The organism is Chryseobacterium sp. JK1, assembly GCF_050632815.1.
Classification (GTDB): Bacteria; Bacteroidota; Bacteroidia; order Flavobacteriales; family Weeksellaceae; genus Chryseobacterium.
The window spans coordinates 173,014-403,699 of record NZ_JBODRU010000003.1 but is presented as its reverse complement, the minus strand read 5'-3'; the positions used below and the strand labels follow the sequence as shown (position 1 = coordinate 403,699).

Sequence of the window (230,686 nt, the reverse complement as noted above, 5' to 3'; positions counted from 1 at the left end):
GAGATGTACTTTTTTCAAAAATAAAATATAAAGGGGAAATAATTAATGTTTTTGTCGCTCACCTTCCCTCTAAGCGCGAGAAAGATATCAACAAGCCTAAAAGAACCTTTATTATGAATGAGATCCGTCAAAGGATTATGAAAATTGTAGATGTTGATAAAGAACATGTTATATTGTGTGGTGATTTTAACGAAAACCCGGATGATGAAAATTTAGTACAAATTCTCTACGACAACGATCGTGAGAAGGTTCTGATGAACCCTTTTCAGAAGTTGTTTTCTACAAGAAATTATTCTACTTTTCATTATAAGTCTGGACTGCTGTATGATCAGATTATTATGTCAAGATCTCTTCTTGATAATAAAACACTGGCCTTTCAGGATGCTCATATATTTAACTCTGAAAAGATAAGAAGCAGAACCAGAAATTTTGAAGGACGACCTTTCCGAACTTATGCCGGTACCCGGTATTTGGGAGGCTACAGTGATCACTTTCCGGTTTTTGTTACCTTTAAAAGTATACAGTAAAAAAACATAAATAATAAAAAAACAGAAAATGAAAAATTCGAGTAACACAAGCTATCATTTAGATTCGATTGATAAGGAAATTATTTATATGTTGATGGATAATGCTAAAACCTCTTTGGCCCACATCTCTAAGAATGTTGGAATTTCCACAACTGCAGTACATCAAAGAATTAAAAAACTAGAGCACGCGGGAGTTATTGAAAACTCTATTTCATTCCTTAATCCTAAAAAAATCGGGTATAAGGTAATTTCCTATATTGGTGTGTTTCTGGACCAGCCAAGTCATTATCCTGATGTGGTAAAATCTTTACATGATATCAATGAAGTAGTAGAAGCCCATTATACAACAGGGAATTATACCATATTCCTGAAAGTTCTTTGTAAAGATAATGATCATCTGATGCAAATTCTTAACAAACTTCAGAAGCTTAAAGGAGTAACAAGAACAGAAACTTTTATATCTTTGGAACAAGGTATTTACAGACAATTGAAAGTATAACGATATGAAAATAGCCCAATATTTGGATTCAACTTACCTGAAAACGCCAGAACAATCAGGTATTTCCCACGAAGAAACACTTCAAAAAGACAAAGAATTAGCGCAGGAAGCGATTGATAACGGTATTTTTGCCGTCATGATCAGACCTGATTATGTAGCAGAGATCAAGAAATATATTCAGGAAAGAGATTCAAATGTTGCAGTAGGTACTGTGATAGGCTTTCACGAAGGAACGTATTCGGTAGAAGAGAAGCTTACAGAAGCCTCTAAAGCTATTGAAGACGGAGCTGATGAATTGGATTTTGTTATTAATTATACAGCCTATCTTCAAGGAAATATAACATTGGTAAAAAATGAATTTGTACAATGTACAAAACTGGCCTTAGATCATCATAAGATTGCAAAGTGGATTATTGAAATTGCCGCTTTAACAGATGATCAGATTGCAGATCTTACCAAAAATATTTCTGGATGGGCAGAAGAAAACTTCTCAGAAAACGACTTCTCTAAAATTTTTGTAAAGTCTTCTACAGGATTTTTTGCAACTACAGACGGGAAACCTAATGGTGCAACATTTGACGGAATAAAAATTATGCTGGATAATGCAGGAAAACTTCCTGTAAAAGCAGCCGGAGGAGTAAGAACACCCGAAGATGCTGAAAAAATGATCAGTATGGGAGTGAAAAGAATAGGAACTTCTTCAGCATTAGCACTTATTAAGGATGAATCTTCATCAGAAGGATATTAAAATAAAAGGAATTCAATCTTCAACCATAAAAAAACCATCAATTCATTGAGTTGATGGTTTTTTGCTTTTATATTTGTTCCTGGTATTCTTCGTAGAATTGTTGGGTTTCTTTAATTAAGCTGTCCATCTCTTCCATGGTAAAAACTTCAAGGAATTTCTTTCTGAATTCTTTAAAGTGAGGAATTCCTCTGAAATAATTGCTGTAATGCTGTCTCATCTCTACTAATCCCAATCTTTCACCTTTCCACTCTGTACTCCATTCAGCATGTTGACGCACTGCAAGCAATCGGTCTGCAATAGTAGGAGCAGGTAAATGCTCACCGGTTTTAAAGAAATGCTTAATCTCATTGAAAATCCAAGGATATCCAATGGCAGCACGACCAATCATGATTCCGTCACATGCGTATTTTTCTTTATAAGCTAAAGCCTTTTCAGGAGAGTCAATATCACCGTTTCCAAAGATGGGAATTTCAATATTAGGATTTTGTTTGATTCTGGAAATATGTTCCCAATCTGCTTCTCCCTTGTACATTTGGGCACGGGTTCTCGCATGGATCGTCAATGCTTTGATTCCCGTTTCCTGCAGGCGCTCTGCTACTTCATCAATATTAATACTGGTGCTGTCCCATCCTAAACGGGTTTTTACGGTTACAGGAAGGTGAGTGGAACTTACAACAGCCTTTGTAAGACGAACCATAAGGTCGATATCTTTTAAAACTCCTGCTCCAGCTCCTTTACAGACAACTTTTTTTACAGGACATCCAAAATTGATATCCACCAGATCCGGATTTACCGTTTCTACAATTCTTGCAGACATGGCCATCGCCTCTTCGTCTCCACCAAAAATCTGTATACCTACCGGTCTTTCATAATCGAAAATATCCAGTTTTTTACGGCTTTTGATCGCATCACGAATTAACCCTTCGGAAGAAATAAATTCCGAATACATCAAGTCTGCACCGTGCATTTTACATAAACGTCTGAACGGAGGATCACTCACATCTTCCATCGGAGCCAGCAAAAGTGGAAATTCCGGCAGTTCTATGTTGCCTATTTTTATCATGGTGCAAATTTACAAAATTCTCAACATAAGAAAATATGATATTATCTATTAGTATAAATGATGATTAATGTATATTATTTATTAGTTGATAATAAATTGTAAAGTATTGTAAATGAGTGCTTAGTTCTGATGGGTTATGCGAGTTACATCTATTTTCACAAGAAACTTTATTTGTAATTCTCAACAATTAGAAGCTTGCTTTTACCTGCATACTTCCAATATGAATCGTTCTGTCTCCCGAATTTCTTCCTTCGTAATTTAAATTTAATTGAATGAAAGAGTTTACAGCCTGTTGAATAAATACACTCCAAACCTGATTTTTTCCTGGTTTCAGACCATCAAGCATCTGGTTTCCTACAATACTGAAATTATTCCCTGTAAAGTTATTGCTGATAAAAGAGAAGTTCCCGCGGATAGATGTTTTTCTGCGCTCCCACTGAATGGTTCCTGTAACATCAAACGCTTTCAAAGATTCTTCACCATCAACCCTCTGTTTCTGGCGGAAGGCAGAAGAAAGCTCGGCCTGGATAGCGTCCGTGAATTTATAAGTTGCTTTAGGCTTGGTTTCAAAATTATTTAAACGATAATCTCTTGTGGCAAAAAGTTGCGATGAGTTTTTAATATCATGAACAGAGTTCTCCCAGTCTACCCTGAATTCTTTATTGAACCAATATCCAACATTCAGGAAATGGGAAGTCTGTTGTCTTTCCTCATTACTGTAATTGGCATTAATAAGGTTATCATTAGTTATGAGACGGTAGTTTCCATTCCACCCTGATTTATCGGTAGGGTTAAACTGTACCGAGGCTAATATATTTTGATTTTTGAGGATTTGATCACTGTTTTTTTCAAAAGGATTTAAAACCAGAACTTTATCTTTTTTATAGAATGAATTTTGAGAGTTCAATGAGATGTTGAAATTCCAACGCTTTAAAAATGCATTTTCCGAATTGAAAATAATGGCTGGATTCACAAATAAAGCCAGCTGCAACTTATTCTTATTAGAAGGGATATATCTTACAGAATTGGTGTAAACTCTGATGTACTGTGCAAGATCTGAGTATTCTGCGATTTCAAACTCATCAAGCTGCTGAATTCCATCTCCGTTGTAATCTGTCCATTTATATACACCCTGTCCATCCGTTACTTTCAGATATTGAAATTCTCTCTGTGCTTCCTGTCCGTTTCCAAGTTCGTAGAAAGCCTGAAGACGCATTCCGTTTCTGAATAACTGTTGATTGTAAAGAATATTTCCTACAACGAAATCATTGTTCCTTGATGTTGTATTGAGATCTGTATTTTGATAGAAGAATTTTCTATAATGGATAAGGGCATTTAAGGTTGTTTTTTCTGTTTTTATAATCTGACTCTCCGCCATAAAACCAAGAATATTGTTCATATTCTGAAGCTTATTATTACGAACGGAGTCGTTATCTCTCATATATATTTTGGCCAACAACTTTGTGCGGGTACTGTCACCTATTTTCTTTTGTACAAAAAGTTCTTTCCAGCTGAAACTTGTGACATCCATAAGTTGAGTATCATTGTACTTTTTCTCATTGTGTTCCATGCTGCCTCCAATGGCCCAGCTTCCTTTTTTACCGGTAAATTCCGTTGAGGCTCCACCTCGTATGAATTTGGTGTCCTGAAGCAGTGCATTTGTCGTAAGGAAAGACAAATTACCTTTCGTAAAGAACTTTCCACTGATCCAACCGAAGTCCAGATCATTCTTGAGACCTTTGTAAGAATTCTGTTCATTGAGATAATTCACACGGTAATTTAACGTAGATCTATTGTTCCATTTATTCAAAAAGCTAAAAGTGAATCTATTTTGTGTTTTTTGACTGAATTCTTGTGCAAGGTTGAAATCTCTGGAGAATTCTACATCATTGATTCGGTCCAGGATATGGAATTGTTTGTCGATATATTGATATTCAAAACTTGGAGTCCCTTTCCAGCTGTTTTTGCTAAAGCTTTTATTCCCGAAAATTCTCCATGCGTAGCCCATATTCTGATCAGAATCTTTTGAAGAGAATAAATTGACATCATAGTTACTAAGAGAAATATCTGCCCCTATTTTTCCTTCATTCAGTAAATACTCCGAGTTGAGGGAAAATACCTGTGATTTTTGTGGAGAAGGAAGTTTTCTTACTGCTTTGTAGTCTCCGGCGTTTGGTCCTACATATTCAAAAACACGACCGTTATTAGTAGTTTGTGCTATTTTATAATCTCCAAGATTGGCGCCGAAATAAGTAAAGGAAACCTGGTAAAGTGTCAAACTTGAATCGGTAGAAAATTCATAGAAATTTCCGGAAGGATTGAGGCGGTACAGAATCTTATTAACATCATATTCCGTTACCACTCCAGATGGAGCGTACATAAGATTGGGATCGTTTCCGGCTTCTGCCAGAATTTTTTCATCCTCTTTAGAAAGGCTTAAAGAAAGTGGGGCGTTCTTGTTATCATTTTCCATGAACCAATTGAAGCCTACTTTAAGTTTCTCTCTCTGATGTTCCAGTTTTCCTGTAAATAAATACCTGGAATAGTTTCTGTTGGCATAGTTATAGGAAATAGTGATAAAATTCTGTTGAAAAATAGGACGGAAACTGGTAAAAGTTACCTCTCCCGTATTGTAATTAATGATATAATCCTGATTTTCTCCTCGTTTCATCAGGATCCCGTCAATAAAAACCTGCTCTGATCCGGAAATCAGTGTGATAAACTGTTCTCCGTTTTTACCTGTCAAACGGTAAGGTCCCTGGTTTCCTTCTACCCCTTGAAAACGGATTCTATGGAATTCGCTTCGAGCAACACCCGCAGAAATATCGATGAATGTTTTGTTTTCTTTTCCAAACTCAGTCTGGAACTGAAGCCCCATACTTCTTCTCTGATATTTGGCAAAATAATTTTTGGATTCCACAAGATCCAGATGCCCTGCTCTAAGGATCGATTTTTCCTTAATATTAAGCTGCATATAGATTTTGTCAAATTCTTCCAGCGTCTGTGTATATCCATCAGCCTGAATGGGTAGATTGTGATCTGAAATACTTGCCAGAATTGTAACATCCTTAGAAAGACGTCCGGAAATCTGAAGATCCATGGAACTTTGTACAGACTGTCCCTGGTTATTTCCAAAGGTAATTCCACGAATAATGGAACCTTTGGAGTTTAATTCACCTAAAAATCTTTTTTTGTCATTTTTTGCCAGTACCGCTTCATCAATGATCACTTTATTGTTGGTTCGGATGAAATCCAGAGTATCTTTTACGAAAAGATCCTGCTCAAGTCTTGCGGCTAAAATACTATCTCTTTTAACGCTATCTTGTGGAATATTAGGGTTTTTCCACGAGAATACCTGAGCATTTCCCGAAAACATGCCTAAAAAAAACAAAACGAATAGGATAATAAAGTTCCTCAACTCCTGAAAAATAATTGGTAAAAATACTTAAAAAATACTAACAGCAACAGATTAACTATTATTAACAGAAAATTAACCTAAATATTGTGAAGTCGTGAAAAATAAACGTAATTTAGCCACCGAAATTATTAATAATTTAAATTTATAATCATGAAAAAACTTTATTCGTTTATGGCGACGGCTTTATTGGCTGTTACAACTTTTGCTCAAACTACGATCTTTTCTGAAAACCTAGGTGCAGGTGGTAATGGTGTTGCAATAACTGCTTATACAGGATGGCAGAATAATGCACCGATCGTTTATTCAGGAACAAGTGATGTTAGAAATACCAATGCTTCTTCAGGGTATGCTGGCGCTTCAGGATCAGGTAACATTTTATTTAATGCTTCTTCTGATACATTTATCATTAACGGAATTGATACTTCTGCCTATTCAGATATTCAGTTATCATTTGGGCATTTTAAAAACTCTAACGCTACTAGTACTGAACTTGCAGTTGCTGTAAGTACTGATGGATCAAACTGGACACCTCTTACTTATACAAGAGCTTCAGGAACCGGTACAGCTAACTCATGGGTTTTGATTACTCCTACTGGAACTATTCCTGCTACATCTAACCTATATATAAAATTTGATAGTTCTGCTTTCCCAGGGACTAACCCTCCTCAAATGAGAATTGATGATATTAAAGTAACTGGAAATGCTGCAACATTAGGAACTGCTAATGTAAACAAAGCTAAGAACGTTTTTGTTAAAAATACGATCGTAAACAATGATATTACTTTCGGAACTAAATCTGACGTTAAAATTTTCAATATCGCAGGTCAGGTTGTAAAATCTGCAACTGTTTCTGAAAATCAGTCTTTAAATGTTTCTGAACTTAAAGAAGGAACTTATATTGTAACTGGAACTGTAAACGGTAAATCTGTTTCAGAGAAAGTTATTAAAAAATAAACTATTAATTAACTAATCGTTAAATATATAACGTCATTCGATTTGAATGACGTTTTTTTTGTAGTTTTATGAAGTATTAAAAAAAATTATTTATGAAAAAGATTTTTACTATTTTAACAGCTACCGCTGCATTTACATTTTTTAGTGCTCAAAACCTGATTACCAATGGTGGGCTTGAAACTTGGACGGATGCATCTACAAAACCAGACGGTTGGTTTAGTATGGCGGGAGGAACTAAAGAGACCTCAATAGTACACAGCGGAAATAATTCAATTAAACTATCTCCTGTTTCTGCAAGTACAAATGGTAATTTGGATTTTGTAGATGTTGCAGTATCTGAAAATACGGATTATACTGTTTCATATTGGGTTCTGGATAATGATGCAAACGCGAGAGCCAGACACTGGATTCAGTTTAGAACTGCTACGGCGAATATCTCTCCTGGTTCAGGTAATCCTTTTCAGCCAGCTTCCTATACTACAGATAATCCAGATTGGGTAAATGTTACAGCTACTACAACAACTCTTCCAACAACAACTATTTTAAGACTTAGTTTAAGAGTATATGCTCAGAACAATGTTACTACCGGAGCTATTTATTTTGACGATATTGTTTTGGCACAAGCAGGTACTTTAAGTACTAAAAATGCAGAAATCCTTAAAAATAGCGTTAAACTTTCCAACACGCTTGTAAAGAATTCTTTTGATCTATATTTAACAGGTAATGCAGAGGTTAAAATCGTTTCTGCTACAGGTCAGATATTTGAAGACAAAAAAGTAAGAGATTTTGCAACTTTTGACGCATCAAAACTTCCTGTTGGAGTAAATTTTGTACAAATTTATCAAGGAGGTAATGTAATCGTTAAGAAAATTTTGAAACAATAATTACTTATACCCTATAAAAAAACCGCTATTTCATTGAAATAGCGGTTTTTTTATATAAATTATTTCTTAATTTACTGGTATTGTTTTTGTTATTTTGATAGCAGATTCATTTCTAAAATAATAACGATGAAAAAAATATTTACTATTGCCGGTTTACTACTGTTAAGTACCGTTTCAAATGCCCAGATTGTGATCAGTGAGATTTATGGAAGCAATGAAAATTTAGGTGCTAAACCGAAGTACAACTATATTGTTCTCAAAAATACAGGAACCAATCTGGTTTCTTTAACCGGTGCCAGTATACAGTACGCCCCGGCTGTTGGAGCTTTTACACAATATCATACATTACCGGATCTTACTTTGGGACCGGATCAGACCTATCTCATTCAGGAAGCTGTTATAGAAGATGGGACTGAAAATCTGCCTACGCCGGATTTTATAGCTACGGTTATCAATAATTTTGATGGAAGTATCAATACATCCTCGGGAATAAAAATTTCAGGAGTATCCGGTAAGGTTGCTTTGGCAGGAAATATTCTGCAGGTGACAGGGCCAACATCACCCAACGTACTGGATTTTGTAGGGTATGGAGTAAATGCAGATCAATATAAAGGAGATGAGCCTGCACCGTCTCCTACTATTACCACGATTATAAGAAAAAATGATAATATGGATAATGTCAAAGATCTTCTTTTTGAAGGAACGGTAAAGTCTGGTTTTGTACAGAATCCTTTTATTAAAGATGGTACCGTTATATTTGGAACGGAAGTAAAGGATGTAAAAGTATATGATACTTACAGACAAATGGTAAAAAAATCACCGACAAAGTTGGCATCAAGCTTAGATATTATAGAACTTCCGAGAGGAACTTATATTGTAACAGGAACGATTAACAATGTTCCCATTTCGCAGAAAATTATAAAAGATTAGTTTTATTAGCAAGGAGCGGCTCGTTTACTGAGCCGCTCATTTATTTTTTAATACCATCCTCTTCTCGCGGCATTAATAATTGATCCTAAATTAAGCACCAATGTATATCGAATGCGCTTTGCATAATCTTTGAAAGCTGGTTCAAAACCAAGGGAAGATTGTATAGGGAAGTAGATTTCTAAAAAGTCGGGAATAATTCTCACTTTAATTCCGCTATCCCATATAAATTTAGCAGGAAGATCTTTGTTTTTATAAATCCCCGCATCAGCATACACGTGGAATATTTTCCAAATACTGGAATCTACATTCGCAGAGGTAATCCATTGATTTACCGTTCCCGGGAGAAAAGATTTAAAACCACCGTCGGCAAGAATGAACTGCTGTGAAAGAAGTCCACTATTGGCACTTTCCCCTAAAAGAGTATAGGAAAAAGAGTAGTTGGAAACCCTGGAAATTCCATAATTGAAAAGATCGTTTCTGGTATCATTTCTCAGAAAATATCCTGCAAATAAACGTAAACTGAGTTTTTGCTTGGGAGCAAATTCCCATCGGTAAAATCCTTCAGCGGTTATTTTGTTGAAATCTTCCATTCCCTGTGTACTCAGGCTGAAACTTTTTTCGTGAATCATCTGACTGTCGCTGTACCCATATCCGATGCTCCATAAATTGTATTTGCTGTAATCATTATTGGCAGCCATGAGAGGACTGAGATCTCTTTCGAAATAATTATAAGAAAGACCTATACCCCTGCTCACCGTACTTCTCGGATTTTTTCTGAAATTGATTGAAGAAGACAAGGTTCCTTTTCTGTAAGCCAATCCATAGTCATAATGGAAATAGGCTCCGGAAACTCCAAAAGTCAGACTCCGTATAATACTTTCAGCAGGGAGGAAAGAGTAGGCGATCGCTCCTGAACCTGTTAATTTTCCTGTTCCAGTACTATAAGTAGGAGTTACTGAATACAAGAATTTCTGATCAAAGAAAGATTGGTTTTTTAAATTGACTCCTAAAAGGAATTTATCATAAGTGTTATTAAAACGTACTCTTGGGCTGATGTAAATTTCATTGTATTCCGGATTGGGAATATCTTTTATAAGCTTTAACTTAATTTTTTTTGTGTTGGAAAAAAAGCCTTTTGCATACAGGAAATTGTCTCTGTAATTGGATTCAGGGAAAATATAACCGTTATTTAGAGTGATTTTATAAATATTATCAGAAGAAGGAAGAGAAACATTGGTAATGTGCTGGTTTTCTTCAGTATCTATCCAATATTCTTTTTTTTCACCTTCCTTGGTTTCTGTTTCAAGCTTTACGGGGATAGCTGCATCTGTATTTTTTGCAATTCTGATCTGTAAAGAATCATTGTCCTTTCTGATGTGTTTCAATTTGAAATCTACTCTGTTTTTCTGTTTAAAAAAGTTGGAAAGATAACTTGTTGATTTATTTTTTTCAGATAGAGCCGTTAAAAATTCTTCAGGATTAATTTTCTTCCCGGAATTTTCAGCAATATACTTTTTAACAATATCATTAAAATTTTCATATCCTATTTTATCTGCCGAATAGTTGAATAGACTTCCGGTTTCAAAACTGCTGATGGCCATATCGTTGAAATTACTCAACACTGGAAATTCCTCCTCAATTTTCTGATCAAGATTTTGGAGCATGATATACTGATAGGCCAGTCCATAGCGGTCCAAAAGTTTTACTTTCGATGCATGGAATATTTTCAAGGGCTTAATGCCAAATATTTTTGCTTCAGGAAGAGTTCCTAAAAGTTGAGTATCGGTATAGAATTTTTTCAGATACTGAATTTCAAGATATGATTTGAGCCCGTTTTTAAACCAATGGCTTTTTTGTTTATCTGCAATGATATTTTCATCCAGAACTTTTTTGGCAATAATTCCAAAATAATCAAGGTCTGTTTTTTCGGCATCTGTAAACAAGGGAAATCTGAACTTCCAGAAAGTGATATCATTGTTTCCGAAAAAATCTTCTTTAGCCCTGAATTTATCAGAAATAAAAATACTCTTCGGAAGAGAGCCTATTTTTTCTTTGATGAATTTTAAATGTAAAGGAAGATAAAACTCCAGATTCTGTTTTTCTTCCGGCTTAAGATTGTATCCAAACTTTATTTCGGTATCAAATCCTTCTATATTGGTTTTAATGGAAGGGTATACATTCGTAGAGATCAAAAATTCAGGATCTGTATCCAGGTCACCTTTGAAAGAATTCATCTGTATCTGCGAAAGATTTCCTTCCACAAAAGTATCTGCGGGGATATCAAAATTGACGCTCCAGGAAGTATTGAAACTCACTGGTTCTTCAATATCGTGATAGTTTCTTTTGGAAATATTGTCCGGATCAAAATGATCCGGAACAATAAAGAAATATTTTAGTACCGTATTCTGCGGAGATGTTCCGTATCCTGTAAATTTCTTATCAGGAAGCTGCATTCGGTATTGTAGCTGTAAAGTGACCCTTTCTCCAGGTTTTAATACCTGTTTCAGAGGAATAAACAGATTTTCATCTGAAATTGTACTGATAGGAATGATCTCATTGTCTGAATTTTTAATATTCAGTTCGAAAAGTCTTCCCAGCTGGTTGGGTTTTGCAAAATGCAAATCATTATTTCGGTCTTCCAGTTTTCTGTAGACTAAAGAGGTTCCGCGTTTATTATAGGCGGAAACCCAATTCAGGAGTTTTATGGTATGAAGGTCTTTTTCGGAATGATTGTAATACACAATTTCCTGATTCACTTCAAGGTTCTTTTTGTCAGAAGACAATTTAGCTTCAATATATATACTGTCTTTCTGCGCAGAAACCTGTACAACTCCCCAAAACAAAATAAGACAAATGCTGATCTTTTTCAAATATCCGTGATAAAAACCAAATATAGCTTATTTTGTATATACTTTATACGATTTTAACCCTGAATTGCTTTTTTTTCTAAAGAATTAATATAAGCATTCCATCCTTCGTTTTTGTAAGTAACAGCTGCTTCCTCCGGATTTTCAGACTTATAAATTCCTCTTCCTACAATGATAAAATCAGTATGAAGAGTTTTGAAAACGTGCTCAGGTGTATTATACTGCTGACCTTTGCCATCTCCTGAATCTGCAAGATTTACTCCTGGAGTGAATAATAAAAGTTCTTCGGGAAGTTTATTCTGAGATACCCCTCCAATAACGTTAGGGTGCGACTGAGCAACTTTTAAAGCTTCTTCGCGATAGCTGGCAGTAGTCAAAGTTCCTTTGGAAGACATTCCTACAATAGCTACAACGCCTACATTATGGAAGCAATCCAATGATTCAAATCCTCCGATTACCTGTGAGGTTACAAAATCTGCCCAATCGGTAATTTTGAAAACCCCACTTGTAAACTGAAGTTCCTGTGTATTTCCGATATCAGCAAACTTTCTGTCTTCCATCAGTAAAAACTGATGTTTGGCAGCAATTGCTTTTAAAGGGCTAATTGTTTTTTCGTATTCAAAATCTGAAATAATATCAATATGCGTTTTTAAAGCAATAATGTGAGGCCCTACTTTTTCTGCAAAATCCAATAAGTCCTGAGTTGTTGTAACATCTGCAGATGCGATAAGGTTGGATTTTTTTTCCAGAGCTGTTTCCAGTAATTTTTTAGAAACAGAATGTTGTGCATTTTGAAGTTTCTCTTCATAAGAAAATCTGGTTTCTTCTTCAAACTGAATATGATTTCCTTGCAGGAAATCCTGGATTCTTTTTACCTCTTCATCCGATAATTCTCCGTTTTCCTGAAGAATATCACATACTTCCGAAATATTGAAAAGGGTATGTACTCTGTAACCTTTGCTTTCCAGAAGCTGCTTTCCTCCCTGTTCTCTATCTAAAACCACTACGATATCAGAAACTTTAAGGTCTTCCTGTTCTATTTCCGGGATGGTTTCCAGTAGAGACTTTCCTGATGTGATCACATCTTCTACCAAAAGACAGTTTTGCCCTTTCTGGTAAATTCCCTCAATCAGTTTTTTTGTTCCGTAGCTTTTAGCTTCTTTTCTTTTAATAATTAACGGAATATAGCTTTCCAGAGACATAGCCGTTGCCATAGGAAGAGCGGCATAAGGAACTCCACATATTAAATCGAAATTATCCAAAGGAAGCATTTCCAATAAATAATTAGCAAGATTTTTTAAGATTTTAGGATCAGAAGCCAAAGGTCTTAAATCTACATAAAAAGGGCTTTCAATACCACTTTTAAGGGTAAACCTTCCGAATTTGATGATGCCTAGCTTGTAGCACTCTAAGAAGAATTCTTTTTTACTTTCCATTATTTTTTATTAGATGTTGCAAATTTAACGATTTGAAATAAGGCTTAAAAATTTATCGTCTATTTATATAAAAAACCACCCTTGGATGTCCCAGGATGGTTCTTATAATATAATAAACTGTTATTTTATGATTTCGGCATCAATGACTTGATTACCATTGTATTTTTGTTCAACTTCCCACAGTAGAAACTTGTCCACTTCTTTGATGAGCTTAGGAATGGTTAAAGACAATACCGCCAGATCATCCATTACTCCAAGTATGGGGATGGCGAATTCCGGAAGCAGGTCAATAGGTGAGATGACATACAGGATTCCCAGTAAAGGCAGAATAATGTCTATGGATTTCATAGGATAAATTCCTCTTCTCCACATTCTGACCATTCTGAAAATATCAGGGATTTTTTTGACAAAGCCCTTGTGACTGATAGCTTCTTTTGCAAGATTTAATTTTGAATATTTCATTTTGTGTTTGGATTTAAATAAATTTTTCAATGCTATAAATTTCACAAATCCTGTACCAATAAATTATAAAATTTAGTTAAAAAAATTATTTGATAATATTGTCAATGAACTGATGCACAGTCTCTGTATTCCAATCTTTGGAAGCATCTTCTTTAATGAGAATTCTTCCGTTTTTGTCTAAAAGAAACGTCGTAGGAAACACTTTTGGAAGAATTTTTTCAGAAATAGGACTTTGTGCAATATATACAGGAACTGTATAATTGTTTTCTTTCAAAAATTTTCTGATATCTTCTTCCTTATCATTCATCGCAATGAGTACAAAATCTACATTATCTTTTCTGGAATCATACAGTTTCTGAATAGAAGGCCATTCTTTTCTGCATGGCGGGCACCAGGTTCCCCAAAAGTTCAGGAAAAGACCTTTATCCTTAAAATTTTTAAGGTTGGTACTTGGCGTATTGATTCCCTTAAGTTCTATATCGTAGTCATTTTCACTGATGTGTACTGCATTTTCAATGGTTGCAACAGGGAAAAATAGCTCCTGCAGTTTATTCCTTATTCCCGGAACCAATGCTACCACTGCTATGATAACCACTAATGCAAGATAAATGATGCTCTTTTTCATACTCTGCTTTTTATAGAAGATCTAAAATTTCCTGAACAGAATCCTTTCCTCTGTTTTTGGCATAATATATCTGCAGATCGTTGTAAAACGTTTCTTTTGGATATGCTACAGGATCTGCTTTGTATTTCATTAAAAGCTCATAACCGTATTTCGGACGTGGGCCCCATGAATTTTTTACATTGAAATCTTTATCCAGAATTAAAACTTTAGGGATTGATTCGGTACCGTTTGTTAAAAACTGGTTGATTAAGCTTTTATCACTGTCTCTCAGAAATACTCGAACCTCATTGTGCCCTTCAAAAAATCTGAAAAGAGCAGGTACTGTCGCGCTGGCATCACCACACCAGGCTTCGGAGATGATTAAAATCTTTCCGTCAAAGTTTTTGGCTTCTAATTCTTTCAGCTGATCTTCATTGGGAACGTATTTTTTTACCGTTCTGTCCATTCTCTGAAGCCCAAGCTCATAGTATTGTTTATAATCAGCTTCCTGTGCATTGGCAGGATTCTGTAATCTTTCGTTTGCAATCTGAAGGTATTCTTCAAAAGAAATTCCTTTATCCCAGTAATTTTTCATTACCAAAAATATTTATATTAAAAATTATTGATGTTTCTAGTTTTATTGATCAAAAACAGATCGGCCAGAACAAATGCTGCAAGGCTTTCCACTACAGGAACAGCTCTTGGAACCACACAAGGATCATGGCGACCTTTTCCTTCTACTACTACAGGATTTCCGTCTTTATCAATACTGTCCTGAGGTCTTAAGATAGTCGCTACAGGTTTAAAAGCAACACGGAAGTAGATATCCATCCCATTGGAAATTCCTCCCTGAATTCCTCCGGAAAGATTAGATTTTGTGGTGAAATCTGTATTAAAAGCATCATTATGCTCTTTTCCTGTCATTTTAGCACCGCAAAAACCGCTGCCATATTCAAAACCTTTGCAGGCATTGATATTCAGCATTGCTTTTGCAAGTTCAGCCTGAAGCTTAGAGAATATAGGTTCACCAATTCCTACAGGAACGTTTTTGATCACGCAGGTAATCGTTCCTCCAATGGTATTTCCTTCTTTTTTAATTTCCTTGATTCTGGAGATCATTTTCTCTGCCGTTTCAGCATCCGGGCAACGCACGTCATTGCTTTCGGTTTTAGAAAAGTCTAAGGCTTGGTAAGGTTTTTCACAAAAGATATCACCTACGGAAGACACGTAAGCGTTGATCTCAATATTAGGTAAAAGCTGTTTAGCCAAAGCTCCAGCGACTACCCAGTTCATTGTTTCTCTTGCAGAAGATTTTCCACCGCCACGATGGTCTCTGAAACCAAATTTCTGATCGTAAGTAAAATCTGCATGACTAGGACGATATGCACCTGCAATATGGTCATAATCTTTTGATTTCTGATTTTCGTTTTCTATGATAAAACCAATAGGAGTACCCGTAGTTTTGCCATCAAAGATTCCTGAAAGAAACTTTACTGTGTCGCTTTCTTTTCTTTGTGTAACGATTGCTGACTGGCCTGGTTTTCTTCGGTTCAGCTCATATTGAACCTGATTGAGATCTACCGTTAAACCTGCCGGGAAATTATTAATGATACCGCCGTAAGCCACTCCGTGACTTTCTCCAAATGTTGTAAGACTAAGAAGATTACCTAATGTGTTGAACATAGTACAAAATTACCTTTTTTTCTCGATATAATAAAGTTTCTGGATTTGTTCTATTTATCAGCGTTTTTGATATTATAGATAACTTTTTCTACTTCTTTTTTTTCTTCAGAAGTCATTCTTTTCCAGATAAACCCTTTTCTGATGTTATTTCTGTCTATAAGTTGTGGGAAGCCCCCTGCTTGTATATCATCTGAAATATAGCTTTCAGAAATAGCGGGAAGGGGAGTGTCAAAGTTGTAAGGATAGTTTTTGGAAACGTTAAATTTTAAATTCCCGACTTCAAAGCTGTTAAATTTATGGTATTCGTAGGTAGAAGGTTTATACAATTGTTCTTTTTTGAAGCCTGTCATAAAATTTCCCAGCCTGAAACTTGGAATATATTTTTGGATAAGCCCCGGAAAAGATAAAACTGAAATAATCAGCATACTAAAAAGTGAAAAAACAATGATTGATTTTCGTTGGGTAAAATACTCATGAAACAACACCAGAAAGATGACAAAAAATACATCTATGAAAAATCGGTATTGAGCAGAAAAAAATAGAATAAGGATACTTTTTATAACAATCGAAATACAGATTAAAGTGATAATTTTCTTTCTTTTGAAACACGTAAATACAGTAAAAGCCAGTAAACTCAATATGAAAATACTATTGATCTTGGATTTAATTCCTTCGAGTGTAAACCATTTTTTTATATAATCTCCCATTGAAAACTGCTGAATTTCTTCATAAGAATATTGCATATCATAGGTTTTCTGTACGGCAAACTGAGAAGAGATCTTTACTGCTTCCGGACTGGGTTTCCATAAAACACCAACATCTCCTATTGCTACGGGAAAGATGGGATAGCCAAATGTCCATATATTTTTAATGAAGAATAAAATAAGAATGCCCGCCCCGAAAAGAAGTTTTTTGAAACCTGGTTTTAAAATAACAATAGAATTTAGGAAAACCAATATAGGAAGCCATATCATCGTTGGCTTTATAGCAAATACAAAAGCTGAGTAAGCAAACAGAAATAAGGTGTCTTTATTTCCCGTAAGTATTTCGTTTAAAATAATGAGCGAAAAAATAATAACCGGAAGATCCGGACTTGGCGATTGAGAGAATAATAGTAAAATAGGTAAAAAACAAAGATGCACCCACCTTTTTTTTTCAATACTATAAATGGAATAAATAATCAGCAATACCGTATTTATTCTTAAAAACGGATCTGAGAAATTTGAAAATCCTGCCTGAAAAATATGCCAGATCGACATTTGTCCCAACGTAAGATCCAGATTGGAAATTCCTTTGATCAGTCCATATTCTCTGATCCATTTAATTGTCGGAACATAATACCCAAAATGATCTAATATAAAAGGATGAAAAGATCCTGCCAATAAAATAACCATTAGTAAGACTGTTCCCAGGTAATATTCTTTTTTTGAGAAACGATAAAAATCTTCGTACAGTTTGTCTTTAAAGAAATAGAAAAGTCCCAACGCCACCGTTGGAATTTCTATTATTATATTGATGGGAGTAAAGAATGAAATAACCGTCCATAAAATTCCTATTCCTAATATTCCAAGAAGAGCTTTTCCGGAAATGCCAGGAAATAGTTCGAATCCTGAAATTTTTTCCATCAGTCTGCTCCAACCTATTAAGACCGGAATAATAAAAATGGAAGATAAAAGAATAAGTATCATAAAAAAAGATTGCCTAAAAATAAGCAATCTTTATATTCTATAGTGAAAAATTATTCCTAACGTGGTTGTACTCTTCCGTCTTTTCTGTCCTGAGATCTACCAATAGTATATCCCGTGGCACCTCCTACAACTCCGCCAATTACAGCTCCCAATCCTCTGTTTTTCTTAGCAATCAGCGCTCCTGCAGCAGCACCTCCTACAGTACCAATCACAGTTCCCTTGGCAGCTTTACTCCAACCTTTTTTCTTGTTGGTCGCTTGTGTGGTTCCGCTTCCATTATTGGCATAGGCTCCGTTGCTTCCTGAACTGGAACTTCTGTCTCTGTATACGGTTCTTGTTTCCCGGATTACTTTTGGTTTTGAATTACTTTCAGCAATTGCTTTTGCCTTTTTACTTTCCGATATACTGTCTGCTGTTTTTTGAGCTTCATATACCAGTTTTTCTTTTTCAATGGCAAGTTTCTGTCTTTCTATGTCAAGCTGTCTGGCCTGGAATTCAAGTTTCTGCTCTTCCAGAGACTTCTCAGCTGTTCTGTCATCTTTCTTGCAGGCCGTTACCAAGAAAACGGATAAAAATCCTGCTAATACTATCTTTTTCATAATTCAAATTTTAATAAGCTTTAAACCAAACGGCTTTGATTTTAATTTTATTTCCAATTATGAAGCCAAATTTTAGTTAATAAATGTTAAAAATATTATTTAAATGGTATTATAAAAATAAAATATGACAGATTTTGTTTTGTTGATCGGGATTGACAGAAGCTAGGACGATATAATCTGTGTGTTGATAATATAGAGTTCATTAATAATTTTCACTCAATTCATATAAGTTGGCTACATTTGACTTACCAAATTATAATAATATGAAAAAATCATTTTTTACAGTTTCTGCTGTTGCAGGATTGTTGGCTGTCGCTACGTCTTTTTCTTCGAGGGATGTTATTGAAACTCCTGTGAAAAATTCTTTGGAAGTTCCTCACAAAGAATCAAAGACTCAGACTTTTAAAATCCGTTACGGACTTCTTTCTAAAAGTGGGACCAAATTACTTTCCGGAACTTATGACCTGGGAGGTTTTGTTGCAGAAAACACAACTAGTGGCGAATTGTATTTTAGTGAAGGTTATCGGTCTCTTCCTCAGTATTCTGAAGAAATTCCTGAGGGAGTATATGCTTTCTCCGGGATACAGGGGCAAGGTGGATGGGTTGGTTATGGAACAGTAATTGCTACAGTTTCTGAAGCGAATGTAGATGCAGAAGGATATATTACGGTATACATTCCTATTATGTGGGAAGAGTAATTTCTCTTCGCTTTCTTTGTAGATTTTCTTACGGAGAATTTTAAATGAAAGTCAATCGTTTGCTTTATTTTAACAGGTATTTTTTATGGTAGAACCTGATGTTAAAATAGTATGACAAAGCAATCTAAATAATATTCTGTTTGGATTTTTTCCAAATAGATTTTTTTTCATCATTTGTGTTTTTTAGACCTCCCTGTGGAGGTCTTTTTTTGATGATGAAAAATGAATCAAAGATTTGTATTCTCACATTTTCAAAGAAACTTTTATCCTTTTGATCAGGCGGTGAAGTTTGTGGGTCTGATAATTGAGAAGTTCATAGATTTCCCGTGAGTTGGTAAAAATTTCGGGAACAATCTTGTTGTTGATCTTTTGGATGCCTCTTCTTTTCATGGTTTCATGAATCACTTTTGCGAATGATTCTTTGGCATTCTGCTTGGCATCTTGTTGTGAGATTCCATTAGAATGCAATCTGTATAAGTATAAAGGCTCTTTAATGTATCTGATATTGCCATGTTCTAATATTTTGAGATAAAGATCCTGGTCTACTGCGCTCCTTAAGCTAGCATTAATGCCAGAGGTTTTATGATAAATTTCCCTTTTGAAAGCAAAGAAATGAGCAAATTGGGTAGGGCAATTGAAGAAATATCGATCATTATAGATTTCTCTCGTTTTTTCGAAAACTTTTTCCGGGATAAGATTATCATTGCAAAGCATCATTTGAGAATAGGTAGCAACAATATCTTTTTTGTGAATAAATTCATGAATGGTTGCTTCCAATGCCTCTGGGTAAAGTGCATCATCGGGATCCAAAAAAGCACAGATATCTCCTTCTGCATATTTCATACATTCTCTTTTTGTATAGCCACAACCTTGATTGACGGAGTTATGATAGAATTTAAATTGCGAATGATCTTTAATCAACGAATTAATGATTTCTACCGAATTATCCGTAGATGCATCGTCTACAATTATAACTTCCCAATTTCCATACGTTTGATTCATTAATGAGTCATAGCACTCTTTAAAATACTTTCCGTTATTATAATTGGCTATAAGTATAGAAAATTTTATCACAATATCTTGAATTAATTTCAAACAAAATTATAAAATAAAATAACAGAAAAATATATCATGGATCATCGTGATTTTAATTTTTTTTTAATATTTTTTAAAGATTATGTTTATTTATTTTTAGTATAGTTTGTTATATGTTTATAAGAATGGTATCGTATTTATGAATTGATTGATTTTAATTTAGAATGTGTTGACGTGAATATATTATAAGTTTTTTGAGGAAAATATTACTCTTATTAATGAATACTATCACCAATGATTTATCAGAATCGGATAATTAAAATAAGCAAGGTTTGATAGTAATATAATAATGAAGGTTATATTATTATAAAATAACATGAGTAGAATCATAAAATAACGAGAAAGTATAATGTAAGTTTGACTATTATTTAAGAAATCGAATAATTTTTATTTCTAATAAAAAATTTTTTCATCATTTGTGTTTTTTGAGGCCTCCATTATGGGGGCTTTTTGTATTCTTTTAGGTTTATTCCAATTCTTTACTTGTTATGCTTGGGTGTGGAAGTGATATTTTGTCTTTTTTTTTCCATTTGAGTCTTTTATGAATTCATCATGAACTTTCAATTTCTTAATGTGAAGTTTTTTTTAATAAAAATTAAATTATTTTATTATTAACAATATCATTTGGCTTTTGAGGTTATTTGAATTAATTATAAATAATTGTAAATTTTTTTTCATAAATATAATTAAAGTGAAGTAAAATAGTGAAATGTTTAATTTTGAATTGAGAGCATAAATCGATTTTTTTTCTGAAAAATATAATTCTTGGCACGATTTTTCAATATACAAACACAACTCATGTTTAATTTGAGTTTTCATGGTTATTAGTTTTTATCCTCGGAATTTCCGAGGATTTTTTATATTTATACCATACTTCTCTTTTTATAAGAGTTGATAATTAGCTTTTCCTCGGATAGATCCGGGGATTTCTCTTTCAGTAACTTGGTATAAAAATCAAGACACGTAAATCATGTACGGCTTATAACTTCAGATAAGAAGCAGGAGATTAATATTTTATATACGGAAAGCTCTTTTTGAGAGGTGTTTTTGTTTTGTAAGCTCCTGAAATAATGGTTTTAGATGAAATATCACTATATTATGAAATAATTTATATATTTGTCTTAATAGCTTTTAAATGATTACCCCCCCCTTTAATGATACCTTTTTAAAAAATTGGTAGAATTTTGCTTTCGAGATAAATTATTTAATATATATATATTATGAAACCTCTTAAAATTTACTTTTCAGCAATTTTTTTATCAGCCAGTTATATTGTTTATGGTCAAGTAGGGGTCAATACTCCCACGCCACAAACAACTTTAGATGTTGTTGCCAAAAATGCCACTGGGAGTTCTACTTCTCCTGATGGACTGTTAGTTCCCAGAATAGACAGGCAAAGAGCTCAAATAATGACGGGAACAACGGTTTCCACTCTGGTGTATATTAATAGTGTAGCCACAGGCACACAAGCGGGAGCAGCTGTAAATATAGATACAGTAGGGTATTACTATTATAATGGCTCCGCTTGGGTTAAGCTTCATAATCCGGCTAATACAACTTTTGTATCCAATAATATATACACTGCTGATGGCGCTTTAACAGGTAACAGGGTTGTAACTCAAGGAGCCAGCACTTTGGCATTTAGAGGAACTTCGGTAAATGCGTTTTCGGTGGATGGAACTACATTCTCAGCAGATGCTGCAAATCATCGTGTAGGCATTGGTACTGGGACACCTGCAGTGACTTTGAATGTACTTCCAGTTGCAAACGAAGCCTCAATAGATGTTATTGCAGCAGGAGCCAGAAACTGTGGAATTCCTTGTGGAAATCCAGAAATCCGAAACATTACCATGTACAATGATCAGCAATTTGCAACACAGTTTGCGACATTAGATTTTATACCGGGCATTACGGCAACTTCCCCTTCAGGAGCTGCGATAAGAGGGATAGACAGGGATATCAATAATAATTATGCCGGATTACAGTTTTATACCCGAAACGCAATAGATTATGCTCCCCGATTAACTGTAAAATCATCAGGAAACGTGGGGATAGGAACCATTACTCCTGCGGTAAAGCTTGATATACAATCTGGAGGAACAGTAGCTACACCTATTTCGGCTGTTAAAATTGTAGATGGAAATCAGGCTAATGGTTATGTTCTTACCTCAGATGGTGTAGGGGTAGGAACATGGAAAGCATTACCTGCAGCTCCGGCATCTGTAAATCTTTATAATACAGATGGAACATTAGCAAGTAACAGAATAGTGAGTCAAGGAGCAAATACGTTAGCTTTTAACGGTACATCCACTAATTTGTTTTCTGTTGATGACAATAGTTTTTCTGTAGATGCTGTAAATCATAGAGTGGGAATTGGTACCACTACTCCAAATGCAAAACTGCATACGGTGGGTACTGCACCCTATACAGCATTTCAGCTTCAGGATGGAAACGAGGGAGTGAATAAGGTTTTAGCGAGTGATAATGCGGGTAGAGCTACATGGGTAGCTAGTTCAAGTACCATCGCCACAATATTAGGAACTATGAATACAACAGTGAAACCAGTGGCTGCAAATACGCTTATTGGATCAAGTTTAACCCTGCCTGCTGGTAGATGGTTGGTCTATATAGGACAATTATTGTACAGCTCAACTGCTGCAACTGCTGCTAACAACTCATGGGTTCGTATTACACTGAGTAGCAGTAATACCGTTTTAGCCAATACGACTTTTTCTTTTCTAGCCAGTAATCTTGTAGCAGGGTGGTTGTCTCCAAGTGTAGCAAGTGGATCTGGGTATTCTTTTTTAACGGGAGTTATTCCCATACAGGTTAATACACCCACTACAATCTATTCGTGGTTTAGAACTATTGATAATGTAGGAACTCCTCCAACAGCCAATGTTGGGAATAATGGAGAAAATTATTTATTTGCCAGTCCTATGAATTAGTAAATGAGAAATACATATTGAGTCGTCCTAAAATAGGTTGACATAAAAATTAAATACTATTCAATCCGGAGATGCATTTGTTTCTTCGGATTTTTTTTATGTACCATTTCTGGAGTTTGCATATTTAGACTTAGATATGCTCTTTTGGTATTGTAAAGATAAATAAATTCGTTGGAATTATGTTGGAATGAAATCAAAACAAAACCCCTAAACTTTTTATGAATTAAGTTGTAGGGGTTTTTTGAGGTACCTAGCGGATTCGAACCGCTGTAGATGGTGTTGCAGACCACTGCCTAGCCGCTCGGCCAAAGTACCGTGTTTTACCATTTTTGAGGTGTGCAAATATAGTAAAAATACTTTATGAACAAAAGTTTTTAGATAATTTCTTTTACTCCAATCGCTTCTATTTCTCTTTTTGCCTGAATTTCAGACTCATAATTTTTGATATTAACAACCCTTGTTTCGCTCCAGCTGTCGTGCCAACCGTTGGTTCCAAAGAAAGAAAGCCCATCAAAAGGAACAAGTCGGGAAAGACTTCTATAAAAAATTTGCTGCGTAGTGGGTTTTGTGCCATCTGTACTGATAACTTTAGTTCCGGTAATATACTTTGAAATACTTCTGCCATCTGTATAGTTTTCCATCAAAAAGTAATATAGGAAATAATTGAGGTTACCTGTAAAAAGTTCCCAAAGTACTCCACCGTTATTGTAGAAGTAGAAAAACTGAATAGAGGTCGTTTTGTAAAGAAGATTAAAAATACCATAAAGGATATAATTAATAACAATCAGAACAATAAGGTCCAGAAAGTTATTGGCAAACCTTACTCCGAGAGAGGCTTTATTATATTCAACGATGTTTAGAATTTTTTTCATGGTTGGTTATTAGTTTTTTGTATATATGGATTTTAAAATCCGTTGACAAGCAGTTTTAATGACGCATTGGTATCAATCACAGCGGTAATGCCAGTATTGTTGAGGAGAATTTTACTGGGTTTAAGATTGAAAACTTTCCCGTTCATTTTTAAGCCCTTGTAATATTCTTTGTTAAAAGTCTCTTCAATACTTTTTCTGGAGGCATCTTCCAGTTCCTGAGTCGGAATACCATATTCCTCTTCAATCATTTTTACAATTTTACCCTGAAACAGGAGAGACGCTGTTTTGTACAGAATATTGGTTGTTTTTAACTTAAACTTGGTTTCCGATAAAACAATTTTTCTCTTTACCTCATCATACACAGGGATTCCTGAGATAATAGAAGTTCCCTTTATATAACCGTCTGTTTGAGCCTCAATCACAACTCTGTTATCTACACCATATACTCTGATATCAGTTACTTTTACTTTAGAATCACGAATGTCAAACTCTTTATTTAAAAAAGTCTTTCGTGCCATGTTGCTCGCTTCTGTAAAAGGAATATTGGCGGTGGTCTGCAATACAAATTTGTCTGCAACAGTAGGAGAGGTGCTAAAATTAGAAACCGCAGTCACCGGTAAAGAGGCTGCAGGCTTACTTCCTGTAAACGTTTCCGAATAAATATCCACCCCTAAAGTCGCATTGATCTGATTACCATAAAACTTTAAAGGAGTAATATTTACGCCAATCGGGCTTACCTTCAGCCAGGTATTGTATTCCTCAGAAATATTGAATGGTTGGAGGAAAGTATTCCACGCCATAAGAGCATATTGCTGAAAATTGAGCTGTGTAGCCATTTGCTGATCGATAGTTTTGCAGAATTTTTCTTGCTGCTCCTTAAGGTTCTTTTCAACAATAGGAGTGATGGGAATCTGTATTCTTCCATAGTCAAGAACAGGTTTAGTTACCCAACGGAATCCGTTGGGTTGAGTATTGGTGGTGATAGTCCAGTTATTATTAAAAGTAACCGTTGTGTTAAAAGACATGACCGTTTCAAAGGTTGTATTCTGATAAGTGTATACTCCCAGAGTTCCGATCCCTTTTTCTGCCCATACTTTTAAAGGCACTTCTATCAGTAGATTCTGACTGGTACCGCCAACAAGACGGATGGGACGGGTTTTCCAGACTTTAACTTTAAACTGATCATTATTGTTATCCGTATAAGAATCATCCTGGTAGATCAAATCCTTTACCGAAGCATTGATCATATTGCTTAATTCCGAAAGAGGAATGGTTACGGGCATCGTAATGCTGGACTTGATCTTTGGAAAGTTGTAAGTGGCCAACTGATTATCAACACCGGTTTGTCCGAAAGCATTGATAAAAGCTACTAGAAATAATATTTTAACGAGTTTCAATTTTTTTATGTTTTTTATGAATGAAAATAAAAATGTTAATTTTCTGGTTTAAAGCTTTTTTCCAGTTCAATGCTGGCTCCTTTCATTTCTCCCTGCATCGGTGGAGCGGTTTTCGTTATCTTTAATTTGATATATCCAATTTGTGGAAAACTGCTGTGAATCTTTGAAATAATCCTTCCGGCAACATATTCAAGAAGTTTGGATTTTATTTTCATTTCCTGATGAAGGATATCGTTGATGTCGGCATAGCTTATCGTATCATTCAAATCATCAGATTCTGCGGCTTTCCACAAATCTGTATGAATTTCTACATTCAGAATATAGTAGGTTCCGATAATGTTTTCCTCAGGTAGTACGCCATGGTAGGCATATATTTTTACATCTTCAAGATATATTTTGCTCATCGTCTTCAATTTTACTAAGCAAAAATCGTCTTAATTCTTCAAAATCTGAATTTATTTCAACAGTTTTTTTCTCCTTTTTCATAAGGTCATTCAATGACTCCGGAATTTCAATGGAATTCTGAATGGCTTTTTCTACTGCATCAGGGAACTTTACAGGATGTGCTGTTCCTAAAATAAAGCCTTTCTTCTCAGTATTTTTTTGTAAATATTGGTTCATCGATGCAAATGCAACGGCACTGTGAGGTTCCAGTATATATCCATATTTCTGATAGACTTCTGTGATGGTATTCATCGTTTCCTGATCATTAATTGAATAGGCAGATATCTTACTTTTTAATGAATCAAACTGATGGCTGAACAGCTCCAGGATTCTGACAAAATTGCTGGGATCTCCCACATCCATGGCATTAGATAGAGTAGGAACGGCTTGTTGTGGCTGATAATTTTGGGTTTTCAGATAATCAGGAATTACATGATTTTCGTTGCATGCAGCAATAAAATGTTCAGAAGGAAGTCCTCTGAAATAAGTGAGAATTCCGGCACAGATATTTCCAAAATTTCCGCTGGGAACACAAATGACAGGCTTTTCACGGTTTTGCTCAAGCCATTGTTTATAAGCTAGCAGATAATAAATTTGCTGAGGGAGCCATCTGGCAACGTTGATGGAATTTGCAGAAGTTAATAGCAGGTGATCATTAATTTCCTGATCTGCAAAGGCTGCTTTAACCATATTCTGACAATCATCGAAACTACCGTCAACTTCCAATGCTGAAATATTCTCTCCCAACGCAGTGAGCTGCTTTTCCTGAACTGGGCTTACTCTGTTTTTAGGATAAAGAATCACCACATGTATTCCCGGAATTTTATAAAACCCGTTAGCAACGGCTCCTCCGGTATCTCCAGAGGTTGCAACAAGAACGGTTACTTTTTTCTGTTGATCTTTCAAAAAATAGGAGAGACAACGGCTCATAAATCTGGCCCCAATATCTTTGAAGGCGAGAGTAGGACCGTGAAACAGCTCAAGAATCGATATCTGATCGTTAATTTTGATAAGTGGAATTTCAAAATTGACCGTTTCGGAGGCTATTTCCCACAGAATTTCTGAGGGAATTTCATCTCCTACAAAATCCTTCATGCATTGATAAGCAATTTCTTCCTGAGTATATGAAGTAAGGTTCTGAATGAATTCTTCGTCAAACTGAGGAATATTTTCGGGGAAGAAAAGTCCCTTGCTTTGTCCCTGTCCTTTTATGGTGGCATTTCTGAAATCAACAGTTTCAGAATGGTCTTTTAGATTATAGTAGATCATTTTTTTCAATTAATAAGTTATAGAGATGAAGATTCTTCTTCAATTTGAATTCCTTCCGGATTTATTTTAGAAACATAAACGAAGCTTTCAATTTCAATAGTATCATATACCGATTTCATAAATTGTGCAATGCGTTCAGCTGTTTCTTGTTTTTCGGCCAGCATAAAAATAGAAGGACCGGATCCGGAGATGCCTCCTCCAAGTGCTCCCATCTGAAGACTTCCCGCCTTAATTTCGTCGAACTTTGGAATCAGAATACTTCGTACAGGTTCCACAATGACGTCATGAAGACTTCTTCCAATTAATGATAAATCATTTTTTTGAATACCGGCGATCAGTCCTGCAATATTTCCCCATTGCTCTACAGCACTTTTCAGCGAAATATTCTTTTTCAGAATCTGCCTTGAATCTGAAGTTTTTACTTCGACCTGCGGATGTACTGCTGCAACAAATAATTCGGGAGCATTCAGCGGGATGATATCTATAGGATCTGTAGATTTTACCAAAGTAATACCTCCATAAATGCAAGGGGCAATATTATCGGCATGACGTACCCCAGAAGCAAGCTCTTCTCCGAACATGGCAAAATGAACCATTTCCTCTTTTGATAAGATGTTTTTTAAAAGAATGTTGGCTCCAAAGGCGGCTCCGGCGGCACTTGCCGCACTGGAGCCGAGCCCGCTGCCTGGTTTAATATGTTTACGGATTATCACTTCAAAACCTGTGTTTAACTTAAGATGTTCCTGAATTTTTAACAAAACAATACCGGCAACATTTTCTGAAGGATTTTCAGGAAGCCCGAAGGAGTCTTCATGTTTAATAATAATATCCGGAGTTTCCAGAATTTTCAGTTCCATTTCATCGTAAGGTTCGTGTACGGCCATTCCAAGAATATCAAATCCACAAACGAGGTTGGCTACTGTAGCAGGAACTTTTATTTTTACTTTTTTCATAATGTATGTATTTTAAATGGAACGTATAATGTCTGCAAAAACTCCACTTGCAGTTACTTCGGCACCTGCACCTGCGCCTTTTATCACCAATGGCTGTTCAGAATATCTTAATGTTTTAAAAATGACAATATTATCTTTTCCGTAAAGATGAAAAAGATCACTATCGGAAGCTACCTGCTGTAAACCAACTTTAGCTTTTCCATTTTCAAATTCTGCGGTGTATTTTAGTATTTTCCCATTGTTTTGAGCGTCGTTTAGCAGACTTTTAAAATGGCTTTCATATTCAGTAAGCTTTTGATAGAAATCTTCTACACTTCCCTGCATACATTCTTCGGGAAGAAAACTTATGTTTTCAATTTGCCCAAACTGTAATGGATATCCGGCTTCTCTCGCTAATATTAAAATTTTTCTGGCAACATCAGTTCCCGATAGATCAAGTCTTGGATCAGGTTCTGTATAACCTTCTTTCTGTGCCTGAGCTACAACTTCAGAAAAAGTCCTACTACTGTCATAATGATTGAAAACAAAATTTAATGTTCCGCTCAGTACTGCTTGGATAGAGATTATTTTATCACCACTTTTGATCAGATCATTGATGGTTCCTATTACAGGAAGCCCTGCACCAACATTGGTCTCAAAATAAAAGCTGCAGTTATGGTTTCTGGCTGTATTTTTTAAAGTTTTATACTTTTCAAAATCTGAGGATGCTGCAATTTTGTTACAGGCAACAATATTGATGCTTCTATTCAGTAAACTTTCATACATTTCGGGTACATCCGGACTGGCAGTGACATCAACAAATACCGAGTTCCTCAAATTTCTTTGTATAATTTCTTCTGCAAATTCCCTGGAAGATGCTTTTTCACTTTGCTTTTCCCAGTTGAGATAGTTTTCATGAGAAATACCCTGATCTGAAAACATCATGTTACGACTGTTGGAAATTCCAGCAATTCTCAGATTGATTAAGAAGGTCTCTTTTAAATATTCATTTTGATCATAAATCTGTTGAATCAACTTTGAACCTACATTACCGGTACCACAAATGTAAAGATGGATCTGTTTAATTTCTGATTCAAAAAATTCTTCGTGAAGAATATTAACCGCTTTTTTACTGTCTTTTTCGGAGATAACAATACTTATATTTCTTTCTGAAGATCCTTGAGCGATAGCTCTGATATTAATACCGTTGTTCCCAAGACATCCAAACATTTTAGCACTTACTCCGCTTCTGCTTTTCATATTTTCACCTACTAAAGCGACAATGGCAAGACCTGTTTCAATTTTTACAGGGTAGACTCTTTCTAAATTAATGTCATCCGCAAATGCAGAATTGATCGCACTTTCTGCATGGAAAGCATCTTTTTCATTAATCGCTATCGTAATGGAATGCTCAGAAGACCCTTGAGTAATCAGAATGATATTTATTTTTTCCTGACTTAAGCACTGAAATAATTTGGCTGATATTCCCGGAATTCCTACCATACCGCTGCCTTCCAAAGTAACCAGAGCAATATGGCTCATATTGGAAACGCCTACTGCTATCTGCTGTTCTTTATTTTCTGCTTTTTTCAGATGATGAGAGATCAATGTTCCCTGTGCTTCTGGAGCGAAAGTATTTTTAATGAGCAGATCAATGTTTTTTACCATCACAGGTTGAATGGATGGTGGATATAACACTTTTGCTCCAAAGTGGGAAAGTTCCATTGCTTCATGATATGAAATTTCTGAAATAGGTTTAGCATTAGATGCCAAGCGCGGATCAGCGGTCATCATTCCGCTTACGTCTGTCCATATCTGAAGTTCTTCTGCATGAACAGCGGCTGCGATAATAGAAGCAGTATAATCGGAGCCACCTCTTCCCAATGTCGTTCTATTATTTTTAGAGTCACTGGCTATAAAGCCCGGGCCAATTATGATTCGGTTTGAGTGCTCACTGAGATAATTTTTAAGATTCAGATCGGTTAGACTGAAATCTACTTTTGCATGAGTGAAATTGCTGTCGGTTTTAATAAGATCAGCAGAGTTCATCCATAGGCAATCAAGCCCTTGTTCCTGAAGTCTGGCTGCAATAATCTGAGAAGAAAGAAATTCACCGTATGAAGCAATTTTATCTTTAATTCTATCGGTAAGTTCTCCTAAAACAGCTATTCCGTTATAGAGATCTTCCAAATCATTACAATGTTTTTTTACAAAACTCAGCCACGAACTTTGGTTAGCAACAGGGATGAGTTCCTTGACAAGGTTGATATGTTTTTCTTCAAGATATTGAAGGATGTTAAGGTAATTTTCATCTTTCAAAGATGCTGATTCTGCAGCTTTAATCAACTGGTCTGTAACGCCATGAAGTGCTGAAACAATAACTAGAATTCTGTCTTCTGAAGATTCTTTTCTGATGATGTTTTCTACCAGAAGTATATTTTGAGAATGGGCAACTGAAGTTCCCCCGAATTTTAAAATTTTCATCAATTATTGATTTAAAATGAGGTAAAAATGTAATGGTTACTCTTTGAAAAAAGAGTACAGGTGCAGGTAATAATATGTGAAAATTTCCCCCGTTAAGGGGTAGTTGTTGTAGTTGTGAATGTAGAAACAGCAGATACTCCTGAAATAGCGGACTTCAGGATAGAAATATCAGATATGTTTCTAGAAAAACTCATTGTAATGAGACAAATGTACAAATTAATTTGAAATATCCAAGTTTTATTTGAAAATTAAATATTTAGAAATCAATATTTTGTATTGATATGATATTAATACCGACAATCTCTACAATAGTTTTTAAAATAGGTTGCTGTTAGAATTCATAACAGTCAATGGATTGTTATGATAAAATTTCACTTATTAAAAATGATAGGTTAATAGTATTTTTCTATTAATTCTTATAATTGTGAGTAATTTTTTGCTGTAGAATGAAATGATTTGTTATATTTATAAAATGAACTAAGTCAAATTGTTATGAAAAAATCAAAAAAATTAAACAGAGTAAGTTTAAAAAAAATTAATGGAGGAATAGGGTCATGCAATGAAAACTGTCCTGATGGTCCTTATGGTCCCAATGAACAGAAATCATGTGGAGAGTATTTTGGGTTGCCGGAATGTTGTAAAAAGAGGGTTCTGGTAAGTTATGAATGTTTTGAACCGTTTTAATTTAAAGAAGAAATTTAACAATAATATTCTTTATTACCATTTTAAAAATAATTACTATGAAAACAATTAAAAAATTATCAAGAGAAGAAAAGAAAAGTATTAACGGAGGTTTTACTGATATTCAAATTGAAGCCTGCGGTGGCGAACAGTTCGTGTGTTTCCGTGGTGGTGGAGCGTGGGGATGCTGGAGAAAGCCCGGAGGAACCTGCTATGCTCCAATGCTGTAGTTTTCATTTAATGATAAAACAATATCATAAAAAATTATCAGTTACATAGCTGAAAAGTATCAACGAAGAGGCAATACGGGATATAAGGAAATTATGGCAATGGACCGGAATATACAAACAGCTGCAGGAGCTATTGAACATTATTACAACTGCAGAAATTGTTTAGATGTAAGCCCAGATTGCTATGGTTCGGATTATTCCGATTTTAATCATTAAGAACCGTTGATTCTTTACAAAATCCAATATGTTACAAAATTAAAACCACTATGAAAAATTTAAAAAAGTTAAACAGAAAAGAACTTGAAAAATTACACGGTGCGGCCGCTTCAAACTGTACGGGGTGTCCACAGCACACTACCTACGGAAACAGCCCTGGAGATGCTCCGTGTGATGCCTATCAAATGCTTCCTTTGCGTTGCAAAATGTGTGTTATCGTCAGCATGGAATGTATGGAAGGAGGAGTGTCTTAGAATCATGAATAAGACTATTTTCAATCTTTTTTTACTATAATAATCTTTCAAAAGCATAGTTAGTGCTCATAAGATTAATGTTAAAACTAAATAACTATGAAACATCTTAAAAAATTAAACAGAAAAGATTTAGAACAGATGAATGGTACAGGTATTTCAAGCTGCAATGGATGTCCTACCCATCTTGTTTTTGGCCCGGGTTCTCCAACAGATCCGTCATGTGAGGCGTATTGGACATTATCAGAACAATGCAGAATGTGTGTTGTTGTTAGTGCAGATTGTTTTGTCTTTATTACTTAATGGCCTGAATTGAGACATCTTATAAAGATAAATGCTCATTTTTAAACATAAAAAAAGCACTGTTTCTACAGTGCTTTTATATTTATTTTATACTTTTTGAGAGATCAAGCATTGCCTCAATCGGCTTTAGCGCTTTTACTCTTAATTCTTCATCAATAAGAATTTCAGGAAGTTCATATTTCATACATAAATATAACTTTTCCATCGTATTACGTTTCATATAGAAACATTCTGAACAGTTGCAGCTTTCATCAAAAACTAATGCAGGGATCAATTCTTTATGGGGAGCACGTTTTCTCATTTCGTGTAAAATTCCTTCTTCTGTTGCAATGATGAATTTCTGACACTCGTCTTTTTCAACATAATCCAATAGGGCAGAAGTAGAACCGATGAAGTGAGCCAGTTTAAGAACAGCTTCTTCACTTTCAGGGTGGGCAATCATTTTCGCATCTGGATTGTCTGCCAATTGTTTGGCAATTCTTTCCATAGAGAACGCTTCGTGTACAATACAGCTTCCGTCCCAAAGGATCATATCGCGTCCTGTCTTTTTGGAAAGGTATCTTCCCAGGTTTTTGTCTGGTGCAAAAATGATGGGTCTGTCTTTTGGTAATGCTTCAATAACAGTTTCCGCATTGGAGCTGGTAACGATGATATCACTTTCTGCTTTGGTTTCAGCATTACAGTTGATGTAAGTGGCAATTAAAGCATCGGGATGTTGTTCGCGCATTTTTCTTAGCCCTTCTCCTGAACAACCGTCTGCCAGAGAGCATCCAGCCATGGTATCCGGTAAAACTACTTTTTTAGTTGGGTTTAAGATTTTAGCGGCTTCTGCCATGAAATGTACTCCGCAGAACACAATCATATCAGCATTGGTGTCTTTTGCCTGTCTTGCCAGCTGCAGAGAATCTCCAAGGAAATCAGCGATATCCTGGATTTCTCCCGGTTGGTAATAATGTGCAAGAATAACAGCATTCTTTTCCTCTTTCAGTTTCAGAATGGCTTTTACCAATTCTTCTCCTTTGGGAATGGCTATATCTTTTATATCCAGAAATCCTTTTACAGGAATTGCAGATTTAGCTTTTTCTAATGTTTCGGTACTCATATCAACCTCAATTTTTTATTATCAGAAGGTAGAGGTTAGAAATTAGAAGTCAGATTCCGGGAGTATTGGGGATACTTCTCTCTTCTGGCTTCTCTCTTCCAGCCGTTAATTACTGATAAAACTTTTTATTAAACTTTCTATTTCTTTTTTAGCTATATCAAGATCGGCATTGATGACGATCTTATCAAACTCATTGGCGTAAGACAACTCTTCTTCTGCCTTGGCTACACGGGTTTGAATGGTTTCTGCATCATCTGTGTCTCTTGAAATCAATCTTCGTTCCAATTCCTCGATGGAAGGTGGTTCTATAAAGATAGACAAGGCTTTATCTCCGAAATATTTTTTCAGAGAAATACCTCCTTTTACATCTACATCAAAAATAACAACTTTTCCCTGATTCCAGATTTTTTCTACTTCAGATTTTAAAGTACCGTAATATTTGTCAGTGTATACTTCTTCATATTCTACAAAAGCATTTTCTGAGATTTTCTTTCTGAACTCATCAGGAGTTAAAAAATGATAATCTACCGCGTGAACTTCACTTCCTCTTGGCTGTCTGGTTGTGCAGGAAATGGAGAATTCCAGTTCAGGAAATGTTTCCAGAGAATGTTTTACCAATGTAGTCTTTCCGCTTCCGGATGGAGCTGAAAATATAATTACTTTATCCATAAAGTGGTAAGCTGTTGGTTGATTGTAAAAGCTTGCTTTCATCTTTTACAATCAGCCTTCAACCATTTATAATACGTTTAATGTTTGCTCTTTAATTTTTTCTAAATCGTCTTTCATCATGACTACCAGTTTCTGAATAGCAGCGTGATTGGCTTTGGAACCTAATGTATTGATCTCTCTTCCGATTTCCTGAGAAATAAAGCCCAGTTTTTTACCATTGAAAGATTCATTATCCATTACTTCTTTATAATATTTCAAATGTTGGGTAAGTCTTACCTTTTCTTCTGAAATGTCAAGTTTTTCCGTAAAGTAGGCCATTTCCTGATAGAAACGGGTTTCATCTACATTTTCGAATTCTTTCAAAGCTTTTTGGTAGCGTTCTTTTACACTTACAATTCTTTCTTCTTCAAAAGGAATAACCTCACCAAGATATTTATCAATGTTTTGGATATTTCTGTTGAGTTCTTCGTGCAGAATACTGCCTTCCGTTGTACGGAATTCTTCAAATCTGTCTACAGCAGCATTTACGATCTTTGCTAAAGCTTCCCATTCGCCTTCTGTAAGTTCGTCGGGTCTGGAAGTAATAGCATCAGGAAGTCTAACCGCCATTTTAAGGTATTCGAAATCGGGACCGTCTGAAGCGATTTTTTTCAATTCATTCATATAAGAATCAATCAGGTTCTTGTTGATTTTTACATCATTAGACTCTTCAAGATTCTCCAGATTCACGTAGCAATCTACTTTTCCACGGATAATTCTATCATTAAGAATTTTTCTGATCTCAAATTCTTTTTCTTTATAACGTAAAGGAATTTTAATATTTAGATCAAAGCTCTTGCTGTTCAGAGATTTAATATCTATTGTTATTTTTTTTCCTTCAAAAACACCTTCGGCTCTACCGAAGCCAGTCATTGATAAAATCATAGTTTTTTATTGTTCTACAAAGATAAACATTTAAATTAGCACAGTGAAATCTGTAATGGTTACATATTACCCATAAAATAATGAACGTGAAGTGATGAAAAATTTGATTTCTGTAGTAGGACCCACCGGAATTGGTAAAACAAAACTGGCCATCGATCTGGCTCAGCATTTCAATACGGAGATTGTTTCCTGCGATTCCAGACAGTTTTTTAAAGAAATGAAAATCGGTACGGCGGCACCTTCCGACGAAGAATTGGCTGCAGCACCTCATCATTTTATCGGAAATTTATCAGTAGAAGAATATTATTCTATTGGTCAGTATGAAGAAGATGCTTTAAAAAAACTGAATGAACTTTTCAAAAATCATGAAACCGTTATTCTGGTAGGGGGAAGTATGATGTATGAAAAGGCAGTCATTGAAGGGTTGAACGATCTACCGGAAGCCGACGAAGAAAACCAGAAAAAGCTGAATGACATTTTCGAATACGAAGGAATTGAAAAACTTCAGGAAATTTTAAAAGAACGAGACCCGGAATATTTTGCAGTAGTGGACTTTCATAATCACAGAAGACTTTTGCGTGCTATTGATGTTATTTGGCAGACGGGAAAAAAATATTCTGAATTAATCGCTGTATCTCAGGACTCCAGAGACTTCAACGTGATTAGAATAGGAATTGAAGCTCCAAGAGAAGAACTGTATAGCAGGATCAACCGAAGAGTGGATATTATGATGGAGAAAGGGCTGCTGGATGAGGTAAAAGGTCTTGAGAAATTCAAAGGACTGACCGCTTTAAATACAGTAGGATATGCTGAATTGTTCAAATATTTTGATGGGGAATGGGAGCTGGATTTCGCTGTTTCGGAAATTAAAAAGAACAGCCGAAGATACGCAAAACGTCAGCTGACCTGGTATAGAAAGGCGAATGATATTCATTATTTATCATTGGGATATTCTGAAAAAGAATATGAAGATTTACTGAAATGGATTGCTGATCAGTTTTAGAAGTAAAACTCAGTAATTTTAAAATATAGATTCCTACGGAATGACATAGTGCATGGATAAATTAAGCATCCAGTTTGTCATTTCGTAGGAATCTAAGGTTAAGTTCGTATCGTAATAAAAAGAACTGATACAAAAAATGCGGCTCTAAAAAGAACCGCACCTTAATTAACAAATATAATTTAATTTACTACTTCCAACCACCGCCAAGCGCTCTGTATAGATCTACAATGCTGCTTAATCTCTGTCTTTTAATGGAAGCCAGGTTCAGCTCTGCCTGTAGGGAATTCCCCTGTGCTGTAATCACTTCCAGGTAATTGGCTGAACCTCCTTTATAAAGAAGCTGTGCACTTTTAATACCATCTTTCAGTGTAGTAGCCTGCTCAGATGCTTTTTGCTCCTGAACTTTCAGACTTTCGTTAGAAACCAAAGCGTCAGAAACTTCTCCTACAGCATTCAGTACCGATTGACGGAATGATAGAACATTTCGTTCTCTCTGAATTTTAGCCACTTCAAGATCTGTTTTCAATTGTCTTTTCTGGAAAATAGGCTGAGTGATTCCTCCTAAAACCGATCCGAACAATGATGCAGGAATCTGAAACCAATTATCAAACTTGAAAGAATTCACTCCTCCGTTAGCGGTAATTTTTAATGAAGGATACATATTCGCTTGTGCAATTCCTACCATAGCATTAGATTGCAACAATGCCAGTTCCTGCTGACGTACATCCGGTCTTCTGCTTACCATCGCTGCAGGAAGGCCTGCTGTGATATTTTGTGGTAATGAAGTATCAGACATCTCAATGGTTCTGCTTACCTTATTGGGAAGTTCACCTACAAGAATACTTAAAGCATTTTCCTGAATAGCAATATTCTGTTCCAACTGAGAAATTAACAATTCCGTGGCCTGTTTCTGAGCGGTAGACTGCTGAACTCCTAAAGAAGTCGTATCTCCACTTTCCCACATTTTCTGTGTGATCAACAATGTATTATCACTCAATTCAAGGTTGGATTTTGCAATTCCCAATTGTTTGTCAAGCATTAGCAGGTTATAATATCCCTGAGCAATAGCTGCGACAACCTGAGTCTGAACGGCTTTTGAACCTTCATAAGTTTGCAGATACTGCATTCTTGAAACTTCCTGCTGGTTTTTGATTTTTCCCCAGATATCGGCTTCCCATGAAAGGTTGAAGGCTGCATTATAATCTTCAACATGGCTCTGACCTAAAAATAAATTTAAGCTCTCACCATTCATACTGTTTTTGGAAGGCTTAGAAATCTGTCCTGATACTCCGAAACCAACATCAGGATACTGCATATATTTTGCCTGTTTCAGCTTTTCCTGTGAAGCGGCAACTTGTTTTAAAGCGATCTGAAGATCATAGTTATGTTTGATTCCTTTTTCAATCAGATCCTGTAAGATAGGATCGTTGAAAAACTGTTTCCATTCCAGGTTGGCAACGCTGGCTGTATCGGCAGTTGCAGTATACTGGAATTTTTCAGGAAGCGGAAGCTCAGGTTCTGCGTATGCCAGTTTTGAAACACACGAAACAGAGCCTATAGCGATCGCAAAAGTTAAAATAATATTTTTTACTCTTTTCATAGTTTTTAAACTTTTGATAGAATACAAAACTTTGAGTGGTTCTTGATACAAGATTGTCTTTAGTAGGAGAAAATACTTTGTTTTTGAACCTGTAAGAACATTGAATGATGAGACGCTGACATATGATATTCGTATTGTTCTTACTATTTTAAAGAAAAACTTAACGGGTTACATTAATTTTTCGTTGTTTTAAAATTTCTCAAAGTTTTGTAGTTCATTTTAAACTTTTGATAGAATACAAAACTTTGAGTGGTTCTTGATACAAGATTGTCTTTAGTAGGAGAAAATACTTTGTTTTTGAACCTGTAAGAACATTGAATGATGAGACGCTGACATATGATATTCGTATTGTTCTTACTATTTTAAAGAAAAACTTAACGGGTTACATTAATTTTTCGTTGTTTTAAAATTTCTCAAAGTTTTGTAGTTCATTTTATTAATGAGGACTTGATAAAAGTTCAGCCTCCAGTTTTTGTTTTTGAAGTCTTTTCTTTTTTCTGCTCGGCATTTTCTCATGCAGATACTGGAAGACTACATACATTACCGGGATGATGAAGATCCCGAATATTACTCCTGTCAACATTCCACCTACAGTACTGTACCCGATGGAGTGATTTCCTTTGGAAGAAGCTCCCTGAGTCCATACCAACGGAAGCATTCCTACGATAAAGGCAAAAGAGGTCATTAGGATAGGTCTTAAACGTAATCTTGATGCCTGAAGAGCAGATTCTATTAATGATTTTCCTGCTTTTCTTCTCTGTACGGCAAATTCCACAATCAGGATGGCATTTTTGGCGAGCAATCCTACCAACATGATCAATCCTACCTGTACATAAATGTTATTGTCGATACCTGCTAATCCTGTGAAAGCAAATACTCCGAAAATCCCTGTAGGAATTGTAAGAATAATCGCGAACGGAAGAATATAACTTTCGTATTGAGCTGCCAGAAGGAAGTATACAAATAAGATACTCAGGAAGAAGATAAATGCCGTTTGGCCACTTGTTTTGATCTCTTCACGGGTAATCCCTGTCCATTCATATCCATATCCTCTTGGAAGTGACTGCTGAGCAACTTCTTCCACTGCTTTGATGGCATCTCCGGTACTGTATCCTGGTTTAGGAGTTCCGTTAATGGTAACAGCGTTGAAAAGGTTATTTCTTGTTACGGTTTCAGGACCGAAAGATCTTTTTAACGTTACCAGTGTTTTTGCAGGAACCATTTCTCCAGATTTGTTTTTAACATAAATTCCTTCTAACGAATTCACATCTGTACGGTAAGGGATATCCGCCTGTGCCATTACTCTGTAATACTTTCCGAATCTATTGAAATCCGAAACAAAGCTACTTCCGAAATAAATCTGCATCGTCTGCATCAGATCTGTAACAGAAACACCCAACTGATTGGCTTTGTCTGTATTTACATCAATAGTATACTGAGGGTTTCCTGCAGCATAGGTAGTAAAGGCAAAAGCAATTTCAGGTCTTTTCATCAGTTCACCAATGAATTGCTGAGTGGTTGTTCCTAGCTGTTCGAAAGAACCATTCGTTTTGTCCTGAAGCATAAATTCGAATCCGGAAACGTTACCAAAACCTTGTACAGTAGGGAAGTTGAAGAAGAATGCATTGGCATCTTTTACCTGGCTTACCTTTCCTGTTAATGTCGCTGCAATCTGATCAGGGTCTTTCATTTCGCCACGTTTGTCATAATCTTTAAGCTTAATGAAACCCGCAGAATATGGAGAAGCGTTCGCATTACTGATGAAGTTCATACCATCCGCTACCCAAAGGTGGTTGGTGGCTTTTTCACCATTGATGATTTTATCAATTTGTGCTGTCGCTCTGTGAGTTCTTTCCAATGAACTTCCCGGAGGAGTATTTACAGCATAGAGTACGAATCCCTGGTCTTCAGTAGGAATAAATCCTGACGGTGCTTTTTTGATTAGAAATACACTTGCAGCTGTAATAACAACCAGACCGCCAATGGCTACCCATTTATTTTTAATTAAAAACTTAAGGCTGTAAATATATTTTCTGGTCATGCTGTTGAAGCTGGCATTGAAAGCATTGAAGAATCTCGCTCCAAAACCTTTTTTATGACCATGTTCACCATGCTCTCCTTGAGGATCGTTTAGGAACATTGCACATAATGCGGGGCTCAGTGTTAATGCATTCACCGCTGAAATTAAGATTGCGATAGCTAATGTGAAGGCAAACTGTCTGTAGAATACTCCTGCAGGTCCCTGCATGAAACCAACCGGAATAAACACGGCACACATTACCAGGGTAATAGAGATAATCGCACCGGAAATTTCACTCATCGAGTGCATGGTAGCGTGCTCTACTGGCATTCCTGTCTGTTCCATTTTTGAGTGAACAGCTTCCACCACTACAATGGCATCATCCACTACGATACCAATAGCGAGAACCAGGGCAAACAAAGTAAGCATATTGATACTGAAACCAAAAAGCTGCAGGAAGAAGAAGGTTCCAATAATTGCAACCGGTACTGCAATTGCAGGAATTAGTGTAGATCTGAAATCCTGAAGGAAAATATATACTACAATAAATACCAGAATAAAGGCAATTACTAATGTTTCTACTACCTGATGAATTGAAGCATCCAAAAAGTCTTTGGAATTGTACATGATAATAGGCTTTACTCCTTTAGGAAGAGTAGTTTCCATTGTTTTTACCTGCTTTTCAATCTCAGTAAGGATTTCATTTGCATTGGAGCCTGCAGTCTGTAGTATGGCAAATCCTGCAACCGGTTTTCCATCTACTCTGTTGGTGGCAGTATACGTATAAGAACCGAATTCTACTCTTGCTACATCTTTTAATCTTAGGAAAGAGCCGTCACTATTTGCTTTGATGGCAATGTTTTCATAATCTTCCCCTTTGTTAAGCTTTCCTTTATATTTAAGGATATATTCATAAGTTTCCTTACTTCCCTGTCCAAGACGTCCGGGAGCAGCTTCAAGGTTATGATCTTTGATCGCCCCAAGAACTTCTTGTGGAGAAAGGTTGTTAGCCGCTAATCTGTCCGGTTTCAACCAGATTCTCATGGAATAATCTCTGGTTCCGAATACCTGTGCCTGTGCTACTCCGGGAATACGTTGTATCTGAGGAATTACATTGATCTTCAGGTAATTTTGAAGGAATAGTTCATCATATTGTTTTTCATCTTCACTGGTTAATCCCATGAACATGATCATACTGTTCTGTACCTTCTGGGTTGAAATTCCCGCCTGTACCACTTCTTGAGGAAGCTGGCTCATTGCTTTCGATACACGGTTCTGTACGTTTACCGCAGCGTTATCAGGATCTGCTCCCTGTTTGAAGAATACACTAAGAGTCATAGTACCGTCGTTACTCGAGTTGGATGTCATGTAAGTCATGTTTTCCACCCCGTTTACGGCTTCTTCAATTGGGGTTGCTACCGAACGTGCTACTACCTCAGCGTTGGCTCCAGGGTAGAATGCCGTTACCTGAACGCTTGGAGGAGCGATATCCGGGAAAAGGGCAATCGGTAAATTAAAGAGAGACAGGGCTCCCAATAATAAGAGTATTATGGAGATGACCGTTGAAAGGACCGGTCTTTCTATAAATTGTTTTAACATAAGAAGTTTATTTTTTTAAGTCTTCTGTATTCGGAAAGGACTAAAGTGGTTTTGCTTTTAATAAGCTGTCAGAAGAAATATTTTTCGGTCTGATGGATGCACCGTCTTTCAAGCTTCCGATCCCTGTGAATACAATTTTTTCTCCAGGAGTAAGTCCTTCGGAAATAAAGTAATAACTGTCTGTTTTTCCAGAGATTTTGATAGGTCTTCCGGTTACTTTTTTATCCTTATCCATTACATAGACGTATGTTTTATCCTGAATCTCAAATGTAGATTCCTGAGGAATAACCACTGCATTGGAAAGAAGTTGTGGCATACGCACTCTTCCTGTATTTCCGGTTCTTAAAGTTCCGTTGGCATTAGGGAATACGGCACGTACACTGATGGCTCCGGTTGTTTTATCAAACTGTCCGTCTACAATACTCAATTTCCCTTTTTCAGGATAGGTACTGTTGTCAGCTATGACCAAATCAACCATTGGCATATTCTTCAGTTTTTCTTTCAGGTTGGCTCCGGGATATTTATTTTGGAAAGCAATAAAGTCAAGCTCACTCAGTGAGAAATAAGCATAGATTTCACTGATATCAGACAGAAGAGTTAGCGGATTAGGATCTGCTTTTGAAATCAGACTTCCTTTTTTATAAGGAATTCTACCGATGTATCCACTTACAGGAGCTGTAATGGTTGTAAATCCTACGTTGATTCTTGCACTTCCTACTGATGCTCTGGCCTGTGATGCTGCAGCAACTGCGGCTTCATAATTAGCTTTTGCAGTCTTAAGCTGTACGTCAGAAACTACTTTTGCAGCAACAAGTGGCTGAAGTCTGTCAACTTCTACTTTTGCCTTTTGAATATTAGCATTAGCCACCTGAAGGTTAGCCTGAGCCATATTCATCTGTTCGCCGTAGCTTCTTGAATCTATTTTGAATAAAGGCTGTCCGGCTCTTACATAAGCTCCTTCCTCTACGTAGATCCTGTCCAGATATCCATCCACCTGAGATCGGATTTCTACGTTATTTTTACCTTCCAGAGCAGTTGGAAATTCCTGATATGTAGTAGCGGGAGATGTGATAACGGTATAAACCGGAAGTTCTGGTGCTGGCATTGCGGCATTAGATCCTTCTGCGGCTTTGGTACAGCTCTGTAAAAGAATTATACTTGCAATAAGTACAATAAACCTTGTTTTTCCAGGTATTTTCATTTTTTGGTTTAATTTTTTTAATGAAGTGTTAGATTTAAGTAATGTTACTTGTAAATAAATGCTGTTTTTTTTCCTAACAGTGTTAATAATTTGTTCAAAAAAAATTACAGAATTTTTAATGTGCAATAGAGTCGATAGTTTCCATAACTGAAAATTGTTTAATGTTGGTTTATATATAAAAGATGAGGTGTAGTGTGTTAATTTTGCTAACGGTGTTAATTTATGAGATAAAAAGATTACCTTTACTCTTTAATTCTGCAGAATTTTACATCAGTTAATTTTAGTTTTAATCAGGATATACACGAATGGTACTATTAATTCAGTGTTAAATTTCCTAACGGTGTTAATTTTTAATTCAAAAAAATTTTATAAAGACTTAATAAAAGCCAAAACAGTTTCGTCTAAAGTCGTTTTGTTCATGGTAGAAGGGATGTCTGCATTACGCATCATCATAATAGAGATCATACCATGTACAGCAGAAAAAAGTGCGTGTGACATGTGACAGGCATTATCCAGATTGGAACCGTTTTTCTCAATAATCTCATAGGTACATTCAAAAATAAGCTCCTGGAACGAGGAAAATTCTTTTTTCATCTGCCCTTTACCACAACATTGCATTCCCAGACCAAACATAAGCTGGTAATATTCTTTATTATTAAAAGCAAAATTCCAATATGCATCTACAATAGCCACCAGTTGATCTTCCGGAGTCTCGTGTTTCTGCTGGGCTTTTAATAATTCTATATGTAACTTGTGAAAACCATCCAGAGAGATCTCAAACAGAATGGCATCTTTGTTTTCAAAATAATCATACACTACCGGAGCGCTGTATTCAATAGCATCCGCTATTTTTCGCATAGATAGTGATCCCCAGCCTTCAGTTTTGGCCAAAGTGAAAGCAGCCTGCAAAATATTTGCACGGATGGATTCCTTTTCTCTTTGACGACGTTCGTGTAAGCCCATGATATTTTTTTACTAACAGCGTTAGCAAAACTACAAACTTTTTAATATAACTTCCAAAGGATATGATGAATTTAATGTTGCGGAGGGGATAATTAACACCCAAAATCTTGGCTTCAAAAAACAGGAAACTGTTTACTGGAAGATAGTTTGACGTTGAGATGAAAAGATTATAGAATTTGACTATAACTATTTTTGAGCACCCAATAGCTTCAGTATTTGCATTTTGGCTTTCTTTATCATGTTAAAAATATAAATGTCTTATCCTGAACCCAATCTATTAATGAAAGAAATATCTATCTTTGCCAGTAAAGAAAAAAGGATATGAATACTCCCTCAAATATGTTGGCATTAGGAACAAAAGCTCCGTTTTTTGAACTTCCTAACCCCTCAAAAACGAATGAACTTCAGTCTTTGGAAGAACTGAAAGGAGAAAAAGGAACGTTGGTGATCTTCATGTGCAACCATTGTCCGTTTGTACTTCATGTGATCGATAAGATCAATGAATTGTATGAAGACTATAATGAACGCGGAATTGAATTTATCGCCATCAATGCAAATAATATTGAAAAATATCCGGACGATTCTCCAGAAAAAATGATCGAGTTTCAGATTGAAAGAAGATTTGATTTCCCTTATTTATTTGATGAAAGTCAGGCGGTTGCTAAAGCATATGATGCTGCTTGTACCCCGGATTTTTATTTCTTTGATGATAAATTGGATCTTGTATACAGAGGTCAGATGGACGATTCAAGACCGGGAAATAATAAAGATGTAACCGGAGAAGACCTGATTATTGCTTTTGAAAATCTTTTGTTGGGAGAACCTCAGGAAGAAATTCAAAGACCAAGTATGGGATGCAATATTAAATGGAAATAATTGCTGGTTACTAGTTATTTAGTTACTAGTTTTAGTCATTATAATACAAGCTGCTCTTTTGGAGTGGCTTTTTTGTTTCTTGTTGGTTTATAGTTTGGGGCTTTGTTTCACAGATCTGGCAGATGACACTGCTTTTTAATTCACTGTAAATTTCTCCATCTACTTTGTCACTCCATACATAGGAGTCCTAACACAGCTTACATTCTTTTATCATCAACTAATCTAGATTCCTACGGAATGACCAAAAATAATGTTGAGTATAACCATGTGAACTCTCAGCAGGAAATCAATATTATCAAAAGCTTATTCTCGTCTTAGTCTCCTTTTTAGCTTTTACATCTACATTGACATTGCTGTGGGAATAATTTTTAATAAACTCAGAAGGAGTTTTCCCCGTATATTTTTTAAACATTCTGTTGAAGTAAGTCACATTATTGAAACCACAGTGATAGCTGCATTCGGAAATAGATTTATCCTGAGCCATTAGCAGACAGGCTTTATTAATTCTGTAGCGATTTACAAATTCTGTAAAAGTAATTTGGGTTGCTTTTTTAAAAAAATTGCAGAATGCCGGTAAGGTTAAATTGGCAAGTTTAGCAACTTCTTCAATATCAATATCTTTGTCATAATGATGTTCAACATACGTAAAAATGTTCTCAAGGCGGGTTTTATTCTTTGAAATGATGGTGTACGGCATGATCTCTTTGTTGAGAAGATCATAATCTTTACATTTTGAAAGCTCGAAAAGAATTTCCAGCAGCAACAGATATCTTTTATATCCCTCCGATTCCAGCATCAGCTTTAGCCTGGGAAGCATGGCCTTTTTTACTTTATGATGAAAATGAATGCCATATTTTGAAAGCTCAAGAAGGTTTTTAATAGATCTTGCTTCCACTTCCTGATGCGGGAACTGCAGAATTTCTTCTTTAAACTGCAGAACAATCTCCTCATGCGGGTCAATAGAATTCAATCCAAATCCTGAGTGAGGAATATTGGAGCCGATCAGAACCAGATCTCCATTGGTATAATTACTTTTATGATAGCCTACATGGCGGGTACCATTCCCGGAAATTACACACACGAGCTCAATTTCCGGATGATAATGATACTCCCATTTAAATTCTGAAATAGGAGAATTATTATGAATAGTCCGGAAGGAGCTCTTTTCATTAGGGATCACTCTTTCAAAAGTAACTTTCATTTAATTAATCATATTTAATCATTAAAAATACTAATTATATTAATATTGTTCAAATATTCATTTACTGTGTTAAATTATCGTTAACAGAAATGCTTCTATCTTAGCCGACAAGAAATAAGCTGAATGAAAAATCTTAACATCAAGGCCGTTTTATTTTTAAACTATTTTGTCTTTGCAATTCTCCTGAATTCTGTAGGAACAGTCATTCTACAGGTACAGCAGAATTTTGGAATTTCAAAATCTTCGGCCAGTGTTTTGGAGGGGTTTAAAGATCTTCCGATTGCCATATGTTCTTTTATTTTGGCATCGTTTCTTCCCAAAATCGGGATCAAAAATTCTATGTTAACAGCCTTGCTATTGGTAAGCTGTATGTGTTTTGTGATGCCGTTTGCCAATGACTTTTGGTTTTTTAAACTGTTGTTCGGTATTGTAGGCGTCTCTTTCGCATTAATTAAGATATCGGTTTTTACTTCTATTGGATTGGTGACGGAAACGGATAAGGAACATTCAAGCTTTATGGGATTTCTGGAAGGGTTTTTCATGATTGGAGTGCTGGCAGGAAATGTACTGTTCAGTTTATATATAGATGATCACAATCCGAAATCTACCCATTGGCTAAATGTGTATTGGGTATTGGGAGCCATTTCTGCATTGTCTTTTTTGTTTCTGTTCTTTTCAAAGCTTAATGAAAAAGAGGCAAAAAGTGAGAAAACAGATCTTTTAGGAGATTTAAAAAACAGTGCAAGTCTGTTTAGCTATAAAAAAGTATTGTGCTTTTTATTGTGTGCATTTCTTTTTGTATTGGTAGAACAAAGCTTTCAGACCTGGACACCCACTTTTTATAAAGAAATTTTAAAAGTTCCTACTTCAATGAGTATTCAGGCAGGAGCTGTTTTGGCAGGAGCCTTTGCATTGGGAAGATTTTTATCAGGATTCTTTTCCAAGAAATTTAGCTGGATTTATGTAGTATCATTCTGTGTGATTGGTTTTGCTATTAGTTTACTTCTGGTATTGCCGCTTACCCATCATATTCATATTGATGCTGCAACCAATTGGCTGAATGCTCCTTTAGTCGTGTATCTGTTTCCACTAATGGGCGGTTTGCTGGCTCCGATTTATCCGAGTATCAACTCTGTGATTCTGGCTTCCATTCCTAAATATTTACACAGCGCAATGTCCGGATTGATTGTCGTTTTCTCAGCAATCGGAGGAACAGTAGGTTCTATTATTACCGGCTTTGTGTTTCAGGAGTTTAGTGGACAGCAGGCATTTTACCTTTCCCTGATTCCTCTTTCATTACTGATCATATCAGCAATTTTTATGAATAAATTAAAAATAAATCCTAAAAAATAAAATGAGTAACCAGCTTTATATCAACGAAATTCAAGACCTTTTTGATGCAGTACAGAGATCCCAAATCTTTGAAGATCAAAAAATGATGACGGATGCAGTTCCTTTGTTTCCTGTTTCTAAGATTAATGAAGATTATCAGCAGTTAAAAGATACTGAAGGTTTCGACCTGAAGAGTTTTGTAATGAGCCATTTTGATTTTCTTGGAGCCAGAGTTTCTATTCATAGAGAAGAACATCTTCCCATTGAAAAACATATTGAAAAACTATGGGACGAACTTACCCGTACAGCATATGAAGAAAAAGGAACTCTTTTGAAATTGCCGAAACCTTATATTGTTCCTGGAGGACGTTTCAATGAGTTTTTCTACTGGGACAGCTATTTTATAATGCTTGGTCTTCAGGTTTCCGGAAGAGTGGAAATGATGGAGAATATTGTTGAAAACTGCTCTTACCTGATCCAAAATGTTGGCTTTATTCCCAATGCAAGCAGAACTCATTTTTTAAGCCGTTCACAGCCCCCTTATTTTTCTTTGATGCTGGATCTGCTTGTTGAAACGACTCATAATGAAAACCTGTATATTCAATATTATGATACTTTAGAAAAGGAATATGCATTTTGGATGAATGGAGAAGAGGATGTTGAAAAAGGTTCTGGCATAAAGAGAGTGGTGAGAACAACTCAAGGTGATATTCTGAATCGTTACTATGATGCAGAAAATGCCCCTCGTCCTGAAAGTTACTTAATTGATATTGAGGATAAAGAAAATGCTTCAGGAGAAGAATTTTACAGAAATATAAGAAGTGGCTGTGAATCTGGGTGGGATTTTTCCAGCCGATGGTTTGCAGACGGAGAAAATATACAGACGATAGAAACGCTGAATCTTGCCGAGGTTGATCTGAACTGTCTTTTATGGCATTTGGAGTCTGCTTTAGCAAAATCGTCAGCCCTTCAGAATCGTCCTGAAAAAGAAAATTATTTCATTGAAAGAGCAGCGAAGCGAAGACAGATGATCAACCAATACTTCTGGGATGAAAATACGGAAATGTACAAAGATTATCATATCATAAAAAACACAAAAACACCGTCTGAACATATTGCTGCTCTTTACCCTTTATTCCTTGGAATAGCAGATGACCGACAGGCAGAAGCTGTAGCAAAAGCTATTTCGGAGAAGTTTTTATACCAGGGAGGTTTGGTGACTACCACCAAAAAGTCGGGTCAGCAGTGGGATTTACCCAATGCATGGGCACCTTATCAGTGGCTTGGTTTTAAAGCAATGAAAAATTACGGATTCGATGATCTGGCAGAAAAAATTAAAAACAACTGGTGTTCCAATGTAGAAAGAGTCTACAAAAACACCGGAAAACTGATGGAAAAATACAATGCATTAGATACAGAAACAATAGCAGGCGGAGGGGAGTACCCCAATCAGGATGGATTTGGTTGGACAAATGGAGTGTATTTGCAATTACAACAAAACTGAAACTAACAATAAAAAATCAAGGCTATGAAAAAAAAATCAATCTTTTTAATCGCCGCAACAGCTACTTTATACTTTAATAATGCTTATGCACAGGAAACACCGCAGGATTCTGCAAAAGTTTCCTCTATCGATCAGATTGTCATCACAGGAAACTCAAATCCAAAGAAAAAAATAGAATCCAGTACTGCGATCTCCACATTCAGTTCTAAGGAAATTCAAAAACAAAACCCAATCAGTGCTGCTGCTTTGTTGCAGAGAGTGCCAGGGTTTGCCGTGGAAACTTCAGGAGGTGAAGTAGGAAATAACCTTTTTGCAAGAGGTATTCCTTCTGCTGGTGCGTATGAATTTGTACAGGTGCAGGAAGACGGCCTTCCGGTATTTGAAGACGGAGCACTTCAGTTTGCCAATGCAGATAATTTCTTTCGTGTCGATAATTCCGTGAGTCGTCTGGAGGCTTTAAGAGGAGGTTCGGGTTCAATCTATGCTAATAACTCTCCGGGAGGTCTTATCAACTTTATTACAAAAGAAGGAGGGAACGAGTTTAAAGGAACGGCAAAACTGGAAACCAGTACTTATGGTTTGATGCGTACCGATCTTAACCTGGGAGGTGCTTTAGTAAAAGATAAATTGTTTTTTAATGTAGGCGGTTTTTACAGAACTGATGACGGAATCCGAAAAACAGGATTTAAAGCCAATAACGGAGGACAGGTGAGAATGAATCTTAAATATGTCTTCGATAAAGGGTATGCTAAAGTATATTACAAAAAACTGGATGACAGAAATACCTTCTTTTTACCTATTCCTTTGACGCAGGATGGAGATAAATTAAAAGGATTTAACGGATTTGATCCCAATTATGGTACCTATAGCTACAGAGCGATCAGTCAGTTGAATATTCCTCAGGCCGGAGGTGGTTTTTTTAATAGAAACCTGGAAGATGGAATTCACCCAAGAGTAGATGTTCTTGGAGCAGAATTTAAATACGATCTTGGACATAATATCACTGTTTTGAATAAAACCAGATATACCAATATTGATATGAATTATACAGGAATCTTTCCTGCGGGAGGTCCAAAATCAGCTGCACAGTTTGCTCAGGATAAAGGGATTACCGGAAACAATTACCAGTATTCATTAGTAAGTACGGGAGGTGTTGTGAATCCTGCCAATGTTCAGGAATTGGGTTTTTGGGCTATCGACAAAAAGATGAATAATTTTGTGAATGACCTTCAGTTCAATTATAAATTTGATAAAGGAAATATTACTGCAGGCTTCTATAAATCTAACTGGAAATCTCAGCAATACTGGAACTGGAGTAATATTCTTACTACCGCAACAGACCGTCCAGAGCTGCTAAATCTTGTAGATACTTCCCTTACTCCTAATGATAATGGATATTCTAAAACTTATAATGGGGTTACCAATATGTCTTTCCTTGTCAGAAATTCTCAAATTCAGGGAAGTTTGAACGATATATATTTGAATTTTGATTATAATATTACAGACGCATGGAGCTTCAATGCAGGGATGCGTTACAGCCGTGACTATTATAAAGGATACGGAGTTAATACAACAACAGCTAACCTGAACAACTCCGGATTAACAACTGATGGCGTTCATAGTTTTGCGACTACTACAGCAGACGATAATATGGCCGTTCTCGGAAATAAATATACCTATTGGAACTATGATGTAAACAGAGTCTCTTATACAGTAGCAACTAATTATAAGATCAATAAAGAAAATGCTGTGTATGCCAGATTCTCCAATGGTTTCAGATCTCCAAATGAAGAAGCATATTACAATAATATGACAGATTTGAGCCAGATCAAACCTGTAGAGACCAACCAGTTGGAAGTAGGGTACAAATACTATTCGCGTACATTCGATATTGCTGTGATTCCATTTTATTCTGCATTGAAGAATCTTTCCTTTACAGATGTATACTCAAACGGAACTTCAGAAAATAAATTTGCGAATACAACCAATCTTGGGGTAGAAATTGAAGGATATACCAGATTATTCAATAATATCTTAGAAATAGCATTTAACGGAACAATCCAGAATCCAAAATATAAAGATTTTACTGGGCGAAATGCTGACGGAACAACTTTTAATTATGATGGAAATGTGGTAAGAAGAATTCCGAAATTCTATTTCAACATTTCTCCGGCTGTTAATATTACCAAGGAATGGAGAACTTATATAAGTATGAATTATTATGGAAAACGTTTCCAGAATGAAGGAAATACAGAGGATAATATTTTACCTGCATTTACAGAATTTGGAGCTGGAATGTCTTATCAGCTAGGAAAAATACGCTTTGCTGTAGACGGAACTAATATCTTTAATACAATCGGTATTACAGAAGGAGATCCAAGATCACAAACCGTATCAGGGAACATTAGAATGGCCAGGCCCATTATGGGAGCCGCTGCAAGAGCTTCTATTACTTTAGACTTCTAAATCTATTTCTTTATAACAGTGAGAGCCGTCAGAAATTTTTTTGGCGGTTTTTTGCTGTGATTTCCTATTTTTATTGAGTTTTCCATTTAATATTTATTTACCTATTTAAAATAAAAAACACCCTGTTTGTAAAGAAATATATTAGACATTTCCTTAAAACAGGGTTTAATTTTTATAATAAAGCTGTTTAAACTTTTTTATTAAACCGTAAAAGTCACAAAAGCTTTTTTAAACACTTAAGCTATTGAATTTATATACTTTGGGTATAAGAAGTACACCAAATTTTTATTGAAAATCAAGGATTTTCATCCTCTATGAAATTCATTGTGCGGTATTCCTCATCCTTTTTAAAGTGTTTGAAAACTATATAATGTTTAGATTCCTACGGAATGACAAAGTGTACGGATACACTCAACGTCATGTTTGTCATTCCGTAGGAATCCAGCCTTAGAAATTATCCTTCTTTTGTGTGTTTTTATTAAACCACAATTCGAAGATTCAATGAATTTAAACGCCACAAAAGATTGAAACACTTTAAGTGAACTTAAGAGAATATCCTGGCACAGAATACGTCCACATATAAGTTTAAACAGACTTAATATGGTAATACTACGAATAGTAAATTTTACTTAAAAAACGGATTGTACTGCTTTTCGAAACCAATGGATGTAGGATTTCCATGTCCGGAAAATACCTGTGTATCATTGTCTAATACAAAAAGTTTTGTCTTGATGCCGTTGATGAGCTGGTCGTAATTTCCTTTATACAAATCTGTTCTTCCAATGCTTCCTTCAAATAAAACGTCTCCGGAAATCATGAATTTCTGATTTTCATTATGATAAACCACACTTCCTGGAGAATGCCCCGGAACATGATAAATTTTGAATTTTTCCCCATCCAGTTCAAGCTCATCACCTTCCTGTACATACTTTACTTCTACATTTACAGGATCGATCTTCATCCCAAAACGTACACCGCTTGCCTGAAGCATATCCAATACCTCCTGATCTTCCTGATGTAGGGTTACCGGTACTTTAAAAGTATCAAAAGCCCATTGAAGCCCAAGAATATGATCAATATGAGCATGAGTCAGAAGAATCTTTTGAATGTTCAACCCATTTTCAGTAATGAAGTTACTGATTGCCTGAGTTTCCTGTGGACTCATATTTCCCGGATCAATTAACCAGGCGTTTTTATTTTCGTTGTAAATGATATATGTATTTTCGCTTGCAAAATTGAATACGAAGCCTTGAATCTGGAGCATACTTTGAATATTTTTTATTCAAAAATACGATATTATTAAGAAAATGGCTATTTTTCGTTATCTTCGTCATAATGAAAACTTTGCGAATACTCTTACTCTCTTTGGGTGGGCTGGTTTTTGGACAGAAGATCCAAAGTATTCAGCTGTTCAATCCCCAGACCAATGACGAAACTCCTGTAATTAAGATAGGAGAACAACTGGTTTTAAGCTTCGATGATCTCAACAATGGCAGTGAAATTTACAGGTACACCATCAAACATTACGACAGAAACTGGAATGATGATAACCTTTTCTTCACAGAATTTGCCACAGGAAGCATGAATGCACTTCTTGACCAGTTTCAGTATTCCTTCAATACCTTGCAGGCATATACTCATTATAAGCTGACCTTTCCCAATGATAAGATACAGCCGAAAATTTCAGGAAACTATGAATTGATTGTGTACAAAGATTCTGTTGATAAACCGCTTTTCAAAAGAAGATTTTATTTGGTGGAGAACGGAGTTTCTATGGCATTGAATATTTCAAGGATAGCCGATGCAAAAAATCCTAACATCAACCAAAGGGTAGAAGTAAAGGCAAGTCCTGCAGGAGGAGATATTTCGTCAAATGTAAACTCTATCAGTCTAAATGTGATGCAGAATAACAATCCGAATATGATGATTGCCAATCAGAAGGCAAGTACGGTTTTAGGTAACCAGATTCTTTTCCAACAGATGAATCTTGCTTTTCCAGGTGATAATGAATTTTATTATTTCGATAATAAAAACATGAATATGGCTGCAGATATGGTGAGAGCAACAGAAATCAAAGATGATACGAATCAGACTTACCTGCATCCGGTGTGGGCCTTCCCTTTAAATTATCAATATCAGCCCGATGTAAACGGAGCCTGGTATTACAGAAGAAATGATTTGGGAAGAGAAAGAGATGCCGAAAGGGAAGCAGATTACTCATGGGTATATTTCTATCTCGATTCAGATCCTGTAGATAAAGAAATTTATGTACTGGGAGGATTCAACAACTTTCTTCCGAGTAAAGAGAATCAGATGCAGTATGATGCAGCTACCAAGCAATATGTGGCCAGAATATATCTGAAGCAAGGTTTCTATAACTATGTTTTGGCGACTAAAGAAGGGAACGGAGCTCTAAATTTTGGCGAAGTAAACGGTAATTTCTGGCAAACCGAAAACCTATACCAGGCGTTTCTGTATTATGCTCCTTTTGGAAGAAATTATGACGGATTGATAGGATATGGAGAATTCAGAACCCCTATAGGTAATAAACGCTGATCCCGTATTTTTAAAAAAAGAAACTACTTTTAGTGATTATAAAACAGGCTGTCTCTTTGGAGGCAGCCTTTATTTTATACAGGTTTTTTTTTAATAGGCGGAATTTTATTCTTGAAATATTTTAATGCACAACATAGTGAAAAAAATAATTCACAAAATTTTGATTTTAATTAATTATATCAATTAAAAATATTCATTGCTATAAAATTATCTTTAAAATATTTTCTTCTTTTTAAAATCATTATTGTGGTTTATTTATTGATTTATTTTTTCAATTGAATTTTATTCAATAAAAATGCATTTATGTTGTGAAAGTTTATAAATTCGTATCCACAACCAACCAAATATTATTATGAAACTAAAATTTATCTTAGTAGCCAATGTTGCTGCTTGTTCTTTTGTTTTTGCCCAAAACACACCATCTAAATTAGTTCCGGGTACCAGTGGATTACATGCAGAATTTATGCGATTCGAGAAAGATGCCCCTATATTCCAGGGAAGTCCAGTCTTGTTTGATGAAGCTTCTCAAAGACTTTCACAAGGCCAGTCGCGCAAGTTGGGATTGGAAAAAGATGAACTGGGATTTGAAACTCATCGTTTTCAACAAACCATTAATGACATTCCTGTAGAATATGGGATGATGGCTGTACAGACCAGAGATGGTAAAATTGTAGGGGAAACAGGAAAATGGATTGTACAGACTTCAAAACCTGTAGAGAAAAAAGCCAATATTTCTGAGAATGTAGCCTTGCAGAATGCTTTATCATTTGTAGGTGCAGAAACCTATAAATGGCAGAACAAAGAGGAAGAAGCTTTTATTAAAAAAGAGTCCAATGATGATAAAGCAACCTTCGCTCCAAAAGGTGAATTGGTGTATTATTCAGATCCGACAGATGAAAAACTGAATGACTTGAAACTGGCTTACAAATTTGATATTTATTCAGAAAAACCGTTAGGCAGACAATATGTATATGTAGACGCCAAAAATGGAAAAATTTTAGGAGTAAATGCTTTGATCCATGATGTGAATAGCCCCGGAACAGCCGTTACAGCTTACAGTGGAACCCGAAATATTACTACTGATTCTTACAATGGCAGTTATCGCTTGAGAGAAACCGGAAGAAACGGAGGAACTGCCGTAGAAACCTATAATTTAAATAAAGGAACAAGTTATGCTTCTGCTGTAGATTTTACGGATGCAGATAACAATTGGAATAATGTGAATGCCAATAAAGACCAATATGCTACCGATGCTCATTGGGGAGCAGAAATGACAGTAGACTATTTTTATACAAAATTCGGAAGAAAAAGTATAGACAATAACAATTTTGCTATCAAATCTTATGTACACTATTCTACCAATTACTTTAATGCCTTCTGGGATGGTTCCAGAATGACGTATGGTGATGGAAGCTCCAGTACCAACGGAGGGAAGCCATTAACAGCAATTGATGTTTGCGGTCATGAAATTACCCACGGAATGACTTCTAAAACAGCCAATCTTGTTTACCAAAGAGAACCGGGAGCTTTGAATGAAGGCTTCTCAGACATCTTTGGAAATACCATCGAACGTTGGGCAAGACCTACCCAGGCAAGCTGGACACTGGGCGAAGATTTCAGCTATGTGATCAGAAATATGGCGAATCCTAATGCTTATGGACAGCCAGATACCTATTTGGGGACTTATTGGAAAACGGCGACAACTTCAGGATGTGCCACACCAAGCCAGGCTAATGATTATTGTGGCGTTCATACCAATTCGGGAGTACTCAATTTCTGGTATTACTTACTGGTAACAGGAGGATCAGGAACCAACGATAAAGGTTTTGCTTATAATGTTTCCGGTATTGGGTTGGATAAAGCAGCCGCTATTGCTTACAGAACCTTAACCAGCTATCTGACTTCTACCTCTACATATGCCAATACAAGAACATATTCTCTTCAGGCAGCTGCCGATTTATATGGAGCGGGGAGTAATGAAGTAACACAGGTTACCAATGCCTGGAATGCCGTAGGTGTTGGCGGTGGAACTTCTGCAGCAGGAAAAGTAGCTCTGCCGGAAACTCCGCTGTATGCAATAAGTCCAAACCCGGCTACAGACAGATTTACCGTTAGCTTTGAAGGGAAAGAAGGAAAAGGAACTGTAGAACTCATCAACTTATCCGGTAAAAGAGAAATTTCTGAAAAAGTGGATCTTGTAGATGGAATGAACAAAATTAATATACAGCTTCCATCTCATATTCTTTCAGGGGTATATATCATTATGGTAAATGGGCAGAAAGCAGGAAGCCTTATTAAAAAATAAAACAAATCTTTAATATATTTCAGTAAAAAGGCCGCGGGATTTTCCCCGCGGCCTTTTGTTTATTTTTAAAGAAAGTGAATGTATTTTAAACCAAATAGAAATCATTCAGTTTCTCTTCACAAAGAATCTTTACTACATCTATCCATCGGTCTTCATCATTCAGACATGGAATATAATGGAAGTTTTCACCTCCACCATGAATAAACTGTTCCTTTCCTTCTACAGAAATTTCTTCTAATGTTTCAAGACAGTCAGAAACAAAGGCTGGGCATACAACCGCTAGGTTTTTTACTCCCTTTTTAGGAATAGTTTCCAGGGTTTCATCGGTATAAGGTTCTATCCATTTATCTTTTCCTAGCCTTGACTGGAAAGACACAATTGTTTTCTCCTTAGGAAGTCCCATTTTAGCAATCACAGCTTCCGTAGTTTTATAACATTGGTGTCTGTAACAGTACGCATTATGAGTATCCACCTGGCTGTTGATACAGTTGGCATCATCAATTTTACAGGTTTTTGAAGGATCTGTCTTATAAATATGCCTTTCCGGAACACCGTGATAAGAAAACTGGAGTGCATCAAAATTCTCAGGAAGTTTCTCCTTAATACTTTCTGCAAGGCAGTTAATATAAATATCTCTGTTGTAGAAAGGTTGAATATAATTGATCTTTATCTTTGGAAACTTCTTTTTTCTTACTTCTTCAGCCTTTTCAATAACCGTTTCCGTTGTACTCATCGCATACTGGGGATACAAAGGGAAAAGAACGATTTCATTAATACCCTGATCCACCAACTTTTGAATCCCTGTTTCTATACTTGGTTCTGCATATCGCATACCGATTTCTACAGGAACATCTACTACTTTTTGAAGCTTTTTCTGAATTTTTTCTGTAATCACAATCAGTGGAGAACCTTCATCCATCCAAACGGTCTTGTAAGCTTCAGCAGATTTGGCAGGTCTTGTTTTCAGGATAATTCCCTGAACGAGAAGGGAACGAAAGATCCAACGGTAATCGATCACTCTTTCGTCCATCAAAAACTCATCAAGATATTCCTTTACATCATTTACAGCTGTAGATCTCGGTGATCCAAGATTGACCAGTAAAATTCCTTTATTATTCAATATTTTTTATTTTAATGATGAAACAGATTCTGAAAAATCCGTTACCAATTGTAATACTTTGACAAAGGTATTACTTTCCACTGAGCCATTAGACTCAAATTTCCCTTTTATTCCCTTTATTAAAAGCTGATGTTGATCATCTATTCTGGCTCCCAGAGTCTTTACAATTAATAATAATTCCTCATGTCCCTTTTCTCCATTGGCAGAAGCCGTAATCACCGCAACCGGTTTGTCAGAAAAAATAGTGGTAGAAACACACCATTCCAACATATTTTTTAATCTGCCGGGAATACTGAAAATATATTCCGGGGTAGAAAATAAGATGCCTGCAGCATTATCAATTTCCTCTCTTATTTTTACCACTTCTTCAGGAGTATCAGAATCGGTGAGCGAAGTATCAAAGTGGGGAAGAACAGAAAGATCGTCGTAGATGTGAAATTTGGCTCCAATATTTTTTTCCAATACCTGCTCAATGAGTTTCTGGTTGCTGGAGTTTTTGGTAGCACTTCCAATAATAACAAGGATCTTCTTTCCGTATTCCATTATTCTTTATCCGTTTACGGCTTCCACTCTTTCTACTAAGTCCGGAACGAATTGTTTTAAAATATTTTCAATACCGTTCTTTAAAGTAGCTGTAGAACTTGGGCATCCTGAGCAGGCACCCTGTAAAAGCATTTTTGCAGTTTTGTTGGCCTGATCATATTCCATTAAAGAAATTTTTCCTCCATCATTTTCTACGGCTGGAGCTACATATTCATTTAAAATATCAGAAATTTTCTGCTCATCTTCCGTATAATCTCTGTTGATGATTTTCTCAACAGGATTTTCGTGTTTCTGAGGTTCTACTTTCGAAATTTCTCCTCCATTTTGAAGATACTCAGCAATAAGAGCACGAACGGACATCATTACCTGGTGCCATTCTACAGAATTATCTCTGGTAACAGCTACAAAATTGTCAGAAATAAAAGCTTCCGTTGCAAAATCGAATTCATTAAAGATAGCCTGCGCCAAAGGAACATCCCCGGCAGCATCTCTTGATTTTACTTCCACAAAACCTTCCATAAGCAACTTGTTGGAAACAAACTTCATTACATTCGGGTTCGGAGTCATTTCAGCATAGATCTGATACATTTCTTTTTTCTTCTGAAGATAAATTCTTGGATTGGCTAATAATTCATCCTCAATCACATTTTTCAGACTTTCAGCTACATGTTCCCAATCAATAGTATCCTGTTTAGCCACTGCTACAAAATTAGCAGTGATGAAAATTCTTTCCACAAAAGGATAATTGAAAAGTTCCTGTGCCAAAGGAATTTCTGAAATATCTGAATCTCTGTCCAGTTCCAAAGACCCGGGGATCAGGTTGTAATCAGCTACAAACTTCATCACTTTCGGGTTTTCAGTAGGTTCTATAAGTACGGTACGCATTTTTTCGTTAAATTTGAGATACAAAAATACGCATTAGAAGTTAGAAGCTGAAAATTGAGAGTTAGATTTTTGCTATCGCTTTAATTTAGAAGTTAGATACTAAAAATTAGGAGGTAGACAATCATCATTTTCAAAACAAGCTTATTTTAAATTTTCAAATTAAAACTATGGCACTTGTAAAAAAACTTTTAGGAAAAATACCACAGATCGGAGAGAATACTTTTTTGGCTGAAACAGCTACTATTATCGGAGATGTTACTATGGGAAAAGACTGTAGTGTTTGGTATAATGCAGTAATCCGTGGAGATGTTCATTATATTAAAATGGGAGATAAGGTGAATGTTCAGGATAATGCAATGTTACACTGTACTTACCAGAAACACCCTTTGAACATTGGAAACAATGTATCCATCGGTCATAATGCAATTGTTCACGGGTGTACCATTAAAGATAATGTACTGATCGGAATGGGAGCCATTGTGATGGATGACTGTTTGGTAGAAGAAAACTCTATTGTTGGAGCAGGTTCTGTAGTTACCCAGGGAACGCACATCAAATCCGGAGAAGTTTGGGGGGGAGTTCCTGCCAGAAAAATAAAAGACATCAATGCTCAGTTATTAGAAGGTGAAGTCAATAGAATTGCAGATAATTATGTGAAATATTCTTCTTGGTATAAAGAAAACGTTGAAGATCACGAATTGTAGAAACTTGAGTTGGAGGTAGGACAGTTTTAGGATTTGAGTGATGAATTGTATGAGGAAACTTATTTTGTGATTTATCGCCGATTTTAAAAAATTAACAATAGGCTCTTTCCAGCCCAATATAATAATACACAAAATACAAAAGCTCCCTTGTAATAACGGAGCTTTTGTCGATTTGATATTGAACCTTTGCTTTATTTTGCATCATCATCCGGAGTAATCATCCTTATCTTTCCCTTGATGCATTTAAGAGAAGTTGGAGGCATAACTACAGCGCAATCTGAAGTGATATTATATTTTTCGTTGAAAACTCTTACTTTATCAGTATATTCATTTACTCTTGCCATAAAAGAAGCTTCTATTTTTTTTGGATAAGCAATATACTGTTGAGGACCGCCACAGGATTTAACACCCATTGGAGCAAAAGTCCAATCGCTTGCATCTGTACATTTTTCACCTGACACTTCCGATTCAATGGATGCCTTCATTTTATCCAACTGAGCCTGATCATATTTCTGACTGTCTTCATCAGCAGGTCTGTCTGCAATATCAACGGGAAGATTGGTGTTGAAGTTTCTGGAGCTTGTACAGGAAACCAAGCTGATTGTAGTACATAATACTATTGTAAAAATATGAGGTAAAAAATTTTTCACAGTATACTTTTTTCTTTTTAAGAATTTTCAAAACTTATGCCAAGGTAAGAAATTCAATTGATTTCCGTATTTTTGACGACGATGAACAATCATTTTTTTGACTTATTAGAGTACACCAACAGAAGCGTTTTTCTGACCGGGAAAGCCGGGACAGGGAAAACCACATTTCTTAATGATTTTGTAAGACGGACAAAAAAGAAACATATTGTGGTAGCTCCTACAGGGATCGCAGCCATCAATGCAGGAGGAGTTACCATTCACTCCATGTTCGGATTACCGCTGAGAACCTTTCTTCCTACTACAGAAAGGATAGATACCAGTTTGGCAAATAATATTGCCGATCTGATGCCCCATTTCAAATATAGAAAAGATAAACTGAAACTTTTACGAGAAGTTGAAATCATCATCATTGACGAGGTTTCTATGTTAAGAGCCGATGTCTTGGATATGATGGATTTTTCTTTACGGTTTATCCGAAGAAACAATCAGAGATTTGGAGGTGTACAGATGCTGTTTATAGGAGACTTATTTCAGCTGCCGCCTGTGGTGAGAGATGAACATATCTTGAAGATGTATTACAACTCTCCATTCTTTTTCGACAGCCATGCCATTAAGGATATTCCAATTGTTACCATTGAGCTTACCAAAGTATATCGCCAGTCCGATGAAGAATTTCTCGAAATTCTAAATGCAATTCGCGACGGAGATGTGGCCAATATCGATTTTGAGCACCTTAATAAAAGATATGATCCGGATTTTGACATGGGCAAAGAATCTTACGTATATCTGTGCTCTCACAATAAAATGGCCGATGAGATCAATCAGGAGAAACTGGCCGGGATCAAAGTGGATGCTCAAACTTATGAAGCGAAATTGGTGGGTGATTTTAAAGAAAACCAATTTCCCAACGAACAATTTTTAGAGCTGAAAATTGGCGCACAGATCATGTTCATCAGAAATGATATTTCCGGAGAAAAAAAATATTTCAACGGAAAGCTGGGAGAAATCATTGGGCTGGACGAACACGAAATTCGTGTAGTTCTTGATGAAAGCGAAAGAGAAATTGTCGTAAAAAGAGAAACCTGGGAACAGAAAAAATACTTCCTAGATACGGATAAAAACATCAAAGAGGAAGTGTTGGGAAGTTTTGAGCAGTTTCCAATCAAACTGGCATGGGCGGTTACCATCCATAAAAGTCAGGGACTTACTTTTGATAAAGTGATTATTGATGCCGGAAAAAGTTTTACAGCCGGACAGGTCTATGTAGCTTTGTCCCGTTGCAGAACGCTGGAAGGCATTGTTTTAAAATCGAAAATTACTCCGGAAGTTATTTTTAAAGACGAAAGAATTCTGCATTTTCATACCGATACAGTTGCCAACGATCATGTAGAAGCTATTCTGAATCAGGAAAAATATGATTACAGTATCCGGAAAGTACTTCGTACAGTAGACTGTATATGGTTTTTAAAAGAAGTTGAAGACTGGAATAATATTTCAATTGTTACCAAAAATATTGATCATGTTAAAACCAAGCAGCTATATCTTCAACTGAAACATGAAGCCGTAAATCTTGGAAAGATATTTGAAAAACTGGAACGTATCATTTTCCAGAAGGTTAATAATTTTATCGTTAAAAAAGAAGAGTGGTCCGAAATAGAAAATAAATCAAAGGGAGCCGTAAATTTCTTTTTTACAGAAACCAGAAACAAAATATTCGATCCTCTTAAAGAATTTTATGCTGAAATTAAAGGCGCGAAAGGCTTAAAACAATACAACGAAGAATTTAAAAGCTGGCTGGAAGATATTGAAGAATACCTGAATAGTCTAAAAGAAATATATCTTCTTGAAACTAAACTTTTAGATGAAAAGAATGATAAGGAAATCAATCTTAAAATTGCTAAAGTACCGTCGCAGGTATTAACCTTCCAACTCTTCGAACAAGGTAAAACCATCGGAGAAATTGCTTTGGAAAGAGGGTTGGTTAAAGAAACCGTCATCGGGCACCTTGCTAAATTTGCAGAACAGGGATTGCTGGATATTTCGAGAGTGATTACTTCAGATAAGATTAAAGCTTTTGAAGATGAGTTCTACAAAAATCCACACGAAACCTTAACCGAATGGAAGAATGCGCTGCCAAGTAATTTTGAATTTAATGAGATCAGAATCCTGATCAATCATTTCAATTATAAAAAAGAAAAGAATTCCTAGAGAATTCTTTTCTTTTTAGGATGAGGTAGGGTTTAAGGATACATCGCATTGATGGTATTAATATCGCCTGTTGTAAAACCTGTTCTGTTATAAGTGAAAGTGGTATTGTTGGCTCTTTTAATCGTTGGCAGTCCGTTTTTAGAATAAGAATTGGGCCAATACATCATTACTGAATTAATATTGAATGGCCCTATATCTGTACCCGAACTATAGATGTTGAAATTGTAAGCCTGCCCATCCTGAATATTGGCCCATTGAATACTAAGGTACTGATCTCTGTCCTTACGGCAATGTTCATGGTAAAGACCTACTGTATGTCCCATTTCATGAATAACCGATCCTACAGAAATATACTGATCGAGAGAAATAGTCTGCTTTCCTCCCTGATATCCTATATGAGCCCAGCCATCTGATCCGGTAGCGCTTCCGAAAATGAATTCTACATAATTAGATTGATTGGTGCGGAGAACCCATTGGGTATTGGTTTTACTATTATATTCATTAATGGCACTCGTGATTTTATTAGCATTAATGGAACCCATATTACCTGCAACCGTATAATAAATTCTGCCACTTGGCCATCTTGAAAAACTGGCGCCCCCTTTATTGGCTACTCCGTCTTCTGATACTTGCTGATCAGAAAGAACAATATCTCCCTGAAAAAAGTTGAGTCCGTCCTTTTTAACGTAGGTAATAGATTGACCATTTAACTGTCCTTTTTTAACTTCTTCTTTTTGAGAAAGAGGATCCGTATTTGTTACCGGATCATCATTGCTTTTGTCGCAGGATGAGAAAGCAAGAACTGCTATCATATTCATACAAACCATTTTGGTAATCCATCCTTTTGAATGAAATTCAGATTTTGTTTTCATATAGATATTTTTAAATTGTGGTAATGCGAATTTAGTATTTAATTCTCTTTTTAATGATTTATCTAATTTAAATATTTTCTTATTTTTCTATTTTATTCAGGAACGGCCTTATCTTTCTATTTATATTAAAAATTATTTTTCAATAGTTTTTCCCTGAACTGATCAATTGTTTTTATTAATTACAAAAAGTAACTAATGCAGATTTTATATTTTAAATTTGTATGGTTTTTTGAACCCCAATTTAGAATTATGAAATCGACAGAGAAGATTCTGTATCTTCTTTGGAAAAAAATGAATATTCCAATATGAAAAATTTTGAAATTTCTGTTTTAGATCTTGCGCCCGTAAAGCAGGAAAAAAGCATACACGATACTTTTCAGGACAGTCTGTCTTTAGCCAATCATGCTGAAAGTCTGGATTATAAAAGATTCTGGCTTGCCGAGCATCATAATATGGAAAGTATTGCCAGTTCTGCCACCTCAGTATTAATTGGTTTTATTGCCAATGGAACTAAAAAGATCAGAGTAGGTTCTGGAGGAATTATGCTTCCCAATCACAGTTCTCTGATTATTGCAGAACAGTTCGGTACCTTAGAATCTTTATTTCCGGGAAGAATTGATCTTGGTCTTGGAAGAGCACCTGGTACAGATGGCTTAACTGCTCAGGCGTTGGGTAGAAATCCTGCCATCATTAATGAACAGTTTCCGAGACAGATTCTTGAACTTCAGAGATATTTCTCAAAAGAAAATTCAGATGCTATGGTGAGAGCCATTCCTGGTGAGGGGCTGGATATTCCACTTTACATCTTAGGATCCAGTACAGATAGTGCCTGGTTGGCTGCCGAACTGGGCTTACCTTATGCTTTTGCGGGGCATTTTGCTCCTGAGCAGATGGAAATGGCTTTTAAAATATACAGAGAACATTTTGAGCCTTCAAAATATGCAGATAAGCCTTATATCATTGCCTGTGTAAACGGTGTAGCAGCTGAAACTTCGGAGGAAGCACATAAAATTTCCACTACTTTATTTCAGGCTTTTATCAATATTGTGAGAAACGACAGAAAACCTTTCGCTCCGCCGGTAGATGATATGGATGATATCTGGTCACCGATGGAAAAATCAATGGTTTTACAGAAGCTGAGATATACTTTTATTGGAGATCAGGCAGAGGTTCAGCAGAAACTTAAAGATTTCCAGGAAAAGTTTAATGTAGATGAGCTTATGATCAACTCGCATATTTATGATCATCAGAAAAGACTGAGATCTTACGAAATCTTCAGAGAGGCAGCAAACACATTATCCAAAGCGTAATAAACCCTTGATATTAATTGGCAGATGCTTATTTTTATGAGTATCTTTGCACAAAATAAAAGTAAAGATGTCTGATATTAAATTAAATACTATTCCGGAGGCAATTGAAGACCTTAGAAATGGTAAAATAATCATAGTAGTGGATGATGAAGATAGAGAAAATGAAGGTGATTTTCTTTGTGCGGCAGAACTTACTACACCCGAAATCATCAACTTCATGGCTCTTCACGGAAGAGGGCTTATCTGTATGCCGCTTCCAGAGAAAAGATGTGATGAGCTTGGACTGGAAGTGATGGTAAGCAGAAGCAGTGATCCTAAGGAAACGGCTTTTACCGTATCTGTTGACCTTCTGGGGAACGGAACTTCTACCGGTATTTCTGCAGGAGACAGAGCGAAAACAATTTTAGCTTTGATGGATGAAAAATCCAAGCCTACAGATTTCATGAGACCTGGTCACATTTTCCCGCTTCGTGCAAGAAAAGGAGGAGTATTGAAAAGAGCAGGGCATACAGAAGCTGCTATCGATCTTACTCACCTGGCAGGCTTAAAAGAAGGAGGAGTAATCTGTGAAATTATGAATGAAGACGGAACAATGTCCCGTTTACCTGAACTTCACGCTTTTGCTCAGAAACATGATATGAAAATCGTATCGATTGAAGATTTGATCCATTATCAGCTTAAAAAAGGAAACCTGGTTGAAAGATTGGAAGAAAAGAAAGTAAAAACGCATTACGGTGAGTTTGATTTCTACGCGTTCAGAGAAACTTCTAATGATCAAATCCACTTTGCTTTAACAAAAGGAGCATGGACTGTAGATGAGCCGGTTTTGGTAAGAGTACAGTCTTCAGATTCTTATTTTGATGTATTAACCAGACTTAACAATGGTGAAAAACCTCTATTGGAAAAAGTAACGAATATGGTAAATGAGGCTGGAAAAGGGGCGATTATTTTTATCAATAACGTTTCAAATTCTGAAAATACATTAAGAAAACTTCAGCAGTTCCTGAACTATCAGGACGGGCAGGAGCAACACCCTACTTTAGCGTACAACTATAGAGATTATGGTATCGGAACACAGATCTTAAAAAATCTGGGAATCAATAAGTTTAAAGTAATCACTCAAAACCCTACAATCAAGCCTCAGGTGGGAGGATATGATGTAGAAGTTACTGAGTTGGTGCAATTATAGTAAAAGAAATCATTATAAGTGAATTTTTCGCTGTAAATGATGATGCATAATATAAAATAAAAGGTTTAGGGTTTTTCTAAGCCTTTTATTGTTTTAAAATCATGACCGAATCTTTAAAAAAGCATATCAGAGATTATATTGAAATTTCAGACGAAAAACTGGAAAGATATTGTAATGCCTTTCACCTTCATAAACTAAAGAAAAAAGAATTTCTATTACAAGAAGGGAACATCTGTGAATTTGAAGGATTTGTGGTCAGCGGATGTTTTAAAGTTTCTCATACTCATCATAACGGGGTTGAGCAGATACTGTATTTCGGCGTTGAAAACTGGTGGATTTCGGATATTGACAGTTTTATCAATAATATGCCATCCAAACTCAACATTCAGGCTCTTGAAGACAGTGAAATTCTTTTGATTGCGAAAAAAGATAAAGAAATATTTTTCAGAGAAATGCCTGAAATTGACAGGCTGATGAGGCTTAAATTCCAGAAATCCATTATTGCCTTACAACGCAGGATTATTGATAATTTAAGCAAACCCTCCGATGAACGCTATCTTGATTTTCTAAAGGATTATCCTCAGACAGCACACCGTCTTACCAATATTCAGATCGCGGCTTATCTGGGAGTAACACCGGAATTTATAAGCCGAATCCGTAGAAAAATAGTCAATAAAAGCTGATTGTAAACGGGAAAAAATCATAAATAAAAAACCACACAAGCAGTAGAACTTATGTGGTTTTTGATTAATATATCAATCTGTATTTAGCTTTTTAATGAGATTCCTTCATAGCTGTGAAAACCATTAAGAAAATCTTTTACCATCATTCTTTTTTTACCTTCCAACTGAAGTTCCATAGGATAATAAATACCATCTTCAGTATAGATTTTAAATTCATTTTTAGAAATAGAGAGCGTTCCTGCATTGTGCCCATGATCGGCAAGTTCAAACTTTCCTGCAAATATTTTCAGTCCTTTTTCCTCATTTTCAACCATTAAAGTGGTGAAAGCTGCGGGGTAAGGAGACATTCCCAAGATAAACTGATGCACAGTTTTTGAAGGAGCATTCCAATTGATTTTGGTATCTTCCTTAAAAATTTTGTAGGCATTTTTAGGATGTTCTACTGAAGGTTGAGGTTTTTCTTCAATGGAGTTTTCAGCAAGGCCATCTAACGTTTTCACGACCAGCTTAGAACCCATTTCCATCAGTCTGTCATGAAGACTTCCTGCATTTTCGTCAGGTAAAACAGTCAGTTCTTCCTGCAGAAGAATATTTCCTTCATCAATTTTTTCATTGATAAAGAAAGTGGTGGCACCGGTTTTTTCCTCACCATTAATAACAGCATAGTTGATAGGTGCTGCTCCACGATAATCCGGAAGTAAAGAGGCGTGAAGGTTAAATGTTCCCATCTTAGGCATTTCAAAAAGAATTTTAGGCATCATTCTGAATGCTACTACCACAAAAACATCAGCATCAAGCTGTCTCAGCTCTTCTAAAAATTCAGGGTTTCGTAATTTTTCCGGTTGAAAAACAGGAATATTATTTTCAGAAGCATACACTTTTACCGGTGACTGATGGATCTTTTGCCCGCGTCCGCTTGCTTTGTCTGCTACTGTTACTACACCTACTACTTGATGATGAGATTGATGGATAGCCTCCAAAGAAGTTTTTGCAAACTCAGGAGTTCCTAAAAAAACGACTTTCAATGATTTCATACTGCAAAGATAAGTTTTTGATTCGAGGTAGGAGAGGGTTGTTGTGAAGGAGTTTTTAGTGTTTTGGAGTGGGAAATTTTGGTATTTTTCAATCTCAGAATCCGATTATTCATTATTCAGCATATACGTTCTGAAATTCAGCATTCTTACCTTTCCTGAATCGAGTAGAAATATCAGATTTTCTAAAATATTTTCTTTGGAATGATAGCTGAGCTGTATAGAAAGCTCCTCAATTGTGGAAGGCTTTTTTGCCAGTAAATTGATGATCTGCTGAGATACGTTTTTACCAAAAATAGATTGTTTATTCTTTTCACACACAGAACAGTGTCCACAGTTTTTTGAATTTTTTTCTCCAAAGTAGGCCAGAATAAGTTTCATTTTGCAGTAGGTATTATTTTCTACATAAAACTTCATTTCCTCCCATTTCTGAATTTTATTTTTTTGGATGTGTTCGAAAAGTTTCCAATATGCATTACTTATGGCTCTTTCGTCACGAGGTTTTAGAAACTTGATACTTGCCAGCGCACCATCAAGATATTCCAGATAATTTTTTTGCTGAAGCTCTTTCAAACGTTCTTTAATCAAAGGAAGTCCTACATTTATTTTATTACTTACCTGCTGTTCACTGAACATTACCTTGTGAGTGGTAATTCCTGATACGGTGCGGAAAAGCAGTTCTATAAAATGCGCATCTTTCTGAGGAAGCTGATCTATTTCATCCGGTTTAATGAAAAGTTCCAGAGAAGACAGACTCTTGTAGTCATTGTAATAGATTACTTCCTGGTTGTGCAGGAAATTGAGAATATTGTTGATTTTTGCCTTCGATAACTTTGTGAAGTTCTGTATTCCGGCTGTATTCAGTTGAAAGGTTTTTTCCGGAAGTTCAAATTCGGCAACCTGAAAAATAGAGTAGAGGTAGCTAATGATTTTTAAAAATTCGGCTTTATTGGGGATCTGGTTCTTTAAGATTTGATCAAAGTTTAAAAGCTCCTGTTGGTTCCAAAGCATAAACGCAAAACTTTCTTTACCATCTCTTCCGGATCTTCCGATTTCCTGATAGTAATTCTCCAGCGAGGCTGCAGGAGAATAGTGAATAACAAACCGTACATTATCTTTATCGATTCCCATTCCGAAGGCATTCGTTGAGATCAGAACATGATTATCACTGTTGTTCCAAAGGTTTTGTTTGGTATTTTTTTCTTTTGTGGTAAGACCTGCGTGGAAGTAATCTACATTTTTCAGTTGATTTTTTTTCAAAAACTCAGTAAGTAATTCAGCTTCTTTTCTGGTTCTTACATACACTATCCCAGAGTCATTATTGTATTTTAAAATATCGAAAACACGTTGAAACTTATCGGAAACTTCTTCTGTAAATATTCTGATATTATTTCTTTTGAAACTTTTTTGAAAAACAGCTGGTTTTTTAAGTTCCAGTTTTGTTTTGATCTCTTCCAGAACTTTTGGAGTTGCAGTAGCAGTTAATGCCAGACATGGAATTTCAGGATTGTTACTTCTGAATCCTTTGATATTCTGATAGCTAGGACGGAAATCCTGTCCCCATTCTGAGATACAGTGTGCTTCATCTACAGCAATGAACGACAGCTGGATTTCTTCTATATTTTGAAGAAACTGTGTGTTGGTTAGTCTTTCCGGAGAAATATAAAGGAGTTTAGTAAGTCCTTCTTTGCATCGGTCATAGATTGCTTCTGTATCATACTCATCCAGTTCAGAAGATAAATACTCAGCTTCTATACCCCGAAATTTAAGTTGGTTAACCTGATCTTTCATTAATGCCAACAGGGGAGAAACCACAAGGCAAGTTCCTTCTTTCAGTAAAGCAGGCAGCTGATAGCATAAGGATTTTCCCGCTCCTGTTGGTAACAGAACCAGGGTATCTTTTTCGTTGATAACAGCATTGATAATCTCTTCCTGAGCATCTCTAAAGTCAGTATAGCCCCAGAAATACTTAAGAGTATCATATTTTAGCTTTTGAAAATCCTGTGGAGAAATCATGATGTAAAAATAAGGAAAGTAAGGTAACAAAAAAAGCCACGCAATGCGTGACTTTTGTATAATAAATTAATATGTTTATTATTTAGCTTCGAAGTAAACTCTTCTGTTTGCTCTATTTTTCCATTCAGGGCATTTCGTTGCAGGTTCACATTCAGGGTATTTAAGGTCTTTCTCACCTTTACCAATCGCCTGTATTTTTCCAGATTGAACACCGTTTTTGATCAGATAATTCTTAACGTTGTTTGCTCTTCTTTCGGAAAGTTTCTGGTTGTAAGCATCTGTTCCTCTTGTATCAGTAGCTCCAATTACGTTGTATGATCCGTTTGAAGAGTTGATATAGTTAACAGCATTGTTCAGAATTGGAGTATTTGAAGGTAAAATTCTATCTGAATTTAAGTCAAACTCAATTCCGTCCAATTTTGTTTCTGTTTCTACTACTGGTCCAGTAGTGGCTATCGGGCATCCATTGTTTTCAACCGGTCCCGGAACTGTTACACACTTGTCGTAAAGGTCGATTACACCGTCTAAGTCAGTGTCAAGAGCAACTCCTGCACCATCCACTCTCGCTCCTGCCGGAGTATCAAGCTGTCTGTCCCAATCGTCGCAAACACCGTCATTATCAGCATCTCCTTTTTTACAAACTTCGATATCCTGGTTTTTGTTAGCCAAAACATCCAGTTTGTAATAGATTTCCTGAAGTGGGTCATGCCACATTAAGTGAGATTCGTGTTTTCCAAGCTTTAGAGAAACCCCTAAAGTTGCATTGAAGAAGTTGTCAGAAACCTGCTCAGAACGTCTGTTGATAGCGCTGTATGCATCACCGCCTCCGTCAAACTCATCATCACCGGTAACAACGTACATTAATCTACCTTCGATATCAATTCTTCTGCTTACTTTAAATTTCAAACCGGCACCAGCCTGCATGAACATAGAACCTAGCTGGAAAGGCTTGACTTCCGTCATAAGGGTTTGTCCTTTGTAGTCTTTCTGATACGCTCTGTAAGCTATTGTACCAATACCTGCATATCCGTGAAGTGCCCATCTGTATGGAGAATGGTTATCCACTCTTCTTAATAGGTTAGAGAAGTTTACATCTCCTAATAATGAGATTGCGTCATACTGAGTTCTACCCGCTACTGCAGAAGCATCCGGTGCAGAATCTTTGGTATTGAACCATCCTTGCCTTGTTTCACCTCTGTCATATTGTAGATTGATACCGAAAGCATGAGTAATTGCTTTATCAATACTTACATATGCAGAATATCCGAAAAGGTTTTTACCGTTACCGTTTTTAATGGAGGTTAAATCGGCAGACTGAAGAAGTGGAACTCCAACCCCTGCAGAAATAGACCAGTCATTAAATCTTTTCGATTGGTTGGTGAATGGGGAAACATTAGCAGACCCAGAAGAAAAAGTATTTGGGTACTTTCCATTTGAAACTGCCGTCGAGTCTTGTGCATAAATGGCAGTAGGAACAGCCAATGCTAATGCAACAATTGCTAAACTTAATTTCATAGTGTTATTTTTTTAAGTTAAGTTATTTGAAATGATTTTTTACGTTGAAAGTGATTTTTTTTTCATTTTTCCAAAACAAACTCGCTGATTTTTAAGAAATTCATAAGTCTTGTCCTGAAAATGATATAAAGGTATGTAAAAAAATTCGTAGTAGAAAAAAAATAAACCGAAAAGAAAATTCTTTCCGGTTTTTAGGTATAATAAGAGATTATTTTTTACTTTTCTTTGCCGATACTTTTTTTACCGGTTTCTTTACCGGAGCATCTTCATAATCTTTCTTTTTGATAGCATCCCATTCCGAAGTTTCTATATATCTTACTGTAACTTTTCTGTCTGCCATTCTTTCAGCATCTGAAGCTGAAGCAGGAATTGTTGCATCTGCAGAACCTACTCCTCTTGATTTAAGAATATTTTCACTAATACCTCTGCTTTCTAAAGCTCCTACTACAGCAGCAGCTCTTTCTTTAGATAGTCTTAGGTTATAGGCTGCGCTACCTTTGATGTCAGTATGCCCAGTTAACAAGTAATTACCTCCGTTTTCTTTAATAATTGAGGCTGCAAGATCTAGTTTTTCGTTAGATTCGGGTCTGATTGTAGCCTTGTTGAAGTTGAAATAAATATCTTTTAATGTTTTCTCTATTTCTTTAGCGGTTTGGTTATTGTCTTTTTTTGCGATGGGGCATCCATTGTTTTCAACCGGTCCCGGAACTGTTACACACTTGTCGTAAAGGTCGATTACACCATCTAAGTCAGTGTCAAGAGCAACTCCGGCACCATCCACTCTCGCTCCTGCCGGAGTGTTGAGCTGTCTGTCCCAATCGTCGCAAACACCGTCATTGTCTGCATCTCCTTTTTGACAAACTTCAATATCTGGGGTTTTGTTAGCCAAAATATCCAATTTGTAATAGATTTCCTGAAGTGGATCATGCCACATTAAGTGAGATTCGTTTTTTCCAAGTTTTAGAGAAACCCCTAAAGTTGCATTGAAGAAATTGTCAGAAACCTGCTCAGAACGTCTGTTGATAGCGCTGTATGCATCACCACCTCCGTCAAACTCATCATCACCGGTAACGACGTACATTAATCTACCTTCGATATCAATTCTTCTGCTGACTTTAAATTTCAAACCGGCACCAGCCTGCATAAACATAGAACCTAGCTGGAAAGGCTTGACTTCCGTCATAAGGTTTTGTCCTTTGTAGTCTTTCTGATACGCTCTGTAAGCTATTGTACCAATACCTGCATATCCGTGAAGTGCCCATCTGTATGTAGAATGGTTGTCGACTCTTCTTAATAGGTTAGAGAAGTTTACATCTCCTAATAATGAGATTGCGTCATACTGAGTTCTGCCCGCTACTGCAGAAGCATCCGGTGCAGATTTTTTGGTATTGAACCATCCTTGCCTTGTTTCACCTCTGTCATATTGTAGATTGATACCGAAAGCATGAGTAATTGCTTTATCAATACTTACATATGCAGAATATCCGAAAAGGTTTTTACCGTTACCGTTTTTAATGGAGGTTAAATCGGCAGACTGAAGAAGTGGAACTCCAGCCCCTACAGAAATAGACCAGTCATTAAATCTTTTCGATTGGTTGGTGAATGGGGAAACATTAGCAGATCCGGAAGAAAAAGTATTGGGATACTTTCCATTGGAAACTGCCGCAGAGTTTTGTGCATAGCTTACGGCAGGGACAGCCAAAGCTAATGCAACAATTGCTAAACTTAATTTCATCGTGTATTTATTATTTGATTTTTTTTTGAAAAAGCTGTTTATCTGGATTATTTGATTGGACATCCGTTGTTTTCAACCGGTCCAGGAACAGTTACGCATTTGTCATATAGGTCAATAACTCCGTCAAGATCCATATCTAAAGCTACTCCAGCACCATCTACTCTTGCACCTGCAGGAGTATCAAGCTGTCTGTCCCAATCATCACATACTCCATCATTGTCAGCATCTCCTTTTTCACAAACAACAAAGTCTGTAGTTGCATTTTCTAAAACGCTGGTTCTGTAATAAGCTTCTTGTAGCGGATCATGCCATGCCAGGTGAGACATTTGTTTTCCAAGTTTGAAAGATGCTCCTAAAGATACCGTCCATGCATTATAAGACCTTCTGTTGTTGAGTATGGTATATCTGTATTGAGATTCTGCTGCATTTGCAGGATCATAGCTGGAATTTTTCCATCCACTTCCGTCGAATGACTGTTCACCGCTTATGATATACATCGTTCTTGCTTCAAGATCAATAAGTTTTGAAACGTTGTATTTAACCCCTATACCAGCCTGATAGTACATGGAATTAATATCAAGATTCTGCTTTACAAACAGAGGGGTTCTCCTGGGAGCATCACTCCATCTGTTTCTATCATTATCATGCAAAGATGTTCTGTACCCTTGAAGTCCAATTCCCATATATCCATGGAAGGCCCATCTGTAGGGAGAATGGTTGTCTACTCTCCTTAATAAATTAGAGAAGTTAACGTCACCTAATATAGCAAGCTGATCAAACTGAGTAGTTGCAACTCCAACACCAGCCAATTGTCCTGGCGTACCGGGAAGCTGACCTGTCTGCTTTGTTTCTCCTCTTGTGTACAAAAGGCTTAGGCCGAAAGCATGTGATATTTGTTTGTCAATACTTACGTAAGCATTGTACCCCCAGTTTATCTTATCATTGTGGATAGATTTCAAAGCTGAATGTACCATAAATGCTGTACCTCCTCCAACAGAGATAGACCAGTCTCTGAAGAGTCTGGATTTGTTGTCGAAAGGTTTTACATTAGCTGAGCCTGAGGAAAATGTATTAGGATACTCAGTAGAAGAGTTTACTGTCGTTCCGCTATTCTGAGCGAAAGCTGCAATTGGCAATACAGAGGCCAATAATAATAAACCTAATTTCATACAATATGTTTTATGTTTTAAATAAAATCTTTTAATAATATTCTGGAAAACTCCCTTTCAAAAAGATGTTTTTTATGAGGGATTTCTAATCTTTCTGATGTAAAGTTTAATTCATTATACTTAATGATATCAATATCTATTAGCCTGTCGGTATAACCTCCGGTTACTTTTGAATCAGTAATTCTTCCCATTTCAATTTCTATATTTTTAATACAATCAAGCAATTGAATTGGTGAAAGATGCGTGAATATTATTGTTGCAATATTACAAAAAATATTGGAACTAGCAAATTCTACAGGATCTGACATTAAAAAATCGCTGGTTTGTGAAATGTGGTTTCCGGCCTCTTTTATTTTCTGCAAAGCAAGCTCTATATTTTTTTTTTGCTCTCCGAGGTTACTTCCGAGTAACAAAATGACCTTATGCTGCGACATATTAGAAAATTGATTGATTTATGAGAAGTTTCTTTAAAAATGTTTTGGCAAATATAGTAGCAATAATTCTACTTTGCGCTGTATTTTTCTTCTTTTTCATTATAATGCTTGTGTTCAGTTCCATGGGGAATGATAAGTCTGTGGCGGTAAAAAAGAACTCTGTCCTTACGATTAATTTAAAAACAAACATCATAGACAGCCCTACTGAAGAACAGATGGGATTGTTTGGAATAAGCAGCCAGAACAAAAGCGTTCTTCTTTATGATGCATTGGAAGCTATTAATAAGGCTAAAACTGATGACAATATTAAAGGGATAAGTATTGAAGCAGATGAGCTTAATGCAGGTCTTACGCAGATTGATGATCTGAGAAATGCTATTGAAGATTTCAAGAAAAGCGGAAAATTTGTATATGCTTATGGAAATGGAGTTTCACAGTCTGCTTATTATTTGGGATCTGTAGCAGATCAGTATTACCTTCATCCTGCGGGAGGAATAGAATTGAAGGGGCTTGCTACAGAGGTGACGTTCTTCAAGGATTTCGCAGATAAATACGGAATCGGAATTGAAGTGATCCGTCACGGAAAATTCAAATCCGCAGTAGAACCTTTCTTAAGAAATGATATTTCTCCGGAGAATAAAGAGCAGCTAAGCACTCTTTTGAATGATCTTTGGAAAAATACATCCAATAAAATGGCGGCATCCAGAAAAATTGATACTCTTCAGTTCAGAACAATTGTAGACAGTTTATATGGAATGATTCCTGAGCAGGGATTAAAATACAGACTTGCAGACAAACTTATTCAGAAATCAGAATATGAAGATTTGCTTAAGTCTAAACTGAGTCTGAAAGAAGATGATAAACTGAATAAGATCTCTTTAAGCAGCTATATCAATTCTTATGCTGGTGATGACGAATCTGGAGAGAAAGTAGCGATATTGTATGCTTCCGGATCTATTAATAATGGAGATGGATATAATGATATCTATTCTGAAAAGTATGTAAAGTATATTAAAAAACTTCAGGACGATGATAAAGTGAAAGCGGTTGTTTTCAGAATCAATTCTCCTGGTGGAAGTGCAAATGCTTCTGATGAGATTTTATTCGAATTGCAAAAGTTAAAGAAGAAAAAGCCTTTAGTGGTTTCTTTTGGAGACTATGCTGCTTCAGGAGGTTATTATGTAGCAATGGCAGCTGATAAGATTTATTCAGAGCCTAATACGCTTACCGGATCTATCGGAGTATTTGGTGTAATGCCTTACTATAAAGACATCGCTAACAAAAACGGAATTCGTGCAGATGTTGTGGCTACCAATGCAAATTCTATGTTTTATTCAGGACTTAACGGAGTTACCCCATACGGAGTGAATATGATGACGAGAAGTGTGGAAGGAACTTATAAAAGATTCGTACACTTTGTTACTCAAAACAGAAAGAAAACATTCGAACAGATTGATAATATTGGAGGAGGTAGAGTATGGAGCGGTGCTCGTGCTAAGAATATCGGTTTGGTAGATGATTTGGGTACTTTGAATGATGCTGTAAAATTCGCAGCACAGAAGGCAGGATTGAAATCTTACCATGTTGAAGGATTCCCTAAGAAAATGTCACCTTTCGAACAATTTTTCAAAGACCTGAATGAAGAAGATGTTTCGGCAAGAATTATCAAAAATAAAATAGGAAAATCCAACTACGAGATCTTACAGCAGATCACAGACAAAAAACTACAGTCTGAAGTGAAAATGGAAATGCCTTACCAGATAAGAATCAACGACTAACTAAATTATATTGTACACAAAAATCCCGGATCTGAATTTCAGATCCGGGATTTTATTTTTTATTGTATTTACATCAGCTTTTCTTGGTGGCCATTCCGTAAATCCAGAGTATGATTAAAGCTCCTCCGATAGAGAGAATCCAGCTTCTTGGATTCCAGAATGAATCAACATCTCCCCAGTGTAAAATGTAAACTCCTATAGCTCCTCCTACAAATGCTCCCAGAATTCCCAGGATAATAGTAATTAGCCATCCCCCTCCTTGGGTTCCCGGCATAATCATCTTAGCGATTGCACCTGCAATAAGACCGAATAAGATCCATGTTAAAATTCCCATAGTTGCAAATTTTTTAATTGTTAATATTTAAAAATGATTTGTTTACTAGTGTAAGGGAAAACATGATGTAAATCATCTTTTCTTGAAGAATGAGTCTACAAATTCCGTACCATTAAAAAGTTGAAGATCCTGCATTTTTTCGCCTACTCCAATATATTTTACCGGAATCTGGAACTGGTCGGAGATCCCTATAACAACACCTCCTTTGGCGGTTCCGTCTAGTTTGGTTACTGCTAAAGCATTCACTTCTGTTGCGGCTGTAAATTGTTTTGCCTGTTCAAAAGCATTCTGTCCTGTAGATCCGTCAAGAACCAAAAGAATTTCGTGTGGTGCGTCAGGAATAACCTTTTGCATCACTCTTTTGATTTTAGAAAGCTCGTTCATCAGATTGATCTTATTGTGAAGTCTTCCAGCTGTATCAATGATTACCACATCTGCATTCTGTGCTACGGCACTTTGTACAGTGTCAAATGCTACGGAAGCAGGATCGGATCCCATTTCTTGCTTTACAATAGGAACGCCCACTCTTTCACTCCAGATAACAAGCTGGTCTACCGCTGCTGCTCTGAAGGTATCTGCCGCTCCGAGAACTACTTTTTTTCCTTCCGATTTGAACTGGTGGGCAAGTTTTCCGATGGTGGTTGTTTTACCCACTCCGTTTACTCCTACCACCATGATGACATAGGGTTTTTTTGAAGTGTCGATATTCCCTGTACCTGCATGAGGATTGTCAAGTAATAAACCTGAAATTTCTTCACGAAGAATTTTATCAAGTTCGTTTACCCCAACATATTTGTCTTTGGCAACACGCTCTTCTATTCTTTCTATGATTTTGATAGTGGTAGAGGCACCTACGTCGGAGGCAATCAGTATTTCTTCAAGATCATCCAGTACTTCATCATCTACTTTGCTTTTACCGACTACGGCTTTCGTCATTTTTTCAAAGAATCCCTGGCTGGATTTTTCCAATCCTTTATCTAGGGTTTCTTTTTCTTCCTTTTTGAAAATATTTTTAAACCAACTCATAGTTTTAGTTTATACTTATTTATTTTTAACCACTGGTGTGGCTTCTACTTCTATCAATGCATCATCTCTGAAAAGGCTGCTTACTTCTGCAAGGCCGCTTCCAGGAAGATTCTGAAGATTAACATATACATCTGCTACTTTTCTGAAATCAGGAGTTTCTAAGATGTCTGTAATGAAAATAGAAAAGTTACTGTACAGGCCAGAACAAGCACTTTTTTCATACTTTACTGATTGATAATCTGGTGCACAAAGATAACAAAAAAACTACCCAAAATATGAGTAGTTTTTATATTGTAAACAAAGTACGGATTATTTTTTTAAATAACCATCAACTTCGTCAGCATTCATTACTTTTTCTTCGAAAACGTAAGCTCCTGATTTAGAAGACTTAACCATTTTCACCACTTTAGTCATTTTTTTAGACCCAGTTTGTAGGGTTGCTACTACTTTCTTTGCCATGGTAAGTTATTATTTATAAATTACTTAATTTCTTTGTGAAGGGTAGATCTCTTAAGAACAGGATTGTATTTTTTCAATTCCAATCTCTCTGTAGTGTTCTTTTTATTTTTTGTAGAAATGTATCTAGACATTCCTGGCATACCACTTTCTTTGTGCTCTGTACATTCAAGGATTACTTGAACTCTGTTTCCTTTTTTTGCCATGATTTATTAATTCTTTTTAATCAATCCGTTTCTAGTAGCTCTTTCAATAGCTTCCTCGATTCCAATCTTGTTAATCACTCTCAATCCATGAGCTGATACTTTCAGTGTAACGTGCTTATCTTGCTCTGGAAGGTAAAACTTCTTCTCTAATAAGTTAATTTCAAAACGACGCTTCGTTTTGTTATTAGCGTGAGAAACGTTGTTACCAACCATTGCACGCTTTCCTGTTATTTGGCAAATTCTTGACATATCTCGATGTTCTTATTTGTATAATATTTGAGAGTGCAAAATAACGAAGAATTTTTTAGATAGACAAATCTTTTAGAAAATATTTGTAAATAAGTGGCTGATTAATAATATTGAATTTTTAAAATACCCGAATTTCCGGGATATAGCAGAAAATCAGTGCTGATATATTTCATACACGCATTTTTTTACCCAAAGAATTTAATATTCTATCTTTGTTTTTAATTAATCTAAATAAAAACAACGTGAAGAAAATTTATATTTTATTATCGATGCTGCCTCTTGTACTCTCTGCACAGAATTTTTCGGAGATACCAACTGGGATGCAGAATTTCTATTACGCAGCTGCTGATATTGCCGATATAGATAATGACGGGAAACTGGATATTGTGATGAATGGAGCCATAGATTCTGATGGAGACGGAAATGTAGACAGTACTTTTAATGAAGTATATAAGAATAACGGAAGTACTTTGCTGCCTTTTGCAGGTTTGGGAGCGGATGTGACGCATTTAGGTGATATAAGATTCATTGACTATAATAATGATGGCCTTATGGATATTATTGCGACGGGACTAAGCTATATGGATGTTGTGAATTACAAACATTACCGATTCAAAAATACAGGGTCAGGTTTTTTGAAAGAAGAAGATCTTCCGGGTAAAATTTATGGATCGTTGGAGGTTTTTGATTTTAATCATGATGGAAAACAGGATTATGCAATCAATGGAACTCAATATATCGACGGAATTGGTTTTAGAAATACATTAGATTATTATAAAAATACAAGCTCCGGTTTCAATATGATGGGAAACTGGCTTGAGGGAACCCAAAACGGGAGTTTCAAAGTTGTGGATCTGAATAATGATAACCTTCTTGATGTTGTCGTAATAGGTTCAGACATCAATGGTAATGCGGTTTCCAAAGTGTATATGAACCAGGCCGGAGTATTAATTCCTACTCAGGATTTCGGTCCAGTGGGCGTAGGAAAAATAGATTTCGCCGATTTTAATGCGGATGGTTTTCAGGATATTGTTGTAATAGGAAGAGACGGAAATGATGACGGCTATTTTGCCGTTCTGATGAACGATGGAACGGGAACGCTTACATCACAACAGATTCCTGTAGCAGATATTTCTGATGCTTCTTTAAGTATCGGTGATTTGAATAATGACGGATATTATGACTTCATTGTTGCAGGAAATGAAAATTATAACGGGGTAGTAAAGACTTATATTTACAACCCTTCTACCCAGCAATTTTCGGAAGGGACATTAAACGGTGTTACACCTTTGGCGGGAATTGTTCATTTATTTGATTTTAATAACGATAACCACCCTGATATTTTATTGAACGGGTTTGATTGGAACGATCCGGATATGCTATCTCTGACAAAAGTCTTCACTAATACTTCAACAGAAGCCAATGCTAAACCGACACCTCCGACCAATCTAAATCTGACAAAAAACGGAAATCGTTTTAATTTTTCATGGAGTGGAGCCACAGATGATAAAACACCAGTTAATGCCTTACGATATGAGATTACTGTAGGAACTACGCAAGGCGGTCACGACATTGCCAAATATGTGGTTACAACACCTTCTTGGTTCCTGGATCTTGATCCGACTATTGAGAATGTATTTTGGAGCGTTAAATCTATTGATGCTTCCAAGGTGTATTCTGATGCTTCTGTACAGAATACATTAGGAATAAAAGAACATAAAGCAACATCCAGTCTTGCTATTTATCCAAATCCGACATCAGATAAAGTATATATTAAAGGAGAGAAAGTTTCGGAAGCTGAAATGTATTCTATTGATGGGAAAAAACTGAATATCACCCTCAACGGAGATCAGTCTGTGGATGTTTCCCATCTGCCAAAAGGAGTTTATCTATTAAAACTGAAGATAAAAAACGAAATAACCACGAGAAAGCTTACTGTTAAGTAACTGAATCATTCTATCTTGAGAAAAGCCAGACGTCCAGCTGGCTTTTCTTTTAAAAGTAAATAATAAGGATATAAAGGTGGCATGTATGCCGTAGGTTTACCCTCGTAATAATAATCGTGGTAAGTGGCAAAATCCTGCATTATAATTTTCCACTCAAAAACGAGCTCCGCTTTTTACAGAGATAAAATACCGCTATACAGTAAAGCAGAAAAATGATAGAATATTTATATCTGAAAATTTTTTCCTTCATTTTCGCTGAAGCCTGATACATTCATTAAATTGATAAAAACTATGCTTTTTTGGTCTTTCTTTTGAACCATTCAATGAAGAAATAACACAATAAAAATCCTAAAGCAAACATTGAGAATCTGGAAAGAAGATCGCCCGCTCTTGTATAGAACGTCATGGTGTCATATAGATTTACTTTTGCGAATAATGCTGTTGTATCACCATAGAATGTATCTTCCGTTATTTCTCCTTTAGCATTGATGTGAGCAGAAATACCACTGTTTGCGGCACGTGCAATTTCTCTTCTGGTCTCAATGGCTCTTAGTTTAGCATAGGATAAAAGCTGCTTGTGCCCTTCTGTAACGCCCCACCATGAGTCATTGGTCATAATCGCCAGGAAGTTTGCTCCTTTTTTTACATAATCAGTAACAAATTCACCATAGATACTTTCGTAGCAGATAACAGGTGCCATTTTACCTTTGTTGTAAGGATTAGAGAAAGATTTTCTTTCCTTGTCTATCCCTAAAGAAGCTACAGTTCCTCCCAGATTAAGCATAGCATCACCAAGGATAGGCTTTAAAACACTTATGTAAGGAAATATTTCAACACCAGGTACAAGCTTTCCTTTGTGGTAAACCTGTACGGGTTGGTTAGGAGCAAGCTGAACGGCTGTATTGTAGCTGGTAACCCAAACTCCATTATTGATCTGGTAAGCTTCCGAAGGAGCCTGTGCAGCATTAAAATAAAAACGGTGTGAAGAGATTCCTGTGGCAAAAACAGAACCTGGATGTTGAGATAAAAAGCCTTTGATGTTGTTTAAAAGTAAGCTCTTCTCAAAAGCAGTCTCCGAAATAGAACCTCTTCCTGGGAGTGCTGTTTCCGGAGCAATATAATAATCAATTTTACCGGTTGAATTTTTTTCAGCAAGAGATAAAAGATCCTGCTCAATAGCTAAACTGTCTTTCGAATACTTTTCATTATAAGGGTCAAGATCCGGCTGTAACATCAGTACATTTACCTGTCCGGATGGCTTTTCATCGAAATTATTATACTTGATCACCGAAATAATCATAGGTACAGCCATTAAAGCAACTACAATTGAAGAATTTCTGATCAAATCTTTTTTCTTTCTCCCGGCTTCCCATGTTCTTACTGTATAGAATATCAGAACATTGATCAGGAGGATCCAAAAACTTCCTCCTGTTGCTCCTAAAGTATCATACCACTGTATCAGTTTAGGATAATCGGAAAATACATTCCCCAAATTCAGCCAAGGCCATGTAAGCTCCCATCCCAAATGGAATTTTTCAAAACTCATCCACAGGGCGATAAGAAAGCCTAATCCCCAATAAGTACCCTGAGCATTTTTGTACCAATGATAACACTGGAATACCAAAGAGTATAAAAGAGAATTAACCAGTACAGGGAATACAACAGCCATCAGGGCATGGCTTCCATCAGGATTTTTTGCGCCATACAGCCAACCTGTAGTCACAATATTCCAGATGATAAAACACAGGTAAGAAAGTCCGAAAATGATCCGTCCTTTTCTTTTGTAATTTGAAAATTTTGAAATTCCATGTTCCATCATCAGAAGAGGAACCAGGGCAAAAAATATAAAAAACGGAACGCCATAAGTTGGCCATGAAACCGACAGCAGCATTGCCGAAATAAGTGTAAGTAAAACGTATTTCATTGAGATAAAATATAATGCAAAAATAAGGTTTGTAAAAAGAAACTCAAAGCCAAAAGAAATGATAAAAAGGTTAATTTTTTAAAGACATGTCTTTAATTCCCCAATCCTGGATGGTCATCAGTACAGGCATAAAGGTTTTGCCATATTCTGTAAGTTTATATTCTACCCTCGGTGGGATCTCCGGATAAATTGTTCTTTCAAGAATGCCATCCTCTTCCAATTCTCGGAGCTGGTTCACCAACATCTGTTTACTGATCATAGGAATTGCTTTCTGAAGCATACTGAAACGGTTTACATTCATACTGATCCCGTACATGATTACCGTTTTCCATTTGCCACCTACTTTATTATAGAAATGAGTTACGGGGCAGTTATTGGGATTGAAATCTTTATTTTTTCTTTTATTTTCCATTGGTCTAAAAAAATGTACTATAAATAATAATGAAGACTAGTGTTAATAAACATGGCAAAGGTAATAACTTCGCTGTTATAAAAAATAACAAAATATGAATAATAAAGAATTGATAGTAAAGGCTATTACTGCTGTTTTTGTTGACAGAGATATTACTGCATTTGATCAGTATTTTGGAGATCATTACATTCAACATAATCCTACGATTCCCAATGGGACGGAAGCTCTTAAACAATTTATCCCTTATTTACCGGATGATTTTGGGTACGAACCGGGAGTGGTTACAGAAAACGGAGATATCGTAATGATCCATGGTCGTTATAAAAACTGGAATGGGAAAAACATGATTGGCGTTGATATTTTTAGAGTACATAATGGTAAAATAACAGAACACTGGGATGTGCTACAGGAGGAAGTAACTGCAGAAAATTCAGTAAATGAAAATGAAATGTTTCCAATATTATTAACTTAACAGAATAAATACCACAAGATGATAGAACAAATAAAAAACAGCGCAATAGGAGAATGGGAAAGTATCTCAACAGAAATTCGACCAAGTGCATCGAAAAACGAAGACGGAAGTTTGAAGCCTTTTTATCTCAAAAGGTCTTTTTCGCTTCTTCCCAATGATCAATTTTCACTGGAAATTCTGAATTATGCTGATCCGTACGGAGCAATACCTTTAGCTAAAATCTCATTGAAAGGACATGTAGAATGGCAGGGAAATCATCCTATCGCTGATGGCGCACAAAAGGTAGATTTTACAGCTGATGAGGCTTATGAAGTTACTCCATTGATCCAAAATTTCACCGATATTTTAAATTCCTTGGCCCAAGAAAATTTTGAAATTTGGGAGACGGGAAAGCCACAAAGTATTCTGAAGAAGAAATTCTTGCCGTTTGGTTTAGCGGCAGGACAGGTTTTTAAGGAATATGACTTGATATATGTTTTTAATGATCTGATGTTCTGGGGAGCAAGAAATATCGATGGAAGGGGTTTTGATACAGAGGCAAACCGACCGACAAATCTGCAGATTCCGATGAAAAGGAAATAGTATACTAGAAAAAGAGAGTGGTATAAGCTCTCTTTTTTATACATTAGAAATTTGTTGTAAAGAATATTGAACTTATTTTTGAAATAAATTTAGTGGCACAAATGTTAAAAAGAATATACAAAATTCTGATTCTTCCTTTTACATTGTTTCTGCTTTACCTGATGTTCTTTGGGATGGGTAGATTTCAGTATGAAGACAATATGATTACTGTAGCACCGATCATTTCTACAATCAATTTTATACAGGGAATTGGAAACTGGAGAGATATTGCCATGATTGTTTTGGGCAATATCATCATGTTCATTCCCTTTGGCTTTTTAGGTTGGATCTTTCCCAAACTGAAAGAGGTAAAGCCATTGCTTTTTAATTTTATTCCCGCCATTACAATTGTGGAAGGACTTCAATATTTTACCAGAATGGGAATATTTGAGGTAGACGATATCATCCTGAATACATTGGGTGTCTATTTAGGTTGGCTGATTTGCAGATTTATCGAAAAAAGATTTATCTATTTAGTTCTTTAGCCCTTTGTTCGGCATTTAAGATTCCCTGTTTTAAAATTTCTTTGAAATGGTTCTCTTCAAATGTTTGTAAAGCAGCTTCAGTAGTTCCGCCTTTGGAAGCCACGTCTTTGATGAGTTCTTCAAGATTCTTGTCGGAATTATTAATCAGGTGATAAGCTCCCAACATGGTTTGCTTTACAAAAAGTTTGGAAAGGTTTTCTTCGATTCCCATCTCTATTCCCGCTTTAATCATAGCGTCAATGATGTAATAAAAATAGGCAGGACCACTTCCTGAAAGAGCAGTTACTCCATCCAGAAGTTCTTCATTTTCCAGATAAACAGAACGTCCGGTACTATTCAGTAATCTTTCAATATTGATGAGCTGGCTGAAGGAAATTCCCTCAGCAGCCGTATATCCTGTAATTCCCATTCCCAGAAGAGTAGGAGAGTTCGGCATTGCTCTTACGACAAGAGGATGATTTAGTAATTTTTGAATTTTCTCAATATTGATCCCTGCCATAATGGATAGGATCATTTGATTTTCTTTAAGGGTAAACTGTATATTTTGGGCCACGGACTGAAAATCCTGAGGCTTTACAGCAATGATGATAAGCTCTGCATCTAGTTCTCTGACTTCCTCAAAGGTGGATATTATAGATTTCGGGAATTCTTCTGCTATTTTGGAGATTTTTGATTGATTCCTGATAATCAGGTGAAGGTGCTCAGGTTTGATCAGTTCGTACTTTAAGAATGATTTTGAAAACGAAAGCCCCATATTTCCGGCTCCTAAAATAGCTATTTTCATATTGTGTAATATTGGTAAGTGATTTTTATTTCAGATATTTTCTAAAAACTTTAGTATAGTTGTCATTGAAATTAATTAGATCTATACTTTTAAAAGATACTTTTTGTGGTTTTTTATTGAATTTTCCTGCTGGATTGTAATTCTTAATAGTTACTGATTTTGAATTTACTTCTAAGATTTCACCAATGGTAAACAAAAACTCTTTATTCTTTTTACTCTCAATACTACAATGGAAATTCTGTTTTTTGATGGATTTAAAAAGAGATTCTCCGTCTTTTAAATCTGTTTTATCAATAATATCCCGATTAAGATGTAGAAGATTTTCTTGTACATAAATATACTTGGATACTTTGTCGTATTCGTTGTGGCGTATGCTTATTACCTTGTCATAAGGCACAATCTTTATACCTGCCATGCTAAAGTCGTATGTTTCTTCAATCATCATAAAATGATCAGAAAACTTTACGATAAAACCTAATATAGCAGAACCGCCTTCAAGATTTACTTTAACAAAATTAGTTTTCTTAATATGTTTTTGAACAAGCTTTTTAAAATCTTTTTCTGTTAAACTTTTTGCCATTTTGATGAGTTTTAAATAATGTTCACTTCCCGTTCAAGTTCTATTCCAAATTTTTCTTTAACAGAATTAATGATCGCGGTAGAAAAATCAAAAATTTCTTTTCCGGTTGCTGCTCCTGTTGCATTTACAATAACAAGGGATTGTAATTTGTGGGAAGCTACATTGCCGATCTGCTTTCCTTTCCATCCGCATTGCTCAATCAGCCATCCTGCAGGAACTTTTACAACGTTTCCATTGGGATATCCCTGAATGTTTTCAAACTGTTGCTGTAAAGCTTCAAACTGAGCTAAAGGAATTGTTGGGTTTTTGAAGAAACTTCCGGCATTTCCCATTTCTTTAGGATCAGGAAGTTTGCTTTGTCTGATTGTAATTACTGCTTTAGAAACATCCTGAATTGTGGGATGAGTGATGCCAAGATTTTCAAGCTCAGTTTTAATCGCTCCGTATTCTGTTTTGATGTGATGATCGTGTGCCGTCAACCTGAAGGTAACTTCCAGAATAACATATCTTCCTTTTCCTTCCTGCTTAAATATAGAGTCTCTATATCCGAATCTGCATTTTTCCAGATCGAAATTTTGAAGCTCGAGGTTTTCCAGATCAAGAACCAGACAGTTCACGAAAATATCTTTAATTTCAGTACCGTAAGCTCCAATGTTCTGCATGGGAGAAGTGCCTACATTTCCGGGAATTAAAGAAAGATTTTCCAAGCCACCATAGTTTTTCGCTAAGCAGTACATTACAAACTCATGCCAGTTTTCTCCTGCTTTTGCCGTTACAAGTACTTGGTCATCTGTAGTTTCTTCTGAAATTCCCTTTACATTAAGCATAATAGCCAGACCTTGAAAATCTTTGGTCAAAAGAATATTACTTCCTCCCCCAATAAATAAAATGGGCAGATTCCGGTTTTTAGAAAAGGTAAGGGCATCTTTTAATTTTTCGATGCTGTTGATTTCAGTGAAGTATTGAGCTTTAGCTTCAACGCCGAATGTGTTGTAAGGTTTTAAGGAAAAATTTTCTTGCATATTTTATTTGTATTCTTTTGGAAGAAGGAGGTCTAAATGTTCTTTAAGCTGTTGCAATTGCTTATAATGTGTGGTGTCTGCAAACGAGTTGACGTAGATGTGTGACTTTTGGGGAGTGCGGATCTGAAAAGTCTCGTCTATCCCGTCCACCGACTGCTGACTTGGAGAGCTTTTTATCTGATCAAGCTCTTTACTGTTGAGGTGTGAAACCAATTGCTTCCAGGTATTAGCATCAATAGCTGAGGCCCATTCTTTATGGCTGTGATTGGCTGTAGCGCCTACTTCTACAAAGATGGAATCTTGTTTTGCTTTAATGATTCTGTATTCACCGAGGGTGCCTCCAATATGAGAAACACTGATGAAAGTTATTTCGTTGGGATTCTGATGATGAACAGTCTGCTTCTGTTTCTTTGTATCACAGGAAAAAAATGCCGACAGCAAAAAGATCGAAAACAGGATTTTCAGATGTATATTTTTTGTTGTCGGCATGATGTATACTGTTTAAAGGCTAAATTCTTCTCTGTACTTTTTTAAAGCTTCTTTCAGAATTTCAGCACTTCTTTTTAAATCTTCTTCTTTTAATACGTAAGCTATTCTTACCTGCTTCTTACCCAGTTCCGGATTACTGTAAAATCCTCCTGCAGGGGCAACCATAATGGTTTCGTTGTTTAAGGAGTATTTTTCAAGCAACCACTGTGCAAACTTTTCAGTGTCGTCTACAGGAAGTTCAGCTACACAATAGAATGCTCCTCTTGGCTTAGGGCAGATTACTCCAGGAATAGCATTTAAAAGATCTACCAATAGATTTCTTCTGTGGGTATATTCTTCTCTTACGGCTCTGATGTAAGGTCCGTCATTCTGGTGAGCTGCTGTTGCAGCAATTTGTCCTAAAAGTACCGGGCTCAATCTAGCCTGTGCAAAAAGCATTGCTGCATTACGGATTTTGTTGGAGCGGGTAACCATACATCCAATTCTTACTCCACACATCGAGTAACGCTTAGATTCAGAATCAATGATGATACAGTTTTCGCTTAATTCAGGGAAGTCAAGCATTGAGATCTGTTGTTTCCCGTCATATACATACTCTCTGTATACTTCATCGGAAATGATAACGATATCGTATTTTAAAGCAATTTCAGCAAGTTGCTGAAGTTCTTCACGAGTGTAAAGATATCCTGTTGGATTTCCCGGGTTACAGATGATAATTGCTCTGGTTTTTTCGGTGATTTTTTTCTCAAATTCTTCAATTGGAGGTAATGCAAAACCAGTATCGATGGTAGAAGGAACTGCTACTACATTCACATCAAATGTGCTGGTGAACCCATTATAGTTCGCATAGTAAGGTTCGGGAATAATCACTTCGTCACCTTCGTCACATAATGTAGAAATAGCAAAATTCAGCGCCTCAGAACCTCCGTTGGTAACCATGAAATTATCTGGAGTAAGGTCTGAAAAACCTAATGAGTGATAATAGTCTGTAAGAGCTTTTCTATATTCTATATTTCCTTCAGAAAGTGCATATTCCAATACTTTTAAATCGATGTTTTTTAAAGCATTTAAAGCAGTTTCCGGAGTTTCAATATCAGGCTGTCCGATATTAAGGTGATATACTTTTATTCCTTTCTGTTTTGCTTGTAATGCAAAGGGAACCAGTTTTCTTACCGGCGATGGCGGCATATGCAGTGCTCTGTTTGAAATATTCGGCATTGTTCAAAAAATTTGTATGACAAAAATAGGATTTAATTTCTCAATAATAAAATTAAGGATCGATAAGAAGCATGTTATTTATTTCCTCAATTCAAAAAAAAACAATGATTTGAATGTTGATATTAAAGTTATTTTTAAGATATATTGGTTTTTTATTAAAAATAATATTTTTGCATTGGAATTTTTCTTAAATTTCGGGTCAAATGTGAATAAAATGGCAATAAATTTATTTTCTAGAGTAGTCCCTGCTATTGCTCTGTTTTCAGCCTCTGTTTTGACGGCTCAGAATTTTCAAAACCTCTATGTTGCTTCCGGGTACAATGCGGATGTGATCGCTAACGATGTAGGTTCTGCTATGGTAACCACCACTACTGATGTAGACGGTGTTTCTTATGCTTTTGTATCAAGAGATTTCAAGCTTACTGCTACAAGCAATCCTATTACGTATGGTCTTCCCGTGAATGGAATTATCAATTCAGTAGCAACTTCTACTCCGGGATTGAGTTTCCAATTAGCAGATTATTATGGAAATAATTCCTTAAGAATCAACAGTAATACTGCTGGAAGTAATTCCGGAACTATAGTATTTTCTACCCCTGTTCCTGCTTTTAAGCTATATATGCTTTCTACCAGCGGAAGTGGTGTTTCTACGGTAGATGTAACTGTTACTTTTACCGATAATACCACTCAGGTCTTTACTGGTCAGAATATTTCAGACTGGTATGGTGGAGCAGATTTTGCCATTCAGGGAATCGGAAGAATATTGAGAACGTCAAACGGACTGGAATCCAATACTACCAACCCAAGACTGTATCAGACCGCCTTTGCGATGGATGCTGCGAATCAGTCCAAGCCTATTCAGAGTGTAACAGTTACTAAAACCAACAGCTCTGGTGTAATGAATGTATTTGCATTTTCTGTGGATGCATTTTCAACCTGTGCTTCTCCTGTCTTGCAGGATCCAACAGGGGTAACAGCCAACTCAGCCCAGATTGCATGGACTGTTCCAACAGGAACACAGGCTGCCAGCCATGATATTTATTACAGTACCAGCGCAACACCCCCTGCAGCAAATGTAACACCTAATTATTCGGATGTACAGGGACTGTCTTATACTCTTAATAATTTAGCTTCAAGTACAACATATTATTGTTGGGTAAGAACAAACTGTTTCGGAGCGACAAGTAAAAGTGCTTGGTCGTTTTCAAAAACATTTACGACATTATGTGGAGCTGTAGTTCCTTCCTATACCAATGATTTTACTGTTTTTCCAGGGAATTGCTGGGCAGCTAATCTTTCAGGAGGAACGCCTGATACCAATCCTACCGGAAGTTCAACGTACTGGGCACAGCGTAATTTCTTAAATACTGCTGCTAATGGTCCTTCTGCTCACATGAATATTTATTCTTCAGGAAGAACAGGTTGGTTCAAAACAGTTCCTTTTAATCTTTCTGCAGGAGGATACAGAGTGAAGTTCAGATACGGAGTCACTACTTATTCCGGTACTGCAGCTTCTGTGATGGGCAGTGATGATGTGGTTCATTTTATGGTTTCCGATAATGGAGGAAGTACATGGACTATACTGCAAACATGGAATGCGAATAATGGACCATCCAATACTTCTAATGACTTCACTTACGATTTAGCTAATTTTACAGGTGGCAGTACAGTTTTTGCTTTTTATGGAAGCTCAGGAACTACCTATGATAACCAGGATTACAATTTCTATGTAGACGATTTTACAGTGGAAAATGCTTTGTTGGGTACTTCCGAAGTAAAACGTCAGGTAAAAACAGTAGCCGTTCATCCTAATCCATTTAAAGATATTCTGTATTTATCAGATGTAAAAGATTTGAAAAAAGTTACCGTAGGAGATGCTTCCGGCAGAATTGTGAAAACAGTGGAAGGCTCTGTTACAGAAATTAATCTGAGTGAACTTAATTCCGGATTGTACTTTGTAACCCTATACTTTAAAGACGGATCGCAGTCTACTGTAAAAGCGATTAAAAAATAATTTTTTGAGTTAATAATTTCCGAAGGTGGCTATACTTGTTATAGCCGCCTTTTTTATTGAAATATGCTGAAAGATGATTTGTTCGGAATGTTTCCAAAATTGTTATAAATTTGCGCCGAAACTACTAAGCTATGAATCGAATAAAACTCCTCTTCTTAATCCCCGTATTTTATTTTCAACATTCCAATGCTCAGCGAATTGATAAAGAAATAATCAGTTTTCAGCTTTTAAAGGAACCAGTTTTTGGTGCGGAACCTGGTCACAGAACCTATACCATCACCGTAAAATCACCTTATAATATTACAAAAGATGATGTAATAAGAATTTCAAGAGAAGATTTTCAAAGACAGGTAGATAATTATCAGGCCAATGTGGAAGCCGCAAAAATTGAACACGGCGAGCGGCTGAAAGATTACGATGCTGAAGTAAAAAAACTTCAGGAAAAATACAGGCTGGAATCTGCCGAATACAGCAAATTATCTGCTGTTGAAAAAATAGCTGCAACCAATGGAGCGCCGGTTTTAAGGCTGCCTGCAAGACCTGTTCTTCATATTCCGCCCACACCTGTTTACCAACAGCCGGATTTAAGAGATGCTCTGATTGTAGATAACAAAATTCTGGCTTCACAAATGGATGTGGCTGGCTTTTCAAAAGGAGGAAATGATCTCGATATTGTCATTGAAATGGAAAGAACCAACTTTCAGGATAATCAGGGAAAAACTTTTGCCAATCAGCCAACAAAAATTACAGCCAAACAAAATGGTGTGGTAAAACTGGATAAAACCTATTTTTCTGATTTTGTTGAAATTGCAAGAGTTCCTTCCAACGAAATCAATCTAAATGCTCAGGAAAAAAGATATTTACAGAGAATCATGGACCGAACAAGGAATGTGATTAATGAAAATTTTGGGTATGAAACCTTTAATTCCACTGTTACGCTGGCAAGTGTGAAAAACAAAGGAGAGTATGACGATCTGGAAAAAGCATACATCTACGTGACGACCAATCTGAAAAAACTTCAGGCAAAATCGGACTATCCACCCAATAAGGTGGCTATGGAGAATATGCAGAAAGGAATTGATATTTGGAAAAATACTCTGACTAAAATAAATTATAACGACAAAAAAGCCGCTTATAACCAGAAAATTGGAGAATACATTTATTTTAACCTGATCAGATTAAATCTTGCACTTGGAAATTATCAGGAAGCAGAAAAATATTTAAATGAATTACAGGAGCACCTTGTAGATATTAAACTGTCTTATGATGCCAATCTTGAACTGAAAAAATTAGAAGAAAAAATATATAACAACTAAAAAAACTATGATTAAACAAATTATTGCTTCGGTATTAATTACCACTTCGGTATATTCCTACGCACAGACAAAAGTAACGGAAGGTGCAAAATTTACCGTTGATGCCAATCTTGAAACAGATGATAAACTGGTACTGGCGGATGACTACAATTCTTACATGTTCAGTGTGATCAATATTGATGGGTTGATGAGAAATGTTTATCCTCACAAAAAATTGTTGATGAGAAAGCTGGATCAGAACGGAAGCCTTGTAGATACCTATACTAAAGATTACGCTAATAAAACCAATGGAGTTCTTCACAACTATTTGGGTTCGCAGCAGATTGATGATGATAAATTTGTAGCCTTTACCGAAGAATATTTCGGAAAAGAAAACAGAAAAGAAGTATTTCAGCATGTTTTCAGCAGAAAAGATGGGGTATTTACTACAAAAAGTATTGCAAAATACAGTATAGAATCTACCAATAAGTCAGGAACAACGTATGTCGTATTCTCTGAAAATGGTAAATATGCCGCTGTTTTCAATGATCGTTATTCAAACAAAAAAACGGATAACATCAATGATGCTTTGGTAATTGATCTGAGAACACTTTCTCCACTTTGGAACAAAGAAATTACATTGAGTAATGATTATGTTGAAAAATCTCTGACTTTAACCAACTCGGGAAAAATAGTTCTACTACGTAAAGCAGCAGGCTGGAAAGAATCTTACAGGCTGGAACTGGTTTCTAATAACGAAGATAAAGACCTTCCTTTTGATGATAAATATATTCCGGAAAAATTATATGCAATCAGCAAAAATGATAATGATTATCTGGTGGCGTTTGGAAGAAAGAACTCTACCGTTTCGATGGGGTCAAGTACATTTGGGACTGTAATGTTCTATGACATGAAGTCCGGAAAAGCGGTGATTAGTAATACCAATCTTGCGGGAAGTAAAGATATGAACGATGTGAAAGTTATCAAAACAATTGTAAAAGGAGATGAGGTTCTAATGGCAGTTCAGCAGGAAACTGTAACAAGACCAATGCCTACTGCAATGAACCGTTTCCCTGATCCTGTGTATTCATTAGATGCAGGAATGTTGATAAAGTTTAACAAAGAAGGGGAAGTAAAACAGTTTGTGGCAGCCGGAGCTTCAACAGGGAAAAGAATTCATATTGTAGAGGCAGGAGACAAACTTTATATTTCTGCATTTTATCCGAAAGGGGCTTTTGGAAATACAGGCTTCTCAATGAAGACTTTTGATTTCGCGAATTTGAAGGGACAGGAAGTAAGTCTGGATTATAAAGGAAGAAACTTTTTTCAAAACTATGGGTTTGCAGATGGAAATATGATTCAATATGTACCTAATGTCAACAAAATGATGTTCCTGCAAAAGAGCAGTAAAGATGTTCAGATGTACAGCGTTTATAATTTTATAAAATAATTGTATTTTAGGAAAAAATAAAATATGCAGATTCAGTCAGTTTCCATAGAAGATTACATCTCAAAGATCCCTGAAGAAAGGCAGGACGCTTTTAAAAAACTTTTTGATGCGGTGAATGATAATCTTCCAGAAGGTTTTGAAGAAGCAACTAACTACGGAATGATAGGCTGGGTGGTTCCTTTATCAACCTATCCTGCGGGCTATCATTGTGCACAGGGAACAGCATTACCGTTTATCAATCTGGCTTCACAGAAGAATTTTATCGCTTTGTATCATATGGGACTGTATTCGAAACCGGAAATTCTCGATTGGTTTGTAGCGGAATATCCGAAATATTCCAAGAAAAAACTGGATATGGGTAAATCCTGTGTCCGTTTCAAAAAAGTGGAAGATATTCCTTTCGAACTGATTGCGGAACTCAGCCGTAAAATGACGGTTGAAGATTGGATCGGGATTTATGAATCTCAATACAAGAAATAAAAAAAGCTCTGAAATCAATTAGATTTCAGAGCTTTTTTATGTTGAAAGTGACTGTGTTTTAGTTTAAAAATTGATATCCCAGATTCCTGCTCTACGTTCAAGTTCAATAAGAGCCGCAGCATTATCTGCAAGAGCCTGATAATAATCTTTTCTGATTCCGTTGTAGGTTCTTTGGGCATTCAGAACTTCCAGAATAGAGCTTTCTCCTCTTTTGTAACTGTAGGTAATTCCTTCCAGAATACTTTTCGCTTCCGTAAGCATTCCGTTATGGAATTGCTTTACCTGCTTTTGAGTAGCAACATATTGCTGATACGCCTGCATTACCTCAGCTCTTATCCCTTGTTCGATCTGTTGATAATCTACCTCAGCCTGAGAATGTGCCATTTCAGCTATTTTCAGTCCTGCATTTCTTCGGTTTGAAAACTTAAGCGGAATACTGATTCCCAGTTTTACGGCATTTACAGTAGGAGAAGGTGCAATTTCGTTCGTGGCTTCTGTATGACGCTCTGCACCTGCATTAATGCCTAAATCGATCATACGATTAGCTTTTTCCAAAGAGATCTGACTTTTGGCAACCTGTGTATTTTGTTTGGCTGCCAATAGATCAGCACGTTCATTCAATGCCTGAAGAATAAGTTCATCAATATTAAAATCTCTGTTGAAAGCATTAAAATCTCCTGTAACGTCTCTGCCTGTTATTTTCTTATCACTAAGAAATACTGAAAGGGTGGTAAGAGATTGCTGCTCCGCACTTTCAGCCTGATATACCTCGTTCAGAAGTGAGGCTGCCTCCAGTTTACTCTGCTTTGAAGTGACTAATGATATGGTGCCAAGCCGATATCTGATACTGTCAGACTTTGCCAGTTGCAGGATATTTTTATAAGAATCATGTTGAACTTCAAGGAGGGCTTTAGACTTTAAAGCATCAATATATCCTAAGCTGGCATCAGCGCGAAGGTTTCTGAAAAAATCCTGAAGCTGTATTTTGCTCAGCTCCGATTGGTTTTTAGCCAGATTGATTCTTGCTTTTCTTTTTCCCCCCAGTTCCAGGGTCCAGCCAATAGAGGTTCCGTACACATACCCCATACTTTGATTTACCCCATTATTGGTTGTTTCTACATCCAGCTGAGGGTCCGGAAACATGCTCGCAGTCTGAATAGCCGCCTGAGCCATGCTCACATTATATTTTTGGGAAGCATAGCCGAGATTCTTTTTCCCGACCATACTTAAATATTCTTCAAAACTTAAAACTTCCTTTTCCTGCGATTTTATCACGCCTGTCATGCTGAAGAATGTGGCAGTGATGATGATTAAATAAGCTCTAATTTTCATCTGGTTGTAAATTTTGTTTTTTGTTACCACGCTCAGCTGTATAATAGATGGCAGGGAGAACAAACAGGGTTAAAATAGTAGAGAACATCAGTCCGTAAACAATTACTGTAGCCAGTGGCCGTTGTACATCAGAACCAATTCCTGTCGCTAAGGAAGCTGGGAATAATCCGATTACGGCAACGGTTGCGGTCATCAGTACCGGTCTGAAACGGTCTTTAGCTCCTTTGGTGACTGCAGGTTTTAGCTCATATCCTTTTTTTCTGAGATCATTGATGTGAGAAATCATGATCACTCCATTCTGAATGGCAACTCCGAATAAAGCAATAAAACCTACTGCTGAAGAAACATTCAGAGACATTCCACGGATGTTGAGCGCAAGCATTCCTCCAAATAAGGCTAACGGAACAATAGACATAAGGACCAACGCCTGTTTAAAGTTACCAAATGCACCATACAGCAGAAGAAACATAATTGCTAAAGCTAACGGAACAATAAATGCAAGACGGGAATATGCTCTGTTTTGGTTTTCAAACTGGCCCCCCCATTTGATCTGGTACTTTTCGTGATCATATTTGATGTCTTTTTCAATCTTATTCTGCGCTATTTTAAGGAAAGAAGAAAGATCGGTTCCTCTTAAATTTAACTTTACCGTAAGATGTCTTTTATTCATTTCCCGGGTAATCGTACTTTCTCCGGTACTTAATTTTACCTGTGCTACCTGTGACAAAGGAATTTTGGCTCCTGTAGCTGAGGTCAGCATCAGGTTTCCGATCTTGTCAGGAGTGTCGCGGCTGTCTTCTGTATAACGGCATGAAATATCGTACACTTTATTACCTATAAATATTTGAGAAATGGCTTTTCCTCCCAAAGCCACCTCAATAAGATCTGCGACGTCGGCAACATTTAATCCATATTGGGCAATCTTATCCCTGTCGGCAATAATCTGGAGTTGAGGTAATGGTGGCTCCTGGTCAATGGCGAGATCTGCTGATCCCGGAATTTTATTTAAAGTAGATAAAACATTTTCAGCAATTCTTCTTGTTTCCTTAAAGTCTTCACCATATACTTTTACTACCAGTTCGCTGTGTGCTCCAGAAATTTTATCCATTACGCCATCAATCATCGGTTGTGAAAAACCTACGGTAAAGCCTGGCATTTCTTTATAATCTGCAGCAAGTTCTTTAATAAGATCAGCTTTTGTTTTTCCGGAAGGCCATTGATCGTAAGGTTTTATTCCTACAGAAACTTCAAAGTGAGAGGCGGTCCATGGATCGGTTCCGTCGTCGTTACGTCCTGCCTGAACCATCATATAAGTGATCTCGGAATGTTTCAACGTTCGGGCTCTTAAAGTATCGCTCATTTCTTTAGCTTTGGCGAGAGAAATTCCCGGAGGAAGCTGTACCTGAAGCCATATGGAACCTTCATCCAATTCAGGAAGGAAATCTTTTCCTACAGTATAAGACAGAATCCCGGCTGAAAGTAATACAATGCTGATAGGCAGGATCACTCTTTTCGGAACTTCCATGATTTTATCAATTCTTCGTCCGTAGGCATGACTTATTTTTTCCAGCCACTTGTTATGATATATTTTCTGGGGTTTACGATAGATAACATACGCAAGGCCAGGAATCAGGAGTAAGGCTACAGCAAGTGCACCAAATAAGGCGTATCCTACCGTAAAAGCCATTGGGGTAAACAGTTTTTTCTCCACTCTTTCAAAAGCGAATAAAGGAAGATAAGCCGTAATGATAATAATTGTGGAAAAGAAAATAGGCTTTGCCACTTCAATCACTCTTTGGGTAATATTTTTTTCTTCCAAAGCTTCTTCCGGTTTTTCTTCTCTTTTCTTCAGAATGGTTTCCAGCATAACGATGGCTCCATCTACAATGATTCCGAAGTCAATAGCACCTAAAGACAGAAGATTGGCCGGAATATTAGTGAAATGCATCAGGATAAATGCAAATAGCAAGGAAAGCGGAATCGTTATGGCAACCAGTAATGCACCTCTCCAGCTGCCCAGAAATACGATCAGAACAATGATGACCAGAACAATTCCTTCGGTAAGCGTATGAGAAACGGTATGCAGTGTGGTATTGACAAGATCTGTCCTGTCCATAAAAGGATGAATCTTTACACCGGGAGGAAGAGTTTCATTATTCAGTTCTTCGATGGCTTCGTGAACACCTTCCAGAACCTGGGACGGATTTTGACCTCTTAATAAAAGAACAATACCTTCCACACTTTCAGGGTAATTTCGCTTTCTGTCTGTATAACCAAGAATTCCTTTTCTTTCCAGGTTTCCATATTTCAATGTTCCTACATCATTCAGGAAAACAGGAACTCCATTTTCGGTTTTTACTACAATTTTTCCAAGATCATTTAAATCTTTTACCAGACCAATTCCACGGATAACATAGGCCAGATTTCCTCTGGGAAGCATACTTCCTCCTGCGCTGACATTATTTTTGGAAATCGTTTCAGTGACCTCGGAAAGGGAAAGTCCGTATTGTTCAAGTTTGTGTGGATCCAGCTCAATCTGAAACTGAGTGGTAATTCCTCCAAAATTGGTTACATCGGCAATGCCTGAAACCTGTTTGATCCGGGGAATAATTACAAATTTCTGCAAATCTGTAAGTTCACGTAAGCTGTGGTTGTTACTTTCAATAATATATCGGTATACTTCGCCAATAGGAGAGGTGAGGGGATCAAGTCCGGGTTGTGCTCCATAGGGAAGGGTGACATCTGACAGTCTTTCCTGAATGCGCTGTCTTGCCCAGTAATCATCAATTCCATCGTCAAAAACCATTGTGATAATGGAAAGCCCGAAGGTACTTTTGCTACGCATTACATGCATGCCGGGAAGTCCGTTCAGTGAGCGTTCCAAAGGGATTGTGATTTGCTGTTCTACTTCTTCGGCAGCCAGCCCGGGAACCTGAGTAACAACCTGTGAGGTAACATCAGCAATATCTGGGTAAGCTTCTACCGATAGTTTGGTCCAGGAATAGTAACCGAAAAATCCCAGTAAAATGAAGAGGGCCAGCATCAGCCATCTTTTCTGTATAGAGAGTGTAAGTAATTGCTTCATAGTTCTTAATTTTTGCACAAAATGAAGGCTCTGTGTTGATCAGATACCCCAATTATTTTATTGTACATTCAACATTATTTCGCATCCAGCATATAAATTCCACCTTCAGTCATGATGGTTTCTCCGACTCTTAAGCCCGATAGAATTCTGGTTGTTTTCTGATCTGTTTCTCCTGTAGTGACTGACCGTTTAGCAAACTGATTCTTTCCTGTTTTTACCCACACATATTGAGAGCTGTCATTTTGCATGAGAGCAGTAACAGGAATCATAATTGTTTTTTCAGGCGTTGTTGAGAAATTAACAGTTGCATACATTCCCGGTTTCAGTCTTCTGTCGGGGTTGTCACATTCAATAAGAACTTTTATACTTCGGGTATTTTCGTCAACAATTTCATTGATGTGATATACTTTTCCTGTGATATTTTTATCTGGATAGGCACTTACTTTTACGGAAACATGATCTCCGGTATTTACGAAACGGATGTCTTTTTCTTTCACATCTCCTGAAATCCAGACTTTAGAGAGTTCTGCGATAATAATTACAGGATCAGAATCGCTTTTCAGATACTGCCCGTTTACAATTTTATTAGAAATAATCTCGCCACTGATAGGAGCTCTTACGATAAGCGGGCTTCCGATTCCTCCTCCTTTGCTATTGTATACCTTCAAAGCAGAAGAAGCATTGGAGAGGGATGTTTTTTTGTTTTTAAAATCTGTCTCAGCTTCATCCAGTTCTTTTTGAATTCCTACACCATGTTTTACAAGATCCTGCTGTCGTCTGTAGTTTTTTTCGGCAAGCTGAACGTCATTCAAAGCATCAGTATAATCTTTTTGCACTGAAAAATAATCGGAAGAAAGGATTTCAAAAAGAGGGCTGTTGGCAGATACATTTTGCCCAAGGCTTATAAATGATTTGGTGATTCTTCCGGAAAACGGACTTGCGATTTCTGCATAATGATTAGGTATTGCCTGAATAGTCCCCGCAGAAACCACCCCATCACTATGATCCTGCTCAGTAACCATTTCGGTTTTTATTTTTTTGAAAACGGGATTGCTTTCGGGAACAATGACATTGTCTCCTTTTACCAGCAGGTCCTGATCTTGAGGAGCTTCACTTTTGGGATTTTTGCAGGAGATAACAAATGTCATAAGTACTATAGTTAATACTGTTTTTCTCATATAAAATGTTTATAACCACTAATTTAATTTAATTTTTGTTTTATTTCAATGCTGGGTGAAAATTTTACAATAAAATGAAAAGGTTTATTTTTTTCAGTATAAAATATTTTCAGACTTTTCGGCAACTCCCTAAACTACTTAGAATAGCTGCCCGAAAAGATTTCTTTGATTACAGCCACTGTCCGAATTTTTTGATAAACCATTGTTTTACAAATTGGGTAAGAATGCAGTATCCTGTTAAAATGGCTACCAGATAAGGAAAATAACTTAAAGGCAGCACCTGCATTTTGAGGTACGCAGCTAGCGGGGTAAAAGGAATCATTATTCCAATCAAGATGATCAGGCTAGTGAGTGCAACTACAGGAGCAGCTGCCCAACTTTGGATAAAAGGAATTTTTTTAGTTCTGATAATATGTACAATAAGCGTTTGAGAAAGCAGTCCTTCCACAAACCATCCTGTTTGAAACAGACTTTGCTGTTCCGGAGTATTGGCTTTAAAGATAAAGAACATTACTGCAAAGGTCATATAGTCAAAAATGGAACTTAAAGGACCTATGAAAAGCATGAACTTCTTGATGCTTCCTGCTTCCCATTTTTTTGGCTGTTCCAGAAAGTCTTTATCCATCGTATCCCAAGGAATTGAAGATTGTGATACATCGTATAATAAATTCTGAGTAAGAATCTGCAATGGAAGCATTGGCAAAAATGGAAGCAGGGCACTGGCTCCAATCATGCTGAACATATTCCCAAAATTACTGCTGGCGGTCATTTTTATATACTTAATGATATTTCCGAAGGTTCTTCTTCCGTAAATAACTCCGCTTCTTAGCACCATAAGATCTTTTTCCAGAAGGATGATGTCTGCACTTTCTTTGGCAATATCTGCACCGGTATCTACGGAAATTCCAACATCCGCCTCTTTGATCGCTGCAGCATCATTAATTCCGTCTCCCATAAATCCGACAGTGTGACCTTTCGATCTCAATATTTTTACAATACGTTGTTTTTGTAATGGGTTTACCTTGGCAAAAACGGAATATAGGTCCATATCTTTGCTGAGTTCTTCATCACTTATATTTTCCAATTCATCACCCAACATAATGGTATTGATAGGAATTCCCACATCATGACATATTTTTTTAGCCACAATATCGTTGTCTCCTGTGATTACTTTTACTTCTATCCCAAGTTTGTGTAATGCCTTAATACTTGGTTCTGCAGATGGTTTAGCGGGATCAAGAAATCCTATAAAACCGGTAAGGGTAAGATTTTTTTCATCTGCAACTGAGTAGTTCAGAGGGTGATTTCCGTCAAATTCCCGGATAGCAACCAAAAGTACGCGTAATCCTTCTGCGTTGAGCTTTTCAGACATTTTGATAATCTGCTGCTTCATGGCATCATTCAATGGAACTATATTGTCATTTTCAATATGCAGACTGTGATCTTCCCCTGGGTCTAAAGCGTACTGACAAAGAGAAAGCATTTCTTCCACGGCTCCTTTGGAAATCATCAAATGCTTTCCTTGCGAGGTATTCAAAATAACGGACATTCTTCTTCTTTCAAAATCAAAAGGAATTTCATCCACTTTCAAATAGAGTTCATCTGCTTTCAAAAGATGATGAACTTCAGCATGATCCAAAACTGCCTGATCGAGAAGGTTCTTAAGGCCGGTCTGGTGAAAGCTGTTGAGGTAAGCCCACTTCAATACTTCATCATCTTCAATTCCGCGTACGTTGAGGTGAGTTTCCAGTACAATTTTATCAAGAGTAAGGGTTCCTGTTTTATCGGTACAGAGAACGTCCATTGCTCCAATATTTTGAATTGCATTCAGACGTTTAACGATTACTTTTTTCTTACTCATATTAACAGCTCCTTTGGCAAGGTTTGCCGTAACGATCATTGGAAGCATTTCTGGGGTAAGTCCTACAGCTACAGCGATAGCAAATAATAAAGCCTGCATCCAGTCTCCTTTTACGAATCCGTTGATGAGAAAAATAACGGGAGTCATTACCAACATAAAACGGATAAGCAGAAAGCTTACTTTGTTGACTCCAATATCGAAAGCGGTTTCCGGTCTTTTGGAAGCCAGACTTCTGCTGATACTTCCGAAATAAGTGAAAATGCCGGTATTGGCAACGGCTACCATTGCGGATCCACTTACAACATTAGTTCCCATATAGCATATATTTTGCAGGCTAAGAGGGTTTTTGTGTTGTGCATCATGAATAGGGAAAGCATTCTTTTCTACCGGAAGAGCTTCTCCTGTAAGAATAGATTCGCTGATGAAGAGGTCTTTGCTTTTCAGAATCCGGCAATCTGCAGGAACCATATCTCCCGCAGAAAGAAGAATAATATCTCCGGGTACGATTTCTGTAATTTCTATTTCTTCGCTTTCTTTACATTTTCTTTTGGTAAGACAGCTGGTTTTTACCATCTTTTTTAAAGCCTCTGCAGCCTTATTACTTCTGAACTCCTGTATAAAACGTAAGGTGGTACTAAAAAGCAGCATCGCCGATATAATAATACTGGTGCTGAGGTCTTTTTCTTCTGCGGGGACAAGAATCACATCTATAAAAAGAGAGATCACTGCAATACATGCCAGGATATAATTAAAAGGATTAAAGAAAGAATGGGCAAACTGTTTCAGCCATGAAGGGGCTTTCTGAATGGCAATCTCATTTTTTCCATAAATTTTCAATCGGTCTTTTACCGTATTTTCGCTGAGTCCTTCTTCTGAAGTTTCAAGCATGGCATATACCATTTTTTCGTTCTCTGCTGCTGCTTCTTTTAATTTTACAAGAGCTGCTGAATTGAGATTTTTGTTTGAAGATTTTTTTAACATCGCTTCAATTATTTCAAATGTTATAAATCGTTTTCTGTTCCTATAATTTCCCAGCTTACTTTGATGACTTTATCTTCGATGGTCAATCTGCTGGCTGTTTTTTCCATAAAGCTGTCCTGTGGAGTGGAAGCATGAACTTCTGCTGTGATGATGGCATTTTCGGGAGAGCCATGATCATCGCTGGTAAGAGATTTTAATAATACCTTATCGTTTCCGCTTAAGGACTGCATCAGTTGTACACGCACGTGATTTTCTACCTCACTTTTGCATTGAATACTGATTAAATATTCTGTATAATGATTTCTGCTGCTGATCGTATTACCAAGCCTGAGTCCCAAAGGGCGGAGAATGATATGGGTAAGTATGATAAATCCACTGGTGATAGCGGCTTCAACGGGGAATCCCATTGCGCTGAGAGCGCCTACAGATGCTGAACACCAAATGGTAGCTGCGGTATTGAGGCCTCGTACGGTAAGCCCGTCTTTCATGATGACACCTCCTCCCAAAAAGCCGATGCCGCTTACAATATAGGAAGCTATTCTTCCGGTAGCATCACCTCCGATCCTGATAGAAAGAAGTACGAATGCCGCAGATCCCAGGCATACCAGAGTGTTGGTACGAAGGCCTGCACTTTTTTGACGCCATTGACGCTCGAAGCCTATACTTGCGCCCAGCGCAAATGCTGTGAAAAGACGGAGTGTAAATTCTAATGTGGTCATAACCTTTCTGTTTTATAGCATTCAGCTGATATACAGAAAAGTATAGGATTGAATGCTTAGTTGTTGCGATAATGGGATGAGTCTGTATCCATAGGGGTTTTTGTCTGCTGCAAAGGTATTCCTCTTTTTAGAGGAAAGCTGTTAGAGAAACTTTAGAATATTATTAGAAAATGATTAGAAATTTGGAAGCCCGAAAATGAAACGATTTTCAGGATATTATATAAGGATCTGTCTTTTAATACATAAAATTGATAACTTTGTAAGTTATCCCCCTTTTATAGTGTTAAACTTAGGTTTTTGATTGTTTAATGAACGATAAATTTTATAGATGAAGAAGTCAAACATTGCAATACCCGCTACACTTCTTGCCATTATATGTGTGCAGGGAGGTGCTTCCATTGCCAAGCAGCTTTTCCCTGCTATTGGCGCTATTGGTACGGTTACTCTAAGAATTGTTCTCTCAGCGATTTTGCTGACAGCGATCAACCGTCCGAAGTTTTTACAGTTTACCAAACAGAATTGGCTGTACTGCGCGATGTATGGAGTGGGATTGTCTGCCATGAACCTTATCTTTTATATGGCGATCCAGAGAATTCCTTTGGGATTAGCCGTTACGGTAGAATTTGCAGGACCTTTATTTCTGGCGCTTGCTCTTTCCCGTAAAGTGTTGGATGTCATCTGGGCACTCCTTGCTTGTGCAGGAATTCTTCTTATTGTTCCCTGGAAAAGTGATCATATAGATTTGGTGGGACTTGGCCTGGCTTTTTTAGCAGGGATATTTTGGGCCGTTTATATTGTGATGGGGGGAAAGGTTTCTAAAATAATGGACGGAAAAGATGCCGTTACAACAGGAATGCTTTTTGCCAGTTTGGTCATTATTCCTTTTGCTGTTTGGGATGGAGCTGTTTTCAGTCTTACCCCTGCAATTTTTGTGAAAGGTCTCGGAGTAGCCATTCTATCCAGTGCTTTACCATTTTCGTTGGAAATGATGGCTTTAAAAAAAATTCCGGCGAAGACCTTCAGTATTCTGATGAGTCTGGAACCCGCATTTGCTGCACTTTCGGGATTAATTTTTCTTGCTGAAGAATTATCTTTTTTACAGTGGATTTCTATTCTCTGCGTCATAGGTGCGAGTATCGGAACAACAGTTTTTAATAAAAACAGAGGCTAAAAGATTTACGATCTGTAACAAATATTAAAGAAATTTATCTTTCCTGATGGCTTAAGTTTAAATGGCTTTGTTGTGAAATACCACCGTAAAAACAGTTTTATGATCATTCGAAGTTACCCTCAGTTTGGCATGATGAAGATGAATGATTTTCTCAGTAAGATATAATCCGATTCCGTAGCCTTTTTCCTTTCTGGAGGTTTCACTTCGGTAGAAAGGTTCAAAAATATGTTCCAGATCTTCCGGTGATATGGTAATTCCTGTATTCGAAAAGCTGATATACAGTTTTTGATGATCTCCTTTTACATCTATAGAACACATATGTTCGGGAGAATATTTACAGGCATTGTCTATAAGATTATTAAAAGCCACGTGCAGAAGGTATTCATTTCCCTGGATAACAAGCTGATGCTCATCTATTGTATTTTCAATATTTAAAGAGACTTTATATTCGGAATTTTCCCTGATAATTTTAGTATAGGATTCCAGAAGAACTTCATCGAGGCGTACTTCTGTAAAACTGATTTCGTTGGGATCATAGCTCGCTTTGGCAAGATCCATCAGGCTATTGGACAGTTTCACCATATTGCGGGCATCATCCAGAGCATAGCGGATCGTTTGCTGATACTGTTCTTTGCTCAAATCTTTTTCCGAAGCGAGTTCCAGCTCTGTAATAATGGCAGATAACGGAGTTCTGAGCTCATGCGAGATATTGGAAACAAAATGTTTCTGAGAATCAAAAGAATTTTCCAGGCGTTCCAGCATTCCGTTGAAATTTTGGGCAAGCTCATTCAATTCATCTTTTTCTGAGGTGGTTTTTAGCCGCAGTTGAAGTTTTCCGGCTGTAATTTTCTTGATCTGAACCACCATTTCACTCAAAGGGCTTAATGTTTTTTTCGAAAGAAAAATCCCTGCCAGATAAATCAGAATCAAAATACTTATAAAAGACGCAATACTAATAGTGAGAAGGTGAGCAAGATATTCGTAACCGTATTTGTCATACGCAGCAGCAGTTACTGCATAAGATTTTCCGGCATGGTGATACACCATTCCAATTACCTGCAATTTATCCAGAAAAAAACTTATTTTTTTTTGTTGAAATACGTCAGAGAGCATTTCAGGAGTTTCTTTTACATAATCTACTTTAGCATCATCATGATAGATGAGCTTATCATTAGCATCGTAGATGGCAACCTGGACCTCATTTAGGGTTCTGTTGTTATTCTGATACAGTTTGTGCATTTCCTGCTCGGGCAGGGAGCTTTGGAAATACAAATCTGCCTTGGCAATGGCTTCATTCTGAAGTTCGCTGTAAAAGGATTTCTCTCTGGCTTCTTTTGATGAATAATAAATGGAAATACTGTAAACACTTAAAAGCATTGCCGTAATTAAAGTAAAAAGCAGAGTAAGTCTGGTTCTTATTTTCATCCGTTTATTTTTATTGAGTTCTGAAAATCTTTAAGCTAAACCTGTTTCGTAGTCTTTTTTTAGGATAAACCCCATTCCGGCTTTGGTATGAATAAGTTTACTTTCGAAATCCTTATCAATTTTTTTTCGAAGATAATTAATGTAAACATCAATGAAATTGGTTCCCGTGTCAAAGTGGGTTTCCCATACCTTTTCGGCAATTTCACTGCGGGAAAGAACTCTCTCGGAATTTTCCATCATAAATTTCAGCAGGTTGAATTCTTTGGGGGTTAATTTAATAGGATGGTGATCTCTGCTTACCGTTTTTTGCTCAAGGTTCATTTCTATTCCTTCATATTTTAAAATAAATACCTTTTGCTGTTTTTGGTTTGAAAAGCGTTTGAGCAAAACCTTAATTCTTGCTGCCAATTCACGCATCTCAAAAGGTTTGGTCATATAATCATCTGCTCCAGCATCAAATCCTTCCAGTTTATCATCTGTTGTTCCGAGTGCGGTAAGCATGACAACGGGAAGATTGGGTTTTAATGCTTTTATCTCATTACAGAATTCAAGACCACTTTTTTTAGGAAGTACAATATCAGTAACCACAAGATCAAAATCTGTTTGCAAAGCAAGCTTCAGCCCTGTCATTCCATCGTAGGCTGTCGTAACATTGAATTCAGATTCCTGAAGTCCTTTTGCAATAAGTTTGGAAAGCCTGTCATCGTCTTCAACTAATAAAATATGTGGCATAAGAATGTTGGAATGTTTAGGTTGATAAGAAGAATCGTTCAATAGGTTACACAAATGTAATGATTTCTATTTTGTAATTTTGGTCCTGAAATAATAATCGAATGTCAGAATTTACAATACTTTCACATCAAACAACAAAAAAAGCTTTTCTTGCAGGACTTCTTTTCTTTTGGGCTTTCAGCATGATAAGCTGTAGTTCTTATCACAATTCATCCTTTAAAAATGGAGACTTGCTTTTTGTAACAGCAAAAGAGACAGGACTTTCCGGAGCGATTAATAATGTCACTCAAAAGCAGAAAACAGCGTCTTTTGATCATATTGGTATTGTAGAAAAAGAGGGAAACAAAATGTTTGTTTTGCATGCCGCACCAAAAGGGGGCTCTCAAAAGCAGACATTAAAAGATTTTATTAAAGATCAGCAGAACGATGGACAGAGAGTTGTAGTGTACCGTTTGAAACCGGAATATCAGAAAGGAATTCCAAAAGCACTTGAAAAAGCCAATGCAATGCTTGGAAAACCTTATAACTTCAATTATATTCTGGATGAAAATTCATATTACTGCTCAGATTTTATAGAAAGAGCATTCCGCGAAGAACATATTTTTAAGTTGGAACCGATGACATTCATTGATCCTAAAACAGGAAAAACCAATACATTCTGGGAAGAGTTTTATAAAAAGAAAAACATAAAAGTACCTGAAGGAGAGCCGGGATGTAACCCAAATGGACTGGCAGGATCGGATAAACTGGAAAGAATAAAGGAACTTTAAAAGACAAGAGAAGCTGAAAAGGCTTCTTTTTTTGTTAAATTTTAAAAAATATTAGTCTACTAATTTGGTGGACTAATATTTTTTTATATTTTTGTCACAGATTTAATGCAGAGAGCATGACGATCTGATATGTTTAACCAAAAATGTTTAGCAATGATTACAACTAATCCCGGCCTGCAGGTTTTGCAAAATAAATTGAACCTGCCTAAAAAAGAATTGATCCTGGAAATAGAATTGAATGGCAAAATGAAATTTGAGCATTTGATGAATACCATTTACAATCAATTGGGAATCTGCCACAGAGTGTTGTCAGCTAATGTGGAATATGTAAACGGCTATAGTTTTGGTACAGTACAGTTATATATTAATGTAAATTCAGAGGACTATCAGCAGCTTGAGTTCTATCTGAATAAAAATAAACTTCTGAGTACGACGGTGGAGTATATCTGCAGAAAGTATTCTTAAGAGAGATTCATATAGTTTTAATTACTCAAAGTGTCTGGTTTTTACCAGGCGCTTTTTTTATTAATGGCAATATATAAATAGCAAAGAAAAAGCGTTCAGATCACTCTGAACGCTCTATATCAATAAAAAATAATTTTAAATTCTTTCGATATCAGCACCAATAGCTTTTAGTCTTCCATCGATATTTTCGTATCCTCTGTCAATTTGTTCGATGTTGTGGATGATAGATTTTCCTTCAGCAGAAAGAGCGGCAATCAGAAGAGCATTTCCAGCTCTGATATCTGGAGAAACCATTGTTGTTCCTCTTAGCGGAGCTTCCTGGTTCAATCCGATTACTGTTGCTCTGTGCGGATCACATAAAATGATCTGAGCTCCCATATCAATTAATTTATCCACAAAGAATAATCTGGATTCAAACATTTTCTGATGAACCAGAATACTTCCTTTTGCCTGAGTAGCAACCACTAAAATAATGGAAAGTAAATCCGGGGTAAATCCAGGCCATGGCGCATCTGAAATAGTAAGGATAGATCCGTCAATAAATTTCTGAATCTTATAATGCTCCTGAGCGGGAATATAGATGTCATCACCACTTTGCTCAAGCTGAATCCCCAGTTTTCTGAAGGTATTCGGGATTACTCCCAATTGGTTCCAGTTTACATTTTTGATGGTGATTTCAGATTTTGTCATCGCAGCAAGACCGATCCATGAGCCGATTTCCACCATATCCGGAAGCATGGTGTGCTCAGTTCCTCTCAGGTAATCTACTCCTTCAATTGTAAGAAGGTTAGAACCTATTCCTGAGATATTAGCACCCATTCTGTTTAGCATTTTACACAATTGCTGAAGATAAGGCTCACACGCTGCGTTATAAATTCTGGTTTTTCCTTTAGCCAGTGCAGCTGCCATTACGATATTGGCTGTTCCGGTTACAGAAGCTTCTTCTAAAAGGATGAATTTTCCTCTTAATTCTGTAGCTTTTAAAGAATAGAAATATTCTTCTTCATCATAATTGAATTCTGCACCCAGTTCTACTAAGCCCTGGAAGTGAGTGTCCAGTCTTCTTCTTCCTATTTTATCACCTCCCGGTGTAGGCATATAGGCTTCTCCGTAACGAGCCAGCATAGGGCCCATCAGCATAATTGACCCACGCAGCTTAGCACCGTCTTTTTTGAATTCGTTGGATTTTATATAATCGAAGTTAACCTGATCAGCCTTGAAAGTATAATCTCCCTGGCCGTTTTTAGTCACTTTTACTCCAAAATCACCTAAAATTTCAATCAGTCTGTTGACATCATGAATATCAGGAATATTTTTAATTCTTACTTCCTCATCGGTTAACAGAACCGCACATAAAATTTGTAGAGCTTCGTTTTTGGCTCCTTGTGGAGTAATTTCCCCCTGCAGTCTTTTTCCTCCTCTTATTTGAAATGTTCCACTCATTATTTTCTGTTTTTATGATTGTTATTATGCCTTCTTTTGTTGGGCTGGTTATTATTATTTTTATTACTGTTGTTGTTCCTGTTGTTGTTACCGTTATTGTTATTTCGGTTGTTGTTATTACTTGTGTAATAAATCTTACTTTTCTCAAGAGAATCTATTCCTGTAAGATCTAACCTGTTTTCAGACAATTCCTTCAGGTGACGGAAGATAACATCATCCGTTACGTGTTCCTTATTATATACATTGTAGGATTTTTTCATGTTATTAGCAATCACTTCAATCAGTGCTTCTTTTTCATCACCTTGCTGAAGTTCAATTGCTTTTTCAATGAGTTGAAGAATACTTTTTCCGTAAAATTTAAAATCTCCCTGAAGTTTTGGATATTCCATTCTTTTCGGTTTTTCCGCCAGCTGTTCTCTGGTTGGGAAAGGGTAAGGTGATTCTACATCCAGATCATATTCTGCCAAGATAAAAAGATGATCCCAAAGTTTATGTTTATAATTTTCCTCGTCGCGAAGTTGCGGGTTTCTCTGACCCATAAAATCGATGATTGCCATAGCCATTTCATTCCTTTCTTCTTTGGAAGGAAGTTCTTTACAGCGCTCAACCAACTGTTGTATAATTCTGCCGTATTCCGGCATATGAAGCTGAGTTTTTTGGGTATTGTATTCCATAGTATGCAAATATATGGATTAAAAGAAAAATTGTTTCGAGAATATTAAAAATTTATGATTTTTTAATGAAAATTTCAAATGAAAATTGTTTTGTTTTATTGTTGAAAATTAAAATATTTCCCTTTGAATTGAATTTGTTTTTAATAATATTGTAACTTGGTTACTATATTCATAATTATTATTTACGATGAAAAAAACATACTTTTTCCTTTCTTTACTGGCGTTAGCTGTTGTTCATTCATGTCGGGACAATGATGAATTAACTCAACAACCTTCCCCGCAGAAGGAAGTTCATAATAAAACAGTCAATGTTACCCACCATGACGGCCGACCGTTCAGTACCGGATCAGGATCATCTGTACTGGGGAAATTTGTTGCCGGTCCTGGAGGTGGAGTGCTGATGCAGGGATTCTACTGGGATGTTCCGGATGGAGGAAATTGGTGGAATACCGTAAAAGATAAAATAACGGCCTGGTCCAACGCAGGAATTGGTGCTGTGTGGCTTCCTCCCGCTTCCAAAGCTCAGAACGGAGCCTATTCTATGGGGTATGATCCTACAGATTATTACGACTTTGGAAACTTTAATCAAAATGGAAGTATAGAAACCCGGTTCGGTTCAAGGGCAGAACTGGAAGCTTTAATTACCAAAGCTCATGCTGAGAATATGCAGGTATATGCCGATATTGTCATCAACCATAACAGTGGCGGGCAGTCTGAAGCGAATCCTTATACAGGAACCAATACCTGGACGAACTTTTCAGGGATCGCTTCGGGAAAATTTCCAAGAAATTATAATGACTTTTATAAAAATGCCTATGGAAATAATGATGAAGGAGCTTTTGGGGGCTTTCCGGATCTATGCCATGCCAATCCATATGTACAGGACTGGTTATGGGGAAGAGATGATTCTGTAGCGAAATACTATAAAAATGTCATGAAGTTTGACGGTTGGAGATTTGATTATGTTAAAGGTTTCGGACCGTGGGTGGTTAATACCTGGAATTCTAAGGTAGGCGGATTTTCCGTTGGAGAATTATGGGATTCTAATGTAAATACACTGGAATGGTGGGCTAATAATGCCAACAGTTCTGTATTTGATTTTGCAGCATATTATAAAATGGATGAAGCTTTTGATAACGGCAATCTAAACGTACTGAATGATGATATGATGTGGAAAAGAAACCCTTACAAGGCAGTAACCTTTGTCGCAAACCATGATACCGATATTATTTACAATAAGATGCCGGCCTATGCTTATATTTTAACCCATGAAGGATATCCAACTATTTTTTACAGAGATTATGAAGAATGGCTGAATAAAGACAAACTCAATAATCTGATCTGGATTCACAACAATAAGGCAACCGGTACAACGTCTATTCTGTATACAGACAATGATGAATATATCGCAAGACGTAACGGCTATAACGGAAATCCCGGATTGGTTGTTTATATTAATACTTCTTCAAGCTGGCAGGAAAGATGGGTAGAAACCAATTGGAGCAACCAGCAGATTAAAGATTTTACAGGAGGTTCAAGTTGGTACCCAACCACGCAGGGAGACAAATGGGTGAAAATTCAGTGCCCGCCGAATTCGTATTCAATATGGTCGCTCAATTTATAAGTAATGACCAATGAGTAATAGTTGATAAATGATAAAGTTGGTAAGAGGCTATTATTCAATTATATTAAACATTAAACAAGAACAACTATACGTTTTATTTGTCATTCCGTAGGAATATATACAATGCATTATTTTAAATGCTGATTGTTAGAAACTCTTACGGAATGATATTTTAAATAGATTAAAACCAATAAGAAATGTTTAAGAAAATAGAATTAAAATAAATTATCCCGATTTTTAAGCTTAAAACGAAGCTAATCTTAATATTCTCAACACCTCAATACAATTTTAATGTTTCAAAAAAATAAATAGTTTCTTTTACAAAAGACAAATTACACCTGAATAAACTTCTTTTTCTGATGCTGATCAGGCAAATAACACTTTTGGTTGGCAAGCTTCATTCTGTTTTTTGAAACAAGGTCATAAGCTTTATCACTTAAAAATGCCGGAAGAATCTTTCCAATAACAGAAATTTTATAGATCCCTCCTAATATATTAGCGATCTCAAGGACTGCTCTTGATTTTATCTGGTAATAATGTTTAGGTTTCCAAAGATATAAAGTATTAAATACTTTTGTTTCCAATCCTCTTTCCGATAAAAATTGTTGCCCGAACTCAGATTGAAGCGAGGCAAACATGAATTGGTCTTTTTTATCTCTTTCCAATATCCACTGAACCCAGAAATTACATACACCACAATCTCCGTCAAAAAAAACGATATGTTTGTTCTCCCAGTTCTCCATGATTTTATTTATTAAACATGATTCTTCTTTCCGTATCTTCTTTTACTCTTTTAAAATAATGAACAAGTTCAGCCCTCTGTTCATCGGTCAGCTTAGCACTTTGATGGCCCACATAGTAAGACTCAAGCGGCATCTCTTTCTTTTCAATCATTTCTATGCATTCATCCAGCTTATGAAGCTGCCTATTAGTTTCATACACTGCAAAAGTAGAAAAATTAAGATGTTTTCTTCCTTCATTAATATGATTTTTTACAAACCACGATGCAGGTGATATACTGGAATACCACGGATATTTTGTTTCATTGGAATGACAGTCATAGCATGAGGTCCTAATCATCTTTGCTATTTTTTCCGGACTCTGCTTGATCCTTAAAAAATCCATACCCGGAGTGGGAGGCGGATTGGTTTTGTCGATAGGGAAAAACTGAATGATGACGAAAGCTACGAGAATAACAACAATTATTTTTTTCATAGGTAAGAATATTCATGTTGGATAACTTAAAGATAGTCAAATTATTTGTAAGCCGAATGATAAAGTAAAAAGCGGGAAATTACTTTTGAAAAGGTCATTGGAAATTTACACCCAATATTTTAATTAAAAAGAGACTGTCAAATTTTATGACAGTCTTTTTGTATCAAATTTCCATTGCCTCTGTATAATTACTACAGTTTATGGAATTACAGGAAGTGGTAAGATGGCTGCATAATATAAGAAAACACCATCAAAATTTAGTTAAGAATATAACGTTCGTGGTTTCCATCAGAAATGTTAGCATTAGTCAAAAAAATAATGGAAATTACATTTAAGACACAGAAAAAAAATTTTCTCTGTGTCTTTATTTGATGCATACTGTATATCCGTTTATTAAAATAATGATAAGTTGATGTGTCTCTTCATTAATTTTGCATTGCTCCAAGCATTTTGAAGTTAATATCATTCATCCTTTTTAATTGTTGAACTGATAAATCGCCGCCTCTATCTGCTGATTGCATACTTTTTTCGAGCTCTTGTGCTTTACTTAAAAGTGCAGGATATTCGATCATTGCTGATTGGTCACCATTCATGGCTTTTTTATAAACAACTAAATATTGGTCAACGTATTTTTCATAGTCATCTAACATTTTATCATAATTATTATTTGTAGAAGATTGAATATTGTAATCATCTTCATTTAAATTTGGATCACTTGAAAGAACAGTCTCTCCTTCTTGGAGTGTATCTTTTTCTGAAGAGTTATATAGATTTGAAACATCTTTATTACGACATTGTTTAATATAAAGTTCTTCTGCTAATTTTTCAAGCTTTTCTTTTTCTTCACCTTCGTACTTAGCTTCTATTTTTTCTATTTCATCAACGTATTTTAAATTTTCTGATGTATTGGATAAATCTTTTTGTGATTTACACATTAAATCTGCGATGGCTTTAGCATCACTTTCAATTGATTTTCCGCACGAAATTAATAGTCCAGTGACCATTAATGAATAGATGATTTTTTTCATAGTTAAAATTGATTTTTTAATGATTGAAACTTCACAAAACTATATTGTAGAGTGATAATTTCCTTACGGAAATCCATAATTGAGTTAATCATAAATGTGATTTAAGTTCTTCTCAGTCCCTGCATTTTTACTTCCGGACTTCATTTTTCATTTTTGAGATCAACTCTTACGTTGAGTGATTCTAAATTGAGCCGTATAAAACTGTTTTTATTTAAGTTGATTTAAAAAATTCCTAACTTAATACCACAATTATGTCTTGGCTCTCATGCGGGCGGAAATAGTTTTTATATAGTTTTTAACTATCGATTAAATAAAAATTAATAGATTGTATTTATTATTTAAACGTTGTAGGTTTGTCATATTCTTACAAAAGAAAATTTAGACTGTATTAATCAATAACAAAATAAACGAAAATGGAAAACGATTTGAATGACATCAGTAAATGCCCGTTTCACAATGGAGCAATGAAGAAAAACGTAGCAGGCGGAGGAACCCAAAATTCTGATTGGTGGCCGGATCAGCTTAGAGTAGACCTTCTGCGTCAGCATTCATCGCTGTCTGATCCTATGGATAAAGATTTTGATTATGCCAAAGCATTTGAAAGCCTCGATCTTGAAGCCGTTAAAAAAGATTTGCATGCATTGATGACGGATTCACAAGACTGGTGGCCCGCAGATTTCGGACATTATGGACCTTTGTTCATCCGTATGGCGTGGCACAGTGCCGGAACGTATCGTGTAGGAGATGGAAGGGGAGGAGCAGGAGCAGGGCAGCAACGCTTTGCACCGCTCAATAGCTGGCCGGATAATGTAAGTCTTGATAAAGCAAGAAGGCTTTTGTGGCCGATTAAACAAAAGTATGGAAGAAATATATCCTGGGCAGACCTTCTGATTCTTACTGGAAATATCGCCCTAGAATCTATGGGCTTCAAAACATTTGGATTTGCCGGAGGGCGTCCTGATGTATGGGAACCGGAAATGGATGTATACTGGGGTTCTGAAAAAACATGGTTAGGAGGAGACGTACGCTATGCACATGGCTCTGAAGGAGTGGTGGAAAAACACGGAGTGTTATCCGCAGATGATAAAGCAGACGGAAATATTCACTCCAGAAACCTTGAAAATCCATTGGCCGCAGTACAAATGGGACTGATCTATGTAAATCCTGAAGGACCGGATGGAAACCCTGACCCCATTGCAGCTGCTAAAGATATTCGTGATACTTTTGGACGTATGGCGATGAACGATGAAGAAACAGTTGCTTTAATTGCAGGAGGACATACTTTTGGAAAAACCCATGGAGCAGGCCCTGCAGATCATGTGGGAAAAGAACCTGAAGGAGCGGGAATTGAGCAGCAAGGATTAGGATGGGCAAGCAGCTATAAATCAGGTAGTGGAAAAGATGCTATTTCCAGCGGATTGGAAGTAACCTGGACCGAAACTCCCACTGAGTGGAGCAACTATTTCTTCAAAAACCTTTTTGAAAATGAATGGGAACTTACAAAAAGCCCGGCAGGAGCTCATCAGTGGGTAGCAAAAGACGGAGCAGAGATTATTCCTGATGCATTCGATTCTTCCAAAAAACATAAACCAACGATGTTGACAACAGACCTTTCTTTGAGATTGGATCCTGTTTACGAAAAAATTTCAAGACACTTTTACGAAAATCCTGACGCCTTTGCAGATGCCTTTTCAAGAGCCTGGTTCAAACTTACTCACAGAGATATGGGACCACGTGCCCGTTATCTGGGGCCGGATGTTCCACAAGAAGAATTGATCTGGCAGGATCCTATTCCAGGGGTAAATCATGAATTGGTGGATGCCAACGATATAGAAACACTGAAGTCAAAAGTACTGAATTCAGGATTAAATATTTCCGAGCTTGTATCTACCGCTTGGGCTTCAGCTTCTACTTTTAGAGGAAGTGATAAACGTGGGGGAGCCAATGGAGCAAGAATACGACTGGAACCTCAAAAAAACTGGGAGGTGAATAATCCGGCACAATTACAGAAAGTATTGGGAGTATTGGAAGGTATTCAGAAAGAATTTAATGACTCTCAATTTGGAGGTAAGAAAATATCTTTAGCCGATTTAATTGTCTTAGCAGGAAGTGCAGCTGTGGAAGCCGCCGCAAAAAATGCAGGACATGAAGTGAAAGTTCCTTTTGCTCCAGGAAGAATGGACGCATCCCAGGAACAAACCGATGTAGAATCTATGGGATATCTTGAACCTGCTGCTGATGGTTTCCGTAATTATCTGAAAAGAAAATTCACGGTTTCTACAGAATCTTTATTAATTGATAAAGCACAGTTGCTGACTCTTACCGCTCCGGAACTGACCGTTTTAGTAGGAGGAATGAGAGCTTTAGATACTAATTTTGACGGTTCAAAACACGGAGTATGGACAAGCCGTCCCGGAGCTCTTACCAACGATTTCTTTGTAAATCTTTTAGATATGAGAACCCAATGGAAAGCAATGTCAGAAGACAAAGAGCTTTATATGGGAAGTGACCGTTCATCCGGGCAACCAAAATGGACTGCCAGCCGTGCTGATCTTGTATTCGGATCAAATTCCGAATTGAGAGCGGTGGCTGAAGTGTATGGAAGCAGCGATGCTCAAGGAAAATTTGTAAATGACTTTGTGGCCGCATGGACGAAAGTAATGAATCTGGACAGGTTTGATCTGATCTAAGATGGAAGTAAAAATGAAAAGTAATTTAAGAAAGGCGATATTTATTATCGTCTTTTTTTTATTTAGTACGATTTTGTAACAAAATTTATATTTATGGTGTCTAATATATAGAATAAGTTTTATGTTTTAATTGACATTTTTTTAATCATTAACTGCTAAAATCATGAAAAAACGCTCCATTATTCTATTGCTGTTATTGTTAATCATCTGGAATCCTCTTTGGAGCCAGATCACCTCTGAGAAGATAGATCAGCTGATGCAGTCGTATTCAGATATCAAAAAATTCAACGGAAATGTTCTCGTTACGAAAAACGGAAATATTCTTTTTTCAAAAAGCTATGGAATGGCAGATTTTGAATGGAAAATGCCAAACAGTGCCCAGACTAAATTCAGAATAGGTTCAAATAGTAAGTTTTTCACTTCTGTAGCGGTGTTTCAATTAGTGGAAAAAGGAAAAATTAACCTTGATAAAACAATTTCGGACTATCTTCCTTGGTTTGATAAGGAGTTGGGCAGTAAAATTACAGTAAGACAAATGCTTGCTCATACTTCAGGATTAAAGAATTATACGGAAAGAGCTGATTTTTATGATGTATTGGCCCACTTGGAAATAACTCCTGAGCAGTTTGCAAAACAATATCTTCAGGACAAAGAACTTCTTTTTCAACCGGGAACAAAATACAATTATTGTAATACAGATTATTACCTGCTAGGTCTCATTGTAGGAGCAGTAGCCCAAAAGCCTTATGAACAGTATATCAAGGAAAATATCTTCGATAAGGTTGGAATGAAAAATTCAGGAATTGATACACCATCTGAAATTCTTGACCAAAGAGCCCGTGGCTATGAATATGATTTTAACGGATACAAAAATGCACGTCCTATTAATATGTACACTTCTACTTATTCTGCAGGAGCCCTTTATTCTACATCAGCAGATATGGAATTGTGGATGCAGGCAATGGATCGCAATGCTTTGATCTCGGAAGCAAGTAAAAAACTTATTTATACTCCCGGAATGACCACTCATGGACTGGGGGTTTTTATAGGTAAAATGAATAATGGTCTTGTCGTTGTAAGACCAGGTGCTATCAACGGCTTTTCTGCCCTGACGAGCAATTTTATTGATGATAAAATCCATATTATTTTATTGGATAACAGTTCGGCAAACAGAAGAGGGAATCATTTTGAAGATATTGCAGGGACTATTTATCAGATTGTGAATAATAAAACTTATGAGCTTCCCAAGATTCCTGTTTCTTATAAAATGGGTGAAGTTTACAAATTATCTGGTATTTTGCCGGCAATTGATTTCTACAAAAAAATAAAAGCGGACTCCCAATACAATATTACACAAAGTGCTTCTGAACTTAATAGTTTTGGATATTCTTTATTAAAGAGCGGAAAAAATAAAGATGCTCTCAAAATCTTTGAATTGGCAACAAAAGAATTTCCTACCCTTGCCAATGCATTCGACAGCTATGCAGAAGCTTTAGCGGAAGATGGCCAAAAGCAGGAAGCTATTCGTAATTATGAGCGTGTTCTGGAACTGAGCCCAGGAGATAATAATGCAACCAAACAGTTGAAAATATTGAAAGGAAACTAGAAACACAGGTTGTGATTTTGGTCTGAGAATCTTAAAGGCGAAAATAGCTAAGAAAAACTAGCCAATACATTTGTAATAATATGTATAAAGAATAAATCTTAAAAAATTGATTTTAAAAGGTAAATGTTTTGACAGACAGTTTTTTTTAAAATTAATTAATTGAAAATATAATGATAAATTAATATAATATAGATTTATCATCAATAACGTCGTATGTGTTGATTTTGTAATATAAAATTGAAATCATTTTTGATAAATAATGGGATGATATTCTGAAGAGATAATAAGGGAAAAAGGAGATTTTTATGGTTTTTTGTTGTGAATTAAAAATGTATATTTTGATATAGCAAATAGTTGATTTTTATGAAATTTTTATTTTTTTATCTTTTTTTAGGTGCTTTTTTAAATGCGCAGACAATAACAGGCAAAGTACTTGCTCAAGATGATAAGAGCCCTATTCCCTATGCTAAAATTGGTATTGGAGGGGAAGAGAATGGAACTATTGCAGATGAAAAAGGCAACTACAGCCTTGATCTAAGCAGTGTAGATAAGAACGTGAACTTAATAGTAGAGGTTGGCGGCTTTGAAACATTTACCACACCAATTAACAGTTTTTTAAAAAATAATAATCATAATATTTATTTAAAAGAAAAGATAAGAAATATTGAAGAAGTCGTTATTACACCTAAACGATTTAAAGATAAACATTGGGGAGTAGATTCTAAATCTAAGAAAATCCTGTTTGCCACTTATCCTGAAAGAAAAAAGGAAAAAGAAGAACAGTCTCGTGAACTGGCAGTTAAGTTTTCAAACAAAAGAAAGGTGAAAATTCAAAAAATAAATTTGAATATTGCTGATTTTCAGACGGATGTTCCTGTTGGAATTAGAATTAATGTGTATAATGAAAAGAATGATATTCCTAATGAATCTGTTTTATATAAGGATATTACAGCAGTTGTAACAAAAGACTCTATTATCGATAATACCTTTACTCTTGATGTGAGTAATGAAGATATTGATGTAAATAGTGATTTTTTTGTTAGTATTCAATTCATGAATTATTTTAAAGGACATATATTCCTTAGCGGAGCTCTATTTAAAACTGTGTTTAAAAGAAAGTACTATGGCAGTTGGGAAAAATCAACATTAGCTTCTCCTGCCATTAATATTGATGTGAAGGTTGAAAAATAAATATTTAATTTTCTTTTGCCTGAAAAACAGGGAAGGCTACCAAAACAGGGAAGTTTACCATTGAAAAATGAAGTAATTTAAGGTTATTGTTAAATAAAATGCCACACGAATCCTTTCGTGTGGCAGTATGAGGAATAGAAAAAAATATTCTGTTACTATATTTTATTATAGAAGTATACTGTTTGATCATACAATCAAACAATAAAATTAATTAAAATTATATAATCTCTATAATTTTAGCATGATCTATTACATTACTCAACCTATCAATCAATAAATTATCAGTACTACTTAATTCCCAAAAACCTCCATCAAAATATGCAATTGTTATATAAATTTCATTATACATTGTTTTTTCTTCATCAATATTGAATCTTTTGAATTTATTTGGCATTTTGTCAATAAGTAGTAATAAATCAAATATCTGATGAAATCCTGAAATTATTGTTATCAATTCATTAAAGCTGAATTTAATTAAGTTTGTGCCTTCATTTACTTCTTCATAAAATTGTATAAATTCCCCTTCAAAATTATCAGTGGGTATACCATCAAAAAATGGAATTGAAAAATAATATTGAGTGATAAGAGAGTCATAATTTATAATTGCTTCTAATATTTTAATCAATTCGCTGCTTTCACTTTCAAAGCTATTTATTTTTAATAATTTATTTTGTGACATTATGGGATAATTAGTGGTGTAGCTTGTTTAGATCTTTGGTATGTTCCTCCTGTTTCATTAGGTTTCCACTCATGAACATGTTTATCAGGATGAACATTAGGGCGACCATGATCTGTAAAATCAATATCTCTAACAGGTTTTCCATTCTTGTCAAATTCTCTTGCTTGATTATATGTTCCTTTTCTACCAACTTTGTTTCCTAATTGAGTGTGTTCACTACCTAATGCTTCAGCATCTGGAAGAGGTTCTCCCTGGCCAGATTTATTTGCGACACGCGGTAAGGGTCTATCTGAAAAATATTTTCCTATATTATCCGGGTTATAATTTTCAAAAGCTTCATCCAATGAATTCTCTATTTTAAAATCCGGTATTTCAATACCTGCAGGATCAAACTCGTGAGGCTCAAATTTTGTCATTTCAACATTATCTATCTCACTTGGTACAGGCTCCATAGCTGGCTCGGCAGCTGGTTCAAAAGGTATTTTAGGTTCCATGAATGGTTCCATTGCAGGCCCTATGGGCTCAATACCTGCATTGTCTAAAAGGATTTCAAAGGGAAAGAATTCTAATCCTTCAAGTTCTATACCATCTACAACCCTATTTTCAGAAAAGTTATAATGAGATTGGTAAGTATATTTTTCACTTAAAGGGTCCACGTTGAAGAACCTTCCTATGCTAGGGTCATAATTTCTCCATTTAAATGAACTCCATCCGGTCTGTTCTTGTTTTTCCTGGCTTTGAAATCCATTGTTGTAGTTTCTATTTAAAGGATAAGTACCAGTACCTCCAATATATTCCATTCCAAACGGATAATAATTGGTTTCTTTATCAATAGTTGTTGCTCCAAAAGCATTTTTATAGTATGATACTCTTATATTATTAACCTGATCTTTGTACTGATAGACATATCGGTTGTAAGCAAAATCATAATACCCTTCTGAGGTAGGATAAAATTGTAAACGTGATAAAATATATTGAAAATTATCTAAATAGTCAGTATCTGTAACAACAAATACTCCTGATCTGGGATTTTTATAGGAATACGTTTGTTGAGCTTTTGTTCCATTTGCTCTATATTTAAAGTCAAGTTTAGCAGTTGTGTTATCAAAAAGAACCTGAGAAGGGAGATTTAAGTAATTATAATTGATCTTTACTATTCCTTTATCTATATGATCTATCATATTTCCATTAACATCATAATTAATAGGGTTTCCGCCTGCAGGATATCCAGTATTGTTATTTTGAGAGTCTGTTACTGTAATGAGTTGATTTCCATTATAGTTGCTGTAGTTCAAATCATCAATTAAGAAAGGGGTTGCACTGTAACCGGAAGAATATCTCTTTAATGTTTTAATATTACCGTTTATGTCATATGTTAAGGATTCTCCATAATGATTCACTGTGGGTAGGGTGGTATATGGCTCTTGATATATTGCATCCTTTAATCTATCAAGTCCATCATATTGATAATAATATCTTCTGAAAATATTACCATTGGCTGAATTCCAATCTACTTCTGAGATGTTTCCATTAAATTTTGGGGTAGAATTTATATTCGCTGGATTCTGATATTTAATTTCATAGCCAAATAATTTACCATTCAAATTCTGCGGCTCATTAATTTTAGTCAACCATCCTCTTATATTATATTTATAGTCAATATCTTGGAGAGGGTTTCCTAAAGTGCCACCAACCTTTTTATTGGTTAACTGGGAGATAACATTATAAGTATTATCACTAAGAAGTTCTTGAGGGAGTCCTGATATCTGATGCCAATGTTTTAATAATCGTAACTGATTATCATATTCAAACGTTTCTTTAATAAATGTTTCAATGTAATTTGCTTCTTTTTTGTGATAGGTATTAGTTTGAAGTATAGCACCAGAATAATCAAGCTTATTCTCAATGGTAGTATATCCTCCCGACGAATATTGATTTTTAGTTCCTATTATTCTTCCTTTATTGTCGTACCATGAATATGTCTTAGTCCATGAATCATCTTCAATATTTTTAACATAACCAGCTACCAGAAGTCCATTAGTTGAATTTGTACTAGATAAATTATCGGTAAGAAGGTTTTGGGAAAAAGGATTTAAAGCCTGAGGGGCATCAACAGGATATGTATCGTAATAATTTACGGTTAGTAAGGTTGTAAATGAGCTAGGATAGCTTGTTGTAAGGCTATAGTACAAATCTAAACCACTTATGGTATTAGATGAAGTACTCCTTTCTGTATTATTACTTCCTTTGGCATTTACTTTGTTTTGTTCTGCTAAGCGACCCGCACTATTATAGTTTTCTATACTAGTATGAATTCCTGTATATGCAGCTCTTCCAAACTTATCGTATGTAGAAAATATCCATTGTTTATTTGCACCAAGTTTGGCATCTTGCGTTAAGACAATTCTATTTTGCTTATCATATACCATGTATTCCCAACCTTTTCCAGGAAGCTTTTTCTCTACAAGCCTGTTTTGAGTGTCATAAATATATTGATAACAAAGCTTTCCAAGAGTAGTCGTATCTAAAAGAGGAGCGACTGTGGCTAGTGGAGGTATTACATAAACAAGTTGATCATATATATTATACACATAATAAGTATCGGCTTTTTCTGTAGCACTAATTATTTTTCGTGTCAAAATAATTTGTCCAAGTTTGTTTTTAAAAGTAATGGTTTCATTTCCATCTTCATCTTTTACTGTATACTTATACAGTAAATTTTCAGGATAAGGCTTAGAAGTAGGTGTCGTATTGGCGAAAATATTTAAAGAGGGATTCCATGTTGAAATTACCTCATATTTTTTTACTCCGTCTGCGAGGATATTGGTTTCGTATTTATAATTAATGGGGGCTGAATCCCATGCGTTTCCTACCTGCTTTTGCTTTAAAACTCTATTAAGTGGAGAAATCTCCATTATGGTTTCCGAATATGCTTTTTCTGCATGGTAAAAATTAGTAACATCTTCTACAGGAAAGCTAATCGAACTGGGGTTCTGAGGATATATATTTCCGTTAGAGGTTGAATTTTCAGGAATTTGCAGATAGTTTTTTGTCTGTAACCCATAACTATCATAAACATTAGGAGTTACAAGATCGTTACCGGCAGGTGTTGCTTTCACTTTAACAATCTGCTTTGATCTTCCAAGGCCATCAAAATATTCAACGGTGTGAATTTGTTTTGCTGTAGAGCTGGTTGCAGTGACCGGTTCAAGATAAACCCTTGTCTGTATATAATTTTCAGTAGCTGTTTGGGCGCTTGCAAAGCCTGTTACCAACAAAATACTGAGTATGTTTAAAAATTTTTTCATTAACAATTATTTAAAAAAATTAACTTTTATCTTAGGTAACTAACTATTGTTTGTAATTGTATTTGTACTCTTTGATAATATTACCATTGATATCATTTTCCCTTATTTCCTTTAGTCTTCCGTTAGAATCATAGACATAATATTCTTTTATTCCAGAAGGAGGAATTATTGTTTTTACTCCAACCAAAGGATCATAAGCTAGGGTAGTTATTTTGTAATTTTTAAGCTGGCTATTAAGTCTGAAAGTGTTTAACGAGGGTATATAGGTTTGATTTTCAAAATTATCATTGGTGTCCAAATCAGAGTTAATTACAATTGGCAAAGATTTATATCCTGTATTGGTATTTTGGAAACCCATTATACTTGCAAGCTGAGCATAAGTAATACCTTCAATTTTGGCAATTGGTTTCGTTTGATTATAGCCCCAGATTACTGTTACTGGTATCCCGTCTTTAGGGGTGTACTGTAATAAATTTCCTCTGTCATCATATAAATCATTGGTTGTACCATCTATAAAAGGTGTATCTGCTACAGCTGTTTGAATTTTCTCCGGAAGTACAAAATTATTGGTAGTGGCATCTTTTTTATAGAGAGTTTTTGACATGGAAACAATCTGAATAGGATAGTTGTTTGGATCTTCTTCCCCCATTGCATCAAGCTCTCCCTTGAAATTATATGTCATGACAGGCTTATTAATTTTATTAATGTTAATAAGGTTTTGCATATCGGATGGGAAATAATGAGGGTAATAAAAGTAGCTAATCTTATATTCAGGATTTTGTATTCCGTTTCCTATAAGATCTCTTGTTGTACGCATATTTTGTACATCATCATATTCAGAATAATTTTCCTGTATCAAATCTCCCGTTGTGTTATATGTTGTTGTTTTGCTATGTACCAAATTATTATATACCGGACTATATGTCTTTTTATTTTGCATTAATTCAGAAAGGCCACCACCAATAGGATCAGAATAAATAGAAGATCCTATAAACTCAACATTATCAGGGTAAGAAATAGGACCTGAATTGTCATAGCTGTTATAAAAATTCTCTTTCTTTAATAATAAATTGTTATTTGAATCATATTGAGAAAGATACTTTAGAGCACCTCTTTTATGACTTTGATCTGCATACACATCATTTCCATAGGCACTGTTGGGAATAATAAACTTTCCTACTGGATTAAATCCCACACCTGCTACTATGTTAGCATATGTGTAATCTGTTCTTGTTTGAATATTGGGATATTCATTATTAGTATATTCATAGATTGACTTTTTCCCATTCTCGTTTTCTTCAACCTGTGAGTAGCCTACAAAGAAATTGTTGAGAAGATCATAGTTTATCTTTGCATTGGTATACAGAAAGAAATATTTTTCAAGCTCAGTATAATTTGATAGGTCTGGAGGGGTTGTTGCTGTTATAGGATACAAAGTTGAAGCTGGATAACCTACGTAAGGGGTATTAAATAAATAACCGCTACTGATAGAAGGATTTTTATTATATTTATAATCTATTGTTCTGGAAGAATATTCATCCTGAATAACTTGTTGTTTCACTCTTACTCCTCCTCCCTTTACTATATTTCCCCATAAATCAAAAGTATTACTTTCCAAAATATAGGTATTTGTTCCTCCTGTAGGAAATGTGACTTTTTTCAATGACCATGTTTTAGATAATTCATTAGGCTCTTTGTCTACTTGACCATTCAACAGATAATGAGTATTATTTGAAAGATTGTAAGGAAGAATGCTGTTTTCTCCTTTTTTGGGATAGAAATAATATTTTGGAGTATAAGTAGCTGGGGTTTCCAATGTAGTTTCTACAGAATTGCTATACCCAAAAATATCTTGAAGAGGAGAACCAATATTAGGAAGTTTATTATCTTCATAGTAATCAAACTGATATTTGTTCTTTCCAGACTCCTGTACAGATATCAATTTTAATCTTTTACTGAATTCATTTTTTTGAAGTGTAGAATTAAAATAAGAATAGTTTAAGTCGACCTGTTTTATTATATTTCCTGCTACATCTTTTACAAGAATGTTAGTAAGTGCTTTGCCATTATACAAATCCTGTCTGTCTATTCCATAATTAAATTCTACAGAACCTCCGCGGAATGTGATTTTTTTGATTCGTTGCACAGAAAGCATCCTGTTGTAATGTTTTCCGTTGTCATTAGCCCATCCAGTAGCAAAAGGCAGGTAATTGGTCGAAGTATGTTTTGAGGGATATGTAGCATCAATACGATAATTCGGACCGTTTGTAATGTCATTATCAATATATTTTGTTGCAGAGTAAGTTTCGTATGTAAAGTTGATTTCCTCATTATTCGTCAAATTTTTCATTTTAGAAACATGCCATGCACTTACTCTAGGATAGGTTCCTTTTATTCTTCCAAATTGTTCTCCTGTACCGAATGCTACTGTAGATGAAGTAAAACTATGAGTTAAGTCCTTATCTTGAAAAGAATATGAAATTCCATTTTTACTGATTAACTCAAAATTTTCATAGTCTTTAATACTTTTATCATTATTGATCCATTGTCCATTATAAGATGACATCAGGTAATTATGGTTTTTTGAACCTATCGTCCAGTTTATTTTCGTTCCTTTTTTATCAAGTTCTACTGCAGAAGTTTTATTATAAAAGTAGAAATTTGTACTAAACTGAGGAGCGTATACTTTAAAGATATCTGGAAAGAAGTCATATTGAACATCCTTTGGATTGTAGAGACTTCCTGATGGCTTATCTAAAAAACCATATTTCAACTGGTAAGAAGTAAGGCTATTATTTATTGTTTCCAAATCTGCATCCCCTACAACAGTTCTATTGACAAAACATGATGATAGGCTCCAGCCTAATCCAACGTCCGAGGCAATACTGTTCACTTGAATTCCTCCCTGAGTATATTCTAATGAAATAGGGTAAACAAGGCCGCCAACATCAATAGTATATATAGGAATTGATAAAGATGCTTTTCCGCTGTAGTAATTTACAGGTGACTCTTTATACTTTATAAAACTATATGCATTCGGAGTGGCAGTATTACTGGTTGAATATGCTAATATTGAACTTGGATCGTCCTGCCCATATACAAGATTAGTGGTAATAAAAGTTGCTATAAATAATACTCTTTTCATGTTATTTTTTTATCAGTTTAGCATTAGCTGTTTTATTGTCATTTGTTTTTATTGTGATCAGATAAGCACCCTGTACCAATGCCTGTGTATTGATCTTCGTTACTTTATTCTTTGTTTTTATATTCTGAAGCTGTCTGCCTCCCATATCATACAGTACAATATCTGCTTCCTTGAAATCAAAACCGATTTCTACATAAGCATAGTCGGATACTGGGTTAGGATAAATTTTAATGTCTTGTTTCTCGATTAGCTTATCAACCTGTTTGTCTCCCAATTTGACGATCTTCCAGTTTTCTTTTCCCAATTCTTCGGCGCTGGTTCCGGCTAGAATAATCGAACCGTCTCTGTTGAGTTTTAAGTCAGATAACCTTTCTTCTCTCTTTCTGGATTCTCCGGTGATGTGTTTTCTCCACTGTTCATTACCATTCTCATCCAGATATAGCATCCAGAAGGTTTCATCATCTTTTTCTATTCTGCCTTCGGCCTGAGTATAACCCCCTAAAAGAATTCCTTTGGAAGATTTATCATCCGCTGAATGCAGTACACTCATACTCATCAGAATATCCCTGTTTTTAAAATTGTAGGATTTTTGCCACTGCTCATCACCTCTTTCATTCAGAGAAATCAACCATAGATCAGTTCCTTCTTCAATACCAACTGTTTTGTTTCCGGATCTTTCTGATCTCGATTCCCCTCCGATAATAAATCCATTAGAAGTTAAAGCCAGTGTTCTGATATGATCGTCTCCTTTCCCTCCAAAGTTCTTTTCCCATTCTACTTTTCCGTTTTTGTCTAATTTGACAATCCAATAGTCTCCTTCACCAAAATTGCTGCTGGCTTTTGGCATCTGGCTAATGGCTGTTGAAGTAGCAGATCGTTGTTCGGGTGCCGAAACTCGAACTTCGGAACTTCTTGAGTAAATTCCCAGTAAAGCGCCTCCATCCTTCGTAGGAATCATTTTCTCTACTTCATCAAGACCTTTTCCGCCTAAAATAAGTTGGGAAAGTTCTTTTCCGTCTTTATCAATTCTACTGATCCAGACATCTTTGGAACCGTATCCTTTTGAAGCATTCTGAACATTTCCGGCTACAAAAAATCCTAAATCCGTCGTTTGAATAACAGATCTTGCTTCTTCATCAGAAGAGGTTCCGAGTGTTTTCTGCCACAACTCATCTCCAAATTCATTGATTCTGATCAGCCAGATGTCAGAACCGCCTTTAGAATCATCTTTTTTATCCAGTCCTTTTCCGGAATAGGAAGTTCCGGCTAAGAGAAAACCGCCATCCTGAGTGGTCACCGTGGCTGATAAATAGTCATGATTATTTCCTGAGAAATATTTTTCCCAGGCTTCTTCTCCCTGTTGATTCAATTTAATAAGATGGAAATCGTACCCATTGTTTTGCTTACTGCCTGAAGCTTGCTGCTTATCGCTTTGAATAGCGCTTCCTGTAATAAGATACTGCTGATCGATCGTGGTGGTTACTTGACTTAGAAAGTCTTGTGTCGAGGATTGGATATCTTTTTGCCAGATAGTTTCCTGAGCACACAAAACTGAAGTAGAGCATAAGAATATTGCTCCCATGTAGAGTTTTTTCATGTCAGTTTAAGTTGGTTATTAATTTGCGTGTAAAGATATTCTTTTTAGCTCACAGTATAAAGGGGTATTAAATGAAATTAATACTGATATTTTGTTTTTTTAATAATTATATAAAAGTATTTATAGGATTTAATAATGATGAAATAAGTAAGGGAAATGAGTATATTTATGTCAGAATTCATAAGTGTATAAAATAATGGATGGCGCTAAATAAATTATATAAAGGACTTTATAGATGTAGCAATTCTATCAGATATGAATATATCTAATTATTATTTTTCAGGATTATGAAAAAAAATGATAATAAAAAGTAAATATTATAGAAATTATAAAATTTGAAAAAGTGTTACAAAATGATAGTTTTTTTTGGTTATTGTATGCTTTTTTAAAGAAATTATCATTTAAATGTATAGTTTTACCTATGAAAATATTAACACAAATGAATCATGGAAAACATCTCCGACCTATTAACGCATTTCAATTTTACCAAAACAAGAAAATCCAGGCAATACTTATTCTCGTTTTTCAGTCAAAAATCTTTTAAAAAAGAAGAGATGTTGAATGTTCAGCAGATTTTGAAACTTTTTTTGGAGAATTTTCAGATCACTGATTTCTATGAAATTAAAGAAAATAGAATTTCTGCTATTCAAAAGTTTTTGGATGAAATTGATGCGAGTCAATATAATTACTTTACAAGCATTAAATATCGTGAATATTTTAAAGAAATAAACACTAATATTTCCTTATTCATCGACTTTTTTTATCATTTTGGATTGTTGTTAAGGAATTTTCAAAAGAAGGAAATCTGCTTGAAGTACTCTTCTGAGATCGACGAAATGATTGTTTTTATCAATTCTTTACCTGTCAATGAATCGTATAATAAGGAGCTTGATTTTAAAAAAAGAAAAGATATTCTTGTCAGAATTACCCCAGCGATTGAAGCGGGAGATTTTGATTTATTTTGGAATTTCTTCTCTATGTTTGATGTGTATTGTAGTATAGCAAAAGGAATTAAATTAAATAATTTGATCTTTCCGGAGTTTAACGTTGAAAATTCCTTTACAATTGAAAACTTCTACCATTTAGATTTAAATAATGCGGTTAAGAATACTTTAGATATAAAGGATAAAAATACGTTTGTTTTTACAGGGGCGAATATGTCGGGGAAATCTACTGCCATGAAATCAATCAGTACCATTGTTTTGCTTGCTCATTTAGGAGTTGCAGTTCCTGCTAGATATTGTAGTATTCCGTTTTATGATCGTATTTTTTTATATTTCTCCGTTAATGATAATCTCAAAGAGGGATATAGTCATTTTGCTCAGGAAATAGTGAATGTAAAAAATGTTTTGTTAGAATTACAATCTAGAAACTGTTTCGTTGTATTTGATGAAATTTTTAGTGGGACCAATATTAATGATGCATCCCAAATTACGGTCAGTACAGTAAATGGATTATCTAAGTTTAAAAATTCTCTTTTTATTTTCTCTACACATTTGAATCTTATTGAAAATCATTTAGCTGAAAATGAAAATGTTTTATTGCTAAATTTAGAATGTCGCTTAGAAAATAATGACCTGTTATTTACTTATAAGTTGAAAGAAGGCTGGTCCAGACTTGAAATAGGAAAATTGCTATTTGACCAATATGGTTTAAATGAACTTTTGAATTCCTGAATTTTCATTAAGCTTCAATTTCAAAGAATGAGAGAAGTAAAATTGAAAATATCAGAGAGTTAAAGAATTTTATTTAGGAGTATATGGCTGAAAAATTAGAAAAAAAAGTAATCTTCCGATCATAAGTAGATTGTTTGTATTCAAATGTAGACTCAGAAGGTGTAACGTCTTTTGACAGTCAAAAATACTTTAAGAGCTTCAATAACGTTGGAGGTAGTAATAATGGAAGCATTATAATTGGTGCAGATGAAACTGAATTGATAAAGATAAGATTTCGCTACTCGAAAAATTATTAAGTAATACAGAAAAAGAGTTGAAAAATTACAAAATAAAATTCGGGGAGCTTTAATAACTCTCTTTTTAATTAATCCAATAGTATAAAAAATGATTGATTGTTAATAATGGTGAAATAGTTAAAAATTGCTAGGGTGTTTTCTTTTACTATATTTGGCAAACAATATGCTATGTAGTTTCGCATGAAATATTTGTTTTTTCTATTACTAAGCATTTCTTTATATGCTCAAAATATCGTTTCGGGAAATACGATCTCGGAACAAGGATATATATTGCAAAATGTGACGGTAGTTAATATTAAGACTAGCGAACAGGTAGTTTCAGATAATCAAGGTTTTTTTAAAATCAAAGCTAATCTGAATGATGAATTAAGATTTATCAAAGAAAAATATGATAGGACTTCAAGAAAGATAAGTCGTCAAGATTTTTTTGATTTAATTTCGGTAGTTCTTATTCAATCACCCGTTGAAATTGAAGAAGTTGATTTAGGTAATGCAACAGGAAATTTTAAGAAGGATATAAGTCTTAGAAATTCTAATAAGAAAACATTACTCAGTGAAGAAATAAAAGATTACATAAAAACGCATCCTGAAGAAAAAAAAGATTCAAGACTTGAAACACCGACTTTTGGGGCTCCTAATATGTATCAAGGACAAGTTAGTATTTTGAGCGTGGGAAATGGTGGCTCTGGAGGAATATTAGGATTAGTAGCCAAACAGATTTTTAAAAAAGATAAACACAAACCTAATTATTTAGAAATTCAAAATTTCCATAGAAAAATAAAAGAATCTTTTTACAGCGACTATTTTGTTCAAAAGGGATTGGACGAGTTTGAATTTGAGGCATATTTGATTTACTTAGATAATAAGTATGAATTTTCAGAAAAAAACTTTAATAATTTTAATACTTTTGAAATCGAAAAAAAACTAAAAAATCTGTTACAAGATTATATCAATAAAAAATAAAATACATTTATGAAAAAAATTATTGGAATTTGTTTCCTGCTATTCTTATTTAATAATTATAATTCACAAAATATAAATGGTGTTGTTTACGATGGTGAAGAAAAAACAGTTTCAGGAGCCGTTATTGGAGTGGAAGGTGAAAATGTAGGAGATATCACCGATGAAAAAGGAGCTTTTTCAATTGACTTTACTAATGTGGATAAAAGTAAAAATCTTATTGCATATTTAGGAGGTTTTGAACCATATAGAATAAAAGTATCAGATTATTTGAATAATAATAATCATGATATTACTTTAAAGGAAAAAGTAGTTAACATACAACAGGTCGTTCTCACACCACAAAAAACTTCTTTAAAAAATCTTGGGGAAAATAAAAAATCAAAAATGAGATATGATGGGTATGACTCCAAAAAGGACAAAACCCTTTTTAGAGAATTTGCCATTAAAATAAAAAATAAGAAACATATTAAAATAAAGAATATTAATATTAATGTGAGTGATTATAAAATTGATACTCCAATTAATTTAGTATTTGATATATATAGTATTAAAAATGATTTACCTAATGAATCATTGATAAGTGAAACTTTGTCAAAAGAGATAAGTAATGAAGATATAAAAAATAATGTTATTAGTTTAGATGTTTCAGACAAAAATATTTGGTTAGACGAGGACTTCTTTGTATCCGTTAGAACAGCTAATGACTTTAAAGGATATATTTATTTTAGCGGAAATATATTCGCTTTTTCTCAGAAAACTTATTATAGAGTTTATTATGGAGATTGGAAAGAATTTTCTTCTGGAGCTCCTTCTATTAATTTAGATGTATTGATTAAAAAATAAATTAATTCATTCGTGACTTTAAAATAGTATTTTCATCTTTTAATTTTTGATTTTCCATCTTCAACTCTTCATTATTTTTTTTAAGTATATTAATGAAGTCCTGAAGGTTTTCTATAATAGAAGGTATTATTTCTAAATACTTTATACCTAGAAACGTATCATTTAAAATAGGACTTTTATGTTTAGAAGGTGTTTTTTTTTCTTCATCTGCTTCAAAGATTTCTTCAACAGAAACTTCTAGAAAAACAGAAATTTTTTCCCATTCTTGTTTGGTGATTTTAACATCGCCTAATTCTTTTCTATTATAGTTTGACACATCAGTAGGTAAGATAGATGCTATTTGTTTTTGGGAGATACCTTTATCTGTACGTAATTTGCGTAATTTGTTTTTCATCGTTTAGTTTGTGTAAATATACAGATTTGTAATAAATTGCATACAAAATGATGCAAAAAAATGCATTTTTTTTTCATTATATAATGAAAATTAGGTTTTATTTTTGAAACGAATTAATAAAATAAACATTCAATATGAAAAAATTATCAAGCTTAAAAAGCAAAGGAACAAGATTAACTAAGTCATCTTTGAAATCAATCGGTGGAGGATATAGCTGGCTTTATTGTGCGACTCACTCATTTGATGTTGTCATTGGAGATGTAACAATCATCCAAGCTCCAGTTGGTGGGGAAGGAAATACAATGACTTGGGCAGAATGTAGAGCAGCTAAATAATCTCTCATTCTATATCAAAATTTAAGCAGGTTTTTTAACCTGTTTTTTTTATGATATTTTAATATAGTTAAGTAATATACTCATGAGGAAAAATTTATTACATAGATTATTATTCCTCAATAATATAAGTTGATTCTTTTAAATATCTTCAGTATCCTTTCAGAAGGGGGCAAAATTTTCACATAGTGTAATGCCTGATTCTGCAGAAAGTGTTTTAAAAATATTATATTCATATTCTGTTAATGAGAGTTTTTATGAATGTTTTTAGATACTTGGTATGAAGATATGTGCTATAAAATGTATTAAAAAATATGGAATTCTTAATTATGATTAAATTTAAAGGCAATTTTGGATATGAAAATAGAAAATATATTTCAAGGTTTGAATTTTATACCTAATTTTTTAGATACAATATTGTATTTACTCAAAATTACGAAAGAAGAGATATAATATATTTTACACAGGATTTAATTGATGATGAAGAAATTTAAAAAATGAAAAGTTTTCCGTTTTATAAACAACCTGACGCAAAAGATTGTGGACCAACTTGTTTGAGAATTATCTCTAAATACTATGGGAGGGAAATTCCATTACAGCATATAAGAAAATTATCAGAGACAACAAGAGAAGGTAGTAATTTAGCGGGTCTTAGTGATGCTGCTGAAAATCTAGGTTTTAATACACTTGGAATGAAAATTAATTTTGAGGTATTAAAAAATGATACTCCCTTACCTTGTATTGTACATTGGAGAAAATCTCACTATATAGTTGTTTACGATATTGATGTCAAAAATGATTCCGTCCATGTTTCCGACCCAGGTTATGGATTAATTACTTACACAAAAGAAGATTTTATAAAATCTTGGATTGGTGAGAGTGCAGATGAAACAACTGAGGAGGGAGTTATATTGGCATTGGAAACGACACCTTTGTTTTTTAAAAATAAATTTGAAAAAAAGGAAAATAAAGCGAGTCTTTCATTTCTCTTAAAATATCTTATAAAATATAAAAGACTTGTTGTACAGTTAATTATCGGATTGTTAATTGGCAGTTTGTTAACTCTGATATTTCCTTTTCTTACACAAAGTATTGTTGATATCGGAATAAAAAGCCAAGATTTAAATATTATCTATTTGATTCTTTTAGCTCAGGTAATGCTTTTTGTTGGTAAAATGGGGTTTGATATAGTTAGAAGCTGGATTCTACTGCATTTATCTACAAGGATTAATATTTCTATCGTGTCAGATTTCTTTATTAAACTTATGAAATTGCCTATCAGCTTTTTTGATACACGAATGACAGGCGATATACTTCAAAGAATAGATGATCATCATAGAATTGAACAGCTATTAACAAACACTTCATTAAATATTCTTTTTTCCATAGTAAATCTTTTGGTGTTCAATGCTGTATTATTTTTTTATGATTATAGATTATTTCTTGTTTATCTTTTTGGGGCAACTTTATACATGATGTGGGTTCTATTCTTTTTCAAAAAAAGAAAGTTATTAGATTATGAAAAGTTTGGGCAAATGTCTCAGGAAAGGAGTAAAGTAATTGAACTTATTAACGGCATGCAGGACATTAAATTGCATAATGCAGAGAAAAAGAAAAGATGGGGCTGGGAAGCAATTCAAATAGAGATATTCAAACTAAGGATGAAATCTTTATCATTAGAACAATGGCAGTCTGTGGGTGGAAACTTTATTAATCAGATAAAAGATGTTTTTGTAAGTTTTCTTTCTGCTAAACTTGTTATAAGTGGTAATTTAACTTTGGGGATGATGTTATCTGTTCAATATATTATAGGACAACTAAATAGCCCGCTTTTGCAATTAATTGAATTTATAAAACAGACACAAGATGCTAAAATTTCATTAGAAAGGTTAGGCGAGATTCACGATAAGGAAGATGAAGAAGTTGAAAGTGAGCAATATGTTTGTGAAATTCCATCAAAAGATATTGAGGTAAAAAAAGTATCTTTTAGATATATAGGTTCAGAAGAGTATATTTTTGAAAACCTTAGCTTAAATATTCCTTACCAAAAAACCACAGCTATTGTAGGAGCTAGTGGAAGTGGAAAAACAACATTACTTAAATTGTTGATGAAATTCTACGAACCTATTGTAGGAGATATAATAATTGGAGATTTGAATTTAAATAAGGTGTCACCCAGATTTTGGAGAGATAATTGTGGAGTTGTTATGCAGGAAGGATATGTTTTTAATGATACGATAATTGAAAACATAGCAGTTGGTGAAGATGTAGTTGTACAAGAGAAATTTAATCAGGCAATTGAGATTGCAAACATCAAAGATTTTATTGAAGGTTTACCACTCAAAGAAAATACTCAAATTGGAAATGAAGGAGTAGGAATGAGTGGGGGACAAAAACAAAGGTTGTTTATCGCTAGGGCTGTTTACAAATCTCCGGAATATATTTTCTTTGATGAAGCTACTAGTTCTCTGGATGCAAAGAATGAAAAAATCATTATGGAGAATTTGAAACAGTTTTTTAAAGGTAAGACAGCTATTGTAATTGCTCATAGATTATCTACTGTTAAAAATGCAGATAAAATTATTGTTTTAGATAAAGGAAAAGTCGTAGAGGAGGGCACACACAATGATTTGATAGAATTACGAGGTGAATATTATCGATTAGTAAAAGATCAATTGGAATTAGGAAATTAAAATGAGCAAAAATAATTTTAAAGATTCAGAATTACGTTCGGAAGGTGTACAAAATCTATTGAATAAAAATCCTCATTGGGCAATTTTAAAAGGAAATCTTCTCATTTCCGTACTATTAGTAATCTCATTATCTCTTGTATGCTATTATGTAAAATATCCAGATTTTGTCAATTCAAAAATAACTATAAATTTTGCTAAGCTTGAAAATCATAATGAATTTATAAATGGTACACTTACAGTATCTCAAAATGAATTATACAAAGTAAAAGATGGGCAGAAAGTAATTGTTAAACTTTATGATTTTCCTTATCAAGAATACGGTGTGTTAAATGCTACAATTCAAAAAGTATCAACGAAAAATCCTAGTATAAATATTATTTTTCCGAAAGGGCTGAAAACATCTTATAATAAAAATATACCTTTTGAAAGAGAGCTTAAAGGAAATGGTGAAATAATAGTACAAGACACCCGGATTATTGAAAAAATATTCAGTAGTATAGAACGTATTTTATAATTCATCAAGTTTTTTCGTATTACAACCATAGCTTTGTATAGATAAATAGAATTATGGTAGCAAAAGAATTTTTACAAAATATGAATAATTTTCTTTTAGAAATTTATGGTAAGGAGATATCCTTTATTGAATCACATTCAAAATGATTCAATAAAGTTCACCGATAGTATTTTTTTTAATGAGGACTAAAAGTTAAAAATTGCTTGAAAATAAAAAAGCAACTTGCTGTAAATTAGCGAGTTGCTTTTGTTTGGTTGTAGACCCACAGGGATTCGAACCCCAGATGACTGAACCAAAATCAGTAGTGTTACCGCTACACCATGGGTCTGTTTTGATGCTGCGAAATTATATAAATTATTTTAAATATGAAAATCAAAATTAAGATTAATTAACATCATTACAGGGATTATTACTTTACTGATTGATATCCAAAGAATTATTTTTTTATTTTTTTTTGAAAAAAAACTGTTTGTACCCAAAAACGGCGGTATTGAAGGTATCCTTTCTTTCTTGTTAATAGAAATAATTAGGGGAAATTCTCGATGGATATTGACTTTTAGGTTCCTGTTATCAGTGCTTTTCTTCTTAGTTATACTTAAATAATAAAATCTTATCTTTGCAAAAAATTGGGCTCCAAAAGTTGGAGTAACCCATTAATAACATATCCTGAGCACAGCAAAAGGATTATTAAACATTTTTTATGTCAAATATTGTCGCAATCGTTGGACGTCCCAACGTAGGAAAATCCACGCTTTTTAACCGTTTATTAGAAAGAAGAGAAGCTATTGTAGATTCTACAGCCGGTGTTACCAGAGACCGTCACTACGGAAAATCTGACTGGAATGGAGTAGACTTTACCGTAATTGATACCGGAGGGTACGATGTAGGTACAGACGATATCTTCGAAGAAGAAATCCGTAAGCAGGTTCAGTTAGCAGTGGATGAGGCTACTTCTATTATCTTCATGATGAACGTGGAAGAAGGTCTTACCGATACTGATTATGAAATTTACAGACTTTTAAGAAGATCCAACAAACCCATTTATATCGTTATCAATAAAGTAGATTCTGCAAAAGAAGAACTTCCTGCAACAGAATTCTATCAGTTGGGTATAGATAAATATTACACTCTTTCTTCTGCTACAGGTTCAGGAACAGGAGATTTGTTAGATGATATCGTTAAAGATTTCCCTACTACAGAATATAAAGATCCTTTTGAGGGATTACCTAAAATTACCATTGCAGGTCGTCCTAATGTAGGAAAATCTACAATGACAAATGCTTTATTAGATGTAGAAAGAAATATCGTAACAGATATTGCTGGAACAACAAGAGACAGTATTCAGACTTTGTATAATAAGTTTGGACATGAGTTTGTATTGGTAGATACAGCTGGGATGAGAAGAAAGTCTAAAGTAAATGAAGACTTGGAATTCTATTCCGTAATGAGATCGATCCGTTCTATTGAATATTCTGATGTGGTGATCATCATGGTAGATGCTACACAGGGATGGGAATCTCAGGATATGAACATCTTCGGGTTGGCACAGAAAAACAGAAAAGGAATTGTAATTCTTGTTAATAAGTGGGATTTGATCGAAGACAAGCAGACAAATACGATGCGTGATTTCGAAAAATCTATTAAAGATAAAATCGGTCAGTTCCAGGATATTCCAATTTTATTCGTTTCAGCGTTAACGAAACAGAGAATCTTAAAAGCTGTAGAACTGGCTATGGAGGTTTATGAAGACCGTAAGAAGAAGATTAAAACTTCAAAACTGAATGAAGTAATGCTTCCGATTTTTGAAAATACACCACCTCCGGCATTGAAAGGGAAGTATATCAAAATTAAATATTGCGTTCAGCTTCCTACACCATCGCCACAATTTGTGTTCTTCTGTAATCTACCACAGTATGTGAAAGAACCTTATAAGAGATTTACTGAAAATCAATTGAGAAAACAATTCGGATTCACCGGAGTTCCTATCGAGGTTTATTTCAGACAAAAATAATTGAATACCATTCGTAAAAAAGCTGTTTCATTTTAGAAACAGCTTTTTTTTAAGACATTAGTTAAAGTTTTGTGTACTTGCGGTAGAAATAGGATTTTTAATGGCTACAACCATTTTTCATAAACCAATCTTACAGGTCTGTACCCTTGTGAAGCAAGCCATCGTTGCATGGTATCATTGTTACAAAGAGTAAGACGGTAAATTTTTCTGATATTCTGATGAGAATACATTTCTTCAAAAGCCTTGTTGAGCGCTGAGTAAATTCCCTGCTTTCTGAATTCTTTCTTTACATATCCTTCCGATACATACAAATCATTTCCCTCTCCAAGTTCAAAATTACTGTCATCTCTTTCATCTATATATCCGAAGAGAAAACCAATGGCTTCTCCGTCTATTTCGGCAATTAAAAATGAGCCTTCATTCTCTTCCTCACATTCTGCCATGAAACTTAAATAATTTTCCCGGATTTGGTTCCAGTCGGCGGTTTTATCATTCATTTCCTTTTCGGAGATGTGAAGTTCACCTACCAATTCATCGACAATAGGAAGATGGTCTGAAATTTTTATTTTTTTGATGGAATAGCTCATCATACTTTTATTTAAAGGATTGAGAATTTTAGTTTTCTGTTTTTCATTATTTCCCTCTCAATGGGCTTCCGTACCAGGAAGTATTATCGGATAAAACTTCTCCTTTCATTACAAGGGAAAGAGCATCGATATTAACGTTGTTTCCAATCTCACTGTCGTAGAGAATAATGGTTCTTGAGTTGATGGTGGTTTGGCTTCCAATGGTGACACTTCCCACTTTCATGATTCTGTCTTCAAAAAGGTGAGTCTGAGGACCACAGTCTTCATTCAGCATGGTTTCATCTCCGATAGATACCATATCGAATTCAGTAATATCAGTAGTATTTAGCCATACTCTTTTCCCGATTTTTACTCCAAGGAATCTCATAAAGAACGGCAACCAGAATGTTCCACGAAGAAAATCAAGGAAAAACTGTACGGGAAGAGCTTCGTAGATTGTAGTAATTCCCTCACTCAGCCATACTTTCATACTGTACATCGGCATTTCCGTTTTCTTGTATTTTCCGACAAATATCCATTTTAAAATAACTGTGAAAAAGAATGAAGGAAGCGCAACTATTCCTAAATAATAAAGCGGAGCCAAAAGTAAAAGATATTCAAGTTTACCCTCAAGATAAGGACTTGTATAGGCAATAAATAAAACACTGCAGATAATAACAACCGTTTGCGGAAGAATAATTCTGATTCCTTCTACAATAGCCCTGGCCAGTTTGAGACGGAAAGGGGGATTGTACGTAAGGTTGTCTTTAAACACATCAGATTTTTGTCTGGCAGGAAGCCCGATAGGAGGAGAGCCGAACCAATCTTTTTCCGATGAATTGTTTAGTTGCTCTTCAGACGGCGCTTTGCTTAATACTCCGATCAGCATATTATCTCCCAATTCATAACCTTGAGGAATGAGTCCACTGTTTCCTACGAAACTGTTATTTCCTATAGTCGTTTTGGATAAGATTAGCTTTTCATTTCTTACATCATGTTCGCCGAGAATAACTGCATCAGCAATGAAAGATCCTTCCCCAATTTCTAAAAGATGGTGAGAAACATCGCTGGCAGTAGAAATCTCTGAGTTTTTACCCACTTTGGCACCCATCATTCTGTAAAATTTACTGATGTAGATGGAGGCAAAAAGAGGATGGACAATAATAAGTGACAGGTTGAAAATCTGATCCTTTATCCATTTTTTATAATAGGTAAAACTGTAAACAGGATAAATTCCCGGCTTCATATTGTATTGTAAAATCCTGGTCAGTACACTTACCACCCCTATAAACAATAAGATGTATACCGTAGAAAGTATAGGAGCCTGCCACAAATAATAAAAATTATAATCTGAGGAACGGTCATCCAGATAGTAAAGCGTATAAAGAGTAGGTGCTAGAGGTAATACAATAAGAAGAGGAAAGAAAAACAGCGAGCAGGCATACAAAAAGGCAAACCTGTTTCTTTTTGCTGTGGAAGCCAGTTTGGGAGCTTTAACTTCGTCTCCGGATTTCACTCTTACTTTTTCAGCGGGGCTTCCGTTCCATACTTCTCCAAAACCTATTTTTTTTCCTTCATTAAGACAGCTTAGATCCTGGAGCTCTCCAAATTCTTCAATAACAGTATCTCCGCAAACGATAACAGAAGATCCTAAATAGGCATGAGCCTTAATATGTACCTTTCTGATTCTTAAAACACCATTTTCCACAGAAGCATTGTCGATACTGCAACCGGAGCTGGTATTCACGTTTTCATCAATTGTTACCAGATCTTCTGCAGCAATAGGAAGCAAACTTAATTGGGCGCTTGGATGTACTTTTACCCCCAGAAGTTTTAGATATTTGGGATATAATGGTGTTTCTACAATAAATTCAGAAGGCATTAATCTTTTAATTGTTTTCCATAGCCACCATCTGAAATAATACCATCCCCAGAGTGGATAGTCCCCTTCTTTTATTTTTCCGATAACCAGCCATTTGGTTAATAAGATAATGGTAGAATATACCGGTGGAATCAAGGTGTACAATAAAAAAGCGCTTAATAATGCATAATGCAGTCCATATCCATTAAGCTGAAAATAGTAATAGCTCAGATAAGGAAAAAATATCTGAATACTCAATAAGCCAAACACAACAAGTAGACTTATCGTTTGCGCAATATTACAGGCAATATATTGTAATGTGGAAACCCGTTGAAAAGGCTCCTGATGTGATGTCTGCTGGGTGTTTTTATTTTTTAAACACTCTGAATAAGCAGATAAAGGTCGGTTTTCATAGATTTCCTTTAATGAAGCTGTCGGAATTCCTGCTTTTTGACGCAAATGAGAAACAAGAGTAGCTGCCAATAAAGAATGCCCTCCCAAATCGGTAAAAAAGTCCTGAGTAAGATTAATTTCTTTTCCGGGAAATACCCACTTTAAAGTTTGAATAAGTTTTTCCTCGGTCGGAGCATTGGGATCAATATGTATTTCTTCGTTTTTCTCATGCACTGTAAAGCTTTCCGGTAAGGGAAGTTTCTTTCTGTCGATCTTGCCACTTGGCATTCTCGGCATTTCCTTCATTTGAACAATTGAAATAGGAACCATGTAAGGCGCCAGAAATTTAGCGAGCTCTTTTCGCATTTCATTTTCATTGAATGAGGAATCATTGCCCATGACCACATATCCTACCAATTGTCCCTGTTCGTTAGAATCTTCTTTTACAGCAACCGCAGCAGAAGAAACGTCCTGAAGCTGATTCAGTCGGGTTTCTATTTCGCCAAGTTCTATTCTGTATCCACGGAGTTTAATCTGGTCATCTATTCTTCCCTGAAATTCAATAAATCCATCTTCCCGTATAATAACGGCATCACCGGTTTTATAAATCGTATCACCCGGCATATCTTCAAAAGGATTGGGAAGGAATTTCTGTTCTGTAAGTTCGGGGAGATTAAAATATCCATTGCTTACACCGGGACCGGAGATGATCATTTCACCTCTTTCTCCTCGTGGAACAATATTCATGTGTTCATCAACAATCGCAATATGATAGTTGGGAAGTGGCGGCCCGATGGTCAGCTCATCCTGGCTGGTTAAAATTGCCATATTGGAAGATACGGTAGTTTCCGTAGGTCCGTAGCTGTTAATGAATGTTCTGTAGGGTTTTGCCCATTTTTCCTGAACTTGTTTGGTACAGGCTTCTCCTCCCGTATTAATGAATCTGATTGCAGGAACTTCGTCAATAATAGCCAAAATACTTGGCACAGCATGAAGAACGGTAATTTTGTTGTGTGTTAAGACTTCACTCAGCTCATCTATTGCCTTTACCGTGGTAGCATCTGCAATCCAAATAGTGGCTCCCGCAAACAGGCTGATCCAAACTTCCTCACACCACATATCAAAAGACACAGAAAATCCCTGATATACAACATCGGTGTTTTGTATTCCTATAAAATCCTGTTCAGAACGAATCAAATGGCAGATATTTCTGTGGGAAATAGGAATGCCCTTAGGATTTCCTGTACTTCCGGAAGTAAATAACACATAAGCCCAATGATCCGGGTTAGAATCTAATATAGGAAGAGAAACGTTATCTTGTGGTTGTGAAGGTATTTCTATGGGTTGACAATGGATGTGTGCGTCAGTATCCGAAAAATAGGTTTTTACCTGAATGTCAGAAAAAACTTTTTTTATTCGGTCTTCAGGCATTTCACGGTCCAAAGGAATATAAGCTGCCCCAGCTTTTAAAATTCCGAGTATGGCAACAGGAAGTTCAAGACTTCTGGGATACCATACTCCTACACAGTCGCCAGGTTGTACTCCCTGGTTTTGGAGTTCTAAGGCAATAGCATTGCTCCAGCTGTCGAGTTCAGCATAGGAAATCTTTTTATCTTTAAATATAAAAGCTGTTTTATCTTTATATTTTTCAAAAATGGGAACTAATAATTCAGGCAGAGTTTCATTTTTTATCAGCTCTGGACTGATTTTTCCTAATATAAGGCTTTTCATCACGTTTAATAGTTAAAATATGGGTTAGGGAAAACTTTATAAATATACTTTATTTCTCCTCATGCCCAATCTTTCAATTCGTTTTTTAGTTGTAATTTTGCAGGAATTAATATCAATTAACTGAAATTAAAAAAAAATAAAATTTTCATGCTTACTATTTTATCGCAAAACTTCTCTCTTGTTAATGAATGGATAAACGAACTTCGAAACGTTAACGTCCAGCATGACCGAATGAGATTCAGAAGAAATATGGAAAGAATCGGAGAGATTGCTGCTTTTGAAATCAGTAAAGGACTGGAGTATAGGGATGTTGAAATTCAAACTCCATTAGATACCATCCAAAGCAGAGAAATTGCAGTACAGCCGGTTATTACCACTATATTAAGAGCAGGAGTTCCTTTGTTTGAAGGTATCCTGAATTATCTGGACAGAGCCGACTGTGGTTTTGTTGCTGCTTATAGAAAACACGATGCCAATGACTATTTCTCTATCAAGCAAGACTACCTTACGTGTCCAAGTATTGAAGGCAGACCCCTGATCGTAGCTGACCCAATGCTGGCAACAGGAGCATCTTTAATAGAAGCAATCAAAGACTTGTTAACGAACGGAAATCCAATCCAACTTCATATTGTAGCGGCTATCGCTTCAAGACAAGGGGTAGAGACTGTTCAGAACGCTTATCCTGATGCTTATATCTGGGTAGGAGCTATAGATGAAGATCTTACCTCGAAAGGATATATTACTCCAGGATTGGGAGATGCCGGAGATTTAAGCTACGGAGAAAAACTTCAACGATAATTTTAAGAGAGATTCCAGAAATCTTTCATTACATCTAATAATAAACTTGGTCGTACTTTATCCATCGGATGCTTTGTATCTGGGAGTACGGCCAATTTTGCATTAGGAAGGGTTCTGTAAACGTTCACACTTTCTTCAATGGTCACCATATTATCCTGATCTCCCACCATGATCTGAACCGGGATCTGAATCTCCGTTAAATTATTTTTTAAAGGTGGATTTTTACCTAAGTCAACCATAAGATCTGCAATAGCGGGAAGCAGTTGTTTCCATTTTTGTCCATGCTGAGATTCTAAAAGCTGGGCATATTTTGGAACTTTTTCAAGAATGGCGTCAGGGTTCAGCATTTTACTTTCCTTTAAGGCCTGCTCTTCAGTCCAGTCAAATTTTGTTCCCAGAGTGATAATAGAATTTATATTTTCGGGATTTTTCATAGCGTAGCAAAGAGCTACATAGCCACCCATGCTGTGACCAAAAAGAGAAATCTCTGTTAAATTATTCTCTTTGCAGTATAGATCGAGCTCTTCAGTATATTTTTCGGTATTAATGCCGCCTGCTGGAAGCTCCGTATCGCCATGTCCTGAAAATAGAGGAGTGTGCACTGTAAAGTACTGCGATAATGTTTCTAAATAGGGATTGAAAATGTCACTGTGACCTAAAGCTCCGTGTAATAATATCAGATTTGGCATATGGTATTGAGTTTTCGGAAAATTAGCAAAAAGAATTGAACGGTGAAAGAACAAAATGTCACAAAAGCTACTATTTTAAGCATCTTCAGCCATTACAAGTATGCTAATCTTATTGTTTCCTGCATTCAGAAGTTCCCATGCAATAGAAGAAACAGTATTTCCTGTTGTGAAAACATCATCAATAAGTAAAATACTTTTACCTGAAATACTTTCTGTGACGGAAAATGGATTTTCAGTTTCAGTACGATGTTTTTTATCCTTCAACGCCTGGGCTTTCGAGTAATGATTTCTTTTGATGAGTTTGTGGTTAAAAGGAATTTGATAAAAAGCAGCTAAAGTCTCTGTGAATAGATGAAGCTGATTATAACCTCTTTCTTTAAGCTTTTTAGGATGTAGAGGGACGCTTACCATAAGATCTGGCTTTTCATTTTTAAAGTCCAGCCGCTCGGTGGTCCAGTTAGCCAATATTTTTCCGGTTTTTTCCCGGTTTCTGTATTTCAGTTCATGGATGATTTTTCTGGTCAGGCTTTCTTTTTCAAACTGAAATAAGGAAAAAGTATGTTCAACAGGAAAAAGCAGGCTGCATTTTTCTTTTATCGGGTTATTTTCAGAATAATGATAATGAGTAAAACGAATTTGGCTAAAACAAATATTACAGACCAGCAGTTCAGAATCTATAATCCTGTTGCAATGAATGCACCGGTTGGGAAACAATAAATCTAATATCATTGATGTGTTTTTTACTAAGGTATGAAATCCTTTCTTTAATCAAAAGATAAAAATTGAAAACTGAATATTTTTGAGGTCTGATTTCAATGGATACAAACTTAATAACCAACTATTTCATTTGACGATATTCAATTTCCCATCTCTTTTCTGATTTTTTCAATCGAGCTTTTCATACTCATATTGAAATGTTCTTTTTCCAGGCGTAGAGGTGATGCTTGTCTTACTTCACAGTCAGCGATACTGCAGGATTCACAGGTTACACCGACATTAATAGTTTTTAAAGATGAAGACTTGATAAAGCTGATCTTTTTTATAGTCTGTGTATTCAGCAAAATCCCAAGACAGTAGCTTCTGTTGCTTCCATCGGAAAAAGGATTTTTTTGAGAAGTCGAAATCACCAGATAACTCACTCCCTGATCCTTGTAATGGGAAATCTGAGCATCCGTCAGTGTTTCATTTTCCTTTAAATAATGAAGGTTCCTCACAGCGATCCATCTTCTGCAGTAATGTTCGTTGGTTGCATTGGCGTGAGGAGCTTGCTGGTGGTTGAGGTGTAGCTCTTTTAGAATCTGTATTTTATCTGAATCTTTCTTTTTTACTAAACATAAATAAAACAGATCCTTAATGCCCATTTCGGCAGAAAGAATATTAGTGAGTCGGTAATAGAATGTTTCAGGTGAATGGGTAAAACTATTGATTAAGCTTTCAAAATTTTTAGGCTCCCATTGATTTTGGCGGAAAAATTCTGAAGTTTTTTCAATAACAGGTTCCTTAGATATGAGTAATGCTCCGGCAAAATAAGAGGCGTAAAAATTATTCAGGATTTCTTCAAAACTTTCAAAATCAAGCCATGAATAGGTGTTGGGACGGGTTTTTGATTCTAAAACATTAAATCCTATCTCTTTTGCCAGAATAAAAGTTTTCTGATCTTTTTCCAGTTTTTTATTAAGAAGCAACAAGTTTTTTTCTGGAATAAAAAGAGACCGTAAATGATCCAAAGTTCCATACTTTTCAAAATCTTCAGATTGAATGGTGTAGCTGAACTTCTCTGTTAAAATTTTTTCAAGAATATCAGATTTTAAATTTTTGTCAACCTGCAATCCGTTTTCTTGAATAAACAGAGTTACTTTTTCTTCAATTTCAGGGAAGTAATTATCATATAACTCTTGAAATGACCGTAATACCGCAAAGTAAAATCTTTCTTTTCCAAGATTATAATTCTGGGAAATTTCAATCAGCGCATTGATAAAAGCAGTTACCTTTTTCGGGGCATCGCTGATAATACTGATGAGATTATTTTTGTTGATGCCAAACAGTTCCAGTGGTATTTCTTTGAAAAAATCCGACTGTAGAATCTCATTAAAAGGAGCCAGACTTTTGTCAAGCTTAGTAGAAACCAAATCGTCAAAAGTACAATTCAGAGCTTCTGAAAGTTGGATGATTTTATCGTGTTTCGGGTACTTTTTTCCGTTTTCAATTTCGTTGAGGTAAGATTTTGATAATCCGGTTTTTACAGCAAGATCCTGCAAAGACCAGTTTTTCTTTTGTCTCTGCTGCTTCAGCTTCAGTCCGAAAACCGTTTTGATAAAGTCGCTTTCTGAATTCATTGCTCAAATATAAATATTTAGATGCGATTATTCGCATAATAATTTTAAGATAAATTTAGCGAACGTTCGCTATTTTGTGAAAATTTTTATTTATGTTTGTAATGTAAATTCACAAAATCAATACGTTATGGAAACTAAGACTCAATTAAAAATAAAGGCTCAAAAGCAGTTTGAAGAAATATTCACACCTGATTTGATAGAATTTCTCATTGTGCTTCATGAGAATTTTAATCATAAAAGACTTGAACTTTTAAAAGAAAGAAGAAAAAATCAGGAGGAATTTGATCAGGGAATACTTCCGGTTTTTTTAAAAGAAACTGAGGAGATCAGAAATCAAAATTGGGTTTGTGCAGAGCTTCCAGAAGACTTATTAGACCGAAGAGTGGAAATTACAGGTCCTGTTGACCGAAAAATGATTATTAATGCTCTGAATTCCGGTGCATCTACTTTTATGGCAGATTTGGAAGACAGCAGTTCGCCTACATGGGAAAACTGTATGGAAGGTCAGATTAATCTCTCCAATGCAGTCAGCAGAACGATTGATTTTGTGAATGAAAACGGTAAAGCTTATACTCTCAACGAAAAAACAGCAGTTTTGTTAGTTCGCCCAAGAGGATTACACCTTCCTGAAAAGCATATTGAGATTAATGGCGAAGAAACCTCAGGATCTCTGATAGACTTTGGAATGTATTTCTTCAGAAATGTAAAACAATTGTTGGAAAATGGAAGCGGCCCTTACTTTTATCTTCCCAAATTAGAGCGTTATCAAGAAGCCCGATGGTGGAATGATGTTTTTGTTTTTGCTCAAAATTATCTTGATATAGAAAAAGGAACTATAAAAGCGACTGTTTTAATTGAAACCATTACTGCTTCATTTCAAATTGATGAAATTTTATTTGAATTAAAAGATCACAGCGCAGGATTGAATTGCGGAAGATGGGATTATATCTTTTCATTTATTAAAAAATTCAGAAACCTTCCTGAATTTATTGTGCCGGACAGAGATCAGGTGACCATGACTTCTCCGTTTATGAGCGCGTATTCAAAAAGGGTCATCGAAATATGTCATCAACGAAATGTACATGCTATTGGTGGAATGGCAGCACAAATTCCTGTAAAAAATGATGAAGAAGCCAATAATATAGCTTTTGAAAAAGTAAAAAATGACAAAGAAAGGGAAGTGAAAAATGGTCATGACGGTACTTGGGTAGCACATCCGGCATTGGTTTCGGTGGCAAAAGATATTTTTGATCAGTACATGCCCTCAAAAAATCAGATCGATAAAAAATTTGAATATTATATAACAGAAAGTGATCTGCTGGAAATTCCAAAAGGAAATATTACAGAAAAAGGAGTCAGAAAAAATATCAATGTAGGAATACTCTATCTTGAAAGCTGGTTGATGGGAGTTGGCGCTGCCGCTATTTATAATCTCATGGAAGATGCCGCTACAGCAGAAATCTCAAGAACGCAAATCTGGCAGTGGCTGAAAAATGAAGCTATTTTAAGTGATGACAGAACACTTACCCGAAACATGATTCTTCAATGGGAAGCCGAAGAGATGGATTATATCGAAAAGTATGTAGGGGAAACGAGATTCAGACATGGAAAATTCAATTTGGCAAAAGAACTTTTCAATGAATTGATCTTCTCTGAAAACTTTGAAGAATTTCTGACACTTAAAGCTTATCCTTTTATTTAAACCCAAACAACCTTTATCAAATATCCTCTAATCAAACAAAATCCAAATATTATGAAAACAAGACAAGAACAAATCCAGGATCTGGAGAAAGATTGGCTGACTAACCCACGTTGGAACGGTGTAAAAAGACCTTATACTGCGGAAGATGTTTTAAAACTTCGCGGTTCATATACCATAGAATATACCATCGCTACAGAAATGTCTAAAAAATTCTGGAATAAGCTCAATGCTCAGGATTATGTAGCAGGACTTGGTGCTCTTACAGGTAATCAGGCCGTTCAGGAAGTAGATGCAGGTCTGGAAGCGATTTATCTTTCAGGTTGGCAGGTGGCTGCAGATGCTAACTTATCAGGTGAAATGTATCCCGATCAGTCATTATATCCTGCCAATTCAGTGCCTTCCGTGGTGAAGAAAATCAATAATGCTTTATTAAGAGCGGATCAGGTGCAATCAGTGAGCGGAACCGGAGATCGGGAGTATCTTGTTCCTATTATTGCCGATGCGGAAGCCGGTTTTGGAGGTAACTTAAATGCTTTCGAACTGATGAAGCAAATGATTGAAGCAGGAGCTGCTGCTGTACACTTTGAGGATCAGCTTTCTTCAGCTAAAAAATGTGGCCATTTAGGAGGGAAAGTTTTAGTTCCCACTCAGGAGGCTATTAATAAACTGATTGCTGCCCGTCTGGCTGCTGACGTATTGAATGTTCCAAGTCTTATTATAGCGAGAACAGATGCCGATGCGGCTGATTTACTCACTTCAGATATCGACGACAGAGATAAGAAATTTGTAACAGGAGAAAGAACTTCGGAAGGTTTTTATGTGGTAAAAAATGGGGTAGAGCAGGGAATCGACAGAGGATTGTCGTATGCACCTTATGCAGATCTCATCTGGATGGAAACTTCAAACCCGGATCTTGAACAGGCAAGACGTTTTGCCGAAGGTATTCATGCTAAATTTCCAGGGAAAATGCTTGCATACAACTGCTCGCCGTCATTTAACTGGGCTGCAAGACTAAGCGTTGAAGAAATGTCTACCTTCCGCGAAGAATTGGCCAAAATGGGATATAAGTTCCAGTTTATCACATTGGCAGGGTTCCATGCTTTAAATACAGCAATGTTTGAGCTGGCTCTGGCTTATAAAGAAAGAGGAATGGCCGGATATTCTGAATTGCAGGAGCGTGAGTTTGCTTTGCAGGAAAAAGGTTTCAGAGCCGTGAAACATCAGTCTTTTGTGGGAACCGGATATTTTGATGAAGTTCAGAATATTGTAACCAATGGTTCTTCAGCTACCGTTGCTATGAAAGATTCTACAGAAACAGCACAGTTCCATTAGTTATTTTTTTTCCATATTTTTTTGAGGTAAAGCCTTTCTCTGTTTTGGAGGAAGGTTTTATTTAATAAGAAATTATGATTGTTTTTTTTAGAAATTTCAACTTGTTTTTGAATGTTGTCCCTATTTTAACAGAGCTTAAACAAGATAGATCATAACTAACGAAAATTTGTTTTATATTTGGCAACGAAAAAAAACGAAGGTTTTTGAAAAAACTATATTAAAAATGAAGCTAATTAAAGGACTTTTTATTGCAGCAGGATTAACATTAACGGCGCATGCTGCAAATGCACAACAAAAAATCGGAAGTGTAAACTCTGATGATATTTTTGCAAACTTATCTGAAGTAAAAACAGTAGGCGCAACTATTGATAATCTGACTAAAACAAGACAGACTGAGATTGAAAAACTGATCAGCGATTATCAGACTAAGCTGAAGACAGCACAGGATAAAGAAAAAACACTGAGTGAAGCTAATAAAGAAGCGGTAACTAAAGAACTTATCGCAGCGCAAACAGAATTGCAGGCTCTTGGTAAGAAAATTGAAGATACAAGAACTCAGGCTGCTAAGGATATTTCAGCAAAACAGAATGAATTATTCAGCCCTTTACAGCAAAAAGTAAAAGCGGCGATCTCTGCGGTAGCTAAAGAAAGAAACATAAACTTCGTTTTTGATGTTTCTTCTCCGGATAGCAACAATCTTATCTATACAGATGGTAGTGAAGATATTACGGCTCAGGTAAAAACAAAATTAGGCGCTTCCGCAACAGCATCTAAGCCAGCGGCTGCAAAAAAATAATCTATTTGATATCAAATAGATAACAACGGAATCTGATCAAATCGGATTCCGTTTTTTGTTGATAAATACGTAACAGGGCAATGAGGCAGAGAAAGTTTTTATTACATTTGAGTAAACTTTCAGAAGAATGAATTTAATCTATGAAAAGCAGATCAAAGTAACAGAGGAACATATCGACCAAAACAATCATGTCAATAATGTGCAGTATGTACATTGGGTGGAAGAAGTGGCAGCGGAACACTGGGATCTTTTGAAACAGAAAACAGAATATGCAAATGATGCCTGGATGCTTCTTGATCATCATATACAGTATAAAAAACAGGCTTATTTGGGGGATATCATTACGGTGAAAACGTACCCTCAATCTCCTGAAGGAGCCAAACAGCCCAGAAAAGTTGAGTTTTACTGTAATGATCAGCTTTTAGTAGACTCAAATACATTGTGGGTTTTGTTTGATCCATTCACAAAAAAAATCAAGAGATTGGAGAAAGACTGGCTTGAAAAGTTTTGAGAAGAAAGGAAATTATCTTTCTACAATGAATTTCAGAAACTACTATACATTGCCAAATTACAAAAGAGATGAAAAAGAAACTAAGGAAGATCATTATTGATGAGCAGGAATATTTATACTGCATCAAAATCCAGTATCACCCCGGAACAGATACCAGTACTTTGAGATTGAAAGTTTTTCTAAACAGGTATAAAAAAACACCCCTGATCATTGATTTTATTACTCTTAATAATTATTATGTAGGACAGCCTCTGAAATTTGGGGTAGCTCTAAAGAATAAAATAACAAATTCTGAAGAAGTGGTGAATCTTAATGAACCCGGATACATAAAACAATTCATTGTACACGGACAAAAAAGTGGCTGGACAGGAATTAAAACCTTCGAAATACAAAACGGACTTACCTATCTGGAAGAGTTGGGTTTTGAAACAGATGATCTGAAAATACCCAATTACTCCCAAAAATTCAGCTAACTTTTAAGAGCATTTTCTTTCTTGCGCTTTTTATCTTAACTTTGAACTTTAATTTTACGGTTTTTCATTGATTGCATATTTGTTTTTTTAATCTTAACTATAAGATTGTATTAACAGAATAATGTATATCAATACCTTAAAGCTTATTCATTGAGTATGATACGTATTACAAAAATTTTTACATTCGAAACCGCTCACGTGCTGTATAACTACGACGGGAAGTGTAAAAATATGCATGGACATTCCTATAAACTGTTTGTAACAGTGAAAGGAAAACCGATTAATGATATTGAAAACCCTAAAAATGGGATGGTAGTTGATTTCGGAGATATCAAAAGTATCGTAAAATCTGAAATTGTAGATGTTTGGGATCATGCGGTTCTCGTTAACGCTTTGTCTCCACACAAAGAGCTGGGAGATGATCTGGAGCAGAAAGGACACAAAGTGATTTATTGCAGCTTCCAGCCAACCTGCGAAAATATGCTTTATGCCATTGCTTCCAAAATAAAATCAGGACTTCCTGAAGGTATTTCTTTAGCATACCTGAAACTCCATGAGACAGAAAACTCTTACGGAGAATGGTTTGCAGAAGACAATCAATAATTATCCAACAAAACTCAGAAGGTGTTAAAAACAACAATCAATTTAGAACCTGGAAAAAAAGTATATTTTGCTTCAGATCAGCATTTTGGTGCGCCTACACCAGGCGAAAGCAAGGTGCGTGAAGAAAAATTTATACGTTGGATGGATGAGATCAAAGAAGATGCTCAGGTTTTGTTTTTAATGGGTGATCTTTTTGATTTCTGGCATGAATGGAAACACGTGGTCCCCAAAGGATATGTGCGTGTTCTGGGTAAAATTGCAGAGCTTAAAGACAGGGGAATTCATATCTATTTCTTTGTGGGAAATCACGATCTCTGGATGAAAGATTATCTTGAAGAAGAAATCGGATGTACTGTTTTTTATAAGAAACAATATTTTGAAATGGGAGGTAAACAGTTTTTACTGGCCCATGGAGACGGATTGGGGCCTGGCGATAAAGGCTACAAAAGAATGAAAAAGCTTTTCACCAATCCAATCGCACAATGGTTTTTTAAGTGGCTTCATCCGGATATCGCAATGAAGGTCGCATTATATCTTTCTCAAAAGAATAAAATGATCTCAGGGGAAGAAGACAAAGCATTTCTTGGAGAAGACAAAGAGTTTCTCATCATTTACTCCAAAGAAAAGCTGAAAACTCAACAGATCGACTATTTTATATATGGCCACAGACATCTTCCTATGGTGCTGGATCTGGAAAAAAATGCAAAATATATCAACTTGGGAGACTGGATCTCTTATTATACTTACGGAGTATTTGAAAAGGATTTTGAACTCAAAACCTATCAAAAATAAAAATAAAAAAAATTACCCCTAAAAAGAGGTAACCTTCGAATGGACGGAAAATCCATTCTTGTTTTTAATCCATATTCCGAATAAAATATTGCAAGAAGTTTACCAAAGTATCGTCCTTATATTAAAAAAATATTAAATAAGTTTATCTTATCTGTGCAATTGCTTTATAACGAAGCAATAATACGATTGAAACATATGGAACTGAAGAATATATTCAACATACAGACTGAAGAAGATTTCCTGAATGCCTCATTGAAAACATTTCGTTATCAATATGAAAATGTTGAAATATACAGGAAGTTTGTCGATTTTTTGAAAGTTAATCCTGATGAGGTTACTCAATTGGACAACATTCCTTTTTTGCCCATAGAGATGTTCAAAAACCATCAGATTCTTGACAAAAATGTTACAACGGATCTTTTCTTCCAGAGTTCAGGAACTACTCAAATGAATCTTTCGAAACATTTCATTGCCGATCCGGAGTTATACGAAGAAAGTATTTATAAAAGTTTTGAACAGTTTATAGGAAAACCCGAAGACTTTATTTTCCTAGGATTGCTGCCAAGTTATCTTGAAAAACAGAATTCGTCCCTGATTTATATGGTAGATTATCTGATGAAAAAATCCAATAAGCTGGAGAATGGATATTTTCTGTATAATCATTCCGAACTTTTTGATCTTTTGAACCAATTAAAGGATAAAAAAGTAATTCTTTTTGGAGTTTCCTTCGCTCTTTTGGACTTTTTAGATTACTGTCATTCCGTACGAAGCGAAGAATCTTTAAGCATTCTGGATAATTTAATAGTTATTGAGACAGGAGGAATGAAAGGCAGAAAAGAAGAAATGACGAAAGATGAGCTTCTTGCTATTCTGCAGAATGGTTTTAAAACAGATAAAATCTATTCAGAATATTCGATGACTGAGCTCTTATCACAGGCTTATTCTCTTGGAAACAACGAATATAAATGCCCAAATTGGATGAGAATTAAGGTCAGAAATGTGGAAGATCCGCTGACATATGAAAAAGAGGGGAGAACGGGGGCTATCAATATTATCGATCTTGCCAATACTCACTCGTGTTCCTTTATTGCTACTCAGGATTTGGGGAAAATAATAGGAGAAAAATTTCAGGTTTTAGGAAGAATTGATCATTCTGATATTAGAGGCTGTAGCCTTTTGGTGAGTTGATCAATACACAGAATTCAATACAATCATTTCGCTCCTCTTTATTTGTTATTTTGGTTTTTAATTCTAAATGAGTATGACTGATTTTACTTAAACCTTCATCAATATAGTACACGAAAAAATGCTCAAAATAGAAGAACTTGTTCATGCGTACATTCATTCTCATTGCGATTTCGAAAAAGAGATCGTACTGACGAATTATTTTCAGGCTGACTGGGAAGCTGATATTCTGACCATTGATTCTGAAGGATTCAGCCATGAAATTGAGATCAAATTATCAAAAAGTGATTTTAAAAATGATTTCAAAAAATCATATATCAATAAAGATACTGGGGAAAAGTTCCTGAAGCATGATAAAATATCATGTGGAGATTATGTGTGTAATGCTTTCAGCTTTCTACTGCCTATGGGAATGGTAGAAGCGGCAATTATTCCGGAGCATTGCGGGATTATTGAGTTTTACCATAATGCAGACACCTGGGAAACTGAGTTTTATCTCATCCGAAAACCCAGAAAACTTCATGAAGATTTTTACTGGAAACTGAATGATAAAGACCTTTTTATCAGAAAAATGGCTCTGAACTTGCTTCAGCGAAAATTGGAAATCAAAGGTAAGCAGGAAGAATTGATTTTCAAAAATCCTTTTGATATTAAAAAGATAAAATAAAAAATAAAGCATAAAAAAACCTGTCAGCCGACAGGTTTTTTTATGTATTGAAGAGGGAAAATTAATCTGTTATTTCTGCTGTATCTCTTTGAAGTAGAAACTTGTAAATCAGTCCACCAACTATTCCACCCAGAATAGGAGCTACCCAGAACAGCCAAAGCTGTGACATCGCAAGTCCACCAGTGAAAACAGCCTGAGAAAGAGATCTTGCAGGGTTTACGGAAGTGTTTGTAATAGGAATAGAGATTAAATGGATAAGCGTAAGAGCCAAACCAATTGCAATGCCCGCAAATTTACCGTTAGCCCACTTATCTGTTGCTCCCATAATCACGATCAGGAAAAAAGCAGTTAATAAGAACTCAGCAAGAAATGCAGCGCCCATACTGAATGCTTTTCCATTATAAACGGCTTCTCCATAAAAGTTGGTTGCAAAATCACCCGGTTTTGAGAAATCCACAGCACCTGCTCCGTTAAGAATAGTATACAGACATCCTGCTGCAACAATAGCTCCCAAACATTGTGCTACAACATAAGGGATAAGATCTTTTGCAGGAAATCTTCCTCCTGCCAGAAGCCCAAAGGAAACTGCCGGATTGAAGTGCCCTCCTGAGATGTGTCCCACCGCATACGCCATAGTGAGAACAGTAAGACCAAAGGCAAGCGCAACCCCTACAAGTCCAATCCCGATATTGGGAACACCGGCAGCGAAAACAGCGCTTCCGCACCCACCGAAAACAAGCCAAAATGTGCCGAAAAATTCAGCGAAAAGTTTTTTTATCATGTTGTTTATTTTAAATATGTACCTCAAATGTAGAATTTATATCTTAAAGTAAAAAGATTATTTTTAAAAAATATTTCAAAAATAAGGGAACAAAAAATAATAAATTTAACAATTTGGTTTAATGTTTGTTTGGCATTTAATCAGATGATATTATGGACAGTACTGAAAATAATATAAACGATTTATCTTTCGTTGAAAATTTAAAAGGATGGTTAATGAAAAAGTTTCTTTGTGTGGTCTTCGTACCTTTTTTTTATAGTTTACATTATTCGCAGACGGCAAAAAAGAATTTTCCGTGCTACGATCTTACAACTGTTTTGAAGGTTGAACCTACTGTACTTTACAAACCCCATCTTGATGCTTCCAAAAGTTTTGGGGTACAGTTGCTGAAAGATTCCAAAATGGTACAGAAGTACATCAACAACGGAAAGTTTCATAAAATAAAAAAATCAGGAAAAGGATATCAGGTTCAAAGGTTGGATTACAGCAGAGCATACATGGTGTCTAAAGCAAAAGCTACATTGGAAAAAATAGGCTCTAAATTCAGTAAAGATACCAAAGGAGGTACATTTACAGTTTCATCTATGACAAGAACACTTGAAGATCAATGTAGGCTGAGAAGAGTCAATTCCAATGCTTCTTTAGGAATAAGTTCTCACAACTACGGCAATTCTTTTGATATTTCATATATACGCTTCAATAACGTTCTCAAGTATAACCCTAAAATGGAAATCGCCCTGGAAAAGGTATTAAAACATTTTGCAGATGCCGGTAAAATCTATTATATAAAAGAAAAGCAACAGAGTTGTTATCATATTACAGTGAAAAATTATTAATAAATTCCACTTGCATAGGATGATTAGTTTGTCTAATTTTATGGCTCTAAAAACCGTGCATATATGACAACATTAAACATGCAAACTTCCATGCTTCCTTATGAGGATTGTAAAACAGCAATGGATAAATGGGCAGACTGCCGTTCTTCTTTTTTCGACATTCAGAAAAAACTTCCTACCAATTATATTTTTAGTTTATCCAGAGAACAGCTTGACTGGATGAGAAATATAGGGGGCAAATCACAGGTATTCTGTGCAGGTGTTGGCCTGTTTGAAGATAAAGTAACTCTTATCCTGTATCCTTTGGATGACTCCGGGAAAAGAATAGAAGCTAAAGAATATCCGTGTACTTGTCTTTCTGAGCTTACAATGGATATAAAGCTTCAGGAAATTCAGGAATATACTGTTGTTAAAAATGCCGTTCTTTCTAAAGGTCTTTTGCCGGTAGAAAGAAATTCAGATATGGCTTTCCCTATTTCAGATAAACCGATTCTTGAGCAGGATACTGCATTAGATGCCATAGAAAAATGGAGACTTGAAGGAATGGATTGGTTCTACAGAGAATGCAACATCGATAAAGGAGCAGGCATTTTCAGAAAATTCTATGTTTCTACTGAAGATCTTTGTCTTTCTGATGACAGCTTAGAAGGTATAACATGTTCTTTCGGTTTAAAATATAATGATATTTACGAAAAACTTCTTGTTACGCTGATCTTTATCTCTTTCCGCGAAAACCTTCAGAATTCTGGCCGTGCAGAGACTATTTCAAATACATACGACTGGGCAAAACCATGTCCTCCTATCTGTCGTCTTCCGGATGATGGGGTAGGTTGTGAATTTTAAACGACATACAAAGGAATGGCTGATCTTTATAAAGCAATTTTATTCCTAAACTACGGACTGCTTCTATCAGTTATAGTGTTGGGAGCAGCTAAGTACCGCATACTCAACTCTAAAGAAAAGCGATATGTTCATTGTATTGCTTTTCTTTTTTTTATAGAACTGATTAACTTCGTTCTACCTTATGTTTTAAGGCTGAATGATACTTCTTTCCTGTACCCTTTATATATTGCAGGAGAATTTTTTCTGCTGACAAGCTTATTCATAAGAAAATTAAACTGGCCATCTTATATTCAGGTGATTTCAGCAGTAACCGCTGTAGGATTCATGATCATGAAGTATGGTTTTAACTGGCCGGAAAATGCTGATATTGCAAAAGGAATTTCAAATATTATAATTATTTGCCTTTCAGGATATACTCTGATCAGTGAGATTAAAAATGCTTCTACTCAGGAACGGTTTTTATGGGTGGATGCCAGTATCTTTTTTTATTACTCCGTTTCAGTATTTATTTTTATCCTTCAGCATCAGATCGCCAATCTGTCGGAGAACGACTATTATACGATTTTCAGTGCCAATAATATACTTTCAAGTATTTTATACTGTTCATTTTTATACACATTTATCAGATTAAAGAAGTAACATTAAATATTAACCTGTTGATTCTCATAATTGTTACTTTAGCAATTATAGTATCTTTTATTCTCCTTGCTTACAGAGCTTTTATAACCAGAATTATCAAAGAAAAAAATGTACAGCATGAGGCAGAAGTGCTGCATCAGAAAAAACTGGTACTGGAAAACATTAAAGCTCAGGAAGAAGAAAGAAAAAGAATTGCCGTAATGATTCATGACGATATCGGAAACAGGCTTAACATTCTGTCTCTATGGCTCAATAATCTTGATACTAAAGGAGACGAGCTGATTAAAACAAATATTTACAGTCAGATGTCTTCCCTGATAGACGCTGCAAGAAGTATTTCGCATTCATTATATCCTGTCAATCTGGAATCTGTGGGTCTGGTATTGTATGTAGAAGAATTGATTACCAACCTTTCTCATAAAATTAATATTTCCTTACAGGTGATGCCCGGATATATACAGAAAGATCTTTTTGTAGAAGTACAGCTCTACAGAATTATTCAGGAATTTACCACTAATGTTATCAAACACTCTACAGCAACAGACCTTTGGATCTATATCAAAGATTATCCTGAAAATATGGCTGTAGTCATTTCGGACAACGGAGAAGGGTTTGATTATGAACAGGTAAAAAAAGGAATGGGAATCAAAAATATTGAATCTCGTATCAAATCAATGAATGCCTCCCACAAATGGAAAAAAACTTTTTTAAATAAAGGAAGTCGTTTAATTATTAAAATTCCAAAAAATAATGAGCTCCCAAATCAAAATAGCCCTGATTGATGATGAACAGCTGATCCTGGAAGGGGTGAAAATGCTGCTGTCTAATGAAAAGAATATCTCGGTATGCCTTACCTGTGACAATGGGCCCGATTTTATAGAAAGCCTGGGGAAACTTTCAGAAAATGAATTCCCTGATCTGGCTCTTGTAGATGTACAGATGAAGCCGATGAATGGCTTTGAGCTGGTAGAAATTCTTAAAGAAAAATATCCCGATCTTAAAATTATCATCCTTTCTTCCCATTACAAGACCTCTATTCTCGGATATATGGTTAAATTGGGAGTTTCCGCATTTCTTCCCAAGAATTCAAACAAAAAGACATTTATTGACGCTATAACGATGGTGGATAAAAATGGAGTGTTCTTTACAGCGGAAGACCATCAGATGCTGTTTAGCTACATGAATAGCACCACCAAGAAAAATTCACTTTTTGAAACAGAAGATGAGTTGTCCGAAAGAGAAAAAGATGTAGTAAAACTCATCTGCCAGGAATTTACCAACAATGAGATTGGCGAAAAACTCTTCATCAGTCCAAGAACGGTAGAAAGCCACAGACAGCGTATTCTCGAAAAGATAGGCGCCAAAAATACAGTAGGAATAGTTATTTATGCTATTATTCACAACATACATTCAATAGAAAAAATTTAATATCATTCCGTAGAAATACGGAATTTTTTATTTGGTACTTTTCACTCTAGCTCAACTTGTTTTTCTTCTGTTATTTTGAAATGTCTCTTCCCGGGATGTTAGATGAAAAAAAGGAATGCAGATAACGTCTGCCGTAAAAACAAATAAAAGCATGAATGACAACAGAGTGATTTCCGTCGGGATTTTCTTTGATGGTACAGGAAATAATGGCGTAAATGCCCTTTCCGCGGAAAAACCGTTGAATAATAATGAAAGTTATTTTGGAACATTAACCAACATTTATAAATTATACAGTTTATTCAATGGAAATAAAAAAATATACATAGAAGGAATAGGAACTGCAGTAGGATGTGAAGACAGTAATTTTGCGATGGCAACCTGTGCCAATCCTCCTTACGGAACGGGATATTCTTCTGATGATAAGCTTCAGAAAGCAGATCATTTTGTGGAAGAAATGATGAGTGATGAAAATACAGAATATCACTTCTATATCTATGGATTTGGAAGAGGTGGGATGTTGGCCAGAACATTCTGCAACCAACTTCTTTCTTATTATGCCTTGAAAAACTGCAAAATAAAATTTTTGGGAGCCTTTGATACGGTAGAATCTAAACCTTTTAATAAGTATAATTTAAACCTTAATCATCAGATAGAAAATGCATTTCATATCTGTGCCGTGAACGAATCGAGGTTTTTCTTCCCACTTACAGGTTTTTTTGAAGATTCAAAAACAATGAAAGATCAGAAAGTTGAAGATTATTCATCTTCCTGGAAAGAGATTTTTGTACCGGGTGCCCATGCAGACATAGGAGGAGGCTATCTGGAAGGACCGCAGTCGGTATATATATCGACAGATTTTATGAATATAGATGATTTAAGAGATTACGTGTCCGACATCAGAAATGCAAAAACCAATACAGAAGGATCAGAAATATGGAATTCATTGCTGGCTGGATATCAGATAGAAAAAGGAGAAAATCTTTCGCAGGCTTATGTAAGCAGGGATATTGTTTACAATGATCTTTCAAAAGTATATGGCAAACTGATGATGGCAGAGACCAACAGGATATCCTGCATTTTTGATTCATCTGATGATGCTTACTTTAAAATAAATTATAATAAACATTTCTTCCTTGAAGGTTTTAGTAAAGAGCTGAATGAATATGCAAAAGACCTATCAGCGCATTTGAAACCTCTCTATAATTTCAGCAGACTGAATGATTATATCCATATTTCAGCCAGTTTTGGATTATATAGCGGAGATTTTAACAGCAGATCCGAACATGAGATTAATGCAGAACTGATCAACAATGGATTGAATGTTTCCAGCAGTACGACTGTAAAACAGGATGGGCAGACAAGATTATCTGTGGAACTTCATCTTCCTGAAGATAGCTTTGTAGCAGATTTCCTTTACGGAACCAGTGTTCCGAATAATGATATCTGGGTTCGTACCATTTTGAAAAGCCCGGCACCAGCGCGGGTCAATGAAATTAACGATTAGTGTTAGTACTTCTCAGTTTTAAATTTAGGTTAGAGGCCGTCTCAAAGGAGAGATGGCCTTTTTTATTGTACTCGCGATATTTTTATTGGAACAAAGAAAAGGTCTGCAGGTGGAAGTATAACCTTTCTAATTTTATTAAAATTCCTGTAAAATCACTTTCAACAGCCAAATTATTGATTATAAAAATGGCTTTCTTCCGGTAGTTTTTTAATTTCTGCAGTATTCATTTCTTTTTCCGTATTTTTGCACCCGAAAATTCATTACTCATTATTAAACAATTAATTTAAAAAATGCTTTCGGTTCAAGGTTTAGGATTACACCATTCGGGAAATTATTTATTTCAAAACGTAAATTTCACCATTAAAAAGGATGATAAAGTAGGTCTCGTAGGAAAAAATGGAGCGGGAAAATCCACTTTATTGAAAATGCTTTCCGGAGAAATCAATTTCTATGAGGGAGAGGTGGTGACAGAAGGAAGTGTTACAATCGGTTTCCTGAAACAGGATCTTGATTTTGTGAAAGGAAGAACTGTTTGGAATGAAACAATGCAGGCCTTTGAACAGATCAATGCATGGAAAAATGAATTGGAGGAAGTTAATCATCAGATGACTGTAAGAACCGACTACGAAAGCGACTCTTACATTGATCTGATCAATAAAATGACTGAACTGAATGACCTTTTGATGAACCATGATGCCTACAATCTTGAAGGGGATATGGAGAAAGTATTGTTTGGTTTAGGATTTAAAGCCGATGATTTCCAAAAGATTACCGATGAATTTTCAGGAGGATGGAGAATGAGAATTGAGCTGGCAAAATTACTTCTTCAGAAGAATGATATTATGCTTCTCGATGAGCCTACCAACCACCTTGATATGGAATCTATTATCTGGTTGGAGAACTTCTTGAAAGACTACCCGGGAGCAATTGTGCTAGTAAGTCACGATAAACAGTTTATGACGGCTGTTTGTAACCGTACTTTTGATATCAACAATAGAAAAGTTGACGATTATAAGGCCAATTATACCAAATATTTGATCATGCGTGAAGATCGCCGTGAAAAACTGATTCAGGCTAAGAAGAATCAGGATGCGGAGATCAAGCAGATGGAAGATAATATCAACAAATTCCGTGCAAGTGCAACAAAAGCATCTTTCGCACAGTCGTTGATCAAAAAATTAGACAAAATTGAGCGTATTGAAGTAGATAACGAAGACGTTTCAAAATTCAATATCCGCTTCGTTCAGTCTATGGTTCCGGGAAAAGTGATTTTTGAGGCTGCAAAACTAGGGAAAGCATATGGTCAGAAACAAATTTTTGATGATGTAGACTTTATCGTTCAGAGAGGAGACAGAATTGCACTATTAGGTCAGAACGGACAAGGGAAAACGACCCTTGCCAAAATTCTTGCCGGAGATATTAAAGACTATTCAGGAGATTGGAATCTTGGTCATAACGTTAACATCGGATATTTCGCCCAAAATCAGGAAGAAGTTTTAACACCCAATAAAACGGTTCTTGAAGAAGCTGAAGATGCGGCAACAGAAGAAACGAGACCGAGAGTAAGAGATTTATTAGGATCTTTTCTTTTCCAGGGAGAAGCCGTTTCCAAAAAGACAAAAGTACTTTCCGGAGGAGAAAGAAACCGTCTGGCACTTTGTAAACTACTACTTCGTCCTTTTAACACCCTGATTATGGACGAACCTACAAACCACTTGGATATCCAGTCTAAAGAGATTATCAAGCTGGCCTTGCAGAACTTTGAAGGAACTTTAATTGTAATTTCTCACGACAGAGAATTCCTGCAGGGACTTTGTGATAAGATCTATGAATTCCGTGACGGGAAGATGAAAGAATTCCTTGGTGATATCAATGAATATCTTGAGTACAGACAAAAGGAAACGATTAGAGAGATTTCTGCTGAAAAAGCTAAACTTCACAGTGAAGAGGTAAAACCGGAACCTAAAAAAGTAGAAGAAAAACCGGTGGTAAGCAGCAGCCAGACTTCCAGTATTGTGAGTAAAGAACAGAAAAATATTCAGAATAAAATTAAAAAAGTAGAAGAAAGAATTTCTGAACTTGAGACGAAAGTAGAAGAAATGGAAGCCTCTTTTGCCAACGAAAATCCTTCTGATGAAACGCTTGAAAGGTATAATAAGACAAAAGAAGACCTGGATTCAGCTCTGCAGGAGTGGGAATATCTAGGAACTCAACTTGATTAAACGAATAATATAAAAGCTTCATAATCCATAAATTATGAAGCTTTTTTGTAACAAAACACAATTAACTTCAACTTATTGTGTATAATAATAAAAGTAATTTAATAAAACTTTAAGGAAACAATTAAATTATTTTCATAATTTTGACCCATGATTTTTAAAGAAAGCAGAAATTTAAAAAGTTTTATCTCCAAGCTGTTGTTTGGGATATACTTTCTTGCGCTGCTTTCTCAAAGCTTTCACCATCATGATTCTTCAGAGCTTTTTAAGGGCTTTAACCTTAAGAAAACAGAAAATACGATGACGAAGGCCGCTACTAAAGAGAAAGCTGGCGACTGTCTGGCCTGCCACTTTTTGGTAACCGGACATACCTTAGCTCCTGAGGATTTCAGCTTTACTTTTGAACACTATACTCAGGAAGTAAAGCAAATCATTACGATCCAGGAGAAAATCTGGTCTCAGACCAAATTCACGTTTCAACTTCGGGGACCCCCGACAATTTCATAATTACTAGATTTTATTGGGTTTAAAGTATTGTACTTTAAAGTTCAGTATCTGATGTTTACCGTGTAAAGATATTATAAGGTAGCAGATAATTTGTGATAGGCTATTTTGCCTGTGCCATATTTTTCAATTGCTTCTAAATTTGAGCCTTACCTTATATTTCTCAGATATTTTACCTGTACACTGTACCATAAAACGAACCCATTCTACAATTTTTAACGAAAAATGTACCTTATGAAAAGGTACGCAATCAATCTATATACAATGAAATTGATATATTGCCTGCTACTGATCTTTTGTGGATCAGTATTTACAAGTGCACAAAAAAACTATACTGTACAGGGAACCGTTCAGGATTTTCATGATAAGACGGCGTTGGAAAATGCTGTAATTAAAATTGGAAATTTTACAACCAAAACAGATAAGAAAGGTAAATTTTCTTTTGATAAAATCCCTGCAGGGAAGTATACACTCATTGCCCAACATCCTGATTGCAATGATTATACTGAAAATATAGGAGTTGATCAGGATGTTCATGTGGTTATTACCCTGGAACATCATATCAAAGATATTGAAACCGTTACCATTCATGGAAGTCATAAGAATAATGGAAGTATGGTTGTAAAAACCATTGACAAAGCGATGATTTCCAAAAATGTTTCTGAAAACTTAGGGAACCTGTTAGCAAATATATCAGGAGTAAATGCTCTTAAGACAGGAAACAATATTTCAAAACCTATTATTCATGGGCTTTATGGAAGTAGAGTTTCCATACTGAATGATGGCGTAAAATTAGCAGAACAGGAATGGGGAGTAGAACATGCACCCAATGTTGATGTCAATAATTTTGAACATATTGATGTAATTAAAGGCGCATCGGCTCTGAAATATGGGGCTGGAGCCGTTGGAGGAGTGGTTGTTTTAGAACCTCAGGTTTTGCCTAAAAAAGATACCATTATGGGAAGTGTTTCCCTTTCCGGAATATCTAATGGAAGAGGTGCGAGTCTTAATGTAAAGGCTGCAAAGACCTGGGAAAATGGTTGGGCAGTTAAAACAAACGGAAGCTATAAAAAGCTTGGTGATCTTGAAGCTCCCACCTACGGATTAATGAATACAGGGGTTGAAAGTTCTGGCTTTAACTTTGGGGTTCAGAAGATGACTTTTGAAAAAGGCTTTTCTTTTGATTATTATCTGACGAAAAGTTCAGTAGGTATTCTTAGAAGTTCTCATGTGGGAAATTCTGAAGATCTGCTTGCTGCTATTACATCACCAGAACCAATTTATCAAAGGGATTTTAGTTATGATATTGATAATCCTAAACAGGAAATTGAACACCATATTGCTAAACTTTCTGCGTATAAAAGGTTTGAAAATTTTGGAAAGATCACAGCTACGTACAGCTTTCAGTATAATCATAGAAAAGAATATGATATCAGACGTACAGAAGACCTTAGTAAGAAACCGGCACTGGATCTTGAGCTGATGACCAATGACCTGAATGTGAATCACCTGATCGAAAGAGGAAAATGGAATCTTGAAACAGGGATCAACGCTGGGTATCAGAACAACTATTCCAATACTCAGACCGAGGCAAGACGTCTTGTTCCGAATTATGACAGGTATTATGGTGGAATTTATTCCGTATTGAAATATAAGATTGATCCTACAATTGATCTTGAATTGGGAGGAAGATACGACTTTGATCATTATGATGTTACAAAATGGTATGATCTGAGCGACTGGAATAAAAACTATGCCGCAGATTATTCAGATTTTGTGGTGAGAATAAACCAAAACAGGATTCTTACAAAACCTTCTTTAAGCTATAATAATATATCTGTAAATGCAGGAATTGTCTATCATCCTTCTGAATATTTTAATCTTAAATTTAATTATGCCAGAGTTTCGAGATCTCCGAACATTGCAGAACTTTTTGCCGACGGACTTCACCATTCTGCTGCCATTATTGAAAGAGGGGATATGACGATGAAAAGTGAAACAGGAAATCAGTTTAATTTAGTAGCTGACGTAAAAGCAAATGTTTTGAAAGGATTGAATATTTCAGTAAATCCATATTTCTTCTATACTCAGAATTTTATTAATCAAATTCCTACCGGGTATCAGAATACCCAATGGGGAGGAGCTTTTATCATCTATAGCTATCAACAGATCAATGCAAAAATGTATGGATTGGATCTTGATGTTCAGCTTAAGATAACAGATAATCTATCATACAAAGGAAGTGGATCTTATGTGTATGGACAAGATTTGACACATGATGTTCCCCTTATTTTAATGATGCCTCCAAATTTTAATAATTCATTGGAATTCAATAAAAAAGAATGGAAGAATTTTTATTTTTCAGTAAGTAACAATACTTATTTGAAACAAACGAGATTTCCAATCTATAATGTTCCGATCCGACTATTTGATTCGGAAGGGAATGCTTACAATCAAGAGGTAGACATTTCTACACCTCCAAACGGATATTCGCTTTGGAACCTTCAGACAGGGGTGAATCTGTCTAAAAACTTCGGAATTGATTTTTCAGTTCGAAATGTATTTAACAGGTCTTACAGAGACTATCTGAACAGACTGCGTTTCTTTTCCAACGAAATGGGAAGAAACTTTATTTTAACTCTTAAGTATCAATTTTAATTATTTAAAATCAAAAAAATGAAAAATATTTTTAAAAATACAACTCTTGTTTTAGGACTTTTTTTAGCAACTTCTTTAAGCTTAACTTCTTGTCACAGAAGTGATGATGAATCAGATGATCTTCCTCAGGAGGAACTTTCAGATGTTCTGTTGAAAGTAACAGACCAGGCAACTGGAACCCCTGTTGTATATGATTATCAAGTGAATAGTACGACAAATCCAAATGTTAAACTGGTAAATGGGCATACTTATGATGTAGAAGTGATTTTCAAAAATGGAAATGAAGATGCTACTCAGGAAATCAGAGATGCAAAAGATGAGCACTTTTTGGTATATAACTTTCCCAATTCTGATATCACATTAACACGTACCGACGATCCATCCTCTACAAGAAAAGATGGTGCTCATGTAGGATTGAAGACGAGATGGGTTGTGAATACCGCAGTAAAAAATACTGCTGCAACAAGCCAATTGGTTCTTACATTATTCCATCAGCCGGTAACGGTTTCTGAAGCATCTGCAGTAAGTGGAAACGGAGTTGTGTATGGAACACACACCGGAGGAGAAACAGATGCACAGGCAAATTACAATATTACAAACTAATATTTTTCTTTAATCTTGTTTGGAACCACCGGAATTTTCCGGTGGTTTTTTGTTTCTGTATAAAAGGTTAAAATCTCAAGAAATGTTTTTAGAAGACATTTTATAAGCTATTTATGATCTGAAAAATACGTTTTATAGACTCTTATACATTTAATGATGTTTTAAGCTGATGATAATATATTTCGAAATCACAGATAGAGTATTTCTGGTGAAATAATGCTTTTAAAACACAATTCCAATCCTTATATCAATGAGTTTAAATTATATCGTAGGCTTTTTAACAATATTTGGCTGTATAAGTTGATTTTAAATGGGTGATTTTCATAAAAAATTCATATTTTTGCAACCTAAAATTTTAATCAATAATGAAGGTTACCGCACAAAACCATGATGACGTAAGTGCATTGCTTACAGTAACATTGGAAAAATCTGACTATAAAGAAAAAGTAGAGAAGCAATTGATTAATTATGCTAAAAATGCGCAAGTTCCTGGATTCAGAAAAGGGAAAGTGCCTTTAAGTATGGTTAAAAAACAATATGAAGCAGGTATTGCATTCGAAGAAATCAACAGACAGGTTTCTGATGCTTTGAATAACTATGTTAACGAAAACAAACTAAGATTAGTTGGTCAGCCTGTTCCTCAGCCAGTAAACGAATTAGATTACAACGCTGATCAGTTAGAAGTTGCTTTTGAAGTAGGATATGAGCCTGCATTCACTATAGATTTAGCTAAATATGAAGCTCCTCACTATAAAGTTGAAGCTTCTGACAAAGAAATCGGAAAGAGCATTGAAAACATGCAGAAGCGTTTCGCTGAGCAGGTTCCTCAAGATAAAATCTCTAAAGATTCTTACATTGCTTTAGAAGTTTCTCAAGTAGTAGAAGAAGATGCTGAAGGAGAGCACCACCACCACCCAAAGAACGTTACCGTGACTGCTGAAAACAAAGAAGCTTTCAAATTGGTAAAAGGTCTAAAAATGGATGGATCTGTAAAAGTAACGAAAGAAACTCTTGCAGGTGACGAAGAATTAGCTAAAGAACTAGGATTCAGTGCTGCTGAAGTAGAGCACCTACACCACAATGAAGTAGAAGTGAAAGTAAAAGATTTCTATTCTTTAAACTTAGCTGAACTTAACCAGGAGCTATTCGACAAAGTATACGGAGAAGGAAACATTAAGTCTGAAGAAGAACTTAAAGAAAAAGTAAAAGCTGAATTAGACGAGTACTTCCAGCAAAATGCTGATGTTCACTTTGTAAACAAAGTATTAGAGCAAGTAACTGAGAAAGAAGAAGTGAAACTTCCTGAATCTTTCCTTGTAAAATGGTTATTATTCTCTAACCAGAACATCCAGTCTGAAGAGCAGGCTAAAGAAATCCTTGAATCTGAGAAAAACCAGTTGAGATACCAAATCATCGAAGGTAAATTGATGACTGATAACGAAATCAACCTTGACTATGCTGATGTATTGGCACAGGCTGAGCAGTTGGTGAAAAACCAATTGGCTATCTATGGAATTCACCACTTAGGAGATGAGGAAATCCAAAAATATGCTGTTGAGATGCTAAAAGATCAGGAGCAAGTAAGACAAATCTCTTCTGAAGTTGCTATGGCTAAATTAAAAGATGTAATTCTTGAAAAAGCTAGCAAAAAAGAAACTAAAATTTCTCACGACGAATTTTTAGAAGAACTTAAGAAATAATTATATACCGATATAAATATTTGAAAACCGTCAATTTTTTGGCGGTTTTTTTATTTTTTATAAACCAGGCATTCATCAATTATTATCTATCGATGAGTAATGATATATTTCCGTCAATATTCCTATATTTACCACTTAAAATTTATTACATATGAAAAAGATCATCATTCCGTTTTTCTGTGCTGTTTTATTCTCAGTTCCTGCGGTAGCTCAGAAAAAAGAAGCTGTATCTGCAAAAAAAGAAGCTGTAGCATCAAAAGCAACTCCTAAAGATATTCTTGATAATTATTTCAAAGCATCCGGTGGGAAAGAGAAATTAGAGAGCGTAAAGTCTATCATTACCGATAATACAGTAGTTGTACAGGGAATGGAGATTAAAATGACAACCAAAAAACTGGGCAATAAGTTCAAATCAGTTCAATCCTTAATGGGGAAAGAAATGATCCAGCTTTTTGACGGTGAGAAAGGGTATTTTGACCAAATGGGAAATAAAACGGATATTCCTGCTGATAAGATTGCTGAGCTCAAAAAAGGAAAACCTCTTGATGCCTTAGCTTTCGATCCTTCCAATTTTCAAACGGTTACTGTGGAAAAAATTGATGGTAAAGATTATAACGTGTTGACTTCCGATAAAGGAAAGTTCTATTTTGATAAATCAACAGGGCTTTTATATAAAACTGCAGCAGCAGAAGGAAGCGCAACGATTAAAAGTTATATGACAGTTGACGGTATTCAGTTCCCTGCAGAAGTAGATGCAGAAGGTGCAGGGCAGAAAATGAATATTAAGACTACAAAAATTGTTATCAATTCAGGGGTAACTGATGCAGATTTTAAATAGAAATAGCATTTTTATGATAAAAAAACCGGGATTTTCCCGGTTTTTTGATATATAAACAATTTTAACTCAAATTTAACTCAAATCACAGCTTTAACATTTCTGTACATAGTGAATAATTGATACTTTTAATGCGTAAATAAAATCAAATACCATGAGAAAAGTATTATCTTCATTTGCGGTCATCTTTTTGATGTCCTCAAACGCCTTTGGGCAAAACATTCCTGTAGATCAATCCGTAAGAATCGGAACCCTTTCCAACGGAATGAAATATTATATTAAAAAAAACACATTACCTGAAAAAAAAGTCGACTTCCGTCTGGCTATCAATGCCGGATCTATTCTTGAAGATGAAAATCAAAGAGGGCTAGCCCACTTCATGGAGCACATGAACTTCAATGGAACCAAAAATTTCCCTGATAACAAACTCGTAGACTTTTTACAATCTATCGGTGTGAAATTCGGCCAGCACCTTAATGCCTATACTAGCTTTGATGAAACGGTGTATATGCTTCCTGTTCCTTTAGATAAACCTGGAAATCTTGATGCAGGATTGAAAGTAATGGAAGATTGGGCGTTCAATGCGACCCTTTCTGATGAGCAGATCAACAAAGAAAGAGGTGTAGTTCTTGAAGAATTAAGGCTTGGCTTGGGAGCAGATAAAAGAATGCAAGATAAATATTTACCAAAGCTTTTATACAAATCTCAATATGCCGAAAGACTTCCGATCGGGAAAAAAGATGTCCTTGAAAACTTTAAGCCGGACGTGATCAGAAAATTCCATCAGGATTGGTACAGACCGGATCTTATGGCCATTGTAGTCGTAGGAGATATCAATGTAGATGATGTTGAAAAAAAGATTAAAGAAAACTTCAGTAAATATAAAAATCCAGCAAAGCCTAGAGAAAGAAAATCATTTGATTTACCCAATCATAAAGAAACTCTAGTTGCCATTGAAACAGATCCGGATGCTACCAGCTCTATGGTACAGTTTATCATGAAAGATGCTGATGCCTATAAGCCGGATGTTACTATTGAACAATACAACCAGAGCCTTGTGGAGAATATTTCCACAACGATGCTCAATAACAGACTTCGCGAATTGATCAATTCCACGAATCCTCCTTTCACTTTTGGGTCAGTGTATCATGGTGGAACCTATGCAAGAAGCAAAGAAGCATTTCAGGGATTTGCCATGGTGAAAGAAGGAAATCAGCTGAATGCCTTAAAAGTTCTGCTTGAAGAAGTAGAAAGAGCGAAAAGGTTCGGATTTACCCAATCTGAACTGGACAGAGCAAAATCTCAGGTTCTTTCCAATCTTGAAAAATCTTACAACAACAGAGATAAGACGGAAAGTAATATGCTGGTGGATGAATATGTAAGAAACTTCCTGGAGCAGGAACCAATGCCTGGAATTGCATGGGAATATGAAGATACAAAATCATTCCTTCCAAGTGTTACCCTTGCACAAACCAATGAGGTTATCAAGAAAATGGTAAAGGATGACAGCCGCGTTATCGTAATTACAGGTCCTAAAAAAGATAATGTTACCATGCCGACAGAAGCAATGGTTCTAAATACTTTTAACGCTGTAAAGATGGCCGACCTTAAACCTTATGAAGAAAAAGCCACTATTAAAAACTTAGTAAAACCTTTCAAATCTGAAGGTAAAATTGCTAAAACAGAGACTGATGCAAAATTAGGAACAACCACATGGACACTGAGCAATGGTGCAAAAGTGACTTTCAAAAAAACAGATTTTAAAGATGATGAAATCGTGTTTACAGCAAGAAGCTTAGGGGGAAACTCTATTATTCCGGATGCCGACTATAATAAAACCCAGTTTGCTTTCAGTGCTTTAACCGAAGCCGGAGTAGGAGGGGTTTCCAAAGCTGATCTTAGCAATTATCTTGCAGGAAAGCAGGCTAATGTAAATCCTATGATCACTTCTCTTTTTGAAGGCGTTTCGGGGAAAACCACTCAGAAAGATTTAGGGACAGCTTTGGAGCTTATGTATGCCTATTTTACAAGTTTAAATTATAACCCGGCATCATTCAACGCTTTCAAAGAAAAGCAATCGGCGATGCTGAATAACCTCCTGTCAAATCCCCAGGCATACTTCTCGAATGAACATGCAAAATTCATGAATCAGAAGAATCCTAGATTTATCGGTTTGTTTCCAATGGAAAAAGACTGGGCCAATACAGACTATAAAAAAGCGTACGATATTTATAAAGATAAATTTGCCAATGCAGGAAACTTCCAGTTCTATTTCGTAGGAAATATTGATGAAGCTAAATTCAAGGATGAAGTGCTGCAGTATATCGCAAGTTTACCATCATCAGGAAAAACAGCGATGTTCAAAGATACAGGATACAGATCTGTGACCGGAGATTATTCGAAAGTATACAAGAAAGGAAAAGATCCTAAGAGTATGGTTTCTATTACTTACAGTGGTGAAGCTCCTTATAATGAAAAAGAGGCACTCGCATTGTCTGCTCTGGGAGAAGTGGCAACCATCAAAGTCATTGAAAAGCTGAGAGAGGACGAAAGCGGTATTTATGGAGGAGGTGCCAGAGGAGGAATGAATAAAATACCTTACAGTACTTATAACTTCAGCATTAGTTTCCCATGCGGACCGGAAAATGTGGATAAGCTTACAAAAAGTGCCATTAACGAACTTCAGAAGCTTGTAGAGAAAGGTCCAGAGCAAAAAGACCTTGATAAATACAAAGAAGGAGAATATAATGACAACAAAACAGAACTGAAAGATAACACATTCTGGATGAATGCCCTCGCCAAAAACCAGTTGGATGGAAGCGACAAATACGAGATTCTGAATTACCAGGATAAAGTAAAAGCCCTTACTGTAAAAGATCTTCAGGATGTTGCTAAAAAATACCTTACAAAAGGAAGAATTGTAGCCACTCTGATGCCGGAAGACGGTTGGGAAAATGCTAAAAAGGATGAAACTAAAAAAGTAGAAACAACAGCTGTAAAAGTAGGAGCAGGAAACTAGTTCATTCTTTTATTGATATAAAATGAAAACCGCAGATCTTTCTGCGGTTTTTGTTATTTAAGTTAACATTGGAGATGGATTAAGAACCATATTCTTTTTTCCATTCGTCAGCGACTTCACTCAGAACATTATAGAACTCTTCTCCGTACTTTCTTGTAAGCGGAGTTTTTAGGAATTTATAAACAGGAACCTGAAGCTCTTTTCCTAAAGCACAGGCGTCGCTGCATACATTCCATTCATGATAATTCAGAGCGGTGAATGCCGAATATTCTGTTACACGGATGGGGTAGAGGTGACAAGAAATAGGTTTTTGCCAGTCTACAGCGCCATCTTCATAGGCTTTTTCAATACCACATTTGGTAATTCCTCTTTCATCGAATGTTACATAAGCACATTCGCGGTCTTCTACCATTGGGGTAACGTACATTCCGTCTTGTGGATCAGTAGTCCATGTTCCTTGTTCTTCAAGGGCTTTGATGCCTTCCTGAGTAAGATAAGGTTTTACTTTATCAAAAATACTGTCTAATATTTCAAGCTCGCTTTTATCCAAGGGAGCTCCTACATCTCCTTCCACACAACAAGCACCCTTACACTTGGTAAGGTTGCAAACAAATTCTTCGGAAAAAATATCCTCGGAAATCAATTTATCGTCTATCTGAATCATAATTTTTTAAAATAAATCAAAAACTGTACCTGCTTTAAAGGCCAGTAAACTAATAATAATAAGCCATAAGCTGGCCTCCTGCATCCAATATTTGGGTAAAAATCTCATCATTCTGCTCAGAATAATACTTGAAGGAAATGCCAGAAGCAGCAGATATTCATAAGTTGCATTCATATACATAATAATGGTAACAAGCTGTGCTAAAGAAAAAACCAGCAGAAAAGTATATTTATATCTGCTTATAGGGCTTTTCTTATTATAATTATTAAAATGATCGTATACAGCATAGATCAGCATCAGAACTACCGGGATCAGAGGAAGCAATTCCACATAATCCTTTACCGGTTTTATCTTTCCAAACGGAAAATAATCTATATTCCATGAAGTGAACTGAACGAAATACATCACCGAAAAATAACTGAAGGTGATCAGAATCATTCCTAACAGAAATCTGAAAAGGTTCAGTCCTATTTTAGCAGAAGTGGCAATTACGTGGATGATCACAAAGACAGCCATGGGCCATGTAGTGGGAAGGAAGATGAAGTTCAGTGCTACAATTGCTCCTACCAGAACATAAGATTTCTTTCGGATATCTTCATCGGCACTCGTTAGAAGAAGGATAAGGAAAGAATTGGTAAGCAGTGAAACTGCGATTCCTATGTCAAGATTTCCGGGGTATAAACCGAAAATAAAAAAAGTATATAAAAATAAAGGTAAGTGGGTCTGATAATTAAGAGCAATACTGTGAAAACAAAAATATCCCAAAGCAATTCCCAGGAAAGTAATTCCGGCAATAATAGCTTCATATGTGTTGAAATTCAGTATGTTAAATATGACAACTACCAAAAGAAGAAAACCAATATAAACAGGAATTGAAAAAATATTGCTTTCTTTTGAAAGTAATTTAAACATTTTTTATAAATTTGTACAAAGTTAATTTAAAAAAGGAAAATAATGACGTCTTTCTTTCTATTCTTAAGCAAAGTTTTCAAATGGACTTTCGGTTTCTTTGATGCTTTCGGAAATGTTTTAAACTGGATACTATTTATCGTTTGCTGTGTAATGTTCACTTATTGGTGCTATGTACTAGTGGTTACACTAGGTGGCGATAAAGATAAAGACTATTATTCTCCAACGGAAGGTAAGAATCCTTACTATGATCCGAATATCTACAAAAAAGAAGGTTAATTAATTGGTTATATAGTAAAAAACCGATCAAATACTTTATTTGATCGGTTTTTTTATTACTAACGATTAAAATTTTCTGTGTTTATTCGTGGATGGGAAGTACCAGCACGGGAACCTTAGAGCTTTTTGTAATTCCTTTCGTAAGGCTTCCTACAAATACATCATATATTCCGCTTCTGCCATGGGATCCCATAACGATGTAATCTGCGTTTTTGTCTGCGGCATGCTCCAGAATAATATCTTTCGCAAGACCTTGTTTTAGCAGATGCTCACAATCTATATCATGAGCGATAATTCTTTGCTCAATTTTATTCAGCTGAACCAGTTCCTCTCTGATTTCGTTGGCCTCCACTTCCGGAAAATATTGAAATCCCATATCACCGATTGCAAAACCGATGTCTGATGGCGCTACATGGATCAGGTAAATTCTTCCATTGAGCTGTTTGGCAAATTTTATGGCGCCTTCCACCAATTGGTCTGTCTTATCCCCAAAATCTACGGGCAATACAATATTGATCATAACCTTTAATTTTGTTACCTAAAGATAGGAAAAATTTGCCAAACTTTGATGTTAATTCCTTATAATATTCGGATATCAAGTATTTTTTCCTCCTGAAGATAAGCTTCAAGAATATCATTTTCGTCAACCTTTCCAACCCCTTTTGGAGTTCCTGTGAAGATAAGGTCGCCTACTCTTAACGTGAAATATTGCGAAGCAAAGGCTATAATGTCATCAAAATGGAACAGCATATCTTTCGTATTGCCATCCTGCACCTTTTCTTTATTCTTTAATAATGAGAATGAAAGATTATCAAGAGTATAACTTTCCTTTTTAAAGAAGCTTCCAACCACTGCAGAACCGTCAAAACCTTTGGCAAGTTCCCATGGCAATCCTTTCGATTTCAGTTCGCTCTGAAGATCTCTTGCTGTGAAGTCTATTCCAAGACTAAGCTCTTCATAATGTTTGTGGGCTGTTTCTTTCTGAATGTATTTTCCTCCTTTTGAGATTTTCAAAACAACTTCAAGTTCGTAATGAACGTCATTTGAAAACTCAGGAATATAAAAATCATTTCCTTTTAAAACGGCCGTATCAGGCTTCATGAAAATAACAGGATTTTCAGGAACTTCATTTCCCAATTCTTTTGCGTGTTCGCTGTAATTTCTTCCGATGCAGATGATCTTCATAACTTTATTAATTAATTTACTATACCTTTAAAATATCCTTTTCCTTCTTCTATTTGCTTTTGGTGGCCATATCCTCTTTGAATTGTAAGTTCTGCATATCCGAATAGGCTATCTCCTTTTTTATAAGAATCTTTGTCCAGAATAAGTCTGCTTTTTAAAACTTTATAAGCTTCCTCCGTATTCAGAAAATCAAAAGGTTTGATAATATCTGTGTAAGAATAGAGTGAAACTTTATACCTGTTTTGAATAATATCTATTTGGTAACCTCCTCCACTGAAGCCATCTCCAACAGAAAATGTGATTTTCAATAATGGGTCCTTATAAATATAACAGTCAAAATATTTAGGGCTGAGGCTATCATATTTTACCCTGAAGTTATTGGTTTTGGTTTCTTTACTTTTCGTATGCCAAAGACTAGCCTGCTTCTGTTGGTTAAAAGTTTTAAAAATAGTTTTATGGCTTAAGCTGTTATCAACTTCTACACTGTTCCATATCAGTAAGAACTTACCAGCCATAAAGAGAAAGCAACCCAAAATAATGACGAGTAAAACCTTTCCTAACTTTCTGACCATATTAAATCCTAATGTGTGAACTCATTCCCACAATAATAGCATATAAATTTGTGACTGGTGAGAAATGAAATTCCAAAAAAACTGGTTGCCTTATCATCTCTGTAAATGTGATTGGAACCGCATTTTGGACATACAAAATCAAACTCAGGATCTTCAATGGTATGCTCTACTTCCAACGAATAGTGTTCATTATCCTTATAATCCTTTAGAACCTGTTGGGCTTTTTCCAGATCATTATCAAAAACCTGAAGCTGAATTCCGCCCACGGCCTGTGAAAGCAGCCAGTCTGACTGGATGAGCTGTTCATTTGCAATAAAACTGTTGATACCGCTTTCGGCCAATATTTGTTTATCCCTGTTGGCTTCAAGGGTAGTTTCATAAAACTTAAAACGAATCAGTTCAGACATCTCTTAAAATTTACCTGTCAATTGAATTTTTGTAAATACTTTCTTTGTATACAAAGGGAAATCAGCATTTTGAAGCCATCCATAATAGCCCAAATCTTTTTGGAATACTGCTTTCACCCCCTGACCCTTATACTTTCCAAAGTTGAAAACCTCTTCCATTTTATCATTATATCCGATAAATCCGGCAAGATCTGCATTTTTATTATGAAAAGTGAACTCACTTAATGGCGCAATTTCCTTGGGAATATCATCATACTTTCCAACCTGTGCATCCAATACCTCAAAAGTGGCCATTACATCAGCTTCTGCAGAATGTGCATTTTCCAATGTTTTTCCACAGTAGAACTGATAAGCCGCACCCAGATTTCTAGGTTCTTTCTTATGGAAGATGGTTTGCGCATCTACCAATCGGAATTTACTCAAATCAAAATCCATTCCGACTCTTAATAATTCTTCAGCTAAGAGAGGAACATCAAATCTGTTGGAATTAAAACCTCCAAGGTCAGTGCCTGAGATCATTTCCATCACTTTAGAAGCAATGTCTCTGAAAGTAGGGGCATCTTTTACATCTTCATCATAGATTCCGTGGATTTCACTGCTTTCTCTGGGAATAGGCATTTCCGGGTTGACGCGCCAGGTTTTGCTTTCTCTTGAAGCATCCGGATTTACTTTTAAGATACAGATTTCTACAATTCTGTCTTTTCCGATGTTTGTTCCTGTTGTTTCAAGGTCAAAAATACAAAGTGGTTTATGGAGTTTTAAGTTCATGTTGATCATTAATAAATTGAAAATGTGTTACGTTTAAATTTTTTCAGACGTCTATTTCAGCTGTGCTTGAAAAATCAGGGATACCAATATATAGTAGATCACCAGCATCGGGATTCCTACGATCTGAAATATAGCGAGAATAGCAATACCACCAACCAGCAGTACTACTTTAGGGTAATTGTCTTTCAACTGTTTGGATTTGAATTTCATGGCCATCATTTTGATCGGGCTTATCAGAAGCCAAGATGTGATGATAGTCAATACAACAAGCAGCAGTTCATTGTTGAATAAGAAGCCGAAAGATCCGGTTTCTTTAAAAGCGTAATACAGTCCGAACAAAAGAACGGTATTGGTAGGGGTGTTCAATCCTTTAAAATAATAACGCTGCTCTTCATCAAGATTGAAAATAGCAAGCCTCAGGCAGGAAAAAACAGTCACCAACAGTCCGAAATATTTGATTTCAAACGGAAGATGAAGTCCTAAAAGTTCAGTACCAAAAGGTTCCAAAGCTTTATACATGGTCAATCCTGGGATCAATCCGAAGCTCACCATATCAGCAAGAGAGTCAAGCTGAAGCCCCAGGTTTGAGTTAGATTTTACAGCTCTGGCTACAAAACCATCAAAAAAGTCGAAGATTGAAGAGAGAATAAGGCAGATTGCCGTTGTTTGATAATCTCCTGAAATAAGGTGTATAGCACCCACACATCCCGCAAATAAATTAGCAAGGGTTAAGGCATTGGCCAGATTATTCTTTATAAAATCCATAACCACAAAATTACAGTTTTTAAAAATTCTAAGTGGAAATAATCTGTACTAAAAAATGGATTAAAACGATTTTGATGTAAATTTGTCTTATGAAGTTTTTAAAAGGATTTAGAAAACAGGAAGTTCTGGTACTGCTGTACAGAATTTTCTTGGCCTATGTTTTTTATCAGATTGCTAGGCTTTTATTCTGGTATTTTAATAAAGAATTGATCAAAGTTGATTCGGTTACAGACTATCTGAAACTCGCTTATCACGGGACGGCTTTCGATACCACGGCAATTTTATATGTCAATTCACTGTTTATTCTTCTCAGTCTCCTGCCTCTGGTAGTGAATACAAAGAAGATGTATCAAAAAATTCTTTTCTGGATTTATTTTGTTACCAACGGATTGGCGTATGCCATGAACTTTGGTGATTTTATTTACTATAAATTTGCACAGGCAAGACTTACCTCTGCTGTATTTCAGGTAGCAGAACATGAGTCTAATGTCTCTCAAACGCTGATGATTTCTGTAGGGCAGCATCCTTTTGTATTAATTTGGTTTGTGGTTTTAATGGCAGGATGGGTTTTCCTGTACAAAAAAGTAAGAGTAGAAGAGATAAAGCCGGCAAAGCTTCTTCCTTATTTTGTGTATTCCATTCTTACTTTATGCATTACAACCGTTTTGGTGGTTGGAGGAATTCGTGGAGATTTTAAACACAGTACGAGACCTATCAATATGGTAGACGCTACTCGTTTTGTTACCAATCCTCTTCAGGGAAATATTGTTCTTAATAGTACATTCTCCTTTTTCCGTACCCTGAATACCAATAATTTCAAGGAAGTTCATTTTGTAGATGAAAAATATATTGAAGAAAATGTGCATCCTTATAAAGTATATGACCGAAAAGTAGAAAACCGTCCTAATATTGTTATTTTTATTGTAGAATCTTTTGGAAGAGAATATTCCGGGGCTTTCAATAAAGATAAAAATATTAAAGACTATGTTTCCTATACACCGTTTATGGACAGTTTAGCGACTCAGAGTTTAATTTTCCCTAATACTTTTGCGAACGGAAGACAGTCTATTCATGGAATGAGCAGTGTATTGGCAGGAATTCCGAGTCTTACCGATGCTTTTACAGGATCTCCGTATTCCAACCAGAAAATTCAGTCCCTTGTTTCTATATGCAACGATCTTGGGTATGATACTTCTTTTTATCATGGAGCACCAAACGGTTCGATGGGATTCCTTGGGTTTGGAAATATTTTAGGATTTAAACATTATTTCGGAAAGACAGAATACAACCATGATGAAGATTTCGACGGGATGTGGGCGATCTGGGATGAACCTTTCCTTCAGTATTTTGCAAAAAATGTAGGGAAGACTCAACCTTTTATGACGACTGTATTTACAGCCTCTTCTCACCATCCTTTTAAAATTCCTGAAAAATATAACGGGAAATTTAAAAAAGGGAAAATAGAAATGCATGAGCCTATTCAATATACAGATTACGCTATCAAAAAGTACTTCGAAACCGCTAAAAAACAACCTTGGTACAACAATACAATCTTTGTGTTTACCGGGGATCATACCAATCAGGTTTATTATCCGGAATACGAAAGAGCAATGAACCGATATGCCGTTCCACTGGTGTTTTATTCTCCCAACCCTGCCTATCAGCTTAAAGGGGTAAATCCTGAAATTGCTCAGCAGGCAGATATTTATCCTACACTCGCAGATTTGATCGGATATAATAAACCTATCAGAAGCTGGGGAAGAAGTTTGGTAAGTGATAAAAAATATCCTTTCATTGTTGTGAACTCAGACGGAAGTACAGAACAGTTTATGATTGGAAATTACATTTACCGTTTTGATGGAAAAGAAATCATTGGCGTGTATAATCAATCAGACCTTAGCCTTGAGAAAAATCTGATCAATGAATTGAAAACTCCAGAAGTAGAACAGGGAAAAAAGACAGCAAAAGCCTGGTATCAGGATTATATGGATAGGGTAATCAACCGAAAACTGAATTAAGAGGGAAAAGGTAAGCGAATCAATTGACCTTTGTTCCCTTGCAGTTGCTACTTTTATTCTCTTTATGCTTTGTATAATAAAAGTTTTTGTTTGTTGAAAATTAATTTATATTTTTATCAATACGGAGATAAGAATATTGTATTAAAATTAAAACTATAAGAAATATGAAAAAATTATTGTTAACATTCGCGCTTTCTCTGTTCAGCGTACTTACGTTTGCACAGATCGAAGGAAAGTGGAAAACAATAGATGATGAAACAAAGCAGGCTAAATCTATTGTTGAAGTGTATAAAAAATCAGACGGGAAATATTATGGAAAAGTTTCTCAATTGCTTATAAAACCAGTTGATCCCAACTGTACATCTTGTAAGGATGACAGAAAAGGAAAACCTATTTTAGGCCTGGAAATTATCAGAGGACTCAAAAAAGACGGTGATGAGTTCACGGGAGGAACAATCACTGATCCCAAAACCGGAAAAACATATAAGTGTACTATTACAAGAAGCGGAGATAAGCTGAATGTAAGAGGATATCTAGGGCTATCCCTATTAGGAAGAACCCAGGTTTGGGAGAAAGTTAATTAATTTAAGTTTAAATAGAATTTTAAGACGGCATTTCAGAAATGAAATGTCGTTTTTTTTTTGAAAATGATGTAACGAAAAAAAAATCTCCCCACTTATATACTATGAGCACAGAACAGGAGAAAACATTTGTGGAGTTTTTTAAGCCCAATCAAAGGCTTATTCACAAAATATGTAAAATATATACCAACAATGCTGAAGATCATGAAGACCTTTTTCAGGAGATCACGATTCAGCTTTGGAAATCTTTTCCGGGATTTAAAGGGGATTCCAAATTTTCTACCTGGATGTATCGTGTAGCATTGAACACGGCTATTACATTATTCAGAAATCCCAAGAGAAAAATGATGCAGGAAACCGAAGTTGATATGTCTTCCCTTTCCATAGAATATGAAGTTTATGAAGATGATGAACATAAGCTTAAAAAGATGTACCAAGCCATTTATGAACTGTCTGATATAGAAAAAGCGCTTATCATGATGTATTTGGAAGACAAACCTTACAGAGAAATAGGAGAAATACTGGGAATTACAGAAGGAAATGCAAGAGTGAAGATGAACAGGGCAAAAAATAATTTAAAAGACAAAATAAACACAATATAATATGGAAGAATTAGAATTACTGAAAAAAGACTGGAATAAGGAATCTGATGATTTTAAAGAATATTCCGAAAAAGAAATTTTTACCATGATAAAGCACCAATCGGTTTCCATCACAAAAACTTTATTGCTGATCGGAATCCTTGAAGTGCTCTTATGGACTTTGTATGGATTTCTGAACAAAGAATTTCCTTACATAAGAACGGGAATGTTTTTAGTTTTTACTGGAATTATCATCACCTTATTCCGTAGAATAAAAACGGGGCAGGAAAGCATTCATCTGATGAAAAATATTCTGAACCTGAGAACGCTTATCTTAGGATATGCAGTCGTTTCTTTAGTGTTAGCGGTGGCAGACGGAATTATCCATTTTGATCATAATACCAGAGATTTTATGGCTGGATTTAAAGATGGCTGGAATACAAAACATCACACGAATGCAGAGCTTACCGATCCCCAGAAACTTCATCCTGTAATAGGAAATTATATAACCTTTGGAATTTTTCTGGTAACAGGAATGTTTCTTTTGTATTTGATCTATAAAAAGACCTATGGGAAAATTTTACAGGATCTCAGGAAAAATTATAAAGAGCTGAATAGTCAGGAAAAAAACGAATCATTTAATAGAAATTGATTTTAGAGGTTATTTTCGGCTTCTGGCTTCCTCTTTCACAAAATCTTCCTGTTTAAATTATTATTAATATTGAATCTTCTCCTTCAAATGAAACGCCTTTTTATGATATGTATAATAAAAAAACACTACTTTTGTAGTCTAAATTTTTCAAGAAAATATGGCAGAATATACTTTTCGTGAGGTAATTGCACAGGCAATGAGCGAGGAAATGCGTAAAGACGAATCCATCTACCTGATGGGGGAGGAAGTGGCAGAATATAATGGTGCATATAAAGCTTCAAAAGGAATGCTGGATGAATTTGGTCCGAAAAGAGTAATCGATACACCGATTGCCGAACTTGGATTTACAGGGATTTCTGTAGGAGCAGCAATGAATGGTAATAGACCAATCGTAGAATTTATGACATTCAATTTCTCATTAGTAGGAATTGACCAGATTATCAATAACGCAGCCAAAATCCGTCAGATGAGTGGTGGGCAGTGGAACTGTCCTATCGTTTTCCGTGGTCCTACTGCTTCTGCAGGACAATTGGGAGCTACTCACTCTCAGGCGTTTGAAGGATGGTTTGCAAACTGTCCTGGGCTTAAAGTGGTTGTACCTTCAAACCCTTACGATGCAAAAGGATTATTGAAAACAGCAATTCAGGATAACGATCCGGTAATCTTCATGGAATCTGAGCAGATGTATGGAGACAAAATGGAAATTCCTGAAGAAGAATACTACTTACCAATAGGAAAAGCAGATATCAAGAGAGAAGGAACAGATGTTACTTTGGTTTCTTTCGGAAAAATCATGAAATTAGCTATTCAGGCAGCTGAAGATATGGCTAAAGAAGGAATTTCTGTAGAAGTTATCGACCTTAGAACCGTTCGTCCACTTGATTTTGATACAGTTTTAGCATCTGTAAAGAAAACAAACAGATTGGTTATTTTAGAAGAAGCTTGGCCATTTGGCTCTGTATCTTCAGAAATTACTTATATGGTACAGCAGAAAGCATTTGATTATTTAGATGCTCCAATCAAGAGAATTACTACTCCTGATGCACCTGCACCTTACTCTGCGGCATTATTTGCAGAATGGTTCCCTAAACTTGAAAAAGTGAAAGATGAAATCAAAAAAGCGATGTACGTAAAATAATTATAGAAAAAAACTTCCGAAAGGAAGTTTTTTCATTTATTATATTCATGAAGAATAATTCATGAGGTCATAAAATTAGTATAAATTTGCGCCTTTAAAATAAATTAGCTGTTATGGCAGAACTTACAGAAGATGGTTATCATTTTGACATAAAGAAACTTTCTTTTATCGGAGTTTTAGTGTCTTTGGGAATTGTTTTTGGGGACATTGGTACCTCACCGCTTTACGTAATGAAGGCAATCGTAAATGCAAGATCTCAGGGCAGTAATATGCCTTTCAACGAATACATCGAAGGAGCACTTTCCTGTATTATTTGGACCCTCACTCTTCAGACCACAATCAAGTATGTGATCATTGCTTTAAGGGCAGACAACAAAGGGGAAGGAGGAATTTTAGCACTCTTCTCACTCGTTAGAAACCTTAAAAAAGGATGGCTGTATCTCATTGCCATTATAGGAGCAGCTGCATTGATTGCTGACGGAGTCATTACTCCATCGCTTACCGTAATGTCAGCTATTGAAGGTCTTGAAATTTATAACCCTCATACTCCTGTTGTTCCTATTACGATTGGAATTCTGATTGCCATTTTTGTAGTGCAGCAGTTCGGAACCAGCTTTATTGGTAAGTTTTTCGGACCTGTAATGGTGGTTTGGTTCTTAGTACTGGGAGGTTTGGGAGTCATGCATTTAAGTGAAAACTTTGAAATCTTAAGATCTTTCAACCCTTACTATGCATACAAGCTTATTGCAAATTCTCCAAGTGCGATTGTTATTCTGGGAGCTGTCTTTCTTTGTACAACAGGAGCCGAAGCTTTGTATTCCGATTTAGGACACTGCGGAGCTAAAAATATACGAGTAAGCTGGGGATTTGTGAAGGTCATGCTTATCCTAAATTATCTTGGGCAGGGCGCATGGCTTCTTACTAATTATAGCAAACCTGGTTTCTCCGTAGTAAACCCTTTCTTCGGAATTATGGAAGAATGGATGATTATTCCAGGGGTAATTCTGGCGACAGCAGCAGCAATTATTGCCAGCCAGGCTTTAATTACGGGCTCTTTTACCATCTTCTCAGAAGCAATGTCTCTTAACCTGTGGCCTAATCAAAAAATTGATTACCCTTCCGGAGTTAAAGGACAAATGTATATTCCAAGAATCAACTGGGGGCTTCTTATCCTTTGTATTATTGTAGTGCTTCACTTCAGAGAATCTGGGAAAATGGAAGCTGCTTATGGTCTTTCCATTACAGTAACCATGTTGATGACCACCGTATTATTGGTTTTCTGGTTGTTAAAACACAGAGTGAGCAAAGTACTCATCCTGTTTTTCGCAATGGTATATATGGCTATTGAATTAGGTTTCTTTAGTGCCAATATTATTAAATTCATGGAAGGTGGTTGGATTACTGTCGTATTGGCAGGTTCTATCGGGGTTTCTATGTATGCATGGTATAACGGACGATTGATTAAAACAAGATTTATCCAGTTTGTGAAAATAGAAAAATATGTTTCTATTCTTAAAGACATGAAACTGGATGAAACCATTCCAAAATATGCGACCAACCTTGCTTATCTGAGCAGAGCCAAAAGAAATGATGAAGTAGAATCCAAAATTATCTATTCCATCATCAAAAAACAGCCAAAAAGAGCAGATCATTACTTTATATTAAGTATTGTGAATCAGGAAGATCCATATACCTTCAAATATACGGTAGACGAAATTCTTCCAGGAACTGTTTATAAAATCAATTTCCTCTTAGGTTTCAAAGTAGACCGAAGAATCAATGATTATTTCAACATGGTATTGAAGGATTTAATGGCCGATGGTACCATTCCTTCCAGAAGCAGTCATCCTTCTTTAAGATCTCATGAAATACCACCGGATTTGAAATATGTGATCATAGATAACACCTATATCAACGATATCCTTTTAACTGTTAAACAGAAGATTATCCTTAATATTTACAACTTTGTGAAGTATATCGGTAGTGACGACTTTAAGGCTTGGGGAGTGTCTTCTCACAACGTTGAAGTAGAATCTGCACCGATCACAGAACTTACTGTATACGATAATAAAATAGAGCAGTCAGGGTACTTCCGTCACAACTCTTAAGTCACAGACTGCTTAAGCATACTGTCTATTTAAATAAAAATCAATAAATTTGTAGATAATTTTTTTAATGGATACAGTACAAAAAGAAAAAAATATAGCTTTGATCAAGGACGTGTTGAGAAACTACTTACTAGAAAAAGGTTTCAGAAACACCCCTGAAAGATATACGATATTAGAAGAAATTTATAATATGGATCATCACTTTAATGTAGATGATCTGTATCTTCTGATGATGCAGAAAAAGTATCATGTTTCTAAAGCGACTATTTACAATACTATTGAAATTTTCCTCGATGCAGGTTTGATCCGTAAGCATCAGTTCGGAGAAAAAACATTGACCTCTTCATCTTACGAAAAGTCTTATTTTGACAAACAACATGATCACCTGGTGATCTACAAAAAAGACTCCGACAAAGAAATTGAAGAAATTATTGAATTCTGCGACCCAAGAATCCAAGGAATCAAAGAAGCCATTGAAGAAGCATTTGGCGTAAAAATTGATTCTCATTCGCTATATTTCTATGGCACTAAGAATGACTAATTAATGAGAAAAATCCTTTTTCTGTTTATCCTTATCTCTGCGCTGAGTTTTGCGCAGAATAAACCTCCCGTGAAGAGAGATCCTTATTTAAAACCTGCTTCACCCGTAAAAACCCAGCAACAGCTGAAACCTGAAGATAAAATAAAAATTGTTCATGCAGATGAAATTATTCAGGATCAGTCAAAGTATGATGGTAACCAGTATTTTACAGGGAATGTACAGATTGAGCACCAGGGGTCTATTCTTACGGCCGATGAGGTGGTTCTTTACAATGAAGAAAACTTTGTAAAAGCTATAGGAAATACCAGACTTCAAAATTCCGATGGTTCTGTTATTACCGCAGGAGAGATGGAATATGATGCCAATACCCAAAAAGGTGTGGCCAGGAAGAACGTTGTTCTTACCGATCCAAAGCAAACCATAAAAACAGATATTCTTTACTACGACAGACTTGCGAGCCAGGCTTACTTTAACACAGGAGGAACTATTTCTGATGGTCAGAATGTAACATACGCTAAAGTAGGAACCTATTTTCTCAATACAAGAGTGGTAGATCTTACAGGGAACGTAAAGATTGATACTCCACAGTACATTATAGAGGGCCCCAATATCAAACAGAATCAAAATACAAAAATTGTAGATTTCTCAGGCCCTTCAACCATCACCAACAGAGCTAATCCCAAAAATAGGGTATACACCGAAAAAGGAACCTATAAAATGGAAACTAAGGAGGCTTATCTAACAAAAAATCCTAAGATTTTCTATAATGATAAGATCCTGACTGGAGATGATATGTACTACAATCAATTGACAGGTTTTGGAAAAGCAACAGGAAATGTAACCCTTGATGATCCCAAAGAAAGAAGATACATAAAAGGGGGGTATGGGGAGATTTTTGAGAAAAGAGACTCTTCTATGATGACCAAAAATCCATATGCTGTAAAGATAATGGAGAAAGATTCTGTGTATTTTGCTGCTGAAAAAATTATCTCTTACCAAAGACCGGATTCATTAGATATCAAGGTCAAGAAAAGCTATTTAAGAGCTTATAAAAAAGCCCGTGTCTACAAATCCAATGCACAGGGAAGAGCAGATTCTATCGCGTTTAACGAAACAGATGGAGTGATGCATATGTATACCAAGCCAATTCTTTGGAGTGGAGAAAAACAGGTAACAGGAGATAAAATAGAAGCCTATTTCAACACCAAAAGTGAAAATATAGATTCTCTGAAAGTAATCGGTAATGCCTTTGCCATAACTAAAGTGGATTCTTTAACCCTGAAAGATGAATTCAATCAGGTAAAAGGGAAATTTATGACGGTGTATTACGAAAAGAATGATATTAAAGAAGCCAGAGTAGTTGGAAATGCCCAATCCATAGTATATGTAGATGATACTGATCAGGAAACCAAAAAACCGGAAAGAATAGGAATTACACTTTCTGCCTGCGGAATCATAGGTGCATTATTCGAAGAAAGAGCTTTACAGATTATCTCATGTAGTATTGGTGCTACTTCCGATACTTATCCGATGAGTAAAATAGAACCTGTGAGAAGAAAATTCCCGGATTTCAATTGGAACACCAAAGATCGTATCCGGAAATGGCAGGATATTCTCGTAGATAGTCCTAATTATGAAGAAGTTAAATATTCTGCGGATAATGAGCTGTTTGATAAAGCCCAAAAAGCAATAGACGACGAAAAAGCAAAAGAAGAAGCTAAAAAACCGAAAAGAACAAGGAAATAAAAACAGTATGAAAAGGATCGTATTATTACTTTTATTTTTCCCTTTAATAGCTTTTTCCCAAAATTTACAGTCCGGTGAATTTCTATGGAGTAAAGAAAGAAAACTGCAAAAAGAAGACTATAAACTATCTATTCATGATAATAATGTTCAGATAAGATCCTCAATCAGTTTTTCCTATCAACTGAGAGGCTTTAATGTTTTTAATAGCAACTTTAATAAAAATATTATCAATAAGTTTTCCAGCAGCTCTTCGGCATTAGACTCCACTGCAGATAATATTCCTGCTATGGTAGATTATCAGCAGGTCAACTTTGATCTAAGTGAAGTCTATACCAGAAAAATGCGCAAAGAGCTTCTTCTTAATAAAAATAAACTTTGGAAAGGTTTGGATTACGCTGAGGAAATTTTTAATACCCTTACCTCCGAATTTGCGAAAAATCAGGCCTTAATGGATGAAGAAACCAATTACGGGCTCAATGTTCAGAAACTTCAAAGTTGGAAACAGAAAATAAATGACGATTTGGAAGCACTTTCCGAATTTGATTATAACAATACTTCTAAAATAAAGATAAAAAAAAGTTCTAAAGAAGAGATCTGATTTAGACTTCTATAAAATATTTCAGCAATGCAAAAGGATTTTTTTACATATCAGGCTCAAACCACCAAATTTGCGGCTGGTTTCGAAGTTGAAAAAGCAGAAGGTAGCTATATTTACGGAAAAGACGGAAAGAAATATCTGGACTTCGTTGCAGGAGTTTCCGCCAATACGCTGGGACATTCACATCCTAAAATTGTGAACGCTATTAAAGAACAGGCAGATAAATACCTGCATGTGATGGTATATGGAGAATATGCGCAGGAAAAACCTGTAGCATTATGTAGGCTGCTCGCAGAAGCTACTCCGGAACCTTTGGAAGTTACTTATCTTGTTAACAGCGGAGCAGAAGCTATTGACGGAAGTTTAAAACTGGCTAAAAGATATACAGGAAGGGAAGAAATTGTTTCCTTTAAAAATTCTTATCACGGAAATACCCACGGGGCTTTAAGTGTTTCCGGGAACGAAACCCATAAAAGAGAATTCCGTCCCCTTCTACCGATGGTTTCTTTCATTGAATTTAACAACGAAGAAGATTTTGATAAGATCACAGAGAAGACAGCTTGTGTTATCCTTGAAACCATTCAGGGAGCAGCAGGGTTTCTTGTCCCGGATAATGATTATCTGATCAAGCTGAAAGAAAGATGTGAAGAAGTAGGAGCTCTCCTTATTTTAGATGAAATTCAGCCAGGATTTGGAAGAACAGGAAAGCTATTCTCATTCGAACATTTTGGTATCGTTCCTGATATTGTAGTGATGGGAAAAGGAATGGGTGGTGGTGTACCTGTAGGAGCCTTTATGAGTTCTGCAAAGATCATGGAAAGCCTGTCACATTCCCCTAAACTTGGTCATATTACCACTTTTGGAGGAAATCCGCTTATTGCAGCTGCCAGTCACGCTACCCTAAAAGAAGTTTTGGAAAGTGGTTTAATGAATGAAGTAGAAGAAAAAGAAAAACTTTTCAGAGAACTGTTGGTTCACCCAAAAATTAAAAATATAAACGGTAAAGGATTAATGCTTGCCGTGAATCTCGGAACACCAGAATATACCTTAGAAGTTGCTAAAAAATGTATGGAAAAAGGACTTGTTGTTTTCTGGCAACTGTACAGAAATGAGTACCTGAGAATCTCACCTCCCCTTACACTATCTTTAGATGAAATAAGAGAAGGATGCCAGATAATCCTTGATGTTCTTAATGAAAATTAAATATAAAATCTCTCCAAAACGGAGAGATTTTTTTATGTTTTGCATCGCTTTTCTAAACATTCAGAGGCCCTTAAATACAGATTCTGATCCGGTGATAAATATCATACAGATCTCTTAAAAAAGTAATTGTTTTTTTGCGTAATAAAAAAATTAATTTATATATTGCGGGACGATAAAACAAAGATTATATGGCGAAACATAAAGTCCATTACGAATTTCCAATGCACTGTTTATCAGAGATTTTATACGAATATCTGGCTACTGCAGAGGGATTGTCTGAATGGTTTGCGGATGAGGTAACAGAGAAAGGCGATGATTTCTTTTTTAGCTGGGGTGGAGGCCCTGCTGAAAAGGCCACTTTGATCAGATATAAGCCTGAAGGTTTCGTGCGTTTTAGATGGGAAGAAGATGAAGGAACTAAGAATTTCTTTGAGATGACAATCACAATTGATGATATTACTGAAGATTTAGCCCTGAATATTACAGATTTCTGTGAAGACGGAGACGAAAATGAAAACGCAATGTATTGGGAAAATCTTATTGAAAATCTCAGAATAAAATTAGGTGCTGCGTAATGCTGTACTATATTAAATGATAAAACTGATGAACGATTTATCGTTCATTATTTTTTTATAAATAAATCACATCAAAAATTGGAAAATCAATATTTTACATCAAGCGACTTAAGTGTAAAGAATAGAGCCTTTCTTTTTGGAGACTCAGTGAAGGTTTCTTTCTTTGTAAGAAACGGTGGATTGATCATGGATGAAGAATGCTATTTCTTCCTGATGGCCTCTATGAGAAAGATGAGAATGAATATTCCTCTTACCTATACCCTGGAGTTTTTCCAGTCATTATTCCAGAAAGATATCGTAGAGGGAAAAGGAGTACAGAATGGAATTATCAATTTCCAGGTACTCAGAAATAACGATGGAGTAATAGTATCGAAGTCTTCTGTTTCTTACTTTTATGAAGTGGTGGAAATGGATGATGTTCTTGCGGTTCATCAAAGACCTCAGGAACTTGATCTTATCAAAGAAATCAACGTTAATAGCAATTTGCTGAGCAATATCAGAGTACATTGCCCGGAAAATATTTACGGAGCTATCTATGCACAGGAAAATGACCTTGATGATGTGATTCTTCTGAACCCTAATAAAAGAATTGCACGTACTACAAGCGGAAATCTTCTCTTCCTGGAAGGGAATGTCATTAAAGTGCCGAAACAGACTGAAGGAGCCTATATTTCGCCCTTTATGGAGAATTTTGTAACGTTCTTACACAAGAATAATCTTGCCGATATTCAGGAGCATGAAATTATTGCTTTTGAATCTCAGAAGTCAGAAGAAATTTTGATGATTTCTGAAGAGAAAGGAATCTTCTCAATAGGGAAAATAAGAAATAAAACTTTTGGAAACAGCCGCTTTCTAGAGTTGGTAGAAAACTGGAAAAACAGTTTTAATAAATAAAGATTTTGACAAACCCGGTAAACAACAAAGTTCCAGAAGTCCTTTACCGGGTTTTATTCTGAATAAATCAGAAATTGTTTCTTATTCTATTTAGTATTCATTGATGACATCAATAAATTTTTGTGCAATTTCTTTTTGACCCTTTTCACTGGTAAGCAATTCTCTGTCTTTTGTATTGTTAAGATAACCCATTTCTACCAAAACAGCCGGAGCTTTAGATTCTCTTAAAATGTGAAGATTACGCTCTTCAACTTTATTGGTCTCGAACTTTTGGGCAATTTTTTCTGCCAGTTTCTTGGAAACATCCGAATTCTGAATATAGATTTCTGTCCCTTTGCTGCTGGTTTCTTTTTGGGAAGATCCATTAACGTGAAGTGAAATAACCATTTCAGGATTTAGCTTATTGATCTGTTCTGTTCTTTCAGAAAAGCTTGGATAGCTGTCTGTTTCTCTTGTTAGTACAATTTCGTATTTGTCCTGATTTTTATTAAGTTTTTGAATCTCTTTAGCAATACTCAGAGAAATATCTTTTTCTTTGATATTATCAACAACCATCCCTTTATCATTTCCGCCATGGCCGGCATCTATGATGATGTATTTTTTACTAATTGGAGTAAATGATAAAAATGCAGTAGAAAAAATCGAAATAGTAAAAAGTGTAATTGCTTTCATATCAGTAGTTTTTGGTTTTCCAAAGAACGTAAAAACTTTTTTTAAAATTGGTTAATGAAATCTTAAAGTTTGTTAATTGTGTCTTTGGCTACTGATATTTTCTAATTCAGAGAAATATCCTCAGGAGAATTGGCCCAAAGAAGAAACTCTCCGCCTAGGTTCTGCATGATAGATTTCCATAGCGTCTGATCATTGGGAAGGGTATAATCTAGGTTATATACATCTACCACGGTCCATAGCTTTCTCTGAACTTCAGTGTCAAGCTGGTTAGGAGACCATCCAGAATATCCCGAAAAAATCTTGATATTATGAATATCCAGCTCATTGCTCAAAACAGCATTGATGATGCGTTCAATATCTTCTGTAAGGTAATATTCATCAGTAATCTCTGTAAATACTTCCGTAACTTTTGGTCCTTTTACAATAAAAAATACCTTATCATTTTCTACAGGCCCTCCATCATACACTTCAATTTTAAAGTCGAAAAAATCATTGAACTTACTGGTCATCTGGCTGTTCTTTTTATTCAGGATTAAACCAAATGCACCACTTTCATTATGCTCAATAACCAATACTACCGATCGGGAAAAAATATCGCCGGAAATGTCAGGGGTCGAGATTAATATTTTACCTTTGTATGAGTGATTCATACTCAAATTTAATAAAAAATATTTATGGAAAACCTGCACGACAAAAGAAAAGTGTACGAGAAATCCCAACTTATTGAAAGTGAGATAAAACAAAATCCAATCGAACAATTCAGAGACTGGTTTTTGGAAGCAAGCGAGAGCCCGATGATCTCAGAAGCTAATGCTATGGCAGTTTCTACGGTAGAAGAAGATGGATGCCCGCGTACCAGGATGGTATTGTTGAAGGCATATACTCATGAAGGATTTATTTTTTATACCAACTATGACAGTAAAAAAGGAAAAGCGATAGAACGTAGTCATAAAGCTTGTCTGCACTTTTTCTGGCCGAATCTGGAAAGGCAGATTATCATCAAAGCAGATCTGGAAAAGATAGCAGAAAATCTAAGTGACGGGTATTTTCATTCAAGGCCAAAAGGAAGCCAGCTGGGAGCAGCGGTTTCTCCACAAAGTCAGGAAATTCCCAACAAAGAGTTTCTGGAAGAAAAATTGAAAGAACTGGAAAAGGAATACGAGAACAGAGAGGTTCCAAGACCAGAAAATTGGGGAGGATATATTGCCAAACCTTATGAAATTGAATTCTGGCAGGGCAGACCCAACCGTCTTCATGACAGAATTATCTACCAGCTTGATGAATTTGATTGGAAGATTTCAAGATTGGCACCTTAATTTTAAATCATTTTCATCAGATATATTCATGATAATGTCAAAAATCAAAATAAGCGGGTTTTAGCCCGCTTTATTTTTTTGCATACCTAAATGCCCGCTTGAACAATAATACTTTGGTTAATGGGCCTCAGATTTACTCAGTGATGACAAAATCATAAAAAAAGCTGTTTCTAAGAAACAGCCCTTGAATTTTTTGTAATCTGAATGATTATTTTTTCTTAGCACCAGAAACTGCATTGGATAAATCAGCTCCAGCCTTAAATTTAGCAACTTTTTTAGCCGCAATTTTAATTGGTTTTTTAGTTGCAGGGTTGATACCTTGTCTAGCTGCTCTCTCAGCTACTGAGAAAGTACCGAAACCTACTAAAGAAACTTTTCCGTCTTTTTTCTTTAAAGTAGTAGTTACGTTACCAATGAAAGATTCTAAAGCAGCCTTTGCTGCAACTTTAGTGATACCTGCATCTTTTGCGATTGCGTCGATTAATTCAGACTTGTTCATAATTTTTAATATTAAAGTTAGTTCGTAATTATAGCAAATATAATACTATTTTCTAATTGTGCAATTTTTTTATTAAAACTTATACAATTTTTTTACTTTTCATTGAAAATAGTTAAAATATGATAATTCGGGTTTTCACGAAAAATCTACGTTACAGGTTACTAAAATCATGCCAAATGCTTATGTTTATTGACTTTAGCAAAAAGTTAATATTATTTTCTGTATTTATTAAATCCTGAATTCAGTATGGACAATTAATATTTTTGAGCATATGATTACTGATTTTATAAGCAAATTTCAAATTTCTTGTATTTTATAAAATTAAACCCCTGTGTTTGTGGGAGTTTTAAAATGATACTAAAGGCCTGTTTTATTAATTTTTATTAATAAATTTGCATCATGTTAATAGAAGTTTTCAAGTCTAAGATCCACAGGGTAAGAGTAACAGCCTCTGACCTTAATTATATAGGAAGTATAACGATCGATGAAGATCTTATTGAAGCTGCCGGTTTGGTAGTAGGAGAGAGAGTCTATATCGTGAATGTAAACAACGGGGAACGTTTTGATACCTACGTTATCAAAGGGAAAAGGAAATCGGGAGAAGTATGCCTGAATGGTCCTGCAGCAAGAAAGGTGCAAAGAGATGATATTATTATCATTATTGCCTATGCTCAGATGACACCTGAAGAAGCGAAAGACTTCCAGCCGAAAATAGTGTTCCCGGATGAAAGAACAAATCTTCTTACCTAGTTCATGGAGAAAACGTCAAAAAGTCCATTAAAATCAATTCTTACAATAGTAATATCGCTTGCTTTTGCAGGCTTTTTTTTATGGCTCGCCTTAAGAGGACTGGATTTTAAAGTGATTCAGAAGTCTCTGGCGAAAGCAAATTATCTTTGGGTATTGTTTGCTTCCGTATTTGGCCTTCTTGCTTACTGGTTCAGGGCGATTCGCTGGAATCTGATGCTGGAACCGATGGGACATCGCATTTCAAACTCCAATGCTCTTTGGTCCATATCTTTTGGGTATTTGATGAACCTTACCATTCCAAGAAGTGGTGAAGTGGCAAGGGCAACCGCTTTATATGGAGTGGAAAAAGTACCTGTGGACAAATCTTTCGGGACAATCATTTTGGAAAGAGTGGTAGATCTTATCTGTATGGTAGGATTTTTACTTCTGACAGTGATTTTTAAATTTGATGCTATTCTTTCTTTCTATCATTTTATAATGGATAAGAAGGATGAAAAAGAAGAATTTGTTCCTAACTTTTTTGAAAAACAGATAATGAAGTTGGGAGTAAGTGATTTTGATTCATTCTATCTGGGTGTTAAAATTGCGCTGGGTTTATTGATTTTAATTGGCTTAGGTCTTCTTTATAAATACAAAAAAGAACAGCTTATCAATTTTGGACGAGGAATTCTTCAGGGATTAACTTCAATTTTTAAACTGAAAGAAAAAGGAAAATTTATCCTCTATACATTAGGAATCTGGATTTGCTATTATTTTGCCGCTTATCTTGTGTGCTTTGCCTTACCCGAAACTTCCGGATTTACTTTTGCAGACGGATTTTTTATTATTGTAGTAGGTACATTAGGAATGATTATTCCTGCCAGTGGGGGTATTGGAGCTTATAATCTGGCGATGAAGTTTGGTTTTATGGCGCTCTTTATTTCAGTAGGAAAAAGTGCTGATGCAGGTGCCGAAATGGGACTTACTTATTCCTTCATTTCTTTACCGCTACAAATTGTCATTATGTTGATAATGGGACTGATTTCCATTCCCATGCTGGCAAGAGCAAGAAATGCTGCTGTTTCAGAGAACAGTTTTGAAGATTAATATAATCGATTTTTATACAGTACAAGGTTCAATTTTTATGTTGAACCTTTTTTTATGGCCATTTTTTAATCTAAATAGTTTAAAATTAAGCTGTATATAATATTTTTTAATCAATAAATTTGGTCATTTCGTAAATCACTTCTATCTTAATGGAAAAAATAATTCATAATATAAAACACTATGGCAATTAATCTACAGAAAGGTCAGAAAATCGAGATAGGATTGACAAAAATGACGATTGGACTAGGCTGGGATCCTAATGAAGGAACTGGTTACGATTTTGATCTGGATGCTTCTGCAATCATGATTGATTCTGACAGAAAATTAGTAAGCGAAGAATATTTTGTTTTTTATAATAATCTTCATTCTCCGGATGGTGCGCTTACCCATACAGGAGATGATCCCAACGGTAAAAACAGTGATGGTGACGATGATGAAGCCATTATTATCGATCTTGAAAAAGTTGATTCAAGAGTTGAAGAAATACTGTTTGTGGTAACGATAGAAGATTTTGAAAGAAGAAGACAGAACTTTGGCCAGGTAAGAAATTCATATATCAGAGTAGTGGATAATCACTCCAATCAGGAAATTGCAAAATATGAACTGGATGAAGACTTTTCCATTGAAACCGGTGTTGAGTTCGGAAGACTTTACAAAAGAAACGGAGGCTGGAAATTTGAAGCTTCAGGAATAGGATACAGAGCCGACCTCGGTTTCTTCCTTGAAAAATATTATAAAGGGCAAATCATTAAGTAAAAACATCAAATACACAAAACGATAACTATGGCAATTAATTTACAGAAAGGGCAAACGATCGATTTAAGAAAGAATGACCGTGGAGAGAGTGTTTATGATCTTTCCAAAGTAACTATTGGTTTAGGATGGGATGTAAGAAAACAGGGTGGAGGAGGCTTCTTTGGAAAACTATTCAGTAAAGAAGCAGAATACGATCTTGATGCAATAGCCTTCCTTTTGGACGGCAACGGAAAAGTGGCTAACCTTGGAAGAACTGTACAGACCAATGATGGGAGACAGATGGGACTTTATCAGGGAGATGTAGTTTTTTTCAATTCTATGCAGCATCCAAGTGGAAATGTGTGGCTGACAGGAGATAACAGAACTGGTGCAGGTGACGGAGATGATGAGCAGATTATCGTTAAACTGGATCAGCTTGATCAGAGTTATCAGAGAATTGTATTCGTTGTTACTATTTACCAGGGAAGAACCAATAATCAGCATTTTGGGATGATAGAAAATGCGTTTATCCGTGCGGTAGATGCAAAAGGAAAAGAAATTACCAAATACAGCCTTTCCGGAGACGCAAGTATGAACGGAATGTGTGCGATGGTTTTTGCAGAAGCATACCGTCACAACGGAGACTGGAAATTCCGTGCAGTAGGAGAGCCACACCACACAGATAACTTTATTGATATTCTGAGACAGCAGTACTCCTATTCCAACTAAGTTTTACATTTTTATTTAACATCATATAAGCCGGCTTGGAAGTCTTCGACTTCCTCCGCCGGCTTAAGAATTAATATTTGTCTTATCATGGCCAGAAGATTATTAGCCTATTTTTTGTTGGATACTTCCGGTTCTATGAACGGGGAACCTATTCAGGCTCTCAATAACGGTTTTAACGGTTTGATCAGTATGTTGCGGACCGATCCGCAGGCAATGGACAGCCTGCATTTGAGCATTATCACTTTCGATAGAGAAGTTAAAAATATCATTCCGTTGATTGATCTTGCAAGTTTTTACCCTATGGAAATTACTTGCCCCGACAGCGGTCCCACCCATACAGGTGCTGCATTGGAAATGGTTTCAGACCTGGTTCAGAGAGAACTTGTAAAAGAATCTTCTGATTCAAAAGGAGACTGGCAACCTTTACTTTTTATATTTACGGACGGAAAACCTTCAGATATCCAAAAATACAGACAGATGATCCCGGTGATCAGAGGTCTTGAATTTGGAGCGATTGTGGGCTGTGCAGCAGGGCCGAAAGCTGATGAACAGTTCCTGAAAGAACTTACAGATCACGTGGTGAAACTGGATACTACAGATGCCATTACCCTTTCTTCATTTTTCAGATGGGTAAGCTCTTCTATTACGCAGGGAGGGCATTCTCAGAATACAGGAGAAAACATAACACTCCCGCCGCCGCCATCAGAGCTTAATATTATCATTTAAAACGTCTTTACAGCTATGAGAAGACTGCCGATTTATTTTTTAGTAGATGTCTCCGAATCTATGGTAGGAGAGCCTATAGAACAGGTACAGGAAGGTATTGCCAATATCATCCGGGAATTGAAAAAAGATCCTTATTCCTTGGAAACCGTGTATATTTCTGTGATAGGTTTCGCGGGAGAAGCAGAAGTAATCACTCCACTTCAGGATATTATCAGTTTTTATCCTCCAAAAATCCCGATTGGAAGCGGAACCTCACTCTCTCAGGGATTGATACAGGTGATGGATTGTATAGATAGGGATATTGTGAAAACCACTTATGAAAGGAAGGGAGACTGGAAACCTATAGTTTTTCTTTTTACAGACGGAGTTCCAACCGATGATGCGACCAAAGCGATCGAAAGATGGAATAATAAATATACAGGGAAAGCCAATACAATTGCTGTATCCATAGGAGAAAATACAAACTATAAGCTTCTTGGCTCTTTGGCGGATCATGTTTTGTTATTTAATAATTCAGACGAGAATTCGTATAAAGAATTCTTCAAATGGGTTACAGATTCTATTAAAACAACCAGCCAGAGCGTGACTGAAGCCAAAAAAGAAGGAATCAATCTTTCAAAAATTGATGCTCAGATCCTTGAAAAAGTAGATCCTGAAATGGAACAGAGATTCCCGGATAATAATTTTGTAGTATTAAACGGAAAATGTTCAGAAACACAAAAGCTGTATCTGATGAAGTTCAAAAAAACATTTGCGGCATCAAGCATTTCTGGGATGTCTACCCGATATTACAGATTGGATGGAGCTTATAAAATAGATGAAAAAGCATACTACAGACTTTCTTCTTCCCAAAAGAATATCTTGAAGATTTCAATAGAAGAGCTTCAGGGAGCTACTTCATGTCCTCATTGTGCCAATCCGATTGCTTTGGCCACCTGCTCTTGTGGAGGAATTCATTGTTTAAGCGGAGAAGGATACAACAAATGCCCTTGGTGTGGAACTTCTGATTATTATGGCTTCTCCAGCGAAGGGTTTGATATCAACAGAACTTTGGGATAAGAAAAGAGTCTAAAAAGTAATACCTGCTTTATGAAAATACCCTCATTTTATTTCGGAAGTTCTAAAAAAGCCATGGAAAAAAACGTTGTTACTCAAGAAAAAGAAGAATTTAAAGAAGCGCATTGGGTCTTAAAAAATGCAGTTTCCAACAAGCCGTATCAGTTCAGTTTTGATATGGGAAACTTTCCCAATATTAACATTAAAAATATCAGAAATCTTGAAGAAACAGGACTTGTACTGAAGGATAACACAATCTCCGGAGTACCTTCTGGTAATACCATATATCATTTGGATATAGAATTCTGTCACATCGCTGATCCAGAGCATACTGAAATTAAAAAAGTAGATCTTTTTGTGAATGCCGATCCCAAAGATTTATGGAAAAATCTTCCGGCCGATCCCAATGCCGATTTTTATAAAGCTGATGAAGTTTCGTATAAAGGCAGTTTTTTAGACAAAAAGATCGTCATTGCTTCCAAAAGAGGACGTTCTCACGCCCATGAGGGTAAATTCAGAGAAGATGATTTTGCTGTAAATGAACTTTCTTCAGGCTGGAATATGATCTCAGTTTCTGACGGAGCGGGCTCTGCAAAATTTGCAAGAGAAGGTTCAAGGTTGGCTACAGTTTCCGTAAATGAATTTTTCAGCTCAAAAGAATTACTGGATGAAATGGAACATGCAGTCTGCATTTATTATGGAGCTGAATCTTCTCAGGAGCTTCGTACGGAAGCCGGTCAAAATACTATAAAACATTTGTACCAAGCTGTTGTGTACACTTATAATATATTGGAAAAGACTGCGGAAAAAAACAATTTTGTGATCAATGAACTGAACACCACCCTTATTTTTGCTTTGGCTAAAAAGTTCAGTTTTGGCTATGTAATCCTGACCTTTGGGGTAGGTGACTGCCCAATTAATCTTATTAATTCAGATTTCTCCGAAGTAAAACTGCTGAATCAGATGGATGTTGGTGAATTCAGCGGAGGAACAAGGTTTGTTACCATGAAAGAAGTTTATAATGAATCTGCTGTTCATCGTTTCAACATTACCCGCGTGGAAGATTTTTCACATCTCGTATTAATGACAGATGGGATTTATGATCCTAAATTTGCCACAGAAAATAAGCTTGAAAATGTAGAAAGCTGGAAAATATTTTTTAGTGATCTTTCCGGAAATAATGATGACAATACGCAAGTAGATTTTACCAACGATACTACCATTGAAGAACAGCTTATGATGTGGACCGATTTCTGGAGCAGAGGAAATCATGATGACCGTACATTAGCAATAATTTATTAATTCCTATGAAAAGCACCATTAAAGTATTTTCCGTTCTTGATGCGGCCAAATCCTATGAATATCTAGATGAAAGCCCAATTCAGGGTGGTGTAAAAGATGTTTATTTCTCTCCGGATAAAGAGTATGTGGTAGCTTTTTACAGAAATCCTTTGGATGAGGGCCAGAAAGAAAGGATCATGAGAATTGTCTCTACCTATCTGCAGAATATACAAAATGGAAATGCCGGAGAATACTTTCTGAACGAAATATTCAGATGGCCGCATGATATTGTAGAAAAAGGAAAACTGACGGGAATTGTAGTACCTGTGTATCATAAGAAGTTTTTCTTCAGCAAGGGCTACATTGGGTCAGATAATATTCAGGGACAGGATAAAGTGGGTAAATGGTTTACGGCTCCTATGTTCAGAAATCCGCAATATCCTTTAAGGCTGGATCCATCAGAATTGGGGGACTGGCTAAGTTATTTTCAAATTGCCATTAATATCAGCCGCGGAGTGAAGAAATTGCATCAGATGGGACTTGCCCATTCGGATCTTTCCTACAATAATATCCTGGTGGATCCCGTTACAAAATCTGCCTGTATTATTGATATTGATGGATTGGTGGTGCCTAAATTATTCCCTCCGGAAGTGATCGGAACTGCTGATTTTATTGCTCCTGAAGTTTTAAAAACCCAGCATTTAAGTCTTCAGGATACAGAAAGGCATCTTCCCAACCAGAAAACAGATTTACACGCGCTTGCAGTTCTTATTTATATGTATCTGCTGAGAAGACATCCCTTAAGAGGAGGCAAAATATGGGACCTGGATTCTGAGAAAGACGAAATCATCTCAATGGGTGAAAAAGCCCTGTTCGTAGAACATCCTGAAGATCCTTCCAATCATGTGAAATCTGATCATCTTAGAAAATGGGATGCTTTTTGGGGAGACCCTCAGAAGATTTCTTATACGGTAACGGGGCCTTATCTTTCCGAACTATTTAGAAAAGCTTTTATTGAAGGGCTGCATAATCCTATAAGGCGTCCCACAGCCAATGAGTGGGAAACTGCCCTACTGAAAACAGTAGACCTTATACAGCCTTGCCATAATGCTGCCTGTACAGAGAAATGGTATGTTTTCGATAATACAGGTAATCCTAAGTGCCCGTTCTGTGGAACACCTCATCAGGGCACATTACCGGTTTTGGATCTTTATTTTAAATTTGAAGATGAGGTATGGAAACCGGAAAATCATAGATTGATGGTGTATCATAATCAGTATTTATTTAAGTGGCACGTTTCGAGAAAAATCATCCGCAATGAGAATCTGACGATGCAGGATAAAATGCCTGTAGGATATTTCACTTTTCACCATGGGAAATGGGTATTGGTGAATCAGGCTTTACAGGGGATGAAGGATATTACAGAACAAAAGGAAATTCCTCCGGGGTCTATGGTAGAGCTAACGGATGGGAAAAAAATATTACTGTCTGATGAAGAAGGGGGAAGGCTTATTTATGTTACTATGGTGAATAACTAAAACTGGGTGTTGAGAATAAAGGAGGTGTTTATCAATATTTTTAACCGCAGATTTCACGGATTTTCACAGATGTTTGATTGTTAATATGATCTGGCCGTTTTATAATCTAAGCTGTTATAACTTTTAATTCTTCTCGGTTTCCATGAAATAAGAATTCTGATCTTCGTCCACGATTTTGAAACCTAGACTTGTGTAAAGATGTTGGGCTTTATTGGTTTTCAAAACACTTAATGATACTGTTTTTCCTGCCAGTGAGGCTTCTTCCAGGATATCAGACAAAATTTTTTTTCCAAGGCCTTTGCCTTGTTGAGCAGGATCAATCTGAAGCTGCAATATATCAATATTGGTGAACGTCCTGTTTACTTTTAACAGTCCTATAGGTTGGTTGTCTAAGAGAATAATCTGGGCTTTTTCAAATTCATACAACACTCTTTGCAGGGTTGTATGCCTGTCGGTAGAAAGCCCTGAAACTTCATAATGAGGAACCATGGTTTTCGTTCTCAGATCAAAAAGAAAGTCAAGGTCTTTTTCGGTTGCTTGTCTGTAGGTGAGTGAGGTATTCATATTTTCTTGAATTCTAATTTCAGGCCAGATGATCAGTCATTCTGAAAAAAATTAATAAGAATCTAAGATAACGATTCTGGAATTTTTTTCAACATTAATTCTCATCTTCATTTCAATGGATTGTTTAAAAAACGAATAGGCGTAATAGATCGTCTGTGCATAAGGTCCATTTTCATCAGCCGAACAGTCTTTTATGAAATCACACTCACTTTCAATTTCTTTAAACAGTATGAGATTATTTTGATGATCGGCTATTATCTGCCGGATGACATCCTCTTCACTTTTTGTAAATTCATAATCATAACCGTCCATTTTTTTATCTAAGATCATTTTCATCAGTAGAATCATATAATCATTAAATTGTAAAAAATCTGTTGAATCCATATTAATACCGCCGTCACTATGTTTTAATCCATAATTTTCCAATTCGTAAATAGGGAAATAATGAGTATAATTCCCATATTGAAACATGTAGCTGGTACAAACCGTTGAGGTAGGAAGTTCGTACAAAAGGATAAGCCCGTAACGGTCATACAATTCTTCAAGATATTTTTCTCTTGTAGAATAATCGCTTCCAGCGAATTGCGAGTACACTTCCTCAATGAGAAAAAGATCAATCTCAAACAGCTCATCAGCCGTTATGGTATTAATATCATTTTTGACCTTTTCTAAAACTTTTTCAAAGACAATATCATAGGTTCCTATTTCTTTTTTTCTTTCCTCCAGAAATGCCTTGAATGTTCTTGTATGAAAGGTTTTATGTTGAAGATCCTCATAAAGGAAAGAAGAGGCTTTTTCCCTGTTGAACATATAAATTGAAGTATCTCTTCCCATTTCCTGTTGTAATTATTTATGACTGTTTTAGTCCGATGTAATATTTCTCTGGTTGATGTAGGCTTCATCAACAATTTCTTTTTCAAGACGGTCAGGATGCATGGTGATTTTTATAAACTCTTCATCACTGTAGAAACCTCTTAAAAGAAGTTCATTCCCAACTATTTGTACTTGGGTAGTAAGATTTTTAAGAATAATTTCCTCGCAGTTCAGGGTCTGAATATTAAAAATAAATAATCTTTCTCTGTGCTTATCCTGATATTTGATGATCAGATAGTTCTCATAAAAATACAGACGCGCATTGCTGTAGGGATTGTTGATAGGAGGCCTCCATGTAATCAATGTTCTTTCATTCATTCTAATGTAAACCTGCTCTTTTCCTACTTCATTATACTGCCACCAGGCTACAATACCATAAGAGTTGACGGCAGTTTTATAAACTGATACCGAGTTTTCTGCTCCAAAATTATCTGTCCATACAATTTCTTCTTCCGTCATTTCGGTTTTAATATTGTTCATGAACAATGCCTCATCAATCAGATTGAGGATTTCAGCCTGCGTCATTATTGTTGTATTTAATAAAGACGAAGATATTGAAAATTATTCTCTCTCGATAAGAATAGCAAAGTGAATTGTAAATGATACAACCACTTTGCCTTTTGTTTTTCTTAGAAATTTTCTGATCGTAAAATTTTATACCAGTCTAAAAAACTTTCGTTTCCCCATCTTTATTTTGATTTCCTTTTCAATTTCAATCATCTTATCAGGTTCTGTTATTTTAACTGTGTTGACCAGAACACTTCCACTTTGAATAAGTCTTCTTACTGCCGATTTGCTGAGGTCATTTCTAAGCAGATGACAAAGCTCGAGAACCGTGGCCCTGTTTTGACGAAGATTCAGAGTTTGAATAGATACAGGTTCAAAAGTTTTATTCTCAAAATTCTTACTCTGAAACTGATTGTTAAAAAACTCTTCAGCGTTTTCAGCATCTTCTTGATGATGGTATTGGCTGATGATGTTCTTGGCAATAAGTTTTTTAATATTCATTGGATTTTCACCCTTTTCCATTCTTGCTTTTAAACTCATCTTCGTGTCTGGGGGAAAATCTGTGGCTAGATCTATGAATTCTTCAATAAGGCTGTCTGGGATGGACATTGTTTTTCCAAACATCTCATTAGGTTCGTCCGTCAGCCCGATAATATTGTTCAGTGATTTGCTCATCTTCTCCTTTCCATCCAACCCTTTAAGCAAGGGCATACAGATTACAATCTGACCCTGCATCTGATGAACTTCCTGAAGTTGTCTTCCCATAGTACAGTTGAAAAGCTGATCTGTGCCACCCATTTCAATATCACATTCAATCTGTACAGAATCAAAACCCTGCAGGATAGGATATACCAGTTCGTGCATGGCAATAGGAGTGTTTTCTGTAAATCTTTTATTAAAATCATTACGATGCATCAGCTGGGCTACTGTTATTTTAGAAAGCAGCTGAATAACTTCCGAAAAATTAAGAGCATCAAGCCAGTCAGAATTGAAGACGATTTTTGTTTTTTCAATATCAATTACTTTGGAAAGCTGATTGATGTAAGTCTCTGCATTATGCTGTACTTCTTGCGCGCTTAGCGGCTTTCTGGCCTTGTTCTTTCCGGTAGGATCACCAATTCTTGCGGTAAAACTTCCCACCACAATAATGATCTGATGACCAAGCTCCTGAAACTGTCTGAGCTTTTTAAGTACCACCGCATGACCAAGGTGAAGATCCGGAGCAGTAGGATCAAAACCCAGTTTAATGGATAATTTTCTGTTTTCATTGTCGGCTTGGGCGAGCTTCTCTTCCAGACCATTGTCAGGAAGGATGATCGCCACATTTTCTTTTAATGTATGAATCATGTTGATGAATTTTAGAAACAAAAAAGCCCAGACAGATAATGTCCGGGCTCTATATATACGTTAGATAATTATTTAATGGAGTACAGATATAGAAAGTCTTCCCGAACGATAGCCCGGAGTGTAATATTCACTGAAGAATGGAAGACGCAATATGCTGTTTAAATGTTTCATTGAAATGCGAATATAGCAGAATTTTCTGTAGATCCAATATTTAAACCACTAAGAGGTGTTGTAAGGTTATAACAAGATTTGTTTTTAAAAAAAACTTAACCTTTTACGAATCTTAATGGTTTAAAATAAAGGTTCAAAACAATTTTACTTGCCATTTTTGAAGCTAATTTCATGCCACAAATCCTGTAATTATAAAATAATAGGAACTGTATTTTATAATTTTTTTTATGGGTTTATTTATTTTTAATGAAAAATATTTAATTCATTGATTGTCAGTTTTAAGTTTTAGATTAATGTTAATAAATAAGACTATGCTCCGCATAGATTTTTCTAATATGCTCTTTCCAGATTTCCAGATCTTCAGGTGATGCTTTATCTGCCTTTTCAAAAAAGAGATGGTGTAGAATTTCCAGTCCTGAATAGATGAAAATACCGTTATCAGAGGTTAATGTAAGGGCTTTATCCATTCCTGTCTGCTGATATTCTTCATGAGATTTCCCATGCGTATTGATGATTATCGTTTTTTTTCCTTTCAGAAGTCCTTTCTGTATTCCCTGATCATAACGATAAGCGAATCCATAACTGAAAACACGGTCAATATACCCTTTCATGATGGCCGGAAGACCTGTCCACCAAATAGGATAAATAAAAGTAATCTGCTCCGCCCAGTTGATATGTTCCTGTTCCAGCTTTATATCCTCGGAGACTTTCCCGGAACGTTGCCCCTGCATATCATGTAATGAGAGTACAGGATCAAATCCGATTTGGTATAAATCACGGATGATAATTTCGTTATCCTGTGATTTCAGATGATCAACAACAGTTGTTAAAATACGATGATTTAAACTGTTTTCATTAGGATGGGCATAAATAATTAAATGTCTCATTGTTTGGATTGTTAAGATTAATGAGACAAAAGTAGCAGGATCCTCTTTTCAAAAATTGTAAGAAAACGAAACGGCTTATTTAGATTTCGGATTGCATATTTCCTGCTGGAATTTCAGGTAACGTAAAGGGGACAGATTGAGAAAATGTTTAAAATCATGAATGAGCTGACTCTGATCATAGTAACCACATTCATCAATAATGGTAAACCACTTTATTTTATTCTGCTTTTCGGTTTCCTCTTCAATGAGTTGTACGGCTTTTAAAAAACGATGATATCGTGTAAGTTCTTTCAACGAATAACCGAATTGCTCTTTTTGTTTACGCTGAATGTTTCTTTCTGTCTGATGGGTTTGTTCTGCAATTACTTTAACAGGATTCAGAAGATTATTTTCAAAAGAACCGAGAAGCTGGCTGATATCATCCTGATGCTGAAGATAAGGTTTACAAAACTCTAAAATATAATCTACTTTTTCTGTCGGTGATGTTATTTTTGTCAGTTGATGCCATAGATGGGTGAAGCAGTTTTCCATCAGCAGATCGTCCGGATGGTTCATTAAATTTTCAGCCGTTATTTTTCCGAAAAACCTGAAAAATGAGTCATCTTTAAAATTGGCAACAAGAATTGAACATGTTACTGGAAGGGTATAATCAAAGGCCTGTCTTACCGGTCCCAGAACAATACATTTGTCAACAAAAACATTTGTTTTCTCTCGGGTAGACATCGAAGCACTTTCACCAAAACAGAATAACAGAATGGTTTGATAGGTAGGAAGCAGTGTTTTGGAAACAGAGGTTTCGGAAGTATTCTCAGCAAAATAGAAGTGAGTAAATACGTTTTCAAATTCCTGAGGAACTGAAATTCTCAACTCGTTATATTCCGGTAATAATTCCATTGTAAAGCTGTTTATTATCTCAGATTTTTAATCATTTTATAATTGATGAGGTCAACATAATTCACGCTGACTATCTGTTCTTTAAGTGTGTAGAAGCCTTTTTTTTCAAAAAAAAGTTTTGCGGTTTTGCTTACATCTGCGGTTAGAGAGATTGAATTTTGCTCGATGGCTTTTTCTTCAATCTGCTCATACAATGCAGAGGCAATTCTCTTTTGCTGATGGTCTTTGTGAACAAATAGCAAATCAATATAATTTCCTTGATCAAGAGTACAGAAACCTACAATCTTATTCTGTAATACCGCTACCAAAACATATTGTTCGTTAATCACTTTTAGCCATCTTTCTTTATTTTCAGCGCCACAGGTCCAAGCTTTTCTTTGCTTTTCATCGTAATCGTTTCTACAGATTGCTTCTATTGTTTCTGTGAACAGTTTTCGCATTTCTTGTAGGTCATTTTTATTTCCTTGTCTGAAGGTAATGTACTGATTATCGTATGTATTGCTGCTCATATCGTATTTGTTGCTCTCGGTTGAGAAGAGGGTAGAATAAATTCATCTGAAGAAGTGTATAATGTTGCAGGGCCACATCTTGATCAAGTTTTAAAATTAATCGGTTGTGGCTAAGCCAGTTATCTGCAATGATGAAAATTTGCTCTGTAAGACATTCGATCACAAAATCAGGTATATTATTCTGGAAAACACCACTTTTCTGAAGATTGGAGAAGATCAGGTAAAATTCCTCCTTTCTGTTAAAATTAATACTTTCATACTGTGATTTTATATCCGGAATTTTATTCAGAATATCTACAAAATTGATGAATATAAAACGATAGGCATAAAATATCTCGCACGTAGAAAAAGTAAATTGATAAAGATCTTCCAGCGTTTTATTTCCGCTTTTTTTCATTTGATTAAGCAGATCATCCATTTTCTCTGTAAGTTCTGAAAAAAGAATTTTGATAATATCTTCCGAATGTTTGAAATGGTAATGCAGATTTCCCGCACTGATGTTAAGCTCAGCGGCAATGCTCCTTGTTGTGATATTATTGTATCCTTTTTCGTTAAACAGTTCCAACGCTTTGGAAAGGATTTTTTCCTTTGTGTTCATCATTCAAAGATAAGAATAATAAGGTGGGAATAAATCATATTTTCGAAATTAGAACAATTGTTCTAATTTACTATATTTGTATCATCAAATCTTATCATAATGGAAGGAAAACAAAAGTTTGATTATCAGTCTGCGGAAGAAAACGGGACGAAAAAGGAACCAGATTTTCAGGAAGTGATATCCAAAGTTCTGCAGATACTACTCGGAATTATTATGGCAGTTCTTCATATGTGATGGGAAAGAAAATTTCCTATTGGTTTTTGCTTGGGTTGGTTGCTTGGGCAGGGATACTCCTTTTGAGGCGAAATGGTATTTATATTCCCTTCATCAATAATCATTTTACGGATCTCATTACAGTTCCGATGTATTGTTACCTGATAGAATACATGATGAATTTTTTATCGTATGATCAGTGGAAACCTGATTTGAAATTTGTACTGACATCTATTCTCTACCTTTCTTTTTTATTTGAAGTGCTTTGCCCTAAGATGTCTGATCGATTTACAGGGGATTTTTTAGATGTATTGGCTTATCTCGTGGGAGGAATGATTTATTATATCAAGTCCGATTAAACTTAACCACAAAAGTCACAAAAGTTTTTTTAAAAACACTTTAGTACGCTGAAGAAGGTTTAAAATAATACAGCATCCAAGTACACTGAAGAAAAATCAAAGATTTTTAAAAACTTATGTGGACTTATTCTGCACAAGGCTATCTTCTTAAGCTCACTTAAGTGTTTCAATCTGTTGTGGCGTTTAACTTCATTGAATCTTCGATTTTTGGTTAAATAAAACACATAAAAGAAGGATAATTTCTAAGGCTGGATTCCTACGGAATGACAAACAGGACGTTGAGTGTATCCGTACACTTCGTCATTCCGAAGGAATCTAAATATTCTATAATTTTAAAGCACTTTGGAAAGGGTAAGGAAATACCGCACAATGAAATTAAAAGGCCGGCAGCTCCACATCGTTTAGGAGACTGCCGGCCGGCGTTATAGTTTTTATCCTGGTTCAAAAAGAGTGTTTTGTAGAAAGAGGTTTAGTTACCACCTGCTCTGTTCGATTCTTCAAACTTCACTTGCTTGGTAGCTCCTTTCACATTGTTATTTCCGAATTTATAAGTAAGCGAAAGATGAACGTTTCTGGTAATACCTTTATATTGGTAATCAATATTGTATGATGGGTAATATTCAATTCCTTTTTCGCGGTTGGTATTTAAAAGATCATTTACGTAAAGATTAAGGAGAAGTTTTTTATCCATGAAAGCCAGTTTCATTCCTGCGTATAGAGATGCATTGGTATAATAGTAGGTATTTCCGTTTCGGTTCGGAAGGCTGCCCCACAATCCAAGCATCAGTGTTACTGTTTTTTCTTTATTTAGAAAGAAACTATTGTCGATATTTAAATTAGCACTGTATCCCGCAGGAGCCGTGAGAATAGCCGGATCATAAGATTTGGATTTGGTATAATATCCGTTGGCAAATATTGTAGATTCCAACCATTTCAGTTTATTATAATTGTAGCTGATATTGATTCCTGCCTGATCTTCGTTATAGAAGTTTTTAGCAACCGTATACCTGTAATTGCCGTCCACCATCTGAATTCTATCCCAGTTGTTTTTATTGTAGTTATAATAGAAGGTGACATTAAGATTGTTATTCAGTACATATCCAAATTCAAAATTGTCTGAGAATGAAGGCAGAAGGTATGGGTTTCCTGTAGTATATTCATAATCTGAAGTATAATATTTGAACGGATTCAGATTACCGAAATACGGACGTGAAATTCTTCGTGAGTAGTTAAGGGAAAATGCATTATTTTCGTTAGGTTTATAGCTGATATATGCTGTCGGGAAAAATTTTCCGTACTTTATTTTTGCTGAAGTATTATCATTCATCGAAATTCCCTCCAATGTTGTATACTCATAACGAAGTCCTGCCTTAGCGTCCCATTTTTCATTAATTTTAAAATTGGTAGAGATATAAGCAGCATAATTTTCTTCATTATAGAAAAAAGTATTTGTTTTATCGGTATTCAGATCGTACTGTCCGTTTTTCAGATCAAAAAAATTAAATTCAGAATCATTTTTAATCTTTGTATATTTTAATCCGCCTTCGGTTTTTACTTTACCGAAAGTTTTTTCCAGATCAGCCTGCCCGGAATAAATTCTGTATTTACTGATAGGATTAGCCAGAGTAGTAGTTGTTCCTGAAGGAACAATGGTATTGGAAAGGTTTCTCGCATTCGAGTTATTGATCATCATGTTGGCGGTAAGATTCAGCTTACCTCCCGTGCTGTCTAGTTTTGCTTCATAAAAAGCAGTGGCATTATGAACATCTCTGCTGTTTCTGTTTCTGAAATTGGACATGATATCCAGCAACCCACTCTCATTGAATCTGGATGAAGTGCTTTCTGCTTTCTCTAAAGGATTGCTGTGGGAATAATTGTAATTGATCCCGGCAACATTCTTATCATTGATCTTATATTCAGCTTTTATATTACCACTTTTGTATTTATAGTTATTCAGATTTTGGGTATCTCTGTTCCAAAAATCATTATTGGTTGTTCCTTTCAGATAATTGTAAGTAGTATAATACCAGTAATTGTCTCCTACAGATAAATTGGTACTTAACGATAGTTTTTCACCCTGATAATTAAACGTTGCTCCGCTTCTGGCAGAAACAGTAGGCCTTCCCCAGAAGTAATTTCCAGAGGTCTGAAGAGATCCGTTCCAACCCAGATTGGCATTTTTCTTAAGAATAATATTAATGAGTCCGCTTTTTCCTTCCGCATCATATTTGGCAGGAGGAGTGGTGATCACCTCTATTTTAAGAATATCATCGGAACGGAGTGTCTTCAGATAATTGATAAGTTCCTGCCCGTTAAGGTTCAGAAGTCTGTCATTGATCATAACAGCGACATTACTTTTCCCGGCAATTGTTATCGCATCATCACTGGTTTTTACCATGGGCGTTTTTGCAAGAGCTTCTATAGCGTCAATTCCCTGAGAGGCTACAGAATTCTCTACATTGAAGACCAGACGGTCTACTTTTCTCTCGAATAATTTTTTCTTTGCAGTAACGGTTACTCCTTCTATTTTCTGTTCCGGAACAGGAACTTCATTGATCTGGATGTCTTTTTTCGAATTTCCGTTGACTGTAATTTTTTCACTGTTGGTTTTTACCCCGTCTTTTATAATCTCTAGCAAATAATCTCCATCTTCTTTTAAAGGGATTTTAAACAATCCGTTTTCGTCTGTAATGGCAGAAAATTTAATGTCATTTTTTGTAATAAGAACCTCCGTTTCAGATATAGGCTTATTATTTTTATCAGTAACTGTTCCTTCCACACTTTGTGCAAAAATGAATGAAGAAGAAATAAGGCTTAGGAGAAAAATAATCTTTCGATTCATACTTAGTTTTTATACAAGACAATTATTTCTTTCATCGTATTACATCGTTTTGCAAAAAAACTTTCTGAATTTCATTCAAACTGAGATTTTGTTTTGATATTTTTGTAGCTGGTAAAATACTCAAGTTCATGTATGATAAGTTTTTACAGTATCTCTGTTCCAATCATCATTTTTCTCAAAAAGAATTAGATAAAGTTCAAAAGTATTTTGAGCCTGTAGCCTATCCAAAGAATAGTATCATAGAAAAAGAAGGAAAAGTACCGCAATATCTCTATTATATTATTTCGGGCTATCTCAGACTTTTTTACACGGATCAGAATGGGAATGAAATGACAACTCATATCAACTGTCCACCAGGTTTTTTTACTTCCTATTCTGAGTTTATCAATGAAACCATTTCTGAAAATAATGTAGAATGCATTACGAATTGTGAACTGTTGAGAATTTCCAAAGAAAATCTCGATCATCTTATTGCTGAAAGTCAGGCAATGAAAGATTTTAGTATTTCGGTTTTTCAGCAGTCTATCACGTATAATGAAAATCGGTCCAAAGAATTGTCTGTTCTGAATGCAGAACAACGTTATCTAAAACTGATGCAGGATTATCCTGAGATTATTCAGAATGTTCCCATTCAGTATATAGCTTCATTTTTAGGAATGAAACCGGAAAGCCTGAGCCGAATCAGAAAAAAAATAATTAACTAACAAATGTCAAGTGGTTCCCATGATGGGTAAAAGAACTTTGTAGCATTAAAATTAATGCAATGACAAAGAATAATTTGAGCCTCATTTCGGGAGCTAACGGACATCTGGGAAATAATTTAGTTAGGGTTTTATTGAAAAAAGGAATTCCGGTACGGGCGACGGTGAGAAATCTCAATAACAAACTTCCTTTTACAGGATTGAACTGTGAGCTCGTTCAGGCAGATATTACAGACAAGGCATCTTTTGTAAAAGCACTTCAGGGAGTAGAAACATTTTATGCTGTAGGAGCTTCCTTTACATTATGGGCCAAAAATCCTAAGAAAGAAATTTATGATGTAAATCTGCATGGTACCCAAAATACCATCGAAGCCGCCGCAGAAGCAGGCGTGAAAAAAATCGTATATGTAAGCTCAATAGCAGCTTTGGATTATACAAAACTTCCTGCCAAAGAAAGTAATGGATATAACCCGGACAGAAGAGACATGTATTATAATTCTAAAAATGATGGGGAGAAACTGGCTTTTGAACTGGCAGCAAAATTAGGAGTGGAGCTGGTTTCCGTAATGCCGTCAGCCATGATTGGCAGTGAAGCATTTTTACCTTTGAATGTTTCTTATGGCGTTTTAAAACTTATACTGAACAAAAAAATTCCTGTAGATACTAAAATTACACTGAACTGGATTGATGTAAAAGACGTTGCAGAAGGTTGCTATCTGGCAGCGGAAAAAGGACGTTCGGGGGAACGTTATATTTTGGCCAATGAAGAATGTATGACGATTACTGATACTACAAAGCTTGCTAACACACTTTTCCCGGAATTGAAATTGGAAATCCCGAGTGCAGTTCCAAAAAGCGTCCTTTTCATTATAGCAGCCCTCATGGAATTTTCAGCTAAACTTAAAGGAAAAGCTCCGGTATTAACGAGAAAAGATATTGCCATGTTTTCAGGCTTACAGCAAAATTTTGATATTTCCAAAGCAAAAAACGAACTGGGATTTAATCCTAAAAAACCTGAGCAGGCGGTAAAAGAAGCATTACAATATCTTATGGCAAATCCTGAAATTCTAAAAGAATGATGAGAATTTTTATTGTTCGAGTTTGATGATAGAACCTTTATAAAATTTGGTTAAATCGTACAAATCCGTAAAGTAAGGCTGAAGATCAGGAAGAATTTTTCCGTCAAAGTCTTTCATACTGAATTGGCTTTCTGCCAATGTGTATAAAGACTGGTGGTCAGATTTCAGATAATCGCAAAGTATATTCTGGCTGCCCTGTTCTTTGCTGTAAAGTTCTGTTAGAAACAGTCCGTAAATGATAAATTGATTGAAGCGCTGGGCATCTGTAATATAATCAACATGCTGCTGAGAAAGGTTTTCATAATTGGAAAGGATCTGCAAAAAGTTGTCAGCATGTCCGGCAGTCGGAATTTCATAAAAAATATCAAGGCCATTAATGAATAGCTGTGTTTTTACTTCTTCAAAATCTGAAGGGTAAGTCGTGGTGAACCATGAGAAGATATGCTTTAGTTCCTCTTCTGTAAGTTCTTCTACAGAATCCTTTACTTTATCTCTTATCAATTCAAGATGACTTTTAGCATTGGGTTCCAAGAATTTTAGAACAAGATCTTCTTCACGGCAAAGCTTATTGTACAAATTAATTTTGGCAACATTAGGATTAGTTTTAATGAAAAAAAGTTCTTTTGCCATAGTTATTTACCCAATGATTTTTGTTGATAATGGTAATTAAAGATACAAAATAAGATGTAAGTTTATTAAAAAAAATAGTATGTATCGAATGGTAATAGTGAATATTCACTCAATTCGTTATGATATTCAGAGGAATATTGGTGTTTTATTCAATTATAAAACGGAAACTGTTTCATGCAGCGCTATTCTGTTTCCTTCAGAATCTTCAAATTCTGCAACAGCAAAACCATACTTTTCATCAATCTTTTTAGGATAAAGAATTTTCCCGCCATTCAGAAGAACAGTGTCCAATGTTTCATCGATGTTTTTAGTTTTAAAATAGATAATAATACCATATTTACTGGGTTTGTAAACATCTCCTTTTGCCAAAGCACCGGTAATTCCACTTTTTTTTTCCTCAAATGGAAACATGGCCATTTCATACTGATCTATGATTTCTTTTTCAAAAGTAAAATTGAATACTGCAGAATAAAATTTTTCAGCACGCTTAAGATCATTGACAGGAATTTCAAAGTAAACAACGGGATTGGAGGCGTTCATATTTTTGGTGACAGGGATTTAGTGGGTGTATTGCAAGATACATTAATCAGGAAACATGAGAGTAATAAGAAAGATAAAATTTTCATGAAAAACAGATTTTAATGAAAGTATATTTTATCTGATCTAAGATAAATGGTTTTTCATAAATTTTAAAAATAGATAGACTTATCTATTTTTTTTATGTAGCTTTGTCAAAAGTTTTCAAAATGAAAAAAGAAAAAGTCCGTGAAAGAATTATCAGAGTGGCTTCCGATCTGTTTTACAGACAGGGCTATAATTCAACAGGAATTAATCAGATTATAGCAGAAGCAGATATTGCCATTGGTTCACTGTACAATCATTTTCCTTCCAAAAATGATCTTCTGCAGGCTTATCTTATCAAAGAAGAGATCACTTGGTTTCAGGGTTTTGAAAATTGTATCGTCAAAATTTCTGATCCAAAAGATAAGCTATTGGCTATGGTGGATTTCAGAAAGAAACTGCAGCAGTCTTCCCAATTTTCGGGTTGCCATTTCATTAAAATTATTTCAGAAATAGGAGAGGGAAATCCGGTCATTTCAGATTTTGTAAGAAAACATAAAGAGAAGCAAAAAGAACAGATAAGAACTTTAGTAAAAGAGTCGAATTCCAATAGAGAAGAATCGGCTTCTGAGTTTATTTCGGATACTATTTTCCTTTTAATAGAAGGAGCTGTAGTCACCTCTACAATCAATAAAAATAATGATTCTTTTGCGCAGATTCAAAAAATGATTAAGGAACTCATTCCTTAATTTTTTTATCATTGTAAAAATAGATATATCTATATAAATATGAAACGTAACGATTTGAGATTAATGATAATACTAATAGGTCAATTGTTGACCATTATGGATATTTTCATTATCAATGTATCCATTCCCTCTATACAGCGTGATCTTGGTGCTACCCATGGAGAAATGCAGTTTATGATTGCAGCCTATCTTATTGGTTTTGCCTCTTTTTTGATCACAGGTGGCCGATTGGGAGATCTGTATGGCAGAAAAAGAATTTTTATTATGGGCCTTCTTTTCTTTATGATCAGTTCTATAGCCTGTGGTTTTTCTTCCGGAGCTTTTCAACTTGTCGTTTCAAGATGCATACAGGGAATAAGTGCCGCAATGATGGCTCCGCAGGTACTTTCGATGATACAGATATTATTTCCAAATCATGAAGAACGAACGAAAGCGATGGGTTGGTATGGAATAACGATTGGTTTGGGTACAATTTTAGGTCAGTATCTGGGAGGGTATTTTTCTTCTTTGAAAGGTTGGCATGAACCATGGCGGTTTATTTTCCTGATCAATATTCCTATTTGTCTGATTGCCATATTTCTTGGTTTAAAAAAACTGACAGAATCCAAAGTGAAAATATTTCAAACATTTGATATTTGGGGGGTAGTAGTGCTGTCGGTGGGACTTTTCAGTTTTACGTATGCACTTACTGCTTCGGAACAGGATGGAATGAACCGTCAAAATATACTGATGCTCATTATTTCAATAAGTGTTTTAATCTATTTTATTAAAAATCAAAGGAATAAAGTAAGAAAAGGAAAAGCTTATTTAATAGATTATGAGCTTTTCAGATCGAAAAACTTTAACCTGGGAATTCTTGCAGTTTCTTTATTTTTTATTATGCTTGATTCTTATTTCTACATACTTTCTTTATTTTTTCAGGATGGTTTGAATATCAACCCATTGGATGCGGGTGAAATGATCGTATTTCAGGGAGCAGGTTTTATACTGTCGTCCGTTTTTTCTGTAAAACTGATTTTACAATATGGAAAAAATGCTTTGATTTTAGGCCTCACTTTGATTATTACAGTTCTTATCCTCCAATTGTTTTTATTCAGAATGCAAACCGATTTTTATGCTTTTTATCTGGTACTGTTTCTACATGGAGTAGGAGTAGGTTCTATTATTCCTTCTTTGGCTAATATTGCCCTCTCCGGAATGCCTGAAAAACTGGTGGGAAATGCATCAGGTGTGTATACCACTTTTCAACAGATTGCAGCTATTATTGGAATTGTAGTGATAGGAAGCGTTTTCTATTACTGTCTGGGACAAAAAACATCAGTACAGGATTATCATCATGCTTTTTCAATAGCTGTACTGATTAATATTTTCTGTTTAATCGTTGTGGTTGCTGCGGTTTATATTGTACCTGATCATGTTTTACCCAAAAGAAATCTGGAGAAATAATGCCCATTTTTTTGCTGGGCTTTTGATTCATCCAACGTTGTTTTGCCATACTTCAGACGATTCCTGTTGGAGTCAAGTTGCTTAATCCGATGAGGTAAACATCTATTTTAAATATAAACTTCTGTAAGATAATCCATAAGATATTTTTTGATAATTTTATTCACAGATTCTTTATTCACAAGCCCATTTTCGTTATTTCTTCTGTAAAAATCGTAGACATTTTCCAGTTCATCAGACATCATGAAATATTCGTATTGTTCTTCTTTAAATGCCTGAAGTTCGGGATAGGTAAACGTCCATTTTCTGATAAAATTCCCTTTTGCGATTTCCAGATATTCGAAAATACCGTTTTCCGGTTCCAGATCAAACTCTCCCCTGAAGTTATCAATTCGGATCAATCCGGAATACCAATCTGCTTTGGGAGTTGTAAAAATAGTATTGAGCTTAGATTCCAGTTCCAAATCCATATTTTTCAGCCACTGAATGTCATGTAAAATAAGTTCATTATTTTTAATTTTAAAAGCAGCAATATAGCCTCGCCAAAGGGCCGACAAGCAGATTTCCGTTTGGGGTCTTTTTTCAGGAAACTGATTAAAGAATTTTTCTACAATTTCTGTATTCAGATAGTAGGTTTTCCTTTCAAAAGTTAAGGTATCTTTAATTTGTTGTGTCATCTGATCTATATGAAAGTTCATCAGAATATAACGAATCGATTAGCGTCTACTTTCGCGCATCGCTTTGATCATTCGGTCTGTTCTTTTTTCGGCTCTTGAATTGTTTAAAGAAACAACAGCCCATATCGCTGCGGGAAGCCATCCGATCAGGGTGATCTGTAGAATAAGACAAATAATTCCGGTAAGAACTTTTCCTCTGACTATAAAAGAAAGAAAAGGAAGTAAAATAGCTAATAACATGGTTTTAATTTTTTATTATTTTGGCTTTAGAATGATAAAAACAGGGATAAAAATAGAAGTATAAACGGGTTTATTGTTCATTCATATGTTTATTCCACACCTTCTCAGCATACTCTCTGAAAACACCAGGACCATCTTTAAATGCTTTATCAAAAGTATATTTTCCGCCCTCAAATAAAGGTTTATTGTTGTCGTCTATTCCATATTGCAATCTGCTTTCTCCACGCATCGCAAATTTGTTGGTTCCTTCATACATAATGATTTTCATATTGGAGGGGCTTACATCACCATGGCAGACCGTTTTATAGGTCATCCATATTTCTGCGGTTCCGTTTTTATCCAAATCTGTTACTGCTAAAGAATTCTTAGTGAACTCAGCAACAATATCTACGGGACAGTCTTTAACGAAATCATTAACCTTCCATATTTGTTGATTGTTTCCTAAGGAATAGCAAGACGCAAAAACTTCAGCATCTGCACTGTCACCAATTTCACGTGAAGAGCTTTCATTCCGGTAAATTCCGGTTTCAGAAGTCACTACGATATATTCTCCTGTCTTGTCCTTCCATCGGAATCCTTCTTTGAAGTTTCCTTTATATTCCAACGGCTTGGAAATTTGAGTGGAATCAATTCTTGCAGCAGTCAAGGAATCTGCTTTTTCAACCTGTAGGACTTCTTGAGGGGGTGTAGAAATAGCAGTCTTCTTTTCTTCTTTACAGCTTACAAAGGCAATGAATGGAAGAGCATAGAGGAAATAAATTGTCTTCACGATAATGATGTTTTTTGTTGGTCTGATAACAGGGCTCGAACCTGTGTCCTCCCGGTCCTAGAGCCGGGTGCTCTGCCACTGAGCTATATCAGAAATCAGGATAGGTGCAGGGCTCGAACCTGCGTCAACCCGGTTAAAGAGCCAGGAGTTCTACCACTGAACTAACCTATCCTTTATTTTTGTTTTCAGAGCTTTCCTGAAAAATACTTGTTTTGTCTTAATACTTTAGCCAGAAAAGGATTGGAAACAGTTACCCCATGTACCAATTCTGGTGTAGGTTTAAATGTACTTACTCCATGGGTACGGGAAGCAATCCAACCTGATTTTTCGGGATCAAGACCCGCATTTTTACAGGCATTGACAATCATTTCCTTGTTACAGAAAATTCTCTCCTGAAAAACTTCCCATGGCAAAGGTACTAAATTCCAGACATCTGTGTTGGGATCAATCTTTCCTCCGGAAGATAAATGCCATGCAATAACATCCGCGGCCATAAGTCGCATAACCTTTCCGAAGCAGATATCATCAAGGATAAAATCAAGTTCCAAGGCATAGATAAGATTCATCCAATTGTCTCTGGCTTTATTCCAGGCTCCGGCGGTATTGTTCCAGGTTGTGGAATCATTGCCTTTTTTTACAGCCATTGTTTTTCTGTAAATATCGTTTCCGTTCCAGAGTTCTTCGAGAAAACTGGAAATTTCCTGAAGAATAGCGGTCCATTTTCCTAAAAGCTTTCCTTTCTGCTCATCACTAAGGTGTTCTAAAACTTTAGCATCAGTATAAATATAAGAGATGGTTTCCCAATGAGTCATCTCTGGATTTTTCATACATCTGTTGAACAGCATTTCACAAATCTCATCAAAGGGTCTTTCCTGACTGTGATTGGTAAATGTACTTCTAAGGTTACTTCTTGCATTAAAATATGCAATAAAGCAGGCGGTATTCAGGTCTTTGCTGAAATCTTCAAAGCTGATGGTATGGGAAAGCCCATGTTTGGCTATTTTCTGAAGTTCAATTTTTTTTGATTCGTGAATGAATTTCTGAAGACGGATTTCAATTCGTTTTAAAAGTCTCCATTTCTTGTTGTAATTTCGTTTTGAAATATCGAGTCCAGCTAGTTTTCTGAGATCCTTATTGAGACGGTCGCTTTTGAAATCATTCTCTCCAACTTCTTTATGAATTAACGGGGAGACTTCTTTCAAAAATGTTTCAATTCCTTCTGCACTATACAAACCTGAATTTTCTTTTTCATTAATTGTAAAGATTTCAATAGCTTTTTTGATCTGCTTATCTGCACCAATGGCCTTTCCAAAAGTATCAAGCATAGAGGTGTAACCATAGATGTTGTTTTTCAGAGAGCGGTTGGCCGCTTTACTCAACGTGGCAAGTTCGTGAATTGCTAATTGTGATGTCATTAACTGAACAATCATTTCTGCAACATCTTCAGGGCGAAGGCGCTGATCCAGGGTTTTGTAAAGTTGCTCAATGGTACTCATTTCTGTTGTTTTGAAAGTTACAATTTTTCATCAGCCCTTTGGGCATGCTGGCTTTTTCAGAATCAATATTGTGAAGAGCAGCTTTTAATGATTCATTAAAAGCTGCTTTCAGCGCATTTCATTTTTCTGTCACGATGTAAGAAAAATAAGATCCAAAAGGCTTAATGAGACTGCGGATCGAAATAGGCTTTAAAAGTAAGCGGATTTTCGACTTTTCCTTCGGCATCTTCGAGATATTCTAAATATTCAGCCTGATGCTTTTCCATATAAATCATAACGATGGCCAGATTGATAAAGAGATTTTTATCTTCTGAACCTAAGTTTAAAGCTTTCTTTAAATATAGCAATGCGGTCTCATTTTCTCCCATGTCAGAATAGATTGCCCCTATATTGATTAATGCAGAGGTATTCTCCGGTTCAAGAAGCAAGATTTCATCTAATTCTTTTACTAAAAGATCATTTAAAGTATCCCAATGGTCTTCATTCTCCCATCTTTTCGCCTGGAGTTTTTTTACATTCTCCAGTCTTTGCGTAATATTATTCATCTTTTTGAAAGGTTTACTATCCAAATGCTCTCTTCAATAAGCTTTCTACTTTCGGCTCGCTTCCTCTGAAGTTTTTATACAGTTCCATCGGATCTTTTGTGCCCCCGGAAGAAAGAAGAACTTTATATTTTGCTGCAATTTCCGGGTTGAAAATCCCGTTTTCTTTAAAATACTGAAAAGCATCCGCATCCAATACTTCTGCCCACTTGTAAGAATAATATCCTGCAGAATATCCACCCTGGAAAATGTGAGAGAAACTTGGACTCATCGCTGTTTCCGGGTTTACAGGGTAAAGTGCAGTGGCTTTGGTATATTTATCTTCAAACTCTTTTACTGTTTCGCTTTCCAGTTCACCAACTTTTGTATGGTAATTCATATCCAGAAGCCCGAAACCTAGTTGTCTTAAAGTTTGGTAACCTTCCATAAAGTTTTTAGACTGTTCGATTTTTTCAATTTTATCGTCAGGAAGGATTTCTCCTGTTTTATAATGCTTGGCAAACGTTTTCAGGAATTCGGGTTCATAGCAGAAGTTTTCAAGGAACTGTGATGGAAGTTCTACAAAATCCCATTTCACAGAAGTTCCGGAAAGACCAGGGTATTGTGTATCTGCCATCATTCCGTGAAGTGCATGTCCAAATTCGTGGAATAGAGTAGTTACTTCCTGAAAAGTCAGTAAACTTGGAGTATCTTTTGTCGGTTTGCTGAAGTTGCACACGATTGAAATATGCGGACGTGAATTTTCTCCGTTCTGCTTATACTGATTTTTATAGCTCGTCATCCATGCGCCGGCTCTTTTCCCTTTTCTTGGGAAATAATCAACATATAAAAGAGATTTGTAGGTCCCGTTTTCTTTTACTTCATATACTTTTACTTCTTCATGATACTTCGGAATGTCGTTTCTTTCCTCAAAGGTAAGACCGAAAAGTTTTCCAGCCAGTCCAAAAACGGCATCCTGAACCTGATTGAGTGGGAAATAAGGTTTTAATTCTTCATCATTAAGATCGAATTTTTGTTTACGCAGTTTTTCAGCATAGAAAGCATGGTCATAGCTTTGCATATCTTCAATTCCGTCTGTTTTTGCTAAAGATTTTAATTCTTCAATCTCTTGGTCTGCATAAGGTTTAGCCTTCGTTAAAAGCTCATTTAAAAAATCAAAAACTTTTACCGGAGATTTGGCCATTCTTTCCTCCAATACATAGTTTGCATAATCTTTATATCCTACCAGTTCTGCTTTCTGCTGCTTTAAACTAAGAAGCTCCTTGATCAGATTTTGATTGTCATATTCACCACCATCGAAAGATTTTTTACCATTGGCCAAAGCCAGTTCTTTTCTCAGTTCACGGTTCTCCGCATAGGTCATGAAAGGAATGTAGCTTGGATATTGTAACGTAACTACCCAGCCTTCAAGATTTCTTTCTTTTGCCTCTTCTGCATACTGTTCTATTATAGCTTCAGGAATTCCTGCCAGCTCTTCTTTATGAGTAATATGTTTGAAATAAGCATTGGTGGAAGCCAGTACATTTTGCCCGAACTGTAAAGATTTTAAAGAAAGATCCATATTGATTTTCTTTAATTTTTCTTTGTCTTCTTCATTCAAAAGAGCTCCGCTTCTCACAAATCCTTTATAGGTTTCATTCAAAAGCATTTCCTGTTCTTCGTTGAGAGAATATTTTTCCTTTTCATCATATACCTTTTTGATTTTTTCGAAAAGGGCCTCATTTTGAGATATTTTTGAAGAATGTTCTGTTAAGATCGGTGAAACCTCCTGCGCGATCTGTTGAAGCTCATCACTCGTTTCAGCAGAATTTAAATTGAAAAATATATTAGATACAATATCCAGCTGTTCTCCGGAATAAGCTAATGCTTCAATAACATTTTCAAAAGTTGCTTCTTCTGTATTGTTCACAATAGCATCAATTTCTGCTTCTGATTTTTGGATTAGCTCTTTAAAAGCCGGAAGATAATCTTCATTTTTAATATTCCCGAACGGAGCAGCGTGATATGGTGTGTTGAATTTCTCTGTTAAAATATTCATTTTTCGATTTTTATTAAAGTAAATGTAATGATTCATTGGGGAATCTCCGCTGAAATAGTCAAAAATAATGCCTGAATATCCAGGTATGACAAAAATGCATTATCTTTAATAATCTTGTCATATGGAAAGTGGGAGCGATGTCGGAATATTTAATTTTGAGGACAAATTCAGTAATCATTATTGGAATAAACAAACTTTAAAATATAGACTATGAAAACATTCTTAAAAATCATCGGTATTATTGTTCTGCTGGCCATTGTATACGCTTTGGTTGCCGTTCTGGCCTTCAGTAAAGAGTATCATTATGAAAAATCCGTTGTCATTAAGGCTCCAAAAGAGAAAGTATGGCAATATGTAGGTTCATTGAAGGGATATAATATGTGGGATCCTTTTTCTAAGGAAATCAGAGATATTTCGATTACCTACTCCGGAGATGGTGACAAAGTAGGCGACTCCTATCACTGGAAAGGAGATGAGAACGAAGGAGAACAGACCATTACAGGAATAGTTCCGAATGAAAAAATGATGACAAATCTTCGCTTTATTCAGCCTTTTGAAGGAAATGCAAAAGTGGTATTTACTCTCACCCCGGAAGGTAACGGAACCAAAGTAACCTGGGCTATTGACAACGAACTGAATAATATGATGAAAATTATGAAGCCCATGATGAACAGTAACATGGATAAAATGTTCGGCCAGGGGCTCGAAGATCTGAAGAAACTCTCTGAAAAATAAAATGAAAGCCTTGTGAATTCACAAGGCTTTTTTATTAGGCTTCTTTTTTACCGATTTCGTTAATCGAATTGTAGTTCCCTTCTCCTTTAGGGTTAGGGCCGTACTGGTTGGGACCGTGATCGCTATCCGCAAATAGCATCCATAATCCATAAAAAGGAATTATTTGATACCAACCGGAATTTCCTCTGTCATGGCATCTTTTTGCACCTTGGGCAAGAAGAAACCAAAGAAAAGGGACAAGTAAAATAAGGAAAAAGATCAAAGCGATGCCTGATACATTTTCGCCATTAGTTTGGAAATAAAAATTGAAAGGAATAGAGAATACAGTATAAATAAGATATGATAATCCATACTCTGTTCTTCTGATTCTCCCATCGAATGAAAATGGTGCTTTAAACATGATTTTAGTTTTTTTAGAATGGCAAATCTAGAAATAATTTTTAAAAAACAATGAAATATTTTTCCTATTTGTCATTACAGTTATAGTGCTGATGTTTACAATGCCTGTAATGATGAGTATTGTACAGAATATTGCTGATCAGTGAATTGTGAAAATCATCAGTTGTTGTATTGGATCATTAGTTTATTCTAATAAACGAGGAAAGTATACATTATTATTCTAAAAATATTATCTTTATATAAAGAATCGATTGTATGGAGAAGACTGTATTTGAAAAAAGTGCTATCAGAGATTTTGTAAAAATAACGATTGCAGAAAAAATTGAAAAACTGAAAAATTTTATCGAATTTACCCTGGAAGCGAGCCGTGACATCAAAAAAACTCCAAAATATGACAGTATAAGAGAAGAAATGCAGGAGGAGATCTATCAGATGCAAAGGCAGCTTGGCGCTTTGAACGACCTTAATAGGAATATGGCGAAAGTACTCAATAAATCTACAGAAAGAGTACAGCTGGGATCATTGGTTATCACCAACAAGGCCCGTTTTTATATTTCTGTTTCATTGGGAGAATTCTTTTTTGAGGGAGACCGTTTTTATGCCATTTCTCCGGAAAGCCCAATGGCTAAAAAGATGATGGGAATGAAGGCTGGGGATGAATTTACCTTAAACAAAATTCACCAGAAGGTTATCGAAGTATTATAAAAATGGAAAGGAGATAGAAACAATACAAAAAACTAAACAGGTAAGACCTGGTAACTAATAACCGAAAACTTTTACCATTAAACTTTGAATCATGTAATGAAATTTCATCATCTAAGAACCAACAGTTTCAACCAGTGGATGATTATTCATCTTCGCTATCTGGTCGGATTTGCATTTTTCCCATCCGGACTGGTAAAGCTCATGGGAGAACGATTTACCAGGATTTCTACAGATCATCCCATAGGGTATTTTTTCGAAGCCTTATATCAATCCGGATTGTATTGGAATTTTTTAGGTTTGGCTCAGGTAACTGCCGGGATTTTGCTGATTACGCAACGGTATGCTACCTTAGGCAGCCTCATGTTTCTTGCCATATTGAGTAATATCTGGATCATTACCATCAGCCTCTCATTCAAAGGAACGTGGATAATTACCTCTTTAATGATGATCGCTGTACTTATACTGATTATCTGGGATCAGCATAAACTCCGTCCCATTTTAAATTACAACAAGCCAAGCAGTGTGAAAGAATATCCTGACCCAGGCAGAATCTGGATCATGGCCGGTGTTGTATATGCCTTTAGTCTTATTGTTGTATGTATGTTGGATACTGTTAACGGAAATATTTATGAGGAGTTGCTTTCTAAAACGTTTCTGATTATTATTCCATTCACCTTTGTATTAACCAATTATAAGGCGTATAAAAATCGTAAACTGATGGTAAATACTTAACATTTTAAATGAAACAGATTGAATTCCTTGTTGTAAATTTGCAGACATGAATAAAGCAAACATTTTAAAAGAAATTATAGAGCAGAGAAGAAGTATTTTCCCAAAAGATTATACAGATCAGGAAATTTCTCAGGAAATTGTAGACGAAATTCTACATTCTGCAACGCTGGCTCCTAACCATAAACGTACAAAACCTTGGCGTTTCAAAATATTCAAAGGAGAAGAAAAAGCAAAACTGGCCTTAGAAATGCAGGCAATTTATAAAGCAAGCCAACCTGAACAACTTTTTCTTGAGAAAAAATATAACGATATCGGATTTAAGATCAATAAAGCAGATGTGGTGGTTTCTATTGTTGTCAACTTCAGTGGAATGGTTCCTGAATGGGAAGAAATTGCTGCCACTTCAATGGCCGTTCAGAATATGTATCTGAGCTGTACCGCAAATAATGTCGGTTGCTACTGGAGTTCTCCTAAAATTGTGGATAATCTTAAAGAATCTCTTACGATTGAAGAAAATCAGAAATGCTTAGGATTGTTCTATATGGGAATGGTTTAGCATGAAAAATATTTACAGAGATTATAACGAAGAAGAGATGCTGATCGCTTATCTTGACTACATGGATCATACAGGAAAGATCAATGAAGAGATGGAGGAAATGATCAGGCAGAAATTTGATTATAATGAATTTGTAAAAAAAGCAGAACATAAAAGAGCATTGATTAAAGAAAGAGGACGTATCTCGTTTGAAGTCTATAATAGGGTAAAAGAAGGAAAGAGTTTGGATGAAATTTTTGAAACTATTTCCTCAGACCTCGTGGATGCAAAAGAATTGGAGCATTTAATGGTAACGAAGTTTAATACTTTTTCTTTACACAAAGAAAATACTAAGATCGATACGAAAACAGTTTACAGAAGCCTTTTGGGCGTTTTAGTTGCTTCAGTTACCGGCTTTTTGTTTTTTTTCAGATTGGTGGATGTACTTAAAGAAACTTCATTTCTGTTACTAATCCCTGTATATATTTTTAACTATTATGTCATCAAATTTATAACAGGAAAAACGCGGGATAACCTGATTGTTTTTATCGCTGTTTTTATTTCCGTAATCCTCTCAACAATCTTGCCTTTTGTATTGATGAAATAAAAAAATGAAAAATATATCATTTTCAAATTATCTAATTGGAAAATTTATTTTATCTTTGCACTCTTAAATATTTAACTGGGACGAGTTCCCGTAAAATTCAAACATTATGTCAGTAAAAATCAGATTACAAAGACACGGTAAAAAAGGAAAACCTTTTTTCCACATCGTGGTTGCAGATTCTAGAGCTAGAAGAGATGGTAGATTCATCGAAAAACTAGGAACTTACAACCCAATTACTAACCCAGCAACTATCGAATTGAACGTTGATTCTGCTGTACAGTGGTTAAACAACGGTGCTCAGCCTACTGATACTGCTAGAGCTATCCTTTCTTACAAAGGTGCTCTTTACAAAAAACACTTACAAGGTGGTGTAGCTAAAGGTGCTTTTGACGAAGCTGAAGCTGAGAAGAGATTCAACGCTTGGGTAGAGGCTAAAGATTCTAAAGTACAAGGTAAAGTAGAAGGTTTAGCTACTGCTAAAGCTGATGCTAAGAAAGCTGCTTTAGAAGCTGAAGTAAAAGTAAACGAAGCTAGAATTGCTGCTGCTGCACAAGCTGACGCTGATGCTAAAGCTGCTGAAGAAGCTGCAAACGCACCTGCTGAAGAAGTTGTTGCTGAAGCTACAGAAGGAGAAGCTCCTGCTGCTGAAACTGAAGAAAACACTGAAGCTTAAGAACAAACTCTGTTATGCGTAAAGAAGATTGCTATTTTTTAGGGAAAATCACACGCAGACACGGACTTGCGGGGAACGTTATCCTTAAATTGGATACCGACCAACCCGAGCTTTACAATAAACTGGAATCAATATTCGTTGAAATCAACGGATTATTGGTTCCATTTTTTATTGAAAAATCATCATGGAGCAAATTAGATGCTCTCAACCTTGCATTTAAAAACTCCTCTGAGGCTATGGTAGACCAGGCTTTAGGTAAAAGTGTTTACCTTCCGCTTGCTACATTGCCTAAACTTTCAGGAAAACAGTTCTATTACCACGAAATCATCGGATACAATATCCTTGATGAACATGATAATGACTGTGGGGTGATCCGTTCTGTAAACGATCAGACCGCGCAGAATTATTTTATCTTAGGATTTGAAGGAAGAGAAATCGTTATTCCTTTAATCAAAGACTGGATTCTGGAAGTGAACAGAGAAGAAAGATTCATCAAAATGCATCTGCCGGAAGGCTTAATGGACGTATTCCTGGTTCCATCCAAAAAAGACGAATAATTCAATTTTTCGTCTTTCATCACTTTTCCAATATCTTTATCACTTCTGATTGCTCATCAAAATAGCGGGCAACAGATAATCCTGTATTATTTTATCAGCCTGTGGATGTGCATAAGGCTTATTATAGGCTTTTGCAGTAATAACAATAACGACCGGTATATCTTTAAAAACGATAATTTTGTTTCCGCCGTTTCCACTGCACTGGTAGGCCTCATAATCCTGATTCCCCACCTGATAGACTTTTCTCCAAAACAGATAGCCGTAGCCTTCAAAATCTGTATTCTCTGCAAAATAATTGCTAAAAGATTTATCAATCCAGGCTGTATTGATGATAGATTTTCCGTTCCAGACTCCGTTGCTTTTGTAAAGCTGACCGAATTTGGCAAAATCCAGGGCTTTCATTCTTAATCCACCTGCAAGAGAAGGCTTCTGTTGAGGAGTAAATTGCCATTTATAAGTAGAGATACCAAGCGGTTGAAATAATTTACGATCAGCATAATCCTTTAATCCTTTAGGAACAGATTGATCCAGAATGTCTCCTGTTAGTACAACTCCAGCTGTAAAATAATTCCAGGTTTTTCCTATTTTATTTTCCGTCATAGGAAGATCTAAGGTAAACTTCACCCAATTGTCGGTTGGATACATATTTTCCTCATTTCCTGGAGAGTCGGAATCTTCGTCGTTACCCTCAAAACCAGAACTCATTGTCAAAAGACTTTTCAGAGTGACACTGTCTTTTTTGGAACTGTAGTTTTGATAAGATTTTAAATTATAGAATGTTTTCAGGTTTTGATCTTCACTTTGAAGATAGCCTTCCTGAATGGCAATTCCCGTAAGTGCTGAAGCAAAAGATTTTCCTACTGACCTTGTATCCTGTAAAGAATCTCTTCCAGATTGGTTAAAATATTCTTCCAGAAGAAGCTTATGATTTTTTATAACAATAATACTGGTAATGTCTTTGAATCTTTCCTCTGCAATTTTTTTGTTTAAAAGCTTTATTTTTTCGGTATTAAACTTGTCTTCAGAAACTTTCCAGCCGCTATTTTTTTGGATAGGTTGAACCGCAATTTGGGACTGGCTGATGTTTTTTTGAGGTACCAAAAGATGTATTTCTCCTGAAGCGATGAGATTTCCGGTTTTTACTTCTGAAGTTCTAAGATACGGGCGAATTTCAATTCTTAGCAGATGATTACCGCTGGTAAGAGCATCAATTCCGTCATGAGACTGATAAAATCTCATCCATAAATATCTTCCCCAAGAATCTTCATTTCGGGTGCTGATCAGAGGAATTCTGAAAGTTGTTTTGAATTTTTTGCTGTCTGCTGTTCCTGCTCCTGTATTCAGATTTTCAGTGTAGATCAGTTTTCCATCAACATAAAAGGAGAACTGATAATTACCGCGTTGGAGAAGATCCGTTTCCGTTAAAGAAGGATCTAGCTTGTGCAGATAATTGAGGAGCGAATTATCCATAAAAACACGGATATCAAAATCCTGATTTTCAAGAAATGTCATCTTTTTAAGAACATCAGCATCTTTTAAATTTTCCAACGGAATCTGTTGATTCATGAAAATGACCGTATTCAGATTTTTCTTTTGAATGGAATTTTCAATTTTCTCCGGAATTACCATATCCTGGTTCTGAGCCGAAAGAAAAAGAGAGATGAAAATAAAGAAAGAGGTAAGTATTGATTTCATTTCAATTGAATTTAAACAAAAATACTACGCTTTTCATTTAAAAAATAGAACGAAATTAACATTTATTGTTTATCATTTACATTTCTCAGTTGAACAGCTTCCTGAATGCTCCCGGCGACTGATTGGTTTTCTGTTTAAAAAGTTTACTGAAAGATTGTGGATGTTCAAAACCCAGTTCATAGGCAATTTCACTTACCGACAGGCTTGTTGTACTTAACCGTTCTTTCGCGGAATCAATCAGTTTATTCTGAATGTGTTGCTGTGTATTCTGTTGAGTATGAAGGCGAAGCAATGTGCCCAGATAATTGGGTGAAATGTTCATTTGATCGGCAATAGTTTTTACCGATGGAATTCCGTTTTCGAGAAGACTTCCACTGTTAAAATATTCATCAAGAATATCTTCAAACTTATGAAGCAGCTCATGGCTCGATTTTTTTCGGGTAAAGAACTGCCGCTCGTAAAAACGATCTGAATAAATCAACAGTAACTCAATCTGAGCGATAATGAGGTCTTGGGTAAATTTATCTGTGTTGGTCTGATATTCACGTTCAATGTTTTTAAAAATATCAATAAGCACCTTCTCTTCCTTATTGGAAAGAAAAAGAGCTTCTTTCACCTGATAGCTGAAGAAATCGTAGGATTTTATTTTTTTTGTTAATGATGTATTCCATAAAAAATCAGGATGTATCAGCAAAAGATATCCCGTGGGTTCTACTTCAACATCTGGATTTACCTCAAGGCTTAAATATTGCTGAGGAGAAACGAAACACAATACACCGGAGTCAAAATCATACTGCTGCTGTCCATAATTAAACTTTGGTGTCACATGTTTTTTCAAGCCGATCGAGTAAAAATTTTGAATCCATCTCAATTCTCCATGGTCCACAATATGGCGAACTTTGCTGTAATCTATCAGACTGATCAATGGATGCTCAGGATTGGGAAGACTACAGAAAGCGTGAAAATCTGAAATAGAGTTAAAACGAAAAGGCTGTTTCATAATCACTAAATTAGTTCTTTTTATAAAATGATAAAGTCAGGCTGTATAAAATCTTCGGCTCCGTTCAGAATGTGGGTGTAATTTATAAATAGCAATAAACATGATTGGAAATTCTATTCTGAGTGGGGCCGAAGAAAATGATGATAAGATTAGATTGCGGTAGAAACGGTTAGATTTTCCCATTCCGTTGCATCTTTCTTTAAAATATCAATTTTATTATTCAGGTACTCCATTGTTCCTACTCCCAGTAATAAATGTACGGGTGGATTTTTTTCTTTGCTGATCTGGATCAGAACATCCGCTGCTTTTTCAGGATCATTAGGCTGGTTTCCATTGATTTCATTAAGATGTGCCTGTTCAGAATGTCTTGCTGCTTCATACGCCTGAATAGGATTAGCAGGAGTTTTCACAGAATCTTTAGTTAAAAAATCCGTACGGAAATAACCTGGATAAACCACTGTAGCATGAATTCCGAAACCTTTAACCTCTTCCGCCAATGCTTCCGTAAACCCTGCTACTGCAAATTTTGTTGAGCAGTAAATTCCCCATCCCGGAAAATTAGCAGAATATCCGCCAACAGAAGAAATATTGAAAATGTTTCCTGATTTTTGCTCACGAAGATAAGGCAGTACATTTCGAATCACATTTAATGTTCCAAATACATTTACTGCATAATTTTCTCTTGCTTCCTGATCAGTAAGTTCCTCAAGAGTTCCAATTTGTCCATATCCTGCATTGTTAACAACAACATCGATCTGCCCGAAATGCTCAACTGCTTTTGCAATGGCAGATTTTATTTCGTCGTTGTCTGTAATATTGACTCCAAGGGGAAGGAAGTTTTCAGAAGTGTTTCCCAGAGTTGAGATCAGGGATTCAATGGTACGGCTGGTAGCAGCAACCCGGAATCCTTCAGATAATAATTTTTTTACCAGTTCGAATCCTAATCCTCTTGAAGCTCCTGTCACGAACCATACTTTTTTTGTTTCCATTTTTAAATATTTTTTTGTTTAAATGATGGTACAAAGATGGAAAGTTACAGAAAGGAAAAAGTAGCCGAATCGGGGAATCCCGTATCCAAATCGTGAATTTGTTTTTTTTGCAGATTGGATTTAATGGTTTTTCAGAAGATTCTTGTATTTCAAAGGAGTAATTCCCGTGTTTTCTTTAAAACATTTGATGAAGTGGCTTTGATCAGCAAAACCACATTCTAACGCAACATCTATCAAAGACGTCTTATTTTTATTGATCATTTCCAAAGATCTGTTGATTTTCAGTTTCCTGATATATTCTCCCAGATTGCAGTGGAAATATTTCTGAAAATCGCGGCTTAAATGTACAGGATGGATGTTTACTGCTTTTGAAATCTCAACGAGACTTACTTTTTCGGTGAAACTTTCATGAAGAATCTCATCAACCTGATGAACCCATAAAGGTTTTTTTTCAAAGGAAGCTTTCTGATAGGGAAGTTGAGAAAAGAACTGCAGCAGAAGTTCCTGTACTGCGGCTTCAAAAGAAAGATCGTTGGTTTTCGTTTCTTTGAATATTTTGTAAAACAATAATTTTAATGAAGGATTTTTAATTGTAAAACTACCTTCTATTGTATTTTTCTGCAGATCAAATACGCTAAACCACTCCTGTGAAATTTCAATATGAAAACCTCTGGTAAAAATATCAGGTTTGATGTTATAATGAGGATCTTCCCAATGATGATAAAGCAAGGTTCCGGGAGAACATTCATAAGTTTCTTTTCTGTTACCTTCCGTCATATGCCCCTGAAGCAAAAAAGTAAAATAAGCATTTTCATGATAATGCCAGTCTACGTAAGGATGAGTGTACTCTGTATCAGTGATTGTTAACCCTTCAAAATGAAGCTTTTCGTTGGTCTGGCCAAAATATTCGCCTTTGTGTAACGTTTTCATAATAAATCCTTTTTTAGACGGTCGATCTGTTGATACATTTTATTAAAGAAAATCTTTCTCTCTCGGTTTCCGGATTCGTTCAGTGATTTTGAGTTTTTGATCTGATGTTCAAAATAGCTTAAAGAATCTTCACAGGTAGGCTTATCATTGGTCATCATATATCCAAACATACTGAAAGGAATAAAGAAGGAGCACTGCAGCTCGTTTTTAAACAAAATACTGTTGTTGAGGATCACCAGATCATTCACATAAATCTGAAAATTGGATTTTTCCAGGGTTTTATTTTCCAGATCTTCGAGCAGTTTTCTTAAATCTTCAAGAATCTGCTCAACGTCATTATTTCTCAAAAGACCCATTTCGTGGTAAAAAGAAATTTGTCTTAACGCACTCATAATGGTGGTGTCATTCCATATCTCTGTAACATTCTGTTTGTCGTACAGATCTTTCAGCATATCATTTTTTATGGAGTGATATCCTAAATTGAATTCATGAAAAGGGCTTAAGAATTTATCCTGGTTCAGAAGATTCATCCATACATAAAACTTGAAACGGGACAGCATAGAATCTGAAATCGTGTAGAAGAATGGGATGTCTTTTGCCGAATAATATACTTTGGAATTTGTGATATTCTGAAAAACGTTCAATATTTTCAAAGAATTTTCAAAATAGTTTAAAAGATCTTCGGTTGTTTTTACAGGTTGTGTTCTTTTTACAACGAGTTGATTTTCTGTTCCCAGAAACTGATCCAAGGAAATCTGATAATACTTTGCCAGTTCCAGCGCTTCTTCAAAACTGAATTTTGCTTTCAGAGAAGTCCTGCGATGGGCAGCATCATAGCTAATATCAAGAATATTGGCGATCTCATCATTTAAAGATCTTTCACCAATTTTCCTTCTGATTTCCTTTAATAAAGCTTCCTGGTGCATGGTTTTGCGATTTTCACAAATGTAGTATTTTTTTTAATTTTTTTTCACATTCATAAGTGCTGTTTCTGCGGATAATTTTGAAATGTAATTTTAAAATAATGAGTTATGGAAACACGTATTTTTTTAGTCATCGTTCTTTTATGGAGCAGTTGGGGATATGCATCCGACAATGTGAAAGTAGATTCTTTGAAACCAAGGTTAATTGCGGTTTCTCCTTCAAAGAATATCAAAAACGTAAATGGTATTCTGTTTAAATATTTTGATGAAGAGGAAGATTTTACGCCCAAGAAAGTGAATGGTTTGGGAATAGGATGCAATGTGATGGGTTTTTTTCTTCCGGTTCTCATGCTTGTCAGTTTACCTTCCGTACAAAGTTGGGATTTCGGTAATAGTTATCCTGTTATTCCCAAGCAAAGGATGAATAAAATCAACGGACTGCAATTATCATTAATCAATATGGAGCCTACTATAACGAATGGCTTGGAGGTC

General features: G+C 35.7%; 212 protein-coding genes and 3 tRNA genes (2 of these 215 running past the window's edge). 106 read left to right on the top strand and 109 right to left on the bottom strand.

The genetic code is table 11. From position 1 onward, the window contains the following. The 3 genes in view from ACQ76T_RS18495 to deoC are tightly spaced (at most 28 nt apart) and all read left to right on the top strand, a layout consistent with a single transcriptional unit that may run on beyond the window. Positions 1-527 carry the 3' portion of an endonuclease gene (locus ACQ76T_RS18495; RefSeq protein WP_431344727.1) on the top strand. The gene continues 415 nt to the left of window position 1, outside the view, so only the last 527 of its 942 coding nucleotides appear in the window; the start codon falls outside the window, past its left edge; its stop codon occupies positions 525-527. A gap of 28 nt (positions 528-555) precedes the next feature. After that, positions 556-1,026, top strand: coding sequence for an Lrp/AsnC ligand binding domain-containing protein (locus ACQ76T_RS18490; protein ID WP_047096673.1), 471 nt, complete (start codon positions 556-558; stop codon positions 1,024-1,026). 4 nt (positions 1,027-1,030) lie between these two features. Then, on the top strand, positions 1,031-1,774 hold the full coding sequence (deoC, locus tag ACQ76T_RS18485) for a deoxyribose-phosphate aldolase (protein WP_431344726.1): 744 nt from the start codon (positions 1,031-1,033) through the stop codon (positions 1,772-1,774). A 67-nt stretch (positions 1,775-1,841) separates the two neighbouring features. Here the strand turns inward: deoC and dusB are convergent, their stop codons facing one another. Next, positions 1,842-2,837, bottom strand: a complete 996-nt coding sequence (gene dusB, locus ACQ76T_RS18480) for a tRNA dihydrouridine synthase DusB (RefSeq protein ID WP_422694008.1) — start codon at positions 2,835-2,837, stop codon at positions 1,842-1,844. 187 nt (positions 2,838-3,024) lie between these two features. Beyond that, entirely contained in the window at positions 3,025-6,213 is a 3,189-nt protein-coding gene (locus tag ACQ76T_RS18475) for a hypothetical protein (protein ID WP_431344725.1), read from the bottom strand. A 192-nt stretch (positions 6,214-6,405) separates the two neighbouring features. Here ACQ76T_RS18475 and ACQ76T_RS18470 point away from each other — a divergent pair, with 192 nt between their 5' ends. From ACQ76T_RS18470 to ACQ76T_RS18460, 3 genes are all read left to right on the top strand, one after another. Then, positions 6,406-7,209, top strand: coding sequence for a T9SS type A sorting domain-containing protein (locus tag ACQ76T_RS18470; RefSeq protein WP_431344724.1), 804 nt, complete (start codon positions 6,406-6,408; stop codon positions 7,207-7,209). Between the two features lie 92 nt (positions 7,210-7,301). Then, the gene (locus ACQ76T_RS18465) at positions 7,302-8,093 is read left to right on the top strand and encodes a T9SS type A sorting domain-containing protein (RefSeq protein ID WP_431344723.1); all 792 of its coding nucleotides are present in this window, start codon (positions 7,302-7,304) and stop codon (positions 8,091-8,093) included. A gap of 126 nt (positions 8,094-8,219) precedes the next feature. Beyond that, positions 8,220-9,023, top strand: coding sequence for a T9SS type A sorting domain-containing protein (locus ACQ76T_RS18460; protein WP_431344722.1), 804 nt, complete (start codon positions 8,220-8,222; stop codon positions 9,021-9,023). 47 nt (positions 9,024-9,070) lie between these two features. Here ACQ76T_RS18460 and ACQ76T_RS18455 read toward each other — a convergent pair whose 3' ends face one another. The 8 genes from ACQ76T_RS18455 to ACQ76T_RS18420 form a co-directional block, all read right to left on the bottom strand. After that, positions 9,071-11,893 (bottom strand): aminopeptidase, encoded by a 2,823-nt coding sequence (locus ACQ76T_RS18455; protein WP_431344721.1) that lies wholly within the window; start codon positions 11,891-11,893, stop codon positions 9,071-9,073. 53 nt (positions 11,894-11,946) lie between these two features. Continuing rightward, positions 11,947-13,326 carry an orotidine-5'-phosphate decarboxylase gene (gene pyrF / locus ACQ76T_RS18450; protein ID WP_431344720.1) on the bottom strand — a complete coding sequence of 460 codons (1,380 nt, stop codon included), beginning with the start codon at positions 13,324-13,326 and terminating at the stop codon, positions 11,947-11,949. A gap of 120 nt (positions 13,327-13,446) precedes the next feature. Continuing rightward, on the bottom strand, positions 13,447-13,788 hold the full coding sequence (locus ACQ76T_RS18445; protein ID WP_431344719.1) for a YkvA family protein: 342 nt from the start codon (positions 13,786-13,788) through the stop codon (positions 13,447-13,449). A gap of 85 nt (positions 13,789-13,873) precedes the next feature. Next, a complete protein-coding gene (locus ACQ76T_RS18440; RefSeq protein WP_431344718.1) occupies positions 13,874-14,413 on the bottom strand; it encodes a TlpA family protein disulfide reductase in 540 nt (179 codons plus the stop codon). Between the two features lie 10 nt (positions 14,414-14,423). Continuing rightward, positions 14,424-14,987, bottom strand: coding sequence for a thioredoxin family protein (locus tag ACQ76T_RS18435; RefSeq protein ID WP_431344717.1), 564 nt, complete (start codon positions 14,985-14,987; stop codon positions 14,424-14,426). A 17-nt stretch (positions 14,988-15,004) separates the two neighbouring features. Further along, positions 15,005-16,075 (bottom strand): chorismate synthase, encoded by a 1,071-nt coding sequence (aroC, locus tag ACQ76T_RS18430; protein ID WP_431344716.1) that lies wholly within the window; start codon positions 16,073-16,075, stop codon positions 15,005-15,007. A gap of 50 nt (positions 16,076-16,125) precedes the next feature. Next, complete coding sequence (locus tag ACQ76T_RS18425; protein ID WP_431344715.1) at positions 16,126-17,763, bottom strand: LIC_10190 family membrane protein; 1,638 nt, start codon at positions 17,761-17,763, stop codon at positions 16,126-16,128. 56 nt (positions 17,764-17,819) lie between these two features. Then, the gene (locus ACQ76T_RS18420; RefSeq protein ID WP_431344714.1) at positions 17,820-18,362 is read right to left on the bottom strand and encodes a YMGG-like glycine zipper-containing protein; all 543 of its coding nucleotides are present in this window, start codon (positions 18,360-18,362) and stop codon (positions 17,820-17,822) included. A 263-nt stretch (positions 18,363-18,625) separates the two neighbouring features. Here ACQ76T_RS18420 and ACQ76T_RS18415 point away from each other — a divergent pair, with 263 nt between their 5' ends. Beyond that, on the top strand, positions 18,626-19,060 hold the full coding sequence (locus ACQ76T_RS18415; protein ID WP_431344713.1) for a hypothetical protein: 435 nt from the start codon (positions 18,626-18,628) through the stop codon (positions 19,058-19,060). 243 nt (positions 19,061-19,303) lie between these two features. On the opposite strand, the gene ACQ76T_RS18410 is transcribed toward ACQ76T_RS18415, so the two are convergent. After that, positions 19,304-20,134, bottom strand: a complete 831-nt coding sequence (locus tag ACQ76T_RS18410) for a glycosyltransferase family 2 protein (RefSeq protein WP_431344712.1) — start codon at positions 20,132-20,134, stop codon at positions 19,304-19,306. A gap of 1,241 nt (positions 20,135-21,375) precedes the next feature. On the opposite strand from ACQ76T_RS18410, the gene ACQ76T_RS18405 reads away from it, so the two are divergent. Further along, positions 21,376-23,103, top strand: coding sequence for a hypothetical protein (locus ACQ76T_RS18405; RefSeq protein ID WP_431344711.1), 1,728 nt, complete (start codon positions 21,376-21,378; stop codon positions 23,101-23,103). A 244-nt stretch (positions 23,104-23,347) separates the two neighbouring features. Here the strand turns inward: ACQ76T_RS18405 and ACQ76T_RS18400 are convergent. The 7 genes from ACQ76T_RS18400 to thrA form a co-directional block, all read right to left on the bottom strand. Beyond that, positions 23,348-23,418, bottom strand: a tRNA-Cys gene (locus ACQ76T_RS18400). Between the two features lie 59 nt (positions 23,419-23,477). After that, complete coding sequence (locus ACQ76T_RS18395; RefSeq protein WP_431344710.1) at positions 23,478-23,975, bottom strand: RDD family protein; 498 nt, start codon at positions 23,973-23,975, stop codon at positions 23,478-23,480. Between the two features lie 32 nt (positions 23,976-24,007). Further along, the gene (locus ACQ76T_RS18390; protein WP_431344709.1) at positions 24,008-25,372 is read right to left on the bottom strand and encodes a DUF4403 family protein; all 1,365 of its coding nucleotides are present in this window, start codon (positions 25,370-25,372) and stop codon (positions 24,008-24,010) included. Positions 25,373-25,407: 35 nt separating this feature from the next. Next, the gene (gene folB, locus ACQ76T_RS18385; protein WP_431344708.1) at positions 25,408-25,776 is read right to left on the bottom strand and encodes a dihydroneopterin aldolase; all 369 of its coding nucleotides are present in this window, start codon (positions 25,774-25,776) and stop codon (positions 25,408-25,410) included. Beyond that, positions 25,757-27,085, bottom strand: a complete 1,329-nt coding sequence (gene thrC / locus ACQ76T_RS18380) for a threonine synthase (protein ID WP_431344707.1) — start codon at positions 27,083-27,085, stop codon at positions 25,757-25,759. The genes folB and thrC overlap by 20 nt, the downstream gene beginning before the upstream one ends. A 17-nt stretch (positions 27,086-27,102) precedes the next feature. Beyond that, on the bottom strand, positions 27,103-28,038 hold the full coding sequence (locus ACQ76T_RS18375) for a homoserine kinase (RefSeq protein WP_431344706.1): 936 nt from the start codon (positions 28,036-28,038) through the stop codon (positions 27,103-27,105). Between the two features lie 12 nt (positions 28,039-28,050). Beyond that, a complete protein-coding gene (gene thrA / locus ACQ76T_RS18370) occupies positions 28,051-30,501 on the bottom strand; it encodes a bifunctional aspartate kinase/homoserine dehydrogenase I (RefSeq protein ID WP_431344705.1) in 2,451 nt (816 codons plus the stop codon). Positions 30,502-30,993: 492 nt separating this feature from the next. Here thrA and ACQ76T_RS18365 point away from each other — a divergent pair, with 492 nt between their 5' ends. The 4 genes from ACQ76T_RS18365 (at position 30,994) to ACQ76T_RS18350 (ending at position 32,182) form a co-directional block, all read left to right on the top strand. Continuing rightward, positions 30,994-31,185, top strand: a complete 192-nt coding sequence (locus tag ACQ76T_RS18365; protein ID WP_431344704.1) for a hypothetical protein — start codon at positions 30,994-30,996, stop codon at positions 31,183-31,185. A gap of 56 nt (positions 31,186-31,241) precedes the next feature. After that, a complete protein-coding gene (locus ACQ76T_RS18360; protein WP_431344703.1) occupies positions 31,242-31,412 on the top strand; it encodes a bacteriocin-like protein in 171 nt (56 codons plus the stop codon). A gap of 266 nt (positions 31,413-31,678) precedes the next feature. Continuing rightward, entirely contained in the window at positions 31,679-31,882 is a 204-nt protein-coding gene (locus ACQ76T_RS18355) for a bacteriocin-like protein (RefSeq protein ID WP_431344702.1), read from the top strand. Between the two features lie 96 nt (positions 31,883-31,978). After that, positions 31,979-32,182 carry a hypothetical protein gene (locus ACQ76T_RS18350; protein WP_431344701.1) on the top strand — a complete coding sequence of 68 codons (204 nt, stop codon included), beginning with the start codon at positions 31,979-31,981 and terminating at the stop codon, positions 32,180-32,182. A gap of 82 nt (positions 32,183-32,264) precedes the next feature. On the opposite strand, the gene nadA is transcribed toward ACQ76T_RS18350, so the two are convergent. The 3 genes from nadA to ACQ76T_RS18335 form a co-directional block, all read right to left on the bottom strand. Further along, entirely contained in the window at positions 32,265-33,284 is a 1,020-nt protein-coding gene (nadA, locus tag ACQ76T_RS18345; protein ID WP_422693984.1) for a quinolinate synthase NadA, read from the bottom strand. Positions 33,285-33,389: 105 nt separating this feature from the next. Next, a complete protein-coding gene (gene gmk, locus ACQ76T_RS18340) occupies positions 33,390-33,953 on the bottom strand; it encodes a guanylate kinase (RefSeq protein ID WP_431344820.1) in 564 nt (187 codons plus the stop codon). 66 nt (positions 33,954-34,019) lie between these two features. Continuing rightward, positions 34,020-34,877, bottom strand: a complete 858-nt coding sequence (locus tag ACQ76T_RS18335; RefSeq protein ID WP_431344700.1) for a YicC family protein — start codon at positions 34,875-34,877, stop codon at positions 34,020-34,022. A gap of 94 nt (positions 34,878-34,971) precedes the next feature. Here ACQ76T_RS18335 and miaA point away from each other — a divergent pair, with 94 nt between their 5' ends. Next, entirely contained in the window at positions 34,972-35,880 is a 909-nt protein-coding gene (gene miaA / locus ACQ76T_RS18330) for a tRNA (adenosine(37)-N6)-dimethylallyltransferase MiaA (protein ID WP_431344699.1), read from the top strand. A 187-nt stretch (positions 35,881-36,067) separates the two neighbouring features. Here miaA and ACQ76T_RS18325 read toward each other — a convergent pair whose 3' ends face one another. The 4 genes from ACQ76T_RS18325 to ACQ76T_RS18310 form a co-directional block, all read right to left on the bottom strand. Further along, entirely contained in the window at positions 36,068-37,480 is a 1,413-nt protein-coding gene (locus ACQ76T_RS18325; RefSeq protein WP_431344698.1) for an efflux transporter outer membrane subunit, read from the bottom strand. A gap of 436 nt (positions 37,481-37,916) precedes the next feature. Then, positions 37,917-41,099 carry an efflux RND transporter permease subunit gene (locus ACQ76T_RS18320; protein WP_431344697.1) on the bottom strand — a complete coding sequence of 1,061 codons (3,183 nt, stop codon included), beginning with the start codon at positions 41,097-41,099 and terminating at the stop codon, positions 37,917-37,919. A gap of 40 nt (positions 41,100-41,139) precedes the next feature. Beyond that, complete coding sequence (locus tag ACQ76T_RS18315; protein WP_431344696.1) at positions 41,140-42,300, bottom strand: efflux RND transporter periplasmic adaptor subunit; 1,161 nt, start codon at positions 42,298-42,300, stop codon at positions 41,140-41,142. A gap of 366 nt (positions 42,301-42,666) precedes the next feature. Further along, the gene (locus ACQ76T_RS18310; protein WP_431344695.1) at positions 42,667-43,263 is read right to left on the bottom strand and encodes a TetR/AcrR family transcriptional regulator; all 597 of its coding nucleotides are present in this window, start codon (positions 43,261-43,263) and stop codon (positions 42,667-42,669) included. 321 nt (positions 43,264-43,584) lie between these two features. Between ACQ76T_RS18310 and ACQ76T_RS18305 the strand changes: the two genes are divergently transcribed. After that, entirely contained in the window at positions 43,585-44,139 is a 555-nt protein-coding gene (locus ACQ76T_RS18305) for a thioredoxin family protein (RefSeq protein WP_431344694.1), read from the top strand. Positions 44,140-44,434: 295 nt separating this feature from the next. Here the strand turns inward: ACQ76T_RS18305 and ACQ76T_RS18300 are convergent, their stop codons facing one another. Next, positions 44,435-45,340, bottom strand: coding sequence for an AraC family transcriptional regulator (locus ACQ76T_RS18300; RefSeq protein ID WP_431344693.1), 906 nt, complete (start codon positions 45,338-45,340; stop codon positions 44,435-44,437). 123 nt (positions 45,341-45,463) lie between these two features. Here ACQ76T_RS18300 and ACQ76T_RS18295 point away from each other — a divergent pair, with 123 nt between their 5' ends. Genes ACQ76T_RS18295 through ACQ76T_RS18285 form a run of 3 tightly spaced genes read left to right on the top strand, consistent with a single transcriptional unit; the run spans position 45,464 to position 50,642 of the window. Beyond that, on the top strand, positions 45,464-46,693 hold the full coding sequence (locus ACQ76T_RS18295; RefSeq protein WP_431344692.1) for an MFS transporter: 1,230 nt from the start codon (positions 45,464-45,466) through the stop codon (positions 46,691-46,693). A gap of 1 nt (position 46,694) precedes the next feature. Further along, positions 46,695-48,176, top strand: coding sequence for a trehalase family glycosidase (locus ACQ76T_RS18290; protein ID WP_431344691.1), 1,482 nt, complete (start codon positions 46,695-46,697; stop codon positions 48,174-48,176). Positions 48,177-48,200: 24 nt separating this feature from the next. Next, the gene (locus ACQ76T_RS18285) at positions 48,201-50,642 is read left to right on the top strand and encodes a TonB-dependent receptor (protein ID WP_431344690.1); all 2,442 of its coding nucleotides are present in this window, start codon (positions 48,201-48,203) and stop codon (positions 50,640-50,642) included. A 625-nt stretch (positions 50,643-51,267) separates the two neighbouring features. Here ACQ76T_RS18285 and ACQ76T_RS18280 read toward each other — a convergent pair. Next, the gene (locus ACQ76T_RS18280; RefSeq protein WP_431344689.1) at positions 51,268-51,906 is read right to left on the bottom strand and encodes an MBL fold metallo-hydrolase; all 639 of its coding nucleotides are present in this window, start codon (positions 51,904-51,906) and stop codon (positions 51,268-51,270) included. 71 nt (positions 51,907-51,977) lie between these two features. Here ACQ76T_RS18280 and ACQ76T_RS18275 point away from each other — a divergent pair, with 71 nt between their 5' ends. Beyond that, positions 51,978-53,198, top strand: a complete 1,221-nt coding sequence (locus ACQ76T_RS18275) for a type IX secretion system plug protein domain-containing protein (protein ID WP_431344688.1) — start codon at positions 51,978-51,980, stop codon at positions 53,196-53,198. A 352-nt stretch (positions 53,199-53,550) separates the two neighbouring features. Then, a complete protein-coding gene (locus ACQ76T_RS18270; protein ID WP_431344687.1) occupies positions 53,551-55,503 on the top strand; it encodes a M4 family metallopeptidase in 1,953 nt (650 codons plus the stop codon). A gap of 85 nt (positions 55,504-55,588) precedes the next feature. Here the strand turns inward: ACQ76T_RS18270 and hemH are convergent, their stop codons facing one another. Genes hemH through ACQ76T_RS18255 form a run of 3 tightly spaced genes read right to left on the bottom strand, consistent with a single transcriptional unit; the run spans position 55,589 to position 58,051 of the window. Then, the gene (gene hemH, locus ACQ76T_RS18265; RefSeq protein ID WP_431344686.1) at positions 55,589-56,623 is read right to left on the bottom strand and encodes a ferrochelatase; all 1,035 of its coding nucleotides are present in this window, start codon (positions 56,621-56,623) and stop codon (positions 55,589-55,591) included. A gap of 6 nt (positions 56,624-56,629) precedes the next feature. Then, entirely contained in the window at positions 56,630-57,166 is a 537-nt protein-coding gene (locus tag ACQ76T_RS18260; protein ID WP_431344685.1) for an NADPH-dependent FMN reductase, read from the bottom strand. A 6-nt stretch (positions 57,167-57,172) separates the two neighbouring features. Next, the gene (locus tag ACQ76T_RS18255; protein ID WP_422693964.1) at positions 57,173-58,051 is read right to left on the bottom strand and encodes a NifU family protein; all 879 of its coding nucleotides are present in this window, start codon (positions 58,049-58,051) and stop codon (positions 57,173-57,175) included. Between the two features lie 167 nt (positions 58,052-58,218). On the opposite strand from ACQ76T_RS18255, the gene ACQ76T_RS18250 reads away from it, so the two are divergent. Further along, the gene (locus tag ACQ76T_RS18250; protein WP_431344684.1) at positions 58,219-58,755 is read left to right on the top strand and encodes a gamma carbonic anhydrase family protein; all 537 of its coding nucleotides are present in this window, start codon (positions 58,219-58,221) and stop codon (positions 58,753-58,755) included. Positions 58,756-58,946: 191 nt separating this feature from the next. Here the strand turns inward: ACQ76T_RS18250 and ACQ76T_RS18245 are convergent, their stop codons facing one another. After that, a complete protein-coding gene (locus ACQ76T_RS18245) occupies positions 58,947-59,405 on the bottom strand; it encodes a hypothetical protein (RefSeq protein WP_431344683.1) in 459 nt (152 codons plus the stop codon). Between the two features lie 81 nt (positions 59,406-59,486). Between ACQ76T_RS18245 and ACQ76T_RS18240 the strand changes: the two genes are divergently transcribed. Continuing rightward, positions 59,487-61,613: a helix-turn-helix domain-containing protein gene (locus ACQ76T_RS18240; RefSeq protein ID WP_431344682.1), complete on the top strand. Its 2,127-nt coding sequence runs from the start codon at positions 59,487-59,489 to the stop codon at positions 61,611-61,613. Between the two features lie 32 nt (positions 61,614-61,645). On the opposite strand, the gene ACQ76T_RS18235 is transcribed toward ACQ76T_RS18240, so the two are convergent. Beyond that, positions 61,646-62,485 (bottom strand): M12 family metallopeptidase, encoded by an 840-nt coding sequence (locus tag ACQ76T_RS18235; RefSeq protein ID WP_431344681.1) that lies wholly within the window; start codon positions 62,483-62,485, stop codon positions 61,646-61,648. Positions 62,486-62,790: 305 nt separating this feature from the next. Here ACQ76T_RS18235 and ACQ76T_RS18230 point away from each other — a divergent pair, with 305 nt between their 5' ends. The 3 genes from ACQ76T_RS18230 to ACQ76T_RS18220 all read left to right on the top strand — a co-directional run bounded on the left by ACQ76T_RS18230 (position 62,791) and on the right by ACQ76T_RS18220 (position 65,667). After that, positions 62,791-63,795 (top strand): LLM class flavin-dependent oxidoreductase, encoded by a 1,005-nt coding sequence (locus tag ACQ76T_RS18230; RefSeq protein ID WP_431344680.1) that lies wholly within the window; start codon positions 62,791-62,793, stop codon positions 63,793-63,795. 67 nt (positions 63,796-63,862) lie between these two features. After that, positions 63,863-64,984: a 3,4-dihydroxy-2-butanone-4-phosphate synthase gene (gene ribB / locus ACQ76T_RS18225; protein WP_431344679.1), complete on the top strand. Its 1,122-nt coding sequence runs from the start codon at positions 63,863-63,865 to the stop codon at positions 64,982-64,984. A 101-nt stretch (positions 64,985-65,085) separates the two neighbouring features. Continuing rightward, positions 65,086-65,667, top strand: coding sequence for a Crp/Fnr family transcriptional regulator (locus tag ACQ76T_RS18220; protein ID WP_431344678.1), 582 nt, complete (start codon positions 65,086-65,088; stop codon positions 65,665-65,667). A gap of 83 nt (positions 65,668-65,750) precedes the next feature. Here ACQ76T_RS18220 and fmt read toward each other — a convergent pair whose 3' ends face one another. From fmt to folK, 6 genes are all read right to left on the bottom strand, one after another. Further along, positions 65,751-66,701, bottom strand: coding sequence for a methionyl-tRNA formyltransferase (gene fmt / locus ACQ76T_RS18215; protein WP_431344677.1), 951 nt, complete (start codon positions 66,699-66,701; stop codon positions 65,751-65,753). Positions 66,702-66,806: 105 nt separating this feature from the next. Further along, complete coding sequence (locus ACQ76T_RS18210; RefSeq protein ID WP_431344676.1) at positions 66,807-68,714, bottom strand: RecQ family ATP-dependent DNA helicase; 1,908 nt, start codon at positions 68,712-68,714, stop codon at positions 66,807-66,809. A gap of 78 nt (positions 68,715-68,792) precedes the next feature. Beyond that, the gene (locus ACQ76T_RS18205) at positions 68,793-70,229 is read right to left on the bottom strand and encodes an OmpA family protein (RefSeq protein WP_431344675.1); all 1,437 of its coding nucleotides are present in this window, start codon (positions 70,227-70,229) and stop codon (positions 68,793-68,795) included. 208 nt (positions 70,230-70,437) lie between these two features. Continuing rightward, on the bottom strand, positions 70,438-71,964 hold the full coding sequence (locus ACQ76T_RS18200; protein WP_431344674.1) for an OmpA family protein: 1,527 nt from the start codon (positions 71,962-71,964) through the stop codon (positions 70,438-70,440). 47 nt (positions 71,965-72,011) lie between these two features. Further along, a complete protein-coding gene (locus tag ACQ76T_RS18195; RefSeq protein ID WP_431344673.1) occupies positions 72,012-73,133 on the bottom strand; it encodes an OmpA family protein in 1,122 nt (373 codons plus the stop codon). 17 nt (positions 73,134-73,150) lie between these two features. Next, the gene (gene folK, locus ACQ76T_RS18190; RefSeq protein WP_431344672.1) at positions 73,151-73,567 is read right to left on the bottom strand and encodes a 2-amino-4-hydroxy-6-hydroxymethyldihydropteridine diphosphokinase; all 417 of its coding nucleotides are present in this window, start codon (positions 73,565-73,567) and stop codon (positions 73,151-73,153) included. A gap of 20 nt (positions 73,568-73,587) precedes the next feature. Here folK and sppA point away from each other — a divergent pair, with 20 nt between their 5' ends. Beyond that, positions 73,588-75,345 carry a signal peptide peptidase SppA gene (gene sppA, locus ACQ76T_RS18185; RefSeq protein WP_431344671.1) on the top strand — a complete coding sequence of 586 codons (1,758 nt, stop codon included), beginning with the start codon at positions 73,588-73,590 and terminating at the stop codon, positions 75,343-75,345. Positions 75,346-75,418: 73 nt separating this feature from the next. Here the strand turns inward: sppA and ACQ76T_RS18180 are convergent, their stop codons facing one another. The 5 genes from ACQ76T_RS18180 to rpmB form a co-directional block, all read right to left on the bottom strand. Beyond that, positions 75,419-75,679 carry a GlsB/YeaQ/YmgE family stress response membrane protein gene (locus ACQ76T_RS18180; protein ID WP_422693949.1) on the bottom strand — a complete coding sequence of 87 codons (261 nt, stop codon included), beginning with the start codon at positions 75,677-75,679 and terminating at the stop codon, positions 75,419-75,421. Positions 75,680-75,751: 72 nt separating this feature from the next. Further along, complete coding sequence (gene ftsY, locus ACQ76T_RS18175; protein ID WP_431344670.1) at positions 75,752-76,705, bottom strand: signal recognition particle-docking protein FtsY; 954 nt, start codon at positions 76,703-76,705, stop codon at positions 75,752-75,754. A 309-nt stretch (positions 76,706-77,014) separates the two neighbouring features. After that, positions 77,015-77,164, bottom strand: a complete 150-nt coding sequence (locus ACQ76T_RS18170; protein WP_065722020.1) for a DUF4295 family protein — start codon at positions 77,162-77,164, stop codon at positions 77,015-77,017. Positions 77,165-77,184: 20 nt separating this feature from the next. Beyond that, on the bottom strand, positions 77,185-77,367 hold the full coding sequence (rpmG, locus tag ACQ76T_RS18165; RefSeq protein WP_027373683.1) for a 50S ribosomal protein L33: 183 nt from the start codon (positions 77,365-77,367) through the stop codon (positions 77,185-77,187). Between the two features lie 6 nt (positions 77,368-77,373). After that, complete coding sequence (rpmB, locus tag ACQ76T_RS18160; protein WP_002976757.1) at positions 77,374-77,616, bottom strand: 50S ribosomal protein L28; 243 nt, start codon at positions 77,614-77,616, stop codon at positions 77,374-77,376. Positions 77,617-77,858: 242 nt separating this feature from the next. Here rpmB and ACQ76T_RS18155 point away from each other — a divergent pair, with 242 nt between their 5' ends. Further along, the gene (locus tag ACQ76T_RS18155; RefSeq protein ID WP_431344669.1) at positions 77,859-79,562 is read left to right on the top strand and encodes a T9SS type A sorting domain-containing protein; all 1,704 of its coding nucleotides are present in this window, start codon (positions 77,859-77,861) and stop codon (positions 79,560-79,562) included. A 289-nt stretch (positions 79,563-79,851) separates the two neighbouring features. On the opposite strand, the gene lnt is transcribed toward ACQ76T_RS18155, so the two are convergent. Both lnt and ACQ76T_RS18145 read right to left on the bottom strand, forming a co-directional pair. Beyond that, on the bottom strand, positions 79,852-81,486 hold the full coding sequence (gene lnt / locus ACQ76T_RS18150; protein WP_431344668.1) for an apolipoprotein N-acyltransferase: 1,635 nt from the start codon (positions 81,484-81,486) through the stop codon (positions 79,852-79,854). A 70-nt stretch (positions 81,487-81,556) separates the two neighbouring features. Further along, entirely contained in the window at positions 81,557-81,898 is a 342-nt protein-coding gene (locus ACQ76T_RS18145) for a winged helix-turn-helix transcriptional regulator (RefSeq protein WP_431344667.1), read from the bottom strand. Positions 81,899-81,992: 94 nt separating this feature from the next. On the opposite strand from ACQ76T_RS18145, the gene ACQ76T_RS18140 reads away from it, so the two are divergent. The 3 genes from ACQ76T_RS18140 to ACQ76T_RS18130 all read left to right on the top strand — a co-directional run bounded on the left by ACQ76T_RS18140 (position 81,993) and on the right by ACQ76T_RS18130 (position 83,476). Continuing rightward, the gene (locus ACQ76T_RS18140; RefSeq protein WP_431344666.1) at positions 81,993-82,370 is read left to right on the top strand and encodes a nuclear transport factor 2 family protein; all 378 of its coding nucleotides are present in this window, start codon (positions 81,993-81,995) and stop codon (positions 82,368-82,370) included. Positions 82,371-82,388: 18 nt separating this feature from the next. Then, entirely contained in the window at positions 82,389-82,952 is a 564-nt protein-coding gene (locus tag ACQ76T_RS18135) for a hypothetical protein (protein WP_431344665.1), read from the top strand. A gap of 101 nt (positions 82,953-83,053) precedes the next feature. Continuing rightward, the gene (locus ACQ76T_RS18130) at positions 83,054-83,476 is read left to right on the top strand and encodes a VanZ family protein (protein ID WP_431344664.1); all 423 of its coding nucleotides are present in this window, start codon (positions 83,054-83,056) and stop codon (positions 83,474-83,476) included. Here ACQ76T_RS18130 and proC read toward each other — a convergent pair. From proC to ACQ76T_RS18105, 5 genes are read right to left on the bottom strand one after another with little or no spacing between them, the layout of a single operon-like run. Next, a complete protein-coding gene (proC, locus tag ACQ76T_RS18125; protein WP_431344663.1) occupies positions 83,457-84,260 on the bottom strand; it encodes a pyrroline-5-carboxylate reductase in 804 nt (267 codons plus the stop codon). The genes ACQ76T_RS18130 and proC overlap by 20 nt on opposite strands. A 25-nt stretch (positions 84,261-84,285) precedes the next feature. Beyond that, positions 84,286-84,840: a hypothetical protein gene (locus ACQ76T_RS18120; protein ID WP_431344662.1), complete on the bottom strand. Its 555-nt coding sequence runs from the start codon at positions 84,838-84,840 to the stop codon at positions 84,286-84,288. 11 nt (positions 84,841-84,851) lie between these two features. Next, complete coding sequence (murB, locus tag ACQ76T_RS18115; protein WP_431344661.1) at positions 84,852-85,862, bottom strand: UDP-N-acetylmuramate dehydrogenase; 1,011 nt, start codon at positions 85,860-85,862, stop codon at positions 84,852-84,854. A 3-nt stretch (positions 85,863-85,865) separates the two neighbouring features. Continuing rightward, positions 85,866-86,351 carry a hypothetical protein gene (locus ACQ76T_RS18110; RefSeq protein ID WP_431344660.1) on the bottom strand — a complete coding sequence of 162 codons (486 nt, stop codon included), beginning with the start codon at positions 86,349-86,351 and terminating at the stop codon, positions 85,866-85,868. Positions 86,352-86,363: 12 nt separating this feature from the next. After that, positions 86,364-87,569 carry a pyridoxal phosphate-dependent aminotransferase gene (locus ACQ76T_RS18105; RefSeq protein WP_431344659.1) on the bottom strand — a complete coding sequence of 402 codons (1,206 nt, stop codon included), beginning with the start codon at positions 87,567-87,569 and terminating at the stop codon, positions 86,364-86,366. Between the two features lie 214 nt (positions 87,570-87,783). On the opposite strand from ACQ76T_RS18105, the gene ACQ76T_RS18100 reads away from it, so the two are divergent. The 4 genes from ACQ76T_RS18100 to ACQ76T_RS18085 all read left to right on the top strand — a co-directional run bounded on the left by ACQ76T_RS18100 (position 87,784) and on the right by ACQ76T_RS18085 (position 92,808). Continuing rightward, complete coding sequence (locus tag ACQ76T_RS18100) at positions 87,784-89,583, top strand: T9SS type A sorting domain-containing protein (protein WP_431344658.1); 1,800 nt, start codon at positions 87,784-87,786, stop codon at positions 89,581-89,583. 131 nt (positions 89,584-89,714) lie between these two features. Continuing rightward, positions 89,715-90,899 (top strand): hypothetical protein, encoded by a 1,185-nt coding sequence (locus ACQ76T_RS18095; RefSeq protein WP_431344657.1) that lies wholly within the window; start codon positions 89,715-89,717, stop codon positions 90,897-90,899. A gap of 7 nt (positions 90,900-90,906) precedes the next feature. Beyond that, a complete protein-coding gene (locus ACQ76T_RS18090; RefSeq protein ID WP_431344656.1) occupies positions 90,907-92,328 on the top strand; it encodes a hypothetical protein in 1,422 nt (473 codons plus the stop codon). Between the two features lie 24 nt (positions 92,329-92,352). Then, positions 92,353-92,808, top strand: a complete 456-nt coding sequence (locus ACQ76T_RS18085) for a DUF1801 domain-containing protein (RefSeq protein ID WP_431344655.1) — start codon at positions 92,353-92,355, stop codon at positions 92,806-92,808. A 63-nt stretch (positions 92,809-92,871) separates the two neighbouring features. Here ACQ76T_RS18085 and ACQ76T_RS18080 read toward each other — a convergent pair whose 3' ends face one another. From ACQ76T_RS18080 to ACQ76T_RS18060, 5 genes are all read right to left on the bottom strand, one after another. Then, positions 92,872-94,140: a TolC family protein gene (locus tag ACQ76T_RS18080; protein WP_431344654.1), complete on the bottom strand. Its 1,269-nt coding sequence runs from the start codon at positions 94,138-94,140 to the stop codon at positions 92,872-92,874. Further along, positions 94,130-97,225, bottom strand: a complete 3,096-nt coding sequence (locus tag ACQ76T_RS18075; RefSeq protein ID WP_431344653.1) for an efflux RND transporter permease subunit — start codon at positions 97,223-97,225, stop codon at positions 94,130-94,132. Before ACQ76T_RS18075 ends, ACQ76T_RS18080 begins: the two co-directional genes overlap by 11 nt. A 74-nt stretch (positions 97,226-97,299) precedes the next feature. Further along, positions 97,300-98,403 carry an efflux RND transporter periplasmic adaptor subunit gene (locus tag ACQ76T_RS18070; protein ID WP_431344652.1) on the bottom strand — a complete coding sequence of 368 codons (1,104 nt, stop codon included), beginning with the start codon at positions 98,401-98,403 and terminating at the stop codon, positions 97,300-97,302. 169 nt (positions 98,404-98,572) lie between these two features. Then, positions 98,573-101,245, bottom strand: a complete 2,673-nt coding sequence (mgtA, locus tag ACQ76T_RS18065) for a magnesium-translocating P-type ATPase (RefSeq protein ID WP_431344651.1) — start codon at positions 101,243-101,245, stop codon at positions 98,573-98,575. A gap of 20 nt (positions 101,246-101,265) precedes the next feature. Further along, positions 101,266-101,964, bottom strand: coding sequence for an MgtC/SapB family protein (locus tag ACQ76T_RS18060; protein WP_431344650.1), 699 nt, complete (start codon positions 101,962-101,964; stop codon positions 101,266-101,268). Between the two features lie 328 nt (positions 101,965-102,292). On the opposite strand from ACQ76T_RS18060, the gene ACQ76T_RS18055 reads away from it, so the two are divergent. After that, entirely contained in the window at positions 102,293-103,135 is an 843-nt protein-coding gene (locus ACQ76T_RS18055; protein WP_431344649.1) for an EamA family transporter, read from the top strand. A 57-nt stretch (positions 103,136-103,192) separates the two neighbouring features. Here ACQ76T_RS18055 and ACQ76T_RS18050 read toward each other — a convergent pair whose 3' ends face one another. Both ACQ76T_RS18050 and ACQ76T_RS18045 read right to left on the bottom strand, forming a co-directional pair. Continuing rightward, positions 103,193-104,560 carry a sensor histidine kinase gene (locus ACQ76T_RS18050; protein WP_431344648.1) on the bottom strand — a complete coding sequence of 456 codons (1,368 nt, stop codon included), beginning with the start codon at positions 104,558-104,560 and terminating at the stop codon, positions 103,193-103,195. 30 nt (positions 104,561-104,590) lie between these two features. Next, positions 104,591-105,292 (bottom strand): response regulator transcription factor, encoded by a 702-nt coding sequence (locus ACQ76T_RS18045; RefSeq protein ID WP_431344647.1) that lies wholly within the window; start codon positions 105,290-105,292, stop codon positions 104,591-104,593. Positions 105,293-105,393: 101 nt separating this feature from the next. Here ACQ76T_RS18045 and ACQ76T_RS18040 point away from each other — a divergent pair, with 101 nt between their 5' ends. Then, positions 105,394-106,062 (top strand): YiiX/YebB-like N1pC/P60 family cysteine hydrolase, encoded by a 669-nt coding sequence (locus tag ACQ76T_RS18040; RefSeq protein ID WP_431344646.1) that lies wholly within the window; start codon positions 105,394-105,396, stop codon positions 106,060-106,062. Positions 106,063-106,215: 153 nt separating this feature from the next. Continuing rightward, positions 106,216-106,527 carry an NIL domain-containing protein gene (locus tag ACQ76T_RS18035; protein ID WP_431344645.1) on the top strand — a complete coding sequence of 104 codons (312 nt, stop codon included), beginning with the start codon at positions 106,216-106,218 and terminating at the stop codon, positions 106,525-106,527. A 135-nt stretch (positions 106,528-106,662) separates the two neighbouring features. Here the strand turns inward: ACQ76T_RS18035 and murA are convergent, their stop codons facing one another. Together murA and ACQ76T_RS18025 are read right to left on the bottom strand one after the other, a co-directional pair. Further along, a complete protein-coding gene (murA, locus tag ACQ76T_RS18030) occupies positions 106,663-107,970 on the bottom strand; it encodes a UDP-N-acetylglucosamine 1-carboxyvinyltransferase (RefSeq protein WP_431344644.1) in 1,308 nt (435 codons plus the stop codon). After that, positions 107,970-108,644 carry a DUF4290 domain-containing protein gene (locus ACQ76T_RS18025; RefSeq protein ID WP_431344643.1) on the bottom strand — a complete coding sequence of 225 codons (675 nt, stop codon included), beginning with the start codon at positions 108,642-108,644 and terminating at the stop codon, positions 107,970-107,972. Before ACQ76T_RS18025 ends, murA begins: the two co-directional genes overlap by 1 nt. A 187-nt stretch (positions 108,645-108,831) precedes the next feature. On the opposite strand from ACQ76T_RS18025, the gene ACQ76T_RS18020 reads away from it, so the two are divergent. After that, positions 108,832-110,268: an alpha-amylase gene (locus tag ACQ76T_RS18020; protein WP_431344642.1), complete on the top strand. Its 1,437-nt coding sequence runs from the start codon at positions 108,832-108,834 to the stop codon at positions 110,266-110,268. A gap of 332 nt (positions 110,269-110,600) precedes the next feature. Here the strand turns inward: ACQ76T_RS18020 and ACQ76T_RS18015 are convergent, their stop codons facing one another. The 3 genes from ACQ76T_RS18015 to ACQ76T_RS18005 all read right to left on the bottom strand — a co-directional run bounded on the left by ACQ76T_RS18015 (position 110,601) and on the right by ACQ76T_RS18005 (position 112,511). Continuing rightward, positions 110,601-111,011, bottom strand: coding sequence for a thiol-disulfide oxidoreductase DCC family protein (locus ACQ76T_RS18015; RefSeq protein ID WP_431344641.1), 411 nt, complete (start codon positions 111,009-111,011; stop codon positions 110,601-110,603). Positions 111,012-111,015: 4 nt separating this feature from the next. Next, positions 111,016-111,483, bottom strand: coding sequence for a heme-binding domain-containing protein (locus tag ACQ76T_RS18010; RefSeq protein ID WP_431344640.1), 468 nt, complete (start codon positions 111,481-111,483; stop codon positions 111,016-111,018). A gap of 425 nt (positions 111,484-111,908) precedes the next feature. Further along, the gene (locus tag ACQ76T_RS18005) at positions 111,909-112,511 is read right to left on the bottom strand and encodes a hypothetical protein (protein WP_431344639.1); all 603 of its coding nucleotides are present in this window, start codon (positions 112,509-112,511) and stop codon (positions 111,909-111,911) included. Between the two features lie 413 nt (positions 112,512-112,924). On the opposite strand from ACQ76T_RS18005, the gene katG reads away from it, so the two are divergent. From katG to ACQ76T_RS17990, 3 genes are all read left to right on the top strand, one after another. Continuing rightward, positions 112,925-115,201: a catalase/peroxidase HPI gene (katG, locus tag ACQ76T_RS18000; RefSeq protein ID WP_431344638.1), complete on the top strand. Its 2,277-nt coding sequence runs from the start codon at positions 112,925-112,927 to the stop codon at positions 115,199-115,201. A gap of 163 nt (positions 115,202-115,364) precedes the next feature. Then, positions 115,365-116,807, top strand: a complete 1,443-nt coding sequence (locus ACQ76T_RS17995; RefSeq protein ID WP_431344637.1) for a serine hydrolase — start codon at positions 115,365-115,367, stop codon at positions 116,805-116,807. A 363-nt stretch (positions 116,808-117,170) separates the two neighbouring features. After that, positions 117,171-117,998 (top strand): carboxypeptidase-like regulatory domain-containing protein, encoded by an 828-nt coding sequence (locus ACQ76T_RS17990; RefSeq protein ID WP_431344636.1) that lies wholly within the window; start codon positions 117,171-117,173, stop codon positions 117,996-117,998. Between the two features lie 217 nt (positions 117,999-118,215). Here the strand turns inward: ACQ76T_RS17990 and ACQ76T_RS17985 are convergent, their stop codons facing one another. The 4 genes from ACQ76T_RS17985 to ACQ76T_RS17970 are packed head-to-tail and all read right to left on the bottom strand — an operon-like array spanning position 118,216 to position 126,727. Beyond that, a complete protein-coding gene (locus ACQ76T_RS17985) occupies positions 118,216-118,677 on the bottom strand; it encodes a hypothetical protein (protein ID WP_431344635.1) in 462 nt (153 codons plus the stop codon). Further along, positions 118,677-121,985: a DUF6443 domain-containing protein gene (locus ACQ76T_RS17980; RefSeq protein WP_431344634.1), complete on the bottom strand. Its 3,309-nt coding sequence runs from the start codon at positions 121,983-121,985 to the stop codon at positions 118,677-118,679. The genes ACQ76T_RS17985 and ACQ76T_RS17980 overlap by 1 nt, the downstream gene beginning before the upstream one ends. A gap of 43 nt (positions 121,986-122,028) precedes the next feature. After that, complete coding sequence (locus ACQ76T_RS17975) at positions 122,029-125,130, bottom strand: hypothetical protein (protein ID WP_431344633.1); 3,102 nt, start codon at positions 125,128-125,130, stop codon at positions 122,029-122,031. A gap of 1 nt (position 125,131) precedes the next feature. After that, positions 125,132-126,727 (bottom strand): T9SS type A sorting domain-containing protein, encoded by a 1,596-nt coding sequence (locus ACQ76T_RS17970; RefSeq protein ID WP_431344632.1) that lies wholly within the window; start codon positions 126,725-126,727, stop codon positions 125,132-125,134. Positions 126,728-127,281: 554 nt separating this feature from the next. On the opposite strand from ACQ76T_RS17970, the gene ACQ76T_RS17965 reads away from it, so the two are divergent. From ACQ76T_RS17965 to ACQ76T_RS17955, 3 genes are all read left to right on the top strand, one after another. Continuing rightward, complete coding sequence (locus ACQ76T_RS17965) at positions 127,282-128,403, top strand: MutS-related protein (protein ID WP_431344631.1); 1,122 nt, start codon at positions 127,282-127,284, stop codon at positions 128,401-128,403. Positions 128,404-128,978: 575 nt separating this feature from the next. Next, entirely contained in the window at positions 128,979-129,662 is a 684-nt protein-coding gene (locus ACQ76T_RS17960) for a hypothetical protein (RefSeq protein WP_431344630.1), read from the top strand. A gap of 9 nt (positions 129,663-129,671) precedes the next feature. Then, positions 129,672-130,505 (top strand): carboxypeptidase-like regulatory domain-containing protein, encoded by an 834-nt coding sequence (locus ACQ76T_RS17955; RefSeq protein WP_431344629.1) that lies wholly within the window; start codon positions 129,672-129,674, stop codon positions 130,503-130,505. 1 nt (position 130,506) lies between these two features. Here the strand turns inward: ACQ76T_RS17955 and ACQ76T_RS17950 are convergent, their stop codons facing one another. Further along, positions 130,507-130,899, bottom strand: coding sequence for a helix-turn-helix transcriptional regulator (locus ACQ76T_RS17950; RefSeq protein WP_431344628.1), 393 nt, complete (start codon positions 130,897-130,899; stop codon positions 130,507-130,509). 134 nt (positions 130,900-131,033) lie between these two features. Here ACQ76T_RS17950 and ACQ76T_RS17945 point away from each other — a divergent pair, with 134 nt between their 5' ends. From ACQ76T_RS17945 to ACQ76T_RS17935, 3 genes are all read left to right on the top strand, one after another. Next, positions 131,034-131,234 carry a hypothetical protein gene (locus ACQ76T_RS17945; RefSeq protein WP_431344627.1) on the top strand — a complete coding sequence of 67 codons (201 nt, stop codon included), beginning with the start codon at positions 131,034-131,036 and terminating at the stop codon, positions 131,232-131,234. A gap of 494 nt (positions 131,235-131,728) precedes the next feature. Next, positions 131,729-133,924, top strand: a complete 2,196-nt coding sequence (locus ACQ76T_RS17940; RefSeq protein ID WP_431344626.1) for a peptidase domain-containing ABC transporter — start codon at positions 131,729-131,731, stop codon at positions 133,922-133,924. A gap of 1 nt (position 133,925) precedes the next feature. Continuing rightward, entirely contained in the window at positions 133,926-134,438 is a 513-nt protein-coding gene (locus ACQ76T_RS17935) for a hypothetical protein (RefSeq protein ID WP_431344625.1), read from the top strand. Between the two features lie 257 nt (positions 134,439-134,695). On the opposite strand, the gene ACQ76T_RS17930 is transcribed toward ACQ76T_RS17935, so the two are convergent. After that, positions 134,696-134,766, bottom strand: a tRNA-Gln gene (locus tag ACQ76T_RS17930). Positions 134,767-135,138: 372 nt separating this feature from the next. On the opposite strand from ACQ76T_RS17930, the gene der reads away from it, so the two are divergent. Then, on the top strand, positions 135,139-136,449 hold the full coding sequence (gene der, locus ACQ76T_RS17925; protein ID WP_431344624.1) for a ribosome biogenesis GTPase Der: 1,311 nt from the start codon (positions 135,139-135,141) through the stop codon (positions 136,447-136,449). A 104-nt stretch (positions 136,450-136,553) separates the two neighbouring features. Here der and ACQ76T_RS17920 read toward each other — a convergent pair whose 3' ends face one another. Next, positions 136,554-137,039, bottom strand: a complete 486-nt coding sequence (locus ACQ76T_RS17920) for a GNAT family N-acetyltransferase (RefSeq protein WP_431344623.1) — start codon at positions 137,037-137,039, stop codon at positions 136,554-136,556. Positions 137,040-137,082: 43 nt separating this feature from the next. After that, positions 137,083-141,000 carry a Pls/PosA family non-ribosomal peptide synthetase gene (locus ACQ76T_RS17915; protein ID WP_431344622.1) on the bottom strand — a complete coding sequence of 1,306 codons (3,918 nt, stop codon included), beginning with the start codon at positions 140,998-141,000 and terminating at the stop codon, positions 137,083-137,085. Positions 141,001-141,147: 147 nt separating this feature from the next. Between ACQ76T_RS17915 and upp the strand changes: the two genes are divergently transcribed. Continuing rightward, positions 141,148-141,798, top strand: coding sequence for a uracil phosphoribosyltransferase (upp, locus tag ACQ76T_RS17910; RefSeq protein WP_431344621.1), 651 nt, complete (start codon positions 141,148-141,150; stop codon positions 141,796-141,798). Positions 141,799-141,800: 2 nt separating this feature from the next. Here the strand turns inward: upp and ACQ76T_RS17905 are convergent, their stop codons facing one another. The 3 genes from ACQ76T_RS17905 to ACQ76T_RS17895 all read right to left on the bottom strand — a co-directional run bounded on the left by ACQ76T_RS17905 (position 141,801) and on the right by ACQ76T_RS17895 (position 144,823). Then, positions 141,801-142,487, bottom strand: coding sequence for an alpha/beta fold hydrolase (locus ACQ76T_RS17905; protein WP_431344620.1), 687 nt, complete (start codon positions 142,485-142,487; stop codon positions 141,801-141,803). 75 nt (positions 142,488-142,562) lie between these two features. Beyond that, positions 142,563-143,216, bottom strand: coding sequence for a ComF family protein (locus tag ACQ76T_RS17900; RefSeq protein ID WP_431344619.1), 654 nt, complete (start codon positions 143,214-143,216; stop codon positions 142,563-142,565). Between the two features lie 128 nt (positions 143,217-143,344). Further along, positions 143,345-144,823, bottom strand: coding sequence for a helix-turn-helix domain-containing protein (locus tag ACQ76T_RS17895; RefSeq protein ID WP_431344618.1), 1,479 nt, complete (start codon positions 144,821-144,823; stop codon positions 143,345-143,347). A 127-nt stretch (positions 144,824-144,950) separates the two neighbouring features. Here ACQ76T_RS17895 and aceB point away from each other — a divergent pair, with 127 nt between their 5' ends. The 9 genes from aceB (at position 144,951) to ACQ76T_RS17850 (ending at position 152,884) form a co-directional block, all read left to right on the top strand. Then, positions 144,951-146,525: a malate synthase A gene (gene aceB / locus ACQ76T_RS17890; RefSeq protein WP_431344617.1), complete on the top strand. Its 1,575-nt coding sequence runs from the start codon at positions 144,951-144,953 to the stop codon at positions 146,523-146,525. 51 nt (positions 146,526-146,576) lie between these two features. Then, positions 146,577-147,857 (top strand): isocitrate lyase, encoded by a 1,281-nt coding sequence (aceA, locus tag ACQ76T_RS17885; RefSeq protein WP_431344616.1) that lies wholly within the window; start codon positions 146,577-146,579, stop codon positions 147,855-147,857. A 223-nt stretch (positions 147,858-148,080) separates the two neighbouring features. After that, positions 148,081-148,653, top strand: coding sequence for an OmpH family outer membrane protein (locus ACQ76T_RS17880; protein WP_431344615.1), 573 nt, complete (start codon positions 148,081-148,083; stop codon positions 148,651-148,653). A gap of 127 nt (positions 148,654-148,780) precedes the next feature. Then, entirely contained in the window at positions 148,781-149,164 is a 384-nt protein-coding gene (locus ACQ76T_RS17875; protein ID WP_431344614.1) for an acyl-CoA thioesterase, read from the top strand. 68 nt (positions 149,165-149,232) lie between these two features. Further along, positions 149,233-149,637 carry a hypothetical protein gene (locus ACQ76T_RS17870; RefSeq protein WP_431344613.1) on the top strand — a complete coding sequence of 135 codons (405 nt, stop codon included), beginning with the start codon at positions 149,233-149,235 and terminating at the stop codon, positions 149,635-149,637. A 156-nt stretch (positions 149,638-149,793) separates the two neighbouring features. Next, positions 149,794-150,240, top strand: coding sequence for a 6-pyruvoyl trahydropterin synthase family protein (locus ACQ76T_RS17865; RefSeq protein WP_431344612.1), 447 nt, complete (start codon positions 149,794-149,796; stop codon positions 150,238-150,240). A 21-nt stretch (positions 150,241-150,261) separates the two neighbouring features. Next, positions 150,262-151,032 (top strand): UDP-2,3-diacylglucosamine diphosphatase, encoded by a 771-nt coding sequence (locus ACQ76T_RS17860; RefSeq protein WP_431344611.1) that lies wholly within the window; start codon positions 150,262-150,264, stop codon positions 151,030-151,032. 195 nt (positions 151,033-151,227) lie between these two features. Next, entirely contained in the window at positions 151,228-152,220 is a 993-nt protein-coding gene (locus tag ACQ76T_RS17855) for an acyl transferase (protein ID WP_431344610.1), read from the top strand. Between the two features lie 118 nt (positions 152,221-152,338). Beyond that, positions 152,339-152,884: a hypothetical protein gene (locus tag ACQ76T_RS17850; RefSeq protein WP_431344609.1), complete on the top strand. Its 546-nt coding sequence runs from the start codon at positions 152,339-152,341 to the stop codon at positions 152,882-152,884. A gap of 61 nt (positions 152,885-152,945) precedes the next feature. On the opposite strand, the gene aqpZ is transcribed toward ACQ76T_RS17850, so the two are convergent. Next, a complete protein-coding gene (gene aqpZ, locus ACQ76T_RS17845; RefSeq protein WP_431344819.1) occupies positions 152,946-153,662 on the bottom strand; it encodes an aquaporin Z in 717 nt (238 codons plus the stop codon). A 218-nt stretch (positions 153,663-153,880) separates the two neighbouring features. On the opposite strand from aqpZ, the gene ACQ76T_RS17840 reads away from it, so the two are divergent. The 13 genes from ACQ76T_RS17840 (at position 153,881) to ACQ76T_RS17780 (ending at position 170,453) form a co-directional block, all read left to right on the top strand. Further along, positions 153,881-154,501: a DUF5715 family protein gene (locus ACQ76T_RS17840; RefSeq protein WP_431344608.1), complete on the top strand. Its 621-nt coding sequence runs from the start codon at positions 153,881-153,883 to the stop codon at positions 154,499-154,501. A gap of 63 nt (positions 154,502-154,564) precedes the next feature. Continuing rightward, a complete protein-coding gene (locus ACQ76T_RS17835) occupies positions 154,565-155,344 on the top strand; it encodes a hypothetical protein (protein ID WP_431344607.1) in 780 nt (259 codons plus the stop codon). A 15-nt stretch (positions 155,345-155,359) separates the two neighbouring features. After that, on the top strand, positions 155,360-155,983 hold the full coding sequence (locus ACQ76T_RS17830) for a hypothetical protein (RefSeq protein ID WP_431344606.1): 624 nt from the start codon (positions 155,360-155,362) through the stop codon (positions 155,981-155,983). A gap of 17 nt (positions 155,984-156,000) precedes the next feature. Next, complete coding sequence (locus ACQ76T_RS17825; protein ID WP_431344605.1) at positions 156,001-156,765, top strand: sensor histidine kinase; 765 nt, start codon at positions 156,001-156,003, stop codon at positions 156,763-156,765. Next, positions 156,734-157,411 (top strand): response regulator, encoded by a 678-nt coding sequence (locus ACQ76T_RS17820; RefSeq protein ID WP_431344604.1) that lies wholly within the window; start codon positions 156,734-156,736, stop codon positions 157,409-157,411. The genes ACQ76T_RS17825 and ACQ76T_RS17820 overlap by 32 nt, the downstream gene beginning before the upstream one ends. 115 nt (positions 157,412-157,526) lie before the next feature. Then, a complete protein-coding gene (locus tag ACQ76T_RS17815) occupies positions 157,527-158,915 on the top strand; it encodes a phospholipase effector Tle1 domain-containing protein (RefSeq protein ID WP_431344603.1) in 1,389 nt (462 codons plus the stop codon). Between the two features lie 290 nt (positions 158,916-159,205). After that, positions 159,206-161,137, top strand: a complete 1,932-nt coding sequence (locus ACQ76T_RS17810; protein WP_431344602.1) for an ABC-F family ATP-binding cassette domain-containing protein — start codon at positions 159,206-159,208, stop codon at positions 161,135-161,137. 147 nt (positions 161,138-161,284) lie between these two features. Then, positions 161,285-161,641 (top strand): hypothetical protein, encoded by a 357-nt coding sequence (locus tag ACQ76T_RS17805; RefSeq protein WP_431344601.1) that lies wholly within the window; start codon positions 161,285-161,287, stop codon positions 161,639-161,641. Positions 161,642-161,872: 231 nt separating this feature from the next. Beyond that, positions 161,873-164,296: a TonB-dependent receptor gene (locus tag ACQ76T_RS17800; RefSeq protein WP_431344600.1), complete on the top strand. Its 2,424-nt coding sequence runs from the start codon at positions 161,873-161,875 to the stop codon at positions 164,294-164,296. Positions 164,297-164,314: 18 nt separating this feature from the next. Then, entirely contained in the window at positions 164,315-164,899 is a 585-nt protein-coding gene (locus ACQ76T_RS17795; protein WP_431344599.1) for a hypothetical protein, read from the top strand. 365 nt (positions 164,900-165,264) lie between these two features. Beyond that, a complete protein-coding gene (locus ACQ76T_RS17790) occupies positions 165,265-166,599 on the top strand; it encodes a trigger factor (RefSeq protein ID WP_431344598.1) in 1,335 nt (444 codons plus the stop codon). A 151-nt stretch (positions 166,600-166,750) separates the two neighbouring features. Further along, positions 166,751-167,437: a hypothetical protein gene (locus ACQ76T_RS17785; RefSeq protein ID WP_431344597.1), complete on the top strand. Its 687-nt coding sequence runs from the start codon at positions 166,751-166,753 to the stop codon at positions 167,435-167,437. 151 nt (positions 167,438-167,588) lie between these two features. Continuing rightward, on the top strand, positions 167,589-170,453 hold the full coding sequence (locus ACQ76T_RS17780; RefSeq protein ID WP_431344596.1) for a M16 family metallopeptidase: 2,865 nt from the start codon (positions 167,589-167,591) through the stop codon (positions 170,451-170,453). A 79-nt stretch (positions 170,454-170,532) separates the two neighbouring features. Here ACQ76T_RS17780 and ACQ76T_RS17775 read toward each other — a convergent pair whose 3' ends face one another. Together ACQ76T_RS17775 and ACQ76T_RS17770 are read right to left on the bottom strand one after the other, a co-directional pair. After that, a complete protein-coding gene (locus ACQ76T_RS17775; RefSeq protein WP_422693868.1) occupies positions 170,533-171,117 on the bottom strand; it encodes a DUF3109 family protein in 585 nt (194 codons plus the stop codon). Between the two features lie 6 nt (positions 171,118-171,123). Next, complete coding sequence (locus ACQ76T_RS17770) at positions 171,124-172,029, bottom strand: DUF6427 family protein (protein ID WP_431344595.1); 906 nt, start codon at positions 172,027-172,029, stop codon at positions 171,124-171,126. A gap of 42 nt (positions 172,030-172,071) precedes the next feature. Between ACQ76T_RS17770 and ACQ76T_RS17765 the strand changes: the two genes are divergently transcribed. Further along, positions 172,072-172,305 carry a DUF6341 family protein gene (locus tag ACQ76T_RS17765; RefSeq protein WP_422693866.1) on the top strand — a complete coding sequence of 78 codons (234 nt, stop codon included), beginning with the start codon at positions 172,072-172,074 and terminating at the stop codon, positions 172,303-172,305. A gap of 82 nt (positions 172,306-172,387) precedes the next feature. On the opposite strand, the gene ACQ76T_RS17760 is transcribed toward ACQ76T_RS17765, so the two are convergent. Genes ACQ76T_RS17760 through ACQ76T_RS17735 form a run of 6 tightly spaced genes read right to left on the bottom strand, consistent with a single transcriptional unit; the run spans position 172,388 to position 176,002 of the window. Further along, positions 172,388-172,825, bottom strand: a complete 438-nt coding sequence (locus ACQ76T_RS17760) for a universal stress protein (RefSeq protein WP_431344594.1) — start codon at positions 172,823-172,825, stop codon at positions 172,388-172,390. A gap of 59 nt (positions 172,826-172,884) precedes the next feature. Continuing rightward, on the bottom strand, positions 172,885-173,490 hold the full coding sequence (locus tag ACQ76T_RS17755; RefSeq protein WP_431344593.1) for a fumarylacetoacetate hydrolase family protein: 606 nt from the start codon (positions 173,488-173,490) through the stop codon (positions 172,885-172,887). Positions 173,491-173,501: 11 nt separating this feature from the next. Continuing rightward, the gene (locus ACQ76T_RS17750; RefSeq protein WP_431344592.1) at positions 173,502-174,062 is read right to left on the bottom strand and encodes a hypothetical protein; all 561 of its coding nucleotides are present in this window, start codon (positions 174,060-174,062) and stop codon (positions 173,502-173,504) included. 8 nt (positions 174,063-174,070) lie between these two features. After that, positions 174,071-174,469: a putative signal transducing protein gene (locus ACQ76T_RS17745; RefSeq protein ID WP_431344591.1), complete on the bottom strand. Its 399-nt coding sequence runs from the start codon at positions 174,467-174,469 to the stop codon at positions 174,071-174,073. A gap of 3 nt (positions 174,470-174,472) precedes the next feature. Beyond that, on the bottom strand, positions 174,473-175,237 hold the full coding sequence (locus ACQ76T_RS17740; protein ID WP_431344590.1) for an exonuclease domain-containing protein: 765 nt from the start codon (positions 175,235-175,237) through the stop codon (positions 174,473-174,475). A gap of 51 nt (positions 175,238-175,288) precedes the next feature. Then, on the bottom strand, positions 175,289-176,002 hold the full coding sequence (locus ACQ76T_RS17735) for a CDP-alcohol phosphatidyltransferase family protein (RefSeq protein ID WP_431344589.1): 714 nt from the start codon (positions 176,000-176,002) through the stop codon (positions 175,289-175,291). Positions 176,003-176,091: 89 nt separating this feature from the next. Between ACQ76T_RS17735 and ACQ76T_RS17730 the strand changes: the two genes are divergently transcribed. From ACQ76T_RS17730 to ACQ76T_RS17675, 12 genes are all read left to right on the top strand, one after another. Then, positions 176,092-178,020 carry an LTA synthase family protein gene (locus ACQ76T_RS17730; RefSeq protein ID WP_431344588.1) on the top strand — a complete coding sequence of 643 codons (1,929 nt, stop codon included), beginning with the start codon at positions 176,092-176,094 and terminating at the stop codon, positions 178,018-178,020. Between the two features lie 164 nt (positions 178,021-178,184). Beyond that, on the top strand, positions 178,185-178,604 hold the full coding sequence (locus ACQ76T_RS17725) for a DUF2147 domain-containing protein (protein WP_431344587.1): 420 nt from the start codon (positions 178,185-178,187) through the stop codon (positions 178,602-178,604). Between the two features lie 101 nt (positions 178,605-178,705). Further along, the gene (locus ACQ76T_RS17720) at positions 178,706-179,203 is read left to right on the top strand and encodes an RNA polymerase sigma factor (RefSeq protein WP_431344586.1); all 498 of its coding nucleotides are present in this window, start codon (positions 178,706-178,708) and stop codon (positions 179,201-179,203) included. Position 179,204: 1 nt separating this feature from the next. Next, complete coding sequence (locus tag ACQ76T_RS17715; RefSeq protein WP_431344585.1) at positions 179,205-179,834, top strand: hypothetical protein; 630 nt, start codon at positions 179,205-179,207, stop codon at positions 179,832-179,834. A 157-nt stretch (positions 179,835-179,991) separates the two neighbouring features. Further along, positions 179,992-180,972 (top strand): pyruvate dehydrogenase complex E1 component subunit beta, encoded by a 981-nt coding sequence (locus ACQ76T_RS17710; RefSeq protein ID WP_431344584.1) that lies wholly within the window; start codon positions 179,992-179,994, stop codon positions 180,970-180,972. 113 nt (positions 180,973-181,085) lie between these two features. Then, complete coding sequence (locus tag ACQ76T_RS17705; protein WP_431344583.1) at positions 181,086-183,080, top strand: KUP/HAK/KT family potassium transporter; 1,995 nt, start codon at positions 181,086-181,088, stop codon at positions 183,078-183,080. A gap of 67 nt (positions 183,081-183,147) precedes the next feature. Then, positions 183,148-183,621, top strand: a complete 474-nt coding sequence (locus tag ACQ76T_RS17700; protein WP_027374694.1) for a Fur family transcriptional regulator — start codon at positions 183,148-183,150, stop codon at positions 183,619-183,621. Positions 183,622-183,624: 3 nt separating this feature from the next. Continuing rightward, complete coding sequence (locus ACQ76T_RS17695; RefSeq protein WP_431344582.1) at positions 183,625-185,367, top strand: OstA-like protein; 1,743 nt, start codon at positions 183,625-183,627, stop codon at positions 185,365-185,367. A gap of 7 nt (positions 185,368-185,374) precedes the next feature. After that, positions 185,375-185,965 (top strand): hypothetical protein, encoded by a 591-nt coding sequence (locus ACQ76T_RS17690; RefSeq protein ID WP_431344581.1) that lies wholly within the window; start codon positions 185,375-185,377, stop codon positions 185,963-185,965. A 27-nt stretch (positions 185,966-185,992) separates the two neighbouring features. Then, positions 185,993-187,168 (top strand): aspartate aminotransferase family protein, encoded by a 1,176-nt coding sequence (locus ACQ76T_RS17685; RefSeq protein WP_431344580.1) that lies wholly within the window; start codon positions 185,993-185,995, stop codon positions 187,166-187,168. A gap of 188 nt (positions 187,169-187,356) precedes the next feature. Continuing rightward, a complete protein-coding gene (locus ACQ76T_RS17680; protein WP_431344579.1) occupies positions 187,357-187,743 on the top strand; it encodes an START-like domain-containing protein in 387 nt (128 codons plus the stop codon). A 78-nt stretch (positions 187,744-187,821) separates the two neighbouring features. Continuing rightward, complete coding sequence (locus ACQ76T_RS17675; RefSeq protein ID WP_431344578.1) at positions 187,822-188,637, top strand: aminotransferase class IV; 816 nt, start codon at positions 187,822-187,824, stop codon at positions 188,635-188,637. Between the two features lie 90 nt (positions 188,638-188,727). Here ACQ76T_RS17675 and ACQ76T_RS17670 read toward each other — a convergent pair whose 3' ends face one another. Further along, entirely contained in the window at positions 188,728-189,309 is a 582-nt protein-coding gene (locus ACQ76T_RS17670) for an N-acetylmuramoyl-L-alanine amidase family protein (protein ID WP_431344577.1), read from the bottom strand. Positions 189,310-189,410: 101 nt separating this feature from the next. Then, on the bottom strand, positions 189,411-189,959 hold the full coding sequence (locus ACQ76T_RS17665) for a YqgE/AlgH family protein (protein ID WP_431344576.1): 549 nt from the start codon (positions 189,957-189,959) through the stop codon (positions 189,411-189,413). A 24-nt stretch (positions 189,960-189,983) separates the two neighbouring features. Between ACQ76T_RS17665 and pdxH the strand changes: the two genes are divergently transcribed. Beyond that, positions 189,984-190,625 carry a pyridoxamine 5'-phosphate oxidase gene (pdxH, locus tag ACQ76T_RS17660; RefSeq protein WP_431344575.1) on the top strand — a complete coding sequence of 214 codons (642 nt, stop codon included), beginning with the start codon at positions 189,984-189,986 and terminating at the stop codon, positions 190,623-190,625. 208 nt (positions 190,626-190,833) lie between these two features. On the opposite strand, the gene ACQ76T_RS17655 is transcribed toward pdxH, so the two are convergent. Beyond that, positions 190,834-191,124, bottom strand: a complete 291-nt coding sequence (locus ACQ76T_RS17655) for an HU family DNA-binding protein (RefSeq protein WP_002976900.1) — start codon at positions 191,122-191,124, stop codon at positions 190,834-190,836. Between the two features lie 399 nt (positions 191,125-191,523). Here ACQ76T_RS17655 and panD point away from each other — a divergent pair, with 399 nt between their 5' ends. The 8 genes from panD (at position 191,524) to ACQ76T_RS17615 (ending at position 199,025) form a co-directional block, all read left to right on the top strand. After that, on the top strand, positions 191,524-191,874 hold the full coding sequence (panD, locus tag ACQ76T_RS17650; RefSeq protein WP_431344574.1) for an aspartate 1-decarboxylase: 351 nt from the start codon (positions 191,524-191,526) through the stop codon (positions 191,872-191,874). Positions 191,875-191,877: 3 nt separating this feature from the next. Beyond that, entirely contained in the window at positions 191,878-192,960 is a 1,083-nt protein-coding gene (locus ACQ76T_RS17645; RefSeq protein WP_431344573.1) for a lysylphosphatidylglycerol synthase transmembrane domain-containing protein, read from the top strand. A gap of 180 nt (positions 192,961-193,140) precedes the next feature. Further along, positions 193,141-193,716 (top strand): TerD family protein, encoded by a 576-nt coding sequence (locus tag ACQ76T_RS17640; RefSeq protein ID WP_431344572.1) that lies wholly within the window; start codon positions 193,141-193,143, stop codon positions 193,714-193,716. Between the two features lie 27 nt (positions 193,717-193,743). Then, a complete protein-coding gene (locus ACQ76T_RS17635; protein WP_431344571.1) occupies positions 193,744-194,424 on the top strand; it encodes a TerD family protein in 681 nt (226 codons plus the stop codon). 87 nt (positions 194,425-194,511) lie between these two features. Further along, on the top strand, positions 194,512-195,150 hold the full coding sequence (locus tag ACQ76T_RS17630; protein ID WP_431344570.1) for a vWA domain-containing protein: 639 nt from the start codon (positions 194,512-194,514) through the stop codon (positions 195,148-195,150). Between the two features lie 15 nt (positions 195,151-195,165). After that, positions 195,166-196,209, top strand: coding sequence for a TerY-C metal binding domain-containing protein (locus ACQ76T_RS17625; RefSeq protein ID WP_431344569.1), 1,044 nt, complete (start codon positions 195,166-195,168; stop codon positions 196,207-196,209). Between the two features lie 30 nt (positions 196,210-196,239). After that, complete coding sequence (locus ACQ76T_RS17620) at positions 196,240-197,508, top strand: PP2C family serine/threonine-protein phosphatase (RefSeq protein WP_431344568.1); 1,269 nt, start codon at positions 196,240-196,242, stop codon at positions 197,506-197,508. Positions 197,509-197,513: 5 nt separating this feature from the next. Beyond that, entirely contained in the window at positions 197,514-199,025 is a 1,512-nt protein-coding gene (locus tag ACQ76T_RS17615) for a helix-hairpin-helix domain-containing protein (RefSeq protein WP_431344567.1), read from the top strand. A 123-nt stretch (positions 199,026-199,148) separates the two neighbouring features. Here the strand turns inward: ACQ76T_RS17615 and ACQ76T_RS17610 are convergent, their stop codons facing one another. From ACQ76T_RS17610 to ACQ76T_RS17575, 8 genes are all read right to left on the bottom strand, one after another. Then, the gene (locus tag ACQ76T_RS17610; RefSeq protein ID WP_431344566.1) at positions 199,149-199,589 is read right to left on the bottom strand and encodes a GNAT family N-acetyltransferase; all 441 of its coding nucleotides are present in this window, start codon (positions 199,587-199,589) and stop codon (positions 199,149-199,151) included. A 51-nt stretch (positions 199,590-199,640) separates the two neighbouring features. Further along, positions 199,641-200,423 (bottom strand): hypothetical protein, encoded by a 783-nt coding sequence (locus tag ACQ76T_RS17605; RefSeq protein WP_431344565.1) that lies wholly within the window; start codon positions 200,421-200,423, stop codon positions 199,641-199,643. A gap of 27 nt (positions 200,424-200,450) precedes the next feature. Further along, positions 200,451-200,987: a hypothetical protein gene (locus ACQ76T_RS17600; protein ID WP_431344564.1), complete on the bottom strand. Its 537-nt coding sequence runs from the start codon at positions 200,985-200,987 to the stop codon at positions 200,451-200,453. Positions 200,988-201,116: 129 nt separating this feature from the next. Continuing rightward, positions 201,117-202,316 carry a tyrosine--tRNA ligase gene (gene tyrS, locus ACQ76T_RS17595; protein WP_431344563.1) on the bottom strand — a complete coding sequence of 400 codons (1,200 nt, stop codon included), beginning with the start codon at positions 202,314-202,316 and terminating at the stop codon, positions 201,117-201,119. Positions 202,317-202,783: 467 nt separating this feature from the next. Further along, complete coding sequence (locus ACQ76T_RS17590; protein WP_431344562.1) at positions 202,784-203,374, bottom strand: NAD(P)H-dependent oxidoreductase; 591 nt, start codon at positions 203,372-203,374, stop codon at positions 202,784-202,786. Between the two features lie 75 nt (positions 203,375-203,449). Further along, a complete protein-coding gene (locus ACQ76T_RS17585; RefSeq protein WP_431344561.1) occupies positions 203,450-204,268 on the bottom strand; it encodes a helix-turn-helix domain-containing protein in 819 nt (272 codons plus the stop codon). 14 nt (positions 204,269-204,282) lie between these two features. Beyond that, positions 204,283-204,777: a GNAT family N-acetyltransferase gene (locus ACQ76T_RS17580; RefSeq protein WP_431344560.1), complete on the bottom strand. Its 495-nt coding sequence runs from the start codon at positions 204,775-204,777 to the stop codon at positions 204,283-204,285. Beyond that, positions 204,755-205,378 (bottom strand): TetR/AcrR family transcriptional regulator, encoded by a 624-nt coding sequence (locus ACQ76T_RS17575; RefSeq protein WP_431344559.1) that lies wholly within the window; start codon positions 205,376-205,378, stop codon positions 204,755-204,757. Before ACQ76T_RS17575 ends, ACQ76T_RS17580 begins: the two co-directional genes overlap by 23 nt. A gap of 96 nt (positions 205,379-205,474) precedes the next feature. On the opposite strand from ACQ76T_RS17575, the gene ACQ76T_RS17570 reads away from it, so the two are divergent. Together ACQ76T_RS17570 and ACQ76T_RS17565 are read left to right on the top strand one after the other, a co-directional pair. Continuing rightward, positions 205,475-205,609: a hypothetical protein gene (locus ACQ76T_RS17570; RefSeq protein ID WP_422693832.1), complete on the top strand. Its 135-nt coding sequence runs from the start codon at positions 205,475-205,477 to the stop codon at positions 205,607-205,609. Continuing rightward, positions 205,609-205,947 (top strand): hypothetical protein, encoded by a 339-nt coding sequence (locus ACQ76T_RS17565; RefSeq protein WP_431344558.1) that lies wholly within the window; start codon positions 205,609-205,611, stop codon positions 205,945-205,947. Before ACQ76T_RS17570 ends, ACQ76T_RS17565 begins: the two co-directional genes overlap by 1 nt. Positions 205,948-206,416: 469 nt before the next feature. On the opposite strand, the gene ACQ76T_RS17560 is transcribed toward ACQ76T_RS17565, so the two are convergent. After that, positions 206,417-208,789 (bottom strand): TonB-dependent receptor domain-containing protein, encoded by a 2,373-nt coding sequence (locus ACQ76T_RS17560; RefSeq protein ID WP_431344557.1) that lies wholly within the window; start codon positions 208,787-208,789, stop codon positions 206,417-206,419. Between the two features lie 128 nt (positions 208,790-208,917). On the opposite strand from ACQ76T_RS17560, the gene ACQ76T_RS17555 reads away from it, so the two are divergent. Beyond that, positions 208,918-209,493, top strand: coding sequence for a Crp/Fnr family transcriptional regulator (locus ACQ76T_RS17555; protein WP_431344556.1), 576 nt, complete (start codon positions 208,918-208,920; stop codon positions 209,491-209,493). 59 nt (positions 209,494-209,552) lie between these two features. Then, entirely contained in the window at positions 209,553-210,569 is a 1,017-nt protein-coding gene (locus ACQ76T_RS17550) for an NAD-dependent epimerase/dehydratase family protein (RefSeq protein WP_431344555.1), read from the top strand. Positions 210,570-210,578: 9 nt separating this feature from the next. On the opposite strand, the gene ACQ76T_RS17545 is transcribed toward ACQ76T_RS17550, so the two are convergent. Further along, complete coding sequence (locus ACQ76T_RS17545; protein ID WP_431344554.1) at positions 210,579-211,199, bottom strand: hypothetical protein; 621 nt, start codon at positions 211,197-211,199, stop codon at positions 210,579-210,581. A 153-nt stretch (positions 211,200-211,352) separates the two neighbouring features. Next, entirely contained in the window at positions 211,353-211,739 is a 387-nt protein-coding gene (locus ACQ76T_RS17540; protein WP_431344553.1) for a VOC family protein, read from the bottom strand. A 206-nt stretch (positions 211,740-211,945) separates the two neighbouring features. Here ACQ76T_RS17540 and ACQ76T_RS17535 point away from each other — a divergent pair, with 206 nt between their 5' ends. Together ACQ76T_RS17535 and ACQ76T_RS17530 are read left to right on the top strand one after the other, a co-directional pair. Beyond that, positions 211,946-212,509, top strand: coding sequence for a TetR/AcrR family transcriptional regulator (locus ACQ76T_RS17535; RefSeq protein ID WP_431344552.1), 564 nt, complete (start codon positions 211,946-211,948; stop codon positions 212,507-212,509). A gap of 39 nt (positions 212,510-212,548) precedes the next feature. Continuing rightward, complete coding sequence (locus tag ACQ76T_RS17530) at positions 212,549-213,955, top strand: MFS transporter (RefSeq protein WP_431344551.1); 1,407 nt, start codon at positions 212,549-212,551, stop codon at positions 213,953-213,955. Between the two features lie 107 nt (positions 213,956-214,062). Here ACQ76T_RS17530 and ACQ76T_RS17525 read toward each other — a convergent pair whose 3' ends face one another. The 7 genes from ACQ76T_RS17525 to ACQ76T_RS17495 form a co-directional block, all read right to left on the bottom strand. Next, entirely contained in the window at positions 214,063-214,629 is a 567-nt protein-coding gene (locus ACQ76T_RS17525; protein ID WP_431344550.1) for a hypothetical protein, read from the bottom strand. A gap of 39 nt (positions 214,630-214,668) precedes the next feature. Continuing rightward, positions 214,669-214,869 carry a YqaE/Pmp3 family membrane protein gene (locus ACQ76T_RS17520; protein WP_431344549.1) on the bottom strand — a complete coding sequence of 67 codons (201 nt, stop codon included), beginning with the start codon at positions 214,867-214,869 and terminating at the stop codon, positions 214,669-214,671. A gap of 70 nt (positions 214,870-214,939) precedes the next feature. Further along, on the bottom strand, positions 214,940-215,638 hold the full coding sequence (locus ACQ76T_RS17515) for a M949_RS01915 family surface polysaccharide biosynthesis protein (protein ID WP_431344548.1): 699 nt from the start codon (positions 215,636-215,638) through the stop codon (positions 214,940-214,942). Positions 215,639-215,735: 97 nt separating this feature from the next. Beyond that, positions 215,736-215,810, bottom strand: a tRNA-Lys gene (locus ACQ76T_RS17510). 13 nt (positions 215,811-215,823) lie between these two features. Then, positions 215,824-217,134: a hypothetical protein gene (locus ACQ76T_RS17505; RefSeq protein WP_431344547.1), complete on the bottom strand. Its 1,311-nt coding sequence runs from the start codon at positions 217,132-217,134 to the stop codon at positions 215,824-215,826. Between the two features lie 161 nt (positions 217,135-217,295). Next, positions 217,296-217,679: a hypothetical protein gene (locus ACQ76T_RS17500; RefSeq protein WP_431344546.1), complete on the bottom strand. Its 384-nt coding sequence runs from the start codon at positions 217,677-217,679 to the stop codon at positions 217,296-217,298. A 16-nt stretch (positions 217,680-217,695) separates the two neighbouring features. Then, positions 217,696-219,714: a M3 family metallopeptidase gene (locus ACQ76T_RS17495; protein WP_431344545.1), complete on the bottom strand. Its 2,019-nt coding sequence runs from the start codon at positions 219,712-219,714 to the stop codon at positions 217,696-217,698. Between the two features lie 210 nt (positions 219,715-219,924). Between ACQ76T_RS17495 and ACQ76T_RS17490 the strand changes: the two genes are divergently transcribed. Next, positions 219,925-220,449: an SRPBCC family protein gene (locus ACQ76T_RS17490; protein WP_431344544.1), complete on the top strand. Its 525-nt coding sequence runs from the start codon at positions 219,925-219,927 to the stop codon at positions 220,447-220,449. 34 nt (positions 220,450-220,483) lie between these two features. Here the strand turns inward: ACQ76T_RS17490 and ACQ76T_RS17485 are convergent, their stop codons facing one another. Continuing rightward, complete coding sequence (locus ACQ76T_RS17485) at positions 220,484-220,849, bottom strand: DUF805 domain-containing protein (protein WP_431344543.1); 366 nt, start codon at positions 220,847-220,849, stop codon at positions 220,484-220,486. Positions 220,850-221,103: 254 nt separating this feature from the next. Here ACQ76T_RS17485 and ACQ76T_RS17480 point away from each other — a divergent pair, with 254 nt between their 5' ends. From ACQ76T_RS17480 to rimM, 6 genes are all read left to right on the top strand, one after another. After that, on the top strand, positions 221,104-221,553 hold the full coding sequence (locus ACQ76T_RS17480) for a hypothetical protein (RefSeq protein ID WP_431344542.1): 450 nt from the start codon (positions 221,104-221,106) through the stop codon (positions 221,551-221,553). A gap of 96 nt (positions 221,554-221,649) precedes the next feature. Beyond that, positions 221,650-222,285 (top strand): DoxX family membrane protein, encoded by a 636-nt coding sequence (locus ACQ76T_RS17475; protein WP_431344541.1) that lies wholly within the window; start codon positions 221,650-221,652, stop codon positions 222,283-222,285. Between the two features lie 46 nt (positions 222,286-222,331). After that, entirely contained in the window at positions 222,332-222,841 is a 510-nt protein-coding gene (locus tag ACQ76T_RS17470; protein ID WP_431344540.1) for a nitroreductase family protein, read from the top strand. 1 nt (position 222,842) lies between these two features. Next, complete coding sequence (locus ACQ76T_RS17465) at positions 222,843-223,427, top strand: hypothetical protein (protein ID WP_431344539.1); 585 nt, start codon at positions 222,843-222,845, stop codon at positions 223,425-223,427. A gap of 106 nt (positions 223,428-223,533) precedes the next feature. Continuing rightward, positions 223,534-224,100 (top strand): 30S ribosomal protein S16, encoded by a 567-nt coding sequence (locus tag ACQ76T_RS17460; RefSeq protein ID WP_431344538.1) that lies wholly within the window; start codon positions 223,534-223,536, stop codon positions 224,098-224,100. 14 nt (positions 224,101-224,114) lie between these two features. Then, entirely contained in the window at positions 224,115-224,657 is a 543-nt protein-coding gene (rimM, locus tag ACQ76T_RS17455; RefSeq protein ID WP_431344537.1) for a ribosome maturation factor RimM, read from the top strand. Positions 224,658-224,696: 39 nt separating this feature from the next. Here rimM and ACQ76T_RS17450 read toward each other — a convergent pair whose 3' ends face one another. From ACQ76T_RS17450 to ACQ76T_RS17430, 5 genes are all read right to left on the bottom strand, one after another. Continuing rightward, entirely contained in the window at positions 224,697-226,352 is a 1,656-nt protein-coding gene (locus ACQ76T_RS17450; protein ID WP_431344536.1) for a serine hydrolase domain-containing protein, read from the bottom strand. Between the two features lie 85 nt (positions 226,353-226,437). Beyond that, the gene (locus tag ACQ76T_RS17445) at positions 226,438-227,352 is read right to left on the bottom strand and encodes a helix-turn-helix domain-containing protein (protein WP_431344535.1); all 915 of its coding nucleotides are present in this window, start codon (positions 227,350-227,352) and stop codon (positions 226,438-226,440) included. A gap of 149 nt (positions 227,353-227,501) precedes the next feature. Then, positions 227,502-228,341, bottom strand: coding sequence for an SDR family NAD(P)-dependent oxidoreductase (locus tag ACQ76T_RS17440; protein WP_431344534.1), 840 nt, complete (start codon positions 228,339-228,341; stop codon positions 227,502-227,504). 120 nt (positions 228,342-228,461) lie between these two features. Beyond that, positions 228,462-229,271, bottom strand: coding sequence for a helix-turn-helix domain-containing protein (locus tag ACQ76T_RS17435; RefSeq protein WP_431344533.1), 810 nt, complete (start codon positions 229,269-229,271; stop codon positions 228,462-228,464). Continuing rightward, complete coding sequence (locus ACQ76T_RS17430) at positions 229,268-230,197, bottom strand: helix-turn-helix domain-containing protein (RefSeq protein ID WP_431344532.1); 930 nt, start codon at positions 230,195-230,197, stop codon at positions 229,268-229,270. The genes ACQ76T_RS17435 and ACQ76T_RS17430 overlap by 4 nt, the downstream gene beginning before the upstream one ends. A gap of 105 nt (positions 230,198-230,302) precedes the next feature. Here ACQ76T_RS17430 and ACQ76T_RS17425 point away from each other — a divergent pair, with 105 nt between their 5' ends. Next, positions 230,303-230,686, top strand: partial view of an LA_2272 family surface repeat-containing protein gene (locus tag ACQ76T_RS17425; protein ID WP_431344531.1) — the 5' portion only. It continues 258 nt past the right edge of the window; only the first 384 of its 642 coding nucleotides appear in the window; the start codon lies at positions 230,303-230,305; its stop codon lies off the right edge, out of view.

Bases quoted from the DNA above. Each gene is read 5' to 3' on its own strand.
- ACQ76T_RS18415 (WP_431344713.1), top strand. From the start codon at position 18,626: ATGAAAAAATCATTTTTTACAGTTTCTGCTGTTGCAGGATTGTTGGCT.
- ACQ76T_RS17465 (WP_431344539.1), top strand. From the start codon at position 222,843: ATGAAAAATATTTACAGAGATTATAACGAAGAAGAGATGCTGATCGCT.
- ACQ76T_RS18465 (WP_431344723.1), top strand. From the start codon at position 7,302: ATGAAAAAGATTTTTACTATTTTAACAGCTACCGCTGCATTTACATTT.
- folK (WP_431344672.1), bottom strand. From the start codon at position 73,567: ATGTCGCAGCATAAGGTCATTTTGTTACTCGGAAGTAACCTCGGAGAG.
- ACQ76T_RS18100 (WP_431344658.1), top strand. From the start codon at position 87,784: ATGGCAATAAATTTATTTTCTAGAGTAGTCCCTGCTATTGCTCTGTTT.
- tyrS (WP_431344563.1), bottom strand. From the start codon at position 202,316: ATGATTCATACATTAAAAGAAAATGTGGCGATCATCCTTCCTGACAAT.
- ACQ76T_RS17875 (WP_431344614.1), top strand. From the start codon at position 148,781: ATGAATTTAATCTATGAAAAGCAGATCAAAGTAACAGAGGAACATATC.
- ACQ76T_RS17565 (WP_431344558.1), top strand. From the start codon at position 205,609: ATGGGAAAGAAAATTTCCTATTGGTTTTTGCTTGGGTTGGTTGCTTGG.
- ACQ76T_RS18320 (WP_431344697.1), bottom strand. From the start codon at position 41,099: ATGTTAAAACAATTTATAGAAAGACCGGTCCTTTCAACGGTCATCTCC.
- ACQ76T_RS18475 (WP_431344725.1), bottom strand. From the start codon at position 6,213: ATGTTTTCGGGAAATGCTCAGGTATTCTCGTGGAAAAACCCTAATATT.
- ACQ76T_RS17490 (WP_431344544.1), top strand. From the start codon at position 219,925: ATGAAAACATTCTTAAAAATCATCGGTATTATTGTTCTGCTGGCCATT.
- ACQ76T_RS17495 (WP_431344545.1), bottom strand. From the start codon at position 219,714: ATGAATATTTTAACAGAGAAATTCAACACACCATATCACGCTGCTCCG.
- ACQ76T_RS18210 (WP_431344676.1), bottom strand. From the start codon at position 68,714: ATGATTTCTCCACAGGATTTTCAAAAGCTAAAATATGATACTCTTAAG.
- ACQ76T_RS18305 (WP_431344694.1), top strand. From the start codon at position 43,585: ATGAATACTCCCTCAAATATGTTGGCATTAGGAACAAAAGCTCCGTTT.
- ACQ76T_RS17905 (WP_431344620.1), bottom strand. From the start codon at position 142,487: ATGCCAAATCTGATATTATTACACGGAGCTTTAGGTCACAGTGACATT.
- ACQ76T_RS17750 (WP_431344592.1), bottom strand. From the start codon at position 174,062: ATGGTCAGAAAGTTAGGAAAGGTTTTACTCGTCATTATTTTGGGTTGC.
- ACQ76T_RS17835 (WP_431344607.1), top strand. From the start codon at position 154,565: ATGACAACATTAAACATGCAAACTTCCATGCTTCCTTATGAGGATTGT.
- ACQ76T_RS18270 (WP_431344687.1), top strand. From the start codon at position 53,551: ATGAAACTAAAATTTATCTTAGTAGCCAATGTTGCTGCTTGTTCTTTT.
- ACQ76T_RS17985 (WP_431344635.1), bottom strand. From the start codon at position 118,677: ATGTCACAAAATAAATTATTAAAAATAAATAGCTTTGAAAGTGAAAGC.
- ACQ76T_RS17590 (WP_431344562.1), bottom strand. From the start codon at position 203,374: ATGAGACATTTAATTATTTATGCCCATCCTAATGAAAACAGTTTAAAT.
- ACQ76T_RS17935 (WP_431344625.1), top strand. From the start codon at position 133,926: ATGAGCAAAAATAATTTTAAAGATTCAGAATTACGTTCGGAAGGTGTA.
- ACQ76T_RS17745 (WP_431344591.1), bottom strand. From the start codon at position 174,469: ATGTCTGAACTGATTCGTTTTAAGTTTTATGAAACTACCCTTGAAGCC.
- ACQ76T_RS17655 (WP_002976900.1), bottom strand. From the start codon at position 191,124: ATGAACAAGTCTGAATTAATCGACGCAATCGCAAAAGATGCAGGTATC.
- ACQ76T_RS17710 (WP_431344584.1), top strand. From the start codon at position 179,992: ATGGCAGAATATACTTTTCGTGAGGTAATTGCACAGGCAATGAGCGAG.
- ACQ76T_RS18335 (WP_431344700.1), bottom strand. From the start codon at position 34,877: ATGATTTTATCAATGACTGGCTTCGGTAGAGCCGAAGGTGTTTTTGAA.
- ACQ76T_RS18350 (WP_431344701.1), top strand. From the start codon at position 31,979: ATGAAACATCTTAAAAAATTAAACAGAAAAGATTTAGAACAGATGAAT.
- ACQ76T_RS17760 (WP_431344594.1), bottom strand. From the start codon at position 172,825: ATGATCAATATTGTATTGCCCGTAGATTTTGGGGATAAGACAGACCAA.
- pyrF (WP_431344720.1), bottom strand. From the start codon at position 13,326: ATGGAAAGTAAAAAAGAATTCTTCTTAGAGTGCTACAAGCTAGGCATC.
- ACQ76T_RS17545 (WP_431344554.1), bottom strand. From the start codon at position 211,199: ATGGCAAAAGAACTTTTTTTCATTAAAACTAATCCTAATGTTGCCAAA.
- ACQ76T_RS17870 (WP_431344613.1), top strand. From the start codon at position 149,233: ATGAAAAAGAAACTAAGGAAGATCATTATTGATGAGCAGGAATATTTA.
- ACQ76T_RS18445 (WP_431344719.1), bottom strand. From the start codon at position 13,788: ATGAAATATTCAAAATTAAATCTTGCAAAAGAAGCTATCAGTCACAAG.
- ACQ76T_RS17840 (WP_431344608.1), top strand. From the start codon at position 153,881: ATGAAAAAGTTTCTTTGTGTGGTCTTCGTACCTTTTTTTTATAGTTTA.
- ACQ76T_RS17780 (WP_431344596.1), top strand. From the start codon at position 167,589: ATGAGAAAAGTATTATCTTCATTTGCGGTCATCTTTTTGATGTCCTCA.
- ACQ76T_RS17775 (WP_422693868.1), bottom strand. From the start codon at position 171,117: ATGATTCAGATAGACGATAAATTGATTTCCGAGGATATTTTTTCCGAA.
- ACQ76T_RS17695 (WP_431344582.1), top strand. From the start codon at position 183,625: ATGAGAAAAATCCTTTTTCTGTTTATCCTTATCTCTGCGCTGAGTTTT.
- ACQ76T_RS17575 (WP_431344559.1), bottom strand. From the start codon at position 205,378: ATGATGAACACAAAGGAAAAAATCCTTTCCAAAGCGTTGGAACTGTTT.
- panD (WP_431344574.1), top strand. From the start codon at position 191,524: ATGTTAATAGAAGTTTTCAAGTCTAAGATCCACAGGGTAAGAGTAACA.
- ACQ76T_RS17485 (WP_431344543.1), bottom strand. From the start codon at position 220,849: ATGTTTAAAGCACCATTTTCATTCGATGGGAGAATCAGAAGAACAGAG.
- ACQ76T_RS18260 (WP_431344685.1), bottom strand. From the start codon at position 57,166: ATGGAATACGGAAAGAAGATCCTTGTTATTATTGGAAGTGCTACCAAA.
- ACQ76T_RS18440 (WP_431344718.1), bottom strand. From the start codon at position 14,413: ATGAAAAAGAGCATCATTTATCTTGCATTAGTGGTTATCATAGCAGTG.
- ACQ76T_RS18240 (WP_431344682.1), top strand. From the start codon at position 59,487: ATGAACAATCATTTTTTTGACTTATTAGAGTACACCAACAGAAGCGTT.
- ACQ76T_RS17725 (WP_431344587.1), top strand. From the start codon at position 178,185: ATGAAAAAATTATTGTTAACATTCGCGCTTTCTCTGTTCAGCGTACTT.
- ACQ76T_RS17560 (WP_431344557.1), bottom strand. From the start codon at position 208,789: ATGAATCGAAAGATTATTTTTCTCCTAAGCCTTATTTCTTCTTCATTC.
- ACQ76T_RS18275 (WP_431344688.1), top strand. From the start codon at position 51,978: ATGAAAACTTTGCGAATACTCTTACTCTCTTTGGGTGGGCTGGTTTTT.
- folB (WP_431344708.1), bottom strand. From the start codon at position 25,776: ATGAGCAAAATATATCTTGAAGATGTAAAAATATATGCCTACCATGGC.
- ACQ76T_RS17450 (WP_431344536.1), bottom strand. From the start codon at position 226,352: ATGAAATCAATACTTACCTCTTTCTTTATTTTCATCTCTCTTTTTCTT.
- ACQ76T_RS18490 (WP_047096673.1), top strand. From the start codon at position 556: ATGAAAAATTCGAGTAACACAAGCTATCATTTAGATTCGATTGATAAG.
- ACQ76T_RS18250 (WP_431344684.1), top strand. From the start codon at position 58,219: ATGGCACTTGTAAAAAAACTTTTAGGAAAAATACCACAGATCGGAGAG.
- gmk (WP_431344820.1), bottom strand. From the start codon at position 33,953: ATGGATAAAGTAATTATATTTTCAGCTCCATCCGGAAGCGGAAAGACT.
- ACQ76T_RS18280 (WP_431344689.1), bottom strand. From the start codon at position 51,906: ATGCTCCAGATTCAAGGCTTCGTATTCAATTTTGCAAGCGAAAATACA.
- ACQ76T_RS18230 (WP_431344680.1), top strand. From the start codon at position 62,791: ATGAAAAATTTTGAAATTTCTGTTTTAGATCTTGCGCCCGTAAAGCAG.
- ACQ76T_RS17795 (WP_431344599.1), top strand. From the start codon at position 164,315: ATGAAAAATATTTTTAAAAATACAACTCTTGTTTTAGGACTTTTTTTA.
- ACQ76T_RS17585 (WP_431344561.1), bottom strand. From the start codon at position 204,268: ATGGAATTATTACCGGAATATAACGAGTTGAGAATTTCAGTTCCTCAG.
- ACQ76T_RS18035 (WP_431344645.1), top strand. From the start codon at position 106,216: ATGATTACAACTAATCCCGGCCTGCAGGTTTTGCAAAATAAATTGAAC.
- ACQ76T_RS17665 (WP_431344576.1), bottom strand. From the start codon at position 189,959: ATGAATCACTCATACAAAGGTAAAATATTAATCTCGACCCCTGACATT.
- ACQ76T_RS17880 (WP_431344615.1), top strand. From the start codon at position 148,081: ATGAAGCTAATTAAAGGACTTTTTATTGCAGCAGGATTAACATTAACG.
- ACQ76T_RS17720 (WP_431344586.1), top strand. From the start codon at position 178,706: ATGAGCACAGAACAGGAGAAAACATTTGTGGAGTTTTTTAAGCCCAAT.
- ACQ76T_RS17970 (WP_431344632.1), bottom strand. From the start codon at position 126,727: ATGAAAAAACTCTACATGGGAGCAATATTCTTATGCTCTACTTCAGTT.
- ACQ76T_RS17445 (WP_431344535.1), bottom strand. From the start codon at position 227,352: ATGAAACAGCCTTTTCGTTTTAACTCTATTTCAGATTTTCACGCTTTC.
- ACQ76T_RS17630 (WP_431344570.1), top strand. From the start codon at position 194,512: ATGGCCAGAAGATTATTAGCCTATTTTTTGTTGGATACTTCCGGTTCT.
- dusB (WP_422694008.1), bottom strand. From the start codon at position 2,837: ATGATAAAAATAGGCAACATAGAACTGCCGGAATTTCCACTTTTGCTG.
- ACQ76T_RS17770 (WP_431344595.1), bottom strand. From the start codon at position 172,029: ATGTTTAAATTACTTTCAAAAGAAAGCAATATTTTTTCAATTCCTGTT.
- ACQ76T_RS18315 (WP_431344696.1), bottom strand. From the start codon at position 42,300: ATGAAAATACCTGGAAAAACAAGGTTTATTGTACTTATTGCAAGTATA.
- ACQ76T_RS18285 (WP_431344690.1), top strand. From the start codon at position 48,201: ATGAAAAAAAAATCAATCTTTTTAATCGCCGCAACAGCTACTTTATAC.
- ACQ76T_RS18015 (WP_431344641.1), bottom strand. From the start codon at position 111,011: ATGGAGAACTGGGAGAACAAACATATCGTTTTTTTTGACGGAGATTGT.
- ACQ76T_RS17955 (WP_431344629.1), top strand. From the start codon at position 129,672: ATGAAAAAAATTATTGGAATTTGTTTCCTGCTATTCTTATTTAATAAT.
- ACQ76T_RS18375 (WP_431344706.1), bottom strand. From the start codon at position 28,038: ATGAAAAAAGTAAAAATAAAAGTTCCTGCTACAGTAGCCAACCTCGTT.
- ACQ76T_RS17965 (WP_431344631.1), top strand. From the start codon at position 127,282: ATGTTGAATGTTCAGCAGATTTTGAAACTTTTTTTGGAGAATTTTCAG.
- pdxH (WP_431344575.1), top strand. From the start codon at position 189,984: ATGGAAAACCTGCACGACAAAAGAAAAGTGTACGAGAAATCCCAACTT.
- ACQ76T_RS18170 (WP_065722020.1), bottom strand. From the start codon at position 77,164: ATGGCAAAGAAAGTAGTAGCAACCCTACAAACTGGGTCTAAAAAAATG.
- ACQ76T_RS18435 (WP_431344717.1), bottom strand. From the start codon at position 14,987: ATGAAAAATTACTGGGATAAAGGAATTTCTTTTGAAGAATACCTTCAG.
- proC (WP_431344663.1), bottom strand. From the start codon at position 84,260: ATGAAAATAGCTATTTTAGGAGCCGGAAATATGGGGCTTTCGTTTTCA.
- rimM (WP_431344537.1), top strand. From the start codon at position 224,115: ATGCGTAAAGAAGATTGCTATTTTTTAGGGAAAATCACACGCAGACAC.
- ACQ76T_RS17440 (WP_431344534.1), bottom strand. From the start codon at position 228,341: ATGGAAACAAAAAAAGTATGGTTCGTGACAGGAGCTTCAAGAGGATTA.
- ACQ76T_RS18220 (WP_431344678.1), top strand. From the start codon at position 65,086: ATGACCGAATCTTTAAAAAAGCATATCAGAGATTATATTGAAATTTCA.
- ACQ76T_RS18050 (WP_431344648.1), bottom strand. From the start codon at position 104,560: ATGAAAATAAGAACCAGACTTACTCTGCTTTTTACTTTAATTACGGCA.
- ACQ76T_RS18070 (WP_431344652.1), bottom strand. From the start codon at position 98,403: ATGAGAAAAACAGTATTAACTATAGTACTTATGACATTTGTTATCTCC.
- ACQ76T_RS17980 (WP_431344634.1), bottom strand. From the start codon at position 121,985: ATGAAAAAATTTTTAAACATACTCAGTATTTTGTTGGTAACAGGCTTT.
- ftsY (WP_431344670.1), bottom strand. From the start codon at position 76,705: ATGAGTTGGTTTAAAAATATTTTCAAAAAGGAAGAAAAAGAAACCCTA.
- ACQ76T_RS18420 (WP_431344714.1), bottom strand. From the start codon at position 18,362: ATGAAAAAGATAGTATTAGCAGGATTTTTATCCGTTTTCTTGGTAACG.
- ACQ76T_RS18460 (WP_431344722.1), top strand. From the start codon at position 8,220: ATGAAAAAAATATTTACTATTGCCGGTTTACTACTGTTAAGTACCGTT.
- ACQ76T_RS17790 (WP_431344598.1), top strand. From the start codon at position 165,265: ATGAAGGTTACCGCACAAAACCATGATGACGTAAGTGCATTGCTTACA.
- ACQ76T_RS17865 (WP_431344612.1), top strand. From the start codon at position 149,794: ATGATACGTATTACAAAAATTTTTACATTCGAAACCGCTCACGTGCTG.
- ACQ76T_RS17605 (WP_431344565.1), bottom strand. From the start codon at position 200,423: ATGGGAAGAGATACTTCAATTTATATGTTCAACAGGGAAAAAGCCTCT.
- ACQ76T_RS18405 (WP_431344711.1), top strand. From the start codon at position 21,376: ATGAAACCTCTTAAAATTTACTTTTCAGCAATTTTTTTATCAGCCAGT.
- ACQ76T_RS17735 (WP_431344589.1), bottom strand. From the start codon at position 176,002: ATGGATTTTATAAAGAATAATCTGGCCAATGCCTTAACCCTTGCTAAT.
- ACQ76T_RS18255 (WP_422693964.1), bottom strand. From the start codon at position 58,051: ATGCGTACCGTACTTATAGAACCTACTGAAAACCCGAAAGTGATGAAG.
- ACQ76T_RS17820 (WP_431344604.1), top strand. From the start codon at position 156,734: ATGAGCTCCCAAATCAAAATAGCCCTGATTGATGATGAACAGCTGATC.
- ACQ76T_RS17520 (WP_431344549.1), bottom strand. From the start codon at position 214,869: ATGTTATTAGCTATTTTACTTCCTTTTCTTTCTTTTATAGTCAGAGGA.
- thrA (WP_431344705.1), bottom strand. From the start codon at position 30,501: ATGAAAATTTTAAAATTCGGGGGAACTTCAGTTGCCCATTCTCAAAAT.
- ACQ76T_RS17570 (WP_422693832.1), top strand. From the start codon at position 205,475: ATGGAAGGAAAACAAAAGTTTGATTATCAGTCTGCGGAAGAAAACGGG.
- aceB (WP_431344617.1), top strand. From the start codon at position 144,951: ATGGAAACTAAGACTCAATTAAAAATAAAGGCTCAAAAGCAGTTTGAA.
- ACQ76T_RS17640 (WP_431344572.1), top strand. From the start codon at position 193,141: ATGGCAATTAATCTACAGAAAGGTCAGAAAATCGAGATAGGATTGACA.
- ACQ76T_RS18060 (WP_431344650.1), bottom strand. From the start codon at position 101,964: ATGACCACATTAGAATTTACACTCCGTCTTTTCACAGCATTTGCGCTG.
- ACQ76T_RS17475 (WP_431344541.1), top strand. From the start codon at position 221,650: ATGAAATTTCATCATCTAAGAACCAACAGTTTCAACCAGTGGATGATT.
- thrC (WP_431344707.1), bottom strand. From the start codon at position 27,085: ATGATCTACTATAATCTAAAAGACCATTCTGAAACTGTTGATTTCAGA.
- ACQ76T_RS17680 (WP_431344579.1), top strand. From the start codon at position 187,357: ATGGCGAAACATAAAGTCCATTACGAATTTCCAATGCACTGTTTATCA.
- ACQ76T_RS17815 (WP_431344603.1), top strand. From the start codon at position 157,527: ATGCAGATAACGTCTGCCGTAAAAACAAATAAAAGCATGAATGACAAC.
- murA (WP_431344644.1), bottom strand. From the start codon at position 107,970: ATGAGTGGAACATTTCAAATAAGAGGAGGAAAAAGACTGCAGGGGGAA.
- ACQ76T_RS17530 (WP_431344551.1), top strand. From the start codon at position 212,549: ATGAAACGTAACGATTTGAGATTAATGATAATACTAATAGGTCAATTG.
- ACQ76T_RS17785 (WP_431344597.1), top strand. From the start codon at position 166,751: ATGAAAAAGATCATCATTCCGTTTTTCTGTGCTGTTTTATTCTCAGTT.
- ACQ76T_RS18360 (WP_431344703.1), top strand. From the start codon at position 31,242: ATGAAAACAATTAAAAAATTATCAAGAGAAGAAAAGAAAAGTATTAAC.
- ACQ76T_RS17535 (WP_431344552.1), top strand. From the start codon at position 211,946: ATGAAAAAAGAAAAAGTCCGTGAAAGAATTATCAGAGTGGCTTCCGAT.
- ACQ76T_RS18025 (WP_431344643.1), bottom strand. From the start codon at position 108,644: ATGGAATACAATACCCAAAAAACTCAGCTTCATATGCCGGAATACGGC.
- ACQ76T_RS18095 (WP_431344657.1), top strand. From the start codon at position 89,715: ATGAATCGAATAAAACTCCTCTTCTTAATCCCCGTATTTTATTTTCAA.
- ACQ76T_RS17755 (WP_431344593.1), bottom strand. From the start codon at position 173,490: ATGAAGATCATCTGCATCGGAAGAAATTACAGCGAACACGCAAAAGAA.
- ACQ76T_RS17430 (WP_431344532.1), bottom strand. From the start codon at position 230,197: ATGCACCAGGAAGCTTTATTAAAGGAAATCAGAAGGAAAATTGGTGAA.
- ACQ76T_RS17460 (WP_431344538.1), top strand. From the start codon at position 223,534: ATGTCAGTAAAAATCAGATTACAAAGACACGGTAAAAAAGGAAAACCT.
- ACQ76T_RS18020 (WP_431344642.1), top strand. From the start codon at position 108,832: ATGAAAAAAACATACTTTTTCCTTTCTTTACTGGCGTTAGCTGTTGTT.
- ACQ76T_RS17685 (WP_431344580.1), top strand. From the start codon at position 185,993: ATGCAAAAGGATTTTTTTACATATCAGGCTCAAACCACCAAATTTGCG.
- ACQ76T_RS18180 (WP_422693949.1), bottom strand. From the start codon at position 75,679: ATGGGAATTTTAACATGGATCTTATTCGGTCTTATTGCAGGTGCAATC.
- sppA (WP_431344671.1), top strand. From the start codon at position 73,588: ATGAGAAGTTTCTTTAAAAATGTTTTGGCAAATATAGTAGCAATAATT.
- ACQ76T_RS18365 (WP_431344704.1), top strand. From the start codon at position 30,994: ATGAAAAAATCAAAAAAATTAAACAGAGTAAGTTTAAAAAAAATTAAT.
- ACQ76T_RS17550 (WP_431344555.1), top strand. From the start codon at position 209,553: ATGACAAAGAATAATTTGAGCCTCATTTCGGGAGCTAACGGACATCTG.
- ACQ76T_RS17690 (WP_431344581.1), top strand. From the start codon at position 185,375: ATGAAAAGGATCGTATTATTACTTTTATTTTTCCCTTTAATAGCTTTT.
- ACQ76T_RS18120 (WP_431344662.1), bottom strand. From the start codon at position 84,840: ATGGCAAAAAGTTTAACAGAAAAAGATTTTAAAAAGCTTGTTCAAAAA.
- fmt (WP_431344677.1), bottom strand. From the start codon at position 66,701: ATGAAATCATTGAAAGTCGTTTTTTTAGGAACTCCTGAGTTTGCAAAA.
- ACQ76T_RS17975 (WP_431344633.1), bottom strand. From the start codon at position 125,130: ATGAAAAGAGTATTATTTATAGCAACTTTTATTACCACTAATCTTGTA.
- ACQ76T_RS18040 (WP_431344646.1), top strand. From the start codon at position 105,394: ATGTCAGAATTTACAATACTTTCACATCAAACAACAAAAAAAGCTTTT.
- ACQ76T_RS17555 (WP_431344556.1), top strand. From the start codon at position 208,918: ATGTATGATAAGTTTTTACAGTATCTCTGTTCCAATCATCATTTTTCT.
- ACQ76T_RS17730 (WP_431344588.1), top strand. From the start codon at position 176,092: ATGAAGTTTTTAAAAGGATTTAGAAAACAGGAAGTTCTGGTACTGCTG.
- ACQ76T_RS18080 (WP_431344654.1), bottom strand. From the start codon at position 94,140: ATGAAAATTAGAGCTTATTTAATCATCATCACTGCCACATTCTTCAGC.
- katG (WP_431344638.1), top strand. From the start codon at position 112,925: ATGGAAAACGATTTGAATGACATCAGTAAATGCCCGTTTCACAATGGA.
- ACQ76T_RS18075 (WP_431344653.1), bottom strand. From the start codon at position 97,225: ATGAAGCAATTACTTACACTCTCTATACAGAAAAGATGGCTGATGCTG.
- ACQ76T_RS17990 (WP_431344636.1), top strand. From the start codon at position 117,171: ATGAAATTTTTATTTTTTTATCTTTTTTTAGGTGCTTTTTTAAATGCG.
- ACQ76T_RS18055 (WP_431344649.1), top strand. From the start codon at position 102,293: ATGAAGAAGTCAAACATTGCAATACCCGCTACACTTCTTGCCATTATA.
- ACQ76T_RS17705 (WP_431344583.1), top strand. From the start codon at position 181,086: ATGGCAGAACTTACAGAAGATGGTTATCATTTTGACATAAAGAAACTT.
- ACQ76T_RS17800 (WP_431344600.1), top strand. From the start codon at position 161,873: ATGAAAAGGTACGCAATCAATCTATATACAATGAAATTGATATATTGC.
- ACQ76T_RS18205 (WP_431344675.1), bottom strand. From the start codon at position 70,229: ATGAAATTAAGTTTAGCAATTGTTGCATTAGCATTGGCTGTTCCTACT.
- ACQ76T_RS18105 (WP_431344659.1), bottom strand. From the start codon at position 87,569: ATGCCGAATATTTCAAACAGAGCACTGCATATGCCGCCATCGCCGGTA.
- ACQ76T_RS17830 (WP_431344606.1), top strand. From the start codon at position 155,360: ATGGCTGATCTTTATAAAGCAATTTTATTCCTAAACTACGGACTGCTT.
- ACQ76T_RS17915 (WP_431344622.1), bottom strand. From the start codon at position 141,000: ATGAAAAGCCTTATATTAGGAAAAATCAGTCCAGAGCTGATAAAAAAT.
- ACQ76T_RS17850 (WP_431344609.1), top strand. From the start codon at position 152,339: ATGCTCAAAATAGAAGAACTTGTTCATGCGTACATTCATTCTCATTGC.
- ACQ76T_RS17895 (WP_431344618.1), bottom strand. From the start codon at position 144,823: ATGAATTCAGAAAGCGACTTTATCAAAACGGTTTTCGGACTGAAGCTG.
- ACQ76T_RS17505 (WP_431344547.1), bottom strand. From the start codon at position 217,134: ATGAGTACCATTGAGCAACTTTACAAAACCCTGGATCAGCGCCTTCGC.
- ACQ76T_RS18145 (WP_431344667.1), bottom strand. From the start codon at position 81,898: ATGGAAAATAAAAGAAAAAATAAAGATTTCAATCCCAATAACTGCCCC.
- ACQ76T_RS18005 (WP_431344639.1), bottom strand. From the start codon at position 112,511: ATGAAAAAAATCATCTATTCATTAATGGTCACTGGACTATTAATTTCG.
- ACQ76T_RS17995 (WP_431344637.1), top strand. From the start codon at position 115,365: ATGAAAAAACGCTCCATTATTCTATTGCTGTTATTGTTAATCATCTGG.
- ACQ76T_RS17525 (WP_431344550.1), bottom strand. From the start codon at position 214,629: ATGACACAACAAATTAAAGATACCTTAACTTTTGAAAGGAAAACCTAC.
- ACQ76T_RS18140 (WP_431344666.1), top strand. From the start codon at position 81,993: ATGAATAATAAAGAATTGATAGTAAAGGCTATTACTGCTGTTTTTGTT.
- ACQ76T_RS18300 (WP_431344693.1), bottom strand. From the start codon at position 45,340: ATGAAAGTTACTTTTGAAAGAGTGATCCCTAATGAAAAGAGCTCCTTC.
- nadA (WP_422693984.1), bottom strand. From the start codon at position 33,284: ATGAGTACCGAAACATTAGAAAAAGCTAAATCTGCAATTCCTGTAAAA.
- ACQ76T_RS17855 (WP_431344610.1), top strand. From the start codon at position 151,228: ATGGAACTGAAGAATATATTCAACATACAGACTGAAGAAGATTTCCTG.
- ACQ76T_RS17810 (WP_431344602.1), top strand. From the start codon at position 159,206: ATGCTTTCGGTTCAAGGTTTAGGATTACACCATTCGGGAAATTATTTA.
- ACQ76T_RS18310 (WP_431344695.1), bottom strand. From the start codon at position 43,263: ATGGGCTTACACGAACGTCGTCAAAGAGAAAAGGAATCCATCCGTGCA.
- ACQ76T_RS17700 (WP_027374694.1), top strand. From the start codon at position 183,148: ATGGATACAGTACAAAAAGAAAAAAATATAGCTTTGATCAAGGACGTG.
- ACQ76T_RS18195 (WP_431344673.1), bottom strand. From the start codon at position 73,133: ATGAAATTAGGTTTATTATTATTGGCCTCTGTATTGCCAATTGCAGCT.
- ACQ76T_RS17740 (WP_431344590.1), bottom strand. From the start codon at position 175,237: ATGAACTTAAAACTCCATAAACCACTTTGTATTTTTGACCTTGAAACA.
- ACQ76T_RS17715 (WP_431344585.1), top strand. From the start codon at position 179,205: ATGGAAGAATTAGAATTACTGAAAAAAGACTGGAATAAGGAATCTGAT.
- ACQ76T_RS17765 (WP_422693866.1), top strand. From the start codon at position 172,072: ATGACGTCTTTCTTTCTATTCTTAAGCAAAGTTTTCAAATGGACTTTC.
- ACQ76T_RS17900 (WP_431344619.1), bottom strand. From the start codon at position 143,216: ATGATATTAGATTTATTGTTTCCCAACCGGTGCATTCATTGCAACAGG.
- ACQ76T_RS17670 (WP_431344577.1), bottom strand. From the start codon at position 189,309: ATGAAAGCAATTACACTTTTTACTATTTCGATTTTTTCTACTGCATTT.
- ACQ76T_RS18325 (WP_431344698.1), bottom strand. From the start codon at position 37,480: ATGAAAAGAGTAAAAAATATTATTTTAACTTTTGCGATCGCTATAGGC.
- ACQ76T_RS18295 (WP_431344692.1), top strand. From the start codon at position 45,464: ATGAAAAATCTTAACATCAAGGCCGTTTTATTTTTAAACTATTTTGTC.
- miaA (WP_431344699.1), top strand. From the start codon at position 34,972: ATGAAAAATTTGATTTCTGTAGTAGGACCCACCGGAATTGGTAAAACA.
- ACQ76T_RS18130 (WP_431344664.1), top strand. From the start codon at position 83,054: ATGTTAAAAAGAATATACAAAATTCTGATTCTTCCTTTTACATTGTTT.
- ACQ76T_RS18470 (WP_431344724.1), top strand. From the start codon at position 6,406: ATGAAAAAACTTTATTCGTTTATGGCGACGGCTTTATTGGCTGTTACA.
- ACQ76T_RS18045 (WP_431344647.1), bottom strand. From the start codon at position 105,292: ATGCCACATATTTTATTAGTTGAAGACGATGACAGGCTTTCCAAACTT.
- der (WP_431344624.1), top strand. From the start codon at position 135,139: ATGTCAAATATTGTCGCAATCGTTGGACGTCCCAACGTAGGAAAATCC.
- ACQ76T_RS18010 (WP_431344640.1), bottom strand. From the start codon at position 111,483: ATGAAAAAAATAATTGTTGTTATTCTCGTAGCTTTCGTCATCATTCAG.
- ACQ76T_RS17500 (WP_431344546.1), bottom strand. From the start codon at position 217,679: ATGAATAATATTACGCAAAGACTGGAGAATGTAAAAAAACTCCAGGCG.
- murB (WP_431344661.1), bottom strand. From the start codon at position 85,862: ATGCAAGAAAATTTTTCCTTAAAACCTTACAACACATTCGGCGTTGAA.
- ACQ76T_RS18135 (WP_431344665.1), top strand. From the start codon at position 82,389: ATGATAGAACAAATAAAAAACAGCGCAATAGGAGAATGGGAAAGTATC.
- ACQ76T_RS18200 (WP_431344674.1), bottom strand. From the start codon at position 71,964: ATGAAATTAAGTTTAGCAATTGTTGCATTAGCTTTGGCTGTCCCTGCC.
- ACQ76T_RS17600 (WP_431344564.1), bottom strand. From the start codon at position 200,987: ATGACGCAGGCTGAAATCCTCAATCTGATTGATGAGGCATTGTTCATG.
- ACQ76T_RS17625 (WP_431344569.1), top strand. From the start codon at position 195,166: ATGAGAAGACTGCCGATTTATTTTTTAGTAGATGTCTCCGAATCTATG.
- ACQ76T_RS17950 (WP_431344628.1), bottom strand. From the start codon at position 130,899: ATGAAAAACAAATTACGCAAATTACGTACAGATAAAGGTATCTCCCAA.
- ACQ76T_RS17645 (WP_431344573.1), top strand. From the start codon at position 191,878: ATGGAGAAAACGTCAAAAAGTCCATTAAAATCAATTCTTACAATAGTA.
- ACQ76T_RS17620 (WP_431344568.1), top strand. From the start codon at position 196,240: ATGAAAATACCCTCATTTTATTTCGGAAGTTCTAAAAAAGCCATGGAA.
- ACQ76T_RS17435 (WP_431344533.1), bottom strand. From the start codon at position 229,271: ATGAAAACGTTACACAAAGGCGAATATTTTGGCCAGACCAACGAAAAG.
- ACQ76T_RS17540 (WP_431344553.1), bottom strand. From the start codon at position 211,739: ATGAACGCCTCCAATCCCGTTGTTTACTTTGAAATTCCTGTCAATGAT.
- ACQ76T_RS17920 (WP_431344623.1), bottom strand. From the start codon at position 137,039: ATGATGAGCTATTCCATCAAAAAAATAAAAATTTCAGACCATCTTCCT.
- ACQ76T_RS17610 (WP_431344566.1), bottom strand. From the start codon at position 199,589: ATGAATACCTCACTCACCTACAGACAAGCAACCGAAAAAGACCTTGAC.
- ACQ76T_RS17945 (WP_431344627.1), top strand. From the start codon at position 131,034: ATGAAAAAATTATCAAGCTTAAAAAGCAAAGGAACAAGATTAACTAAG.
- upp (WP_431344621.1), top strand. From the start codon at position 141,148: ATGCTTACTATTTTATCGCAAAACTTCTCTCTTGTTAATGAATGGATA.
- ACQ76T_RS17615 (WP_431344567.1), top strand. From the start codon at position 197,514: ATGAAAAGCACCATTAAAGTATTTTCCGTTCTTGATGCGGCCAAATCC.
- ACQ76T_RS18355 (WP_431344702.1), top strand. From the start codon at position 31,679: ATGAAAAATTTAAAAAAGTTAAACAGAAAAGAACTTGAAAAATTACAC.
- rpmB (WP_002976757.1), bottom strand. From the start codon at position 77,616: ATGTCAAGAATTTGCCAAATAACAGGAAAGCGTGCAATGGTTGGTAAC.
- deoC (WP_431344726.1), top strand. From the start codon at position 1,031: ATGAAAATAGCCCAATATTTGGATTCAACTTACCTGAAAACGCCAGAA.
- aroC (WP_431344716.1), bottom strand. From the start codon at position 16,075: ATGTTCAACACATTAGGTAATCTTCTTAGTCTTACAACATTTGGAGAA.
- ACQ76T_RS18085 (WP_431344655.1), top strand. From the start codon at position 92,353: ATGCAGATTCAGTCAGTTTCCATAGAAGATTACATCTCAAAGATCCCT.
- ACQ76T_RS17580 (WP_431344560.1), bottom strand. From the start codon at position 204,777: ATGAGCAGCAATACATACGATAATCAGTACATTACCTTCAGACAAGGA.
- ACQ76T_RS18395 (WP_431344710.1), bottom strand. From the start codon at position 23,975: ATGAAAAAAATTCTAAACATCGTTGAATATAATAAAGCCTCTCTCGGA.
- rpmG (WP_027373683.1), bottom strand. From the start codon at position 77,367: ATGGCAAAAAAAGGAAACAGAGTTCAAGTAATCCTTGAATGTACAGAG.
- ACQ76T_RS17480 (WP_431344542.1), top strand. From the start codon at position 221,104: ATGGAGAAGACTGTATTTGAAAAAAGTGCTATCAGAGATTTTGTAAAA.
- lnt (WP_431344668.1), bottom strand. From the start codon at position 81,486: ATGAAATACGTTTTACTTACACTTATTTCGGCAATGCTGCTGTCGGTT.
- ACQ76T_RS17805 (WP_431344601.1), top strand. From the start codon at position 161,285: ATGATTTTTAAAGAAAGCAGAAATTTAAAAAGTTTTATCTCCAAGCTG.
- ACQ76T_RS18235 (WP_431344681.1), bottom strand. From the start codon at position 62,485: ATGAAAACAAAATCTGAATTTCATTCAAAAGGATGGATTACCAAAATG.
- ACQ76T_RS18090 (WP_431344656.1), top strand. From the start codon at position 90,907: ATGATTAAACAAATTATTGCTTCGGTATTAATTACCACTTCGGTATAT.
- ACQ76T_RS18110 (WP_431344660.1), bottom strand. From the start codon at position 86,351: ATGCCGACAACAAAAAATATACATCTGAAAATCCTGTTTTCGATCTTT.
- ACQ76T_RS18425 (WP_431344715.1), bottom strand. From the start codon at position 17,763: ATGATACTTATTCTTTTATCTTCCATTTTTATTATTCCGGTCTTAATA.
- ribB (WP_431344679.1), top strand. From the start codon at position 63,863: ATGTCTGATATTAAATTAAATACTATTCCGGAGGCAATTGAAGACCTT.
- ACQ76T_RS18290 (WP_431344691.1), top strand. From the start codon at position 46,695: ATGAGTAACCAGCTTTATATCAACGAAATTCAAGACCTTTTTGATGCA.
- aceA (WP_431344616.1), top strand. From the start codon at position 146,577: ATGAAAACAAGACAAGAACAAATCCAGGATCTGGAGAAAGATTGGCTG.
- ACQ76T_RS17635 (WP_431344571.1), top strand. From the start codon at position 193,744: ATGGCAATTAATTTACAGAAAGGGCAAACGATCGATTTAAGAAAGAAT.
- ACQ76T_RS17470 (WP_431344540.1), top strand. From the start codon at position 222,332: ATGAATAAAGCAAACATTTTAAAAGAAATTATAGAGCAGAGAAGAAGT.
- ACQ76T_RS17940 (WP_431344626.1), top strand. From the start codon at position 131,729: ATGAAAAGTTTTCCGTTTTATAAACAACCTGACGCAAAAGATTGTGGA.
- mgtA (WP_431344651.1), bottom strand. From the start codon at position 101,245: ATGTTAAAAAAATCTTCAAACAAAAATCTCAATTCAGCAGCTCTTGTA.